Consider the following 229,136-nt stretch of genomic DNA (forward strand, 5'->3'; position numbering starts at 1 on the left):
CGGATCGTCATCATCGACCGCGGGGCGACGGTGGCCTCGGGCACGCCCACGGAGCTGATGCGCAGCGGCGCCAAGGACCAGTTGCGGTTCAGCGCGCCGCCGCGGCTCGACCTGTCGCTGTTGTCCGCCGCGCTGCCCGAGGATTACAAGGCCACGGAGGTGACGCCGGGCGAGTACCTGGTCGAGGGCCCGGTCGACCCGCAGGTGCTGGCGACGGTCACGGCGTGGTGTGCCCGGATCGACGTGCTGGCCACGGACATGCGCGTCGAGCAACGCAGCCTCGAGGACGTGTTCCTCGACCTCACCGGCAGGAAGTTGCGGCCATGAGCGAATCACCGTTCCCCGCGGGCACTTTCGCCCCCGACCCGCGGCCCAGCGCGGTGCCGAGAATGCTCGCCGCGCAGTTCGGCCTGGAGCTCAAGCTGTTGCTGCGCAACGGCGAACAGCTGCTGCTGACCATGTTCATCCCGATCACGCTGCTGGTCGGGCTCACGCTGCTGCCGCTCGGCTCGTTCGGCCAGCACCGCGCCGCCACCTTCACCCCGGTCATCATGGCGCTGGCGGTGATCTCGACCGCGTTCACCGGGCAGGCGATCGCGGTCGCCTTCGATCGCAGGTACGGCGCGCTCAAGCGGCTCGGGGCCACCCCGCTTCCGGTGTGGGGCATCATCGCGGGCAAGTCCCTGGCCGTCGTCACGGTGGTGTTCTTGCAGGCAATCCTGTTGGGCGCCATCGGTTTTGCGCTCGGTTGGCGACCCGCCCTGATCGCGTTGGCGCTGGGCGCGGGGGTCATCGCGCTGGGCACCGTGGTGTTCGCGGCCCTCGGCCTGCTGCTCGGCGGGACGCTGCGGGCCGAGATCGTGCTCGCGGTCGCCAACCTGATGTGGTTCGTCTTCGCCGGCCTGGGCGCGCTGACCGTGGAAACCGACATGATTCCGACGGCGGTGAAATGGGCGGCCCGGCTGACCCCGTCGGGCGCGCTCACCGAGGCGCTGTCGCAGGCGATGACGATGTCGGTGGACTGGTTCGGGGTGATCGTCCTGGCGGCGTGGGGTGCGCTGGGCGCGCTGAGCGCGCTGCGCTGGTTCCGGTTCACCTGACGGGTGCTCGGCGACGCCGGGCGTACTACGGCATGTAGTTTTCGGTGCCTTAGGATCGGGCCGTGCTTGGACGAACGCTGTGGCGGCTGGTGGACCTGCTCCCCAATCCCAGTTTGGGCGTCCAGCGGCTGATCGCCGTGGCCGTCATCCTGACCCAGGGCGGCATCGCCATCACCGGCGCGATCGTGCGCGTCACCGCCTCGGGACTGGGCTGCCCCACCTGGCCGCAGTGCTTTCCGGGCAGCTTCGTCCCGGTGGCCCACGCCGAGGTGCCGCGCATCCACCAGGCCGTCGAATTCGGCAACCGGATGGTCACCTTCGCCGTGGTGATCACCGCGGCGCTGGCCGTGCTCGCGGTGACCCGGGCCCGGCGTCGCCGCGAGGTCCTGGTCTATGCGTGGTTGATGCCGGTGTCGACCGTCGTGCAGGCGGTCATCGGCGGGATCACCGTGCGCACCGGGCTGCTGTGGTGGACGGTGGCCATCCACCTGCTGACGTCGATGACGATGGTGTGGCTCGCGGTGCTGCTCTACGTCAAGATCGGCGAGCCCGACGAGGCAGCCGTGCGCGTGCTGATCCCTACGCCGCTGCGCGCATTGACCGCGCTCTCCGGCGTGAACCTGGCCGCGGTGCTGGTCACCGGCACATTGGTGACGGCCGCCGGCCCGCATGCGGGTGACCGCAGCGCCACCCGGACCGTGCCGCGACTCAAGGTCGAAGTCGCCACCCTGGTGCACGTGCACTCGTCGCTGCTGGTCGCCTACCTGGCGCTGGTCGTGGGGCTGGGCTTCGGGCTGCTGGCGGTGCGCGCCACCCGCCCGGTGCTGCGGCGACTCGGGGTGCTGCTCGTCCTGCTGTGCGCGCAGGCCGCCGTCGGCACCGCCCAGTACTACACCGGTGTCCCCGCCGCGCTGGTCGCCCTGCACGTCGCGGGGGCGGCCGCATGCACCGCGGCCACCGCGGCGCTATGGGCCTCCATGCGAGAACGGGCCGAGCCCGAGCCGCTCGCAGCCTGATTCGACCTCCACGGCGAACCGGCGCTGGGCGAGCTCGCGGGTGGCGGCGTCCAGGCGGCGCCAACCCAGCTGCGGCGCAACGAGATCCAGTCCCACCAGCCGGGTACCGGCCACGTCGGCGCGCGCGTACAGCAGCTCCCGTGCGCCGATCCCGGCGCGGCGGGCGGCCGCCGCGAGCGCCGCATAGCCGAGATCCCAGGATTCGAACTCCGGCTCGCCCGGCCAAGCGTGCGATTGCTCCCCGCCCAGAAAGATCAAGGCCGACCGCGCCGTCGCGCCGGGGTCCGTCGGGACCCCGTCGTCCTCGAGGTCGCGCAGATACCGCTCATCGATATTCCAGGCGACCGCGTCGGGCGGGTTGAGCAGGTGGCGCGTCCGCCGGGTCCAGGCCAGGAATTCGACACGTCGGTCCGGCTCGACCGGGGCGGCCCGCAGGATCACCAGGTCGGCCTGGGCGGTTCCCGGATCGTCCCAGGGCAGCCAGCGCGCGTGCAGGCCCCGGCGGCGCAGGGCGGGCACCAGCCCGGCGTCGTCGGGTTCGCCGCCGCGCCCCGCCAGCACGATGCGGGGATGGAAGACGTCCGGACGAGCGAGCTTCATGCCCGGGCATGATAAGCACATGCACGCAATCGAAGTCGGCGAAACCGGTGGCCCCGAGGTACTGCGCTACGTCGATACTCCACAACCTTCGCCCGGTCAGGGTGAGGTGCTGATCAAGGCCGAGGCCATCGGCGTCAACTACATCGACACGTATTTCCGCTCGGGGCAGTATCCGCGCCAGGTGCCGTTCATCCTCGGCCAGGAGATGAGCGGCACGGTGGTAGACACCGGAGAGGGCGTCGACGGTGTCACCGCGGGCGACCGGGTGGTGACCGCCGCGGCGTCCGGCGGTTACGCCGAATATGCCACCGCCCCAGCCTCTTTCACCGCCCCGGTGCCCGACGGCGTCCCCGCCGAAGTGGCGGCCTCGGCGCTGCTGAAGGGCCTGACCGCCCACTACCTGTTGAAGTCGGTGTATCCGGTGCAGGCGGGCGACACGGTGCTGGTGCATGCGGGCGCGGGCGGGGTCGGCCTGATCCTGACGCAGTGGGCGCGCCTGCTCGGCGCGCGGGTGATCACGACGGTCTCGACCCCGGAGAAGGCGCGGATGTCGGCGAACGCCGGCGCCGACGAGGTGCTGCCCTACCCCGACGACGCCGACGAGTTCGGCGACCGGATCCGCGCGTTGACCGACGGAGCCGGGGTGGCCGCGGTGTACGACGGCGTGGGGGCGACCACGTTCGACGCCAGCCTGGCGAGCCTGGCCGTGCGGGGCACGCTCGCGTTGTTCGGCGCGGCCAGCGGGCCCGTCCCGCCGTTCGATCCGCAGCGCCTCAACGCCGCCGGCTCGGTGTTTTTGACCCGGCCGTCGCTGACGCATTTCGTCCGCACCGGGCAGGAATTCAGCTGGCGGGCAGAGGAATTGTTCGCCGCGATCGCCGGCGGCGAGATCACCGTGGAGGTCGGCGGGCGCTACCCGCTGGCCGACGCGGCCCGCGCCCACCGGGATCTGCAGGGCCGCAAGACGACGGGCTCGATCGTGCTGGTGCCGTAACTCCCCTGGCGGCTAGAACAGGTGCGGCAGCCCGATGGCCGAGTCGATCGCCAATGCGCAGAACACCACCGCCAGGTAGTTGTTCGATTGCAGGAACAGCCGCAGCGGCTTGACCGGCTCACCGGCGCGCACCCCCGCGTACAGCTGATGCGCCATGGCCAGGAACCACACCCCGGCCACCGCGGCGACCGCCGCGTACAGCCAGCCGGTCGCCAGCGCCAGCGCCAGCGTGGCCAGCACGGTCAGCCAGGTGTAGATCAGGATCTGCTTGGTCACCTGGCGCTCGGTCGCAACGGCCGGCAGCATCGGGACGCCCGCCGCTTTGTAGTCGTCCTTGTAGCGCATCGCCAGCGCCCAGGTGTGCGGCGGCGTCCAGAAGAAAATGATGGCGAACATCACCAGCGCCGGCCAGCCGATGGTGTTCGTCACGGCCGACCAGCCGATCATCACCGGCATGCAGCCGGCCGCGCCGCCCCACACGACGTTCTGCGAGGTGCGGCGCTTGAGCAGCAGCGTGTAGACGAACACATAGAAGGCGATCGTCGCCAGGGCCAGCAGCCCCGACAGCAGGTTCGTCGTCCACCACAGCCAGAAGAACGACCCGACCGTCAGCACCAGCCCGAACACCAGGGCGTTGCGGGTGGGCACCGCGGCCCGCGCCAGCGGCCGGCGCGCGGTGCGCTTCATCACCTTGTCGATATCCGCGTCGGCCACACAGTTCAGCGTGTTCGCGCCGCCGGCGGCCAGCATTCCGCCGATCAGCGTGTTCACGATCAGCAGCGGATTGACCGTCCCGCGCTGGGCGAGCAGCATCGCCGGGATCGCGGTCACGAGCAGCAGCTCGACGACCCGCGGCTTGGTCAGCGCCAGATAAGCCAGCACCGTGCCTTGTACCCGGCTTGGCAATCGGCTCGGCGCGGCGCGCCCGCGAACGCTCACGCAATAACTCCTCGGGGTCGCAGCGGCGCGCAGCATCTACTACAGACGATGGTAGACCGAGTAGCGGCGATGCCTCGCCCGTGGGTCGGTTCCCGCAGACTTTTCCCAGATTTCCGAACTGAATGTTAATGGCTTTCGACGGACGCGTAATTTTCACACCTGCCGGCCGCGGGTACCCGAAATCCTGCTCTGCAAGAGCCGGCCCTCCCGCACTAGGGTGGGATTGATCAGCTCGATGACCCAAGGACTGAGTCTGTGACGACACTCGAAGAGATCTCCACGCTGACCCAACCGCATCTCCCGGACGACTGGTCCGAACTCGACTCGGCTGCCGTCGACACTGTTCGGGTGCTGGCCGCCGACGCGGTGCAGAAGGTTGGCAACGGCCACCCCGGGACGGCGATGAGCCTGGCTCCCCTGGCGTACACGCTGTTCCAGCGGACGATGCGCCACGACCCCAGCGACGCCCACTGGCTGGGCCGCGACCGGTTCGTCCTGTCCTGCGGGCACAGCAGCCTGACGCTGTACCTGCAGCTGTACCTGGGCGGCTTCGGCCTGGAGCTCTCCGACATCGAATCGCTGCGCACCTGGGGATCCAAGACCCCCGGGCACCCGGAGTTCCGGCACACCAAGGGCGTCGAGATCACCACCGGCCCGCTCGGGCAGGGCCTGGCATCCGCGGTGGGCATGGCGATGGCCGCCCGCTACGAGCGCGGACTGTTCGACCCCGACGCCGCCCCGGGCAACAGCCCGTTCGACCACTTCATCTACGTGATCGCCTCCGACGGCGACATCGAAGAGGGCGTCACCTCCGAAGCCTCGTCGCTGGCGGCCGTCCAGCAACTGGGCAACCTCATCGTTTTCTACGACCACAACCAGATTTCGATCGAGGACGACACCAACATCGCGTTGTGCGAGGACACCGCCGCGCGCTACGAGGCCTACGGCTGGCACGTGCAGAAGGTCGAGGGCGGCGAGAACGTCGTCGCCATCGAGGAGGCCATCGCGGCCGCCAAGGCCGTCACCGACCGGCCGTCGTTCATCGAGTTGCGCACCATCATCGGCTATCCCGCGCCGAAGCTGATGAACACCGGCAAGGCGCACGGCGCGGCGCTGGGCGACGAGGAGGTCGCCGCCGTCAAGAAGATCCTCGGCTTCGACCCGGACAAGAACTTCGAGGTGCGCGACGAGGTGATCGCCCACACCCGCAAGCTGGTCGACCGCGGCAAGGAGGCGCACGAGAAGTGGCAGGCGGATTTCGACGCCTGGGTGCAGCGCGAGCCCGACCGCAAAGCGCTGCTGGACCGGTTGACCGCCGAGGAACTGCCCGACGGCTGGGATGCCGACATCCCGCACTGGGAGCCGGGGTCCAAGGACCTGGCCACCCGCGCGGCCTCCGGCAAGGTGCTCTCCGCGCTGGGGCCGAAACTGCCCGAGCTGTGGGGCGGCTCGGCCGACCTGGCGGGCAGCAACAACACCACCATGGATGACGTCAAATCCTTTGGCCCGCCGTCCATTTCGACGAAGGACTACACCGCCGACTGGTATGGGCGCACGCTGCACTTCGGTGTTCGCGAGCACGCGATGGGCGCGATCCTGTCCGGCATCGTGCTGCACGGCCCCACCCGCGCGTACGGCGGCACGTTCCTGCAATTCTCCGACTACATGCGCCCCGCGGTGCGGCTGGCCTCGCTGATGGACATCGACACCATCTACGTGTGGACGCACGATTCCATCGGGCTCGGCGAGGACGGGCCCACCCACCAACCGATCGAGCACCTCGCGGCGTTGCGCGCCATCCCCAAGCTGTCGGTGGTGCGCCCGGCCGACGCCAACGAGACCGCGCACGCCTGGCGCACGATCCTGGCCCGCGGCAACGGCAGCGGCCCGGTGGGGCTGATCCTGACCCGCCAGGGCGTGCCGGTGCTCGAGGGCACCAGCGCCGACGGTGTCGCCCGAGGCGGTTACATCCTGGCCTCCGACGGTGAGGAGGCCGGCCAGGACCCCGACGTGGTTCTGATCGCGACCGGCTCGGAGGTCCAGCTCGCCGTCGAGGCGCAGAAGTTGTTGGCGGACAAGGACATTGTCGCGCGGGTGGTCTCCATGCCGTGCGTCGAATGGTTCGAGTCCCAGCCCGACGACTACCGCGACAGCGTGCTGCCCCCGTCGGTGTCGGCCCGGGTGGCCGTCGAGGCCGGCGTCGCGCAGAGCTGGCACAAGCTGGTCGGTGACACCGGGAAGATCGTTTCGATCGAGCACTACGGCGAATCCGCCGACTACAAGACCTTATTCCGTGAATTCGGCTTCACTGCCGAAGCCGTCGCTGCCGCCGCGGAACAAGTAGTGGATAACTGAGGAAAGGGTAATTCACATGACCGCTCAGAACCCGAATCTGGCGGCGCTGTCCGCCGCCGGCGTATCCGTCTGGCTCGATGACCTGTCGCGTCAGCGACTGGAGTCGGGCAACCTGCAGGAGCTGATCGACACCAAGAGCGTCGTCGGCGTGACCACCAACCCGTCGATCTTCCAGAAGGCGTTGGCGGAGGGCGATTCCTACGAAGGCCAGATCGCCGAACTGGCCGAGCGCGGCGCCGACGTCGATGCCACCATCCGCACCGTCACCACCGACGACGTCCGCAACGCGTGCGACGTGCTCAAGCGGGAGTGGGAGGCCTCCGACGGCGTCGACGGACGGGTGTCCATCGAGGTCGACCCGCGGCTGGCCGCCGAGACCGAGAAGACCACCGCGCAGGCCGTCGAGCTGTGGAAGATCGTCGACCGGCCGAACCTGTTCATCAAGATTCCGGCGACCAAGGCCGGCATTCCGGCGATCACCGCCGTTCTGGCGGAAGGCATTTCGGTCAACGTCACATTGATCTTCTCCGTCGAGCGGCACCGCCAGGTGATGGACGCCTACCTGGCCGGCCTGGAGAAGGCGCGTGAGGCGGGACATGATCTGTCCAAGATCCATTCCGTCGCATCGTTTTTCGTGTCCCGGGTGGACACCGAGGTCGACAAGCGGCTGGAAAAGATCGGGTCCGACGATGCCAAGGCGCTGCTCGGCAAGGCCGGGGTCGCTAACGCCCGCTTGGCCTACGCGGCCTACCAGGAGGTGTTCGAGGGCGGCGAGCGTTACCAGGCGCTCAAGGCCGACGGGGCCCGGGTGCAGCGCCCGCTCTGGGCGTCGACCGGAGTCAAGAACCCCGACTACTCCGACACCCTCTATGTCACCGAGCTGGTGGCGCCCAACACGGTGAACACCATGCCGGAGAAGACGATTGACGCGGTCGCCGACCACGGCGACATCAAGGGCGACACGGTCACCGGCACCGCCGGGGATGCCCAGGCGGTGTTCGACAAGCTGGACCAGATCGGCATCGACTTGACCGACGTCTTCAGGGTGTTGGAGGACGAGGGCGTGGAGAAGTTCGTGGATTCGTGGACCGAGCTGCTGGAGGAAACGCAGAAGCAGCTGGGTTCCGCCTCCAAATGAGCCCAGCCCGCACCGCGCAACAATGGCATAACCCGTTACGGGACAAGCGCGACAAGCGGCTGCCGCGCATCGCGGGGCCGTGCGGGATGGTCATTTTCGGTGTCACCGGCGATTTGGCGCGCAAGAAGGTCATGCCCGCCATTTACGACCTGGCCAACCGCGGGCTGCTACCGCCCAGCTTCTCGCTCGTGGGCTTCGCCCGCCGGGATTGGAGCACGCAGGATTTCGGCAAGGTGGTGTACGAGGCTGTCAAGGAACACTGCCGCACTCCCTTCCGGGAGGAGAACTGGGAGCGGCTGGCCGCGGGATTCCGTTTCGTGCCAGGCGCTTTCGACGACGATGAGGCGTTCGGCCGGCTCGCCGAGACCCTGGACAAGCTGGACGCCGAGCGGGGCACGGGCGGCAATCACGCCTTCTATCTGGCCATCCCGCCGAAGTCCTTCCCGGTCGTGTGCGATCAGCTGCACAGGTCCGGCCTGGCCCGCCCGCAGGGCGAGCGGTGGAGCCGGGTGGTCATCGAGAAGCCGTTCGGCCACGACCTGGAGAGCGCGCAGGCGCTGAACCAGTCCGTCAACGCCGTCTTCCCCGAGGAGTCGGTGTTCCGGATCGACCACTACCTGGGCAAGGAGACGGTCCGCAACATCCTGGCGCTGCGGTTCGCCAACCAGCTGTTCGACCCGATCTGGAACGCGCACTACGTCGACCACGTGCAGATCACCATGGCCGAGGACATCGGCCTGGGCGGCCGCGCCGGCTATTACGACGGTATCGGCGCCGCGCGCGACGTCATCCAGAACCATCTGATGCAGCTGCTGGCGCTGACCGCCATGGAAGAGCCGGTCAGCTTCAGCCCCAGGGCGTTGCAGGCCGAGAAGATCAAGGTGCTCTCGGCGACGCAGCTCGCCGAGCCGCTCGACGAGACCACCAGCCGCGGCCAGTACGCCGCGGGCTGGCAGGGCGGCGAGAAGGTGGTCGGGCTGCTCGACGAAGAGGGATTCGCCAAGGACTCGACCACCGAGACGTTCGCCGCCATCACGCTCGAGGTGGACACCCGCCGCTGGGCGGGCGTGCCCTTCTACCTGCGAACCGGAAAACGGTTGGGCCGCAGGGTGACCGAGATCGCCCTGATCTTCAAGCGCGCACCGCACTTGCCGTTCGACGCGACCATGACCGACGAACTGGGCACCAACGCCATGGTGATCCGTGTGCAGCCCGACGAGGGCGTCACGCTGCGGTTCGGCTCCAAGGTGCCGGGCACCGCGATGGAGGTGCGCGACGTCAACATGGACTTCTCCTACGGCTCGGCGTTCGCCGAGGAATCGCCGGAGGCCTACGAACAGTTGATCCTTGACGTGCTGCTGGGTGAGCCGTCGCTGTTTCCGGTCAATGAAGAGGTCGAATTGGCTTGGCAGATACTCGATCCCGTGCTGGATAACTGGGCGGCCGGCGGCAAGCCCGAGCCGTACGAGGCGGGCACCTGGGGCCCGGACTCGGCGTTCGAGATGCTGCACCGCACGGGCCGGGAATGGCGGCGCCCGTGATACGCGCCGTGACGATGCAGAGCGCAGCGATGAGGAGGAGCGGCGCCCGTGATAATTGACATGCCGGACGCCACCACCACCGCCGTCAACAAGAAACTCGATGAACTCCGCGAGAGGGTCGGCGCCGTCGCGATGGGCCGGGTCCTGACGCTGATCATCGCGCCGGACAGCGAGGAGATCCTCGAGGAGTCGCTGCAGGCGGCCAACGACGCCAGCCACGAACACCCCAGCCGGATCATCGTCACGATGAGGGGAAATCCGTACGCGGACAAGCCCCGCTTGGACGCACAGCTACGCGCCGGCGGCGATACCGGCGCCAGCGAGGTCGTGGTGCTGCGGCTCTCGGGCGCGCTGTCCGGCCACGCCGCCAGCGTCGTCACCCCGTTCCTGCTCCCCGACATTCCGGTGGTGGCCTGGTGGCCCGACGTCGCGCCGGCGGTCCCCGCACAGGATCCGTTGGGCCGGTTGGCGATTCGGCGCATCACCGATGCGACCAACGGGGTCGACCCGCTGGCGGCGATCAAGAGCCGACTGCCCGGGTACACCGCGGGTGACACCGATCTCGCCTGGGCGCGCATCACCTATTGGCGGGCGCTGCTCACCTCCGCGGTCGACTTGACGCCGCACGAACCGATCGAGTCGGCGCTGGTGTCCGGTTTGGCCACCGAACCGGCCCTCGACGTCCTGGCGGGGTGGCTGGCCAGCCGGATCGACGGCCCGGTGCGCCGGGCGGTCGGCGAGCTCAAGATCGAATTGACGCGCAGCAGCGAGACCATCGTGTTGAGCCGCCCGCAAGAAGGCAGGACGGCCACGCTGAGCCGGACGTCGCGGCCGGACGCCCTGCTTCCGTTGGCGCGCAGGGAAACCGGCGAGTGCCTCGCCGAAGACCTGCGTCGCCTGGATCCCGACGAGATTTACCAAACCGCGCTGGAAGGCATTGAGAAAGTGCAATACGTGTGAGCACCAGCATCGAAATCTTCCCGGACAGCCAGGCCCTGGTCGTCGCGGCGGCCACGCGACTGACCGACACCATCGCGAACGCCGTCGCGGCCCGGGGGCGCGCGCTCGTCGTGCTGACCGGCGGCGGCAACGGCATCGGGCTGTTGCAGTCGCTCGTGGACCGACCCATCGAGTGGTCGAAGGTGCACCTGTTCTGGGGCGACGAACGCTACGTCCCCGAGGACGACGACGAACGCAACGACAAGCAGGCGCGGGCCGCGTTGCTCGACCATGTGGACATTCCGTCCAGCCAGGTGCACCCGATGCCGGCCAGCGACGGCGAATTCGGCGGCGATCTCGCCGCGGCGGCCCTGGCCTACGAGCAACTGCTGGCTGCCAACGCCGCGCCCGGTCAGCCGGTGCCGAACTTCGATGTGCACCTGCTGGGCATGGGCCCCGAGGGCCACATCAACTCGCTGTTCCCGGACACCCCGGCCGTGCTCGAAACCACCCGCATGGTGGTATCGGTCGACGACTCCCCCAAGCCGCCGCCGCAACGAATCACCTTGACGCTGCCCGCCATTGCGCGTTCCCGCGAAGTCTGGCTGATGGTGTCGGGCGCGGGGAAGGCCGACGCCGCGGCGGCGGCCATCGGTGGCGCCGCACCGGTCTCGGTGCCGGCCGCCGGGGCGATCGGGCTGGACACCACGCTGTGGCTGCTCGACGAGGACGCCGCGTCCAAGCTGCCGTCGGACCCGTCCGGCGTGGCCTGACGCGATTCCTGCCGCGGGGTTCCCGGCGGGCCCGTCCGGGTCATAATGGCGGTCATGGCAGACAGAACCGTGCGCGGGGGGCAAGAGCGAAGCCGGATCAAGACGCTCACCCAGGCCGCGTTGAACGCGGACAAGACGGTGGAGCAGGTCGAAGACGTCCTCGACGGTTTGAGCAACACCATGAAAGAGCTCAGCAGTTCCCTGTCAGCGCTGAACGCCACGGTGGAACGCCTGGAAGCCGGCCTGGACCACCTGGACGGCACCATGGCGAGCCTGGACGACTTGGCCAAGCGGTTGATCGTGCTGGTCGAACCCGTGGAAGCCATCGTCGCGCGGATCGACGAGATGGTGAAGGTGGGCGAGACCATGATGTCGCCGCTGTCGATCACCGAGCACGCGGTGCGCGGTCTGATGGACAGGCTGCGCAACCGGACCGCCCAATAGGCGGCCGTCGGGACCCCTGATGGCCACGTTGCTGCTGCACCATTCCGCCTTCGCCGCCCATCGGACCGCCCCCGGGCATCCGGAGCGGCCGGACCGCTACCGCGCGGTGGAAGCGGCGCTGCGACGGCCCCAGTTCGACGCGCTGGTGCGCGAGACGGCCGAGCCGGCCGATCCGGGGGCCACGCGCTACGTGCACTCCAACCGCTACGTGGACGCGCTGGAGGCGGCGCGTCCCGAGCACGGCTACGTCTATCTCGACGGCGGCGACACCATGATGGAGCCCTCGACGTGGGAGACGGCGTTGCGCGGGGTGGGCGCCACGCTGCGGGCGGTGGACCAGGTGCTGGCCGGCGACGTGCAAAACGCGTTCGTCGCGTGCCGGCCCCCGGGCCATCACGCCGAAACCGAGCGCGCCATGGGCTTCTGCCTGTTCAACAACATCAGCATCGGCGCGCGCCACGCGCAGCGCAAACACGGGCTGATGCGGGTCGCCATCGTCGATTTCGACGTCCATCACGGCAACGGAACGCAACAGATCTTCTACAACGACCCGAGCGTGCTCTACGCGTCGACGCATCAGATGCCGCTGTTTCCCGGCACCGGTGCGGCGCGGGAAACCGGGGTCGGCAACATCTTCAACGCGCCGCTGGCGCCCGGCGACGGCGGCGCCGAACTACGCGCCGCCTTTGCCGACCGGATACTGCCCGCGCTGCACGCCTTTTCGCCCGAACTGATCATCGTGTCCGCCGGGTTCGACGCACACGAGCGCGATCCGCTCGGCTCACTGACCATGACGACCGACGACTTCGCCTGGGTCACCAGGGAATTGATGAAGTCGGCGGAGACGCTGTGCGACGGCCGGCTGGTGGCGGTGCTCGAAGGCGGTTATGACCTGCAAGCTTTGGCCGATTCGGTCACCGCGCACGTCGGCGAGCTGGTGAAAGGCTGAGCCCTCCCCCGGTCAGCTCGCCTTTTTCTCGTGCATCTCGGGGGCCGGGCCGCCGACCGGCGTCGCCGACTTCATGATGTCCTCGATCGCGGCGAGGTCCGCGTCAGACAGCGTGACGTCGGCCGCACCGGCGCTGTCCTGCAGGTAGGTGACGTGTTGCGCGCCCATGATGGCGGTGTGCACGCCGGGTTGCGCGAGCGTCCAGGCGATGGCCAACTGGCTCGTCGTGACGCCGAGGTCGATGGCCAAATGGCTCAGGTCATCAACGACTTTCAGGTTGCGCAGATAATCCTCGCCGGTGAAGATGGGACTCTTGCCGCGCCAGTCGCCAGCGGCAAAGCTGGTGTCGGGCTTCATGGTTCCCGTGAGCAGGCCGTGCGCCAACGGTCCGTACACCATCACCCCGATGTCGTGGGCGTGGCAATAGGGCAGCAGGTCGGATTCGATGTCACGGCGGAACAGGTGGTACGGCGGCTGCACCGCTTCCACCGGAAGCGTGGCCGAGAGTTCCTCTATCTGGGTCGTGTCGTAGTTCGACACACCGACATGCCGAATCTTGCCCTCCGACACCAGTTCTGCGAGCGCTTCACCCGTCTCAGCCGCTGGAGTCGTGGGATCCGGCCAGTGCACCAGGTAGAGATCGATGTAATCCACACCCAGCGCGCGGAGGCTGGACTCGACACCACTGCGCAGGTACTCGCGGCTGGCGTCGCGGACCAGTCCGGTTTCGGTTTTGCGCAACCCGCCTTTGGTGGCGATCACCAGCTCGTCGCGGGCCCGCGCGAAATCGGCGCGAAGGGCCTTGCCGAGAATGCGCTCGGATTCCCCGAACCCGTATTGCTGGGCGGTATCGAAAAAGTTGATCCCCAGGTCACGCGCGCGATGGATCATGGTGATCGCGGCGTCCTCGTCGGCTTGGCCCCAGTCGCTGCTGAACGCCCAGGTACCAAAGGCCAACCGGGAAACCTCAAGTCCCGTCTTGCCGAATGTGATGGATTTCAAATGCCAACCTCCCCCGTTGGATAGTCGTCCCTGCGTGCGCGGCCCGCGCAGGCAAGCCACGACTCAACCATAACGACGCCGACACCGCGTGCCGCAACACCGGTGGTCAGCGCGGAAAGTGCGCGCGTCGTCAGCCGCTGTTACGCAGCGCGCTGGCCAGCCCGTTCATCGTCAGCAAAATCCCGCGCTGCACCAGTTCGTCGTCGTCGCCGGAACGGTAGCGGCGCAGCAACTCCACCTGGAGATGGTTGAGCGGTTCGAGATAGGGGAAGCGGTTGAACACCGACCGCGCCAGCGCGGGGTTGTCGGCGAGCAAGTTGTCCTGCCCGGTGATCAGCTTGTGCATGGCGATGGTTCGCCGGTGCTCGTCGACGATCTTGTCGAAAACCCGGCGCCGTAACTCCTCGTCGTCGACCAATTCGGCGTAGCGAGCCGCGAGGCCGAGGTCGCTCTTGGCCAGCACCTGAGCCAGATTGGACAGCACGCTGCGGAAAAACGGCCACCGCTGGTACAGGTCGTGCAGGATGCCCACCCGCTCGGACTCGCTCTGCGGCCCCGCGGCGATCCACTGCTCGAATGCCGACCCGGTGCCGTACCAGCCGGGCAGCATGACCCGCGACTGACTCCACGCCAGCACCCACGGGATGGCGCGCAGGTCCGAGATCGACTCGGTGGGTTTGCGGGACGTCGGACGGCTTCCGATATTCAGCGAGCCGATCTCGCTGACCGGTGTGGAGGCCATGAAGTAGTCGACGAAACCCGGTGTGTCGTGCACCAATTCGGCATAGGCGCGCTGGGCCAGCACGGCCACCTCGTCGAGCACCGTGTACGCCGGTTCCGCGGCGTCGCCCAGGCCCTCGACGTCCAGCAGCGTGGACTCCAGCGTGGCGGCCAGCAGGCTTTCCAGGTTGCGTTGCGCCACTTGCGGTTCGGCGTATTTGGCGGCGATCACCTCGCCCTGCTCCGTCAGGCGCAGCGAGCCGTTCACCGCGCCGGGCGGCTGCGCCAGGATCGCCTCGTAGCTCGGCCCGCCGCCGCGGCCGACGGTGCCGCCGCGACCGTGGAAGAGCCGCAACCGGATTCCGGTTTTGCGCGCCACTTCCACCAGCGCCAGCTCGGCCCGGTACACCGCCCAGCTGGACGCCAGATATCCGCCGTCCTTGTTGGAGTCCGAATACCCGAGCATCACTTCCTGGCTGTCGTCGCGGGCGGCCACCAGCGCCCGGTAGATCGGAAGTTCCAGCATCGCGTGCAGGATCGCCGCGCCGTTGTGCAGATCGTCGATGGTCTCGAACAGCGGGGAAATGCCCACCGGGCAGTACGGCGCATCCCCGGACGCATCGATCAGCCCCGCCTCTTTGAGCAGGATCGCGGCCTCGAGGACATCGGAGACCGAACGGCACATGGAGATCACGTAATTGGGGACGGCGGACGGTCCGTAGCGCTTGATGGCGTGCGCGGCCGCGCGCACCACTCCGAGCTCGGCGCGGGCCAGGTCGGACAGCTGCGCGTCGTCCCCGACCAGCGGGCGGCGGGTGCCCAGCTCGGCCGCCAACAGCTCGACGCGCTCGTCTTCGGGCAGCGAACGGTAGTCCGGGTGCACGCCGGCCCACGCCAGCAGCTCGCAGACCACCTCTTCGTGCGTGTCGGAGTTTTGCCGCATGTCCAGGCCGCACAGGTGAAACCCGAAGACCCGCACGCCTTCTCGTAGCAGCGCCAGGCGATCGTCGGCCAGCAGCGCGCTGCCGTGGCCGCGCAGCGACTCGTCGATCGTGTCGAGATCGGCCCCCAGTTGGGCCGGGGTTTCATACGGCGGCAGCCCCAGATCCAGCACCTGCTGCGGCGTGCGGTCCAGGATGGCGGCGCTCGTCGCGCTGAGCCGGCCGCGGATCACCCGCACCGCCCGCCGGTACGGTTCGTCGGCGCGGGCTTTCTCGCCGCAGCCCTCGGCCAGTTCGGCCAGCGCGGGGGTGACCGAGACCAGGCGCGCCGACATCGACAGATCCTGTTCCAGCGCGGTCAGCTCGGCCAGGTAGTGCGCCAGTGCGGTGAACGCGGCGCTGCCGGTGGCCTGGCGCACCACATCGGCCGTCACGTTCGGATTGCCGTCGCGGTCCCCGCCGATCCAGGACCCCGGCTGCAGGATCGGCCCGTTCAGCAGGTCGGCGTCGGGCCAGCGGGCCCGCAGGGCGTTGCGGACCTCGGCGTTGACCTGCGGGATCACCTTGAAGAACGCGGCGGCGTAGTAGCGCAGACCCACCTCGATCTCGTCGGTGATCTGCAGCCGGGACAACCGGATCAGCGCGGTCTGCCACAGCGTGAGGACCTGGCGGCGCAACTCGAGTTCGATGTTGCGACCCTCGTCGGTGTCGGCGTGCCCCTCGGCGTGCAGCCGCATCAGCTCGGTGATCCGGTGCTGAGTGACGAAGACGGTGCGCCGGCGGGTCTCGGTGGGGTGGGCGGTGATCACCGGGGCGACCACGGCGCCCTTCAGCGCGTCGGCAACCGTGCCCGAATCGAGTTGTGCCTCATCGAGTTTGGCGTAGGTGGCGGCCAGGGTGCTGTCCTGCGGCGGTTCGCCGGCGGCGATGTGGACCGCGCGGCGGCGCTCGCGGTGGATGTCTTCGGCGACGTTGGCCAGCAGCGCGAAGTGGCTGAACGCGCGGATGACCGGGACGGCCTGGTGGATGTCGATACCGTCGAACATCTGGGACATCTGCGCCCGGTCGATTTCGGAGCGCCGCACCCGGAACGATTCCACCCGGGCGCGTTCGACGAGCTCGAAGACCTCGTTCCCGTTCTGCTCGCGCACGGTATCGCCCAGGATGGCGCCCAGCAGGCGGATGTCGGCCCGCATCGGCTCGGTCGCCTCGCGCCCCACCAGGGTGCGCTGGACGGCGCCGATGGGTTCGAGCGTGCTGTCGGAGACTTCGGAGGCGTCAGCCATGCGTCCCAGTATCGACGCGGTGCTCGTTCGCGGCGAAAGTGAAATTCACGACGCATCGCCTGCGGGTCGCGTCGTAGATTTCACACTCGGCGTTGTGGCGAGGCGCGGTCAGCGGTACTTGATCAGCAGCGCCATGCCGACGATGCACACCAGCCAGATGGCGGTGATGAAATACGTCAGCCGGTCCAGGTTTTTTTCCACCACGGTGGACCCGGACAGGCTGGACTGGACGCCACCACCGAACAGCGTGGACAGGCCGCCACCTTTGGCGCGGTGCAGCAGCACCAGCAGCACCACCAGGATGCTGGTGACGACCAGCGTGATCTGCAAAGCCAACTGCATGACGGCCAGCCTACCGGTGCCGACGCCGCATCACGGCAGGGGCCCACCGGCGGCGATGGCCGCCAGCGTCGCGAATTGCTCGCCGTCCAGCGACGCCCCGCCGACCAGACCGCCGTCGATGTCGTCGCGGGCGATGAGCTCGCCGATGTTCTTGGCGTTGACCGAGCCGCCGTAGAGCACCCGCACGGCCTCGGCGACCTTCGGCGAGGCGAGGGACGCCAACTCCTTGCGGATCGCCGCGCACACCTCCTGGGCGTCGGCGGCGCTGGCCACCCGCCCGGTGCCGATCGCCCACACCGGCTCGTAGGCGATGACGACCTTGCCGATCTGTTCGGCGGAGAGCCCGGCCAGCGACCCGCGCAGCTGCTCCTCGCAGTGAATGACGTGGTTTCCGGCCTCGCGGACATCAAGGTGCTCGCCGATGCAGACGATCGGGGTCAGTTCGTGCTTGAGCGCCGCGGCGGTCTTGGCGGCGACGACGGTGTCGTCCTCGTGGTGGTACGTCCTGCGCTCGGAGTGCCCGACGACGACGAACGTGCAGCCCAGCTTGGCCAGGAAGGCGCCGCTGACCTCGCCGGTGTAGGCGCCGGCGTCGTGCTGGGACAGGTCCTGCCCGCCGTAGGTCAGCCGCAGCTTGTCGCCGTCGACCAGGGTCTGCACGCTGCGCAGGTCGGTGAACGGCGGCAGCACCGTGACGTCGACCTTGTCGTAGTACTTGTCCGGCAGCGCGAACGCGATCTTTTGCACCAGCGCGATCGCCTCGAAGTGGTTGAGGTTCATCTTCCAGTTGCCGGCGATCAGTGGCTTGCGGCTCACGCTGCGCCTCCAGTCGGTTGCGGACGGTCCAGTACCTCGACACCCGGAAGCGTCTTGCCCTCAAGGTATTCCAGCGACGCTCCCCCACCGGTGGAGATGTGCGAGAAGTCGCCTTCCGGGATGCCCAGCGCGCGCACGGCCGCCGCCGAGTCCCCGCCGCCGACCACGCTGAAGGCGCCCTTGCCGGTCGCGGTGGCGATCGCTTCGGCGACGCCCTTGGTGCCCGCGGCGAACGCCGGGAACTCGAACACGCCCATCGGCCCGTTCCAGAAGACGGTCTCGGCGTTGGACAGCAAGGTGGCGAACCGTTTGACCGATCCGGGCCCGATGTCCAGACCCATCAGGTCGTCCGGGATGGCGTCGGCGGCGACGGTCTGCGGTGTCGCGTCGGCGGCGAACTTGTCGGCCACCACGATGTCCACCGGGAGCCGCAGCACGTCGACGTAGGTGTCCAGCAGCCGCCGGCAGGTGTCCACCATCTCGGTCTCCAGCAGAGACTTGCCAACTGAAAAGCCTTGCGCGGCAAGGAAAGTGAAGCACATGCCGCCGCCGATGACGATGCTGTCGGCCTTGGTGGCCAGCGACTCGATGACCCCGAGCTTGTCGGACACCTTCGACCCGCCGAGCACCACGGCGTAGGGGCGTTTGGTGGAGCTGGTCAGCTGCTGGAGCACCTGGATCTCCTCGGCCACCAGCGTGCCGGCGTAGTGCGGCAGCAGGGTCGCGATGTCGTACACGGACGCCTGCTTGCGATGCACCACGCCGAAGCCGTCGGAGACGAAAGCGCCTGTGGGCCCGACCAATTCGGCGAGCTGGCGGGCGAGGGCGAGCCGCTCGGCGTCGTCCTTGCTGGTCTCGCGGGCATCGAAGCGGATGTTCTCCAGTAGCAGGACGTCGCCATCGGTCAGCCCCTCGGCGCGGGCCAGCGCGTCAGTACCGACGACATCCCCGGCCAACTGCACGTGGCGGCCCAGCTGCTCGGAGAGCGCCGCGGCGACCGGCGCCAGCGACAGCTTCGGGTCCGGCCCGTCCTTGGGACGCCCGAGGTGCGCGGTGACCACCACCTTGGCGCCCGCCTCGACGAGTGCCTTCAGCGTCGGCACCGAGGCGGTGATCCGCCCGGGGTCGGTGATCTTGCCGTCATCGAGCGGCACGTTCAGGTCCGAGCGCACCAGCACGCCTCGGCCCGAAACCCCCTCGCCGAGAAGGTCTTTGAGCGTGTGGACGGCCACGGGTTACAGCGACTTGCCGACCAGGGCGACCAGGTCCACCAGGCGGTTGGAGTAGCCCCATTCGTTGTCGTACCAGGACACCACCTTGGCCTGGTCGTCGATCACCTTGGTCAGACCGGAGTCGAAGATCGAGCTGTGCGGGTCGGTGACGATGTCGCTGGAGACGATCGGCGCGTCGTAGTACTTGAGGATGCCCTTCATCGGCCCCTCGGCGGCGGCCTTCATCGCGGCGTTGATCTCGTCGGCGGTGGCGGACTTCTTCAGATCGGCGGTCAGGTCGGTGACCGAGCCGGTGGGGATCGGCACCCGCAGCGCGTAGCCGTCGAGCTTGCCCTTCAGCTCGGGCAGCACCAGGCCGATGGCCTTGGCCGCGCCGGTGGAGGTCGGCACGATGTTCAGGGCGGCGGCGCGGGCGCGGCGCAGGTCCTTGTGCGGGCCGTCCTGCAGGTTCTGGTCCTGGGTGTAGGCGTGGATGGTGGTCATCAGGCCCTTGACGATGCCGAACTCGTCGTTGAGCACCTTGGCCAGCGGCCCCAGGCAGTTCGTGGTGCACGACGCGTTGGAGATGATGTTCTGGCTGCCGTCGTACTTGTCGTCGTTGACGCCGAGCACGATGGTGATGTCCTCGTCGGTGGCGGGCGCGGAGATGATCACCTTCTTGGCGCCGGCGTCCAGGTGGCCCTTGGCCTTGGCGGCGTTGGTGAAGATGCCGGTGGACTCGACGACGACGTCGACGCCCAGGTCGCCCCAGGGCAGCGCCGCCGGGCCTTCCTTGACCTCCAGCGCCTTGATCTTGGCGTTGCCGACGACGATGGTGTCGTCACCCTCGAGGGTGACGTCGTGCGGCAGGCGGCCCAGGATGGAGTCGAACTTCAGCAGGTGCGCCAGGCTGGCGTTGTCGGTGAGGTCGTTGACCGCGACCACCTCGATATCAGCGGCGCCTTGCTCCTGTTGAGCCAGCAAGGCCCGGTAGAAGTTCCGCCCGATTCGACCGAAGCCGTTGATACCTACTCGGACCGTCACTTGTCTCTCCTCTGTGTTTCCTGAGCCGTCTTCATCGATGTCTTTTGCATGTCCGCGGACACTGCCTCTGGTCAGCCTAGATCAGCGACACACTCGGTTGGCGCGCCGGTAAGAGTGTGGACCATCGCCTTTGCAGGATGGCCATCGGTAGACGCCACAACCTGTGCGCAACATCACCCGAGCGGTTGCGGGTCCAGCCCGGCTTCGGCCCGGGCGGGCGCGCCGTGACGAGCCTGCAATTCCGGGTGGAAGCCCTTGCAGACCCCCGCACTCGTTTCCCACGCTGGGTGTCAACAACGTTGGCCAGCGGCGTTAGGATGGGCGCCGCAAAACACGTAGAACACATGGAGGAAAGGGACGCCCACGATGGCGAGTTCCGCTGGTTTGCCGGAGCAAACGACAGCTGCCGGCGATGGACTGGACGCGTCCGCCGCCAGCCGCCCAGAACGCGGCCTGGTCAGCCGGTCGGTGGTTTTGCGGTGCGCGTTGCGATTGGTCGATCGCGACGGTGTGGATGGATTGTCGATGCGGCGCCTGAGTGAGGAGGTGGGTCGCGACCCGACGGTGATTTATCGGCATGTGCCGAACAAGGCGGCGCTGCTCGACGGCATCGCCGAGATCGTGCTGGGCAAATTGCGGGTGGACACCGCAGACCCGGACTGGGCAGGACAGCTGCGCGCGGTGGCACATGACTTCCGCCGACTGGCCCTCGAGCACCCGAATGTGGTGCCGTTATTGGTGACTCGGCCATTAGCCACGCCGCTGGGGCAGCGACCCCCGGGCATGCTACGGCCACTGGAGGACGTCGTCGCGCTGCTCACTTCGGTGGGCTTCAGCGGAGTCGACGCGCTACATATTTACCGGGTGCTCTTCGGCTATCTCTATGGCCATATCCTCACCGAGTTGCAGGAGGTCGTCGAGCGGCCCGAGGAGTCCGATGATGTGCTGCGCCTCGGGTTGCACCGACTGGCGATCACCGAGTTCCCTCAGGTGCGCGCGCTGGCCCCAGCGCTCGGCTACTACGACGGTGCAGCCGAACTCGACCGCGCTCTGGATGTGTTGTTCATCGGTCTGGCGGCCACCGTGCCGGCGCCAAGGCGCTCGGCCCGCAAACGCGCGAGGAAGTAGCCCATCCGAAGATCCTGCTCTCTCAAAATCGGCGGGCCCAAGATCCGCACGCTCGTCGCGCACGCGGCGACCGCGAATCGGCGTACGCTCATCGATATCGAGCAGCTCGGTTGCGAGCGAACATGCTCGACTACAAAGGACATTCGATGGCAGCGCCCACAACGTTTCGCACTCCCTACGAGATTCGTCTCCAACTGGTCACGGACACCATAAGCGCGCACTCCAAGGTGAACAATGATGCGGCGGTCAAACTCGCCGCGCATGTCCTGGCTGCGTTGAACTCAATCCCCGAAAAGGTGCGCTGAGCGACGGCCCGGCTGGGCTTCAACACAGCGGCGACCGCACGGATTGCCGTTGGTGCGCGTTCATTTCGCCCTGACCGAAGTGCCGCCCGCACGAATTTGGCAGACGGTTCCGGGGATCACGAATCACCCTGCGGCCGGGCGCTTTGGCCGTCGCTGCTGAGCGCGGCGCGAAAAGCCGCGAGCCAAGCTTTGAGCTGACTCTCGGATATACGGACGGAGCAGCATGATGAAACGATTGACCGGCCTGGACGGTGTCACGCTGCACGGCGAAACATCAGTGATGCCCACCCACGTCACGGCCGTGTTGTTTTGCGACCCCGAGGCGAACGGCGCAGTGACCGCCGACGCGATTTGCAAGCTGCTGGCTCAGCGCACTGCGACGATGCCGGGCTTCCGGCAGCGTCTGCTCACCAGGCCCTTCGGGTTGGGCCAGCCGTCATGGATCGAGGACCCCGCATTCGATGTCCAAAGCCATCTGCATTGTGTGCGGCTGGCCCAACCCGGCACCATGCGGGAGTTGACCACCCTTATCGGCGAGTTGCATGGGCAGCCTTTGAACCGCGACCGCCCGCTGTGGGACGCCTGGGTCGTGCAGGGTCTCGCCGACGGCAGATTGGTGGTGTTGATCAAGTTCTCCCACGCCATTACCGACGGTGTGGGCGCAGTGACGTCGATGTTGCCCGAACTGATGACTGTCGATGCCGCCGCTGAATTCGCGGTGGCACCAGAGCGGGCCGAGGCCACGGTGCCCGGTGCGGCCACCAGGGTGTGGGACGTGGTCGACGAGGTCGCCGCCAACACCGCTGTGGGCATTCGGATCGCCGTCAGGCTGGGTCCCGTCGCGGTGAAGTCGACGATAGGAACCGCGCTGAGATCGGTACGCCAACTCCTCCCGGGCGCCGGACCGCAACGGTCCGACGGTTCGGATTCCGAGGAGGACGACAGTTCGCCGCGCACGCTGCTGAACGCCCCACTCACCGCGCGACGTAGCGTTGCGTTCGCCGCGGTGGCCATGGACGATGTGCGCGCCATCACCGCCGCGTTCGACGTCACTGTGAACGATGTTTTCCTCACCGCAACGACATCGGCGCTGCGCCGATGGTTGGCAAGCCACGACACGGTGCCCAGTCATCCGCTGCGCACCATGATGCCGATCTCGACACGCGGTGTCGACGGCGACGCGTCCAATAGTTGGTCGCCTGTTGTCGTCAAATTGCCGGTGGATCTGGCCGATCCGGCACAGCAGTTGGCCAACATTCACGATGCGACATCCAGGATCAAGGACGGGCGACGGGCAGTGCGGCCCGTCAATCTCGCCGATGTCATCGATCTCGTTCCACCGGTCGTCATCGGCTGGGTGATGGGTGTGTACACCGGTCTGCAACTGTCGCGATTCCACTCGCCAGTGGCTCATGTCATCGCTTCCAACGTTCCGGGCCCTCGCGACGAAATCTATTGCGCCGGAGCGCATGTCCTGGGAATTCACGCCCTGGCCCCGCTGTTTGAGGGCTCAAATCTCAACATCACCGCCGTGTCCTACAGCTCCACCCTGGCTGTCGGCATCGTCGCGTGTCCCGATAACGTCGATGACGTCGCATCGATCGCGACCTGCATCGAAGACGTGGTCGGTGAACTGAAAATCGCCGCCGACGAAAAGTCCGGCCAGGGCGCAGTTTTATCCCGCTCCAGCGAGCCGGAACCCGCCATGAATGGCACTGCCACAACGCAATTCGCCGGGGGCGAAGCAGGCCGGCGCGACCGCGGCCTCGCGGCACGAAATGCCGGCATAGCCCACTTCCTCGAAGGACAGCCCCACGCCGTAGGCCCACAGCGTTGACAACCGGTCTGACGGGGCGTTTACTGGAGTTCTAGTCCGGAAACTGGTCATCGGCGTTCACGAGTTCGCCGCAGCACACCGCACTTTGGTTCTCACGATCGGCATTGTGACCGCCCTGGGCCTGGCCGTTTCGGTCGCCGGCCAGCATGACATTCGTCTGGCCACGCGTCGACCAACTCAGATCAAGACCCTCGGAACCTGACACCCGGAATGAGGCCACCATGAGGAACTCTGACCACGCAAAGCGAAACACTTTCCGCGAGAACGTGATCCATGTGGGCGCAGGCTTTCTCGCGAAGGAGCGTCTCCACGTCACACAGACGTTGTCCACGCTCGAGGCGCAGCTAGGCAGATGGCATCCGAAAGATGTGGACATCGAAGTCACCCTGCAGGACCGCGGCGGCAAGGAACAGCGCATCACGTTGCGCACAACCCTTCCCGGCCATCCACTGCTCGTAGCAGTCGCGGAAAACCCGGACATCACCCGTGCTCTGTGCGATGCAAAGCGCGAATTGAGCCGGCAGCTCGAACACCAGAAGTCGACACACGATCCGATGAACAATCGCCGGCTCAAGCGCGCGACTATCCGCCATCCGGACTAGCGCACACCGTTCGAGGTGGCCCGGCACGCGGTTCAGGACCCAACCAAACAGCAACTGCCTTCAACGAACAGAAAGATGCACGAACATGATGCACACCACTGACACGCATTCGGTCGTCACCGCTGACGAGCGCGCAACGTCCTCAACAGAATCCGGGATCTCGTTGATCCATAATGGCCCCTTGAGGGTCCAGGACGTACTCCGTGCGGGCATGCGCCGCAGGACCAGACGCAAGGGAATGGCCCGGCAATCGATCTGGGATTCCGACGGCGGCGTAGGCAAGCCGTGGACAACCGACGTGCCGTTGGGCGGCACCACGCGATAACCGCGGCGGCGGCGCGGTATGACCGCCCGTCCCGTCGACGGGGCTACGCCGTCAATCGCTGCGACGCTTGCGCAGCCGGCCCAGCGCCGCCTCGGCGGCGTAGTAGCCGCACAGCCCGTGGATGCCGGCGCCCGGCGGCGTGGACTGCGAGCACAGGTAGACGCCCGGCACACCGGTCGCATACGGGTTGACCGAGACGCGCGGGCGCAGGATGACCTGGAGCCCGTCGTTGGCGCCGCCGATGATGTCGCCGCCGATGAAATTGGGGTTGTAGGCCTCTAGATCGGCGGTCCCCCTGCTGACGGTGGCGACGACACGGTCGCGGAATCCCGGGGCGAAGCGCTCGATCTGGTCGATGACGGCCGCGGTGGCGTCGCCGGTGTAGCCGAAGGGCACGTGCGCATACGCCCAGATCGGGTTGATGTCGCCCGCCGAGCGCGACGGGTCGGCCAGGTACTGCTGCCCGACGAGGACGAACGGCCGCCGCACCATCGTGCCTTGCGCGCGTTGACGTTCGGTGTCGGCGACCTCGTCGAACGTGCCGCCCAGATGGACGGTGCCGGCGCGACCGCAGTCGGGGTTGGTCCAGGGGACGTGGCCTTCGATGGCGAAGTCGACCTTGAACGCCGAGGACCCCTGGCGGTAGCGCGCATAGGACCGCTTGATTCGGGCGGGCATCACGTCGCCGTAGATGTTCAGCGCCGCGGCGGGGCTCAGGTCGAGCATGACGATGTCGGCGTCCGGGATGTCGCGGCGCCCCGCGACGGTGATTCCGGTGGTGACGGCGCCGCCGTCCGCTTCCAGGGCGGCGGCCAGCGCCTTGGTGATCGACCCGGAACCGCCTTCGGCGACCGGCCACCCGTAGCGGTGCCCGCTGGCCAGGATCATCAGCCCGAGGGATGCGGTGAGCGGGCGGTCCAGCCGCGTGTAGATGTGCGCGGCCGATCCACCGAACAGCGCCCGCGCCTGCTCGGTGCGAAACCAGCGGGCCAGGACGGTCGCCGGCAGCAGCGCGCGGGGCCCGAAGCCCGCGAGGCGGACCGGGTGGCGTGGAACGTTGATCACCGGGCGGAGCAGGTCCTCGGCCAGCTGATCGAATCCGGATGCCAGGCCCCCGACGGCGCGTCGCCACCGACTGGCGTCCGGCCCCATGCCGGCGACCGTCCGATCGAGGGATTGGTACAGGACCCCGGCGGTGCCGTCGTCGAGCGGATGCGCACAGTCGACCTCCGGCCACTTCCAGGCCAGCCCGTACCGCTGCAGGTCGATCTCTTTCCAGAACGACGAACCTATGCCCAGCGGGTGAAAGGCCGAGCAGATGTCGTGGATCACCCCGGGCACCGTCAGCTCGGCCGAGCGCGCTCCCCCGCCGACGGTCTCGCGGGCCTCCAGCACCTGCACGTCGACACCGTGGCGGGCGAGATGGATCGCCGCGGCCAGGCCGTTGGGCCCGGCGCCGACCACCACCGCGGTCGTCATTTGGTGCGCTGTTGGGCGACGTGGACGGGACAGTCGTCGCCGGGCTCGGGCCAGGGCTGGCGGGTCAGCATGTCCTTGACGTCGATGTAGCCCTCCTCGATCACGCCGGCCTTGGCGTCGAGGATGCGGTACGACTGCCGTTGGGCGTGGATGGGCTGGCCCTCCAGGACGATGACGCGGACGTCGCCGTCCTCGAAGTGGCAGCGCCGTTGCACGGCCTGCACCAGTTGCTCGTTGTGCAGGTGGCCCTCGCCGAAGTTCCAGCCGACGAGCGGCCCGGCGACTATTTCGCCCTCACGGATCTTGTAGTCGGCTTCGTTGTCGATCGCGCGCGGCAGCAGCGCGTTGAGCGCCCGGCCATGCACGTGCATCGCGCGGAAGGCGGCGATTTTGTCTGCCAAGAGTTCGGCGGTGTCCGGGTCGTAGAGCCTCGCCAGCTGATTGACGACGAGCGCGGAGCTCTTCACGATGTCGGCGTCGATCTTCTCCTCGGCGCCCGCGCGGAAACACCACACGCTGGTGGCCCAGTTGCCGGCGTAGTACCGCATTGCCGGAAGGAACGAAATCTTTTCGGGGAACATGTTTCCCACGATGACCACCACCACCGCGAGGATCACGAGCGCGAGCAGCACGGGCGAGCGAAGATCGGTGGCCCGGACCGCGCCATAGTGCCCGAACAGATAGAACAGCGAGAAGATGAAGAACACGTTCCATTCCAAGGGGACTCCCATCGGGAGGTTGGAAATGATGTTGAGATGGAACAGCACCATGAACCCGATCAGGAGCCAGCGCCACGGGTGATCGGCGGCGAAGAAGACCAGGACCGTCGGAACCACGAATTCCGCTGTGGTGCCGCCGACGTGGGCCATCAGCTTGGGCAGCAGCGACGGTCGCAGGTCGTTGACATGGTCGAGGTAGAGCAGCCGCTTGATCGGAGTGAACAGCTTGGGACGCAGCAGCGCATTGTTGCTCGTCATCACCGCCACCACGTAGGGGAAATGGTGGTTGAGTTTGGAAACCGCTGCGCCCCACCACAAGCAGAGCATGATGATCTTGAAGGCCGCGACCTGATCGGTGAACGGGAAGAAGAACACGAACAGCTTCAGCCAATAGTGTTCCCCGCGGGCGGCCAAGAACACCGTCTTGTCACGTAAACCCAACAGGGCCAGCGCCACGATCGTCGGGACGACCAGGACGGGGTCGATCAGGCCGACATCGCCCGCGGCGGTGACCGGCCCGCCGCGACCGGGCGACAGCAGCGCCCACACCCCGCCGATCAGAACGAGGGCATACAGCGCGACATCGACGGCGGTGCGGGTGTCGCCATGGGTGAACGGAACCTTGCCGGGCCAGGCCGGTAGCCGAATCGTGTTGGGCCGCAACCAATAAAGGATGCCCCCGATCGGTGGCATGAACCGCCCGGTCAGCGGCCCGGATCCGCAGCCGAGTCCCGTGACCTCGAACAGCAGCGTGAAGATGACGACCTTCTGATAGACGATGGGTTGCGTCCACCAGTCGCCGATGCGTCCCAGGCCGCCCAGGCCGGGGGTAAGCGAGATGATCGCGGCGGGCGCGGCAATGTAGAGCGCGATCTTGAGCAGGTACAGCAAATACACGGCGTATGGCGTTCCGAAGCCGTGTTCCGCCCAGTGCCGGGTCACGACTTGCAGCCGGGTCGCCCGGGGCAACGTGTGCCAGGTGCTGTGGTCGACGTCCGGAAGTTCCGGTGACATGAATCCCATGGGCGGCCTCGTTCCTGTCGGAAAACCAGCTGGCCCATCGAATGTATCGGCACCGCAGCCGGCCAAACGGCTTACGCGGGCGAAAATGCCGAAACACCATGACAGCGGCGCCGCCCCGGTCGCTACCATCGAGGGACTCGACTCGGCGATCTGGCCCGGCGCGAGCGTCAAGGGAGGAACGTGACCGACAGCGACAACGCCGATGGCGGGGACATCGGCAAATTCGACCCCGTCTTGACCCAGCGCCTGATGGCGGTGATGCGCCCGGTGTTGAAGACGTACTTCCGGTCCGAGGTGCACGGCCTGGATTTGTTCCCGCCCGGCGGGGCGCTGGTGGTCGGCAACCACTCGGGGGGCATGTTCCCCATGGACGTCCCGATCTTCAGCGCTCACTTCTACGACAAGCTCGGCTACGACCGACCGGTCTACACGTTGAGCCACGACATCCTCATGACCGGCCCCACCGCGGACTTCTTCCGCCGCACCGGGTACATCCGGGCCAATCGGGAGAACGCGGCCGTCGCGCTGCGGTCCGGCGGCGTCGTGATCGTGTTCCCGGGCGGCGACTACGACGCCTACCGGCCCACCCTCTCGGAGAACGTCATCGACTTCAACGGCCGCAAGGGCTACATCCGCACCGCGATCGATGCCGGCGTCCCGATCGTGCCGGCGGTGTCGATCGGCGGGCAGGAGACCCAGCTCTACCTGACCCGCGGCACCTGGCTCGCCGAGCGACTGGGCATCAAACGGTTGCTGCGCAGCGCCATTTTGCCGCTATCGTTCGGTTTCCCCTTCGGCTTGAGCGCCGTCATCCCGCCCAACTTGCCGCTGCCGACGAAAATCGTGACCCGGGTGCTGGAGCCGATCGACATCGCCAAGGAGTTCGGCGAGGACCCCGACATCGACGAGGTCGACGAGTACGTGCGATCGGTGATGCAGGAAGCCCTGACCGAGCTCGCCGCCAAGCGCCGATTCCCGATTCTCGGCTGAATCATGCCGAATCCTTTCAGCGAGACCCTTGGTCTGATCGGAACCATGCGCCGCGCCGGGCTGATCGCACCCATGCGCCCGGATCGCTACGTGCGGATCGCCGCGGCCATGCGCCGCGAAGGCATGGGCATGACCTCCGGATTCGCCAGCGCCGCCCAACGTTGCCCGGACCGGCCCGGCCTGATCGATGAGCGGGGCAGCCTGACCTGGCGGGAACTCGACGAGCGGTGCAACGCGCTCGCCGCGGCGCTGCAGGGGTTGCCGTCGGGCCAGCCCCGGGTCATCGGGATCATGTGCCGCAATCACCGCGGGTTCGTCGAGGCGTTGGTGGCGGCCGACCGGATCGGCTCGGACATCCTGCTGCTCAACACGTCGTTCGCCGGGCCGGCGCTGGCCGACGTCGTGACCCGCGAGGGCGTCGACGCCGTCATCTACGACGAGGAGTTCACCGAGACCGTGGACCGCGCGCTGGCCGGCACCCCCGGCGCGACCCGCATCGTGGCGTGGACCGATGCCGAGCATGAGCTGACGATCGAGAAGCTGATCGCCGCCCACAGCGGGGCGCAACCGAAGCGCACCGGACGCAAGGGCAAGATGATCCTGCTCACCTCCGGCACCACCGGAACCCCCAAGGGCGCCAAGCAATCTGGCGGCAACGCGGGCATCGGCACACTGAAGGCGATCCTGGACCGCACGCCGTGGCGGGCCGAGGAGCCCATCGTGATCGTGGCACCGATGTTTCACGCCTGGGGCTTTTCCCAACTGCTGCTCGCGGCGTCGTTCGCCTGCCCGGTGATCACCCGGCGCAAATTCGACCCGGAGGCCACGCTGGATTTGATCGACCGGCACCGGGCGACCGGCCTGGTGGTGGTGCCGGTGATGTTCGACCGGATCATGGACCTGCCGCCCGAGATTCGGCGCCGCTACAGCGGCCGGTCCCTGCGGTTCGCCGCGGCCTCGGGTTCGCGGATGCGCCCCGACGTCGTCACCGCGTTCATGGACGCGTTCGGCGACGTGATCTACAACAACTACAACGCCACCGAGGCGGGCATGATCGCCACCGCCACCCCGGCCGACCTACGCGCCGCGCCCGACACCGCGGGCCGGCCCGCGGGCGGAACCGAAATCCGCATCCTGGACCCGGAATTCAACGAGCTGCCGACCGGCGAGGTCGGCAGCATCTACGTGCGCAACAACACCCAGTTCGACGGCTACACCTCGGGCAGCACGAAAGACTTTCACGCCGGATTCATGTCGTCAGGCGACGTCGGGTATCTGGACTCCGCGGGGCGGCTGTTCGTCGTCGGCCGCGACGACGAGATGATCGTGTCCGGCGGTGAGAACGTCTACCCGATCGAGGTGGAGAAGGCGCTCGCCGCACACCCCGACGTGGCGGAGGCGGCGGTGATCGGCGTCGACGACGAACAATACGGGCAGCGGCTGGCGGCGTTCGTGGTGCTGGAACCGGGCGGCCACCTTACTGAGAAGGCCACCCCCGACGCCCTCAAGCAACACGTGCGGGACAACCTCGCCAACTACAAGGTGCCGCGCGAGATCGCGGTCCTTGATGAACTTCCCCGCAGCAGCACCGGCAAGATCCTGCGCGCGGAGCTGAGAGCACGGGTCGGCGGCTGATGCGGTTCATCAGGATGATCAGAAGGCCCAGGCCGCTGGCGCGCGCCGCTCTCGAATTGGCCAACGCCGCCAACGGATTACGGCCGCTGGCCCGCAAGGGCTACAGCACGGTGCTGGTGTTCTGGTTCGGGTGGCCGGCGTCCGAGGTGCCGGGCGTGTACTTCTCCGCTTCGCTTTTGGACGTGCTGCGGCGCGGGCGCCGCGGCGACTTCGCGGGACGTCGCGGGAAGGTGGCGCTGGCGCTGACGGCGGCGTCCTGGGCCATCCTGGCGGTGATCAAGTACCGCGGCGTGACGACCCCCGGCCCGGTGCTGGAGGCGGGGCTGCGCGAGCAACTCGGTGACGACTACGAAGAGGCGCTCGACAAGCTGCCGCAGACCAAGCCCACCCGCAGCGGGCGTCGCACCCTGCCGCTGGGCAATACGGTCGCGCGACGCCGCTACGTCGAGAAGACGAACGTGGTGTCCTACGGGGCGCACGGCCGCGCCAATCTGGCCGACATCTGGCGCCGCCACGATCTGCCGCGCGACGGCAAGGCGCCGGTGCTGGTCCAGGTGCCCGGCGGCGCATGGGTGATCGGAATGCGCCGGCCCCAGGCCTATCCGCTGATGAGCCACCTGGCCGCGCGCGGTTGGGTGTGCGTGTCCATTGGCTACCGGGTGTCGCCGCGGCACACCTGGCCCGACCACATCGTCGACGTCAAGCGCGCGCTGGCCTGGGTGAAGGAGAACATCTCCCGCTACGGCGGGGATCCGAATTTCGTGGCGATCACGGGCGGTTCGGCCGGCGGCCATCTGTGTTCGCTGGCGGCGCTGACACCCAACGACCCGGCGTTCCAGCCGGGCTTCGAGGACGCCGACACGTCGGTGGTCGCCGCCGTCCCGGTGTACGGGCGCTACGACTGGTTTTCCACCGAGGGCGAGGGCCGGCGCGAATTCGTGGAGTTGCTCCAAAAGTTCGTCGTCAAGCGGAAATTCAGCACCCACCGCGACGTCTACGTCGACGCCTCACCGATCCGTCGGCTGCGCGCCGACGCGCCACCCTTCTTCGTCCTGCACGGGCACGACGATTCGCTGATCCCGGTGGGAGAGGCGCAGGAGTTCGTCGAGGAGCTGCGCGCGGTGTCGAAGTCTCCGGTCGCCTACGCCGAATTGCCGCACGCCCAACACGCTTTCGACATCTTCAGTTCCCCGCGGGCACATCGGTCCGCGGAGGCCGTGGCGCGGTTCTTGTCGTGGGTGTACGCGACGCGTCCGCCTCAGCGCGACTGAGGCGGTTCTTTCGCTCGAGCGCGGCTGAGGCGGCGGCTTTTGTCGCTAAGGGCCGTGCGCCCGGGCTGTCCGGAGGTGTCGCCCCGGGCCACCGCCTTCCCCCGACACGATTTCGGATATCGGAAACGCATAGCGAATTCCCTTGTGTCACTGTGGTTTCAGTGGTCACAATGCGAGGGTTTTTGTCAGAGGGTGTCGTTAGTTTGGCGGTGTGAGTTCCACTGGTTTGCCCGAGGTCGATGCGGTGTTCGATGCGCTCGATGCCGAGGTGGATTGCGCGTGCGGGTTGGTGCTCGATGCGTTGACGATCCAGCAGCAGTTGGCGGTGTTGGAGCGCTGTGAGCGGCTGCGCCGGCGTCTTCCGGTCATCGAGCATCCGCTGCTCAATTCCCTTGCCCGCCAGGTCCCGTCTTAGGAACTGGGCGCCGGGCTCTCCCACGCCCTGGCCGAGCGCACCCTGATCAGCCGCAACGAAGCCTCTCGGCGCATCCAAGAGGCCGCCGATTTAGGTCAACGCCATGCCCTGACCGGTGAACCCCTGCCGCCGGTCCTGGCCGCGACCGCAGCCGCCCAACGCCGCGGCGAACTCGGCGCCGGCCAGGTGACGGTGATCCGCAACTTCTACCACCACCTGCCCGGCTGGGTCAGCGCCACCGCCCGCGAGGTCGCCGAAGCCCAACTGGCCGAGCTCGCCACCCAGTTCGGCCCCGAACACCTCAAAGAGTTGGCCCGCGGGCTCACCGATGCGCTCAACCCCGATGGCACCTTCACCGATGAGGACCGGGCCCGGCAACGCGGCCTGATCATGGGCAACCAACAACCCGACGGCATGTCACAGCTACGGGGCCTCATTTCTCCCGAACTGCGCGCCACCCTGGAAGCCGTGGAAGCCAAACTCGGCGCCCCGGGCATGTGCAACCCCCTCGACCAAACCCCCTGCGTCGATGGCGCGCCCTCCCAAGCCGCCATCGACGGCGACACCCGCTCGCGCGCCCAGCGCGGCCACGACGCCCTGCTGGCCGGACTGCGCGCACTGCTGGCCTCCGGGAAACTGGGCCAACACAACGGGTTACCGGCCTCCATCATCGTCACCACCACCCTGCAAGATTTGGAGGCCGCCGCCGGACGCGGCCTCACCGGCGGGGGCACCATCCTGCCCATGAGTGAGGTGATCCGCCTCGGCCGCCACGCCCACCACTACCTGGCCATCTTCGATAAAGGCAAGGCCCTGGCGCTCTACCACACCAAGCGGATCGCTTCCCCGGGACAGCGGATTGTGTTGTACGCCAAGGACCGCGGCTGCACCGCCCCAGGCTGCGGGGTTAAGGGCTACTACTGCGAAGTCCACCACGTCACCGACTACGCCACCTGCCACACCACCGACATCGACGACCTCACCTTCGCCTGCGGCCCACACCACCGCCTGCTCCAACCCCGCGGCTGGACCACCCGCAAAAACGCCAAAGGCGAAACCGAATGGAAACTGAACTACCCCAGGTTTAGTTCCGATCCTTATAGGAGGATTGGAAGCTATGCCCCGTCAGTATTCGCCGGAGTTTCGGCAGCGTGCGTTGCGGTTGTTGGACACTGTGATGGAAGCCTCGGAAGTGTCGGAGTTCGAGGCCATAAAGTCTGTCGCCAGCAAACTCGATATTTCGGAGGAGTCGGTGCGTCGGTGGCGACGCAAGGCCCAAGTCGATGCTGGTGAACGGCCGGGCATGACCAGTTCTGAGCATGCCGAGATCCGTAAGCTCAAGCGCGAGAACGCTGAACTGCGCAGGGCTAACGAGATTTTGAAGTCAGCGTCTGCGTTTTTTGCCGCGGAGTTCGACCGCCCCGCGACGAAATGATCGCCTACATCGATGCTCATCGCGATCAGTTCGGGGTCGAGCTCATCTGCCGTGTGCTGCGGGCAGCTATCCCCGGATTCCTCACCTCGCGGGGTTATCGGGCCGCGCGGACCCGACCACCGTCGGACCGGGAGATCCGCGATGAGCAGCTGATCGCTGACCTTGAGGCGGTGCACCGGCAGAACTACTCGGTGTATGGGGTCAAGAAGATGCACGCGGCGATGACACGGCGTGGTTGGCAGCTGGGCCGTGAACAAACCCGCCGGTTGATGCGCAAGGCCGGGTTGCGCGGCGCCCAGCGGGGCAAGCCGGTGTTCACCACGATCAGCGACCCGGCCGCGATCCGGCCGGCCGATCTGGTCAACCGCCAATTCCGGGCCGCTGCACCGAACCGGCTATGGGTCGCCGACATCACGTTCGTGCGGACCTGGCAGGGGTTCTGTTACACCGCGTTCGTCACTGATGCGTGCACCAAGAAGATCGTTGGCTGGGCGGTCTCGGCCACGATGCGCACCGAAGACCTCCCGCTTCAAGCATTCAATCACGCTGTGTGGCAGTCGAATACCGATCTATCCGAGTTGGTTCATCATTCCGACCGCGGATCCCAGTACCTATCGCTGGCCTATACCGACCGGCTGGCTGAACTGGGGATCGCGCCCTCGGTCGGGTCGCGTGGCGATAGTTATGACAACGCCCTCGCTGAAGCGGTCAACGCCGCCTACAAGACCGAGCTCATCAACCGCGGCAAGCCCTGGCGGTGCATCGATGATGTCGAACTCTCGACCGCCGAATGGGTGGCCTGGTACAACCAGGAACGCCTGCACGAAGCCCTCGGCTACGTTCCACCCGCCGAGTACGAGGCCGCCCTCACCGGCACCTCACACCCTGCGAGCCAGCCGACCCCGGCCCTCGCAACCGAGTAGGAACTAAACCTGGGGTAGTTCAAACCACCCCCGCACCAACACCTACCAGTCGGGTGGCCGGAGGGGGTTGCACCCTCCGGCTCCCACGGAACCGTACGTGAACCTCTCGATTCATACGGCTCTTGTCACCTTGGTCACCAGACGGCGGGGACGGCGGTGGTCCAGGCCCAGTGCGCGAAGAACCGCGGGTATTGCTTTATCACCCGCGACCACGCTTGGTTGAATGCCCAGCGGCCCCGAAACCGGCGATATTTGTTGCGGACCCACCGCATCAGGTAGGCGTTGATGCGAGTCAGGAGGGGATACAGCGCCGACCGATAGAAGGCGCCGTAATAGTTCATCCAGCCGCGCACGATCGGGTTGATCTTGTCGGCCAGACCGGCGAAGGTATGACCGGTGCGATGGTGCAGCCGCCAGGACCGCACTTGCCGCCCGATCTTTTTCCAGGCGTCCTTGCTGATCGCGGGCAAAAACGAGACGAACATGCTCCCGTTTTTGTCCCGGACCCCGCGCGGGCGGAACGTGAAACCGAGGAACGTAAACGACGTATGCGCATAGTCACCGCGCCGTTTGCCGTCTTTGCAGTACACGATCCGGGTCTTGTCGGGATGCAGCCGCAGCCCGACCTCACCCATCCTGTCTTGCACCGCAGTCAATACCCGGTGGGCTTGGCGCTCGCTGACGCAGTGCACGACCGCGTCATCGACATAGCGCTCGAACCGCACGGTCGGAAACTCCCGAGCCAGCCACGCGTCGAACGCATAATGCAAGAACAGGTTTGCCAACACGGGCGAGACCGGCGACCCTTGCGGGGTGCCCCGGTCACGCTGTTGCAAGGTGCCGTCAGGCAGTTGCACCGGAGCTTGCAGCCACCGGCGCACATACAACATCACCCACGGCAAATCGGTGTTAGCCCCCACCGCCTTGAGCATCAGATCCCAGGACACGCTGTCGAAGAACTTCTGGATGTCCAAGTCGATCACCCAGTTGGTTTTCCAGCAGCGCTGCCGACACGCACCCACCGCGTCGATCGCCGAGCGGCCAGGGCGATAGCCGTAGGAGTCGTCGTGAAACAGCGTCTCCGCCTTCACTTTCAACTCCTCGGCCACCACCGTTTGGGCCACCCGGTCAGCCACTGTGGGTATGCCCAGCATCCTGGTCCCGCCGCCATGCGGCTTGGGTATTTCCACCGCACGCACCGGAGGCGGAAAGTAACTCCCCGACGACATCCGATTCCACACCCGATACAGATTGTTTTGCAGGTCAGACTCGAATGCCTCGATCGATACTTCGTCCACGCCCGGCGCGCCCTTGTTCGCCTTGACCTTCTCCCAAGCCTCCTGAACCGCCCACTTCGAAATCTCGAACGGCTTGCCTGGTGACTTCAACTTGTTCACCCGACTCCTCCCGAACCCCAACGGGTCTCGGTTGATCCAACGAACACGTCACAGATGACCTGGCCCCTTCGCTTCACTCCCATTACAGAAGCTTCACCACTACTACGAGCCAGTCCGCCAGCCGGACCCGCGACGGTACTCACACCCATGCTGCGCATGGGCTACTCCCTATCTCCCACGTCAAACACGAACGGGACGTATCGGTTCCGGCCTTCTCCTGTTCCATGCAAAAGCCGCAGACCGGGCTCGCGTCGCCTTCATGCCGGACACCGCCTGGCCAATCAATGGGCACCCGCCAAGCTCGTCCCGGGATCGGATAAACACCCCGGTTTTGATGTCACCTGTTTTTCTTACGACACGTCAGCAGCGATTCGCTTGCGCTCGCCTTCCCGGTCCCCACCTGACGCGTCACACGCGCCTTTTCCACATCGTTCACCACGATCGCGTCACCGCTCTCGCAGCATGTGGCGGTTTGAAGCCTCCCCCCACAGGGCGGCTCCGAAGGGCCAGCAATCCTTCATCTCCTGCACAGCACCGCTTCCAGAAGCGCTACCTACATCAACACTCCCTTCCGCGTTCAGGACACACCCACCCCGAAAAACTCCTCCATGACGGCGACGACGAGGACGACGAAGCCGACAATCCCGGGGCCGCATAACACTTCGCAAATCGCCGCGCTCGCGGCGACCGGTAGCGTCAGATCACCAGGCAGGCTTAGCTCGAGCTGTTCTCCACCGCGGCGGCCTTTTCGAGGTCGGTCAATGCGGGCTCGATGCGATCGGCCATGTCGTCGATGTCGTTGGCCACCTCGGGCGTCGTCACGAAACCGAAGTCCAGGTAATCCGTATAGGAGAAGCACGTGATGTTCAGCGCGACGTCCATCACGGGCGGCCCCAGCGGAACCAGCGAGTCCAGCTTGGCGCCGGCCATGTACAACGGGAACGACGGGCCGGGCACATTCGAGACAACCAGGTTGATAGGGGCCAGGTTTCGCGACAGACCGCTGGCGGTGTAGGCCCGCGCGGCCAGCCCCAACAGCCCGGGCGGCGTCGTCTCGGTCAGCCCCATGATCTGGTGCGCCGACAACGCCTTGGCCATCAGCTTGGCGTTCTGGGTGCTTTCGTGGATGGATCGCAGCCGCTCCCCGGGGTCTTCGATATGGGTGGCCAACGAGACGGTCATCGAGCTCACCTTGTTGCCGATGTCGTCCTTGTTTTCGTCGGTGCGCGTCGACACGGGGATCTGCGCGATGAGCGGTTTGGCAGGCAGCTCACCGCGTTTGAGGAGGTAATCGCGCGCGGCGCCGGCGACCAACGCCAGCACCACGTCGTTGAGCTTGACACCGTAGGCATCCTTGATGACCTTGGCGCGCGCCAGTTCGACACGGCAGCCGGTGATGCGCCGGTGTGGCGAAACCGGCGCATTGAAGCGGGTTTTCGGCGCTTCGAAGTAGCGCGGCGGCCTGCTGCGCACCCCCAGCGCGGCGATCTGTTGACGCACGGTCTGCTCCACCAGCCGCGCAACGCGGAACGGAGTCTTGACCCCGACGTTGATCAGAGCACCCACCGCCCGCCGCTCGATGCCCGGGATATTCAATCCCACCAGCGATCCCACCGTTTCGTGTTGCGGCGGACGCGGTTCCGGAGTGACGTCCAACAGGATCTCACCCAGGCCGGCGCCCGAGACGCCGTCGACGATGGCGTGGTGCATCTTGGTCAGCGACGCGATCCGGCCGCCCTCGACGCCCTCGATCACCCACATCTCCCACAGCGGCCGGGCGCGGTCCAGCTTGTAGGACATCAACCGCCCCACCAGTTCCTCGAGTTCGCGCCGCCCGCCGGGCGCCGGAACCGCGATGCGCCGGATGTGGAAGTCGGGGTCCAGGTCCTCGTCCTCGACGAACCACGGGCGGTCCAGGCCGAACGGCGCGCCGGTGACCCGCCACCGCAACTGCGGCAACTCCGGCAGGCGCTCGATGATCAGCTCGCGCAGTCGCGCAAAGCTGTACTCGGAGCATTCCTTCGGGTCGCAAATCGCCAGTGCGCCCACGTGCATGTGCCAGCCCGCGGTTTCGGCCGACCAAAACGCCGCATCAACGCTCGAAAGCCGTTTCATTCCCCGACCGTAGCCCCCGCCAACCCGTTGCGAACAGCGATTCGCGCGACCAGTTACGCGTCTTCCAGCAAATCCGGCGTCACCGCCGACTCGGTGTCGGGAATGCCTTCGATCTTCGCCTTACGGTCGGCCATCGACAGCAACCGCCGAATGCGGCCGGCCACAGCGTCTTTCGTCATCGGCGGATCGGCGAGCCGACCGAGCTCCTCCAGCGACGCCTGCCGGTGCTCGACGCGCAGCTTGCCGGCCGAGGCCAGATGATCAGGCACGGTGTCGCCGAGGATCTCCAGCGCCCGCTCCACCCGGGCGGCCGCCGCCACCGCCGCGCGCGCCGAGCGGCGCAGGTTGGCGTCGTCGAAGTTGGCGAGCCGGTTGGCCGTCGCCCGCACCTCGCGGCGCATCCGGCGCTCCTCCCACACCAGCCGGGTGTCCTGGGCGCCCATCCGGGTCAGCAACGCGCCGATCGCCTCGCCGTCGCGCACCACCACCCGGTCGGCGCCGCGCACCTCGCGGGCCTTCGCGCTGACCCCCAGCCGGCGCGCCGCGCCCACCAACGCCAGCGCCGCCTCCGGGCCGGGGCAGCTGACCTCCAACGCCGAGGACCGTCCCGGCTCGGTCAGCGACCCGTGCGCCAGGAAGGCCCCTCGCCATGCGGCCTCGGCGTCGCCGACGCTGCCGCCGACCACCTGGGCCGGCAGCCCGCGCACCGGGCGGCCGCGGTTGTCGAGCAGCCCGGTCTGGCGGGCCAGCGCCTCACCGTCGTTGGCCACCCGCAGCACGTACCGGGTGCTCTTGCGAATCCCGCTGGCGGACAACACATGCACGACGGCGGTGTAACCGTAAAGTTCGAAAATGTCTTTGCGCAGCCGCCGCGCGACGTTGCCGAGATCGACCTCGGCCTCGACCACGACGCGACCGCCCACGATGTGCAGCCCGCCGGCGAACCGCAGCAGGGACGTGACCTCCGCCCGCCGCGCGCTGACCGATTTCACGACCAGGCGGCTCAGTTCGTCCTTGACTTCGGTCGTCATCGCCACGAGTCGTCACCCCTTGGTCCGCTGCCGGCGGGTCCGTCCCCACCTGGTGGTGGTTTTGCGCCGTCGACCCGAATATCCGCGGTGGCCGTGACCGGAGCCGCTTCCGGACCCTTGCGGGCCGCCCGGACCCCGTCCAGCGCCGCCGCGAGCTTGCCTGGATCATGTAAAGGTGTACCAGGTCGGGACACGTCGGCGAAGTGGACCTCGGCATGCAGCAGGGTGGCGGTGCGGCGCAATTGCTCGCGTTCCCGCTCACTCGGCACCCGGTCGGCGTCGATGATGATGTCGTGCACGGTGAATCCCGGTGCGTGCTGGGCCAGCACGTGCAGATGACGCTCGACGGAGAACCCGGCCGTCTCCCCCGGCTCGGCCACCAGGTTGAGCACCAGGGCGCGGCGCGCGGTCGTCGCCCGCAGCGCCGCCGCCAGCTCGGGCACCAACACGTGCGGGATCACGCTGGTGAACCACGATCCGGGGCCCAGCACCACCAGGTCGGCGGCCATGATGGCGTCGACGGCCTGCCTGGTGGCCGGGGGGTGGTCGGGCAACAGCCGCACCCGGCGCACCTTGCCCGGGGTCGTCGCGATCGCCACCTGGCCGCGGATCACCCGGAACATCCGCGGGTCGCCCTCCAGCCCGGAGACGTCGGCCTCGATCTGCAGGGCGATCGGGCACATCGGCAGCACCCTGCCCTTGACGCCCAGGATGCGCCCGAGCTCGTCGAGGGCGGCCACCGGATCGGCGAGCACCTCGGACAGGCCGGCCAGCATCAGGTTGCCGATCGGATGCCCGGCCAAAGCGCCACTGCCGCCGAACCGGTGCTGCAGGATGGTCGCCCACAATCGCCCATGTGGGCTGTCAGATGCCAAGGCCGCCAACGCCATTCGCAGATCACCGGGCGGCACCACGCCGAGTTCGCCGCGCAGCCGGCCCGAGGAGCCGCCGTCGTCGGCGACGGTCACCACCGCGGTGACGTACGGGGTGAGGCGGCGGGCCGCCGACAACGTCGCGTACAAGCCGTGTCCGCCGCCCAGCGCGACGATGCCCCGGTTGAACGGCTCGCTCATTCGCGACCCAGATCCCGGTGCAGCACCCGCACCGACAGCCGGTGATCGGCGTTCAGCAACTGCATCAATTGCTCGGCGATCGCGACACTGCGATGCTTTCCCCCGGTGCAGCCGATGGCGACCGTCATATAGCGCTTGCCCTCCCTGCGGTAGCCGTCGACGACCAGAGATAGCAATCGATGGTAGGCGTCGAGAAACTCGGCCGCGCCGGGCTGGCTCAAGACGTAATCCCGTACCGCGGGATCCTGCCCGGTGCGTGGGCGCAATTCGTCGACCCAGTGCGGGTTCGGCAGGAATCGCACGTCCATCACCATGTCGGCGTCCATCGGCAGGCCGTACTTGAAGCCGAACGACTCGACCGTGACGCTGGTGGTCGCGCCGGCGTCATTGCCGAACGCCCGCTCGATGGTCTCGCGTAAGCCCCGCACCGACAGCGTCGACGTGTCGATGATCAGATCGGCGGTGGCGCGCACCGAAGCGAGCATCCGGCGCTCGGCGGCGATGCCCTCGGCCAGCGTCTGATCCCCCTGCAGCGGGTGGCTGCGGCGATTCTGCTCGTAGCGGCGCACCAACATGTCGTCGGATGCTTCCATGAACACCACCCGCGGGGCGATGTTTCGGGTCGCCAGCTCGGTGCGCACCGAGTCCAGATCACCGGTGAAGCCGCGCGACCGCACGTCCATCACCACGGCCAGCTGGGTGATCCGCGAGCCCGCGTCCATGCCGAGATCGACCATCCGGGTGATCAGCTGCGGGGGCAGGTTGTCGGCCACATACCAGCCGAGGTCCTCGAGCACCTTGGCCGCGGTCCCCCGCCCGGCCCCGGACAGCCCGGTCACCAGAACGACGTCGATTCCGGCCGGGGCGTTCACCGAGTGATTCCCCGCCAGCTCGCCCGGACCCGTCATTGCGCGGCCCTGGACTCGTCGGGGGCCTGCTCGGGTCGCAGCACCTCCAGGACGGCGGTGGCGGTGGCGACGCCGATGCCGGGAACGGCGGTGATCTGGTCGACGGTGGCCTCCTTGAGGCGGGCTATCGATCCGAAATGGCTTACCAATGCCTTGCGGCGATGTTCTCCCAATCCTGGCACCGAATCCAGCACCGATGCCGTCATTCGCTTGGATCGCTTGCTGCGATGGTAGGTGATCGCGAACCTGTGCGCCTCGTCGCGGACACGTTGCAGCAGGTAAAGCCCCTCGCTGTTGCGCGGCATGATGACGGGGTCGGGTTCGGAGGGCACCCACACCTCTTCCAGCCGTTTGGCCAGCCCGATCACCGCGACGTCGGTGATGCCGAGCCCCTCGAGCACCGCGCTGGCCGCGTTGACCTGCGGCGCGCCGCCGTCGACAACGTACAGGTTCGGCGGATAGGCGAAGCGGCGGGACTTCCCTTCCGCCGAAAGCATATTCGGGTCGTTTTGTTCGCTCAGGTGCCGCGCGAAGCGGCGGCGAGTCACCTCGGCGATGGAGGCGACATCGTCGGAGCGTCCCTGCCCGGCGGCCTCCCGGATGCCGAAGTGCCGGTAGTCCGACTTGCGCGGCAGACCGTCCTCGAACACCACCAGCGAGCCCACCACGTCGGTGCCCTGCACGTGGCTGATGTCCACACATTCGATGCGCAGCGGCGCCTCGGACAGTCCGAGGGCGTCCTGAATGTTTTGCAGCGCAGCGGATCTGGCGTTGAAGTCACCGGCCCGCTTCAGCTTGTGTTGCTGCAGCGCTTCTTTCGCGTTGCGCTGCACCGTTTCGGCCAATGCGCGTTTGTCACCGCGCCGCGGCACCCTCAAAGCGACCCGGGACCCGCGCAGCCCGGACAACCAGCTCGTCAGCTCGTCGGCGTTGGACGGCAGGCAGGGCACCAGCACCTCGCGCGGCACCGGGTTCACCGATTCGTCTGCGGCACCACCCAATTCGGCCTGCTCGCCGTAGAACTGCGTCAAGAACTGCTCGACCAACTGCTCCTCACCGGAATCGCCCGGGTCGGCGGACTTTTCGACGATCCACCCGCGCTGACCGCGAACCCGGCCACCGCGCACGTGGAACACCTGCACCGCGGCCTCGAGGTCGTCGTCGGCGAAGGCCACCACGTCGGCGTCGGTGCCGTCGCCGAGCACGACGGCCTGTTTTTCCATTGCCCTCTTCAGCGCGCCGAGGTCGTCGCGCAGCCGCGCGGCCCGCTCGAAATCGAGCCGCTCGGAGGCGGCGTTCATCTGCTGTTCCAGCTCGCGGGCGAACCGGTCGGTCTTGCCGGACAGGAAGTCGCAGAAGTCGTCCACGATCTGGCGATGCTGTTCGGCGCTGACCCTGCCGACACACGGCGCCGAGCATTTGTCGATGTAACCCAGCAGGCAAGGACGGTCGATCTGCCTGTGCCGCTTGAACACTCCCGCCGAACAGGTGCGCGCCGGGAACACCCGGGTGAGCAGGTCCAGCGTTTCCCGGATGGCCCACGCGTGCGAGTAGGGCCCGAAATAGCGGACGCCCTTGCGGCGCGGGCCGCGATAGACCATCAGCCGCGGGAACTCCTCGTTGAGGGTGACCGCCAGCACCGGATAGGACTTGTCGTCGCGGTAGCGGACGTTGAACCGCGGGTCGAATTCCTTGATCCAGTTGTATTCGAGCTGCAACGCCTCGACTTCGGTGTTGACCACCGTCCACTCGACCTTGGCCGCGGTGGTCACCATCTGCCGCGTTCGCGGATGCAGGCTCGCGACGTCGGCGAAGTAGGACGTCAACCGGCTGCGCAGGCTCTTGGCCTTGCCGACGTAGATGACCCGGCCGTGCGGATCCCGGAATCGGTAGACGCCCGGCTCGACCGGGATGGACCCGGGCGCGGGGCGATACGTGGCGGGATCTGGCACAGATCCAGGCTAGTAGCCGGCGACGACGTGCCGAGAAAGGCGGGGCGCGTGCGGGTGCCGGTCTACTGTGGTGCCCACAAACGTTTGGGGAGGCCGCGAGGATTGGGAGGAAATGTGGCCGCCGAGTCCTCGCTCGCCTGGTTGCTACACCCCGTGCCGGTCGAGGTGTTCCTCGACGAGATCTGGGCAAGAAGGCACCACCACGTCCCCCGAGGCGAACCGGGTTACTTCGACGGCCTGCTGCCCTCGGCCGTCGACGAACTCCTCGAGCAGATGCGACCGGAGCCGTCGGCCGTGCGGCTGGTGAAGGGCGGCCAGGACAAGGATCCGGCAAGCTATCGCCGCGGCGACGGCAGTCTCGACCCGGCCCGCGCCCGCGACGGCCTGGCCGACGGGTACACCATCGTGCTCAATGGTCTCGAACGGTACTCGCGCGCGGTGGCGGCGCTGTCGCATTCCCTCGAGGTCGAGCTGAATTTCCCGACGCGGGTCAACGCCTACGTCACGCCTCCGGACTCCACGGGCTTCGTCCCCCACTACGACCCGCACGACGTGCTGGTCCTGCAGATCCAGGGGTCCAAGACCTGGCACGCGTCCACCGACGCCCCCGTGCCGGCACACGAGATCGGAAGCCGCAAAGGGGTCGGGACGGACGAGCCGTCGTCGGCGACCGACGTGCGCCTGCGTGCCGGCGATGTGCTGTATCTGCCGCGGGGCCAAGTGCATTCGGCCGAAACGCACGCCGAGCCGTCTGTCCATTTGACGATCGGGCTGCACGCGCCCACCGTGCTCACGCTCGTCACGCACGCGCTGTACGCGCTGAGCTTGCGGGACCCCGGGCTGCACACCCGGTTACCGCCGCGGCACCTGGACGACGCCGGCGTCCGCGCCGGCCTGGGCGACCTCGTGCGCGACGCCCTGCGAACCCTCGAGGGCCCCGAGCTCGTCGCGGACGGTCTCGGCGCATTGGAGGATGTCTTGGTCCGGCGCGGCCGCTGCCCACCGGTCGGGCGCGTCAGCGACACGGTCGGCATCGACGCGCAGACGCTGGTGCGCAAGCACCAACCGCTCTACGCGCGGGTGACGCGCGTCGCCGACCGCGTTGTCCTGCAATTCGCTCAGTTGTCCGTGGCCGCCGGCCTCGACCACGAAGCCGCGATGCGGTTCCTCGTCTCGAGTACCGAACCGTTCCGGGTCGGCGAGTTGCCCGGCCTGAGCGACCCGCAGCGGACGGGGCTGGCGCAGACGCTCCTGTTGAACGGATTCCTCGCCCGGCTGTCCAACGACTGACAATTAGCTTCGCATTTCCGGTGAAAGCCGCGAATCATATCCGTGTTTGCGGTTCCTGTGGAGATAAGCTTCACGACATGCGGACCGCTGTCCGCGGCGCGGCCGCCCTGTCGCCGGTACCACGCGATGGCGGCGCCGGGGCTTTCGAACGAGATCGCAGTTTCGCCAACGACGAGGTGGCCAACGATGACGATGCCGATCTGGGCGGCCTTCCCGCCGGAAGTGAATTCGGCTGCGCTCTCCACCGGCCCGGGGCCCGCATCGTTGCTGAACTCGGAAGCGGCGTGGCTGACGTTGAGTCAGGAATACGATGCGGCGGCCCAAGAACTCAGCGACTTGTTGGCCGAGGTGCAGGCCGGGACGTGGCAGGGCCCCACGGCGGAGAAGTTCGTGGCCGCGCACGTGCCGTACCTGGCCTGGCTTTTACAGAACAGCGCCAACGCCTCGGCGGCGGCCCTCGAGCACGACACCGTGATCGCGGCGTACAACGCCGCGGTGGCGGCCATGCCGACACTGGCAGAGATAGCAGCCAACAAAGCCCTGAACGCCTCCCTGATAGCGACGAATTTCCTTGGTGTCAATACGATTCCGATCGCGCAAAACGAGTTCGACTATCTGCAGATGTGGCTGCGGGCGGCCACCGCGATGGCGATGTATGAAGCGGTCTCCCAGACAGCGATGACGTGGGTCCCACCCACCGCGCCGCCCCCGGCGATCCAGCTGGCCAACCCCCCCAACCAAGATGCGGGCGGGGGCGCGGATCAGCTGAGCTGGTGGGTAGATCGCGTGGAAATGGTGGCCCAAGAGCTCCACACGGACCTGAGCTCTGGATCCAACCCGTCTACGGCCATCCACACGCTGCTGACCGACCCGCTGCTCCTCAAGGTTCCGCACTGGGCGGGCGAGTCGCTCTACACGTTCATTCCCCAAGTGCCGCAATTGACCCAGCTCTCGATCGGGCTGATCGTCCCCTTCCTGCCCGTCGCGGGGGCGGCGGGCCTGGCGGGGTTGGCCGGGCTGGCCGGCGCCGCCCAGCCCGCGCCGGCGCCGTCCCACACCGGAACACCCGTCGCGATGGCCCCCGGGCTGAGCACCCCCGCCCCGGCCCCGGCGCCGGCCCCGGTCCCCGCGGCCACACCGGCCGCGGCCCCGGCACCCGTCGCGGCGCCCGCGGCGCCCCCCGCGACCGCCGTCCCCGGCTTCAGCTCCCCGTACGTCGTCGGCCCGCCGGGCATCGGGGCCGGCGCGGACGTCCGCGCCGACGCGCGGGCCGAGCAGAGATCGGCCCAGCCCGGCACCGTGGGCGCGGCGGCCGCCCCGGCCCAGCGGGAACAGGCCCGCCGCCGGCGCCGCCAGCGGCCGGGCCTGATCGACCCCGGGCGCCGCTACGAGTACCTCAACGGGGAGCCGGAGGCGGATGCCGCCGGCAAAACCCCGGTGGCGGCTTCGGACCGGGGCGCGGGGCCCATGGGGTTCGCCGGCACCGCCCGCGGGGCGGATGCTGCCCCGGTGGGATTGACCACAATTGCCGGCGATTCCTTGGACGACGGACCCCGAATGCCGCTGCTACCGAGCAGCTGGGGCCCCGAAAGCGAGGGTCCGGAACCGGGACGGGCGGACGCGCCCTGAGCGGCCCGCGCGCGTTGCCGGCGGTTTGGGCGGACTCGGTTCTGGCTACCAACCCTCTAACTCAACGTTAGAGTGGGGGCACAGCAATGGAGGGAGTCCGTAAATGATGAAGCGTTCGTGGGCCAAACTGGCCGTCACCGTCGGCGGCCTGGCTTTGGCGTCGACCGCTGGGGCCGGGGTCGCATCCGCCAGCCCCGATTACGGTCCGATGATCAACACGACCTGTAGCTACGACCAGGCGATGCGGGCGGTGCACGCGGAGAACCCGATGGCCGCTCAGTACCTCGACCAGTCGCCGCCGAACCAGCAGTTCTTGCAGCAGTACCTGGCGTCGTCGCCCGATCAGCGCGTGAATCTGCTGCGCGCGATCGAGCACAACCAGGGGGCCCAGCAGGCCCTGCCGATTTTCCAGCAGATGATGACGGACTGCACTCGATACTGAGTGCGTCCGATACGGGCTTTCCGACTCAAGCGTCAGGTCCTCAGCGACGGCGCCTCCCTGGCTGACACCGGGGAGGCGTCGTTGCGGCGCTCAGGGGGTCGGTAGGTCCGGCCGATAGCGCGCCAGCAGCGCGCGCACCGTGTCCATGGCACGCACCGCGCGGCCCTTGTCGACGGCCTGGATGGCCATCACCGGGATGTACTCGTCGTCGGGCAAGTCGATGCGCGCCCACCGGTGGCCCACCGGAAACGAGACACCGACGACATCGGGCCACTCGATCAGCTTGTCCCCCAACAGGTTTCGCACAGATACGCCCGACGGCCCGACCCGCAGCCGGGGCCGGGCAAACAACAGCACGATGCCGGCGATGACCAGCCCCAGCACCGCGATCGCCACCTGGTCGGCGGTCTGAAACACCACGCCGGTGGACTTCACCTTGAGCAACAGGCCCACCACGATGTGCGCGCCGGCGATGAGCACCGCTGCCCCGTAGGCGAATAACGGCGTGCGGTGGGGGCGCAGCACCGCATCCCAGGTCTCGCGGTCGGGTGACGACGTCACGACCGGGCGCGCAACTCGCGCAGGGTGAGCGCCGCCGACAGCGCCGCCCCGGTCGCCTGGGCACCCTTGTCCTCGGCCGACGCCGGGAGCCCGGCGCGATCCAGCGCCTGTTCCTCGTTGTCGGTGGTCAGCACGCCGTTGGCCACCGGGGTCGACGCGTCCAGCGAAACCCGGGTCAGGCCCTGGGTCACCGCGTCACAGACGTACTCGAAATGTGGTGTCTGCCCGCGGATCACGACGCCCAGCGCGACGACGGCGTCATGGGTGCGGGCGAGCTCCTGGGCCACCACCGGGATCTCGATGGCGCCGAGCACGCGGACCACGGTGGGGTCGTCGACGCCCGAGTCGGCGGCGACTTTGCGCGCGCCGTCCAGCAGCGCGTCGCAGATCTCGCTGTGCCAGGTGCTGGCCACGATGCCCAGCCGCACACCGGAGGCGTCAAGCGCCGGCACTTCCGGCACGCCGGCGCCACCACTCATCGGCGCCGCTCTCCCCCGCTAGCGGGTCGGGCGGTCACAGCGCACCGCCGAACTCACCTGGGAGATGGATGGATTCGTGGAAGTCGTCCAGCCCGGCCAGGTCGTGACCCATCTTGTCCCGCTTGGTCATCAGGTAACGGATGTTCTCCGAATTGGCGCGCACCGGCAGCGGCACCCGCTCGATGATGTGCAGGCCGTACCCGTCCAGCCCGACGCGCTTGGCCGGGTTGTTGGTCAGCAGCCGCATCGAGCGCACGCCGAGGTCGACGAGGATCTGCGCGCCGATCCCGTAATCCCTTGCGTCGGCGGGCAATCCAAGCTTGAGGTTGGCGTCGACGGTGTCTTCGCCGGCGTCCTGCAGCTGATAGGCCTGCAGTTTGTGCATCAGGCCGATGCCGCGGCCCTCGTGGCCGCGCATGTACAGCACGATGCCGCGCCCCTCGCGGGCGACCATCGCCATGGCGGCGTCCAGCTGCGGCCCGCAGTCGCAGCGGCGGGAACCGAAGACGTCGCCGGTCAGGCACTCGGAGTGCACGCGCACCAGCACGTCGTCGCCGTCGGAGTCCGGCCCGGCGATGTCGCCGCGCACCAGCGCCACGTGTTCGACTTCCTCGTAGATGCTGGCGTAGCCGATGGCACGAAATTCGCCGTGCCGGGTCGGTATCCGGGCCTCGGCGATGCGGGCGATGTGCTTCTCGTGCTTGCGCCGCCACTCGATCAGGTCGGCGATCGTGATCATCGCGAGGTCGTGCTCGTCGGCGAACACCCGCAGCTCGTCGGTCTGCGCCATCGCGCCTTCGTCCTTTTGGCTGACGATCTCGCAGATGGCGCCCGCGGGCTGCAGTCCGGCCATCCGGGCCAGGTCGACCGCGGCCTCGGTGTGGCCGGGGCGGCGCAGCACGCCACCGTCCTTGGCGCGCAACGGAACCACGTGACCGGGGCGGGTGAAATCGTCGGCGACGCTGGTGGGGTTGGCCAGCAAGCGCATCGTGGTGGCGCGGTCCGACGCCGAAATACCGGTTCCCACACCATCTTTCGCGTCCACCGTGACGGTGTAGGCGGTTCCGTGCTTGTCCTGGTTCACCGCGTACATCGGCAGCAGCCCCAGGCGGTCGCAGATCGCGCCGTCCAGCGGCACGCACAGGTATCCCGAGGTGTAGCGCACCATGAACGCCACCATCTCCGGCGTCGCCTTCTCGGCGGCGAAGATCAGATCGCCCTCGTTCTCACGGTCCTCGTCGTCGATGACGATGACGGCCTTGCCGGCCGCAATGTCGGCAACCGCCCTCTCGACGGAGTCCAACCTCGTCATCTCTGCTACCTCGCCGTCCCCGCTTTCCGGGCGGGAACACTGTCAAAAACGGCTCACACGAGAAGTCCACGTGTTGCATTCAGTATGAACCACGCCGACGCCGCGGTTATTGCGACGGCTTGATCAGCGGGACATCAACCGCTCGACGTATTTCGCGATCACGTCGACCTCGAGGTTCACCTGCGTCCCGACCGGAGCCTGGCCCAGGGTGGTCAGTTCGCGGGTGGTGGGAATCAACGAAACCTCGAACCAGTCGCGCGGGTCGGCACCCAGCCCGGACACCGTCAGCGAGATCCCGTCGACGGTGATCGACCCCTTCTCCACGACGTAGCGGGCCACCTCCGCGGGGATCTCGATGCGCACCACCTCCCAGTGCTCGGACGGCGTGCGCGCCACGATCTGCCCGGTCCCGTCGACGTGGCCCTGCACGATGTGCCCGCCCAGCCGGCTGTTGACGGCCGCGGCGCGCTCCAGGTTCACCCGGCTGCCGACCTGCAATTCGCCCAGGTTGGACCGGTTCAGGGTTTCGCCCATCACGTCCGCGGTGAAAAGCCCGCCGGGCAACAGTTCCGCCACGGTCAGGCACACGCCGTTGACGGCGATCGAATCGCCGTGGCCCGCGTCCGCGGTCACGACGGCTCCGCGGATGGTCAGCCGCGCCGCGTCGGAAAGGACGTCGCGGCCCGTCACCTCCCCGAGTTCCTCGACAATTCCGGTAAACATCACCCAAGGCTAATTGGCCCGTACTCGCGCGGATGAGCAGGGCAAACACCGTCGCACCGGCGACACCGGCCCCCCGCGTTCACCAGGGCAGTCACCGGCACCCTCTACGATGCGAGTATGCAGACCCGCCGCCGTCTATCGGCCGTCCTCGCATCCCTGACCCTCGCCACCGCCTTGATCGCCGGCTGCTCGTCGGGCTCAAAGCAGAGCGGCGCACCACTCCCCGACGGCACGACCTTGGTCAAGCAGTCGGCCGACGCCACCAAGAAGGTGCAGAGCGCGCACATCGCGCTGAGCATCCAGGGCAAGATCCCCGGGCTCCCCATCAAGACGCTGACCGGCGACCTCACCACGGCGCCGGCCACCGCCGCGTCGGGCAACGCCACCATCACCCTGGGCGGCTCCGACATCGACGCCAACTTCGTCGTCGTCGACGGGATCCTGTACGCCACCCTCACCCCCAACAAGTGGAGTGACTTCGGCAAGGCGTCCGACATCTACGACGTGTCGGTGCTGCTGAACCCGGACAGCGGGCTGGGCAATGCGCTGGCGAACTTCAGCGACGCCAAGGCCGAGGGCCGCGAGACCATCGACGGGCAGAACACCATCAAGGTCAGCGGGAACGTGTCGGCCGACGCGGTGAACAAGATCGTGCCGCAGTTCAACGCGACTCAGCGGGTCCCGAGCACGGTGTGGATCCAGGAGAGCGGTGACCACCAGCTGGTCCGGGCCAATCTGCAGAAGAGTTCGGGCAATTCCGCCGAGGTCACCCTGTCGAAGTGGGGCGAGCAGGTTCAGGTCACCAAGCCCCCGGTGAGCTCGTGACCACACAGACCGGGCGGCGCGTCGCGATCAGCGCCGGCAGTCTGGCGGTGCTGCTGGGCGCCCTGGACGCCTATGTCGTCGTGACGATCATGCGCGACATCATGACCGACGTTCACATCCCGATTAACCAGCTGCAGCGCATCACCTGGATCATCACGATGTACCTGCTGGGCTACATCGCCGCCATGCCGCTCCTGGGCCGAGCGTCCGACCGGTTCGGCCGCAAGCTGGTGCTGCAGGTCAGCCTGGCGCTGTTCATGGTCGGCTCGGTGGTCACGGCGCTGGCCGGTCACTGGGGCGATTTCCACCTGCTGGTCGGCGGCCGCACCATCCAGGGTGTGGCCAGCGGCGCGCTGCTGCCGGTCACCCTCGCGCTGGGCGCCGACCTGTGGGCCCAGCGCAACCGCGCCGGCGTGCTCGGCGGGATCGGTGCCGCCCAGGAGCTCGGCAGCGTGCTGGGCCCGCTGTACGGGATCTTCATCGTCTTCCTGTTCCACGACTGGCGCTACGTGTTCTGGATCAACGTCCCGCTGACCCTCATCGCGATGGTGATGATCCAGTTCAGCCTGCCGTCGCACGAACGCACCGAAACGCCCGAGAAGGTCGATCTGGTCGGCGGTGTGCTGCTCGCCGTCGCGCTGGGCCTCGCGGTGATCGGCCTGTACAACCCGCAGCCCGACGGCAAAGAGATCCTGCCCAGCTACGGGTTGCCGCTGGTGATCGGCGCGGCCGTGGTCGGGGTGCTGTTCCTGCTGTGGGAGCGCTTCTCCCGGACCCGGCTGATCGAACCGGCCGGCGTGCGCTTCCGGCCGTTCCTGGCCGCGCTGGGCGCCTCATTGTTCGCGGGCGCGGCGCTGATGGTGACGCTGGTCGACGTCGAGCTGTTCGGTCAGGGTGTGCTGGGGCAGACCCAGACACAAGCGGCCGGGCTGTTGCTGTGGTTCCTGATCGCGCTGCCGATCGGCGCGGTGCTGGGCGGGTGGATCGCCACCCGCGTCGGCGACCGTGCGGTGACGTTCGTCGGCCTGCTGATCGCGGCATACGGCTACTGGCTGATCCACTACTGGCGCCAGGACGTGATGAGCCAAAAGCACAACATCCTGGGGCTCCTCAACGTCCCCGTGCTGCACGCCGACCTGTTGGTGGCGGGTTTCGGCCTCGGACTGGTCATCGGGCCGCTGACGTCGGCCGCGCTGCGTGTCGTCCCGTCGGCCCAGCACGGCATCGCCTCGGCGGCCGTGGTGGTCGCCCGGATGACGGGCATGCTGATCGGGGTGGCCGCGCTCAGCGCGTGGGGCCTGTACCGGTTCAACCAGATCGTGGCGGGCCTGACGGCCGCGATCCCGCCGGACGCCACCCTGTTGGAGCGGATCGCCGCGCAGGGAACGATGTACCTCAAGGCCTTCGCCATGATGTACGGCGACATCTTCGCGGCCACCGTCGTGATCTGCATCGCGGGTGCGCTGCTGGGTCTGCTGATCGGCGGCCGCAAGGAACACGCCGAGGAGCCGGAAATCCCTGAGCCGCAAGAAGTTTCACTGAGCGAGCGCTAGGCGCGCCGCTAGCCCTCGCGCGGCACCAGGCTGAGCACCACGTCGGGGCCCACCCGATCGATTCCGTCGAACTGCCAGCGCAACGCCCGCGCGATCGTGGACACTCCAACGTCGTCGACCGCGGTGACCGGACCACCCAACAAGGTCGGCGCGACGTAGGCGAGGATCCGATCCACCGCCCCCGCCCGCAGGAAGGCGCCCGCCAGGGTCGGGCCACCCTCCAGCAGCACGTCGGTGCGGTCCGAGACCGCCTTGAGCACCTCCATGGGGTCGTGCGTCCGGATCAGCATCGTTCGCGAATCGTCGTTGAGAACCTTTGCCTCCGAAGGTATTTCGCGCATCCCCACGACAACCCGCAGCGGCTGCCGCTCGGCCAGCGAGCCGTCGGGCAACCGGGCGGTCAGCGCCGGGTCGTCGGCCAGCACCGTGCCGGTGCCCACCACGATCGCCTCGCACGCCCCGCGGCGGCGATGCAGGTCCAGCCGCGAGGCCTCGCTGGAAATCCACTGGCTGGAGCCGTCGGCCGCGGCGCTGCGGCCATCGACGCTGCTGGCGTACTTCCACGTCAGGTGCGGCAGCCCGGTCCGCTGCTTGTGCAGCCACTCCCGCAGCGGCCCGCCGGCCACCTCGTCGGCCAGCACACCCGAGCGCACCGCGACGCCCGCCTCCGCGAGCCGGGCCGCGCCCCCGGCGGCCTCCGGGTTCGGGTCGGCGACCGCGTAGACCACCGTGCTCACCTTGGCGTCCAGCAGCGCGTTCACGCACGGCGGCGTCTTGCCGTAGTGGTTGCACGGCTCGAGGGTCACCACGGCGGTTCCACCGGCGGCCAGGTCGCCGGCGCGGCGCAGCGCCAGGATCTCGGCGTGGTCGCCGCCGGCCGGTTCGGTGCCGCCCACGCCGACCACTTCCCCGCGGGCGTCCAGGATGACCGCGCCCACCGGGGGATTCGGGTACGTCGTTCCCTTGACGAGATTGGACTGCTCGATCGCCAAGCGCATCGCGGCGTCAAGGCCCTCGCCCGGCGAAACGGTCATCGACGCAGGTGCGGGGAGGCGCCGGCGGCCTGTCGGCGCAACGCCTCGATCGCGGTCTCCGGGTCGGCGGCGCCGTACACGGCGGATCCCGCGACGAAGCAGTCGACGCCCGCCTCGGCGGCCTGCTCGATGGTGTCCCCGTTGATCCCCCCGTCGATTTCGACCAGGATCGTCAACTCCCCCGCGTCGATGAGCTTGCGCGCGGTGCGCACCTTGCTCAGGACCTCGGGGATGAAGCTCTGGCCGCCGAAACCGGGCTCGACCGACATGATGAGCAGCGTGTCGAACTGCGGCAGGATCTCGAGGTACGGCTCGAGCGGCGTGCCCGGCTTCACGCTGATGCCCGCTTTGGCGCCCGCGGCGCGGATGTCGCGTGCGACCGCGATCGGATTCTCGGTGGCCTCGGCGTGGAAGGTGACGTTGTAGGCGCCCGCCTCGGCGTAGGGCGGCGCCCAGCGGTCGGGGTCCTCGATCATCAGGTGGCAGTCCATCGGGATGGTGGTGGCCGCCAGCAGGCTCTCCACCACCGGCAGCCCGAGGGTCAGGTTGGGCACGAAGTGGTTGTCCATCACGTCGACGTGCAGCCAGTCGGCGCCGGTCACGGCGGCGGCCTCGTCGGCAAGCCGGGAAAAGTCAGCGGAAAGGATCGACGGTGCGATCAGGGGCCCCTTCGAAGATTCCGTGTTGCCAGGCATGAGCGCCAGACTACTGAGCCGCGCGCCTCGGTTCACATCTGGCGGCGCCGCTACCCCGCCTCGCGGCGCAGCGCGGCCGCGGCCGGGTCCTTTTGTGTCGCGGCCTTGTTACCCCGCCTCGCGGCGCAGCGCGGCCGCGAACATCGCGTCGGTGCCGTGCCGGTGGGGCCACAGCTGGACATAGGGCCCGTCCCCCAAGCCCGGGACGGGCTCGAACAACGGCCGGGTGTCCAGCGAGCTCACCGGATAGCGGCGCAGCGCGTCGGCGACCACCCCGACGGTTTCGGCCAGGTGCGGCGAGCAGGTGGCGTAGAGCACCACGCCGCCGGGACGGGTCAGCGCGATCGCCGCGCCCAGCAGTTCGCGTTGCAGCTTGGTCAGCGCCGGCACGTCGGCCGGTTGACGGCGCCACCGGGCCTCGGGCCGGCGGCGCAGCGCCCCCAGCCCGGTGCACGGCGCGTCGACGAGCACCCGGTCGAACGTCGGCTCGAGGTCGGTGTGCCGGCCGTCGACCCGCAGCACGTCGACCGGCAGGCCACGGGTGTTCTCGGCCACCAGGTCGGCGCGGCGCGGGGCCGGCTCCACCGCGGTGACGCGGGCCCCGGACGCAGCACCCAGCGACGCCAGCAGCGCCGTCTTCCCGCCCGGCCCGGCGCACAGGTCGAGCCAGCGTCCGGCGTCGCCGACGACCGGCGCCAGGGTCAGCGCGCGGGCCACCAGCTGGCTGCCCTCGTCCTGCACCAGGGCGAGGGCGTCGCGCACCGGCGCCAGCCGCCCGGGATCGCCGCCCGGCAGGTACACCGCGTACGGCGAGTAGCGGCCGACGGTGCCGCCGACGGCGTCCGCCAGTTCAGCGGCGGTCAGAGCGCCGGCGCGCGCGGCCAGATGCACCTGGGGCCGTTCGTCATCGCTGGCGAGCACCGCGTCGAGTTCGCCCGCGGCCCCGCCCAGCGCGTCGGCGAAGGCCTGGGCGATCCAGCGGGGATGGGCGTGCACGAACGCGGCATGCCCGATCGGGTCCCGCGCCGGGTCCGGGGCCAGCTCCCCTACCCAGGATTTCTCGTCGCGCCCGGAGATGGTGCGCAGCACCCCGTTGACGAAACCCGCTCGCGCCGAGTCGAATTCGAGGCCCGCCTGTTCGACGGTGGTGGACACCGCGGCGTGTGCGTCGACGCGGGTGCGCAGCAACTGATACGCGCCGAGGCGCAGCAGGTCGAGCAGGACGGGGTCGATGGCATTCGGGGCGCGCCCGGCGGCCGCGCCGATGACCGCGTCGAGCAGGCCGCGGCTGCGGCAGGTGCCATAGGTCAGCTCGGTGGCGAATGCGGCGTCGCGGCCGGTGATTCCGCGCTCGCGCAGCAGCGCGGGCAGCGCCAGGTTCGCGTACGCGTCGCGCTCGCTGACCGCCCGGAGCACCTCGAACGCGGCCGCCCGGGCCGGGTCGAGCGGCCGGCGGGCGGGCCGGCGATCCCGCTGGGGTGGGCGGCGGTCGCGTTGCTGCGGCCGCGGCGGCTTGCGGTCCGGCCGCGGGCGCTGCCGTCCGTCACGGCCGGTGCTCATGTCGCCCGCACCGCGGGATCGAGCCGGGCACCCCGCGCCCAGTCGATCGCGTTCATGAATTTCTTTCCGGGCGGCTGGATCTGGCCCAGGCGAACCGGGGCGGAACCGGTGCCGACCCAGACGCTTTTGCGGTCGACGCGAATAGCGCCGGGCGGCAACGGTTCTGGCGAACCGGATGCGTCGCCGGCGTCGACCGGCCCGATTTTGATGCGCAGGTCGCCGATCACCGTCCAGGCGCCGGGGTTGGGCGTGACGGCACGGATGCGGCGTTCCACCACCAGCGCCGGCAGGTCCCAGCGCACCCGGGCCTGCTCGACGGTGATCTTGGGTGCGATGCTGACCCCCTCGGCCGGTTGCGGCCGCGGTGTCAACGTCGAATCGGCAATGCCGTCCAGGGTGGTCGACAACAGCGCCGCACCCGAAATCGCCAGTCGCTCAAGCAATTCCCCGGCGGTATCGGTCGGGCGTATCGTCTCGGTCACCACTCCGTAGATCGGGCCCGAGTCCAGGCTCGGCTCGATCTGGAACGTCGAGGCCCCGGTGATGGCGTCCCCCGCGGCGATGGCCGCCTGGACCGGCGCCGCGCCGCGCCAGGCGGGCAGCAGGGAGAAGTGCAGGTTGATCCAGCCCCGCGGGGGCACCGCCAGCAGGTCGTCGCGCAGCAGCGCGCCGTAAGCGACGACCGCACAGCAGTCCGGCCCCAACTGCGACAGCTCCGCAACGAATTCCGCCGAGTTCGGCCGCGACGGCCGCAGCACCGGAATGCCACGGTCGAGCGCCTCCCGGGCCACCGGCGAGGGCTCCGGCTTGCCCCGCCGCCCGGCGGCGGCGTCGGGACGGGTCAGCACCGCGATCACGTCGTGGTGGGGTGAGTCGATGAGGCGGCGCAGTGCGGGCAGCGCGGGTTCGGGGGTACCGGCGAAGACGAGGCGCACCCGCCCAGTCTAGGAAGCGCCGGACGCCGGCCGGACCCGCCCGAGCAGACCGGGTGTGCGTGCGTACACTGTTGCTTATGGCTACTGTTTCTTGGAGTCATTATTTGGCGGCGTGAACCGCGCCGTTTCGTGTCGACATCGACGTCGAACGACCCTTTCCCTTCCCCCAAGGAGGTCTGATGACCGTCGACTCCACCATCAGCGACGCCCGAGTCGCCGCCACACATCGCACGGTTTGGGCACTGGGCGACTACGCCCTGATGGCCGAGGAAGTGATGGCCCCGCTGGGCCCCGCCCTCGTGCAGGCCACCGGGCTCGGGCCCGGCGTCCGGGTCCTCGACGTCGCCGCCGGCTCGGGCAATATCTCGCTGCCGGCCGCCGCCGCCGGCGCCGCCGTCGTTTCCACCGACCTGACCCCCGAGTTGCTCCGGCGCTCGCGGGACCGGGCCGCGGCGCAGGGCCTGACGATCGACTACCGGGAAGCCAATGCGCACGCGCTGCCCTTCGGCGACGGCGAATTCGATGTCGTCATGTCCGCGATCGGCGTGCAGTTCGCCCCCGACCAGCAGCGCGCCGCCAGCGAGCTGGTCCGGGTCTGCCGGCCGGGCGGCACGATCGGCGTGATCAGCTGGACCCCGGAGGGCTTCTTCGGGCGGATGCTGGCCACCATCCGGCCCTACCGGCCGAGCCTGTCGCATCCCGTGCCGCCGGCGGCGTTGTGGGGGCGGCCGGGCTACGTCACCGCGCTGCTGGGCGCGGGCATCGGCGAAATCACCACGGCGCGTGGCACGTTGGCGGTGGACCGGTTCGCCAGCGCCGAGGCCGTGCACGCCTACTTCAAACGGCACTACGGCCCGACGATCGAGGCCTACGCGAACATCGGCCACAACCGGGTGCTGGCCGCCGAGCTCGATGCCCAACTCGTCGAGCTCGCGCAGCAACACCTCGTCGACGGCGCGATGGGGTGGGAATACCTGCTGGTCACCGCCACCAAGCGGGACGCCTAGGCGGGTACGACCCGGGCGCTACAGGTCGATATCGGCGTCCAGGTGCACGTCGGGCTCGCCGCCGGCCGCGGTGAACGCCGTCAGTGCCCGCACCAGCCCGTGGCGCTCCGGCGGCGGCATCTTCGCGACGATCGCCGCGATCTCGGTGCGCCGGTGCGCGGTGACCTGGTGGACGACGTCGCGGCCGCGCGTGGTCAGCGCGGCCAGCAGCTCACGGCGCGAGGTCGGGTGCGGCAGGCGGTCGATCAGTCCGGCGGCGACCAATCGGTCCACCATCCGGCCGGTGGCCGACGGCTGCACGCCCAGCAGGCCCGCGAGGGTGGCCAGATTCACCGGTCCGCGATTGGACAGGATCACCAGCGTCCGGAACTGCGCGATGGTGATGGTCTCGTCGACCTGCCCGACGGACCGGGCCGAGATCGCCATCAGCAAACGGGAGGCCGTCAGCAAAGCATCGGTGATGACGTCCAATGACTCGTCAACAGTGGCGTTGTCCGCTGTCATATCGCCCCTCCCCGGATGGTTTCCGGCCTCTCGGCGGCTAAGGAATAGAAAGTGTAGCAACCTTCCAATGTCGTAAACAGGAAATATTGCATGCACATACTGTCGCCCAGGGTAACGATTCGTGAAGGTTAGCCGATGTGCAACGGATCGATCTGCACCCGGGCGGGCTCATGGGTTTGCCGGGCGCTGAGCACGCCGACGCCGCGGCGCAGCGCGGCCGCCAGCGCCAGGCCCTGCCGGCGGGGCACGCGCACCAGCATCCTCGTCACCGCCACGCCGGGCGGGGTCCCCGCGGGGCGGCGCACGCCGGGCGGCAGGTCCACCGGGCCGAGCAGGTCGGCTTCGAGGTCGGCCAGCCGGATCTCGTCGAGCAGCGCGGTCACCGCGTCGGGCGTTCCGTCGATGGCCGCCATGTGCACGCTGGGCGGCAGGCCCACTTCGGCACGGGCGGTCAGTTCCGATTCCGCGTGGCCCACCGGGTCCCAGCGGATCAGCGATTGCACTGTGGGAAGCGATGATTCGGCGACCACCAGCACCACACCGCCGTCGCCGCGGGCGCGCACCAGCGCGGCGGCGCTCATCCAGCGCCACAGCGCGTCCTCGGCGGCGCGCAGATCCTGCCGACCCAGCAGCGCCCACGTGTCCAACAGCAGGGCGGCGCCGTAGCCGCCGGACGCGTGCGGTTCGGCCCCCGGGGTGGCGACCACCAGGGCCGGTCCGGGGGCGACCTCGGGCACGATGCCGTCGCCCGAGGAGGTGATCACCGCCGTGCCCGGAAACGCGCGTCCGAGTTCCTCGGCGGTGCGGCGGGCCCCGACGACGACGGCGCGTACCGCGTCCGACCCGCAGCGCGCGCACCGGGGGGTCGGGTCGACCCGCCCGCACCAGCGGCACAGCAGCGCCGCGCCCCCCTCCCGCGACGACTCGGGTAGTGAGAGGGGGCCCGTGCAGTGCCGGCAGCGGGCGATGGTGCGGCAGCGCGCGCACGCCAGCGACGGGACGTACCCGCGCCGCGGCACCTGCACCAGCACCGGCGCCCCGGCCTGCAGCGCCGAGCGGGCGGCGCGCAGCGCGATCGAGGGAATGCGTGCCGTGCGCGCCGCCGGGTCGCGCTCGTCGGCGTAGCCGGTGTCGTCGAGCGCGCTCACCCGCGGGGTGCGGGCGCGCACCACGGGCCGGGCCGCGGCGATGTCCTGCGCCCATCCGCTGCGCACCAGCGCGTGCGCCTCCGCGGTGCGCGCGTAACCACCGATCAGCGCCGCGCACCGGGCCTGATGCGCGCGCAGCATCGCCACCTCGCGGGCGTGCGGGTACGGGGCCCGCGGCTCGGCCAGGCTGTCGTCGGCGTCGGCCCACACCATGACCAGACCCAGATCGCTCAACGGCGTGAACACCGCACTGCGGGTGCCGATCACCAGCCGCGCGGTGCCGCGCAGCGCCGCCAGCCAGCGGCGGTACCGGGCCGCCGGTCCCAGGCCGGCCGACAGGGACACCACGCAGCCCTCGTCGATCCGCGACGTCGCGGCCCGCCACAGGGCGTCCAGGTCGCGCTGATCGGGAACGATCGCCAGCACCGACCGGCCGGCCCGCACGGTTTGCGCGGCGGCCTCGGCGAAGCGATCGGTCCACGGCTCGCCCGGCAGCGCCTGCCACACGGCCCGGGCGGCGCGCGACTCGGCCAGGGCGGCCAGGAACTGAGCGCCCCGCCCGTAGACGTCCCAGCCCGACGGGTCGACGGGCGCCGGGATCACTCGGCCGGGCGGATCCCGGCTGACCACGGGCTCCCGCTCCACCCTGGCGTGGCGGGCCGGCACGGCCAGGCGTAACACGTCGGGGCGGGTGCCCGCGTAGCGCGCGGCCACCGCGTCGACCAGCCGGCGGATTTCGGGGGTGAGCACCGGTTCGGCCGACACGACGCGATCGAGCCAGCCCAATTTGCCCGGGTGGTCGGTGTCATTGCGGCGCTCCAGCACGAACCCGTCGACCAGCCGGCCATGGAAGCGGACCCGGACCCGCACCCCGGGCTGGGCGTCGTCGGATTGCTCGGCCGACACCAGGTAGTCGAACTCGCGGTCCAGGTGCGGCACCGACAGCATCGGCAGCACGCGGGCGATGGGCTCTACCTCGACCGGCGTGCGCGCGCTGGGGCTCACGGCGCCCTCGGGCCGCGAATCATGGTGCTATCCAATGTTTTTACCGTCCGGCCCGCAGCGTACCGGCGACCACTGACGAATCAGCCTTCGGCGGGCGCCGAGGCGTCCCCGGTGTCCCGGCCGGGCAGTTCGCGGCCGAAGAAGAACCCCGCCGTGATCAGGATCTGGGCCGCCGCGTACGACCACCAGATCGGCACGGCGAGCGCCTCGTTGCCCAGGATGAAGCGGCTGATGGCGATCATCGAGTCCGACGCCGCGAAACACAGCGCCCCCACCGCCGTCCAGATCGTCGGCAGTTTCGCCAGCAGCGCCGTGCACACCATCGCGGTCAGCACCACCATGTAGACGGTCACCGGCAGCGTCAGCTTGTCCGGGCCCAGATGGGGCCAGAACCACGCCAGCAGCGCGATCGACACCAGACACATCAGGACCACCGCGGCGATCCGGAGCGCCGCGGGCCGCTCGGCCTGCGGCGACCGCGACAACGACGGCACCAGCGGCAGCAGGGCGGCGATAAAACACATGTGCGCCAATAGGAATGACAACAGACCGACCTCGAAGGACAGCGTCCACCACGGGATCGCGAGCACCCAGTCACCGATGGCCGACAACAGCAGCGCCGCCATCAGCCACCGCCGCTCCCGAACGCATCCGTGCCCCGCCGCGGCCAGCGTCAGCAGGACCGCCATCGACGCCTTGAACGCGGGCTGCAGCACCCAGTGACCGGTCAGCTCCATTCCCGGCGGGGAGCGCAGCGCCAGCACGGTCAGGTAGATGCCGTAGCCCAGGGCCACCCACCCGGCCACCACCCAGGCGCCCGCCACCAGGCGAGGTGCGTACGGTACGTCCATGCCCAGCTTGGATGATTCAGCCGACGAGAAACCCGGGATCGACCCCATCCTGCAGAAGGTACTGGATGCGGTTCCCTTCCGGCTATCCACCGAGGACGGAATCGACGCGGCGCGGCAGCGGTTCCGCGACCTGCCGCGCAGGCCGTTGCATCCCGAGCTGCGGGTCGAGGACCGCACGATTCCGGGCCCCGCGGGTTCGGTCGCGGTCCGGATCTATTGGCCGCCAAGCCATTCCGACGGCCGGCCCGGGATCCCCGCGGCGCCCGTCGTGCTGTTTTTCCACGGCGGCGGCTTCGTCATCGGCGACCTCGACACGCACGACGGCACGGCCCGCCAGCATGCGGTCGGCGCCGACGCGATCGTGGTGTCGGTCGACTACCGGCTGGCTCCCGAGCATCCCTACCCCGCCGCCGTCGAAGACGCGTGGGCCGCAACGCTTTGGGTCGCCGAGCACGCCGCCGACCTGCACGGCAACCCGGGCCGGATCGCGGTCGCCGGGGATTCGGCGGGCGGCACCATCGCCGCCGCGGTCGCGCAGCGGGCCCGCGACGGAGGCGGACCGGCCTTGAGGTTCCAGTTGCTGTGGTACCCGTCGACCATGTGGGACGCCACGCTGCCGTCCTTCGCCGAGAACGCCACCGCGCCGATTCTCGACGTCAAGGCCGTCGCCGAGTTCTCTCGTTGGTACGCGGGCGAAGTCGACCTGTCCGACCCGCCGTCGGACATGGCGCCGGGGCGGGCCAAAGACCTGAGCGATCTGGCGCCGGCCTACATCGGCGTCGCCGGCTACGACCCGCTGCGCGATGACGGCATCCGGTACGGCGAGCGGCTGGCGGCCGCCGGGGTCACCGTCCAGGTGCACAACGCCGAGACGCTGGTGCACGGCTACCTCGGCTATGCCGGTGTGGTGCCCGCGGCCACCGCGGCGCTCGAGCGCGGGCTGGCGGCGCTGCGAACCGCCCTGCAGCGCTGAGGCCAGGGCGTACGGTGAGTTCATGACGGAGCGCACCTTCGCCCAGCGGGACGGGGAGACCCCCGACTACCACACGCTGATCATCGGCGCCGGATTCTCCGGCATCGGCGCCGCCATCAACCTCGACAGGGCCGGGCTGCCCGATTACCTGGTGCTCGAAGCCGGCGACGGGGTCGGCGGCACCTGGCACTGGAACACCTATCCCGGTATCGCCGTGGACATTCCGTCGTTCTCCTACCAGTTCTCCTTCGAGCAGAGCCGGCACTGGTCGCGCACCTACGCGCCGGGCCGCGAGCTCAAGGCCTACGCCGAACACTGCGCCGACAAGTACGGCATCCGCTCGCGGATCCGGTTCAACACCAAGGTGCAAGCCGCCGAGTTCGACGACGAGCGGGGCCTGTGGCGGGTGCAGACCGACCCGGCGGGCGAAATCACGGCGAGGTTCTTGATCAGCGCCTGCGGCGTGCTGACGGTGCCGAACCTGCCCGACATCGACGGGGTGGACTCGTTCGCCGGCATCACCATGCACACCGCGCGGTGGGATCACGGCCAGGACTTGACCGGCAAGCGCGTCGCGGTGATCGGCACCGGCGCCTCGGCCGTGCAGGTGATCCCCGAGATCGCGCCAATTGTCTCGTCGCTCACCGTGTTTCAGCGCACACCGATCTGGTGTTTCCCGAAGCTGGATGTCCCTTTGCCCGCGCCGGCGCGCTGGGCGATGCGCATCCCCGCCGCCTTGGTGCTGCAGCGGCTGCTCAGCCAGGCGTACGTGGAACTCACCTTCCCGATCTCGGCGCACTACTTCACGGTGTTCCCGCTGGCCAAGAGGATGGCCGCGCTGGGACGCGCCTATCTGCGGCGGCAGGTCCGCGACCCGGCGGTGCGCGAGCAGCTCACCCCGCAATACGCCGTCGGCTGCAAGCGCCCCGGATTCCACAACGGCTATCTGGCCACCTTCAACCGCGACAACGTGCGGCTGGTCACCGAACCGATCGACAAGATCACGCCCGACGCGGTGGCGACCACCGACGGCGAAACCCACGACGTCGACGTGCTCATCCTGGCGACCGGCTTCAAGGTGATGGACCCCGACAACGTCCCCACGTTCGCGGTCACCGGCAGCGGCGGTCGGTCGTTGAGCCGGTTCTGGGACGAGCACCGCCTGCAGGCCTACGAGGGCGTCACCGTTCCGGGTTTTCCCAACATGTTCACGGTGTTCGGGCCGTACGGGTACGTCGGCTCGTCGTATTTCGCGCTGATCGAGGCGCAGACCCATCACATTGTGCGTTGCCTCAAGCGGGCCAAGCGCCTCGGCGCGACCCGCGTCGAGGTGAGCGAGGAGGCCAACGACCGCTATTTCGCCGAGATGATGCGCCGACGGCACCGGCAGATCTTCTGGCAAGACAGTTGCCGGCTGGCCAACAGCTATTACTTCGACAAGAACGGCGACGTGCCGCTGCGGCCGGGCACCACCCCGGAGGTCTACTGGCGCAGCCGGCGATTCGATCTGGACGACTACCGCTTCACCGGCTAGCGGATACGCTGCACGGGTGGCGAAGGAATTTGACAGCATCGACGAGTCGCTGCGCGACTTCATCCGCCAACAGGCCGTTTTCTTCGTCGCCACCGCGCCCTCCGAGGGTGGTCGAATCAACCTGTCCCCCAAGGGGTATTGCGACACGTTCGCGGTGCTCGACGAGCGCACCGTGGCCTACCTGGACCTGTTCGGCAGCGGCGTGGAGACCATCGCCCATCTGCGCGACAACGGCCGCATCACCGTCATGTTCTGCTCGTTCACCCGCAACTCGCGGATCCTGCGGCTGTTCGGCACCGGGCGGGTGATCCGGCCCGACGACGCCGAATTCGCCGATCTCATCACGCATTTCGGTGACCGGCATGCGGGGATCCGCGCCATCATCGTGGTCGACGTGGAGCGGATCGCCGACGCGTGCGGATTCGCGGTGCCCTACTACGAACTCGTCGACGAGCGACCGGTGCTCGACGCGTATCACCACAAGGCGCCCGACGAGGCCTACACGCGGCTGATCCACCGCAACCGGCGCAGCATCGACGGGTTGCCCGCGCTCGATCCCGACCACCCGGCGCCGCGGCAGTGAGCCGCCGCGCCTAGATGGCGCGCTTGAGGTCGTCGACCTTGTTCAGCTGCTCCCAGGGCAGTTCGACGTCGGTGCGGCCGAAGTGCCCGTAGGCGGCGGTCTGCGCGTAGATCGGGCGCAGCAGGTCCAGGTCGCGGATGATCGCGCCCGGTCGCAGGTCGAACACCTCGGGAACGATCTTCTCGATCTTGACCGGGTCGACGGTCGCGGTGCCGAAGGTCTCGATGAACAACCCGACCGGCGCGGCCTTGCCGATGGCGTAGGCCACCTGCACCTCGACCCGCTCCGCGAGCCCGGCGGCGACGATGTTCTTAGCCACCCAGCGCATCGCGTACGCCGCCGAGCGGTCCACCTTGGACGGGTCCTTGCCGGAGAAGGCCCCACCGCCGTGCCGCGCCCAGCCGCCGTAGGTGTCGACGATGATCTTGCGGCCGGTCAGCCCCGCGTCCCCCATCGGGCCGCCGACGACGAACTTGCCGGTCGGGTTGACCAGCAGCCGCGTCGAGGAGGTGTCCAGCGTGTCGTGCGCCAGGTCGTTGAGCACGGTGTTGAGCACCTTTTCCCGGATGTCGGGTGTCAGGGTGTTCTCCAGGTCGATGTCGGCCGCGTGCTGGGTGGAGATGACCACGGTGTCCAGCCGGACCGGGACGTCGTCCTCGAATTCGATCGTGACCTGCGTCTTGCCGTCGGGGCGCAGGTAGGGCAGCACCCCGTTCTTGCGGACCTCGGTCAGCCGGCGCGACAGGCGGTGGGCCAGCGCGATGGGCAGCGGCATCCGCTCGGGGGTGTCGTTGATCGCGTAGCCGAACATCAGGCCCTGGTCGCCGGCGCCCTGGGAGTCCAGCGGGTCGGCCGCGCCCTCGACGCGGGTCTCGTGGGCGGTGTCGACGCCCTGGGCGATGTCGGGCGATTGCGCGCCGATGCCGATGTTCACCCCGCAGGATGCCCCGTCGAAGCCCTTGTCCGACGAGTCGTAGCCGATGTCGAGGATGCGCTCGCGGACCGTGTTGGTGATGTCGGCGAAGGCCTCCTTGGCCGTCGTCGTCACCTCACCGACCACGTGCACCTGCCCGGTGGTCACCAGCGTCTCGACCGCGACACGTGAGCGCGGGTCCTGCGCCAGCAGGGCGTCGAGGACCGAGTCGCTGATCGCGTCACAGATTTTGTCGGGATGTCCCTCAGTCACCGACTCACTGGTAAACAGGCGACCCTTTTCGCTCATGCCAATCCTTCCAAATAGTTAGTCAACCGAATTATATCGGCCCGCGTCAGCCGGTCGGCACCCCGTCCCGGTGCCGAGAAGAACTCGACCCTCTACCCGCTGTCCCCGTGCAGGAACGCGGCGATCGCATCCACGATACGACTGGCCATCAATGTCTTGGAGCCGTGCTGCAGCGCCGACTCGGTGCCGTCGGAGGCCAGCAGCCAGCCGTCGTTGCTGTCCACCTCGAACGCGCGGCCATCGCCGACGGCGTTGACCACCAGCAGATCGCAGCCCTTGCGCTGCAGCTTGGCTCTCGCGTGAAACAGCACGTCGCCTTCTGTGTCGCCGGTCTCGGCGGCGAAGCCCACGATGGCCCGCATGTTGGGCAGCTGCCCGTGGGCGCGGGCCCGCACCGCCCCGGCGAGCACGTCGTCATTGCGCACCAGCTCGATCGTCGGCGCCCCTGTGTCTTCCGTGGCGCCCTTTTTGATCTTGGCGGCGGCGACGTGCGCGGGCCGGAAGTCGGCGACCGCGGCGGCCATCACCAGCACGTCGGCCTCGGGGGCGCGCTTGGACACCGCGTCGCCCAACTGGCTCGCGGAGCTGACGTGGACGACCTCGACACCGGCGGGATCGATCAGCCCGGCGGTGTGCCCGGCGATCAGGGTGACCTCGGCGCCGCGCTGGGCGGCCACCCGCGCCACGGCGTAGCCCTGTTTGCCGGAGCTTCGGTTGCCGATGAAGCGCACCGGGTCGACCGGTTCGCGGGTGCCGCCGGCGGTCACCAGCATCTTGCAGCCGGCGAGGTCGTAAGGCAGCGCGTCGTGGCGTTCCAGCAGTAGGTGGGCCAGGGTGGTGATCTCCTCGGCTTCGGGGAGCCGGCCCGACCCGCTGTCCGTCCCGGTGAGCCGCCCGGCGGCGGGCTCGAGCACCACCGCGCCGCGCCGGCGCAACGTGGCCACGTTGTCGACGGTGGCCGGGTGCAGCCACATCTCGGTGTGCATGGCCGGCGCGAACAGCACCGGGCATCGCGCGGTGAGCAGCGTGGCGGTCAGCAGGTCGTCGGCGCGGCCGTGCACCGCGCGGGCCAACAGATCCGCGGTGGCCGGGGCCACCACGACCAGGTCGGCCTGCTTGCCGAGCTGGACGTGCGGGACCTCGGGCACGTCGTTGAAGACGCCGGTGTGCACCGGCTGGCCGGAGAGCGCCTCAAAAGTGGCCGCGCCGACGAAACGCAGCGCGGACTCGGTCGGAATGACCCGGACGGAATGGCCGGCCTCGGACAGCTGACGGACGACGGTGCACGCCTTGTAGGCGGCGATGCCGCCGGAGACACCGACTACGACTCGTTTGGGGATCCGCGTGCGGTCCACAGCGCGCCCGGCCCGGCCCTGTTACTCGCCCTCGGTGTGCTCGAGCAGGTCGCCGTGGATCTCGCGGAGCGCGATCGAGAGCGGCTTTTCCTGCAGCCCCGGCTCGACCAGCGGCCCCACGTACTCGAGGATGCCCTCACCGAGCTGGTTGTAGTAATCGTTGATCTGACGGGCCCGCTTGGCCGCGTAAATGACCAGGGCGTACTTGCTCGAAACCCGGTCCAGCAGCTCGTCGATGGGCGGGTTGGTGATGCCCAGCGGAGTGTCGTAGGCGCCCGGCGCCCCGGCGGACAGATCGAACCGGTCGGGGACGGCGGCCAGGGCCGCGTCGGACTGCGGAATAGTCACTGAGGTCAATCTCCTCTGCGTTCGAAATCGGGCTCGAGCCCCAAAACGGCTGATCACCGCTGAAAGTTCGGTACTCAATCTTGATTGGATGCGGTCTGGCTTCTGGTCTGGCCAGCTGGGTCATGCCGGTTCGGCGCAGTTCCCACCAGCAAGGATACCAATTCGGCGCACGCAGACTCCAATCGACGGTTGACGACCACCCGATCGAAGTCGTCGCGGGCCGCCATTTCGATGCGGGCGGTCTCGAGGCGCCGCTGCATGACCTCCGGGGTCTCGGTGCCCCGGCCGACGAGCCTGGCCTCCAAGTCCTCCCAGCTGGGCGGCGCCAAAAACACCGTCAGGGCCTCGGGCATCGCCCTCTTCACTGCCCTGGCCCCGGCCAGATCCACCTCGATCAGGACCGGGAATCCGCGGGCGGTGGCGGCCCGAACCGGCTCGGCCAGGGTGCCCGAGCGGTGTAGGCCCGCGTGAATCTCGGCCCATTCCAGCAGCGCGCCCTCGTCGATCAGCTGCTGGAAGCGTTCGGGGCTGACGAAGTGGTAGTCGACGCCGTCGACCTCGCCGGGCCGCGGCGCCCGTGTGGTGGCCGAGACGCTGAAATGCAGGTCCGGGACCCGCTCGCGCAGGCACCGGACCACCGTCGACTTGCCGACCGCGGAGGGACCGGACAGCACGACCACACGCCCGTCACCGGATGGCTCGGGACGTAACCCGTGCTGGATGTCCGGTCCCCCGCCGCTCACCGGCGCTCCTGGGCAGGTGCGCCCACGGCTCGGGCCGGTGTGCCCGCCGTCTCCTCAGGCCGTTCGGCCTGCATCGTCGGCGGCCGGGTTAGGAGCCGAACTTTTCCAGCAGGGCCTTGCGCTGACGATCGCCGAGACCGCGCAGGCGGCGGGTGGGGGCGATCTCCAGCTCAGTCATGATTTCCTGCGCCTTGACCTTGCCCACCTTGGGCAACGCCTCGAGAAGCGCGGAAACCTTCATCTTGCCCAGGACTTCGTCGGTCTCGGCGTCCTTGAGCACCTGGGTGAGGTTGGTGCCGCCACGCTTCAGCCGGTCCTTGAGCTCTGCTCGCGCTCGACGTGCGGCAGCCGCCTTCTCCAACGCGGCCGCGCGCTGCTCGTCGGTCAACTGGGGAAGGGCCACGATTCCTCCGTATCTGATCAATCAATTTCAATCGATCTCATTTTGTCTCGCCGGTTCTTCTGCCAGCGGAGACGACCGTACTCAGGCCTCCTGACGAAATCTAACCCGCCCCCCTGCTTAACGGGGCAAACTCCCAGCATGCAACGGCGCGTGTCCCGCCCGAGCCGCCCGCCGGACACCGTCGACGACGCCCGCCTCGACGCCGTCCCGACGGCTCCGGCGCGGCCCGATTTCGGCCATAGTTGAGCCCTCTACCAGCGGTTTTATGCGTTCGGACCGCATGAGCTGCGGCGCCGGGACCCGTTGGGAAATGCGCCCGCGCGCAGTCGCGCGCGGCGGTGCGAGGGATCACGCATTCGTCACGGCGTGTCGCGCGTGTCGCGTTCGCCGTCAAACGGCAGGCCAGCGCCGCCGCCCCGCCCGCCGCGACGGGGTTCGGCGGGTCCCGCGGGGTCGTGGGGGGTCGGGGCCCTCGCCGGCGGCCGCCAGGGGCCGGCGAATTCGGGCTCTCCGGTTCCGCGGATTCGTACCACTAGAGGGTGTGCAACCGCAGGACCCGGACTCTTGGAGACAACGATCCGCACCTGCGGAAAAGCGGCCCGACCGGACGGCGTTCAGCTAATCCGCGGTGAGGGATCAGTTACGATCGGGGCGTGTCCAACCTGCGGATTCGCCAGGCGGCTGAGCTGCTCGGCGTCAGTGATGACACCGTGCGGCGCTGGATCAATCAGGGGGCGTTGGAGGTCAGCCACGACGCCGCCGGCCGCAAGGTGATCGCCAGCGAGGACCTCGCCCGCTTCTCCCGCAGCAACGCGCCCGCACCGCCGGCCGACCCGCTCAGCATCGGCAGCTCGGCCCGCAACCGCTTCGTCGGGCTGGTCACCGCGGTGGTCAGCGACAAGGTGATGACCCAGGTGGAGATGCAGTGCGGTCCGTTCACCGTCGTTTCGCTGATGAGCACCGAGGCCGCCGAGGAGTTGCAGCTGCGTCCCGGCAGCGTCGCGGTGGCCGTCGTCAAGGCCACCACCGTCATCGTCGAAACCGCCCAGCCCAGCACGGCGCTGGCGTCGGACTAGCGGCGATCGCAAGCGCGGCGTAGCCGGGCGCAGCGGGTCGCCGCCATCGCACTAACTCAGACCGCCAGGTAGGCGACGGCGTCCAGCATCCGTTCGGCCGCCCCGCGCAGCTCCGCCACCCCCGGCCCGGCCCGCAGCACCTCGCGCGCCACCGCGGGCAGCAGCTGCCCCGGCTCGGCCCCGCCCAGCCCGGCGAGCGCCTCGGGCCGCCCGCCCTGCACCCCGAGGCCCGGCACCAGCACCGGCCCACCCAGGGCGCTGAGATCGGGCGCCTGCAGCACGGTCGCGCCCACGACGACGCCGACGTATCCGGGCCCGGACGGGGTCGCCGACCGATTCACCACCGCCGCCTGGTCGACGACCAGCTGGGCCACCGTGCGGCCGTCGAAGGCGGCCCGCTGCACGGTCGCGCCCTCCGGGTTGGAGGTCGCGGCCAGCACGAACACGCCCCGGTCGTGCGCCGCGGCGGCTTCCAGCAGCGGCCGCAGCGACCCGAACCCCAGGTACGGCGTGGCCGTCACCGCGTCGGCGGCCAGCGGCGAATCCCCCGCCCAGGCAGCGGCGTAGGCGGCCATCGTCGTTCCGATGTCACCGCGCTTGGCGTCGGCCAGCACCAGCACCCCGGCCGACCGCAGGGCCGCGATGGTGCGTTCGAGCACCGCGAATCCGGCGGAGCCATAGGCCTCGAAGAACGCCACCTGGGGCTTGACGACGGCGAGCCCCGAGAACGCCTCGATGCAGATGTCGCAGAACGCGGCCAGCCCGTCGGCCGTCGTGGGCAGGCCCCAGGCCCGCAGCAGCTCGGGGTGCGGGTCGATGCCCACGCACAGCGGCCCGCGCTCGGCTTTCGCGTCGGTCAGCCGGACCCCGAATCCGGTCACCGGGCACCGTTTCCGGGCTGGCCGCCGTTACCGATCTGGCTGTGCAGCTCCTGCAGGCTCCGCACGTCGATGTCGCCACGGATGCCCGCCTCGATGCCCTGCACCGCGGCCGACGCGCCCTGCACCGTGGTGACGCAGGGGATGTTGACCGACACCGCGGCCGAACGGATTTCGTAGCCGTCGATGCGCGGACCGGAGTTGCCGTAGGGCGTGTTGATCACCAGGTCGACCTCACCGGCCTTGATGGCGTCCACCGCCGACGTTGCGGGACGGCCCGGTTGCGGGTCCTCGAAATGCTTGCGCACCTCGTCGCAGGGAATCCCGTTGCGCCGCAACATCTCCGCGGTGCCCTCGGTGGCGAGGACGCGGAATCCCAGGTCCGCCAGGCGCTTGACGGGAAACACCAGGGAGCGCTTGTCCCGGTTGGCCACCGACACGAAGATGGTGCCCTGGGCCGGCAGCGACCCGTAGGCGGCGGTTTGGCTCTTGGCGAAGGCGGTGCCGAAGTCGCGGTCGATGCCCATCACCTCGCCGGTGGACTTCATCTCCGGGCCGAGCAGCGAATCGATGGCGGCGCCGTCGGCGCGGCGGAAGCGGTGGAAGGGCAACACCGCCTCCTTGACGGCGATCGGAGCGTCCAGCGCCGCGTGCGCCCCGTCGCCGGACGCCGCCAGCAGCCCCTCCTCGCGGAGCTGGGAGATGCTGGCGCCCAACATGATCCGGGCGCACGCCTTGGCGAGCGGGATCGCGGTGGCCTTGGACACGAAAGGCACCGTGCGGCTGGCGCGCGGGTTGGCCTCCAGGACGTAGAGCACGTCGTCCTTGAGCGCGTACTGCACGTTGAGCAGCCCGATCACGCCGATGCCGTGCGCGATGGCCTCGGTCGCGCGGCGCACCTTCTCGATGTCGCTGCGGCCCAGCGTCACCGGGGGCAGGGCGCACGCCGAGTCGCCGGAGTGGATGCCGGCTTCCTCGATGTGCTCCATGATGCCGCCGATGTACACCTCGGTACCGTCGCAGAGCGCGTCGACGTCGATCTCCACCGCGTCTTCGAGGAAGCGGTCGACGAGCACGGGGTGCTCGGGCGAGAGCTCGGTCGCGCGGGTGATGTAGCCCTGCAGCGTCTCCTCGTCGTAGACGATCTCCATGCCGCGGCCGCCCAGCACGTAGGACGGCCGCACCAGCACCGGGTAGCCGATGTCTTCGGCGATCCGGCGGGCCTGGTCGAAAGTGGTTGCGGTGCCGTACTTCGGCGCCGGCAGGCCGGCCGCGGTCAGCACGTCGCCGAACGCGCCGCGGTCCTCGGCCAGGTCGATGGCTTCCGGTGGGGTACCGACGATCGGTACGCCCGCGTCGGCGAGGCGCTGGGCCAACCCGAGCGGCGTTTGGCCGCCGAGTTGCACGATCACCCCGACCACCCCGGGCCCGTCGCCGGCCGACTGTTGCTCGGCGCGGAAAACCTCCAGGACGTCCTCGAAGGTCAGCGGCTCGAAGTACAGCCGGTCGGCAGTGTCATAGTCGGTCGACACCGTCTCCGGGTTGCAGTTGACCATCACGGTCTCAAAACCGGCCTGCGACAACGTCGTTGCCGCGTGCACGCAACTGTAGTCGAATTCGATGCCCTGGCCGATCCGGTTGGGGCCCGACCCCAGGATCAGCACCTTGGGTTTCTCGGTCTGCGGCGCCACCTCGGTCTCGGCCGCGGGGTCCAGTTCGTAGCTGCTGTAGTGGTACGGCGTCTTGGCCTCGAACTCGGCCGCGCAGGTGTCGACGGTCTTGTACACCGGGTGCACACCCAAGCGCCCGCGCAGCGACCGCACCCCGTTCTCACCGGCCAATTCGGGCCGCAGCGCGGCGATCTGGCGGTCCGAAAGCCCGTTGTGCTTGGCCCGCCTCAGCAGGTCGGCGTCGAGGACCGGCGCGGCGATCAGCTCGGCGCGCAGCGTGATCAGCTCGCCGATCTGCGCGACGAACCACGGGTCCACACCGCTGGCCTCGGCGACCTGCTCCACCGACGCTCCCAGCCGCAGGGCGAGTTCGATGTCATAGAGGCGGCCCTCGGTCGGTGTCCGCAGCCTGGTCAACACCTCCTCGATATCCCCCTCGTCGTCGGGCTTGGTCCAGAAGCCGACGCGGCTGGTCTCCAGCGACCGCATCACCTTGCCCAGCGCCTCAACGAAGTTACGGCCCAACGACATTGCCTCACCGACGGATTTCATCGTGGTGGTCAGGGTGGGATCGGCGCCCGGGAACTTCTCGAAGGCGAACCGCGGCGCCTTGACCACCACGTAGTCCAGGGTGGGCTCGAAGCAGGCCGGGGTTTCCTTGGTGATGTCGTTGACGATCTCGTCGAGGGTGTAGCCGATGGCCAGCTTGGCGGCGATCTTGGCGATCGGGAAGCCGGTGGCCTTGGACGCCAGCGCGCTTGACCGCGACACCCGGGGATTCATCTCGATGACGATCAGCCGGCCGTCGGCCGGGTTGACCGCGAACTGGATGTTGCAGCCCCCGGTGTCCACGCCGACCTCGCGCAGGATCGCGATGCCGAGATCGCGCATCCGCTGGTATTCGCGGTCGGTCAGCGTCATGGCCGGCGCGACGGTGACCGAGTCGCCGGTGTGCACGCCCATCGGGTCGAAGTTCTCGATCGAGCACACCACGACCACGTTGTCGTTGCCGTCGCGCATCAGCTCGAGCTCGAATTCCTTCCAGCCGTAGATCGATTCCTCGATGAGCACGTTGGCGCTGGGGCTCTCGGCCAGCCCGGCGCCGGCCATCCGGTCGACCTCCTCGACGGATCGCGCCATCCCCGATCCCAGGCCGCCCATGGTGAAGCTGGGCCGCACCACCACCGGCAGGCCCAGCTCCTCGACCGTCTCGCGGACCTCTTCCATGGTGAAACACACTCGGCTGCGGGCAGATTCACCGCCCACCTTGGCGACGATGTCCTTGAACATCTGCCGGTCCTCGCCGCGCTGGATGGCGTCGAAGTCGGCGCCGATGAGCTCCACGCCGTGGCGCTCCAGCGCCCCGTTCTCGTAGAGCGCGACCGCGGTGTTGAGCGCGGTCTGCCCGCCCAGGGTGGCCAGCAGGGCGTCGATCTTGTTGCCCCGCTCGGCCTGTTGCACGATCACCCGTTCGACGAAGGCGGGGGTGATGGGCTCGACGTAGGTGTGGTCGGCGTACTCGGGGTCCGTCATGATGGTGGCCGGGTTGGAGTTGACCAGGCTGACCTGCAGCCCCTCGGCGCGCAGCACCCGGCAGGCCTGGGTGCCCGAGTAGTCGAACTCGCAGGCCTGCCCGATCACGATCGGACCCGAACCGATCACCAGCACGTGACGCAAATCGGTACGACGCGGCACTACCGCCCCTTTCCGCGGTTTGGGGCCGCCATCAACTCGATGAATTGGTCGAACAGGTAATTCGCGTCGCGAGGGCCGGCGGCGGCCTCCGGATGGTATTGAACCGAAAAGGCCCGTCCGTCGGCGAGTTTGACGCCCTCGACCACTCCGTCGTTGGCGCAGGTGTGGCTGACGATCGCTTGGCCGAACGGCGTGTCGAACGACTGGCCGGCCTCCCCCTCGAGCGCGAAGCCGTGGTTCTGTGCGGTCACCGCCACCCGCCCGGTGGCGTGGTCCATGACCGGGATGTTGATGCCGCGGTGGCCGAACACCATCTTGTAGGTAGACAGGCCCAGCGCCCGGCCCAGGATCTGGTTGCCGAAACAGATGCCGAACAACGGGATTCCGGCCCCCAGCACCTCACGGGTGACCGCCACGATGTGATCGGCGGTGGCGGGGTCGCCCGGGCCGTTGGACAGGAACACTCCGTCCGGTTTGATGTCGGCGATCTGCTCGTAGGTCGCCGACGACGCCAGCACGTGGCTGCGAATGCCGCGCCGGGCGAAATTGCGTGGCGTGTTGGTCTTGATGCCCAGGTCCAGCGCGGCCACCGTAAACCGGTGTGTCCCTTCGGGTTCCACGATGTAGGTGTCCGGCGTGCTGACCTCGCCGGCCAGGTCGGCGCCCAGCATGGACTGCTGTCCCGTCACCCGCTGCAACAACTCGTCCGGGTCGGCGAGCGCATCGCCGGAGAACACGCCCGCCTTCATCGAGCCGCGGGTGCGCAGATGCCGGACCACCGCCCGGGTGTCGATGCCGGCGATCCCCACGATGTGCTGGCGGATCAGCTCGTCCTCCAGGGTCCCGGTGGCCCGCCAGTTGGATGGGCGCGGCGACGGGTCGCGCACCGCGTAGCCGGCGACCCAGATCTTGTCGCCGCGGCTCTCGGCGTCCTCGTCGTTCCACCCGGTGTTGCCGATCTGCGGCGCCGTGGCCACCACGATCTGCCGGTGGTAACTGGGATCGGTCAGCGTCTCCTGGTAGCCGGACATGCCGGTGGAAAACACGGCCTCGCCCAGCGTTTGACCGATCTTGCCGAACGGCGTGCCGGTGAAGACGCGGCCGTCTTCGAGTACCAATAGGGCCTTACTGCTCACGCGACCTCATTCTCCTGGCCATCCCGTCGTTCCTCGAGCCACGCGTCGTAGTCGTGGCGCTCATTCGCCCGGAAACCGGTGTCGATCTCGACGCCCGACGGCAGCCGCCAGCGGATCGCCAGAATGCCGATCCGGGCCGGCCGCACCGCCATCCCGCGCTCCATGCGGATGGCCGTGATCGACTCCTGTGGAATCCAAATCGGTTGGGCCCGCAGGCGTTCCACCATGATGCCCCCGGCGTAGCGGGTCAGCACCGCTTTGCTGCGGTAACCGAGATCGCCTGCCGCGATTCGCTCGCTCCAGCCCGGCGCCATCATGGAACCGCAATAGTGGCCGCGGGTGGTGATGCTCGCCGCACCGACCTGGTCCGGGATCTGCGGTAGGTCGCCGATCAGCTCCGCCTGCCGCTGCGCGCGGCGCTGCCAGCTGCGCATCATCAGCTGGATCACCACCGTGATCACCACCACCAGCACGGCCGCGAAGATCAGCGACCCCACCAGCGTGCCCGAATTCATGCCGGGCACTTCCCGTCTCGACAGGTGACCTTGCCGCGCAGCAGGGTCGCGGTCACGGTGGCGGGCAAGGTCATCGCTTCGTAGGGCGTGTTGGCCGACCGGCTGGCCAGGTCGGGCCCGGCGACGTTCCACGTGGCGTCGGGGTCCACCACGGTCAGGTTGGCCGGCTCCCCCACCTCCAGCGGCCGGCCGTGATCGGGCAGGCGCGCGATGCGCGCGGGGTTTTCGCTCATCACCCCGGCGAGGCCACGCCAGGTCAGCAGCCCGGGGATGACCATCGTCTGCACCACGATCGACAGCGCCGTCTGCAGCCCCAGCATGCCGGGCCGCGCCGCGGAGAACTCCACGCACTTCTCGTGCTCGGCGTGCGGGGCGTGATCGGTGGCCACGCAGTCGATGACGCCGTCGGCCAGCGCCTGGCGCAGCGCCACCGCGTCGGCCGCCTCACGCAGCGGCGGGTTGACGCGGTTGCGCCCGTCGTAGCTGGCCAGCCGGCTGTCGTCGAGCATCAGGTGGTGCGGGGTGACCTCGGCGGTGATCGAAATCCCTTGATCCTTAGCCCATTTCACGATCTCGACGGTGCCCGCGGTGGAGGCGTGGCAGATGTGCACCCGGGCGCCGGCGTCGCGGGCCAGCAGCGCGTCCCGGGCGACGATGGATTCCTCGGCCGCCCGCGGCCATCCGGACAGGCCCAGCCGGGCGGCGGTGGGGCCCTCGTGGGCGACGGCGCCGACGGTCAGCCGGGGCTCCTCGGCGTGCTGGGCGACGAGCACGCCCAGGCCGGTGGCGTACTCGAGGGCGCGGCGCATCACCAGCGGATCGTGCACGCAGATGCCGTCGTCGGAGAACATCCGCACCTGCGCGGCCCCGTTCGCCATCATGCCCATCTCGGTGAGCTCTTTGCCGGCCAATCCGACGGTGACGGCGCCCACCGGGTGCACGTCGACCAGGCCGACCTGCTGGCCCCGATGCCAGACGTGGTCGGTGACCACCGGGCTGTCGGCGACCGGATTGGTGTTGGCCATCGCGAACACCGCCGTGTATCCGCCCAAAGCCGCAGCGGCCGAACCGGTTTCGATGTCTTCGGCGTATTCTCGGCCCGGCTCGCGCAGGTGGGTGTGCAGGTCGACGAACCCCGGGAGCAGCACCTGATCGGTGGCATCGATCACGTCGGCCGTATCGGGAATTTCCAATGCCGGGCCGATCTCGGCGATCTGACCGTCATCGACCAGGACATCGACGCGGTCACCTTCACCGTACAAGCGCACCCCGCGCAGCAAAACGCTCATGCGGCCCCCTCGTTTCCGGCCGACTCGGCACCCACGAGCACGTGGAACAGCACCGCCATCCGCACATGCACACCGTTGGAAACCTGTTGCAGCACAGCCGATTGCGACGAGTCGGCCACCGATGATGCGATCTCCATGCCGCGCAGCATCGGTCCGGGGTGCAGCACCACGGCGTGGCCAGGCAGCATCGCCTGGCGACGATCGGAAAGCCCGTACAGCGACGAGTATTCGCGCACCGACGGGAAGAAGCCGCCGTTCATCCGCTCGGCCTGCACGCGCAGCATCAGCACCGCGTCGGCGGCGGGCAGCTCGGCGTCGAAGTCGTTGGACACGGTGACCGGCCAGCCCTCGACGCCGACCGGCAGCAGCGTCGGCGGTGCCACCAGGACCACCTCGGCGCCCAAGGTGTGCAGCAACATGACGTTGGAACGAGCCACCCGGCTGTGCAGGACGTCGCCGACGATCACGACGCGCCGGCCATCGATGCCGCCGAGCCGCTGGCGGATGGTGAGCGCGTCCAGCAGCGCCTGCGTCGGGTGCTCGTGAGTGCCGTCCCCGGCGTTGATCACCGAGGGGCCGGAATCAGCGGAATCGCCTTCGGCGCATGTCCATTCGGCAAGCAGATGCGCGGCGCCCGACGCCGGATGTCGGATGATCAGCGCGTCCGCCCCGGCAGCCCGCAGCGTCAGTGCGGTGTCGCGCAGGGACTCGCCCTTGCCCACCGACGATCCGGTGGCACTGACGTTGATCACGTCGGCGCTCATCCACTTGCCGGCCACCTCAAAGGACACCCGGGTGCGGGTCGAGTTCTCGTAGAACATCGTCACGATGGTGCGGCCGCGCAGCGTCGGCAGTTTCTTGATCTCGCGGCCCACCAGCGCCTGGGCGAAGCGGTCGGCGTCGTCGAGGATGGCGGTCGCGTCGTCGAGGCTCAGGTCGCCGGCGGCGAGCAGGTGGCGCGTCATCGCGAGATCACCACCCCGTCGTCACCGTCGTTCTCCCTCAACAACACGTGCACGCTCTCGCCGCGTGAGGTGGGAACGTTCTTGCCCACGTAATCGGCGCGCAGCGGCAGTTCGCGATGGCCGCGGTCGACCAGCACCGCCAGCTGCACCACCCGGGGGCGGCCGACGTCGCGCAGCGCGTCCAGGGCGGAGCGCACCGAGCGGCCGGAGTAGAGCACGTCGTCGACCAGGATCACCAACGCGTCGTCGATGCCGCCGGCCGGGATCGAGGTTGCTTCCAGCGGCCGCGGTGGTTTTTGCATCAGGTCGTCGCGGTACAGGGTGATGTCCAGCGCGCCGTGGCCGACCTCGACGCCGCTGTATTCGCCGATGTTGCCGGCCAGACGCTTGGCCAGGATCACGCCGCGTGTGGGGATGCCCAGTAGCACGACCCGCGGCGCGTCGGGACCGTCGAGGGCCGTCTTTTCGATGATCTGGTGTGCGATACGGGAAATGGTGCGGCCCACGTCGGCCGCCGACATCAATTCCCGGGAATCACTGCCTGAGCGCGTGTCGCCCGCAGCACCCATACGAAACTTGACCTCCTTCTCCGCCTCACGGGACGGATCGTTAAAGGATGTCGACTGCACGGCAGCGTAGCACTTATTTCGGGGGCGGCGGCGCCAGGCGTGTGTGGCGCGCATCGCTTCGCCTCGTGCTCGTCACACCCGCCCCATGCGTCTCTCCCGGGAAGGACAGGATGTGTGCCCGCCTCACAGCGACAAGTCGCCGAGTGACGGTGGGACGGACGTGGACGGTCCTTGGGCACCCCTTCCGCGCGCAACGGCGCCAATCGGCTTTCGGCGCCGGCCCGCTAACCTGACCGAGTGAATCGCAGGACCCTGGATGGTAACGCGGCCTCCGTCCGCGAAGTGTGCGACGCCGGCCTGCTCGCCGGCGCCGTGACGGTGGTGTGGCAGCGCGGAGAACTGCTGCAGGTCAACGAGATCGGCTATCGCGACGTCGACGCGGGCCTGCCGATGCAGCGCGACACGCTGTTTCGCATCGCGTCGATGACCAAGCCGGTGACCGTCGCCACGATCATGAGCCTGGTCGACGAGGGCAAGCTGACGCTCAAGGATCCGATCGTGCGCTGGGCGCCGGAGCTGGCCGACGTGCGGGTGCTCGACGATCCGCACGGCCCGCTGGACCGCACCCACCCGGTGAACCGCGCCATCCTGATCGAGGACCTGCTCACCCACACCAGCGGCCTGGCGTACGGATTCTCGGTGTCCGGGCCGATCGCCAAGGCCTACATGCGGCTGCCGTTCAATCAGGGCCCGGACGCCTGGCTGGCCGAACTCGCCAAGCTGCCGCTGGTGCACCAACCCGGCGACCGGGTCACCTACAGCCATTCCATCGACCTGCTGGGCGTCATCGCTTCCCGCATCGAGGGCAAGCCGTTCCATCAGGTTCTCGACGAACGGATCCTGGATCCGGCGGGCATGACCGACACCGGGTTCTTCGTCACCCCCGAGGCCCGGCGCCGCGCGGCGACCATGTACCGGCTGACCAACGAGCACCAGCTGCAGCACGGGATGATGGGCCCGCCGCACAACCCGCCGCCGTCGTTCTGCAACGCCGGCGGCGGGTTGTGGTCGAGCGCCGACGATTACCTGCGTTTCGTGCGGATGCTGCTCGACGGCGGAACGATCGACGGCGTGCGGGTGCTCTCGGAGGAGTCCGTCCGGCTGATGCGCACCGACCGGCTCACCGACGAGCAGAAGCGGCACAACTTCCTCGGCGCGCCGTATTGGGTGGGCCGCGGCTTCGGGCTGAACCTGTCAGTGGTGACCGATCCGGCAAGGAGCACACCGCTGTTCGGGCCCGGCGGCGTCGGCACGTTCAGCTGGCCGGGCGCCTACGGGACCTGGTGGCAGGCGGACCCCACCACGGATCTGATCCTGATCTACCTCATCCAGAACCTGCCGGACCTGACCGTCGACGCGGCCACGGCCGTCGCCGGCAACACGTCGCTGGCCAAACTCCGCACCGCCCAACCGAGATTTGTCCGCAACACATATCGCGCGCTCGGCCTCTAAAGGGCGCACCGCCATGGCCGATTACCCACCCGACCGCATCAACGGGCCGCGGCTGACGCTGCGCCTGCCCACGCTCGACGACGCCGGGCCGCTGTACCAGCGTGTCGCGCGCGATCCACAGGTCACCAAATATCTGCTGTGGGCGCCGCATCCCGACGTGGCCGCGACGCGGCGGGTGATCACCGAAAAGCTCAACGCCGGCGCCGACGAGAAGACCTGGGTGATCGAGCTGCGGCACCGCGGCGAGGTCGTCGGGCTGGCCAGCTGCCGGCGCGCGGCGCCGCACTCGGTCGAGATCGGCTACTGCCTGGGCCGGCGGTGGTGGGGCAAGGGTCTGATGTCCGAGGTGCTCGGCATGCTGCTCACCGCGCTCGACGCCGATCGCGAGGTGTATCGCGTCTGGGCCACGTGCAGCGTCGACAACGAACGTTCGGCGCGCCTGCTCGAGCACGCCGGTTTCTTCCTGGAGGGGCGGTTGGCCCGGCACGCCGTCTACCCCACCATGGGGCCCGAGCCGCAGGACAGCCTGCTCTACGCCAAGATCCTGCGCTGACTAGTCGTTCGCCGGTGCGCCGTCGTGTTCCAGCGCCCGGCGCGCGTAGGCGCGCACGTCGGCGTCGCTGTCCTTGAGCGCGATCCCCAGGGCGTCCCGCGCGGCGGGTTCGGCCGCCCAGCGCGTCAGGCTGAGCACCGCCGCCTTGCGCACGTCCAGATGCGCGTCGCTGAGCGCCTCGGACAGCTGCGGAACCGCGAAGTCCGCCGCCGCGCCGGCCAGCGCCCGCGCCGCGCCTTCGCGCACCTGCCACGCCGGGGCCCGTAGCGCCTGCTTGACGGCGCTGTAATCGTCTTGGCCGCAACCTATCTCGCCCAACGCGGCGAGGCCGGCGGCACGGACCAACGGGTCGGTGTCGGCGACCAGCCCGCGCACAGCCTCGGCTCCGCCCCTTAGCGTCGCCAGCCCGGCGGCCGCGGCGATCCGGACCTCCCGGTTCTCGTCGGCGGCAGCGGCGACGACGCCGTGCACGTCGTCGACGGACACCAGCGCGCGCACGGCCTCGATACGCACCCGATGATCGGCGTCGGTGAGGGCCCGACGGTATTGGGCGCCGTCACCGGAGCGGCGTGCCGCCAGCACGTACAGCGCCGCCGCCCGCACCACGCGGTCGGCCGAATCCAGGTATTCCCCGGCCTTTTCGGGCTCGGGCAGCACCTCGACCAGCTCGCGGATCCCGTCGGCGCCGGTGCGGCGGACGGCGGCGTCGTCGTCGCCCAGCGCGGCCAACAGGGCGGGCGCATACCCGTCGGGGATGTGCTCGGTCAGTGTTGCCACCGCGGTGCGGCGCACGCCGGGATCGGAGTCGGCGAGGTAGCGCGCCAGGTCGGCGACCGTCGGTTCCTCGAGCGCCAGCACCTCGGCGATGCGGGGCGAGGGAGGTTCGAACGCCGTTGTGGCCGAGGCGATCCGGGACACCGCCGTGGCCGGGGCCTGGCCGCCGATCAGCGGCGGCTCCTCCACCGGGTACACGGTCTGGTCCGTGGGCGGCAGGCCGTCCAGCTCGGGGACCGGCACGAAATACGGCGCCACGGGCCGCTTGAGGAACACCATCTCACCGCCGGGGCTCTTGCGCAGGTTGAGGTGGTAGCCCCATTGGTTGTCGTCGCGGCCGGGTAGATCGGCGCGGTCGTGGTAGAGGCCCCAGCGCGATTCGGTGCGGGTGTGCGAGGACCGGGCGGCCATCTCGGCGCAGTCCCGGATGAACGACACCTCCACCGCGCGCATCAGCTCGTGCGGATTGCGGGCGCCCATCTCGGCGATCTCATCGCGCATCCGGTCGAAGGTGCGGATCGCGAGCGACAGTTTGGCCGCCGTCTTCGGCGGGGCGACATAGTCGTTGACGAAGCGGCGCAGCTTGTATTCGACCTGCGGCTGCGGCGGGCCGTCCGGGTGGCGCAGCGGCCGGTAGATCAGCTCGTGCGCCTCGCGCACCTGGTCCTCCGGAAGCCGTTGCGGCGCAGCCACGTCAGCCAGAGTGGACGCGGCGTGCGTGCCGGCCAGGTCACCGAACACGAACGCCCCGATCATGTAGTTGTGCGGGACGCAGGCCATGTCCCCCGCGGCGTACAGGCCGGGCACCGTGGTGCGGGCCTGCTCGTCGACCCACACGCCGGAGGCGGAATGCCCACTGCACAAACCGATCTCGGAGATATGCATCTCGATGTCGTGGGTGCGGTAGTCGTGGCCGCGATTGGCGTGGAACGTGCCGCGGGTGGGCCGTTCGGTGGTGTGCAGGATGTTTTCCAGCGCGGTCAGCGTCTCATCGGCGAGGTGCGTCACCTTGAGATAGATGGGTCCGCGCGCGGAGTCGATCTCGCTTTTAACCTCGGCCATCATCTGCCCCGACCAGTAGTCGGAGTCCACGAACCGCTCGCCGAGCGCGTTGACCTGGTATCCGCCAAAGGGATTGGCCACGTACGCGCACGCCGGGCCGTTGTAGTCCTTGATCAACGGGTTGACCTGGAAGCATTCGATCCCGGACAGCTCGGCACCCGCGTGGTAGGCCATCGAGTACCCGTCGCCGGCGTTGGTCGGATTCTCGTATGTGCCGTACAGATAGCCCGAGGCGGGCAGCCCGAGCCGGCCGCACGCCCCCGTCGCCAGGATCACCGCCTTGGCGCCGACGGTGACGAACTCGCCGGTGCGCGTGTTGAGCGCCGCGGCGCCCACCGCACGGCCGCCGTCCACCAGCACCCGCACCGGCATCAGCCGGTTCTCGATCCGGATCTTCTCGCGCATCGACCGTTGCCGAAGCACCCGGTACAGCGCCTTTTTCACGTCCTTGCCCTCGGGCATGGGCAGCACGTACGAACCCGAGCGGTGCACCCGGCGCACGGCGTACTCACCGTGCTCGTTCTTCTCGAACTTCACCCCGTAGCGCTCCAGCCGCTGCACCATCGCGAACCCGCGGGTGGCGGTCTGATACACCGTGCGCTGGTTGACGATTCCGTCGTTGGCGCGGGTGATCTCGGCGACGTAGTCCTCGGGCTCGGCCTTGCCGGGGATCACCGCGTTGTTGACCCCGTCCATGCCCATCGCCAGGGCGCCGGAGTGCCGCACATGGGCCTTCTCCAGCAACAGCACCTGCGCGCCGTTCTCGGCCGCGGACAGCGCCGCCATGGTGCCGGCGGTGCCGCCGCCGATGACCAGGACGTCACAGTCGAGCCGGACCGGTGCCGCCGGGTCGGGAATCTGCATCATGGGACCTCCGCATGGTTCAGCGCGGCGATGATCTGCGCGCGCAATTCCTGCTGCGGCCGGTCGCTGCGCGGATCCGGCACCTCGATCGAGGCTCGCAGTGGCTCACCGGCGCGGCCCAGCACCACGATGCGGTCGCCGAGCGCCAGCGCCTCGTCGACGTCGTGGGTGACGAACACGATCGTGGTCGGGTGGGTGCGCCAGGTGTCGATCAGCAAGCGCTGCATGGCCGCCCGCGTCTGGGTGTCCAGCGCGCCGAACGGCTCGTCCATCATCACCGCGCGGGGCGCGCCGGCCAGGCCCCGCGCGAGCTGGACGCGCTGGCGCATCCCGCCGGACAGGCTCTTGGGCAGGTAGTCGCCGAAGCCGGTGAGACCGAGTTCGTCGATCCAGCGTTCGGCGGCGGCGCGCCGGCCGGCACGGGGTTCGCCGCGCAGGCGCAGCGCCAGTTCGATGTTGGACCGCACGGTGCGCCAGGGCAGCAATGCGTTGTCCTGGAACACCATTCCCCGGTCGCCCGAGGTGGTGTGGACGGCGCCGCCGTCGGCCAGCACGCGGCCGCCGTCGGGTGAGAGCAGGCCGGCCAGGGCGCGCAGCACCGTCGACTTGCCGCAGCCCGACGGCCCGGTCAGCACCAGGATCTCGCCCGGCCGCACCACCAGGCTCAGCTCGTCGATCACCGGAGGACCGTTGTAGGACAACCGAACCCGGTCCAGCTCGAGGGTCATCCCGGTTTTCGTCGCGGTCATCGTGCTCCCTCCTGTGCGCGGGGCAGCCAGCGGGTCACCCGGCGGCCCACCACCTCGACGGCCGCCGACGTCACGAACCCCAGCACGCCGATTGTGATGATGCCGACGAACACCTGCGGGTAGGCCAGCACGGTGTAGTCCTGCCAGGTGCGGTAGCCGACGCCGAGGCGCCCGGAGATCATCTCGGCGGAGATCACGCAGATCCACGCCACGCCCATGCCGACGGACAACCCGCCGAACACACCCGGCAGGATGCCGGGCAGCACCACCTGGGTCAACACCTGCCAGCGGCCACCACCCAGCGTGCGCACCGAGTCCTCCCACAGCGTGGGCAGTGCGCGCACCGCGTGCCGGGTGGAGACCATGATCGGGAAATAGGCCGCCAGGAACGTGATGAACACGATGCCGGCCTCGTCGGTCGGGAACAGCAGGATGGCCACGGGCACCATCGCGATCGCCGGGATGGGCCGGGCCAGCTCCGCCAGCGGCCCGAAGACGTCGGCGAACAGCCGCGAACGGCCCAGCAGCACACCGGTCGCGACGCCGATGACGGCGGCCAGCCCGAAGCCGGTCAAAATGCGGATCAGCGACTGCGCCAGGTCGAGCCAGTATTCGCCGGTGCCGAGCCGGCGGTGCAGCGCGTTCACGATCTCGGTGACGGTGGGCAGCGTGTCGAACCGCAGCAACAGCCGCACCTTGTCCGCGGTGAGCAACTGCCACACCCCGATCGCGGCTGCCACCGACGCCACCCGCAGCAGCCGGGACTGCCACTGCGCCGTGATGCGCCGCGGCCGCGTCACCGCGGGCGTCGAGACCACGCCAAGGACTTGATCGGCCACCACTTGGGCAGTCATACCGAACCTCCCAGTGCCTCTTGGTAATCCATGACGACGCCGCCCGGGTGGGCGGCGAGGTACCGGTGCGCGCCGGCCGCGGTGCCGAACGGCAGGTAGTTCTGCCCGTCTTTGACCCAGAACGCCTTGTCCGCGAACCAGCGAGTGCCGAGTTCGGCGTCGGGAACGTAGGCCGCCCGGACCTTGGCGCCGTGGCCGACCGCGTCCCGCACGGCCTGCAGCAGGCCGGTCGGGGTCGCGGCCGTTTGCGTGGCGGTGGCCCCGTCCAGCCACAGCTCGCTGGCCAGCGCGGGGTCGCCGCGCAGCGCGGACGGGTTGGCGGTGCGCGCCCGCGACGCCGCATAGTCCAGCCCGCGGGCGGTGAACACCGCGCGCAGCGGTTCGTCCACCACGAATTTCGCCACATCGAGATCGGCGAAGTCGCCGATCGACTTCAGGTACGGCACATCGCTTTTCAGCGCCTCGACGAGCGACGGCTTCAGCGTGGTGTCGAACGACGTGCCGCCGGGACCGTTGTAGAGGTACACCACCTCCTGGGGCAGCCCGCTTTCCTCGGCGACGATGCGGGCGGCCTGCAGCGGCTTGTTGTTCAGGAAGTCGGTGGCGTCCAGTTGCGCCTGCAGGAAGGCGCCCAGCACCTCCGGGTGCGCCGACGCGTAGGAGCGGCGCACCACCACGCCGTGCAGGGTAGGCAGGTTCAGCTCGGCCCCGTCGTAGAGCAGTTTGGCCTTGCCCTGGTAGACCAGCAACCCCGGCCAGGCGACGAATTGCGAAAGCGCTTGCACCTGACCGGATTCCAGCGCCGACGCCCCGACCTGCGGCTGCTGGTTGAGCACCTCGACACCGCAGACACCGCCGCCGCAGGCCCGGCTCAGCGCCCGCACCAGGGTGCCGTGGCCGGCCGACCCGACGCTGGCGGAGACCTTGGTGCCCGCGAGGTCGGTCAGGCCCTTGGCGCGCGAATCCGGGCTCACCACCACCATGTTGAGGGCGCCCTTGGGGTTGTAGCCGGTGATGGAGACGATCTCGGTGCGGGCCAGCGGGTTGGCCTGTGTCTTGGAGCCGTTGATCAGCATCGGATAGTCGCCCATCGAGCCGATGTCGATCTTTTCGGCGAGCATCTGCGCGGTGATCGGGGCGCCGGTGTCGTAATCCTGCCACCGCACCGCGTATTTGGTGCCGGTGCGGGTGGTGATGTTCGCCAGGCGGCGTTCGAGGTAGCCCTGCGCGCGCAGCAGCGTGCCCGCGGTGACGGTGTTGATGGTCTTGGACTGGTACCCCACCACCACGTTGACCACACCGGATGACTGCGACAGGGATTCCAGCGAGCAACCCGAGGTGAGCGCGGCGACCGCGACCATCACCGACGCCGGCCATACGGCGTGACGTTTCATGAAAGATCCTGAGGCTAAACGCTTGTCAGCGAAGGAGATAGGGCATGTTGACGGTGACGGCGCCGGTCGGACAGCGGGCCGCGCAGGGGCCGCAGTACCAGCATTCGTCGACATGCATGAAGGCCTTGCCGGTGTCGGGGTTGATGGCCAGCGCGTCGAGGGGGCAGACCTCCACGCACAGCGTGCAGCCGTCGATGCACAGCGACTCGTCGATCGTCACGGGTACGTCCGCACGCGTGTTGTTGATCAGCGTCATGAGTTGCTCCTCGTTTCGGCTCTGACAAGATTGCCGCGCATGGTGATTCGGTCACCGCGCATCCGGATGTACTCGAGGTCGACGGGTGTGCCGTCCGCGAGGCTGGTGAGGCGCTCCAGCATCAGCAGGGCCGCACCGTCGGGCACCTGCAGCGTGGCCGCCGAATGCGCGTCGGCGGGGATGGCCTCGAGTGCCAGCGTCGCCGAGCCCAGCCGCTGCCCGCTGACGTCCTCGATGAGCGCGAACAAGTCGTCGGTCTCGAGGGGATGGTTCAACACCTGCCCGCCGATGTCCGGGGCGAGGTAGGTGAGGTCCAGGCTGAGCGGCAGGTCGCCGAGGTAGCGCAGCCGCTCGACGAACACCGCCTGCTCCCCCGGCTTCAGCCGCAACCGCCGGGCCACCGACGGCGGCGCGGTGACCGGCATGGCCGCCCGCACCTCGTTGCGCACCACGCCGAGGTCCTTGAACGTCTCCTTCAGGCCCAGCAGCGCGTCGAGCCCGTGGGCGTACTTGCGCTGCGCGACGTGGGTGCCGACCTTGGGCCCCCGGTCGATCAACCCCTCGTGCTTGAGGACGGTCAGCGCTTCACGAACGGTGTTGCGCGAGACCGAGAATTCGGCGGCCAAGTCCAGTTCGGCCGGCAGGCCGTCCGGGTAGGCGTCGGCGTGGATCTGCTGGCGCAACACGTCGGCGACCCGGCGGGCGCGATTGGCCCGCGAGCCCTGAGCATCCCCGACGGGTACTGGTTGCGCCACGCCGCCACGCTAACGCAGCTCAGGGGCCCTTTCCGGCCGACGACGGGGGCCAACGACGCCGGCCGAACGTATTGCGCCGGGCCCCATTCGGGCCCGACCAGCTAAAACCACGGGCCGCCACGCCATTGCGCCACCCGCGCCCACCCGCCGGCCTTGTGATCTTGGTGAGCAGAACCCGACGCGCGCTACCGTGGCGTGCACAACCAGCGACAACGGAAGATGCCCGCATGACGGACGTTTCGAAGCACGCGTTGACCAAGGTGCCGGCGGTCACCCTCGGCTTCTGGGTCATCAAGGTCTTGGCCACGACGTTGGGCGAGACGGGCGGCGACACCGTCACGATGACGTTGAATTGGGGTTACGCGGCCGGCGTCGGGATCTTCGGCGTCGCGCTGGTGGCGCTGGTTGCCGCGCAACTCCTGGCCAAGCGATTCCACGCGGCCCTGTACTGGACGACGATCGTGGCCTCGACGACGTTCGGCACCGTGCTGGCTGATTTCGCCGACCGATCGCTGGGCATCGGTTACACGGGCGGATCGCTGCTGCTGCTGGGCTGCCTGCTGGCCACCCTGGGGCTCCTGGCGCGCGACGCAAGGCAGCGTCTCGGTCTCCACCGTCTCGACGCCGAAAGTGGAGGCCTTCTACTGGGCAACCATCACGTTCTCGCAGACGCTGGGAACCGCGCTCGGCGACTGGCTGGCCGCTACCCGCGATTTCGGTTACGAGCGCGGCGCGTTGGTATTCGCCGCCGGCCTCACCGTCGTCGCCGCCCTGTACTACTGGACCTCCATTTCCCGCGTCGCCCTGTTCTGGATCGCGTTCATCCTCACCAGGCCGCTGGGCGCGACCGTGGGCGACTTCATCGACAAGCCCGTCGCCGACGGCGGCCTGGCGTGGAGTCGCCCGCTCGCCTCGACGGTGCTCGCCGCGCTGATCGCGGTATTGGTCGTGGTCATACCGCAGCGTCCCGGCCGCCACCCCGGCCGGCCCAAAGAGGATGCGGCGGAAGCCGAATCGGACACCGGCTGAGCGCTCAGCTGTTGTCGGCCACCGACGGCACCGCCCGGGCGTCGTCGGCGCCGTTGCGCGTCCCGTTCATGCCGGACGCGTCCGCGGGCAGCTCGAACGCCGCGGTCACCGACCCCACGGCGGCCGCCGCGGCGTTGCGTTGCGCTTCCATGCGCGCCAGCGCCGTCTCGGTGAACACCGACAACCCCAAATCCGGGTTGTACCCGTGGATTTCCTTGACGTCGAGCTGCGCGAGGAAGTAGACGATCTCCTTGGAGACCACCTGGCCGGGCACCAGCACCGGGAAGCCCGGCGGGTAGGGCACCACAAACGTGGTCGACACCAGCGTCTTGCCCTCGGCCAGCCGTCGGCCGGCCATGCCGATCAGCACGTGCTCGCGATCGGACTCTTCGTATCCGGCGTAGAACGCCGACCGCATGTCCCCGAAGTTGCATTGGTCGACGGGACGGAACGCGACGTCGAACTCGCTGAAGTCGGGCAGGTGCGGCAGATCCTCGGTGATCTCCTCGACATGGCGCTCCTGCAGGGCCCGGTCCGCCACGCTCGCCGCCTTTTCGGTGCGGTCGAAATCGATTGCCACCCTTCGCAACACGTCGAGCAGGTAGTGCACGCTCGACCAGGTGACGCCGATCGTGAAGATCAACAACACGCTGTTGATCGACGTCTTGTTGATCTGGATGCCGAACCGCTCCATCAGGATCTTCTCGCGGAAGTCGTAACCGTTCATCCCGGTCGCGCCGACGAACAGGGTCACCCGGGTCGCGTCCAGCACGAACTGGTCGGAGCGCCACGCCTCGTTCCACTCGGCCAGCGCCCCCTGCCTGACCTCGCGGTACGAACTGACCGACGACTCCCGGAATTCCTCTGGCACCAGGTCGGATTCATCGAGGATGCGGAACCACTTGCTGATCAGCCGGTCCTTGCGGACCCGGTGCCGGAAGACCAGCGCCATGTCGTAGACCTGCCGGACCAGTTGGAACCCTTCGATGTCGACCTGCCGGCGCGCCAAGTCCAGCGACGCGAGGAGCTGCTGGTTCGGTGAGGTCGAGGTGTGGGTCAGGAACGCCTCGCCGAACGCGTCGCGGGTGAGCGCGTTGAAATCCTGGTCACGGACGTGGATCATCGACGCCTGCCGCAGCGCCGACAGCGATTTGTGCGTGGAGTGCGTCGCGTACACGCGCACCCGCGCGGTGGCCGGGTCGGGCATCAGCTCACGCTCGATCCACTCCGACCGGTCGAGCCCTTGCATCGACGCGGCCCACTTCCGGTATTCCTCAACGTATTCCGGCGACACCAGCATGTGCTCGAGGCGCTCGGCGGCCACCATCGCGGTCCGCTGCCGGGCCCACGGCACCGCCGTCGCGAAGGCGTACCACGCCTCGTCCCACAGGAAGCAGATGTCCGGCTTGATGGCCAGCACCTCCTGCATGACCTGCAGCGGGTTGTAGACGACGCCGTCGAAGGTGCAGTTCGTCAGCAGCAGCATCCGCACGCGGTGCAACTGGCCGGCCGCCTCCAGATCCAGCAGCGTCTGCTTGATGGTGCGCAGCGAAACCGCCCCGTAGATCGCGAACTGCGGCAACGGATACGCGTCCAGGTACAGCGGGTAGGCGCCGGCCAGCACCAGCCCGTAGTGGTGCGACTTGTGGCAGTTGCGGTCGATCAGCACGATGTCGCCGGGGCGGGTCAGCGATTGCACGACGATCTTGTTGGCGGTCGACGTCCCGTTGGTGACGAAGTAGGTGTGGTCGGCGTTCCACGTTTTGGCGGCCTTGTCCATCGCCTTCTTGATGTTGCCGTGCGGGTCGAGCAGCGAGTCCAGACCGCCGGAGGTGGTGGAGGTTTCGGCCATGAAGATGTTGCGGCCGTAGAACTCCCCCATGTCCTGCAGCGACCTGGAGTTGAAGATGCTGGCGCCGCGCGCGACGGGCAGCGCGTGGAACTGGCCGACCGGCGCCGCCGCGTACGCCCGCAGGGCATCGAAAAACGGTGTGGCATAACGGTTCCGCAGACCGGCGAGCACCGTGCTGTGCAGATCGGTGACGTCGTTGAGCCGGTAGAACGTCCGGTCGTAGACATCGGGTTCGCTGTCGTCGCCCGCCGCGATCGACTCGTCGGTGAGCAGGTACAGGTCGATGTGGGGCCGCAGCTCCCTGATCCACTCGCCGCACTCCACCCAGTCGTTGGCGCGATCGGGAATGACTCCGTCCGCGTCCTCGTTGGGCCCGAGCAACGTGTTCATCAGCGGCAACCGGTCGCGGGAGCGCAGCGGCAGGTCGTCGCGGATGATCGCGGCCTGGATCTCCCCGTTGAGCGCGACCGCGGTGATGGCGTCCTCGACGCTGGGGACCACCAGGATCTCGAACTGCACGTCGTCGGACGGACAACGCAGCGCCCGCAGGCATTCGGCCAGGCTGTCCGGCGCCGTGGTCGGGGCGTCGTCGGCGAGCAACACGGTGTAGAAATGCTGCTGTTTGGCCTGCGCCACCAGCTCCTGGTCATCCAGCGGGGCCGAGGTGTCGAAAAGGCCTGCGCGGTCCCCATATTCGCTCAGCAGCCGCACGGCCAGGGAGACCTCTTCGGTGAGCCGCACCGTGGACAGGCTCTCCAGGTGCGCGCGGAAGACCGCCAGGTTTTCCGCACCCGGGTACAGCCAGTACCGCTCGTAGGCGGCGATGCGATCCATCAGGCGCTTCACCCGGGCGACGTCGTGGGTTTTGTCCAGGCCGGCGAGATCCACCTCGGCGAGGTGACGGCACGCGTCGTCGAGCAGGTTCCAGGTGTCGACACGGGCGTACGACGGGTTGGCCACCGCCGCCAGCGCGGACACTCGAAGTCGTCGCGGCTGGGTGCTGTATCGAATCATGACCTCACCTGTTCTTCTCGGATCGCCGCCGCTGCAGTCCAGCTCGTATTGTCAACCCGCCGCGCCCCGCCCGTGGTCATTTCACCTCAGCATTGGTCAGCGATCCGGTTCTTCGTGGCTATCCCTGTCACTTTCGATCATCCGCCTGTTGCCCCTGGCGCCGTCCGCCCACCGCAGCACGGGCAACTCCCGGCGGCGGGCCGGCAGGTCGGTGACGTCGCTCAGCGCTCGCACCACGCCCTGCGTCAGGCCCATGATCGCGGCCATCACCGGCAGCAGCGGCTGCAGCGGCCGGGCCGCCGAACGCACCGTGCTGATGCGGCGGGCGACGGCCACCCGTTCGGCGCAGTGATAGAGCCAGGCGCCCACCGCGAGCGCGAAGATCGAGAGCACCGAGGCGACGATGGTCCACCCGTAGGCGGCGCACACCACCGCGACCACCACCACCGTCGCAGCCAGCACGGCCGCAACGACCAGGCGCAGCTCCAACCGGCTCATGGCTGCGGTCCGCGGTCCTCCGCTGTGCCTGCGGCGTCGGAACCCACCGCCCCCCGGACGGCCTGGGCGGCCGCCCTGATCTGCGGGGTCACCAGCATGACGTGGCCGAGCACCCCGTTGACGAAGCCCGGAGAGTCGTCGGTGGACAACTCCTTGGCCAGCTGGACGGCTTCGTCGACGGCGACCGGCTCCGGCACGTCGTCGGCGTACAGCAGCTCCCACACCGCGACCCGCAGGATGGCGCGGTCCACGGCGGGCAGCCGGTCCAGCGTCCAGCCCTGCAGGTGCGAGCTGATCAGGTCGTCGATGTGCGCGGCGTGTTCGCCGACGCCCCGCGCCGCCGCGGCCGTATACGGCTGCAGGGGCGCGATTTCGGGGTTCGCCTCGGCCAAACCGGTGCGGACGTCGACAACCTCCGCGGGGCTCAGTCCGCGCGCCTCGGCTTCGAACAGTAGGTCGACGGCGCGCTTGCGAGCCTGATGTCGCCCTTTAACGGGCCGGCTCACGCGTTGACACGTCCCAGGTAGCTGCCGTCACGGGTGTCCACCTTCAGCTTGTCCCCGGTGTTGATGAACAGCGGCACCTGGATCTCCGCCCCGGTTTCCACGGTCGCGGGTTTGGTGCCGGCGCTGGACCGGTCGCCCTGCAGGCCGGGCTCGGTGTGGGTGACCTCCATTTCGACCGACACCGGCAGCTCGAGGTACAGCGGCGCCCCGTCGTGGAACGCCACCTGCACCGGCAGGCCCTCGAGCAGGAACCGGGCGGCGTCGCCGACCAGCGATTCCGGCAGCGGATGCTGTTCGTAGTCCTGGCTATCCATGAACACGAAGTCCGAGCCGTCGCGGTACAGGTAGGTGGCGTCGCGCCGGTCCACGGTCGCGGTCTCCACCTTCACCCCGGCGTTGTAGGTCTTGTCGACGACCTTGCCCGAGAGCACGTTCTTCAGCTTGGTCCGCACGAACGCGGGGCCCTTGCCGGGCTTGACGTGCTGGAACTCGACGATCTGCCACAGCTGGCCGTCGATCACCAGCACCAGTCCATTCTTGAAATCGGCAGTGCTTGCCACGGTTCGGTATGTCTCCTCGGGGATGGACAGTCGGCTACGGAACTGTCTGCGACTTGTCGGCCAGTTTAGAGTGCTCGCCGGTCAAGGCCCGCGGCACGGGGTCGGGGGCCGGCGGGCGGAACGCGTCAGCGGTGGGCCCGCTGGCCGTCGACCCGGGATGGCTCCTCGGACTTCTCATTCGAAGGCAGCGGTTTGATCATCGTCAACAGCGGGACGCGCAGCGTGAGCCCGCTGGCCAACGGCAGGTGCACGGCGAAGTAGACGACGTGCAACTCCACCCGTGTCTCCCGTAGGGGCTGGGCGTACATGTCCCACCGGAAATCCCGCAGGCGCACCAACCCCCGTGCCACCCCGTTCACGCCCCCGACCTTACTCGCGGGCACAACCCCCCGAGCTAGGAGAGGACGGCCAGCTCCTTGGGGAATTTGGTCAGCAGTTCCGGGGCCTGGGCGCGGCCCTTTTCCGGCACCACCAAGGTGTCCTCGATGCGGACACCGCCGCGGCCGGGCAGGTAGACGCCGGGCTCCACGGTCACCACGGAGTCGCCCAGCAAGGTGCCGGTGGACGTGGCGCCGATGCCCGGCGCCTCGTGGATCTCCAGGCCCACGCCATGGCCCAGGCTGTGGCTGAACTGCTCGCCGTAGCCGGCGTCGGCGATCACCTGGCGGGCCGCGGCGTCCACCCCGCGCAGGTCGGCGCCGGCGTGCAACGCCTCCCGGCCGGCCCGCTGCGAGTCGGCGACCAACTGGTAGATCTCCAGCTGCCAATCGGCGGCCTTGCCGAGCACGAACGTGCGGGTCATGTCGGAGTGGTAACCGCCGACCAGCGCGCCGAAGTCGATCTTGACGAAATCGCCGACCGCCAGCGCCGCGTCGGTGGGGCGATGATGCGGGATCGCCGAGTTCGGCCCCGCGGCCACGATGGTCTCGAACGAGATCCCGTCGGCGCCGTGATCGAGCATCAGGGCCTCCAGCTCCCGGCTGACCTCGCGTTCGGTGCGGCCGGGCCGCAGCCCGCCACGCGCCAACAGGTCGGTGAGCGCGGCGTCGGCGGCCTCGCAGGCCAGGCGCAGCAGAGCGACCTCGCCGGCGTCCTTGACCTCGCGTAACGCCTCGACCGTTCCGGCGGCCTTCACCAGCTCGGTGGGCGCCTTCCGGCCGTCCAGCTCGGCGGCCAGGGCGTCGAATCCATCGACGGTCAGCACGTTGCTTTCGAAACCCAGCTTCCGCGCGCCCGCCTCGGCCGCCTGGCCGACCAGATAGCGTCCCAGCGCGCGTTCGATGGCGACTTCCACGTCCGGCGCCTGTTCGGCGGCCTGGGTTCGGTACCGGCCGTCGGTCGCCAACACGGGCCTTCCCTCGTTGAAATCATCGGCGAACACCAGCAACGCGCCGTTCGATCCGGTGAATCCGGAGAGATAACGGACGTTGACCAGGTCCGTGACCAGCAGCGCATCCAGTCCGCTGGTCTCGAGCTGCGCTCTGAGCCTGTCTCGACGCTGTGAATGTGTCACGGGTCTTGACGGTACTCGCTACGCTTTTGGGCCATGAGTAACTGGATGCTGCGCGGATTGGTGTACGCCGCGGCGATGGTCGTCGTTCGATTGTTCCAAGGTGCGCTGATCAACGCGTGGCAGACGCAGGCTGGTCTGTTCAGCGTGGTGCTGCTGCTTCTGTTCGTCATCGGGGTCGCCGTGTGGGGTGTGCTGGACGGCCGGGCCGACGCCACGGCCAACCGCGATCCGGATCGCCGCGGCGATCTGGCGATGACCTGGCTGCTGGCCGGCCTGGTCGCGGGCCTGCTCAGTGGCGCCGTCTCCTGGCTGATCGCGCTGGTGTACACCGGGCTGTACACGGGGGGGTTGATCAACGAGGTGACGACGTTCGCGGCGTTCACCGCGCTGTGCGTCTTCCTGCCCGGCATCATCGGCGTGACCATCGGCCGCTGGCGGGTGGACCGGCAGTTCGAGAAGACGCCGGAGAAGCACCACGGCCTCGGCGAAAAACACGAGCGGGACGGTGACACGGACGTGTTCTCCGCGGTGCGCGCCGACGACGCTCCCACCGGTGAGATTCCCGCGGCCGGCGCCCACGCCGAGGAGCGGACCGCGGCGGTCGCCACGGCCGAGCGCGAGGGCCCCACCGAGACCATCGCCAAGTCCGAGGACGACCCGAAGACCGAGACCATCCCGACCGCCGGCGAGCCCGGCACGGAGCCGAAAAGGGACTAGCCGGCAGCGTTCGGCGCCGCGGCCAGGTAGCGCAGGGCGAGCAGATAGCCCTGCACGCCCAGACCGACGATCACTCCGGTCGCGACCGGGCTGAGGTAGGAGTGTCGCCGAAACTCTTCGCGCGCATGCACATTCGAGATGTGCACCTCGATCAGCGGCGCGCTCAATTCGGCGCACGCGTCGCGCAGCGCCACCGAGGTGTGGGTCAGGCCGCCGGCGTTGAGGATGACCGGTTCTTTCGCGTCGGCCGCCGCGTGGATCCAGTCCAGTAGCTGCGCCTCGTTGTCGCTTTGCCGCACAACGGCTTTGAGGCCGAGCTCGGTGGCTTCCCGTTCGATCAGCGTCGCCAGCTGCTCATGCGTCGTGTCGCCGTACACGTCGGGCTCGCGCCGTCCCAGCCGCCCCAGGTTGGGGCCATTGATCACCTGCACGTTCACGTTCGCCGTCGTGCTCATGAGACCTCCGCGAGTCCGGCGTACGCCGCCGCCAGCAGCGACGGGTCGGGCCCGGCCAGCCGGCCCGGCTTGGCCAGCCCGTCGAGGACCACGAACCGCAGCACACCGGCGCGCGACTTCTTGTCTCCCGCCATGTATTCCAGCAGCTGCGGCAGCGCGTCGGCGTCGTAGCTGACCGGCAGACCGAGCGCGGACAGGATGGTGCGGTGGCGCTGGGCGGTGGCGTCGTCGAGGCGCCCGGCGAGGCGGGCCAGTTCCGCGGCGAAGACCAGGCCCACCGAGACCGCCGCACCGTGCCGCCATTCGTAGCGCTCACGGCGTTCGATCGCGTGCCCCAATGTGTGCCCGTAGTTGAGGATTTCGCGCAGCTCCGACTCCTTCTCGTCGGCGGCGACGACCTCCGCCTTGACGGCGATCGCGCGGCGGATCAGCTCCGCGAGCACCTCGCCCGACGGATCCACCGCGGCCTTCGGGTCGGCCTCGATGAGGTCGAGGATCACCGGGTCGGCGATGAAACCCGCCTTGACGATTTCGGCCATCCCGGCGACGAGTTCGTTGGGCGGCAACGTCTGCAGCGTCGCGAGGTCGACCAGGACCGCGCGGGGCTGATGGAATGACCCGACCAGGTTCTTGCCCGCGTCGGTGTTGATGCCGGTCTTGCCGCCGACGGCCGCGTCGACCATGCCCAGCAGCGTCGTGGGCACATGCACGATGTCGACGCCGCGCAGCCAGGTGGCCGCCGCGAAACCCGCGACGTCGGTGGCCGCGCCGCCGCCCAGGCTGACCAATGCGTCCTTGCGCCCAATCCCGATGCGGCCCAACACTTCCCACAAGAAGCCCACGACGGGAAGATCCTTGCCGTCTTCGGCGTCCGGGATTTCGATGCGGTGCGCGTCAACGCCCTTGTCCGCCAACCGGCTTCGGATCACCTCGGCGGTCTCCGCCAGCACCGGTTGATGCACGATGGCCACCTTGTGCCGGCCGCCCAGGAGCTCTTCGAGCTCGTTCAGCAAGCCGGTGCCGATGATCACCGGGTACGACGGGTCGACGGCGACCTCGATGGTCACCGGGTCGGGCGTGGTCATATGGCGCCGCTCCTCCCCGTCGCTTCGCTCCGCATCGTCACCGGCGCGGTCATATGGCGCCGCTCCTCCCCGTCGCCGGCGCGGTCATATGGCGCCGCTCCTCCCCGTCGCTTCGCTCCGCATCGTCGCCGGCGCGGTCACGTGGCGGCCCCCGCCGGGGCTTGTAACCGCGAAACGATGTAGCGGACCACCGCGCCGGGGTTGCGCCGGTTGGTGTCGACGCGGATGGTCGCCGCCCGCCGGTACAGCGGGCTACGCTCGGCCATCAACGCGCGGAATTTGTCGGCGCGATCGGGCCCGGCCAGCAGCGGCCGCACCGTGTTCCCGCCGGTGCGGCGGACGCCTTCGGTGGCGCTGATCTCCAGGTAGATGACGGTGTGGCCGGCGAGCGCCTCGCGCACCCCGGCGCTGGTGACGGCGCCGCCGCCCAGGGACAGCACGCCGTCGTGGTCGGCCAGCGCCGCGCGCACCACGTCCTCCTCGATGCGCCGGAATTCCCGCTCCCCGTCGGTGGCGAAGATTTCGTCGATACGGCGCCCGGTGCGCTGCTCGATCGCCGCATCGGTGTCGAGGAAGCCGACGTCGAGCGCCTTGGCGAGCCGGCGCCCGATGGTGGACTTGCCCGACCCCGGCAACCCGATCAGGACCGCTTTGGGCGCCATCACGCGGTGCCCCGGGCGGCCGGCGATTCCCGCTCGGCGACCGCCCTCCGGTAGGCCTCGGCGTTGCGGCGGGTTTCGGCCAGCGAATCGCCGCCGAACTTCTGCAGCGCCGCGCGGGCCAACACCAGCGCGACCATGGCCTCGACCACCACGCCGGCGGCCGGCACCGCGCACACGTCCGAGCGCTGGTGGATCGCGACGGCTTCGTCGCCGGTCGCCATGTCGACGGTGGCCAGCGCCCGCGGCACCGTGGAGATCGGCTTCATCGCCGCGCGCACGCGCAGCGGCTGGCCGTTGGTCATGCCGCCTTCCAGGCCGCCCGCGCGGTTGGTCGAGCGGACCACGCCGTCGGGGCCGGGGTACATCTCGTCGTGGGCGGCGCTGCCACGGCGGCGCGCCGTCTCGAAGCCATCGCCGATCTCGACGCCCTTGATCGCCTGGATGCCCATCACTGCGGCGGCGAGCTGGCTGTCGAGTCGGTTGTCGCCGCTGGTGAACGAGCCCAGCCCGACGGGCAGGCCCACGACCACCACCTCGACCACACCGCCGAGGGTGTCGCCGTCCTTCTTGGCGGCCTCGATCTCGGCGATCATCGCCTCCTCGGCCGCTTTGTCGTACGCGCGGACCGGGCTGGCGTCGATCGCGGCCAGGTCCCCGGGACCCGGCGGCGGGCCGTCGTAGGGCGCCGACGGGCCGATCGCGATCACGTGCGAGAGCACCTCGACGCCCAGCGCCTGCCGCAGGAACGACCGGGCGATGGTCGCCGCGGCGACGCGGGCCGCGGTCTCGCGGGCGCTGGCCCGTTCCAGCACCGGCCGGGCGTCGTCGAAGCCGTACTTGAGCATGCCCGCGTAATCGGCGTGGCCGGGCCGCGGCCGGGTGAGCGGCGCGTTGCGCGCGCTATCCGCCAGCTCCCCCGGGTCGACGGGGTCGGCGGCCATCACGGTCTCCCACTTGGGCCATTCGGTATTGCCGATCTCCACCGCGATGGGCCCGCCCAGCGTGACACCGTGGCGCACCCCGGACAGCACGCTCACCGCGTCCCGTTCGAACGCCATCCGGGCCCCGCGGCCGTAGCCGAGCCGGCGGCGGGCGAGCTGTTCGGAAATGTCGAGGGAGGTGACCTCCACTCCGGCGACCATCTCTTCGAGCACGGCCACCAGCGCACGACCATGCGACTCCCCGGCGGTGATCCAACGCAACACGCGTCCCATCTTCCCATGGCGGCTTCCGAAAGCCGATTCGCGCAGCCTGCGGCCGCGAGGACCCGATGCGCGGACTTTCATCCGCCCTGATTCCAGGGGTGACCACGCGATTCGGTCCGCGGCCGGGCCGGGCCGCCGCGGTCGTATGCCAGCATCTTGTCTGGTGGGTCAATTTCTCTGGTACATACCGAATACCGTCGAGCCCGGCCATCGCGGCGACGACACCGTCGACGGCTGGGGAAGCCTCGACTATTCCGTCGACCTGGCGCAGCGCGCCGAGCAACACGGCTGGGACGGCGCGCTGATCGGCACCGGCTGGGGACGTCCGGACACCTTCACGGTCGCGACCGCAATCGCCGCGCGCACCAACCACTTCGCGCCCCTGGTGGCGGTCCGTCCCGGGTACTGGCATCCGGCGCATTTCGCCAGCGCGGCGGCCACCCTCGACCGGCTCAACGACGGCCGGCTGCTGGTCAACGTCGTCAGCGGCGCCGACGATCCGGCCGCCTACGGCGACGCCGAGGTCGACAAGTCACGCCGCTACGACCGCACGCGGGAATTCATCCGGTTGCTGCGCCGGTTGTGGCGCGAGGACGACGTCACCCACCGCGGCGAGTTCTACACCGTCGAACACTCGACCCTGCAGCCGCGCCCGCTCGGCGCGGCCGAGGGCCGGCACCCGACGCTGTACTTCGGTGGAGCATCGGCGGCCGCCGAGCAGGTCGCCGCGACCGACGCCGACGTCCAACTGTTCTGGGGGGAGCCGCTGGACGGGATCGCCGAACGCATCGACCGGCTGAAGTCGTTGTCCACCAAGCTCGGTCGCGAGCACGCGCCCCTGGAATTCGGCCTCCGGGTCACCACCCTGGTGCGCGACACCTCCGAGCAGGCCTGGCGCGACGCCGAGGCCAAGGTCGCCACCCTGGCCGGAACGCCCACCATGCAGCTGCTGCACGACCCGAAGGGATCCGCGGGCCAGCGGCGGCTGTCCGACCTCGCCGCGCGCGGCGAGGTGCTCGATTCCTGTCTGTATACGACGCCGAGCAAGTACGGCGGGGAAGGCGCCGGGACGACGTGGCTGGTCGGGTCGGCCGCCGAAGTCGCCGCCGCGCTGCGCAAATACGCCGACCTGGGGGTCAGCCATTTCGTGTTTTCGGACACCCCGTACAAGTCGGAGACGGTCCGGCTCGGCGAGGAGCTGTTGCCGCTGCTGCGCCCCGTCGTCGTCGGAAACTGAGGGCCTCACAACAGCGACAGGCCGACCCCCGCCGCGCTGGCCAGACACATGGACGGGCCGTGCGGCACCGTGCGGCCCGACCGCCGCGCCATCGAGACCACCCCGATCAGCACGGTCAGCAGCGGCGCACCCAGCGCCGCCAAAAACCACACGCCGACACCGCACCAGCCGGTCAGCGCGCCCAGGCCGATGGCCAGCTTGACGTCGCCGGCGCCCATCCCGCCCGGCGCCACCCCGTGGACCAGCAGATAGATCGCGGTCAACGCCGCGGCCCCGGCCAGCGCCGGCCACCCACGCCCGGCCAACGCGGCCGCCGCCAGGATCGCGACGGCCCCGGTCAGGGTCAGCGCGTTGGGCAATCGTCGTTCGCGGATGTCGTAGCAGCTCAACGCCGCCAACCAGACCAGCACCAGGCACACCGCCGCAATCCGCATGCGCGGCAGGCTAATCCGAAGCCTCCAGCGCGCAAGCCATGGCCTCGCGGGGCGCGGGCAGCCCGGTGAACTGTTCGACCTGCGCGAACGCCTGGTGCAGCAGCATCTGCACGCCGCTGATCACCCGGCCCCCCGCGGCCGTCACCGCGGCGGCCAGCGGCGTCGGCCACGGATCGTAGACGGCGTCGAGCAGCACACCGATGCCGGACAAGGTGCCCACGTAGCGGGCGGCCACGTCCGCCGGAATGGTGCTGACCAGCACGTCCGCGGCCGCGACCTCGTCGGCCAGCCCGCCGCCGTCGAGGTCGCAGAACCGCGTCGCCACGCCCATCGCGGTTCCCAGCTCCACCAGCCGGGCCGCCTTGTCGGGGTTGCGGGCCACCACGGTGATGCCGCCGACGCCCAGTTGCGCCAAGCCGGCGACGGCTGCGGGCGCGGTGCCGCCCGATCCACAGACCAGCGCCCATCCCCAGGCCGACCCGGTCGACGCGAGCGCCCCCGCAACGCCGTCGATGTCGGTGTTGTCGGCCCGCCAGCCCGTCGGGGTGCGCACCAGGGTGTTGGCCGATCCCACCCGTCGGGCACGCTCGGTGCGCTCGTCGGCGAACGCCAGGGCGGCGAACTTGCCCGGCATGGTCACCGACACCCCGACCCAGTCGGGCCCGAGCCCGCCGACCACCCCGGGCAGCTGGTCGGCGTCGCATTCGATGCGCTCGTAGGTCCAGCCGGTCAGGCCCAGCGCGCGGTAAGCGGCCAGGTGCAGCTGCGGGGATTTCGAGTGGGCGATCGGCTTGCCGAGCACCGCCGCTTTTCTGGGCGCGCCGTCAGCGGGCGGAATCGAGGACACCGTTGTGCTTAGCCAGCTCGATGTTGGCCAGGTGCTGCTGATAATCCTTGGTGAACAGCGTCGTCCCCTGGCCGTCGATGGTGACGAAGTACAACCAGTCACCGGGCTCGGGATGCTCGGCGGCGTTCAGCGCGTCGACGCCGGGCGAACAGATCGCCGTGGCCGGCAGGCCCTGCGACACGTAGGTGTTCCACGGCGTCTTCTGGGCGCGATCGCCGTCGGTGGTGGCCACCTCGCGGCGGTCCAGCGGGTAGTTGACGGTCGAGTCGAACTCCAGCGTGTGGTGCGCGTGCAGCCGGTTATAGATGACCCGGGCGACCTTCGCGAAGTCCTGCGACTTGGCCTCCTGCTGCACCAGCGACGCCACCACCAGGATGTCGTAGGGCGACAGACCCATCGCCTGGGCGGTGTCGACCAGCCCGGACTTCATGTACTCCACCGCCCCGGCGCCGATCAGGTTCGACAGGATGGTCGCGGCCGGCGCGGACGGATCGACGTTGAAGGTTCCCGGCGCGATCAGCCCCTCGATGCGGCGGTGGTCCTTGCCGAGCTCACCGACGGGTTCGGTGGCCCATGGCGGCACCGCCAACGCCAAGGGAGAACTGTTGGCGGCGGCCGCGCGCAGGTCCTGCACGGAGACGCACCGCTGGTTGCCGTCGAAATCCACACAGGTGGCCCGCGAGATCAGGGTGAAGATGCCGGGGTTGACCACGTTGGTCTTCATGTCGGTGGTGTCGTCGAGCTGCCGGCCCTCCGGGATGACCAGCCGGCCCACCCGGCTGTCGGGGTCGGCCAGCCGCGTGACGGCGTTGGCGGCCGGGATCTCGGTGCGCATGCGGTAGAAGCCGGGCTGGATCGAGGAGATCTTGCTGTTGCCGTGCGCGGCGTTGACGAACGCGCGGACGGTCTTGATCACGTGCTCGTTCTGCAGCGTCTCCCCGACCATGGTGGTCGAGTCACCGTCCTTGATCTGAATCACGATGTCGCGCTTGCCGTTTCCGGTGTAGTCGTCACCGGGCCCGAACACGGCGTGCCACAGCTTGCCGCCCGCGAACACGCCCGCCACCACGATCACGGCGACCAGCGCCAGCGCGGTTCGCAGGGCGACCCGCCTCCGCCGGCGGCCGCGCTGCGCCTTATTGCGGGCGGTGCGGCTCGACCTGCGCCCGGGTGGACCCACGGCCTCGGGTTCGGCTCGTTCACGCCGCGCGCTGTCAACCATCGGTGCGCTCCCCCGCCACCGGTCCCGTCAGGGTCGCGCGGCGTTGATCCAACCAACTCTGCAGGATGGCCACCGCGGCCACCTGATCGATCACCGCCCGCTGCTGTTTGGCCCGCACCCCGGCCGCGCGCAGCGATCGCTGCGCGGTCACCGTGGTGAGCCGCTCGTCGGCCAGCCGCACGGGCGTGGGTGCGATGCGGTCAGCCAGCGCGTCGGCCAGCTCGATCGCGTCGATCGCGGACGGGCCGGTCCGGTCGGCCAGCGTGCGCGGCAGCCCGACGACCACCTCGACCGCCTCGAGTTCGGCGACCAGCGCCGCCAGCCGCCGCAGGTGTTTGCCGGAGCGGTCGCGGCGCACGGTCTCCACCGGGGTGGCCAGGATGGCGTCGGGGTCGCTGCAGGCCACGCCGATGCGCACGCTGCCCACGTCGACGCCGAGCCGGCGGCCCCGCCCGGGGTCCTGATCAGGATCGCCGGGCCGGTCGGGCGCGCGGTGCTGTGCGGAAACCACTCAACCGACCCGCGCTATCGCGGCGATCTCGGAGCGGATCGCATCGAGGGCGGCGTCGATGCCGGCCGCATCCTTGCCGGAGCCCTGCGCCAGGTCCGCCTTGCCGCCGCCGCGGCCGTCGACCGCCGCGGCCAGCTGCTTGACCAGGTCATTGGCGCGAAGCCCCAGATCGTGGGCGGCCTGGTTGGCCGCGACCGCATACGGCACGCTTCCGTTTTCGCCCTCGGCGATCAGCGCGACCACCGCGGGATCGCTGCCCAGCTTGCCGCGGATGTCGCCGACCAGCGAGCGCAGGTCGGCCGCCGTCATTCCGCCGGACATGCGCTGCGCCACCACCCGGACGTTACCGATACGCTCCGCGCCCGCCGCGGCGTCGGTGGCGGCGGCCTTCGCGCCGGCCAGCCGGGCGCGCTCGAGTTCCTTCTCCGCCGCCTTGAGACGCTCCACCAGGTTGGCCACCCGGGCGGGCACCTCGTCGGACGGCACCTTCAGCGACGACGCCAGCCCGGCCATCAGCGCGCGTTCCTTGGCCAGGTGCCGGAAGGACTCCAGCCCGACGTAGGCCTCCACCCGGCGCACCCCGGAACCGACCGAGGATTCGCCCAGGATCGTCACCGGCCCGATCTGCGCGGAGTTGTGCACGTGGGTTCCGCCGCACAGCTCCAGCGAGAAGGGCCCGCCGATCTCCACCACCCGCACCTCGTCGGGATAGCGTTCGCCGAACATCGCGATCGCCCCCATCGCCTTGGCCTTCTCGAGCTGCTCGGTGAACGTGTGCACCTCGAAGTCGGCCTGCACGGCCTGGTTGGTCACCTCTTCGATCTGGGTGCGCTGCTCGTCGGACAGGGCGCCTTGCCAGTTGAAGTCGAAGCGCAGATATCCCGGCCGGTTCAGCGATCCGGCCTGAACGGCGTTGGGGCCCAGCACTTGTCGCAGCGCCGCGTGCACCATGTGGGTTCCCGAGTGGCCCTGGGTGGCGCCCCGCCGCCATTGCGGGTCGACCGCGGCGATGACGGTGTCGCCCTCCACGAATTCCCCGGACTCGACGTTGACCCGGTGCACCCACAGGGTTTTGGCGATCTTCTGCACGTCGGTGACCGCGGCGCGGGCGCTTCCGCCGGCGCCCGTCCCGCTGATGGTGCCCTCGTCGGCGATCTGGCCGCCGGCCTCGGCGTAGAGCGGGGTGCGGTCCAGCACGAGTTCGACGCGATCGACCCCCTCGGCGCCGTGCGTGACAACCGGCACCCGCTTCCCGTCGACGAAGATTCCCAAAATCCTTGCCTCGGAAGTCAATTCGTCGAAGCCGGTGAACTCGGTGGGGCCGGCGTCGACCAGTTCGCGGTACGCGGTCAGGTCCGCGTGCGCGTGCTTGCGGGCGGCGGCGTCGGCCTTGGCGCGGCGGCGCTGTTCGGCCATCAGCTCCCGGAAGCCGACCTCGTCGACCTGCAGGCCGGCCTCGGAGGCCATCTCCAGCGTGAGCTCGATCGGGAACCCGTAGGTGTCGTGCAGGGTGAAGGCGTCCGAACCCGAAATCGCCTTCGCTCCTGCGGCTTTGGTGGTTCCGGCGACCTCGTCGAACAGCTTCGATCCCGCCGCCAAGGTGCGGTTGAACGCGGTCTCCTCGGCGACGGCGATGCGCCTGATCCGGTCGAAATCGGCGACGAGTTCCGGATATGAGGGGCCCATCGCGTCGCGCACGGTGGCCATCAGGTCGCCGACGATGGGGCCCTCGATGTCGAGCAGCTTGGCCGAGCGGATCACCCGGCGCAGCAACCGGCGCAGCACGTAGCCGCGGCCGTCGTTGCCGGGAGTGACGCCGTCGCCGATCAGGATGGCGGCGGTGCGGCTGTGGTCGGCGATGACCCGGTAGCGCACGTCGTCGTCGTGGTTGCCTTCTGGACCTGACAAGCCGTATCCGCGCGGCGCCCGTGCGGCCACGGCGTCGATGACCGGGCGCAGCAGGTCGGTCTCGTAGACGTTGTGCACGCCCTGCAGGATGAACGCGACCCGCTCCACACCCATGCCGGTGTCAATGTTCTTGCGCGGCAACGGCCCGAGGATTTCGAAGTCCTCCTTGCCGGTCCCCTCGCCGCGCTCGTTCTGCATGAACACGAGGTTCCAGATCTCGATGTAGCGGTCTTCGTTGACCACCGGGCCGCCCTCGACCCCGAATTCCGGTCCCCGGTCGTAATAGATCTCCGATGACGGGCCGCACGGCCCGGGGATGCCCATCGACCAGTAGTTGTCCGCCATGCCGCGGCGCTGGATCCGCTCTTCGGGTAGTCCGGCGATTTCCCGCCACAGCTGCACGGCCTCGTCGTCGTCGAAATAGACCGTCGCCCAAATTCGTTCGGGATCCAGGCCGTAGCCGCCCTGCTCGACGCTGTTGGTCAGCAGGGTCCACGCCAGTTCGATCGCGCGGCGTTTGAAGTAGTCGCCGAACGAGAAATTGCCGGCCATCTGGAAGAACGTGTTGTGCCGGGTGGTGATACCGACCTCGTCGATGTCGGGGGTGCGGATGCACTTCTGGATGCTGGTGGCGGTCGAGTATTCCGGTGTGCGCGCGCCCAGGAAGTAGGGCACGAACTGGACCATGCCCGCGTTGACGAACAGCAGGTTGGGGTCGTCGAGGATCACCGATGCGCTCGGCACCTCGGTGTGGCCCGCCTTCACGAAATGATCAAGAAACCTTTTCCTGATCTCGTGTGTCTGCACTTTGAAGTCCGCTTCTTCCTTCTACTTCGACGTCTTGTTCCCAGCCTATTCGCCGGGGTATGGGAAGCCCGTCTAACGACGCATTTCGACCGCTCACAGTACCTGCTCCGTGGCGACGGCTACCGGCCCGCTAACCCTCCAGGAAGCTCAGCCGGACCGAGCGTTGCGGGTTGTCGCGGTTCAGGTCGACCAGGACGATGCTTTGCCAGGTGCCCAGCATCGGCTCCCCACCCGAGACCGGAACCGTCACCGACGGCGCGACGAGCGCGGGCATCACGTGGTCGGCGCCGTGGCCCTGGGAGCCGTGCGCGTGCCGGTACCGGTCGTCGCGCGGCAGCAGCCGTTCCAGCGTGTCGACCAGGTCGTCGTCGGAACCGGCGCCCGTCTCGATGATGGCCACCCCGGCCGTCGCGTGCGGGATGAACACGTTGCACAGGCCGTCCCCGCGCGACCAGCAGAACCCGCGCACCGCCTCGGTGAGATCGACGATGCGGCGGCGTGACGTGTCCACGTCCAACACATCGGTATGCATCCGGACCAGCCTACCGGTGCGGGCCCGCCGACCAGCCAATCGTTTGTGAGCGCGACCACATTTGGGCATTGCGGGGCGCAACCCGCCGGAGGAAGGTAATTCATGACCGGTGGCGCCACCGGGGCGCTGCCCCGAACAAAGAGGGGGTGGATCGTGTACGCGCGCTCTACCACAATTCAGGCGCAACCCTCGTCCATCGACGCCGGACTTGCGCATGTTCGCGATGAGGTCATGCCCGCGCTGCACGGTATGCCGGGGTGCATCGGGCTGTCCCTATTGGTCGATCGTCGCTCCGGCCGGTGCATCGCCACCACCGCCTGGGAGAGCGACGAGTCCATGCGCGCCAGCGGTGAAGCCGTGACGGGCATCCGCGATCGGGCGGCAGAAATGTTCGAGGGCACGGCGAACGTCGAGCAGTGGGAGATCGCGGTGCTGCATCGCGACCACCGCGCGCCTGACGGTGCGGGCGTGCGAGCGACGTGGGTCGAGGTGCCGCCGGAGACCATGGACCAAGGGATCGAGTACTACAAGTCGTCCGTCCTGCCCCAGCTCGAAGGCCTCGACGGGTTCTGCAGTGCGAGCCTTCTGATCGACCGCGCCTCCGGGCGCGCCGTGTCCTCGGCGACGTTCGACAGCATCGAGGCGATGGAACGCAACAGGGAGCAGGCAACCGCGCTGAAGAGCTCCTCGATGCAAGAGGCGCGCGCCGAGGAACTCGATGAATGCGAGTTCGAGCTGGCGCTGGCGCACCTCCGGGTGCCCGAGCTGGTCTGATCGAGATGGGCGGTGGGACCGGCCGAACCAGGCATTCGGCCGGTCGCCGATCTGCGCCCCGAAAGCATTGCGGCGCGCTACCGGCAGGAGGAAGGTAGCGGGTGGGACCGGTGGCGCCACCGGGGCGCCGCCCCGATATGGAAGGGGTCGACCGTGTACGCACGCTCCACCACCATCCAGGCGCAGCCGCTGTCGGTCGACATCGGGATTGCGCACGTTCGCGATGTCGTCATGCCCGCCCTCAAGGAGATCGACGGGTGGTTGGGGCTGTCGCTGTTGGTCGACCGGCAGTCCGGCACCTGCATCGCCACCAGTTCGTGGGAGACCATCGAGGCGATGCGCGGCAGCGCCGAGCGGGTCGCGCCCATCCGTGACCGGGCCGCGCTGATGTTCGACGGCAGCGCCCGGGTCGAGGAATGGGACATCGCCCTGCTGCACCGCGACCACCCCTCCCGCCAGGGCGCCTGCGTGCGCGCCACCTGGCTCAAGGTGGTGCCGGATCAGCTGAGCCGCTCCCTGGACTTCTACCGGATGGCGGTGCTGCCCGAGATGGAGGACCTCGACGGGTTCTGCAGCGCCAGCCTGCTGGTCGACCACCCCGCCTGCCGCCGCGCGGTGACCTGCTCGACGTTCGACTCGATGGACGCGATGGCCCGCAACCGCGACCGGGCCACCGAGCTGCGCAGTAGGCGCGTCCGCGAGCTGGGGGCCGAGGTGATCGACGTCGCCGAATTCGAGCTGGCGATCGCCCACCTGCGGGTGCCCGAGCTGGTCTGAGCGCCGGCGCCGCGGGTCAGGGCAGCGCGTCGCCGGGGAAGCCCCGGCAGGCGTGCACCTGGTAGACGAACACCCCCGCCGCCACTCCCGGGTCGTCGGCCATGAGGGCCGCGGTCTCGTCGAGGCTCGCGGCGAAAACACCGATGCCGCAGACGTCGGACTCGTCGGCGACCGGCAGCACCACCGCGAGGACGCCGTCGTCACGCAGTCCGAAGTTGCGCCGGCCGTGCTCCCAGATGATCTCCGCTGACGACTCGTCCCCGAACCTCGGGCCGCGCTTGAGGATGACGACGCTGTATTGCTTGGCGGTGGGCAGCAGTTGGCCCATCTCCTCGTCGGTGAAGGTTTTCATTCCTTCCTCACCCCCGTTTCCTACGGATGATCGCGCGCAGCCGCTCCAGCCGACCCGCCATGTCGCGCTCGAAGCCCCGGCCGGTGGGCCGGTAGTAGTCGGTGCCCACCAGCTCGTCGGGCGGATACTGTTGCGCCGCAACACCATCCGGCTCGTCGTGGGAGTATTTGTAGCCCTGCGCATTGCCCAGCGCCTGGGCGCCCGAATAGTGGCCGTCGCGCAGATGGGGCGGCACGAGGCCGGCCTTGCCCGCCCTGATGTCGGCCATCGCCGCTCCCAGTGCCGTGGTGACCGCGTTCGACTTGGGCGCGGTGGCCAGGTGAATCGTGCAGTGCGCCAACGTGAGCTGGGCCTCGGGCAGGCCGATCAGCGCCACCGTCTGCGCCGCCGCGACCGCCACCTGCAGCGCGGTCGGGTCCGCCATGCCGATGTCCTCGCTGGCCAGGATCATCAGCCGGCGCGCGACGAACCGCGGATCCTCCCCGGCGACGAGCATGCGGGCCAGGTAGTGCAGCGCGGCGTCGACGTCCGAGCCGCGCACCGACTTGATGAAGGCGCTGATGACGTCGTAGTGCTGATCGCCGTCGCGGTCGTAGCGCACAGCGGCTTCGTCGAGGGACTGCTCGATGGCGGTGACCGTCAGCTCGCCGTCGGGTGGCACCGCCTCGGCGGCGACCTCCAGCGCCGTCAGCGCGCGCCGCGCGTCACCCGCGGCCAACCGCACCAGCAGGTCGACGGCCTCGGGCGCGACCGCGACCTGCCCACCCAGGCCGCGCGGGTCGTCGATCGCGCGCTGCACGACGGTGCGGATGTCGTCGGCGCTCAGCGGCCGCAACTGCAGGATCAGCGAGCGGGACAGCAGCGGCGCCACCACCGAGAACGACGGGTTCTCCGTGGTCGCCGCCACCAGCAGCACCACCCGGTTCTCCACCGCGGACAGCAGCGCGTCCTGTTGGGTCTTGGAGAACCGGTGCACCTCGTCGATGAACAGCACCGTCTGCTCACCACGAAGGAGCGCGGTTCGCGCCTTTTCGATCACCGCCCGAACGTCTTTCACGCCGGCCGACAACGCCGAGAGCGCCTCGAACCGGCGGCCGGTCGCCTGTGAGATCAGCGCGGCCAGCGTGGTCTTGCCGCTGCCGGGCGGCCCGTACAGGATGGCCGACGCCACGCCGGAGCCCTCGACGAGGCGGCGCAGCGGTGACCCGGGCGCCAGCAGGTGGTCCTGCCCGACCACCTCGTCCAGCGACGCCGGACGCATGCGGACGGCCAGGGGCGAGCCACTCGACACGCCCAAGCCATGATCGTCTGGCCGCGGCGCGCCGGGCAGGTCAAACAGACCGTCGGACACGGCTTCAGGCATACCACGACGGGCGGACGTCCGCGCCGGCCCCGGCGACCCGCGCGCCCCGGCCGCATCTTTGCTAAGTTCCGGTTTGCCAAGTTCAGCGCGCGTTCCTCTCCGGATAGCAAGGACGGACATGAGCCAACCCCCCGAATATTCAGGCCCGCCGGACCCTCAGGGCGGTAGCGAGAATCCTCCCGGCTATCCCCCACCGCCCGGTTACGGCGCACCACCCCCGCCGCCCCCGGGGTACGGCCCACCCCCGGGTTACGGCGCTCCGCCTCCGGGTTACGGCCCACCCCCGGGCTACGGGCCGCCCCCGGGCTACGGCGCACCGCCTCCCGGCTACGGACCCCCACCCGGCTACGGCGGCCCGCCCACGCCGGCGTTCAGCATCGGTGACGCGTTCGGCTGGGCCTGGAACGCATTCACCAAAAACCCGGTGGCACTGATCGTTCCGGCTCTGGTCTACGGGCTGCTGATCGGCGCCGCCTCGGCCATGGTCGGCCTGAGCCAAAGCGTGGGCACGACGACGAGCGGCTCCGACGACGACTACTTCACCTTCACGGCGAACCTCAACGGCGGCGGAATGACGCTGCTGATCCTCGGCTACCTGGTCGCGTACCTCGTGGGCGCGTTCGCCCAATCCGCGTTCCTGTCCGGCTGCCTGGATCTGGCCGACGGGCGCCCGGTGACGATCGGGAGCTTCTTCAAGCCGCGCAACTTCGGCATGGTGTTCCTGGCCGCGCTGCTGGTCGGCATCCTCACCTCGATCGCCTCGGCGCTGTGCTTCCTGCCGGGCCTGATCCTGGGCATCTTCGCCCAGTTCACCATCCCGTTCGCCATCGATCGGTCGGAGCAACCCATCAAGGCGCTGACCTCCAGCTTCTCCACCGTCACCGCGAACTTCGGCAACGCCCTGCTGGTCTGGCTGGTCGAGCTGGCCCTGTTCGTGGTGGGTGCGCTGGCGTGCGGCGTCGGGCTGCTGGTGGCGGCCCCGGTCGCCTCCCTGATCGGGATTTACGCCTACCGCAAGTTCTCCGGCGGGCAGGTCGCCCCGCCGCAGCAGGCGGGCTACCAACCCGGCCCGGCTCCGGCATAACGCCCGGCGCGCCGGGCCTCCTGGGCCTGTGCCGCGTGCGTACCGTGCAGCAGTAATGGCGTTTGCGGACATGACATTCGGCACCGGTGCGGCCTCGCCCGGCGCCGGCGGCCGCTACGACGCGGACCGGTTGCTGGCCGGCTACCGCGCCGCCCGGGCCCAGGAAGCCCTCTTCGATCTGCGGCACGGCCCGGCGAGCGGCTACGACGAATTCGTCGACCGCGACGGCAACGTGCGCCCCGCGTGGGCCGAGGTGGCCGACGCGATCGCGGAGCGCGGCCGCGCCGGGCTGGACCGGCTGCGCTCGGTGGTGCACGGCCTGATCGACAACGACGGCATCACCTACACGGCCGTCGAACCCGGCGGCCGCGGCCAGGAGCCGAGGCCCTGGCAGCTGGACACCCTGCCGATCGTGCTATCCGCGGCGGACTGGGAGGTGCTCGAGGCGGGGCTGCTGCAGCGGTCCCGGGCGCTCGACGCCGTGCTCGCCGACCTGTACGGGCCGCGCAGCCTGCTCACCGACGGCGTCCTTCCCCCCGAGCTGCTGTTCGCCCATCCCGGCTACGTGCGGGCCGCCAACGGAATCGAGATCCCCGGGCGCCATCAGCTTTTCCTGCACGCCTGCGACGTCAGCCGGCGTCCGGACGGGGCCTTCGTCGTCAACGGCGACCGGACCCAGGCGCCCTCGGGGGCCGGCTACGCGCTGGCCGACCGGCGCGTCGTCGCGCACGCGGTTCCCGACCTCTACGAACGGATCGGGCCGCGGCCGACCACCCCGTTCGCGCAGGCCCTGCGGCTGGCGCTGATCGACGCGGCACCCGACGACGCCCAGGACCCGGTGGTGGTGGTCCTGTCCCCGGGCATCTACTCCGAAACCGCTTTCGACCAGGCCTATCTGGCCACCCTGCTGGGCTTCCCCATGGTCGAGAGCGCGGACCTGGTGGTGCGCGACGGCATGCTGTGGATGCGCTCGCTGGGCACCCTGAAGCGCGTCGACGTGGTGCTGCGCCGGGTCGACGCCGACTATTCGGACCCGCTGGATCTGCGCGCCGATTCGCGCCTCGGGGTGGCGGGCCTGGTGGAAGCGCAACACCGCGGGACGGTGACCGTCGTCAACACGCTGGGCAGCGGGATTCTGGAAAACCCTGGGCTGCAGCGGTTCCTGCCCGCGATGGCCGAGCACCTGCTGTCGGAGACCCTGCTGCTGCCCAGCGCGCCGGCCTACTGGGGCGGCATCGCGGCCGAGCGTTCGCACTTGCTGGCGAATCTGTCGTCGTTGTTGGTGAGGTCGACGGTCGGCGAGAAAACCCTTGTCGGACCGGCACTTTCGTCTCCGCAGCTGGCGCGATTGGCTGCCCAGATCGAGGCGATGCCATGGCAGTGGGTCGGCCAGGAGCTGCCGCAGTTCTCGTCCGCGCCGACCGACCACGCCGGCGTGCTGTCGTCGTCGGGCGTCGGCTTCCGGTTGTTCACCGTCGCCCAGCGGGGCGGTTACGCGCCGATGATCGGCGGCATCGGCTACGTGCTGGCGCCCGGGGACGCCGCCTACACATTGAAAACCGTTGCGGCGAAAGATGTCTGGGTGCGACCCACCGAGCGGGCGCGGGCCGAGGCGATCAGCCCACCGAGCGTGGAACCTCCGGCGAAGACAGCCGCGGGCACCTGGGCCGTCAGCTCCCCGCGCGTGCTGTCCGACCTCTTCTGGATCGGCCGCTACGGCGAGCGCGCCGAGAGCATGGCGCGGTTGCTCATCGTCGCCCGCGACAGGTTCCACGTGTACCGGCACCACCAGCACAGCGAGGAAAGCGAGTGCGTGCCGGTGCTGATGGCCGCACTGGGCCGCATCACCGGAACCGACACCGCGGCGGACGGCGACGGCGATCACGCCGAAATGATCGCCGTCGCCCCCTCGACGCTGTGGTCGCTCACCGTCGACCCGCACCGGCCCGGCTCCCTGGTGCAGTCGGTGGAAGGCCTGGCCCTTGCCGCCCGCGCGGTGCGCGACCAGATGTCCAACGACACGTGGATGGTGCTGGCCGCGGTGGAGCGCGCGCTGGCCCTCGACAGCGAGCCGCCGGAGTCGCTCGCCGAGGCCGACGCCGCGCTGACCCGGGCGCAGGCCCAGACGCTGGCCGGGATGCTGACCCTGTCGGGCGTGGCCAACGAGTCGATGGTGCGCGACGTGGGCTGGACGATGATGGACATCGGCAAGCGGATCGAACGCGGCCTGTGGCTGACCGCGCTGCTGCAGGAGACGCTGACCGTGGTGCGCGGCGCCGCCGCCGAACAGACCGTCATCGAGTCCACCCTGGTGGCGTGCGAGTCCTCGGTCATCTACCGTCGCCGCACGGCGGGCAAGGTCAGCGTGGCCGCCATGGTCGAGCTGACGCTGTTCGACGCGCAGAACCCGCGGTCGCTGCTGTACCAACTGGACCGGCTGCGCACCAATCTGAAGGACCTGCCCGGCTCGTCGGGGTCGTCGCGCCCGGAGCGGCTGGTGGACGAGATCGGCACCCGGCTGCGCCGATCCCATCCCGCGGTGCTGGAACGGGTCAGCGACGACGGGCGGCGCGCCGAGCTCGCGGGCCTGCTCGGCGCGGTCCACGCCGGGCTGCGCGACCTGGCCGACGTCATCACCACCACCCAGCTGGCCTTACCCGGTGGGATGCAACCACTTTGGGGTCCCGACGTGCGCCGGGTGATGCCCGCCTAGCCGTACGACGATGCACCCCGCGAGGCGGGGTGAGGAGGAGTGCGGCAATCCCGCCTAGCCGTACGACTTTCACGCGTTCGATGTCTCCCGCTCCGCGGCGATGCCGTGGTAGCGGTGTGGATCGGGCAGTCGCCGACGCCGCACCATGTGCACCAGCGCCAGGACCGAGAGCGTCGCGGCATAGATGCACCACAGTGACGCGAACGCCTGCACGTAGAGGACGGCGACCACCGTCAGCCCCACCAGGTTGGCTATCCCGAACACCACGATGGAGCGATAGCCCGACAGCACCGCCGGCCCGATGACGGCGATGATGTAGAGCGCCGCCCACACGTAGCCGTCGTGAACGGCGGTCTGGTACTGCAGCGCATGGGGGCACCTCGTCACTTTGACTGGTTCGGTGAGCACGATGACAGCCAGATACGCCGACACGACGGTGCCGAGCACGGCAAAAGGCGCCACCCGTAGCCGGGCACCGCGCGGCTCCAGCATCAAGATCGCCCACGGAACCCAGGCGGGAAGCAGCGGCAGCGCGATGAAGACATAGGCAAGCATCGCCAGGTGGGCCATCCCGGGGGAGACAACTTCGTTGGGCCACACCGCCGCCTCGATGAACTGATGGACCGAGAACACCGTCGGCAGCAAGGCGAAGGGCACTTCGCGCCAGTGCTTCACCTCGCGCAGTGTTGCCACGGCGACCGGCACGAGGGCGGCGCCCACCACCAGATCCGCCGTCATCGAGAAGCACATCGCTAACCCGCCACCGACGCGGGGCCCCGGGACTCCGACGTCGCCTCGTCGACGACGGTGTGGATGAACTTCATCTTCTCGAGCACCGCGGTCGGCAGCACGAACGGGTACAGGTCGTCGTGCCCCATCGACCGGTTCACCATGTTCAGTGACCACGACAGCGGCAGCCACATGTCGATGATCGTCTGAAATGCGCTGGGCCCCAGGGCCGGCCGGTCGAAGGTGGCCGAGGCCGCCGCCAGTCCGCACCACGCCGAGGTGTCCAGCGCGTCCCGGATGTGCAGGTAGTGGGCGAACGTCTCGGCCCAGTCCTCGCTCGGGTGCATGGTGGCATACGACGAGACGAAGTCGTTCTGCCAGCCCTCGGGCGCGCCCTCGCTGTAGTGGCGGTCGAGCGCCTCGGAGTAGTCGGCGTCGGGGTCGCCGAAGAGCTCGTTGAACCGCTCCAGGTGTTCGCGGTAGGGGGCGACCAGCCGGTAGAAGTAGTAATGCCCGATCTCGTGGCGGAAGTGCCCCAGCAGGGTCCGGTACGGCTCGTCCATTTCGACCCGCAGCTGCTCGCGATGCACGTCGTCACCCTCGGCCAAATCGATGGTGATGACCCCGTTCGCGTGCCCGGTCATCACGTTTTCGTGTGCGCTGGACAACAGCCGGAAGGCCAGCCCGTAGTCGGGGTCCTTGTCACGCCCGACGATCGGCAGCTTCAGCTCGTGCAGCTCGGCGATCAGCCGTCGTTTGGCCGCCTCGGCCCGGGCGAATTCGGCCAGCCCGACGGTGTCGGCGTCGTTGGGCCGTTCGGCGGTCAGCGCACACGACGTGCACAGCAACCGCGGGGTGTTGACCGGGACCAGCCAATTGCATTCGGCCACTTGAAGATTGGCGCACAACTGGTACTCGCTGGCGGGCACGACACCGGCGTGCTCGGTTGACTCGCCGTCGGAGATCACCAGCAGCGCCATCTGCTCAAGCGAAAAGCCTAGCGCGCTACCGCAATTCAGGCACGTCGAGTTCTCGAACGTCAGGCGCTGGCCACAGTTGGGGCAGGTGAAGTCACGCATGCGAGAAGTCGCCTTCAATGGGGTCTGAGTAGGGCACGACGTCGACGGCGACGTCGATGACACTGTGCCGCGAGTCGGTGTAGATGATGCCGCGCAGCGGCGGGACGTCCGCGTAGTCGCGGCCGCGTCCCACCACGATGTAGCGCTCGTCGACCATCTGGTCGTTGGTGGGATCGAGCCCCAGCCACTCGAATTGGCCGGGGTCCTGCGGAGTCCACACCGCGGCCCAGGCGTGCGTGGCGTCGATGCCGATCATCCGATCCTTTCCGGGGGGCGGGTCGGTGGCCAGGTAGCCGGACACGTAACTGGCCGCCAAACCGTTGGCGCGCAGGCAGGCGATCGCCAGCCTGGCAAAGTCTTGACATACCCCCTCCCGGGCCGCCAGAACCTCCTTGACCCCGGTGGAAATCGTCGTCGACCCCGACCGGTACGTGAAGTCGGTGAAGATCCGCGACGCCAGGTCGCGCAGCACCTCGATCAACGGGCGTCCGGGCGTGAAGCTGGGCGCGGCGTACTCGCGGACCTCGTCGGTGATCTCCGGCGGATTCAGGTCCAGGGTGAACTCGGTTGCCAGCGCCCCGGCGCGGCCCGCCGGCCGGGCCTCCTCCCAGGGCTTCAGCGCCGCCCCGCCGGAGTACAGGCCCGGCGCCGGCGGATAGACGTCGACGACGGAATCGCTGACCACCGTCAGGACGGTGTGCGGCTCGGTCACGTGGAAGTAGGAGCTGATGTTCCCGTAGGTGTCCGTGCTGGTGGAGCTGTCGGCGGGAGCCGGCTCGATGATCAGCCGATGCGCGACGCGACGCTGCCGCAGCGAGTCGCGCGGGGTCAGGAAGCCGCGACCGTACGAGCTGGTCACGACGTTGGAATAGCGGTATTCGGTGCGGTGGGTGACTCGATGCCGGCGGGCGGCCCCGGCGTCAGCTTCAGACACAAGGCTGATCAGATCACACACCGCGTCGTTACGGACTGTCGGCGGCGGCGGTTTGCCGATACGACGGCAACGGCGCGGAAACGGGAGCACAATCGAGGAGTGGCCACGTGGGACGAGGTCGCCCGCATCGTCGGCGAGCTGGCCCTCACCTCCGAGCCGTCACCGCACGACTGGCGGGTCGGCAAGAAATTGCTGGCCTGGGAGCGGCCGCTGCGGCCCTCGGAACGCGAGGCCCTGGCGCGAAACGGCCCAGAACCCCCGCGGGGCGACATCCTCGGTGTTCGGGTGTCCGACGAGGGAGTCAAATTCGCGCTGATCGACGACGAGCCGCAAACCTACTTCACCACCCCGCATTTCGACGGCTATCCCGCCGTGCTGGTCAACCTGGCCGAGATCTCGGTGCGCGACCTCCAGGAGCTCATCACCGAGGCGTGGCTGACGCAGGCGCCGCGGAAATTGGTGCAGGAGTTCCTGGCCGACTCGCGGTGAGATTCACACCTGCCGAAGGTCGATGACCCGTTGCAGGTCGTCGATGCAGGCGGTGACGGCGTCGGCGAGCATCACCTGGGTTTTCTCGCCGGCACCCGACGGCAACTGCGACGCGTGATGGCGGGCCGACGCCGCATACGCGCAGGCGCCGGCGGCGTCGCGGTCGGCGAGTGCGGTTGCGGCGGCGAGCACGACCAGCACCGTGTGCACGGGCTGGGCACGCTGTTCGCGGCCGCCGTCCGGGTTGGGGCCGACCGCCCGGGCCAGCTGCAACACGGAGCCGGCCAGCAGGGCCACGTGCACGGCCTGGTGATCGGCGGCGTGCACGGCGTCGCGCAGGCCCCATCGGCGCGGGGCGATGGTGACGACGTGGCGGGCGGTGGTGCGCGCCTCGAGCAGGCCGCTGAGCTGTTCGTGCACCCGGTCGACGGCCGTCAGCGGCCAGTCCGGCGAGGCGGCTTTGCGTCCGGCGGCGACGTCGGCGGCGCGCGTCAAGACGTCGTGCAGCACGGCCAGCACGCCGACGCGCGCGGCGCGCAGCAGCTGCAGTGGGTCGGCGGGAAACAGCAGCACGGCGAAGACGATGGCCACCGCACCGCCGATCAGCGCGTCGAAGATGCGTTCCAGCCCGACGCCGCCGTGGTAGAGGGCAAGCACCAGGATCGCCGACACGATGGTCTGGTTCGCGAACATCATCCCGTGCCCGATGAAGCCGCCCCGATGAAGACCGCGGCGCCGAGCGCGATCAACGCGGCGACGGCGATGGGCACCGCGCCGGGCCCGAGCAGGCCCTGGACCGCCGAGCCCAGCCCGATGCCGAGGGTCACCCCGATCATCATCTGGATGGCGCGTTGCGCGCGGAGCACGTTGCTGGTCGACAACGACACCGCGGCGGCGATCGGCGCGAAGAACGGCTGCGGGTGGCCCAGGACGTCGTGCGTCAGGTACCAGGACACCCCGGCGGCCGCCGACGTCTGCGCCAGGTTGAACCACACCGCGCGCAGCCGCTTGCCGCCCGCGCGCGCGGCGGCGAGGACCCTCGAGGGCACCGCCGGCCGCGAAGCGCCCACCGGCTAGGTCCGGATTAACTCGAACAGCGGAATCACCCTGCTGGTCTTGGCCTGGTACTCGGCGAAGCCGGGCGCCGCGGCGGTGACCTTGTCGAAGAGAGCGTCGCGCTCGTCGGTCGGCAGCTCGCGCGCAGTGACGTCGAATGCGTCGGTTCCGACCTCGACGCGGGCGCTCGGGTTGGCCCGCAGGTTGTGCACCCAGGCCGGGCTGACCGGGGCGCCGGCGAAGGAGCCGATGATGATGAGCTTGCCGTCGATGTGGAAGTACGCCAGCGGCGACACCCGGGGCTGGCCCGACTTGGCGCCGGTCGTGTGCAGCAGCAGCAGGTTGGCGTTGGCGAACTGGCCGCCGACCTTGCCGCCGTTGGCGCGGAACTCGTCGGCGATGGACTGGTTGAACGCGTTGATGGTCTCGGTGTCCGGGAGGTGTTCGCTCATGCCCGGTCAACCTTCTCGGGCTTGGCGTCTATTCCGGACTCCTTGCGCTGCTGGGCGGTGATCGGCGCCGGCGCATCGGTGAGCGGGTCGACGCCGCCGCCGGTCTTCGGGAACGCGATCACCTCGCGGATGGAGTCCACCCCGGACAGCAGGGCGTTGATCCGGTCCCAGCCGAAGGCGATCCCGCCGTGCGGAGGTGCGCCAAAGGTGAAGGCCTCCAACAGGAACCCGAACTTTTCTTCGGCCTCGGCGTGGTCCAGTCCCATCACCGCGAACACCCGCTCCTGGATGTCGCGGCGGTGGATACGAATCGAGCCGCCGCCGATCTCGTTGCCGTTGCAGACGATGTCGTAGGCGTCGGCGAGCACGTTGCCCGGATCGGTGTCGATCGCGTCCTCGTGACCCGGCTTGGGTGAGGTGAACGCGTGGTGCACCGCGGTCCACGCGCCCGAGCCGACGGCCACGTCGCCGGCCGCGGTCGCGTCGTCGGCGGGCTCGAACAGCGGCGGGTCCACCACCCAGACGAACGCCCAGGCGTCCGGGTCGATCATGCCCAGCCGGTGCGCGATCTCACCGCGCGCCGCCCCCAGCAGGGCCCGCGACGGCTTCGCCGGGCCCGCCGAGAAGAACACGCAGTCCCCCGGCTTGGCCCCCACGTGGGCGGCCAGGCCGTCGCGTTCGGCGTCGGACAGGTTCTTGGCGACCGGGCCGCCCAGCGTGCCGTCGTCGGCGATCAGCACGTAGGCCAGCCCGCGGTGGCCGCGCTGCTTGGCCCACTCCTGCCAGCCGTCCAGCGTCCGCCGGGGCTGCGAGGCGCCGCCCGGCATCACCACGGCACCGACGTACGGTGCCTGGAAGACGCGAAATGTGGTGTCGGAGAAGAACTCTGTGCAGTCGACGAGTTCGAGCCCGAAACGCATGTCGGGCTTGTCGGAGCCGAACCGTTGCATCGCCTCGGCGTAGCTGATCCGCGGGATGGGCGTCGGGATCTCATACCCGATCAGCGCCCACAGCGCGGACAGGATCTCCTCGGAGATGGCGAGGATGTCCTCGGCGTCCACGAAGCTCATCTCCATGTCGAGCTGGGTGAACTCCGGCTGGCGGTCGGCGCGGAAATCCTCGTCGCGGTAGCAGCGGGCGATCTGGTAGTAGCGCTCCATCCCGGCGACCATCAGCAGCTGCTTGAACAGCTGCGGGCTCTGCGGCAGGGCGTAGAACGAGCCGGGGTGCAGCCGGGCCGGCACCAGAAAGTCGCGCGCGCCTTCGGGGGTCGAGCGGGTGATCGTCGGTGTTTCGATCTCCACGAAATCGTGCTGCGCGAGCACCGCGCGCGCGGCGGCATTCACCTTGGAGCGCAACCGAATTGCTTCCGAGGGGCCGTCGCGCCGCAAATCGAGGTAGCGGTACTTCAGCCGCAGTTCCTCGCCGGCGGGCTCGTCGAGCTGGAAGGGCAGCGGCGCGCTCTCCCCCAGCACGGTCAGCGCGGTGGCGTTGACCTCGATGTCGCCGGTGGCGATCTCGGGGTTGGCGTTGCCTTCCGGGCGGATCTCGACCACGCCGGTGACCGCGACGCAGAACTCGGCGCGCAGCCGGTGCGCCTGGGCCAGCACGTCGTCGGCGCGGAACACCACCTGGGTGATCCCGGAGGCGTCGCGCAGGTCGATGAAGATGACGCCGCCGTGGTCGCGGCGGCGGGCCACCCAGCCCGCTAGCGTCACCTGCTGCCCGGCGTCGCTACTCCTCAGCGACCCGGCGGCGTGGCTGCGCAGCACAAAAACACTCCCCTTCACGTTGGACGACAGATCAGTCTAAGGGGCGGTGTAGTTTCGCTCGTATCGCCACAAACATCGCACTCGTCGGTCCGGGCGCCGTCGGTACGACGGTCGCCGCGCTGCTGCATCGGGCCGGACATTCGATCGTGGTGTGCGGCCGCACCCCGCGCGAGAGCATCGAACTGCGGCCCGACGGCGCCGACCCGATCGTCGTCCCCGGCCCGGTGCACACCGATCCCGCGGAGGTTTCCGGCCCGGTGGACGTGGTGCTGTTGGCCGTCAAGGCCACCCAGAACGCGCGGGCGGCCGGCTGGCTGGCCCGGCTCTGCGACGTCCACACCATCGTCGTGGTGCTGCAAAACGGTGTGGAGCAGGTCGAGCAGGTGCGGCCGCACTGCCCGCAATCGCCCGTCATCCCCGGCATCGTTTGGTACTCGGCCGAGTCCCAGCCCGGCGGCTGGGTGCGGCTGCGCGGCGAGGCGGCCCTGGTGCTGCCCAGCGGGCCCTCGGCGGCGACGGTCGCCGACCTGCTGCGCGGCGCCGGCTGCCGGGTGGACTGCGACCCCGACATCATCACCGCGGCCTGGCGCAAGCTGCTCACCAACGCGCTGGCCGGGTTCATGGCGCTGTCGCGGCGGCGGTCCGGGATGTTCCGCCGCGACGACGTGGCCGCGCTGTCGCGCGGCTATGTCGCCGAATGCCTGGCCGTCGCCCGCGCCGAGGGCGCCCGCCTGCCCGACGGCATCGTCGACGAGTTGGCCGACATGTTCCGCAACGTCGCCGAGGACATGAGCACGTCGATCCTGGCCGACGCGGAAAATCACCGGCCGATGGAATGGGACGTCCGCAACGGCGTGATCATTCGCAAGGCCCGCGCTCACGGCCTGGCCACACCGATCAGCGACGTCGTGGTGCCCTTACTGGCCGCGGCCAGCGACGGCCCCGGCTAGATTATTTTCATGTTCCCCTGCGAGCGCGTCGACGTGAACTTCATCGATACGGCGCCATTTGCGTTCCGCAACAGCGTCGACCTGGCCATCACCCCCGAGCAGCTGTTCGAGGTGCTCTCCGACGCGGGGTCCTGGCCGCGCTGGGCGAAGGTGATCACCAAGGTGACCTGGACCAGCCCCGAGCCGCGCGGCGTCGGCACCACCCGCGTCGTCGAGATGCGCGGCGGCATCGTCGGCAACGAGGAATTCCTCGCGTGGGAACCCTTCACGCACATGGCGTTTCGGTTCAATGAATGCTCGACCAAATCCGTGGCGGCCTTCGCCGAGGACTACCGGGTCGAGGTTATCCCGGGCGGCTGCCGGCTGACGTGGACCATGGCCCAGAAGCCGGCCGGCCCGGCGAAGCTGGCGATGGTGGTGGTCGGGCCGCTGCTGAACCTGGCCCTGCGCCGATACCTGCGCAATCTCCGCAGCTACACCGACTCCCTTGCGACCCGGCAACCTTAGGAGCGTGTCATGACCTTCAACGAGGGCATGCAGATCGACACCAGCGCAGCGTCGTCGTCCGGCGGCGGCGGGATGGGGATGGCCGTCGGGGGCGGCGGCCTCGGGCTGATCATCCTGCTCGGGGCGCTGTTTTTGGGCGTCGACCCCGGTCGCGTGATGAACCAGCCGCAGACCAACACCGGCGGCTATTCCGCGCCCGGCTTCGACCTGAGCCAGTGCAAGACCGGCGCCGACGCCAACAAGTACGTGCAGTGCCGCGTGGTCGCCACCGGCAACTCCGTGGACGCGGTGTGGCATCAGCTGATGAACGGTTACACCCGCCCCCATGTGCGGCTGTTCACCGCCCGGGTGAGCACCGGCTGCGGGGCGGCCACCACCGCGGTCGGGCCGTTCTACTGCCCGGCCGACCAGACGGCGTACTTCGACACCGATTTCTTCCAAGAGCTGGTCGACCGATTCGGTTCCAGCGGTGGGCCATTCGCCCAGGAGTACGTCGTTGCCCACGAATACGGCCACCACGTGCAACAGCTGCAGGGCCTGCTCGGCCGCGCCCAGCAGGGCGCGCAGGGCTCCGGCGGCAACGGCGTGCGCACCGAGCTGCAGGCCGACTGCTACGCCGGGATCTGGGCGCACTACGCCTCGACGGTCAAGCAGGAGAGCACCGGTGTGCCCTACCTGGAGCCGTTGAGCGACAAGGACATTGCCGACGCCCTCTCGGCCGCGGCGTCGGTGGGCGACGACCGCATCCAGAAGCAGGCGACCGGACGGGTCAACCCCGAGTCCTGGACGCACGGTTCCTCGGACCAGCGCCAGCATTGGTTCACCGTCGGCTATCAGACCGGTGACCCGAAGAAGTGCGACACCTTCTCCGCGCCGGAATTGGGCTAGCCCTACGACGATGCACCCCGCGCAGCGGGGTGAGGAGGAGTAGGGCAATCGGGCTAGCCCTACGACGATGCAGCCCGCGCAGCGGGGTGAGGACGAGTAGGGCAATCGGGCTAAGCCAGTAGGCCTTTCAGTTCGGTGCGACCCTGCTCATCGAGCGGGAGCAGCGGCGCGCGCGGGTCCCCGACCGGGAAGTCGAGCAGCTCCAGACCGGCCTTGACGGTGGTGGCCAGTCCGCCCGCGACGATGAAGGTGAGCAGCGGCTTGAGATCGTCGTACAGCTTCTGGGCCGTGTCGAGGTCGTTCGCCCGCACCGCCTCGTAGAGGTCGATGCACGGCTGGGGCCGCAAACACGGTGCGGCCGTGCACCATCCGGACGCGCCGGCCTTGAGCGCGTCGAGCACCAGCGGGTTGCTGCCGTTGTAGAAGGGCAGCCGGTTGCCGGACAGTTCGGCGATGCGCTGCATGCGGGTCAGGTCGCCGGTGGACTCCTTGACCATGGTCACGTTGTCGATGGATTCGAACATGCGGACCAGCAACTCGGGCGGCATGTCGACGCCGCTGGTGGCCGGGTTGTTGTAGGCCATGATCGGGATCGAGATGGCGTCGCCGATACTGCGGTAGTGCTGGAAGATCTCCCGCTCGCTCAGCTTCCAGTAGGACACGGGCAGGATCATCACGGCGTCGGCCCCGGCCTGCTGGGCGTAGGTGGCGCGCCGAACGGTCTTGGCGGTGGTCACATCCGACACGCCGACGACCACCGGCACCCGGCCCGCGACGGTGGCGATGGTGGTGTCGACCACGGTGTCGAATTCGGGTTCGTCCAGATAGGCCAGTTCACCGGTGCTGCCCAGCGGCGCGATCGCATGAACGCCCGCGGACACCAGCCGGTCGACCAGCGCCGCAAGGCGTTTCGTGTCGATGCCGTCCCCAGAGAACGGCGTTACCGGGTAGGCGATGATGCCGTGGATCTTGGTCTCGGACGTTTGCACCACAGGCGGACTCCTCGGATTCGGTTGGTGGGTAACGGTTTAGCCGGCCAGCAGGTCCGGGTGCCGGGCCAGGGCCCGGCGGGCGTAGTAGGCGAAGTTGGCGCGACTACGCTGCGGCGACAGCGTCCAGTCGTGGGCCTCGCGGGCCAGTTCTTCGGGTAGCTCTTTGACGGTGCCGGCGGCCATGGCGGCCAGCTGCAGTTTGGCGGCGCGCTCGATGAGGACTCCCAACGAGCACGCCTCCTCGACGCTGGCGCCGGCGATGACGTGGCCGTGGTGGGCCAGCAGGACCGCCTTCTTGTCGCCGAGCGCGGCGGAGATGATCTCCCCCTCTTCGTTGCCGACCGGCACGCCCGGCCACTTGGCCAGAAACGCGCAGTCGCCGTAGAGCGGTGTGGTGTCCATGTGGGACACGATCAGCGGAACCTCCAGCATCGACAGCGCCGCCACGTGGAACGCGTGCGTGTGCACGATGCATTGCACGTCGGGGCGGGCGCGATAGATCCAGCTGTGAAAACGGTTGGCGGGGTTGGCCATCCCGTCACCATCGAGGACGTTGAGGTCCTCGTCGACCAGGAGCAGGTTGGCGTCGGTGATCTCGTCGAAACCCAGGCCGAGCCGCTGGGTGTAGTAGGTGCCGTCCGCCTCGGCGCGGGCGGTGATCTGTCCGGCCAGCCCGGAGTCGTGCCCGGCGTCGAACAGCGCGCGGCACGTCAGGGCCAGCTTCTGGCGTGTGGTCAGCTGCGAATCGGCGGCGTCTTTGGCTTGAAAGGCCGTCAACTGTTCGGCGGCCCGGCGCATCAAGTCGGATTTCGAATCGGTGAACGTGCTGGCCATAACGGGCTCCCTCGGCGATATGACACAATAGTATCACTATAGGAAACCTTGTGTCATGAGAGGGGCGGCCGGTGACCGCACTGCTGCGCGCGGTCCGCAAGCAACGCGGCCTCACCCTGGAGGCCCTGGCCCAGCAGACCGGGCTGACCAAGAGCTACCTGTCGAAGATCGAACGTCGGCGCAGCACGCCGTCGATCGCGGTCGCCCTCAAGGTCGCCAAGGCGCTGGACGTCGACGTCGGGCGGCTGTTCTCCGACGAGGCGGCGCACGAGAAGATCACCGTCGAACGCGCCGCGACCGCCGAGGGCGAGCGCTACCGGGTGCTGGCCGCGTCGCTGCTGGGAAAGTCGATGTCGCCGTTCGTGGTTCGCCCGACGGAGATGCTGGCCGATGACCCGCATCCGGAGCACGCGGGTCAGGAATTCATGTTCGTGCACGCCGGGACCGTCGAACTCGACTACGGGGATCAGACGTACACGCTCGGGCCCGGCGACAGCGCCTATTTCGACGCGTCGATCAGCCACAAGGTCCGGGCCGTGGGCGCCGAACCCGCCGAAGTCGTCGTCGTGGCTACCAGGGACGCGTCGAGCAGGTGACGCCGGTGGTGGCGCTCTGGGTCACCACGACCTGGCCGTCCACCGCGATCTGGCACTGAATCTGCGGCATGTTCGACGAGTCGCAGTCCGGCCAGTGGCATCCGCCGCTGGCGTTGACGAACGCCCACTGGTTGGGGTCCGCCAGGGTGGCGTTGTAGACGAGCGGCTGCCCGGCGGCGAACGCCGTCTGCACGGTGTTCAGGAACTGCGACGAGTTCGAGTTGAAGGCCGCCTGGCTGGGCGGATCGCTGTTCATGTACCTGACGTTGCCGGTCAGGTTGCCGGTGGCGGTGATCGTGTACGTCACCTGGTGGCCGGCGGGATCCGCATGGGAGGTCGCGGGCGTCGCAATCATCGCAGCGGCCGCGGCAAACGTCGCCGCCGCGATCCCCGTGGTCGCTATTCGCACGTTCGTCATATCTCAAACGCTACCGAATCCGTTACAGCCGCATCCGGGAAACGGCTCCTACCATGCGGGGCGTTCACCTTCAGGTTGCTCGGCTCCGGTATGAAGCAAGGGTGAGCACCGATTCGGAACCCGCCGGCATCAGCCGCCGCCGGTTACTCACATCGAGTGCGGCCTCCGCGGTCCTCGGCGGCGTCGGGGTGGGCGGCGCCACGCTGCTGTGGTCGCAGTCCGCAAGCTCCCGCGGGCCGTCGGCCTGGTTGCAGCCCGACCGCAACGGCGCGCCGCCGATCGGCGGCCTGCACCTGCAATTCGGCAAGGACGCCGCGACCGAGGTGGTGGTCTCCTGGCACACCACCGACGCCGTCCGCAATCCGCGCGTCATGCTCGGCACACCGACATCCGGCTTCGGCCGCACCGTGGCCGCCGAGACCCGCACCTACCGGGACGCGAAGTCCAACACCGAAGTTCGCGTCAACCACGCCCGGCTGACCGACCTGACCCCGGACACCGACTACGTGTACGCCGCGGTGCACGACGGCGCCGAACCGGAACAGGGAACCGTGCGCACGGCACCGTCGGGACGAAAGCCATTGCGTTTCACCAGCTTCGGCGACCAATCCACCCCGGCCCTGGCCAAGATGCCCGACGGTCGCTATGCCACCGACAACATCGGCTCGCCCGCCGCCGCCGACACCACCATGGCCATCGAGCGCCTCGGCCCGCTGTTCAACCTGGTCAACGGCGACCTGTGCTACGCCAACCTGGCCCAAAACCGGATCCGCACCTGGTCGAACTGGTTCGACAACAACACCCGCTCGGCGCGCCACCGGCCCTGGATGCCGGCGGCCGGCAACCACGAGAACGAATTGGGGAACGGCCCAATCGGTTACGGCGCCTACCAGACCTACTTCGCGGTGCCCGATTCCGGTTCCAGCCCCCAGACCCGCGGCCTGTGGTACTCGTTCACCGCCGGGTCGGTGCGGGTGATCAGCCTGGCCAACGACGACGTGGCCTACCAGGACGGCGGCAACTCCTACGTGCACGGCTACTCCGGCGGAGAGCAAAAGCGCTGGCTGGCAAGCGAACTCGCCGCGGCCAGGAGCGATCCGGACATCGACTGGGTGGTCGTGTGCATGCACCAGACGGCGATCTCCACCGCCGACAAGACCAACGGGGCCGACCTGGGCATTCGGGAGGAATGGCTGCCGCTGTTCGACCGGTATGGGGTCGATCTGGTGGTGTGCGGCCACGAACACCACTACGAGCGCTCGCACCCGTTGCGGGGGACGCTGGGGACCGACACCCGAACGCCGATACCCGTGGACACCCGAAGCGATCTCATCGACTCCACCCGGGGAACGGTGCACCTGGTCATCGGCGGCGGCGGCACCTCGGCGCCGAGCAACGGGATGTTCTTCCCCGAACCCCGATGCCGGGTGGTCACCGGCGTGGGGGCGTTTGACCCCGGACTGCGGCGCAAGGCGCCGATCTACGTCCTCGAGGACGCGCCATGGTCGGCGTTCCGCGACCGCGACAACCCTTACGGCTTCGCGGCTTTCGACGTCGACCCGGGCCACCCCGGCGGCAACACCTCGATCAAGGCGACGCACTATGCGCTGCGGGGCCCGCTCGGCGCCATGGTCGTGATCGACGAATTCACGCTGACCAAGCCGCGCCGCGACAAGACCGGCTAGCTCAAAACAACGTCTGCTGAACGGGTTCCGGCGCCGCGGCCGAAACCGCCTGGGAGAACGGGCGGTGATCGCCGGCCAGCCGGTATTTGGCGATCAGCGGGGCGGCCCGCTCCCGCAGCATGTCGCGATAACCCTGCGGCAGGTAGGCGCCCCGCCGGTACAGCTCGCGGTAGCGGCCGACCAGTTCGGGATGGGAGCGCGCCAGCCAGGACATGAACCATCCGCGGGTCGAGCTGCGCAGGTGCAGACCGAAAACCGTCACGCTGCCGCCGCCGGCCGCCGCGATCTGGCCGAGCAGCCCGTCGAGATGCTCGACGGAATCGGTGAGATACGGCAGCACCGGCGCGACCATCACATGACAGTCCAGCCCCGCGGCGCGGATCGCGCCGATCAGACCCAGCCGGGCCTGCGGGGTGGGCGTGCCGGGCTCGACGTCGCGGTGCAGCTCGGCATCCCCGACCGCCAGCGACACCGCGACCGACACCGGGACCTGCGCTGTGGCGTCGGCGATCAGCGGCAGGTCGCGGCGCAGCAGGGTGCCCTTGGTCAGGATCGAGAACGGCGTACCCGATTCGGCCAGGGCGCCGATGATGGCGGGCATCAACGCGTAGCGCCCCTCGGCCCGCTGGTAGGGATCGGTGTTGGTGCCCAGGGCGACGGTCTCGCGCTGCCACGACGGGCGGCGCAGTTCGCGGCGCAGCACCTCGGCCACGTTGGTCTTGACGACGACCTGGGTGTCAAAGTCGTTGCCGCAGTTCAACTCCAGATATTCGTGGGTGGGCCGGGCGAAGCAGTACCGGCAGGCATGCGAGCAGCCGCGGTAGCCGTTGACCGTATAGCGAAACGGCAGGGCCGCCGCGTTCGGCACCTTGTTCAGCGCGGACTTGCACAGCACCTCGTGAAAGGTGATCCCCTCGAACTGCGGCGAGCGCACGCTGCGGACGAAACCGATACGTTGCAGCCCCGGCAGCGCCCCGTCCTCCACCGGCTTCCCGTTGACCGCGACGGCCTGGTTTGCCCACCGCATCCCTTCATTCGAACATCAGTTCGAGATCGAGTCAAGCGCCGGCGGCTCATCCGACCCTGTGTGCGCCTTCGAAAGTCGGCCTTGTGCGAGGTAGCAAACCAGATTAGTTTCGGTTAACCGAGGCGAAGGCGGGGTGTTCAGGCATGCGTTTGATCCATGTCGCGGCGGCGGTAGGCATTCCCGTCGTCGTACTGATGGGGGCGTCGCCCGCTCACGCGGAAACCGGCGCCAATGGCTACGCCCAATGCATCGGAGGCGACGCGAAGCCCCCACCGCCGGGGGTGAGTGCAGACCTGTGGTTCCCCAGCGTCCATGTGATTGACAACGACATTATTTCGGGTGTGCCAGCTGCCGAAGTCGTTGAGAGGTTGGTGAACATGGGAGTCAAGCGCGAGGACGCCGTTCGCCGCGTGCAGTGTTATCTGGTCAACTCACCGCATTAGCCCTCTTCTGATGAAGGCCGGACCCGGGGCTAAGCTTCGGATCGTCGCCCTCCACGTCAGCCACGAGGACTTATGACCGAACGCATCGAGACTTCCCGCACAATCGCCGCACCCGCGTCGGACATCTTCGCCGTGCTGTGCGACCCGCAGGGCCACGTGGCGATCGATTCGTCCGGGATGCTCCAAGACGCCGAGGGTGATCCGGTGCGCGGCGTCGGCGACACCTTCGTCGTCCACATGGACCGCGAATCCTTGAATGATTTCCCGCAATTGGGCAGATACGACGTCACCGTCGACATCAAGCAGTTCGAGCAGGATCGCCTGATTGCGTGGACGGTTCTGGGGCAGATCCAACCGCCGATCGGCCATGTGTACGGCTACGTGCTGGCGCCCACCGAAGACGGCGCGGCCACCGTGGTCACCTCGTTCTACGACTGGTCGGACATCGACCCCAAGTGGCGGGAAGCCGGGATTTTCCCGATCCTGTCTGAGGGCGCGCTGCGGGCGACCCTGGGGATTCTCGACCGCACCGTCCGCCGCGGTTATCCCCGAGGAATAATCCTGTAGCCGGGCGGCAGAAAGGATCGACATGTTGCATTCGATGATTCTGGCGAGTTCGGATCCCGTCGCGGCCGGCTTCATTCTGCGTGGCATCAAAGGGATTTTCGTCGCGATCGGCAGCATCATCGCCGCAATAGTCTGCGGCGTCATCGCCATGATGAAGGGCCGCAACCCACTGGGATGGGGAATCCTTGGACTGTTCTTCTCCATCCTCACCCTGATTGTGGTGATCGTCATTCCCAGCAAGAAATGACCGGACCGCGCCGTCCGACGCCGGCGCGTTAGAACGGCGGCGGCTCCCCATCCCCGACGGCGTGGGTCGAATCGGAATACCAAGCGTGCGAAGGCCTTTCGGCCTGGCGCGCCAGTCGGTTGTGTTTGCGTTCGGTGGCGATGCGGGTGGCGCGGTCTTGGGTGCGGGTGCGGCGGCGTTGGGGCATCATCGCGGCACGGTCGGCGCAGGGTTGGGGTCTTGGCGCCGGGGCGGGCAGTGGCAGTTCGGCGGTGGGTGCGCACAGGCTGGGAAACAGCAGGGCGCTGCCCGGGGTGCTCACATAAGTGCGCCCGGCCGGGGAGGTCCAGATCAGCGTGCCGTCGGGCAGTTGCTGGTCGCGCCAGCCCCAAAACGTTTTCACCAAATGATGCGTCCGGCACAAAGCCTTGAGGTTAGTGATAAGTCATGAATGTGCCCGCTTACTTTGGGCCTAGAAGGATTCGCGTTAAGGATCCGCAAACCGGGCACACGGCGAGTGCTGGTTGGATGCGCCACATCGTCACCTCATCGGAGTCCACCGCGCCACGCCAGGGCTGAGAACTCCGCACCGGGATCAGCACTGCCATCTGAGACCTCGATGTTTACCACCGCAGAACCCCGGGATGGGAGTGAGCGTGCGCGCACCATGTTGCGCAAATTCAACGGAAGCCGTCACAGTGTGGCGGTGCCGGGGCGGTTGCGCGCCGGCTATAAGATGGCCCAGTGCAAATGTTGCAGTCTATTAATGAGTTGCAGCTGGTGGTTTTGGAGCGGTCGGTGATATCGATATGCGCTGTTTGCCTACATCTCCGAGGCGTGGCGGTGTCCGATCCACCGGGGCTGACTTTGTTGTCCCGGTTGATGCAGCACTCATTCGCTGATGGGCTCAGCTATTCGGGGGCCGTGTCGGCCGTGATGGGCCATGCGGTGGGTTTGTGCCCGAGCTGCGGCGCGGACGGCTGGCTAACGGAGCCAACCTCGTGAGTAGTTTCCGTCCAGTCGGCGATCCCACCGAGCTTGCAGATGATCTGTGCTGCGCGGAGTCCACGCACGTCGGGCAGACGTCTCTGGCGCGGGACGGGGAATGGCATCGCGCCGCGCGTTGGGCGCGGCGTCTGGCCTGGGTCAGCCTGATCGCGATGCTCACCGAGGGTGTCGTGGGGCTGTGGCAGGGCCTGGCGGTCGGGTCTATCGCACTGACTGGGTGGGCGCTAAGCAGCGCGCCAGAGGGCTTGGCCAGCGCGATGGTGGCGTGGCGGTTCACCGGCTCGCGGACTCTGTCCGAGACCGCCGAACGGCGCGCCCAGCACGGTGTTGCGGTGTCGTTTTGGCTGACAGCCCCCTACATCGCCGCCGAATCTATTCGGCACCTCGCTGGTGGGCACCACGCTGAGACGTCGATGATCGGTATCGTGTTGACGGCCGCTACCTTGTTGGCGATGCCTATCCTCGGCCGGGCCAAAAAGCAACTCGCCGTCCGGCTGGGCTCGCCGGCCACCGCTGGCGAAGGTACCCAGAACTATCTTTGTGCGGCCCAGGCCGCCGCGGTGTTGGTCGGCCTGGCGGTAACTGCCCACTGGCCGGGGAGCTGGTGGTTTGATCCGGCGATCGGGCTTGCGATCGCCGCGGTCGCCGTGTGGCAAGGCATTCGAGCCTGGCGCGGCGAGGACTGTGGATGTTGAATCAGAACGACACGTCAGCGAGCACCGTCAGCCGCGGGGGGATGGGGCAGGCGGCTGCTGGTGACCTCCGCCATCGGCCGTGGTTGTGCCGGATCGCTGACCACCCCCGCCTTTGGGACTACTCCATAACTCGCGTTCACCAATGGGCCCGCTATGCGGGCACCTCCCATGTCGAACAACCATGGCGACTGGCAGTTGTGATGGCGCCAGCAGTGGCCCCCAATCCGAAATTTTATAGGTTTTCTCGGGCAGCAGCGTTGGGCGGAGGCGACTTCTCTTAACGCGGTCTTGGTAGCGTTGTGCCACCGCCTATCACCGGACAGGAAAGACATGCCGGACACGCCAACCCGTGAGACGCGCCTGCGGGCGCTGGTGCTCGGCTACAACGGGCTGCTGGCCGGGGTTGCCGGATTCATCAATTCGGTGGCGCTGCTGGTCTTGGCGTTTCCGGTGGGCAACCTGACCGCGTTGAGCACCCAGCTGGGCATGGATTCAGCCAATCCGCTGCTGTACGAGAGCTGCATGATCGCACTGATCGTAGGCGGATTTCTGGCCGGAGCCGCCGGGGCCGGCGCTGTACTGGCGCCGGTGCAAACCCACACCAGTGCGCGCCACGCCGCGGTCCTGCTCGCCGAGGCCGCGCTGCTGTTGGCCGCAGCCGGTATCGAGATTCCCGGGTTCAAGGCGCTGCTGGCTGCGGCCGCGTGCGGGCTGCAAAACGCGATGACCTCGAACTCGCCCGGGATGGCAATCCGCACAACGCACTTCACCGGCACCATCACCGACCTCGGATTGATACTGGGCCGCAGCCGCCGCCACGGGATGGACAAGTGGAAGGCCGCGGTGCTCACGACGACCGTGGTGCTATTCGTCGGCGGCGGCGCGACGGGCGCCCTCATTGGCGGCCGGTTGGGCCACAACGCACTGCTTCTTCCAGCTGCCGCCTGCCTGGCTGTCGCGATAGCCAGCCTGCTGTATAGCCGGCGGCGCAGCACCCGATTGGCCCGCGCGATATCGGCCCCCGAGCGCTCGCATCGCTCCCTTGCTGATCAGGCGACGGCGGGGTAACCGCGGAGCCCAAGCCATGCGCATTCGTATATGCGCATGCGTTTATAGTTTGTTAGTCTGGGCGGGTAAGGCATCGCCGTTGCCTGATTAGGGAGGTCCAAATGGCAGACGAGCGCGGATCAATGGAGGCCAAAGAGTCAACGCTGCTGTGTCCGCGGTGTGTGTCGCAGATGCTGCCGGTGCAGCGCTTCGGCGTGACGATCGATCAGTGCACGGGTTGCGGCGGCGTCTTCCTGGACCGGGGCGAACTAGAGCAACTCTCCGAGGCCGAGGCCAAGTTCTACGCCGCCCAACAGCCACCCCAACCCGCGCCACCGCCGGGAGGGTATGCGCCTGCGCAGTACCCAGCGCAGCCCGCGTACGTCGAAAATCCCCGCCCTAGAGGATTTTTGGGTGGATTGTTCGGAGAAGGCTATTACGGTGGTCGCCACGGAGGATATCGCGGCGGACATCACTGACATTGATGTGTTGACGCGGTCCGGTTAAGGATTGGTCGTGGTCTGCTACCGGTAGCGTCCGCCGTAACTGATGCCATGCTGGGTTGTTCTTGAATTAGTCAATTCAGCCAACTCAGCGCCGGCGTGCCCAGGATCTGAGCGGCGCGATCCTGGCATTGATTTGTAAATCGCCGCAACGGGTCGTCTGTGTGCGGCGCGGATCGCAGCGTAGCTTGACGTTTTTCGGTGCGACGGTGTCGGTCCGTTTCACGATCGCGACCTGGCGTCCCCTCGAGTCATCTTTTAACACATGTGAGATGAAGCGGTGCGGCGGGACCCCACACTTCTGCTCGATATGGCCACAGCCCCGGACTACGGCGGTGTGGTGTTCCTCCTTTGTTATCCGAGGGTCGTCGAGGGTGGTAGCACTGTCAGGCGGGGCATGAACCGGAGGTCGGTTTCGCCGACGTTGCCTATGCCGCGCCCGGCCATCGTTGCCAGCGGCGCGCCGAGCATGCTTGCGGGAGCCCCCGTTGTGGCTCCTGGGGCAGTGGCCAGGCTGGTGCTGGGCAGCGCCGTCGCGGCAGAACTCATTGCTGGGGCCGCCGATGCCCAGGTTTGGGGCACCGACAACGCCCCGACCGTGGCCGCCCGGCCCACGCCCGCCGACACGGCCGCCCCGCCGAGTCCTGCTGAGCCGGGTGCTCCCAGCGCGCTGGACGCAAGCGCGCCCGTCAGCCCCGGTCCCGAAGCTGCGGTGCTGGCGGCGGTGACGGCCGGCATCAGAGATTTCAGCTGATTCGCGTTCGAGAGCAGCGCACTCGATATCCACCCAACCGAACTTGTCATCGACAACGCCGGATTCATGGAACTGAGCGACGAACTCAACGACGACAGCGACCCCGTCGATGACTCGGACGTGGACGATAGCGGGGAGGCGAGCTGCTGCAGGGCCGTGGGCACCGTGGAGGTCACCTGAGACAGGACCGCTTGCGCGTCGGTGCTGGCCGAGCTGCCGACAGCTTGGCCGACCGCGGTCCCCTGTCCGGCCAGGCCGGCCGGGTTGCTGGCGGGCTGCGGCGGGGTGAACGGGGTCAGGAGCGACGCACTGGCCGAGGCGGCGGCGTAGCCATACATCGCGGCGACGTCTTGGGCCCACATCGCCGCGTACTGTGCCTCGGTGGCCGCGATCGCGGGCGTGTTTTGCCCGAGGATGTTGGTCGCGATCAGCGACAGCAACAGGCTGCGGTTGGCCGCGATGACTGGTGGCGGCACCGTCATCGCAAAGGCCGACTCATAGGCGGCCGCGGCCGCCATGGCCTGCGAAGCCGTCTGCTGTGCCGTGGCGGCAGTGGTGTCCATCCACGCCACGAAAGGGGCGCTCGCGGCGGCCATCGCCGCCGACGCCGGACCCAGCCACGGTCCGCTCGTCAGCCCTGAAACCACCGAGGAATACGAAGCGGCCTCCGCATATAGCTGCTCGGCGAGCCCCGCCCAGGCCGACGCTGCGGCCAGCATCGAGCCCGGGCCCGGACCGGCATAAATCCTTGCCGAGTTGATCTCGGGTGGCAAAGCTGCGAAATCCATCATTCACCTCGGAGTGCTTAGCCGGCCGCGATCGCGTTGGCGGCCTCGGTGAGCGCATACGAATCAGCTCTGACACCAAGGGGTTTCGCGACTAATTCGTGGATCGCCGCAGCTTGGGCGCTGACGGCCTGGTACATCTGCGCGCGCGCGGCGAACTGCAGCGCCGTCAACGCCGACACCTCACCGGCGGCGGCGGGAACCACCCCGGTCGTCGGGGCGGCCACGGCCGCGTTTTCGGCGCTCATCGCCGAGCCGATGCCCTGCATATCGTCTGCCGGTGCAGTCAGAGCCTTCGGCTGGGTAGTCACAAAAATCATGGGCTGCTCCTCACTGTTTCCGCCTGGACTTCTTCTGATGGACACGACTCAACCCGCGCATCGGAGAACGCGGGTCCGGCGGAGCGGGCGGGGTTGAGGTGGTGCAGGGCAACTGTGGCGATGATGCCGATGAGAACCAGCCCGCCCCACACCAGTGCGCCGGCGCTGAGCCGTTGTGCCGCACCGAATATCGATCCGGTAGCCAGGTTGCCGACGAGGATTCCGGCTCCGACGATGGTGTTGTAGAACCCGTAATGGGTGGCCACGAGCCGGCCTCCGGCCAGCGAGACGACGGTGTCCATCTCGAAGGGGAAGACCGCGGCCGAACCGACGGCCAGCAGTGCCGCCGACACCAGCAGGGCCCCCACCGCCGCGGGTGTCCCGAACCGATGGCCGTCGGGGACGACCGTCAGCGGCACAAACGAGGCCGCCAGGATGGCCACACCGATGGCCAGGCTACGTCCAGATCCCCAGCGTTTGGTGAACCAACGGGTGATGCGCAGCTGTCCGATCACCGCAACCAGGCCAGAGACAACGAAAAGAACTGCAACCAAAGCCTTTCCAGAGCGCGGCGTCAGCATCGACGCCTGCAGCGGCAGCGCCAGGTACACCTGGAACGTCAACACGTAGGAGCCGATCATCGCCGCCGCGAAGAGCAGGAACGGCCGGTTGCCGGCGACAACCCGCCAGTCCTGCAGAAACGACTTCTGCTGCGGCGCCGAATCGACACCGCGTTGCGGCAACGCCAACAGCTGCGCCACGGTCAACACTGCGAACACGGCCGCCGCTGCCGCCGCCGTGACCTGAAAGTCAACGGCCACCAGGACCAGTCCGACCAGCGGACCCAACAGGATTCCGGCCTGATAGAAGAGGCTGAACATGGCGAAGGCCTCCACCCGGCGATCTCCGGCGTCAGCGGCCAGATAGGCACGCACCGCCGGGTTGAACAAGGCGCCGGCGAAACCGGTTGCCGCCGCGGCGATAAGCACAGCCGGCAACGAGTGAGCCACCACAAGCAGCGCGAAACCGCCTGTGCGCAACAGACATCCAGCCACGATCAACGGCTTGTAGCCCAGCCGGTCGGCCAGCGTGCCGCCCACGATGAACATGCCCTGCTGGGAGAAATTCCGCACGCCCAGCACCAATCCCACCGCCCAGGCGGCCAGCCCGAGCGGGCCAGCCAGGTACCCCGCCAGATACGGCATCAGCATGTAAAAACCCATGTTGATGCCGAACTGGTTGATCATCAGTACCCGGCTGGGCCCGTCGAATCCGCGAAACCGCGCGATAAAGCCCTTCATCGCGACACCAGTGTGGGGTTGGTGATGGTGGTGGTGCGGGTCCAGGAGGTGATGACGTGTTGGTTGGGGTCGGTGAGGGTGGTGGGCTCGGCGACGGGTTGCCAGTTCAACAGCTGGTGCTCGCGGCAGTAGTCGTCGTTGTAGATGGTGTCGAAGTAGCGTTGGGGTCCGTCGGGAAACACTGCGGCGATGCGGGTGTCTTTGGGGTAGGTGCGCGCGGCCCAGCCGGCGACCAGCGTGACGGCGCCGACGCTCCAGCCGCCGCTGGCGAACTGGCTGGCCGCCAAAGTGCGTGCCGCCCAGACGGCTTCGTGTGGGGCCACCCAGTGCACCTCGTTGAAGGCGGGGTAGTCGATGTTGGCCGGGTGGATGCTGGAGCCCAGTCCGCGCATGAGCCGGGTGGTGGCCGGTTGGCCGAAAATGGTCGAGCCGATGGTGTCGACCCCGATCAGTTTCATGTCGGGGTTGAATCGGCGCAGCACCCGCGCCACGCCGGCGGAGTGTCCCCCGGTGCCTACCGAGCAGACCAGCACGTCGACGTTGCCGAGCTGATCAAGCAGCTCCAACGCCAACGATCGGTAGCCGGTGATGTTGTCGGGGTTGCTGTATTGGTCGGGGCACCAAGCCCCCGGCTCGGCGGCCAGGACTTGGGCGACGCGGTCTTTGCGGGCCTGTTGCCAGCCCCCCACCGGGTGCGGCTCGGTGACCAGCTCGACATCGGCGCCGTAGGCGGCCAGCATGTGGCGCACGATCGGTTCCATGCCGGTGTCGGTGACCACGGTGACCGGATGCCCGTAGGCTTGCCCGGCCAGCGCCAGGCCCAATCCGAGGCTGCCGCTGGTGGAATCCACGATGCGGGCCCCGGGTGTGAGTTCGCCGCGGGCCCGGGCGGCTTCGACCATGTGCAGGGCGGGGCGGTCTTTCATGCTGCCGCCGGGGTTGAACCCCTCCAACTTGGCCCAAAACCCGCGTCCGGGCGGGACCAGCGGGGCCGAGATCCGCAACACCGGCGTGTTACCCACCAGCGCGGCGGGTCGCCGATAGGTACCAGGGGCACGCTGGCCGCAGTCGCGCGGCTCGAGGACCGTCAGCGCCGCAACGGAATGAACACAAATGTTGTCAAAAGAACGAACTTCAGTCATCGGAATCGTCGCTTTCCTGCGAAGCCGCGAACCAGAGCGCGGCACTTGACATGGGTCAGCGGTCACCGGCCGCCGCCACAAAGGGCAGAAACGGCCTGGCGCTGACCAGTCAGCGACGAGACAAGCAGAACCGGGTCAAGACGTCTTGACCGGTAACAGAAAAAGCCGGGGCACGCGGGGGGCCGCGCCCGGCGGGCACCCCAAACCAGGCCAGCCCACCAGCGACGGCCACGGCCACGGCCAACACCACACCCAACGCGGCCAGCGCGGCCACCGCAGTACCCGAGCGCGGCAACACCGCCGTGGTGAACTGCTCAGGATGCTCGCCCGACAATCCTTTGCCCACATGCGAATGATCGACGCCGAAACTGGGATGATCACCACCACTTGTCGAGGCCACAACCGCAGGTGCAGGCCGCGCCACCGATGAGTGCGAAGGCATGATCACACTGTCGGCGCCGATTAGCACGCCCCACGCCGCCAACCACACTGCAGTTCCCACCACCGCCACATACCGCAGCCGTAGTAACCAGCTAGCGCCGCCCAACCTCATTACAGCCCGTTCTTAACCGCGGAGATGCGACAACGACGAGGAGTCGGTGCCGCCTGTATCCGACTCGTGATAATGGGCTTGGTTGTTTACTGAGCGGTGGGTGAGCCCGTGCGGTTCTGCGCAGTGCGCGCATGCGCCTGCGAAACCGTGTTCGTTGAGCCTGCCTGATTTTTGGTGCTCAAGCTGCAGGGTGATGTGTGAAATTCCGTGCGTGTGCGCCAGCAACGCCGCTAACTCGGCCCGGGTTTCATGGCAATCGCGGTCCTCATCCACGATCACGTGCGCTGAAAGTGCCGTTTGCCCTGACGTTATTTCCCAAACATGCAGGTCGTGAACTTCGACCACCGCGTCGCGTGCCGCCATCGCCTGGCCAATCTTTTCAGGCTCGAACCCGCGAGGCGCGGCCTCCAGGAGTACCAGGCTTGCAGCACGCACCAATCCCGTCCCGGCCTTCGCCATCAACACCACCACGACGAGCGTGGCGAGGGCGTCGGCGCGTGCGAACCCGGTGAACACAATCACCACGCCGGCGATTGCCGTTGCGATGAAAGCGAACAGGTCGTTGAGGATGTGCTGGAAAGCACCCTCGACGTTCAGGCTGGAGCGATTGGCGCGGCTGATCATCCACGTCGCGGTCACGTTCACCACGACCCCGATCAGTGCCGTCATCAGCACCAGCCTGCCGGTGACCGGCGGCGGGTCAATTAGTCGACGGGCCGCCTCATAGGCCAGCCAGCCCGCCAAAACTAGTAAAGTCAGGCCGTTGGCCAGCGCAGACAAGATTTCCGCCCGTCGCCAACCGTAGGTCATACGGCCCGCTGCCGGCCGTGCTGCCAACCCGATAGCCCACAGCGCCAAAGCGATTGAGGCCGCGTCGGTAAGCATGTGCGCCGCGTCCGAGATCAGTGCGAGGGATCGTGCAACGATTCCTACCGCCACTTCGCCGACCATGAATGCTGTGATCACCGCCAGGGCGCCGGCTAGCCACCGCCGGTCAGCATCGGTTGTGTGCCCGTGCCCGTGGGCGTGGCTGTGCCCGCTCATGGCCGCACCCTCGGCGGCCGGCTGGGGACTAAATCCCCGGCTAGACTTGCTCTGTCAGACGTTCCTGTTCGGTTTTCCATATGAGTTGCGCCTCTTTTCTTTCCTCGTGTTGACTACGCCGTGACGCACGGCTTAAGGCCTTTGTTCAGATGATCGCGGTTGCCTGACCGCTGTTCGCGATAGAGCGGATTGAGCGCAAGTGCTGCGGCGGCGCTAACAAAAAACAATGCAGCGCAGAGCATTTCGTGATGCCCGCGATGTACCGCTGTGCCGGAGATTGCCGCTGTCGCCCATTGCAGATCAGGGTTCTGATTGCGACGACGGTGCCATAGAACCGGTAAGGTGTTGCCCCCGAACGGTTACGGGTAAAAGTATTTGCAGCATGCAGTTCGAATGGGATCGCCGGGGCCGATCCTAGCGCAAGCAGCGCTGCGGAGACTGCGAGTGCTTCGACGTCCGGTGGCGAACTTGAGCTCCGATCGTCGGCCAGGATGATCAGCGGCAGATACGACACTGCCAGGATGGCTAGACCGGCGATCAAGCTACGCCAGCAACCCCATCTGTCGGACAACCATGGGGTGGTCCGCAACTGGCCGGCAACGACCACCACACCTGAAATCGCGAACACACCAGCGGCAAAACAGCATTGGGACCACGGCGTTAGCACCGACACCTGCACAGGCAGGACAAGATAGACCTGGAAAGTCACTAGATACAAACCCATCATCGCGGCCAAGAGCAGCAAAGACCCGTTGACCAGGATGATCCGCCAATCCTGCAAAACCGATGCGGATCTCGGCGCCTGCTCGCTCTGTTGAAGTAGCATTCGCACAACTCCTGCCGAATAGCTGCCGGTAGCCGCCAGGCACACCCGTACATCGATTCCACCGCGCTGGACGGGCAATTCAAAATCCAGGGATTGATCACCGACAACGTTGTCAAAGTTGGTGTACTGAACCGGAATCCATGCACCGTGATCGGTGGCCAACGCCTGCACGACCCGATCTTTGCGGGCTTGTTCCCATCCACCAACCGGGCGCGGTGCATCGACGAGGACAACGTCGGCGCAGTAGGCAGCAAGCATCCGCCCAATGATCGGTTCCATCATCCCGGTATCGATGACAACCGCTACCGGACCCACGCACACCTCGCCCGCTAGAACCAGTCCCAAACATAGGTTGCCGCCGGAAAACTCCGCGGTCCGAGCTTCGGGCAGCAACCCGCCGCGGTCGCGCGCCTTATCGACCAACTGCGTGGCAAGGACTTCCTTCATGCTGCCACCTGGGTTGAAGCACTCAAGCTTCGCCCAGAAACCACGGTTCCGCAATGCTCTGGGACGCCGAGATCCTGGGCACCGAAGCATGTCACACCAAGACACCAGCCGCCCATAGGTGGCAGGCCTGCGCCGCCAGCAGGAGCGCGCCCCGGTGGCGGTACGAGGTGGACTGCCCGCAAGATTATTGCCAGTGTGAACAACGTCAATCATCTGATCGTCACTTCCATCAACGCGCGACACGCGACAATTGGTAAGAAGCGTTCACCGGCCGGCGACGCGAAGCGCAACGGCCTGACGGCGACTGATCAGCGACGAGACAAGCAGAGCCGAGTCAACAGATCTCGACCGGCGCAACGCACTGCAAGCACAGTGGGCGGACCCCGCCCCGGCGCCGCCGCGGGATAAGCCGACCACCCCGCCCCCCCAACCGGGCTGACCGCGGCGCCGAAACTCGCCAACGCGGCCACAGACGGTGTCAAGGCGGCGGCCATGAACTGGTCGTCGTGGTGTGTCGACGAATCCCTTTCTGCGTGCGCATGGTCTGGGGGAAGCTGATCCCTGACCACTTGCGACGATTCAAGCGAAGTCAGCGCTTCACCGGCAACGATTTCCAGATCCGTTGAGTTAGTTCTACTTTCGTGGTGGTGTGCGCCACCGATTACCATCCACAACATCAACCACACTGTGGCTGCTACCGCGACCAAACGGGATCGCAGCATTGTCGGATCGGCAACGTCGATTCTCATAACAACCCCGAAGCTAGCACCGCACGGGAACGATGTCGTCGGCAAAAGCCTAGCTACGACAATATGTGCCCCACTTGTCACGACTCGTTCAGCGCTTGCTCACCACCAGCTCACTTAACGAACCAGATCGAGCGTTAACCCGCGCCGGTTTGGCTGCTTTGCATGACCGCGGTTCGGTTGCGTCAACGGTCCGTCAATTTGAACCGCCCCGAGTTCGATGCACACCTTCTTTCGAGGGAAGGTTGTTCGCATCATGCCGAAGAAGTACGACGAGGAGTTCAAGGCCCGGGCGGTGCGGTTGGTCAGCGACCATGCCGAGGAGTACGCCACCCGTACGGCCTGCCTGACCGCGGTCGCCAAGCGTTTGGGGGTGTCGTATGAATCGTTACGACGCTGGATCAACCAGGCCGAGGTCGACACCGGGGTCCGCGACGGGGCGCCCACCGATACCGTGCGCGAGTTGCGTGAGCTCAAACGCAAGAACCGCGAACTTGAGGAAACCATCGAAATCCTCAAGGCGGCAACAAGTTTCTTCGTGCGGGAGAGCGACCCGCGACACCGTTGATCTGTGCGTTCATCGCCGAGCATCGTGCTCGGTTCGGGGTCGCTCCGATCTGCCGCGTGCTCACTGAGCACGGCTGCGTGATCGCCCCGAGAACCTTCTATGCCTGGCTGGCCCGCCCACCGTCGGCGCGGGCCCTGTGGGACACCGTCATTACCGAGGTGCTGGCCGGCTACTACGAACCCGACGAGCACGGCCGGCGCAAACCGGAGTCCTTGTACGGGGCCACGAAAATGTGGGCTCACTTGCAACGCCAGGGCATCACCGTGGCCCGCTGCACCGTGGAACGACTGATGCGCGTCAACGGCTGGCGCGGGGTCACCCGGCGCAAAAAGGTCCGCACCACCGTGGCCGACCCGGCCGCGACCCGGGCGGCGGATCTGGTCAAACGCCAGTTCCGGGTGCGCGCCCCCAACGTGCTGCTCGTCGCGGATTTCACCTACGTGCGCCTGGCCACCGGGGTGTTCGTCTACACCGCGTTCGCCATTGATGCCTACGCCGGGCGGATCGTGGGCTGGACCTGCTCGGCAAGCAAGGAAGACCGGTTCGTGCGTCAGGCGATCAGGCATGCGGCGCAACTGCGGTTCAATGAAGGCAATCCATTGATGGGCAACACTATTCACCATTCGGACGCAGGGTCGCAATATACGTCGGTGCGGTTCGGGGAAACCTTGACCCTGTCCGGGCTGGTGGCCTCAATCGGCACTGTCGGGGACGCCTTCGACAACGCTCTGGCCGAAACAACGATAGGGCTGTACAAGACCGAAGCCGTCCGGGCGGATTCGCCCTTCCGGCGCGGCCCCCTGCAGCGCCTGACCGACGTGGAACTGCTCACCGCCGACTGGGTGCACTGGTACAACACCAGCCGGCTCATGCACCGCCTGGGCCGCATCCCACCGACCGAGTACGAGACGATCTACTACGCTACGAACACAGCCCAATCAGAGGCTGCACACCCATAACCGCGTGTGCATCGAACTCGGGGCGGTTCAATTCGTACTTCTCGCCTTCGGGCGCCACACGGCAATAGATGGCCGACGATATGGCGCGGTCATAGCGGCGCCCCCGGTGTCGCCATCAATGTCCAGTGCGCCGAACCGCCGCAAGATCCTCACCAGCTCACCCAGCATCGGCGCCAGCCACATGCCAGCCGGCATGTCCAGCACGGCCTAGTAAAGGCCCGGTGCAAACGCTGGCGTTCACCCACCGTCAATCCCATCGTCTGGGCCTGCTGCGCCGCACCGGTTTCGCCGCTTCAACACGCCACTTCGCGGGCAGCATTTCTCTTTGGGACAACGAAGGGGGCAGGCGGGCATTGTTGGTGAGTCAACGCGCCGGGTTGACTGGTGCCGCCTTGAGTGCCAAGATAACGTTCGCATAAACCTCGGTAGGTGAGGCGTCTGCACGGACATAGGCCACTGACCTCGAACGTCGAGAGACGCCCCGGGTCAGGACAGCTCTTCCCGGCTTAAGGGTTGAGCCCAAGTGGCTTCCGGCTCAGCCGGATACGCCGTGTGGTGCCAAAGCTGTGACGAGAGGGGTGCCGCGCCCGGCTGAATCGCCGGGTTGCCTCATCCCCGGTGTGCGACTGTTGGCACCCCCGTGTGCCCTGGCCGTGAGGAGGTGAGAGCGAGATGAGTCGCGGTGATAGTCCCTATCCGAGTCCGATGAGCATTTCGTTCGGATCCGGCCCCGGCACCATTTCCACTATCTGAATCGGCTTGCGCCGCTTCGGTTCGCACTCGCCCGCGTCCCGCTTCGTGGACGTGCGTCTTTTTGGCGTGCTCTGACACGACCACAGCCGCAGCTTCAGTCTGCATTCCCCTTGAGGAGAAGTCCGATGTCTTTTGTGACCGCACAGCCAGAAATACTGGCGACGACAGCCAATGATTTGCGCAATATCGGCTCAGGGCTCGCCGCCCAGAACGCGGCCGCATCTACGCCTACGACAGGCGTGATTCCTGCAGCGGCCGACGAGGTTTCGGCGCTGACCGCGACCCAGTTCGTTGCGCACGCGCAGCTGTATCAAGCGGTGAGCGCACAAGCCGCAGCAGTTTGTGACCTGTTCGTGCGGACCTTAGCGGCCAGTGCCGTTTCGTACGCCGCCACCGAGGCCCTCAACACAATCGCGGCCGGCTAAAGGAAGTGTGTCCAATGACTGTCATGATCGATTTCGGCGCGTTGCCGCCGGAAATCAATTCCGCAAGAATGTATTCCGGCGCGGGCTCAGCGCCGATGCTTAGCGCCGCCGCGGCCTGGGACACGCTGGCCGCTGAATTGCGTTCGGCGGCAACCTCCTACAGCTCGACGATCTCGAGATTGAGCAGCGAAGGCTGGCGCGGCCCGGCGTCGATATCGATGGCGGCCGCCGCAGCACCTCTCGTCGCCTGGATGAACACGACTGGGATGCAGGCTGAACAAACCGCTACCCAGGCCACCGCAGCCGCGGGTGCCTATGAGACCGCGTACTCGATGACGGTGCCCCCACCGGTAATCGCGGCCAACCGTAGCCTTTTGAGCGCGTTGGTCGCCACCAACGTCTTGGGGCAGAACACGCCGGCGATCGCGACCACCGAGGCGCACTACGGCGAAATGTGGGCCCAGGACGCTGCCGCAATGTACGGCTACGCCGCCGCTTCGGCGGCCGCCTCGACGGTGACGCCATTCACCGCGCCACAACAGACAACCAATGCGGCGGGGCTGGACGGGCAGGCCGCGACGGTCAGCCAGGCCACTGCTACGTCGGCAGGCACGAGCACGCAGACGGCACTGTCACAGCTGACCTCCACGGTACCCACAAAGTTGCAGAGCCTCGCTTCACCCGCGTCGTCTTCGTCGTCGACGTCGGGACTTTCGGAAATCCTCGGCCAACTGACTGGCTCTGGTGGGTCTGGGAATTCACAGCTCAACGACTTCTGGAACCAGTGGGGGCCCAACGCGAACATCTGGAACACCATCTTCTCGTCCGGGTTTTACACGCCCAGTAACACATTGGGTGCCTTCACGAGTTTGTTGGGCGCCGGCGCAGCCGGGGGCGCCGCGGGAAACGCCATCGGAGAAGCTGTCACAACCGGCCCCCTCGGAGGCCTATTGGGTCTGACGAGCCTGGGACCCGGCGGCGCCGCATCCGCGGCCCTTGGACGGGCCGCGTCGATCGGCCCGCTATCGGTGCCCGCGAGCTGGACCGCCCTAACCCCACCCCCTAGCTCTCTTGCCTCAGGGCTGGGCGGCACGCCCCTCACCGCGGCTCCGGCAGGTGTGATGCCCATGATGCCCGGCATGCCGATGGCGAACACGGCCGGAAGCCACATAGGCAGTGCTCCCAAATACGGGCTCCGGCTCACCGTAATGGCCCGCTCACCCATCGCCGGATAGCAGATACGGGGATCGGCTGCGAGCCTCAGTTCGACGGCCCCAACCGCATAAGCAGTTCGGCCACGATTCACCGCTTATGTGGCACTCGATGATTTCTAGATAAGGAGACATTCAGATGACTACGCGTTTTACGACCGACCCGCACGAGATGCGCTCGATGGCAGGGCGTTTCGAAGTGCACGCCCGAACCGTGGAGGACGAGGCCCGCAAGATACTGGCGTCCTCGCAAAACATCGCCGGCGACGGCTGGAGCGGTAGCGCTCAAGCCACCTCCTACAACACCGTGAGCCAGATGAACACCGCCTTTCGCAATATCGTCACCATGCTGCACGGGGTGCGCGACAACCTGATTCGTGACGCCAGCAACTACGAGGACCAAGAACAGGCCTCCCAGCAGATCCTGGGCAACTAACTGCTTTGCACCCGTGAGGAGAACACCGATGACGATCAACTACCAGTTCGGCGACGTCGACGCCCACGGTGCGCTGATCCGCACCCAAGCCGCCACCCTAGAGGCTGAGCATCAGGCCATCATTCGCGATGTGCTTGCCGCCGGCGACTTCTGGGGCGGCGCGGGCTCACTGGCCTGCCAGGAGTTCATCACCCAATTGGGCCGCAACTTCCAGGTGATCTACGAGCAGGCCAACGCTCACGGCTCCAAAGTACAAACGGCCGGTTCCCACATGGCCAGCACCGACAGCGCCGTGGGCTCCAGCTGGGCCTAACCGCCTAACCCCAAGCGCGGCAGCCGTATTGCCGCTCCCGTGCTACCACCACCCACCACTGATCCACATGTTGCGCCAAGGAGAGATCCATGAACAAACCGGCGACCGAGACCCGACGACCGCTCCGCCTGCTCGGACTGCTGAAGACACCCGGCGGCCAAGTTGCCCGCCCTCCCACGAGGTCGCCGCGTTGCGCGCCCGGATCCGTGCCGACGACGCCGACGACGCGGCCTTCATTTTGCGCCAGTCCCACCCGGCGCCGTGTTCTGGAATTGATGCCCGCACCCCAGCGCTCCCACGGTGATCGCCCTTGTTGGGATTCAAACCCGCACAGCGCAGGCCGTTTGATGAACCTCGACATTGTCTCCTGCGAAACATGGGCGTCTGCAGCTGCACGTCCTCCACGAGCGCGGGCGGCTGGCCGGCGTGGTGTCAGTGATCGCACTTTGCAATCGAACCTTGCGGATGCGGTTGCGACACTGATGGATTCGAATCCCATCTTGGTGACTCCCGATGCCGATCTGATCGATGCCGCGGTATTGATAGCCGACTACAACTTACACACCATTTCGGTCGTCGATGACGAGGGTCAGGCGCTGGGGGTGGTGACCGTCGATGCCGTGCTCAGGCCACCATTCCCGACGACTGGCGCTAGCGAGCGCCCGGGCCACGCCTGGTTCGCGAAGACCTGACCTCGATGAGCAGCGAAGAAGGAGACTGGCTATGACACTCTTGGACCGCCCCACTTCCGACACAGTGTTGGCGGCGCCGCACGGCACCGCGGTGCTGGACAGCGCACACGTCGGCGACATCGAAGGTGCGCTGGGCCGAATCGGCCTCGGCGACAACGCCCGTCCGCGTAGCCTGAAAATCCGCCTAGCCACCATGCTGGCGATCATCGGGCCCGGCTTGATCGTGATGGTCGGCGACAACGACGCCGGAGGCGTCTCGACCTACGTGCAGGCCGGACAGAACTACGGCTACAGCCTGCTGTGGGTGCTGGTGTTGTTGATCCCGGTGCTGATTGTTAACCAGGAGATGGTGGTCCGGCTCGGTGCGGTCACCGGGGTCGGACACGCGCGGTTGATCAATGAGCGGTTCGGCCGCGGCTGGGGCTGGTTTTCCGTGGGTGACCTGTTCCTGCTGAACTTTCTGACCCTGGTCACCGAATTCATTGGCATCACCCTGGCGGCCGACTACATCGGCATCCCCCGATATGTGGTCGTCCCGCTGGCCGCGATCGCGCTGATCACCATCATGGCCACCGGCAGCTTCCAGCGCTGGGAACGCGCGATGCTCGCGTTCATCGCGATCACGCTGCTGCAAATCCCAATGTTGTTGATGTCCCATCCAGATGCGGGGCGCGCCGCGAAATCGTTTGTCATCCCGGGCATGCGTGGCGGAGTCACCTCGGACGCGGTGCTGTTGATCATCGCGATGGTCGGCACCACGGTGGCCCCGTGGCAGCTGTTCTTTCAGCAGTCCAACATTGTCGACAAGCGCATCACGCCGCGTTTCATCGGCTACGAGCGCGCCGACACCACACTGGGTGCCTTCGTCGTGGTGATCGGTGCGGCGGCGTTGATCATGACCGGCGACTGGGCCGCGCGGGCCACCAACAGCCGTGGGCGCTTCGCCGACGCCGGCACGGTTGCGCACCTGCTCGGCCAAATCAACACCACCCTCGGGTCGGTGTTCGCGATCGTGTTGCTCGACGCCTCCATCATTGGGGCGGCTGCGGTGACCCTGGCCAGCAGCTATGCCTTCGGGGATGTACTCGGGCTCAAGCATTCCCTGCACCGTGGCTTCGGTGACGCCAAGCCATTCTACCTGTCCTACACCGGGATGGTCGTGATCGCCGCAGCGATCGTGCTAATCCCCGGGGCGCCGTTGGGGTTGATCACGACCGGCGTGCAAGCGCTGGCCGGGTTGCTGCTGCCCAGCGCGACTGTCTTTTTGGTGCTGTTGTGCAACGACCGGGAAGTCTTAGGCCCCTGGGTGAACCGGCCGTGGCTCAACGTAGCGTCAGGGCTCATCGTCAGTGTGCTGTTGCTACTTTCGGGAATACTCATGGCCACGACCGTATTCCCCCGCCTCGACATCGTCTCACTCGCCGCCGACCTCACCGTCGGTATCGCCCTATGCTCCGCAACCGTTTTCGGTGTGCTGCGGTGGTATGGCCGCCACCGCCCGAAACACAATGGCCTGACCAGCCCCCCCCTTGACCTGGCCACAGCCCAACGGGCCACCTGGCGAATGCCGCCGTTGACCTCGTTGAAACCGGTGTCCTGGTCGGCCGGAACTCGGCTAGGCATGCTGGCCTTGCGTGGCTACCTCGTAGTCGGGGCGATTTTGCTCGTGGCCAAAGCCATCCAACTCGGTAGCACCTGACGACGACCGTGCGCGTCGGACGCAGCAGCTCACTTAGTGGCCTCGCCAGCGCGAGTGAGCTTCACCCAAACGCCCCCCCACGCACTTGTAACCGCAGCTTCACCGAGCAGACCTGCTTGCGAACTCTGTCGCCGCGCAACCAGGTCTGGGCAACAAAACCTTCACGCGCGTCGGCTGAGCGGGCTCGATCGAACAGCTGTCGGTGCCGTCCAAGCTGGACCGCGAGCGCCCCGCCAATGAACGCGCAGGCTTGAGCGGTGGGAAACATCTGAAGATTCCTCGCCGGCGGGTCGCGATCGATGGCATTGCTGGGATGCCGCTTAGACATCCTGGGGCCGGCCCATCGGGGTCCGTCAGATTACGGTGTAAGCGGCATCTTCGGTTAGGTGTTTCACTTTCCGGCATGCGGTCGGCGAAGCAGATCGCGAAGGCGTTCACTGCCAATCTTGAACGCATGTCCATCGCTTCTGTCCTGTCCCGGTCAGGTGCAGTGACCGCGTGATTAAGTAGAGGTATTCGAGTGCAGCCTGATTGGTCGGGAAGCGGGAAGTGTCCGCGGACACGGATGGCCCAGCCGCGCTCAAAAAGCGGCGCGGTGTCCGTGGGCCACTCGAACAGCGTTGCGCTGAACTGGATCTCGGCGCAAATGGTTGGGACGTCGTCGCGTTATCCGGCAAACGGGGGGCGCGCCATCACCGTCGGGCGGATCCCGTAGCGCGGACCGGTGCCGCCCGAACTTCCGCCGACGCCCGCCAGCGGCATTCCGCCCAGCAGGTTTCCGGGCCCTGACGTGTCGGGCGTGGTGATGAAGCGGCTGACCGGGATCGATGATGCCCCCGAAGGGACCGCCGGGGTCGCGGCAGACCAGGTGGGCGGTACGGACAGCCCACCGACCGGTGCAGCAGAAGCCAAACTTGCCGATATGGCGCCGCCACCACCGGCCACGCCGCGCAGCGACGCGCCAACGGTGGGCAGGGCCGCGGCGGCCTTGGCGCCGTCGCTGGCGGCTTTGGCGGCGGGTGCTAGTGCCTTGCCGAGTGATTGAAAGTGCGTTGTCATGCCGGTAGCGCGATACATCATCGCGAGGGTGTTCTGGGTGGGGCTGGCGTATTGCGACCACAAGCTCACAAACTCGTTCTGTTTCAACGCATCCGAGATCGGTGTTGTGGATGCGGTTGATGAACTAGGTGATGCGAGGCTTTGCAGTGCAGAGGGCGTGGAGGATAACAGTTGCGTCTGCGCGTCCGTGCCGGCCGAGGTGCCGGCGGCTCGGGTGACCGCGGCGGCCTGCATGGCCTGTCCGGCGGGGTTGGTGGTTTGGGCCGGCTCGGTGAACGGCGTCACTTCGGCAGTTGGTGCGGTTTGGGCCGCGTAGCCGTACATCGCGGCGGCGTCTTGCGCCCACATTTCACCGTATTGGGCCTCGAGTTGGGTGATCAGCGGAATGTTTTGGCCGAGGACATTGGTGGAAATCGCCTGGGTGAGCAGGGTGCGGTTCGTTTCGATCAGTGGTGGGGGCACCGTGGCGGCGAACGCGGTCTCGTACGCCCCCGCGGCGGCTCTGGCTGATGTGGCGGCCTGTTCGGCTTGCGCCGCGCTGGTACGCATCCACGTCACATAAGGTTGGGCCGCCTCGGCCATTTGGGCTGATGCCGGGCCCATCCACCCTTCGCTGGTCAGTTGTGTGATGACGGTGTCGTAGGCGGTGGCTGCAGAGTCCAGCTCGGCGGCCAGCATGTTCCAGGCCCATGCCGCGGCCATCATCGATGCCGAACCGGGGCCGGAATACATGCGCGCAGAATTGAATTCGGGGGGTAGCGCTCCGAAATCCAGCACTTGTCACCCTCCTTAGCTGGCCGCGGCGGCGTTGATGGCTTCGGTGGCCGCATAGGAACCGGCGCCGAAGTGCAGCATTCTCACGAAGCTGTCGTGAATCATCGTGGCCTGGGCGCAGACGTTCTGATACATCTGGGCGTGCGTGGCGAACTGGGCCGCGATCAGCACTGAGACCTCATCGGTCGCCGCGGGAACCACGCCCATCGTCGGCGCCGATGCCGCCGCATTCTGTGCGGCCAGCGCCGCGCCGATAGTTGCCAGGTTCTGGGCTGCGGCGGATAACGCTTCGGGTTGGGTGGTCACGAACGACACGGTGATTTCTCTCCTCGCTGGTTCCGGTCAACGGTGTGGAAGGGCCGCTAAAGCCGCTCCTCCGCGAGGTTAAGTGCTGCGCGCGCAATAGTGTATGTCCAAAGACAAATGTTCATCGTCAGCTAGATTCAGTTCATAGCTGTGAACTGTGACGTACATATATGTTCTTAGAATCGCATATGTGTACAAACGTCCACGCTTGAGGGGTAGCCACCGCGGCCGCGGAACGGCATCGCGTTCGTGACTCCACGGCCGACGGTGTCGGCGGCGCTGGACGGTACTCGCGCACCAGTATCTGACCACGGTTTCGGGCGGCGTTGGGGTGCGTGCGACCGCCGTCGACAAGACGAAGGGACCCATTAGTGGACTACGGGGCGCTTCCGCCGGAGATCAACTCCGGGCGGATGTACGTCGGCGCGGGTTCGGGGCCAATGCTGGCCGCGGCCGCAGCCTGGGACGGGTTGGCCATCGATCTGTACACCACGGCAGCCTCCTACAGTTCGTTGATCGCCGAACTCACCGCCGTGTGGAGGGGTCCGGCCTCGGCGACGATGGCCAACGCCTCGGCCCCGTACACGGCGTGGCTGACCGCGACCGCCGCACAGGCTGAGCAGACGGCCATCCAGGCGAAGGCCGCCGCGGGCGCCTACGAGGCGGCGTTCGCGATGACGGTTCCGCCACCGGTGATCGCGGCCAACCGCGCGCAACTGATGATGCTGATCGCGACGAACTTCTTCGGCCAAAACCTGCCGGCGATTGCTGCCACCGAAGCCCACTACGCCGAAATGTGGGCCCAGGACGCGGCCGCGATGTATGGCTACGCCGCGGCGTCAGCCGGCGCCTCAACGTTGACCACCTTCGACCGGCCGCCATCCACCACCAACCCGGCGGGGCAGGCCGGTCAAGCCACCGCGGTCGCCAACGCGGCCGAAACAAGCGCGCAATCCAGCGCGTCCACCTCGGGGCTGGCAAACCCAACATCGGCCTCCAGCGCAGTACTGAATGCATCGGCTGCGTCATCGGAATCATCCAAACCGGTGGCCTGGAAAGACTGGGTAAAAATGTATACCAGCGACCTTGGCATCCTATATTACCAACTGGGCGACTATGACCACTTTATGAAGCTCTGGCTAGGTGGGAGGCCGGCCGCCGCCAGCAAAGGAACTCAGGCCGCGGCGGCCGTGCCTCGTCTGGGTGGAACCCTGGGCGGAACCCTGGGCGGTGGCCCGACGTCCTCTGCCTCGCCCGTCTCGGCGGGTCTGGGCAGGGCGGCCACGGTGGGTCACTTGTCGGTGCCGCAGAGTTGGGCCGCCGCGGCACCGGCGACAAGCGCGGAAACAGCGCCCCCGGCGGTCAGCACCGTCAGCGCCGGCTCCGAGGCCAAGGGAAGCGGGTTGCTCCGCGGCATGCCGCTGACGGGCACGGGCCGGGCGGCTGGCGGCAAGATTGTCGGGCAGCGGTACGGGTTCCGCCCGATGGTGGTGGCTCGGCACGTCGTCGGCGGATAGACGCTTAGGGTCCGCGGCGCGGCGAACGCGCGGCGTGGGCCTACTTGCCGGACGTGAACCAGGCGACCTTCGCCTGCCAAGACCGGGCAGATCCATACGCGAAGCCAATGGCGCTCAGACAGGCGCACAACCAGACGGACAAGGCGATATCGGTGCCCGCCCAAGCGGTGCCGATTTGAATCACGCTCGCCGCCACCCCGAATCCCGCCGAGATCAGATAGAGGTCGACGGTCGTCGTTGAGCGGGGATCCGTCCGCAGGATCAGCAGCACTCGCCCGGCGTAGGAGAGCAGGTAGATCATCAGGGCACCCAGGACCAGCCAATAGGCCAGCAACCAGAAGTCGGCGGGGGCCGCGAAAAAGTCAAGATGATGGCCTTCGTCGGCGATGACGAACAGCGCCACCAGCAACGGAACCCCAATCCGTAGCGGGCGCGTCACGTGCTTGCGCAACAGCTCGCTCTCGTGGGTTTCGTCGACCAGGCGGATGAGTCCGTGGCGGATGATCGCCGTCACCGCGAAGATCCAGCAGATGTGGCCGAGCAGATGTTGTACGTTCCACAGCCCGAAGATGCGGTGCAGGAGCGGTCCGAGCGCGGCCGCGGCCCACTGCGACATCAGCAGCACCGCGCAGCCATGCAATGCGATGTTGCGGGTAGCGCCGGCCTCCCACCTCGAGCGCCAGGTGTCGCGCCGGATCCACAGGCTGCACAGCAGGGCGGCCAAGGTGGCGACGATGAGTGCGGTTTTGATCATTCAAACGGTCCCGGCAGTCCCGCTCAGACCGGCGGACTGTTGGGATCGGGACGAAGATCACGCAGCCTGGGCGGGCCGGCCTGGGACTCCACATACTCGGTGACCGAGTCGGGGTCGATCAAGCCGAAGCGGACTTGCAGGTCAACCGGATTCAACCCCAAATACTTGGCCGCCCTGATCAAGTTGTCCGCGGTAATCAACCTGCCTTCGCGAGCCGCCTTATAGTACGCGGACTTGCGGTAGCCGAACGCTTCGTAGACCTCGGTAGCCGCCAAAGGCCGACCGACCAGGTACGGCAGCACCACCGCCGGGTCCTTCGCACTGTCGTCCACAATTATGGACGATAGCGCCGTTCGACCGACCCCGCAAAAGAAGCGCGAGCCATTAATCGAACAGCGTCGCGCAACCGTGGATCTTTTCCAGGTCCAGCAGGGCGCGTTTGCGCTGCAGGCCGCCGCCGTAGCCCGTGAGGCTGCCGTTCGCGCCGATCACCCGGTGGCACGGCACGACGATCGCGATCGGGTTATGCCCATTGGCCAATCCCACCGCGCGCGCGGACCCCGCAGCGCCGATCTGCTCGGCGATGCGTCCGTACGACCTCGTCTCCCCTGTCGGGGGTGCGGCACTCGATATGCGACCTCGACGGCGGCCAATGGTTTACCGGAAGCTCAAGAATGACCCAAAGATATTGGATGGCCTAGGAACACCACGGGCGCCAACGGGCGGAGCGTTCGACGAAATCCACTGGGACTGGTTGAGTCGGCCTGGGGCGCGGTGCCGGTGTTGCCATCGGTCCGTTTCCCCAGGCCGCTCTCCGAACCCGCCGTGCGTGTTTCCACGCAGCGGGCTCTCCACGGCATCTGCCGTCAGGCGGGGTGTGCCACCGTCCAGGGGTTGGGGATCGTGTTGCCCCGGTAGCGGTACCGCGTGATGGGTACCGAGGCCAGGTTGAACAGTTCGATCCCGTCCGCCGAGGGTCTGGTCCACCGGCCATGCAGACCGGTGTGATGTCGGCGGATGTCTCTTCCATTCCAGCGGTGCAGCTTTCGGAACCATCGAATCACCCTGTGCCACACGAAGTTTTCCAGGGAGCTCATGGTGTGTTTAGCCACTGCATGCCGGAAGTAAGCCGACCAGCCGCGCATGATCTGGTTGAGCCGGATCAGCACGACCCTGGGTGGTTGCTGCGACAACCTGCTCGTCAGGGCACGTACCTTGTCCTTCAACGACCGGACGGGCCGGTCGGCGATGAAGGTGTAGACGTACCACTTGGTCGTTCCACGCTTGCGGCGCCACTGGATGTGGAACCCAAGGAAGTCTAACCCGTCACCCATGTGCACGATCCGGGTCTTGGCCTCGGAAAGCCGCAACCCCAGCGGAATCAGCACCTTGGCGATGTCTTCGCGCAAGGCTTCGACGTCGGCCTGGTTGCCGTGCACGAGGACGACGAAATCATCTGCATAGCGGACGATTCGCCAATTCGGCAGGTCCTTGGCGCGACGTCGGGCGCGTCGGCGAGGAGTGCTCATGATCCCGCCAGGCATCCACGGCCCGTGCACGTGCTCATCGAGCGCGCCCAAGGCGATGTTGGCCAACAGCGGGGACAAGATGCCTCCCTGCGGCGTGCCGGTGAAGCTGGCCTCACGGATGCCGAGTTCGGTCATCACCCCGGCCTTGAGGAACGCCTTCACCAGCGCGAGCACGCGCTTGTCCTTGACCCGTGCGCGCACCCGATCCATCAGGGCCGAGTGCTCGATCGAGTCGAAACACGCTTCGATATCCGCGTCCAGCACCCAGCGATAACCCTTGGTGCCGAAACGTTGAATCTCCGCGACCGCGTCGTGCGCTCGCCGCATCGGCCGAAACCCGTAAGAGACCGGCACGAAGTCGGCCTCGAAAATAGGTTCCAGCACCAGCTTGAGCGCCGCCTGAACCACCCGGTCGGCGACGGTGGGAATACCCAGCCGCCGCACCTTTCCGCTCCCACCGGGCTTGGGGATGATGCGTTCCCGTACCGGTAGCGGGCGGAACGAACCCGATTTCAACTGGGCTCGCAGGTCGATCAGGAAGCCGGCCACACCGACGGTGTCCTCCATCGTCACGACGGTCATGCCGTCCACGCCAGGAGTCTTCGCGCCGGTGTTGCCTGCGACCCGGTCAAACGCCACCAGCAGCGTCGCCGAGTCGCACACGAAGTTGAACAGATCATCGAACCTGCGGCCGGGATCGGCCGCTGCCCAATGGTGAAGCTTGGTCTGCATCCCCGATACCCGCGACCAAGGCCCCAGCGGGGCATCCTGATCGAGAGCGCCGGTATTCACTGGCGCATCTTCCGGCATTGCAGTGTCCTTCCCTTCTCGATAACCGCTGCCGCCCTTCCCCATGTGCCGGGCTTTCCCCGGCTCGAAGTACTACGGCGGCTCCGCCCCGTCCTGGACTGATCGGCTGTCGATGCGCCCAGCCGACGCCCCAAGACTGGATGCCCGGAACACCGGCGAGACCAGAACGGTTCCCGTGTTCACTGTGATTCGCTCGATGAAGGAGGAGCCCGACTCGGTCCCTGCGGCATCACCACGACTACCCCGCAGCACTTCACCGTGGTCTCCGGGTCGGTCGTTGAAGCCGACCCAGGAGTTCCCAACAACACGCTAAACATGTTGGGACGCACCGCTCTCGGCCCACATCCACCAGGTTCGAGCCGATCCAGCCTTGAGAGACGTAAACGCCGGTTCCTCTCGTACTCCTTTCCATCTCGCTCGCCGGACCCGCACCATCTGGCAGTGCTGACACGTTCCGACTTTGTCGGGGCCGCTTGCCACCCTCACCGGCATCACCCGGATCGGGCTGCCCCCAGCTTCACCGCCCTGCTGCGACAGGATCGGCAGAGGAGGTCTCACACCCCCTCTCGAATACACAGCGCCTCACGGCGCACTCAATGTATGGGCTCAGGACATTTTTGACGTTTTGCCGTCAGGAGATGCTTGACGATTTTGGGGGATGGCTCCTGCGCCGCTGACGTGAAACCGGGTGATGGGTTTGAGGTTTCGTCGGGGACGGACGGCGATCTCTTCCTCGCCGTGCAGTATGCGCAAGTGGGTGTCCTCGATGACGACGGTGACGATCTTGCCGCGGTGACGGGGACCGAGCTTGATGTTTTGGCCAGCGACCATGATCCGGCCGCTGTCGTGGACCTTGCGTTGAGCACGCAGCGATCCCGCGGGCATCGGTGGGGGTGGCAGCGGCGTGGCCGGTGGACGTGCGCCGCTCAGACGGCCCAGCTGCCCGGTGTCTATGGGGCAGGGCCAGGTGCCGACGAGGGCGTTGTCGATCACGGCGTGCATCAAGTGTCCGTCGAGGCGCAGCGTGACGCGCCGTCCGGCCCAGGCGAACCCGATTAGGTGGGTGGTGCCGGCGATCGAGACGGTGCCGTCTTTGGTGACGGTGCGTTCGATCTCCACCGCATCACCGGGCCGGATCACCGCGGTGCCGTTGGCGCGGCGTAACGCGGGGCGCTCGGGTTCGGGGCCGGCCGGCCGGGCCCCGCGCATCGCCATGTATCGCAGATCATCGGGAATGAGTCGAGAGCGCACCGTGCGCAGGACCTCGCCGTCGAGGCTGACGTGAATGCTGCGCAGATCGGCCCACACGTGCAGGGTTCGTCCGGCCAGGCTCTTATGCACGGCGACCGACTGGCGCCCGGAGCGGATCGTGACCTCTCCGCTGGGCGGGACCCGCACGTCGAACTCGAGGGCAGTGCCCGCAGCGGGCGGCAGCGGGGGTGGCTCGATCACATCGATCACCAGCGCCGCCGGGGCCGCAACCCCGGGAGCAGTGGACTGCTCGGCGTCGAGGCGAGTCGGGCCGTTGGGTCGAAACAAGCTGGCCGGCACCGCCATATCCAGCGCTTGATGCGGGCGCTGATGGTTATAGGCGGCGATCCAACCGTCGATCGCTTGCTGGGCGGCAACGATCGATTCGAACGGCGCCACGTGATCGAGGAACTCGGTGCGCAGCGTCTTGTGGAATCGTTCGATCTTGCCGGTCGTGGTCGGTGAGCGGGGCTTGGTCAGCCGCTGTTTGATGCCGTTGTCGCGGCAGATCTTCTCAAAGATCACCTCAACCGGCAGCGGCTTGATGAACCGCCCAGTGAACTGACCACCGTTATCGGTCAACACTTCGGCGGGCACCCCGTAGCGGCGCATCGCCGCGGTGAAAGCCTCAGCCACCTCCCGCGCGGACGGAGTGGCCAACACAGTGGCCACCACGACGAACCGGGAATGGTCATCGACGCCGGTCAATAGTTTGCACTCGCGCCCATCGGCCAACGGCACCCCGCCGACGATGTCGAGCTGCCACAGATGCATCGGCGCTTCGCGTTGCCAGCTCTTGTATTTGCGTTTGTGCTGCTGGGCTTGGGGATCGACCAGGCCATTGCGCACCAACACCCGATGCACCGTTGCCCGCGACGGCACTCGCTCCAGACCCTGACGTCCCAGTTCATGGCTGATCCGGCGAGCCCCCCAGCGCGGATGCTGCCGACGCATCTGACAGATCAGGGCCTCGACATCAGCGCACAACATGCTCGGGCTGGAATGCGGCCGACGAGACCGATCAGCCAGCCCATCCATGCCCTCCTGTTTAAACCGCGCCCGCCACGAGTCCAGCGACTGGCGCGTCGTGCCGTAGCGCAACGCGACCTCACCGATCGGCGAGCCACCCAGCACCTCGCACACCGCCCGATACCGGTACTCCACCAACCCCTGCTGATCCACAACCCCGCCCACCCCGACACCAACAAAGCCGGACCGAACAAGATCACGAATAAGGCCGAAACGTCAAGCGTCTCTTGAGAACAGACCGTCAAAGATCTCTTGAAACCAAACACCGACAGGGACTCGCCAAAACTGCCAACTAACCTGAGTCCTGCGGGTAAGACAAAACCGCGCACCTGCTCGTTGTCAATCGTCGAGTTCTGGCCCATTCCGGCAAGTGGCGAGCGGCGTGGTCGCCGTCGCAGGATCAACCGCACCTGCTCGCCGCCCTGGACCAGGTGACCCGTGAACTCGGCGGCGTGACCCGAGTCTGGAGATTCGACCGAATGGCCACCCTCTGCGACCCCGGAAACGGCCGAGTCACGGCCGCATTCGCCCGGGCGGCCAAACACTACGGGGAGCCGTGGCGTTCGGCCCGACGCGCCTTAGTCATCAGACGGCCCCTCCGGCCCGACACGCTGTGGCCGATGGCCGTTTACACCTCATTATTGCAATCCCGGACCTAGGGAACACGATCCGGGTACGTCCCCCCTGATGATGTTCGCCAAAGGTCGATTCATAGTGATATTGCGATGTATCTATGTTACGGTCGAATGAGTAGTAGATGAAATGCGCCCGACAGGGCCGAACACGAGGAGGAAGTTGATGTTTCCGCATGCGCTAGCGGCGAAGGCGGCCGCTACGGTGTTCACGGGATTGGTGGGCGTGAGTGCCTATGAGCTGTTGCGTAAGGCGGCTGGTGGGGCGCCGGTGCGTCGGGCGACGGTCGCGGCCGCGGAGTTGAGTTTGCGAGGGACGCGTCGCGCAGAAGTGGTAGCGGAGTCGGCTCGGCTGAAGGCGGCTGACGTGGTCGCCGAGGCGCGTGAACGCATCGGCGAAGAGGCTTCCCCACCGGCTGCGGCCGCGGTCCACGACCACGACCACTGATCGCTGTTATGACTGTTGTCGAGGACACCGCCGTAGAAGTCCTCTCCGATGCGGCGGGGCGGATGAGATTGCATGTTCCGTGGGTTCGTTCGGATTCCCGTCGTGCGGTGGCCGTCGAAGACAAGGTGGACAAGCAGACCGGGGTGCGCGCGGTGCACGCCTATCCCCACACCGGATCGGTCGTGGTGTGGTATTCACCCAAGCGTTGCGATCGCTCGGCGATCATGGCGGCCATTGCGGCGGCCAAAGACGTTGCAGCTGAGCTGATTCCCGCGCGTACGCCGCGCTCGGCGGACGTCCGCAACACTGAGGTACTGCGCATCGCGATCGGCGGGGCGGCGCTGGTGTTGTTGGGTGTGCGCCGCTACGGTTTCCGCCGCCCGCCGCTGCTGGGCCCCAAGGGTCAGTTGGTGGCCACCGGCGCGACGGTGTTCATGGGCTATCCGTTCTTCCGCGGGGCGCTACGCTCGCTTCGTTCTGGCCGCGCCGGCACCGACACGCTGGTGACGGTGGCCACGGTGGCCAGCATGGTGTTGCGGGAGAACGTGGTCGCACTGACCGTGCTGTGGCTACTCAATATCGGCGAGTACCTGCAGGACCTGACGCTGCGCCGCACCCGGCGGGCCATCGCCGACCTGTTGCGCGGCACCGCGGACACCGCCTGGATCAGGGCCAATGATGGCAGCGAAGTCCAAGTCCCCATCGATACCTTGCAAATCGGCGACGAGGTCGTCATTCACGATCACGTGGCGATCCCGGTGGACGGCGAGGTGCTCGACGGCGAAGCGGTGGTCGACCAGTCGGCGATCACCGGAGAGACGTTGCCGGTCGGCATGGTCGTCGGCTCCCGTGTACACGCCGGATCGGTGGTGGTACGCGGACGCCTGGTGGTGCGCGCGGCCGCGGTGGGCAGCGAAACCACGATCGGGCGCATCATTTCCCGCGTCGAAGAGGCCCAACACGACCGGGCACCGATTCAAACCGTCGGTGAGAACTTCTCGCGCCGATTTGTCCCGATCTCGTTCATCGTGTCCGCGGCAACTCTGCTGCTGACCGGCGACATCCGGCGCGCGATGACCATGCTGTTGATCGCGTGCCCATGCGCGGTGGGATTGTCGACCCCGACCGCGATCAGCGCCGCGATCGGCAACGGGGCGCGCCGCGGCATCCTGATCAAGGGCGGGTCACACCTCGAACAAGCCGGGCGAGTGAACGCCATCGTGTTCGACAAAACCGGGACGCTGACCGTTGGGCGCCCCGTCGTGACGAATGTTGTTGCCTTCCAGAAGGACTGGCAACCCGAAGAGGTCCTGGCCTACGCGGCCAGCTCAGAGATCCACTCACGTCATCCGCTCGCCGAAGCGGTGATCCGCTCGACCACCGAACGCCACATCACGATCCCGCCGCACGAACAGTGCGAAGTGCTGGTCGGCCTGGGCATGCGCACCTGGGCTGATGGCCGCGTTTTGCTGCTGGGTAGCCCCTCGCTGCTGCGTGCCGAAAAAGTCCGCGTGTCCAAGAAGGCAACCGAGTGGGTCAACAAACTGCGCCGCCAGGCCGAGACCCCGCTGCTGCTTGCCGTGGACGGCACGCTGGTCGGGCTGATTAGCCTGCGCGACGAAATCCGCCCCGAGGCCGCCGACGTGCTGAACAAGTTGCGCAGCAAGGGCATTCGGCGCATCGTGATGCTGACTGGTGATCATCCGGATACCGCCGAGGTGGTGGCCGGCGAACTCGGTATCGACGAGTGGCGCGCCGAGGTGCTACCCGAAGACAAGCTTCAGGCGGTGCGCCAACTTCAAGACGAAGGTTACGTCGTCGCGATGATCGGTGACGGCGTCAATGACGCGCCGGCACTGGCGACCGCCGATATCGGGATCGCCATGGGGCTGGCCGGCACCGACGTCGCCGTGGAAACCGCCGATATCGCACTGGCCAACGACAACCTGCAGCGCCTGCTTGACGTACCCGATCTGGGTGCACGAGCCGTCGCGGTGATCCGGCAGAACTACGGCATGTCCATCGCCGTCAACTCCGTCGGTCTGCTCATGGGCGCCGGAGGGGCCCTATCGCCGGTGCTCGCCGCGATCCTGCACAACGCATCCTCGGTCGCGGTGGTCACCAACAGCTCTCGACTCATCCGCTACCGCCTGATGAACGGTCAAACCGCGACCGCGAACGAACACTCAACGGGGGCGCCTGTCGGCACCACCCGTCAGCAAGCCGCGGTGTCGTCCCCGGTCGCCAATTGATTGCCCATGCTGTCGCGCCTCCCCGCAGCGCCATCCTTAAAGGGCGCGTGTCTGGGCTCACGGGCCTCCCGTTCGAGTGGGCCGCTTAACGCCTGAGGCCGAGGAGCGCCCGGTGAGAAAGGGGAGCACAAGTGAGTGGACCAAAGCCGTCGGCTGAGCAGGTCGGGTCGCACCCGGTTATGCATCTCTCAGAGTTGCTGCACGCGCCGGTCCTGGCCCGGTCGGGCGAGGCTGTGGGCCGGGTGCAGGACGTGATCGTGCGGCTGCGCGGCGCCGACGAGTATCCGTTGGTGAGTGGGATCGTCGCTGTGGTGGGGAGGCGGCGGGTGTTCATCGGCAGCCCCTCCATTTCTCAGTACGCCCCAGACCGCGTGGTATTGGCGACACACAAAATCGATCTGCGCGGTTTCGAACGCCGCGACGGCGAGGTGTTGCTGCGCGCTGATGTGCTAGGACACCGGTTGATCGATGTGGCTGCCGTGGAGTTGGTACGCGCCTATGACGTGGAGCTCGAAGATACCGGCGGCGGGTGGGTGCTTGCCCGTCTGGATACCCGCCGCCCGGCGCGGTTCTTCGGACTAGTCAAAAGTCGGGGTGGGCATGCGGCCCGAGATTGGAAGGCATTCGAACCACTGATCGGCCACGCCCGCTCCGGTGCATCGCGACGTCAGTCAGGCCGGCTCGGCGGGTTCAAACCCGCCGACATCGCTGATCTTCTCGAAGACGCTGACAAAGCCGAGGGTGGGGAGATCCTCGACCGGGTCCGCAGCGACCCGGAATTGGAAGCCGACGTGTTCGAAGAACTCGACCCTGACAAGGCCAGCCGATTGCTCAATGACATGGCCGATGACGAGGTCGCCGCACTATTGGGCCGGATGCGCGCCGACGACGCCGCCGACGCGATCGCAGACCTGCGTCAATCGCGGCGCCGGCGCGTCCTGGAGCTGATGCCGGGCCCGCAGCGCACGAAGGTGATCACCCTGATGGGCTTTAACCCCGACAGTGCCGGCGGCCTGATGAACGTCGACTTCGTCTCCTGCGCCGCAAGCACCACTGCCGGCACGGCGCTGGCACTGATCGCGGGCGCCACGACGATACAGCCCGAGGCATTGGTCAAGATGCATGTCCTTGATGAAGACAACCGCCTGGCTGGTGTCGTGTCGGTGATCGACCTGCTGCAAGCCGAACCCGGTCAAACCGTTGAAGCACTGATGGATTGCGACCCAATTCGAATCGGCGCTGAAGCCGATCTGACCGACGTCGCCCTATTGATGGCCGACTTCAACCTCTACTCCATCCCCGTCGTCGACGGCCAGGACCGCGTGCTCGGGGTTGTCACCGTCGACGACGTGCTAGAAGCCACCATCCCCGAGGATTGGCGTCGCCGCGAACCCGCCCCCCGCCCGGTCCGCGAAATCACCCCACCGCATGACGATCGCGACGCGCCTGCACCAGAGAGTGAGGCGCCGTGACCTCCGGCGAGAAGGCCACCGGCCACGCAGCAGCGACTCACCGATCCGAGTCGCCACCACCGAAGCGCACCGCTGTGCTTGACTCGGCTCACCTCGGTAATATCGAGGGCGCCTTCGGGCGCATTAACGTCGCGGAAACCGACCATCCCCGCACTTTCAAGACGCGGCTGCTGACGCTGCTTGCCATTATCGGTCCCGGAATCATTGTGATGGTCGGCGATAACGATGCCGGCGGGGTGGCCACCTACACCCAAGCTGGCCAAAATTATGGCTACTCCCTGCTGTGGGTGCTACTCCTGCTCATCCCGGTGCTCATCGTCAACCAAGAGATGGTGGTCCGGCTCGGCGCGGTTACCGGCGTCGGACACGCCCGCTTGATCAACGAACGCTTCGGCCGCGGCTGGGGCTGGTTCTCCGTCGGCGACCTGTTCCTGCTCAACTTCCTCACGATCGTCACCGAGTTCATCGGCATCACTTTGGCCGCCACCTACATCGGTATCTCCAAATACATTGTCGTTCCGGTCTCAGCGATCGCGCTCATCGCGATCATGGCCAGCGGCAGCTTTCGCCGGTGGGAGCGGGCCATGTTCGTCTTCATCGCCATCACTTTGGTGCAGATCCCAATCCTGTTGATGGCGCACCCACAGTGGGCCCACGCCGCCAAATCATTTGTGGTGCCGAACATCTCCGGCGGCGTGACCTCGGATGCGGTGCTTTTGATCATTGCCATCGTCGGCACCACCGTGGCGCCTTGGCAGCTGTTTTTTCAGCAGTCCAACGTCGTCGACAAGCGCATTACACCTCGATTTATGGGCTACGAGCGCGCCGATACGGTGTTGGGGGCGTTCATCGTGGTGATCGGCGCCACCGCGCTGGTCATGATCGGCGATTGGGCGGCGCGCTCCACTGGCACAGCAGGTGGTTTCACCGACGCCGGCGCCATCTCGCATCTGCTGGGCCAACACAATTCGACGCTCGGCTGGTTGTTCGCGATCGTGCTGATGGACGCCTCGATCGTCGGCGCCGCCGCAGTGACCCTGGCCACCAGCTACGCCTTTGGCGACGTATTCGGCCTGAAACACTCGCTGCACCGGGGGTTCGCCGATGCCAAACCGTTCTACCTTTCCTACAGCGCAATGGTGGCGTTTGCGGCGGCGATCGTGCTGATTCCTGGCGCCCCCCTTGGGTTGATCACCACCGCCGTGCAGGCCCTCGCTGGCTTGCTGTTGCCCAGCGCCAGCGTGTTCCTCCTGCTGCTGTGCAACGACCGGGAAGTATTGGGCCCCTGGGTGAATCGGCCCTGGCTCAACTGGGTTGCCGGGCTGATCGTCGGCGTCCTGCTGTTGCTGTCGGGAATCCTGATGGCGACTACCTTGTTCCCCGGCCTCGACGTGATCGTTGTCGCCGGCTACCTGGCACTGACCTTGGTCATACTCGCCGCAGCCACGGTACCGGCACTTCGTTGGATGGGTCGCCGCCAGCCCTCACCACCGGCGGCATCGAGCCCGGCGCGGCCTATTGACCGCAATAGCTGGCGAATGCCACCACTGACCTTGTTAGAGCCCGTGACGTGGTCGCCAGGGACCCGTCTAGGCATGATTGCGCTGCGCGGCTACCTCGTCGTCGGCGCCGTCCTGCTCATCGTCAAGGCTGTCCAGCTCAGCGGCCGATGAATTTGGGCCAATCCGAAAGGTCACCAAATGAGCACGCCACGCAACGGGCGATTCGCCGCCGAAGCCAAATACCTACCGCACTACAACGACATCCAACAGATCACCGGAACGCCATCCTCGCCACCATTGCGGCCGCTCTGGCAGTGCCGTTCATGATCATCGAATGTCGATGATGTTGCGCGCGCACCAGCCGAAATCATGTCGGTGGTCCGCAACGCTCCCGCGTTAAAAGACCTTTGACACCCTGAGGGAAAACCAGTGGCCCAAACGAATATGTCTCGTGGGAAACGGTCGACGACCAGCATAATACTGCTCTTTGCTGCGGCGCTGCAAGGACAAGGACCGTGTGTGGGGCTACGACATCGTTGTTTGGCTTGCCACGGGTTGAGCGTGCGAGCGGCGCGCCGGCGAGGTCTGGGTGGTGCAACGTGTTCACGGCTGACGAAACGGCGGCGGCCTGCCCGGGTGTGGGGTGGTGCCCTCCTCGGTCAAAGAACGGGTGTTGACGTCGCCGAATGGCATCCCCTACGGGGTGGGATTGCATCCGAACCGCTGCTCCGCGTAACTCTCTGTCGTACTTCTTCGGTTTTTCTACATCGCTACCCCTTATAGCTGATGCCTCTGCGACCTCGGGGGAATCTCGGCTTTCTGGCTGTCGTCTCTGATCGCTCGCCCGTCGCCTGAACTAGTGACTGTCTGGCGTTGCCGCAGCGCAGCGATCGCGTGCCGTTCAGCGGATTGCGCGGCGCGGGCGAGTGCGTCGCTTTCCTCGGCCGGATCTGGCCGCAGGAAACTGCCCGTGCCGGGGGCGCCGCTGGCGCCGAGCTTGTTCATCCGCTTGGGTACTGCCGCGCCCTGATATTCCAATGGAATTGGGTGACCGTCTTCGTCGACGTCTCCTAGCGGTTGATGTATTTCTATGTAGGCGCCGTGCGGAAGGCGATTAATGATGCCGGTCTCGACGCCGTGCTGAAGCACCGCGCGGTCGCTGCGCTGGAGTCCGACGCACCACCGGTAGGTGATGTAGTAAATGATCGGCGGCAGCACCACCATCCCGATGCGACCGATCCAGGTCGTAGCGTTCAGCGAGACTTCAAACTTGTAGGCCAAGATGTCGTTCATTCCGCTGAAGGTCAGCACCAGGTAGAAGGCGATCGCCATCGCCCCTATGGCGGTGCGCACCGGCGCGTCGCGCGGCCGCTGCAGCAGGTTATGGTGGGCGTTGTCGCCGGTGATCTTGTTCTCGATGAGCGGATAACTCGTCAACAGGACGAATACCACTCCCATGAGCAGCGCCACCCAGAACGCCGCGGGCACGGTGTGGCCCCACACGTACAGTTCCCACGCCGGCCAAAGGCGAGCCAGCCCCTCGGTCCACATCAAATAGAAATCGGGTTGGGAACCGGCCGACACCTGCGACGGCTTGTAGGGACCGAGATTCCAGATCGGGTTGATCTGCAACAGCCCACCCATCAGACCCAAGATGGCTACCGTCATCGCGAAAAACGCGCCGGACTTGACCGCGAACACCGGCATGACCCGCACACCCACCACGTTGTTCTCGGTGCGGCCGGGACCGGGAAACTGGGTGTGTTTCTGAAACCACACCAACGCCACATGCACGCCGATGAGTGCCGCGAAGATCGCCGGGAGAATCAGGACATGGATGGCGTACATGCGCGAAACGATGATGTCGCCGGGAAAGTCGCCACCGAATAGCGCCCAGTGCAGCCATGTGCCGATTACCGGGACGCTCATCGTGATCGATGACAACGCGATGCGCAGCCCGGTGCCCGACAGCAGATCATCGGGTAGCGAATAGCCGAAGTAGCCCTCGAACATGGCCAGAATCAGCAGCAGCGCGCCGATCACCCAGTTCGCTTCCCGGGGCCGCCGAAACGCCCCGGTGAAAAAGACTCGGGCCAGATGCACCATGATCCCCGCGGCGAACATCAACGCCGCCCAATGGTGGACCTGCCGGACGAACAACCCGCTGCGCACTTCGAAACTGATACCCAGCGTCGACTGGTAGGCCTTCGACATCGCCACGCCGCGCAGCGGTTGATAGACCCCGTTGTAGGTGACCTCAGTCATCGACGGGTCAAAGAACAGGGTCAGATACACCCCCGTGATCACCAGCACGATGAAGCTGTACAGGGCCACCTCGCCTAGCAGAAACGACCAATGCGTGGGAAACACCTTATTGAGCTGACGCCGTAGCGCCGCCGAGGGGTGATACCGCGAATCAAGCGCGCCGCCCTGATCAACGAGCACGTCATCGAATTTTTGGCTCATCGGCAACGCAGATGCCGCGAAAGTGAGCAGTGGACGCATCGCTTCACGGCGAAAGTGTTTACCATTTCTGGGGCCGTTAAACGCGTAGCGCGATCCCCCAATGGCTGCCCCGGGCGGCGAACCCGCAGCAGTGGGCCGCAGGCACAATAGTCGAGGCTCGTTCGCGGCACACCCCCCATGCTTTGAGGCGCGTGCATACTGCTTACCTACGGCCAAGCACCACGGCAAGCAGGGTCGACTGTTCGGGTCGACTGTTCGCGTCATCAGTATCGCGGCTCCGCGCCACCGCGTCGTGGATATCTGGCCCGCGGATGTCACGCGGTTAAGTGCTCACCTGCAGTAGAATCGCTGTCAGTAGCAGCGCTAAACTCCGTGACGGCTTTCAAATTTCGTGTCATGAGGGGAACCCAGCAATTGCCCACGCGCAGTAGCCCGTTCTTCACTTTGCGACTGCGGCTGGGCGCCAGCGATACCACCTGGCTCGCGCCCATCGACCCGGAAGCGTTCCGGGCGTGAATGGTAACTGTTACGATCGGGCACCGTGGCCCGCTACGAATCTCCGAATAACGGTGGCGATGACCAGATTAGCTATACAAATCTCGGCCAGAGTCGAAACCAGCCGCGTCTCACCCCTTGGTATCGCAGGCGCGTGGTGTTGTTAGGAGCGGTCCTCGCGATCCTCATCGCCCTGATCACCTGGGGCATCGTCGCTCTGTTCACAGGCGGCCAGGGCGGCAGCCCCTCCATAACGACAACTACGGCAACTACCGCGCCGACCACCAGCACGTCGGGCGGCTTTCGGCTGCCGTCGCTGCCGTCGGAAATCACCCTCCCATCACTGCCGTCGAAAATCACGCTGCCATCGGAGATCACGCTGCCGTCGCTGCCTTAGCCTGAATCCACCGGGGGCTGGTGTTAGCTGACGCCGACTGGTCTGATCATGATTTCGACGGACGGCGTGCTGTATCCGCTGGTCTGCCCGGCTTCCTTGTTGCTCCGCTCCGGCCTTCTCGGCGATCGTCAGGCGGTCAGCCGTGGTGGGCGCTGTCCGATCATGTTGCACCACAACGTCAGCCATGCGTCAGCCCAGGGCCAATGGCTGAGCAGATGCAGAAGAGGTCGGCGTTGAGGTCGGGTCAGGCGGGCCGAAACGTCGACGACCTTGTGGCGCAGTGTGGCGTCCCGCGCGACGGAGTTGCGGTTGATCCCAGCTTGCGGCAACGCGCGGCAGGTTGTGGGCGAAGGCAGCGGGATCGGATCCTGTTGGCGCCGAACGCTCCAAGGGCGTCCGCGCCAGTGGTCCGTTGATCAGGTCGGCGAACACACGCGCAACTTCGGGCGTAAGATCAGCCGCCGACCTCCAATCATTGGACCTCCTGGGACGCGTTGTGTAGGAACGTGCCCATAGGCTTACGGGTCCAAATGCCCGGGTGCCCGACTCGCACTGCTGTGTGGTACCAGCATGTTCCATGCACCCGGCTGGAACCGTGCCGAACGCGTTGTTGAGCCGACGAGAAGCGAGCACACTGCCGTTCTCTGGTGGTCGTTCAGACTGCGCGGTGTAAACGTTTCGCGTCGCGCGAGCCTGGTTCACGACAGATGCAAGGTGTCGTCAGCGGCTTCCGGCGGCCCACGTTGGTGTCGAGGCTTCGCTTCGGACACCCGTTTGCTCGCTGCGGTCAGAAGCCGGCGGGTTGTTCGACGTGGCCGGCAGGCTCGACCTCGATTGTGGAATGGGTTACCCCGTAGCGTTCGGCAAGGAGTTGGCGGCTTGAGTCCAGCACAGCGTGCCAGTTGGCGCCATCGGTTATCACCACGTGTGCGGTTGCGGCCTCCATGCCGCTGGTGACCGTCCAGATGTGCAGGTCGTGGACCTCACGGACACCCGGAATTGCGGTCAGGTCACGGGCGGCGCCGTTGACGTCGACTCCGGGGGGTGCGACCTCCATGATGATGCGCAGCGCTTGACGCATGAGTTGCCAGGTGCGCGGAAGGATGAACAGGCCGATAGCCGCGGCGACAATGGCGTCGATATAGCGGAATCCGGTGATTGCTATCACGATGGCTCCGACGATGACGCCGATCGAACCGAGCATGTCGGAGAGCACCTCCAGGTAGGCCCCCTTGACATTCAGGCTCTCCTTGGCGCCTGCGGTGAGCAGCCGAAAGGAAATGATGTTGACCGCCAGCCCGACCGTGGCCACGATCAACATCGGCACACCCAGTACCTCTGGCGGCGCGAGGAAGCGCCGCACCGCCTCATAGAGGACGTAAAAGGCGACGCCAAATAGCAACAGCCCATTGATTACTGCGGCCAGCACCTCCAACCGGTATGTGCCATAGGTGCGCTGGTCTGCGGCCGGCCGCTTTGCCATATAGATCGCGGACAAGGCGAGCCCGAGTCCGAGCACATCGGTACCCATATGGGCAGCGTCACTGATCAGCGCCAGGGACCCGGTGACGATACCGCCGATGACCTCCACGATGGCATAGGTGGCGGTCAACGCGAATGCGATCATCAACGGTTTCTGATGGCGTTCACCGGCGCTGCCGATGCGCAGCCCGTGCCCGTCACCATCGGGCCGGCTGGGAGTGGGCTCCATAGTGTTATCGCGCTTGCTGGATGAGCTCATCTGGATGTCTCCCGCGTTTAGCTAAATGACCACTACATATTTCACGCTAGCGAGCTGAGGGTCGTCGCCGTCGCCATCTCGGCAAAGTTCACCCGCCATACTGCCAGCAGCGGGCGCAGAAAGCAGGTGGGGCCAAGGCGGGGTGAGTGCCAGCCCGGTGCGCTTCGCGCCACACGGCAAGCGAATCCAGGAAATAGCCGACCGGACAGCCGCTTGATACCAGTAAAGAAAATTCTCACACCGCAGGTCAGAGGCGGTCCGGCCCGGTTGGTACGAGCGGGGTGGCGTCGCCCTGAGCTAGGATCAGCTTCCCGGGATCATGCTGGCAGTGGGGCGGGGCTGCGGAGTCGCCGGCCGTTCAGTAATGCCAGGGCGCACGCGGAGGTCGTTGCTGATGGGCGCTGCTGTGGTGGCGGACGGAGGGCGAAGCGTAGCGACCGGCGCGGACGGGAGCGTCAGCGGACGGGAGCACAGGGAGCGAAGCGAAGCCCGCAGGTGGCCACTGGATGCGTGCTGGTTACACGCTGTGTTCGGTGTGCAGGTGTGGGATGGGGACTGCGAGATGACGGTGGGCCTCGTAGGCTGGCTGGTGTGAGCGGGGTGCTGGCAGAGCGTGCACGGTGGGAGGCCGAGACGCGGCTTGCTCGGCAGCCTCGGCGGTTGGCGCATGTGCGGGGTGTGGTCGCGGCAGCGGGGCAGCTTGGCCGACATTTCGACGCCGAGACTGCTGATTGTCTGGTGGCGGCTGCCTGGCTACACGATATCGGCTATGCGCCGTCGGTGCGCCAAACCGGTTTCCATCCCCTCGATGGCGCGATGTTTGCCCGATCGGCAGGCTTTGGGGAGCTGGTTGCGTCGTTGGTGGCGTTTCATAGCGGAGCGCGCGGGGAGGCATGCGAACGGGGCGTGTCGGGCTTATCGGCATTCAGCGAGCCTCCCCGAGAGGTGTTGGACGCGTTGACGTTTTGTGATTTGACGACTGGACCTGATGGTTCTGCGGTGTCGGTCGAGGATCGGCTCAGCGATGTCTTGGCACGCTATGGGCCCGATGATCCGGTGCATCGGGCTGTTGATGCCGCGCGGGAGGAGTTGCTGGCAGCGGTGGGCCGGGTGCGCGGCTGGCTGTGAGACCAGCTCAGCCCAGATAGGGGCGGTCGCGGTGTTGCAGGTAGTGGTCGATGCGCAGTCGCATCGAGGGGTGCATATCCAGCGCGGCGATGTCGTCGGGGTGGCTCCAGGTGATGTCGGTGCTTTCGTGGTCGATGGCCAGGGTGCCGCCGAGCACGGTGGTGGTGAAGCACAGCGAGAATTGTTGGCGGACTTCCCCGTCGGAGAATGCTACGACGTGATGGGGGTTGGTGTAGACGCCAACCAGCCCTGTGACTCCGACGTCGAGGCCGGTTTCTTCTTTGACTTCGCGCGCGGCGGTGTCGGCGATGGTTTCGCCGATGTCGTGTCCGCCGCCGGGCAGTGCCCATAGGGTGTTATCGCGGCGTTTGACCAGAAGGATGCGGCCTTGTTCGTCGGTGACGATGGCTGAGGCGGACGGGACCACGCTGTTGGGTTGGGGGGCGTTAGGGTCATTGTAGTAGTCGGTCCGCATTCCAAAATCAACCTTTCCTGGTCAGGGCGGTGGCGTTGTCCCAGACACGGTCAAACGCCTGTTCGAGGGTGGTCCAGAGGCGTGGTTCATGGTGGCGGGACAGCACGAGCAGAGGGTTGTTGCGTCCCGGGGAGCCGTAGATGTGGAAGTTGACGATCATGGTGTCATCGACGCGGAAGATTGACGTGTACAGCGTGCTGTCGTGGGTGCGGATGTGTAGTCCCGGTGTGCCCGTATATGGGGTGAGGAGTTCGACGGAGGTGCGACAGCGGGCGATGACGGCTTCTCCGATGCCTTCTTCGGCGCCGCGGATGGTCATGGCGGCGCTGTCGGGGTCTCCGGTGAGAAAACGGACCTGCACGCCGCGCTTGGCGGCGTCGAGCAGGATATCGAGGAATCCGTCGAGCGTGTCGAACAGGAACGTAGCCGCAATCACCAGAATGTCGATGCCGGTGCTCGCATGAGCGAAATGCTGCTTCCATGCGGTGATCGGTAACTGGGTGCGGCTGGCGTAGAGCGTCGCGGTGAATGGCGCACTGGTGATCGTAGAGAGTGTGCTGATCGTGGAGGGCGGGAATTGGTTGGGCCACAGGTCGTGTGGAGTGCAGTCGAGTGCGTCGGCGGCGCGGCGGGCATTGTCCCCCCGGACGTTGAGATCGGTGTTGGACAGCCAGCGTCGAACGGTCTTGAGGTCCACCTCGATCGCGCGGGCGAACTGAGCCGGCGATAGCCCCTTGGCGTGGAGTCGTTGTTTGAGCCGCTCGTTGGGCATCATCGCGAAAACCGGGCAATCATCGGCACTTTCCATGGCCCCTCGCACAGACCTCCCGTGTCGATGCCGCCGCGTGTGGCGGCCTCGGGTTCCAGTGTGCCATGACGGCGGCGACTGGCCCGGTGTCGGGCAATGCCGGCGGTTATGTCCCTGCCTGTGTCTGTAATGCCCGTGGCCGTGTCGGCAACGTAGGCAAAGGTCCCTGGTGATGCCTGCTGTGTCCGCGTGAACTGAAATCTGCGCCTGATCGGGCGTGTACAGATCACGAAAGGAACAGCAGGACAATGCGTTTGAGAATTGATACATCCGGGACGCGGTTCATTGTCACCAGGGCGGCCGAGCCGCGGCTGAATTTCGACACCGGCAGCCCCAAAGTCGACACCGCGACCGGCGTACCGCTCTACGCTGCGCAGCTGCTGGCGTTGGATGACACCGGCGGCGAAGTACTCAATGTGACCGTAGCCGGTGACCCGAAAATCGGTGTGACACAGCAGGTATCGGTGTCAGGACTGGTGGCCATCCCCTGGGCTCAAGGTGACCGCAACGGCGTGGCCTTCCGCGCCGACGCCATTACCCCCACGACCGGCGCCGCTATATCCAGCGAACAGGCGCGCCCGCAGAAATAACCCGATTGTTGGGGCGCGGCGTGGGCGCCTGTCGCGCCCCAACACGGGACTGTTATCGCCGAAACTCGCGGAAGGCACTTGTCATGGCATCAAACAACAAGCACACCAACAGCTCTGGGTCGACTCAAGGCGACTGGTTCGAAGATCTGATTCTGTCTCTGGCCAAGGCCATGGGGTACCTGCTGTGGTGGTCGATTCTCTTCCCCGCCATTAGTATCCCCATCATCGCCAGTCTGGCGGTCGCCATCACCCACGGCCCACAGCCGGGCCTGATCACCGCCGTCGCGTTCGGTGCCGCGTATGTGGGATGGGCATGGCTTGACCCGCGGTCATTTCATGCCTGGGTGACCGAACCGGTGCGGCACCGCTGGCTGACCTGGTCGCGCTACACCCGCACCTGGGAATCGGTGTGCATCTTGCACGGACTGACTGCCCGCCTAGGTGAATGCACCCTCGTGCCAACCCTGCAGTCGGTACACATCGGCAAGACCACCGACGTTCTGACGCTGCGGATGGTCACCGGGCAATCCCTGATTGATTGGCACAAACAAGCCGACGCACTGGCCGCCGCCTGGCGCGCCGACCGGATCACTATCCGTTCGACCGCACCTGGAGAGCTCCGCATCACCCTCATGCGCGGCGACGTGCTGGCTGACCACGTCGACCTGCCCATAGCCACTTCGACAACCTCAGTGGATTTACGGGCGGTGCCGGTCGGGATCACCGAAACTCGCCACTGGTGGTACCTGCCCCTGTTGGGCCATCACGTGCTGACAGCTGGGGCCACCGGGGCCGGCAAAGGCAGCGTGTTGTGGTCACTGATCGCCGGGATTGCCCCCACCGTGAAAACCGGGCTCGTGCGGCTATGCGTGATCGACCCTAAAGGGGGCATGGAACTGGGCGCCGGGGCACCGCTGTTCACGGTGTTCACCCACGACGCCACCGACACCACCCTGCGCCTGTTGCGCCAACTGGTGGAGGTGATGCACGCCAGAGCAAACCGGCTGCGCGGCAAGACCCGTCTACACACCCCCACACCATCCGAACCGCTATTCGTCGTGGTCATTGATGAGATTGCCGCGCTCACCGCCTACGTCACCGACCGCAAAATCCGCGCCGAAATCGAACAACTTCTCGGTCTGCTGCTCTCCCAGGGCCGGGCCGTGGGGATTAGTGTGGTGGCCGCGGTGCAAGATCCGGCCAAAGAGACACTGCCCGTGCGGCAACTCTTCACTGTGCGCATCGGGTTGCGGCTGACCGAAGCCACCCAAACCACCATGGTCCTCGGCCAGGGCGCACGCGACGCCGGCGCTGAATGTGACCGTATCTCCGATGCGACGCCGGGTGTGGGCTATGTGCTTATCGACGGCAGCGCCCAACCGCAACGGGTGCGAGCCTTCCATGTCACCGACCACGACATCACCACCCTCGCTGCGCGGTTCAGCGCACCAGTTCGCCGGTACGGCGGTGACACGCCACGCAATGCCAGCAGTCCCGACTTGGGTGGGGATCGTCCGTGACGATGGCCATCACACCAAAGGGTGCCATGGTGTTGCCCGGCGTTCCTGATTCGATCGACACCGCTGCTGTGGTGGATCAGATGGTGCGCCGCGCCTCCTCATTCGGATATGAAACATGGTGGCAACGAGCAGAATCCGTCGGCTTCTGCGCCCACCCCATTCAACTGGTCAGCACCGATGAATACGGTCGGGATCGAGTGGTATGGACACGGTGCAACAACCGACGCGCCCACATCTGCCCCTCATGCTCAGACCTCTACGCCCGCGACACCTGGCAACTCGTACACGCCGGCGCCGCAGGCGGCCACCACGACATGCCCGCCGCGGTGGCGCACCGCCCGCAAGTATTTGTCACCCTCACCGCCCCCAGCTACGGGGCTGTCCACACCACCACGAAGTCAAGGGACAAGGACCAGCAGGTATGCCGCGGCCACCGTCGGATTGGTGGATACCGCCGCTGCCCGCACGGAAAGCCCTTATGGTGCAGCACCACCCACGACCATGATGATCCACACGTCGGCCAGCCACTCTGCCGAGAGTGCTACGACTATGCCGGGCACGTGCTGTTCACCTGGCACCTTCCCGAACTATGGCGCCGCTTCACCATCGCCCTGCGACGCGCGCTACGCAAAGAACTGAAAGCCGCCACATGCGACCTGGATACGGTGCGGGTCAGCTTCATCAAAATCGTCGAACTGCAGGCCCGCGCCATCCCGCACATCCACGCTCTGATTCGCCTTGACCCCCACGACGATCCCGATCAGACCGAGTGGGAATCACCGATTAGCGCAACAGACCTCGCCAGCATCATTCAGTACGCCGCCCGCGCCGTGACGCTCACCATCCAGGACCCAACCGCCGACAGCGCCGTGCGGACGATCATTTTCGGCACACAGCTCGACACCCAGCCCATCAGCGCATCCTGTGAGCCGGTGACGAGTGCCCCAACAGAACAGAATCCACCTACCGGCCGATCGCTATCCGGCAGACAGGTGGCGCGCTATCTCGCCAAATACGTCACTAAATCAGTGGCCGACCTGGGGATCAACGCACGCCGTCTCTCAACCGAGGCGATCCCGGACTTGGATGTGTCTGAGCATGTGCGCGCCATCCTGACCACTATCAGCGAGCTCGCCGACCAAGGGCTAAGCGGCATCAGACGCTGGTTGCACACCCTCGGGTTCCGCGGCCACATCACCAGCAAATCCCGCCGTTACTCCACCACGATGACCTCCCTACGTGAACGCCGCGCTACCTGGACTCGCGAACAACACTCGAAAAGCACTGCACGCCAATTTGGTTCAGGATCGAGTGACGATTCCGCTAGCCCCGTTGATAATGAGGATCTGGTGGGGTGGGAGTTTGACCGCGCCGGCCATGCCAGCCTCGGTGAGCGGACCTTGATCATCAGTGCCTCACTACGGCGCATTCAACAGCGTCATACCGCGCGCGAGGCACAACAACCGCAGCGCAGCGGCTTTCCTGTCGAGGTGCCCGATGGCTAGCTTCCCGGCGCACGCCGCGAGCCAGCGGAGTGAGAAACCCTATAGCCGTGAAGAATTCACCGCCTGGCTGATCAAATCCTGTGAGCGCCAACAACTCGCAGTCACCATCGCCAACCCCGCCATCCTTGCCGACATCGCCACTTTGCTGCGCTGAGCTCACAGCCGACACATCCGGGTGCTGGCCACGAAAGAGTATCAACGTTCGAGTTGTTCCTTGCCTGGCCATATCAGCGCAATCCGTTGGCTGACAGTTGATGTCAAGGCCGTGCCGCCGGCGGTCAACCAGGGGTTGAGCCTTGACGCCAAGCGTCAGCCAACACACACTCGACTGCGACCAGGCAACAGGACAGCCGTGATTCAGCGACCGGTTCACTACGCGATGCGCACTGGCCAGTTATCCGGGTCGCCCGGGACAGTGTGCGATGAGCTACCACCCCGATACCCGACCCGACGCCCCAGTTTTGCCACCGCGACGGGCGCTCGTGGTGCACGAGCGCCACATGCCAAGGTCGCTGGATACGACACCGAAGCCAAGACCCGAGATGGTCTACCTGATGGACTAGAAAGACCCGGCCTGATGGACTAGAAAGACCCGGCGCGTAGACGAAGCAGCGCAGCCATCGTCGGGGAACCCAATTATACCCGCCTTCCGCAGTACCAGTCAAACAACTGTGTGCCCCCATCCGCAAATATAGTTGTTTGACTTTCCCTCGGTGTTAGAGTAAAGAAATGCGTCCTACGTCGGTGCCTGCACGCCTGGTCGAAGCCGGAGTGCCGGTGGTCACAGGCGATGCCCGCAGCATCACCTACCGCGATGGCAACCACGCGGTCACCGCCGAACTCGTCCTGGCCGACCGAGTGTCGTCACCAGCATCCGTGCTGGGCCGCGATCGCCGCCCCGGCCACCGGATCTTCCTCATCTGCGAAACCATATCCGAGGAGGCACGTTCAGCTCTGCTGGCCGACACTAACGTGGACCTCAGCGTCGCCAGCACCGGCGAACTGGTGCTCTCCGGGACGACCTATCGTGCCCCCGTGGGGGCGCGCCCACACCGAGGCGCAGGCGAACGTAGCTGGCGGCGGCGCGCGGCCGAGCGGGTCTGCGTGCTCACCCGCGAGCACCTGCGCCAAAGCGACCTCGCCGCGGCCATCGCCGTCAGCCAGCAGGCGGTATCGAAGATGGTCGAGAAGGAGCCGCTGCCAGATACCCCCATGGCGCCCGACGCTCGTCGGGAGTCGCTCGTCGAGCTGGCGTCAGTGCCAGCCGATGACGGAGTCGTTGAGACCTACTGGTACGGGATGGACCCCGTCACCGACCAGGTCCGCAGCGCGATCCGGCTCGGCGCAGAGCTGACCGTGCCGGTGATCGCCGGCGGTGAGGTCGCCGCCGACGTGCTGGCGCCGTGGCGGGTGCCGAGACACGGCCTGGTCTACGCCCAGGAGCTGATCGACCTCACCGACTTCGGTCTGGTGCAAGCCACCGCTGAGGAAGCAACCTTGACCGTACGTGTTCCTGCCGACTCGACGGTGTGGGCGACCGCCGCGTGGTGGAACCAGCTCACCGATGTGCAGCATTCCGACATCATCACCGCAGACCCGGTGGTTGTCCTGCAGGATATGAACGCCGGTGCTGATGCTGGTGACGGCGCCCTGCAACGACTCGACGACTGGATCGCGGGCCGGTGACCGGCGCGGTATCGGTCATCGTCGCGTGCACCGCCGTGGCCGATGACAACGGGATGCGCGCGCTGCACGACGTGTTCACCGTAGCCGCTGACCTGGATTACCGCGTCATCGGCGGCCACATGGTGCGGCTGCTACGTCATGTCTATGACGTGCCGGGAATCCCGCGGGTGACCTCCGATGCCGATACCGGAATTGACGAGCAGGTAGCTGTCGCCGGCGACTTGCACGACCAGCTCACTGCGCTGGGCTACACGGACACCAGCGGAAACCGATACGAGCTCGGTGGGCAGGCGGTCGATCTCCTGGTACCCACCGAGGCCAAGGCGGGCAAGCGATACCTCGGGGAACGGGCCTTTGACGGGGCGCCCGGATTGCGCCTGGCGCTGGCGTCACCGCCGATCCAGGTCGCGGTCACAGCGCGGCTCACCGACGGCACCTATCTGGAATTCGAAGTCCCGCTTCCCGACGTTGAGGCCGCGTTCGTGATGAAGATGCTGGCATGGACAGTGCGGCACTCCGACCGCGACGTGAAGGACATCGAGACGATGCTGGAGATCGTTGCGTCGCAACCGAAGTACCGCGCTTCGCCGTGGCGGATGCATGATCCCGCTGTCACCAAGTTCGGTGAGCGCAAAGACGCAGCTCGGGCAGCGGGACGGATGATCGTCAGCCCGCCCCGGCTAGTTCCGGCCCGGGTGCGGGTTCTGCTTCGCCAGCACGTCGCGTTCGCGCCACGCTGACATTAGGACCCCTCTATCAACATAATTTGCTGCCACCTTCGAGCATCTTTCGTCTTTATTTTGACGTGCGGTCGCTCTGCGGTGACTTGAGACGGCTGTGCCGTCAAATAAGGAAGGGCGACCAGCATGGCTGACACAACATTTGACGAACCGCAGCCTCCAGCCGCTGGCCTTGCACTAAGCCAACTCGATATTCCTCGTGACTAGCTGATCAGCAAAGGCCAGGCCGGCTTCAGCGGGCTCGATCACGTGACGGCGTATTAACGGAGCACGGAAGGTTGTCGGTGTGCACGTGCACGATGCCGAGCATGAGGTTGGTACCGATCAGCGGCTACACCGACTGCAACGGCCGCAGGGTGCCGCCGTACGTGCAGCGGCGCCGAGCGGCGGCCCCACGCTTGGGCCAGCAGGACGCCCTGCGAGCTGCCCAGGTCATCGACGGTCGGCGCAGCGGGTGGGGTGCGGGGGGGTCCGTGGTCAAGGGTGCGACCAAGCTGGCAGCTACTGCGGCGGGCGTGCTGGTGGCCGGATGGGCGCTGTGGCAGGCGGCTGGGCAGGTGCGCGAGTTCACCGGTGACCGTTTGGAGAACCCGGCCCCACTGGCGGGATCCTCATGGTTTGCCACGGCCGGTGTGGTGTGCGAGGCCACCGGCCGGTTCGAGGCCGTCGGTGCGCTGCCAACTCGCAGACGGTCTGCGCCGTCAAGCCGTGAGCGCTAACCCGTTGTGCGAGAGCAAGTGGTACGGCGCCATCGTGGCGCTACGCGCGGGCGAGGGGCCCACAGTCGGTGTGCGCCGACGGGCCACTCGGTGCGCCCTTGTCGATGGAGGTGCTCGATGCCGGCCAAACCGCCACGTACGGATCGCTGGGTGCCGCCATGCTCACCTGTCGCTCCCTGCGCAACGGCGGGGTGTACTGCTATGACCAAGGCAGCGGACGAGGGTTCGAGTTCGGCCCGACCGGTTACCGATTCGACGATGCATTCCTGGGCCAGGTCGCGCATAGAGATGGTGTGCGGCAACATAATTGATGATTGGTGGGCTGTCCTTTGCGGGCACAACGCTGGGACTTCCGTCGCAAAAGAAACGAGGTCGAGGTGGACATTGGGACACACAATGGTGACGGCGTGCCGCCCGACAGCGGGCGGGTGATTCGAGAAGAATTGATCAAATATATGGCGGACACACTGCGCGACCTGCCCGACCAACAGCGGGTGTTCCTGCACCTACCCCGCGCGCGTGTGGGCACGGAATGGTCACAATGGATGGACCACGCCCAACCGACAACGCACGGTAACAACCTGGGCTTCACCGTGGGATATGTGTTCTACCCCGGCGGAGAATGGGACGCCTCAACGGTATGTGAGCGGCTGCAACAACTGTGGCGGATGTGGGGATGGACCGCCACCCTGGGACTACCCCCGGTCGGAGACGGCTACACGCTCGTCGGCCGCTCCTATGACGGCTACGAGTTCACCCTGTACGCCGCACCGCAACGACGCGGCTCCAGCCTGGAAATCGTGTCGCCACACTTCGATCCCGGCACAGGCAATACGAGGGTCACCATGCCGTTCGCGGTCACCCCCTTCGGGGAACTGTCGCTACCCCAAATATGGGCAACCCACCCAGAACTCGTCAAATGGTGAGCACCCACGCCAGCCGAACTGGGATCTCTCCGTTGAACTCGATGGTATGCAAGCGGATTAAAGTTCATACCGAATCGCTGCCCGTCTCCCGGCCGAGCGAAGTAGCGGTAACTCCACCTGACGGTGGATGGAGCCGCTGGCGCGTCACCGACACGATGCAACATTCGCAGTAAAATTTCTACAAGCAATGTAGTATGTACAGCATGCAGCTAGAGCGGCACGAGGTCGATGCTTTCGCCCAGATCCTATTAGCGGCATACGTCGGTGCGGCCGCCGATGCGCGGACCTTCACCGCGGAATGGGGTTCACCGCCCACCCGGATGGATAAGTCGCATCGATTCCGCTCAATCGCCCAGGCGCAGATTGCTCAGTCGGATCAATTCGCGCTGCACCAGGAATACATGGAATCGGGACGCGTGCAAGTCACCGACATGAGCACGCGAGATTCCTACCTGATCCGCAGCAAGGCCGCGATCGACATTGAGGAAGCCCTTTCCGGGGCCGAACAACTTGTCTTGTTCGAACCACCGCGCCAGAATCGTAGCGGACACCCCAAGCTGCTCGCCTACACCTTCGAACGGGGCGGCATGCGACTGTGGGCCTGTGCAACCAAGCGGATGGTCAATCGGCAGCGACTGGTACCCGCAGGAGAATTGGACCACGTTGGATTCTGGCCCTTCGCGGCCGATTCGCCGCCAGACGGTGGCGGCGACTTGAAATTTGACCAAGGCGAGAACGATCCGTTCGATGACCTCGGCGAGGATTTGGACTTCGGGGAGGCAGACGGCCTGTGAACAGGCTGCGAGCATTCCGCGACATCGAAGGGCTCAACCAGGGCGACCTCGCAGAGATTCTCGGCCTGTCGGTACCAATGGTGTCAGCGATCGAAAGCGGTCGCCGAAGCTTCGGAGGCGATCTCGCGGCCCTGGGTTACCGCAATGATCGACTGAGCTTGCCTGACATGTCCGAACCCATTCATCGGGCCCGAGCGTCGACATCGGTTGCGGCAAAGAAGCGGGCCAAGGAGCTTCTCCGGTTGGCCGGCGAAGTCTTCGGCGAGTTGCTTAACGTCACGCCGAAGGCCCCCGATATTCTCCTGCACCGACATGGGCCAGGGGCCGGCCCCGATGAAATCGAGGAACTGGCCGGCGACATCCGTGCTGTGCTGGGCCAGGAGGAATCGGGGCCCATCCGCAATCTGACCGCGCTCGTCGAACGCGCGGGGATCTGTCTTGTGCCGATTCCTAGCCTTCCCGGGCTAGACGGCTTGTCCGCGTGGGTGAATGGTGTACCGGTCATCGGTCTCAATCCCGCAGTTCCGGGCGATAGGTTCCGGTTCAGTTTGGGACACGAATGCGGCCACTTGATATTTCACGATCGTCGTCACGATTCCGTGGAAAGCGAAGCGAATCAGTTTGCAGGTGCACTGCTGTTTCCGCGTGCAGATTTCGACGCCGCGATGATCGATAAGCCCAAGTTGGCCGACTTCATTCAGTTGAAGAGTTCATGGGGCATGTCAGTGGCCGCGATCATCTACCGCGCACACGAACTCGACTACATCGACGATGCTCGCTACCGTGCCCTACAAATCCAGATGTCGAAGTGGCGCCGAACCGAGCCCGGCGAATTCAAACCTGCGACAGGAACACTATTTCAGCGCCTCGTTGAGGTCCACGGAGGCACGCAGGACGTTGCGAAACGCCTCGGAATCAATCCCAAACACCTTGCTGCAGTCGTGAACTGGAGCCACCTTCGGCTAGCGTAAACACGATGGCGACAGCCCGATAGTCAATCCCCGGCAAATCAAGGCCGGCGTTCAATGAAGCTATGGGGCACTTCAGTTTTTCACTCCGGTCACCGGAAGATCCATTTCAGGAGAACCAGTAGACCTCATACCGGTGTCATGCAGCGCGCCAAGACTCAAGAAGACTGCCCGCGCAAGGTCCAGAAACGGGATGCGCTTGTGGCCAGGGAAAGGGTTGTATTAGGCCAGATTCCGTGCGCTGACCGATTCGTCTACTGTCCGCTCCAATGGGGCAGGCGGGCTGTCCGAGTTCGAACAGTGGTTCGACCGACCGGAGCTAGGCCTTGACCGCTCAGCAGACCCAGGCACACGGTGGCGGTGCGCCGGGGAACGAAAGCACACCCACCATCGGGTGCGTCACCGAGGTGGACACCCCGACAGCCGCGGCGGCGCTCAGGCTGTAGCGCCAAGGATAGCTGAGGCCGCTCACCAGCATTCGTGTCGCGACTGCTCAACGAAATGCGTTTGGCGGACATGTCGGAGGCAACCGCTAGCATCCGCAGCCAAAGCCGAAGCGGCACGGGCGATCACTCCCAGCATGCTTGACGCAAAGGAAAGGTGACATCGGTGGCGAGGAAGAAGATCGGCATCCAGGACGCCAGTATCGCGGAAATTGAGGACCTGGAACGGTGGCAAATACTTGCTGGAATTGGGCCCGGCAGTGCGCTGGGCGAAGACCTCGCTGAGGCAAAGGAGTCGGGCGTCTTAAGTCACGCACTACGAGGGGGGATTAAGCACGCGCGATCAATCAACCAGTACGCCAACATGTTCGACAGCCTCTGCGCGCGAACTCTGGTCCTGTCGGCGCGAAGCGGTGCAAAAACAGTGGGGCTGTTGCTTCTCGGGCCGCCCCCAGCGCTGCTGCAACGAGGACCGCAATTCAATGGCCAGAATGCCGCGTTCTTATTTCACGTCGCAAAACTAGGTGTCCTAGCGGTCGATCCAACCGTGCACGGCACGGGCATCGGATCGCGGCTAGTCAGGGTAGGGACCGACATTGCGCGCCAGTCGGGATATCTCGTCCTTTACGGTGAGTTCCATGCTGACCGGCCCGCCCTGCCAACGTTTTACGAACGGTGCGGGTTCGAAGTACTCGAAACGGACCAGGCGCTCAACCTCACCGAAGTAATGGGCTTCCCCACCCTGATAAAGCCAACCGGCAGCGACCGACTCTTCGTCACCGGATTGACCTAGATGCGCCAATGCGGATGGACGCGGTTGATGTCGAGGCTGCGTGCGCCGGGAGTACCCGGGGCGATCACGGCGTGACCGAGCACGGACTTGATGACCGCTTGTTGGCGGTCGATGTCCAAGCTGTCCCATTGCTCGCGGAGCAGGTGTCCGGTGCCCGCGAGTTCGTTGACGTCTGCGGTGTCGGTGGCCGCGGCGATCGCTTTACGCGTTTGGGCGATGCGGGCGGTGATGGGGTCACGGGCGGCGATCCACTCCCGCGCGGTCACGGCACCGTCCGCATACAGCGCGGCCAGCTCATCCAAACGGGCGGTGTCGGCGTCGAGCTGAACCGACAACTCTGCGACATTGGCATCCACGCTGGATTTCCCCACTAGTGCATCGGCCAGTGCCGGAGAGTCCAACCGGGTCAGCACCGCGTCCGTGAGAAGGTCCTCGACGGGTTGAGCCACGACCGTCAAGCGGCCGCAGCCGCCCTGATCCGGGCCGCTCAGACACACATAGCGGCGCACCCGGTTCTCGGGATTGACATGGCGGGCTTGGGAATACAACCGGTTGCCGCACCGGCCGCAGCGCAGCAATCCCGACAGCAGGTAGGTGCGCGGGGCGCGGGTCTTGGTCAGCGCCCGCGCGGTCATGCGGGCTAACACCTGATCGCGCTGCATGGGGCTGATGATCGCTGGCCACGCGGCCTCACCGATCACCTGGCCGTGATGCTCGCGCAGTCCCGCCACGCGACCCGAGCATAGGATTTGGCGCACCGCCGAGGTCCGCCACGATTTCGATGCCGCAGGCGCGATCCCGGAATCGTTGAGCCACATGGTCAATGAGCGGATCGAGGCCCCCGCCAGATACCGGTCCACCATCTCACGCACCACGGCAGCCTCCTCGCTGCGCACGGTGATCTTGTCGGGTTCGTACCCGAACGGGCGCACCGAGCCGTGCGGGCGTCCTTGTTCGGCGTTCTGCAACATCTTGCGGCGGATGCGTGCGGATTTGCGTCCGGACTCTTTGGCGGCGAACGCGGCGAAAATCCGGGCCATGAACAACCCGTCATCATTGCCCAGATCGATATCGGCGGTCACGGTGGCCACGTCGCGCACTCCTACCGATTCACACAACGCGACGAACTCTTCCAGCTCCACCGGGCGGCGATGCAACCGATCCAAGTTGTAGACGAGCACCGCATCGCGCGCACCCGACTCCAGATCGGCCAGCATCCGTGCGTACTCGCGGCGCGGTTTACCAGAGAAGGCCGACACATCATTATCGACGTACTCATCACCGACTGGCCAGCCGCGATCGGCGGCCAGCTTGCGGCAATCCTCCAACTGGCGCGCCACCCCTAACCCGGCGCCCTCAACGTCAGCAGAGATACGTGCGTAGACCGCGGCCGACTGAACACCAACTCGCTGAGCAGTGGCTTTCCGGCGTGACATGAGGGTAGTTTAACATTATCTCAGCTTCGACGCGTGGGTGGGACCGCCTTCGGTGTACGGGATCGTATGGTCCACATCGCAGGCGGTGGCCGGGGAGCCTGTCAAGTTTTCTGTGTAAATCGCCCTGTCTGATTGTTGGTGTCGGTTGTTGTGGTGCTTACAGATAACGTTCGATGCGCTCTGGATAGACCAGGGTGAGTTGTTCGAGCGCTTTCTTCCAGTTGGTGACCACTTGTCCTTCCACGAGGCGTCCGGGGGCTACTCGGCCGTGCTTTTGGCCGCGCTCCTTGGCCCGCTGGGCGGCGCGTTTGTCCTCGATGTTGCAGATCGCCAGCCAGAGCAATTTCACCGCCGAGGCGTCGTTGGGGAACTGGCCACGGTTCTTGATGACCTTGCGCAGTTGGTAGTTCAGCGATTCGATCGAGTTGGTCGTGTAGATCACCCTGCGCAGCTCGGGCGGGAATCCCAGAAACGGGATGAACTGTTCCCACGCGCGTTCGAAAACCATTGCCACCGTGGGGTTTTTCTTACCCAAATCCGATGCGGTGAACGCGTCTAACTCCACCCGGGCGGCATCGGCGTCCGGCGCGGTGTAGATCGGCTTGAGCGCCGCGGCCACGGCCTTGCGGGCGCTGTAGGACACGAACCGCAGAGCATTGCGGATCAGGTGCACTACACAGGTCTGCACCGCAGCTTGCGACCACGTCGCCGCGATCGCCTCGGGGAACCCGGTCAGCCCGTCACAGCACACGATCAGCACGTCCTTGATGCCGCGGTTGGCCAGATCAGCGCAGACCGACGCCCAAAACGAGGCTCCCTCGTTGGGCTGGACCCAGATCCCCAAGACGTGTTTGACCCCGGCCAGATCGACACCCACGGCGATGTGTGCGGCCTTGTTGCGGGTGTGGCCGCCGTCTTTGACCTTCACGATCATCGCGTCGAGATAGATCACCGGGTACAGCGGCTCCAACGGCCGGCGCTGCCACGCCAGGACCTCATCGGAGACCTCATCGACGATCTTAGAGATCGTCTCGTGCGATACCTCGGTTCCGATCGTGGACGCTAGATGAAATTGAATGTCCCGCAACGTCATTCCACCGGCATATAGCGAGACGATCATGTCATCGAGCCCACCGATGCGGCGGGCGCCTTTGGGGACCAGTCGCGGGGTGAACGAGCCGTCGCGGTCGCGCGGCACCTCCAGGGGAACCGGACCGGCCTCGGAGTGCACGGTCTTGGGCGAGCTGCCGTTGCGGGCATTGGGCAGCTCCCGGCCGATCGGGTCGCCCTTCTCATAGCCCAGATGGTCGGTCAGCTCCGCGGCCAGCCCGCGTTCGAGGGCGAGCTTGATCAGTCCCGGCAGCAGACCTCCCTCACCGGTCAGAGCTACCTCGCCGGTATCGATCTGCGCTAGTAGATCATCGACTGCACCCGAAGCCCGAAGCGCTTCGGCCATCTCGACCGTCGAGCCAGCCTCAACCAGCGTCCCATCCATGTCCTTGCCTGTCGTCACGTCCTGCGATCCTTCCGTTAACAGGACTTACACAGACCATCTGACACGCCCTGGCCGGGCGATCACAGCCGGGCCAGCGACAGGTCAGATCCCGACACCGCACGAAATCGGCCAACGCCTTCGAGGGCACATAGCCGGCCTCCGGGGCGGCGTCGCCGGGATGGGTCAGCGGCACCAGCCGGGCCGAGGCCGCCAACTCGGCGAGTAGTTCGGGTGGGATCAATCCCTCGCCACCGATCTCGACACCCGGCGTGGATGCGCGACCCTGCAGCACAGCGTGCGCGCCGATCACATGGATCACCACCGGGCCCGCGGCCCGACCCCCCGCCGCACAATCCGGGCGCCCGCAGCGACACCCCAACCGATCGGCGTCGGCGGCCAACGCCCCCAACGCATCAGCACGGCGCTGCTCACGGGTGCGCGGGTCATGTACACACACCGTGGCCGCCAACCCATCCAACCGTTTGTCCAGGGCATGGGCGTCCGCGGCGTACAGGGTGGCTTCCACATGCGCCAGCCCGTCGCCCATGTCGGCCATCCACACCTCGCGGCCGGCCGCACGCTCCTGGCGCCGGCGCACCGCATCGACGTCCGCGCGCGCGACCACCTTGTCGACCGCCGCGGCCAGCCGGCCCTGACTCAACGACGGCCACCGACCCACACAGCCCGCCAACGCCGCGTCCACCGCCCCCAGCACCTCGGGGTCGGTGATCAGATCGGTGCGGAACACGATCGTCTGAAACATCCGGTAATCGATATCCCCGGCGGCAAACACCGCCCCCACCTTCGGCAACCGCTCCCGCATCACCCGCGCATAGCGCACCCGACTCGCCGCCAGGCCCTGGCCGATCCGCAACTGCGCGCCCACCTCCGCGGCCACCGCCGCCTCGGTATCCACCGCCCAGCCCTCGGTCTCCGCACAGCGCGAGAGCCGATAGGCAAACAACTCCCCGATCGCCACCAACTGCGCCGCGGCCGCCCGATTCTCCACCCGCCCCGCCACACCGATCCACTCCAGCAGCGCCGCCGACTCCCGGGTCGACGACGGGTAACACCGCTCGATCAGCTCATCAAACTCGGCGATCACCGCACCCCGCCGCCGTTCATCGAACATGTGTTCGAGTATGCCACGCGGGTCTGACAAAAATCTGGTGCGGCCGTCGAGCCCCCGAAACGGGCTACTGACCCAGTCGCGCAACCACGTCGGCGACAACGGACTCCACCGCGACGGCCGACTGCTCCCCGGTCCCGAGGTCCTTCACCCCGACGGTGCCGGCCTCGATATCGCGGTCGCCCAGCACCAGGGCGACCCGGGCGCCCGATCGGTCGGCCGCGCGCATCGCGCCCTTGAGCCCGCGGTCGCCGTAGGCCAGGTCGACGCGCACCCCGGCGGCCCGCAGCTGACCGGCCAGCACCGCCAACCGCAGCTTGGCCTGCTCGCTCAGCGGCACGCCGAAGACCTCGCAGCGCGCCGCCGACCCCACGCTCTTGCCCTCGGCCCCCAGCGCCAACAGAGTCCGGTCCACGCCGAGCCCAAACCCGATGCCGGACAGGTCTTGTCCGCCGAGCTCGCGCATCAGGCCGTCGTAACGGCCGCCGCCCCCGATGCCGGATTGCGCGCCCAGCCCGTCGTGCACGAACTCGAAGGTGGTCTTGGTGTAGTAGTCCAGCCCGCGCACCATGCGCGGGTTGATGACATAGGGCACCGAGAGCGCATCCAGGTGTGCCAGCACAGTGTCGAAGTGCTGCTTTGCCGCATCGGACAGGTGGTCGAGCAGCACCGGCGCATCGACCGTCATGGCCTTCACCTGCGGGCGTTTGTCGTCGAGCACCCGCAACGGGTTGATCTCGGCGCGCCGGCGCGTCTCCTCGTCAAGCGGGAGGCCAAACAGGAACTCCTGCAACAGTTCTCGATACGCCGGTCGGCAGCTGTCGTCTCCCAGCGAGGTGATCTCGAGCCGGAACCCGTCGAGCCCCAGGGAGCGGAACCCGGCGTCGGCGACGGCGATGACCTCGGCGTCGAGGGCCGGATCGTCCACGCCGATCGCCTCCACGCCGACCTGTTGCAGCTGGCGATAACGGCCGGCCTGCGGGCGTTCGTAGCGGAAAAACGGTCCCGCATAACAGAGTTTGACCGGCAACGCGCCGCGGTCCAGGCCGTGTTCGATGACCGCGCGCACCACGCCGGCGGTCCCCTCGGGCCGCAGCGTCACCGAGCGGTCGCCGCGGTCGGCGAACGTGTACATCTCCTTGGACACCACGTCGGTGGATTCGCCGACGCCGCGGGCGAACAGGGCGGTGTCCTCGAAAATGGGCAGCTCGATATCGCCGTAACCGGCGCGGCGGGCGGCGCCGAGCAGTCCGTCGCGCACCGCCACGAACTGCGCCGAGTCCGGCGGGACGTAGTCGGGCACGCCCTTGGGCGCAGCAAATTCCGCCACGGGCTACAGGCCTTCGAGGAAGGGGTTGAGGCGCCGCTCGGCGCCGATGGTGGTGGCGTTGCCGTGCCCGGGCAGCACCACCGTCGCGTCGTCGAGCACCAGGAGCTTGTCGACGATCGAGGTCAGCAAGTCGCGGCCGCTGCCGCCGAACAGGTCGGTGCGCCCCACCGAACGCTCGAACAGGGTGTCACCGGTGAGCACGACATCCTTGTCCCCCGTCACCCGGAACACCACCGATCCGCGGGTGTGCCCGGGGGTGTGGTCGACGTTGACCGTCACGCTGCCCAGGTCGAGCTTGTCGCCGTCGCGGTCGAGCTCGACGACCTGCTTGGGCTCCCGCCAGAACGCGCCCGCCACCAGCTGCGCCAGGCGCGGGCCCAGGCCGTAGATCGGGTCTTTGAGCATGAACCTGTCCTCGGGATGGATGTAGGTCGGGCAACCGTAGGTATCGGAGACCTTCTGCGCCGACCACATGTGGTCGATGTGCCCGTGGGTCAGCAGCACGGCGGCGGGCGTCAGCCGGTTCTCGTCCAGGATGCGCCGCAGCGGGGCCATCGCTCGCTGACCCGGATCCACGATGACGGCGTCCGTTCCCGGCCGCTCGGCCAGCACGTAGCAGTTGCACTGCAACATGCCGGCGGGAAATCCGGTGATCAACACGGTTCCCATTTTCCCATGGGGCCCACTTGACACGAGTCGCGGCGCCCACATTAGCCTGAGCTGGCCACCTCACGGGTTTCAGAGGCTCCGACTTCACCAAGCATGGAGGCATAGCGGCCGTGCCGACCAACGAACAACGACGTGCCAACGCCAAGCGCAAGCTCGAGCGCCAGCTGGAGCGGCGCGCGAAGCAAGCCAAGACGCGCCGGATCGTGCTGATTGCTGCCGGCTCGATCGTGGCCGTCGCCGTGGTCGTGGCGGTGGTCCTGACGATCGTCAACACCAAGCACGAACACAAGAGCAACACCGCGGCGTCGACGACACCCAGCAGCAGTTCGCCGGAGTCCACGACGCCCGCCGGGCCGGCGCCGTCCGCCCCGCCGTTGCCGGCGTTCAAGCCGTCGGCCGAGGTGGGCGCCAACTGTCAATACCCGGCAACGCCGGAGCCGGCGGCCAAGCAGGTCAAGCCGCCGCGCACCGGCAAGGTGCCGACCGATCCGGCGCAGGTGAGCGTGAGCATGGTGACCAACCAGGGCCACATCGGCCTGATGCTGGCCAACAACGAATCACCTTGCACGGTCAACAGTTTCGCGAGCCTGGTCGGCCAGAAGTACTTCGACAACACCAAGTGTCACCGGCTGACCACCTCGCCGGGGCTGGGCGTCTTGCAGTGCGGCGACCCCAAGGGCGAGGGCACGGGCGGCCCGGGCTACCAATTCGCCAACGAGTACCCGACCGACCAGTACCCGCCGAATGACCCGAAGGCGCAGCAGCCCGTCCTCTACCCGCGCGGCACCCTGGCCATGGCCAACGCCGGGCCCGGCACCAACGGCAGCCAATTCTTCATGGTGTACAAGGACTCCCAGCTGCCGCCGCAGTACACCGTGTTCGGCACCATCCAGCCCGACGGGCTGGCCACCCTGGACAAGATCGCGAAGGCCGGCGTCGCCGGCGGCGGCGAGGACGGGGCACCCGCCAGCGAGGTCACCATCACCTCGGTGCTGCTCGACTGAGTCCCGACCAGGACCGAAGAGCTCAGGCCGCGGACGTCACGCGGTAGACGTCGTAGACGCCCTCGACGTTGCGCACCACGTTGAGGAGATGGCCGAGGTGCTTGGGGTCACCCATCTCAAAGGTGAACCGGCTGATGGCAACTCGATCACCGGACGTGGTCACCGACGCGGACAGGATGTTGACCTTCTCGTCGGCCAGCACGCGCGTGACGTCCGACAGCAGGCGGTGCCGGTCGAGCGCCTCGACCTGAATGGCCACCAGGAACACCGACGATGGTGACGGCGCCCAATGCACCTCGATGATGCGCTCGGACTGCTGCTGCAGCGAGGCGGCGTTGGTGCAGTCGGTGCGGTGCACGCTGACGCCGCCGCCGCGGGTGACGAACCCCATGATCTGGTCGCCGGGCACCGGCGTGCAGCACTTCGCCAGCTTGGTCAGCACGCCCGGCGCGCCGGGGACCGAGACCCCGACGTCGTCGCTGCTGCGGGGGCGCCGCAGCATGGTCGTGGGGGTGGACCGTTCGGCGAGGTCCTCTTCGGCCTGGTCGATGCCGCCGATTTCGGCCAGCAGCCGCTGCACGACGTGCCGGGCCGACACGTGCCCCTCACCGATCGCGGTGTAGAGGGCGGACACGTCGAGGTAGTGCAGCTCGCGCGCCACCGCGGACAGGGTTTCGCCATTGACCAAGCGCTGCAACGGAAGTCCGCCGCGACGCACCTCGCGGGCCATGGCGTCCTTGCCGGCCTCCAGCGCCTCCTCGCGGCGCTCCTTGGCGAACCACTGCCGGATCTTGGCCTTGGCGCGCGGTGACACCACGAACTGCTGCCAGTCCCGCGACGGCCCCGCGTTGGCCGCCTTCGAGGTGAAAACCTCGACGACTTCGCCGTTTTCGAGCTTGCGTTCCAGCGCCACCAGGCGCCCGTTGACCCGGGCGCCGATGCAGCGGTGGCCGACCTCGGTGTGCACGGCGTAGGCGAAGTCCACCGGCGTCGAGCCGGTCGGCAGGGTGATGACGTCGCCCTTGGGGGTGAAGACGAAAATCTCTTGTACCGCAAGGTCATACCGCAACGACTCGAGGAATTCGCCGGGGTCGGCGGCCTCCCGTTGCCAGTCGAGCAGCTGGCGCATCCACGCCATGTCGTCGATCTCGGCGGCGGCGTGCGGATGCGGAACACCGTTGCGGCCCTTGGCCTCCTTGTAGCGCCAGTGCGCGGCGATGCCGTATTCGGCGGTGCGGTGCATGTCGCGGGTGCGGATCTGCACCTCCAGCGGCTTGCCCTCGGGCCCGACGACGGTGGTGTGCAGCGACTGGTAGACGCCGTACCGGGGCTGGGCGATGTAATCCTTGAACCGGCCGGCCATCGGCTGCCACAGCGAATGCACCACGCCCACAGCGGCATAGCAGTCCCGGATCTCGTCGCACAGGATGCGGATGCCGACCAGGTCGTGGATGTCGTCGAAGTCCCGGCCCTTGACGATCATCTTCTGGTAGATCGACCAGTAGTGCTTGGGGCGGCCCTCCACCGTCGCCTTGATCTTCGACGCGCCCAACGTGCTGACGATCTCGGCGCGGACCTTCGCCAGGTAGGTGTCCCGCGACGGCGCGCGCCCGGCGACCAGCCGGACGATCTCCTCGTACTTCTTGGGATGCAGGATCGCGAACGACAGGTCTTCCAATTCCCACTTGACGCTGGCCATACCCAGCCGATGCGCAAGGGGCGCAATGACTTCCAACGTCTCGCGGGCCTTGCGGGCCTGCTTCTCCGGCGGCAGGAACCGCATGGTGCGCATGTTGTGCAGCCGGTCGGCGACCTTGATCACCAACACGCGGGGATCGCGCGCCATCGCGGTGATCATCTTGCGGATCGTCTCGCCCTCGGCGGCGCTGCCCAGCACCACCCGATCCAGCTTCGTCACGCCGTCGACGAGATGGCCCACCTCTTCCCCGAACTCCTCGCTCAAGGCGTCCAGGGTGTAGCCGGTGTCCTCGACCGTGTCGTGCAACAGGGCGGCCACCAAAGTGGTGGTGTCCATGCCCAATTCGGCCAGGATGGTGGCCACGGCCAGCGGGTGGGTGATGTAGGGGTCGCCGGAATGCCGCAGCTGGGTGGCGTGGCGCTGGTCGGCGACCTCGAAGGCGCGCTGCAGCAGCGACACGTTCGCCTTCGGGTAGATCTCCCGGTGCACCGCCACCAGCGGTTCGAGCACCGGGTTGAGCGTGCTGCGCTGCGCGGTCATCCGCCGCGCCAGCCGCGCCCGGACCCGCCGCGACGCGCTGCTGGACGTCTTCAGGGATTCCGTCGGCGGCTCCGGGGCCTCCATCGGCTGCGTGATGGCTGGCGACTCCGTGACGTTGGTGGGCGCGTCGAGCGCTTGCGCCGCGCTGTTGTCATCCGCCACGTGTGGTCACCTCCGAATTCGAGGATACGTCCTCCCGAATCAACAGCCCGGCTCCTTCTCGCGCCGCTCCGCGGCTGGGAGGAACCCCCGTCGCGGCGCGCATCGTCGCCGGGCGGCGAGCGCTACTCGCAAGTCAGGCTGTGCACCGGCAATGGCGCGACGGCATCCCGGCCGCCCAGCCCGCCGAGTTCGAACAGCACCACCGCCGCCACCACGTTCGCCCCGGCGCGCTTGAGCAGCCGGGCCGAGGCGGCCAGGGTGCCGCCGGTGGCCAGCACGTCGTCGACGATCACGATGTCGCGTCCACGCAGGTCGATGCCTTCGGCGGGGATCTCCAACGTCGCGGTGCCGTATTCCAGGTCGTACCGCTCGGCGTGCACCGGCGGCGGCAGTTTCCCGGCCTTGCGGATGGCCAGCACGCCCGTGTGCAGCCGGTCGGCGACGGCCGCGGCCACCAGAAATCCCCGGGCCTCGATGCCGGCCACCAGATCGGCGCCCGACGCGAGCTCGGCCACCGCGCCGGTGATCGCCGTCATCGCCGTCGCGTCGGCGAACACCGGGGTGAGGTCCTTGAACTGGATTCCCGGCTTGGGGAAGTCAGCCACCTTGCGTGTCAGCGACGCGATGAGCTCCGCCACGGGCGTCCGCCCGCCGACATTCGTCACGGCAACCTCACTGCACCAGGGCCCATCGGTCCATGTTCCAGCCCACGCCCCACCGGGTCGGGTTGTTGCTCACCGCGTACATCTTCTTCGACATCAGCAACGTGCGCTGCTGCCGGTACAGGGGCAGGGTGGGCATGTCGCCCCACAGTATGGGCGCGGTTTCGGCCAGCAGCCGGACCCGCTCGGCGGCGTCGGCCGACACCGCCAGCGCCCCGATCGCGCTGTCGACCTGCGGATTGGTGTATCCGGACAGGTTGTTGCCGTTGCCGGTGTGCAGGGCGTAGGCGTCCAGCGCCGAGGAGCCCGTCGAACCGCTGCCGGTCGCGCCGCCCGTGCTGGCCAGCAGCGCGTCGATCTTGCCGTCCCTCAGCGCCTGCGGGCCCGAGGTGTCCAGGGTGACGCCGGTGACCGTGATCCCGGCCGCGGCGCACGATTTGGTGATGACGCCGACATTGACCGCGAGCCGCGCGTTCGGCCCCTGGTAGCCGATCCGCACCGCCAGCGGCGCACCGCCCAGCGCGTTGCGCGCGGCGACCGGATCCGCCTTGCCGAACGGGCCGGCCTCGGCGGCCCCGTCGGCGGCGGTGACGGCGTCATCGCGGGCCGGGCTCAGGCGTGAATTGGCGATCGGTGTCCCCGCGTCGTGGGCCAGCGCGTCGCGCGGCGTGCACAGCGCGACGGCCCGGCGCGCCTTGGGCGCCGACAGCGGGCCCTGCGGCGCGAAGATCAGCTGCTCGATGCCGTCCGACGGCGCATCGGAGCGCTCGTAGTTGTCCGGCGTGGCCAGCGTTCCCGAGGAACCCGCGGCGACGTCGACGACGTCGACGGTGCGGTTGTTGACCCGGTCCTGGATGTCGGGCCCCTGCGGCCACACCGTGATCCGCTTGGTGACGGCCCTGGGCCCCCACCACCGGTCGTTGGCGACGAGCACCACCGCCCCGCCCTCCAAGATGGATCCGATTTTGTAGGGCCCCGACGACGGGAAGCGCTTGAGGTCGACACCCGGTTTGAGGTCCCAGGTGGTGTTCCACAGCTTCGCGATCTGTTGCACCAGCGGCGCGTTGTGGCTGAGCAGCGCCGCGGTCACGTCGACGTTGAGCTGGTCGGCGATGACGTGCGACGGCATCAGCGAGGTCGCGGTGAACAGCTCGTTGTAGTCGACGACGCCGCGGTCCGGGACGAACGACACCCGCGCCTTCTTTTGCCCGGGGATGCACTCGACGTTGGCGATGTCGATATAACCGCCCTGGGTGGCCGCAGTGAATTCCGGGAAGCGGCCGGACTGGGCCGCCCACGCGAGCACGATGTCGTCACAGGTCAACGGCTTGCCGTCGGAGTAGACGGCGTTGTCGGCGATCTGATAGTCCAGCACCAGCGGCGTGCCGCCGACCACCGACACCGTGCCGAAGTCGCGGTCGGCGACGATTTGCCCGCCCGGGCCGTGGTAGCTGAACCCGGTGAGCGTGCGGGCGAAAGCCTGCGCTCCGGCCGAGGCGGCGCCGACGACGGTGTTGGTGTTGTAGGTGCTCAGCGGGCCGTCGACCACGTAATCGACCTCGGAGGCGGCGCTACCGGCGCACGCGGTCACCACGAAAGCCGCGGCCAGCACCACCGCCAGCCCGGCGCTGATCCACAGCGCGATGCTCCGCCGGCCGGTTAGCACGCCACGATCGGCCCCAGTTCCCCGGTACCTGGTGGCCATCGCGTCTACCGCCGGCCGACGTTCCGCTTGCCGGTGGGACGGCGGGTCCCGGTCGGCCGCACGGGACGGGCACCCGGCGCGGGCTTGCTCGGCGCGGGCTTGGACGGCTGGGTCGGCTTCGACGCCGATTCGCCGGCGGTCGCTTTGGCGTCCTCGGCGGTCTCGTCGGCGTCGTTCACGTCCGGGGCGTTCTCGGCGCCCGCGCGCGACCCGCCGGCCCGCCGACGCAGGACGCGGCGGGTGTGGGTGCGCACCAGCTCGGTGCGTTCGCGCATGCTGACCAGCAGCGGCGTGGCGAAGAAGATCGAGGAGTAGGTGCCGACGATGATGCCGATCAGCTGCACCAGCGCCAGGTCCTTCAGGGTGCCGACGCCCAGCAGCCACACCGCCACCACCATCAGCGCCAGCACCGGCAGCACCCCGATGAGGCTGGTGTTGATGGACCGCATGAACGTCTGGTTGATCGCCAGGTTGGCCTCTTCGGCGAAGGTGCGCTTGGGTTTGTGCTGGAAGCCGTGGGTGTTCTCCTCGACCTTGTCGAACACGATGACGGTGTCGTAGAGGGAGAAACCGAGGATCGTCAGCAGGCCGATGACGGTGGCCGGGGTGACCTCGAAACCCACCAGCGAGTACACGCCGGCCGTCACGGCCAGGTCGAAGAACATCGCCGCGATCGCGGCCAGTGTCATGTACCGCTCGTAGCGGACCGTGATGTACACGCCGACCAGCGCCAGGAACACCACGAGGGCGAACAGCGCCTTCATGGTGATCTGGTCGCCCCAGGTCTCGGAGACCGCCGAGTCGCTGATGGCCTGCTTGCTGGGTTTGCCGTCGGGGCCTTTGGGCCCGAACGCGTCGAACAACGCGTTGCGCAGCTTGGTCGTCTGGTCGTTGGACAGCGTCTCGGAGCGAATCTGCACGGTCGCCGCGGCGCCGTTGCCGACGACGACGACCGATTCCGCGTCGTTGCCGAGGGTCTTGTGGAACACCTCCTGGACTTGGGAGGTGCGCACCACGCCGTTCGCCCCGTTGGCGGGCATCGACACCGTCGTACCGCCGTTGAAGTCGATGCCGAAGCTGAAGCCCCGCAACACGATGGACAGGAGCGCGATCGCGACGATCGCGCCGCTGATGCCGAACCACAACCGCCGCCGTCCGACCACCTCGAACGCACCGGTGCCGGTGTAGAGGCGCGACAGGAAGCTGTGCTGCGGCGCCCCGGCGGTGCCGGCGGCGCTGTCGGTCAATTCGGTTGTGCCCTCCGAGGTTTCGGTGATCTCGGTCGCGTCTTTGGAGGCCATCACGTTATCCCTGTCCCGTCTTCACCTGCGACGAACCCCGGCGTTCGCGGGCGACCTGCTGGATTGCGCCCAAGCCGTTGTATGCGGGTTTCGCCAACGTCGGTGACTTGGAGGCCAGGTAGACCAGCGGCCAGGTCACCAGGAACACCACCACCAGGTCGAGGATTGTGGTGAGGCCCAACGTGAATGCGAAGCCCTTCACCTGACCGATCGCCAGCGCGTACAGCACGGCGGCGGCCAGGAAGGTGACCGCGTTACCGGAGACGATCGTCTTACGCGCCCGCGACCAGCCTCGGGGCACCGCCGACCGGAACGAACGCCCTTCGCGGATCTCGTCTTTGATGCGTTCGAAGAAGACGACGAACGAGTCGGCGGTGGTACCGATACCGATGATCAGACCCGCGATGCCCGCCAGGTCGAGGGTGTAGTTGATCTGACGGCCCAGAATCACCAGGATCGCGAAAACCATTGCGCCCGAAGCGCCCAGCGACAGCGCCGTGAGCAGTCCCAGCACCCGGTAGTAGAGCAGCGAGTACAGCAGCACCAGGACCAGCCCGATCGCGCCGGCGATCAGCCCCGCGCGCAGCGAGGTCAAACCCAGTGTCGCCGAGACGGTTTGGGCCTCCGAGGCTTCGAACGACAGCGGCAGCGAACCGTATTTCAGGACGTTGGCCAGCTGCTTGGCGGTTGCCGCGGTGAACGGCGGGTCGCCACCGCTGATCTGGGTGCGGCCGCCGGGGATGGCTTCCTGGATCATCGGGGCGCTGACGACCTGTGAGTCCAGCGTGAACGCGGTCTGGGTGCCGATATGGGCGGCGGTGAAGTCCGCCCAGGTGTTCGCCGCGGCGGACTTGAACTGAAGGTCGACGACGTAGCCGATCCCGCGCTGGTTCTGGCTGGAGGTGGCGTCCTGGATCTGGTCACCGCTGATGATCGAGGGGCCCAGCAGGTAGGCCACCTTGTGATCGGTCGAGCAGGTGATCAATGGCTGGGCGGGGTCGTCGTTGCCGGCCAGGATGTCTTCTTTGTCGCAGCGCGTCGCCTGGAACTGCAGCGCCAGGAACTGAATGCCCTGCCGGGTGCTCTGGCGCCACTTCTTCTCATCGGCGATGCGGTCGGCGAGGTCCTTGCGCGGATCCGGTGGCGCGGGCGCCTCGGCGGGCGGGGGCGCCTCCCCGGCCGGGGCCGGAGCGGGCGCCGGGGCGCCCGGGGCGGGCGCGGGACTGGGCGACGGCGGCGGGTCCTGCGGGTAGGGCCGGGGCTGAGCGCCCGGCTTGCCGCCCGGCGCGGGCTGTCCCGCCGGGGGTGGAGCCGGTTGCTCCGGTTCCCCGGGCGCGGGCTGACCGGGTGCCGGTTGGCCGCCCGGCGCCGGCTGGCCGGGGGCCGGCTGGCGCGGCGCGGGCTTGGGCTCGGCGGTTTGGGCCGGCATCGAGTTGAGCACCGGACGGATGTACAGCCGGGCCGTCTGGCCCAGGTTGCGGGCCTCGTTGCCGTCTGTCCCGGGGACCGTGATGATCAGGTTGTCGCCGTCGACGACGACCTCCGACCCGGAGACGCCGAGTCCGTTGACCCGGGCGCCGATGATCTGCTGCGCCTGCGCCAGCGCCTCGCGGCTGGGGCGCGAACCGTCCGGGGTGCGCGCGGTCAGCGTGACGCGGGTGCCGCCCTGCAGGTCGATCCCGAGCTTGGGCGCGGCCCGCTTGTCGCCGGTGAGGAACACCAGCAGGTAGACGCCGATGAGCAACAACAAGAAGACCGACAGGTAGCGGGCAGGGTGCACCGGCGCCGAAGACGATGCCACGTTCCTTCTATCTCCTCGAGAATCGGTTAGTTACCCCGGACAGAGCCTAGAAAAGCCTACGTGGCCCCGAGGAGCCCGTCGCGCAAGCGGTCCTCCCCCGAAGTATTGGGCGTCAGGAATCCTTGGCGACCGAGCCCTCGTCGGCGGAGTCGTCCCCGTCGACCAGATCCTCGTCGTCGTCGGGCAGGACCCGGTCGCGGATCGCCAGCTTCATCCAGGTGGTCACCACGCCGGGGGCGATCTCGAGGTCGACGGCGTCGTCGGTGATCGCGACGACGGTGGCCTGCAGGCCCGACGTGGTGTGCACCCGGTCGCCCGGGCTCAATGACTCGTGCAGGTCGATGGTGGCCTGCATCGCGCGCTTCTGGCGCCGCGACGCGAAGTACATGAACCCGCCCATGATGAGCAGGAACGGCAAAAACAGGATCAAACTCTCCATGGGCGCGCCCGTCTTTCTTCGTGATTCTCGAGGGGTATCGAGGGGTATCGAGGGAATGCAAGGAAAAGGTGCCGGTCCGAATCGGGCGTCGCGCACCTCGTCACGGTCCAGTGTGCCCGTCCAGTCTGGCAGGCCGCGGCCCGTCACCGACCGTCGCGGTGCAACGAGTGCCCGCCGGCGGCAAGCTCGATAGGCTTTCAACGCGGCGTGACACGCGCGCCGCGGGGAGGAGTACGTGGTGGCCAGCCTCGAGCAGACTCGCCAACTGGTCACCGAGATCCCCGGCCCGGTCTCGCTCGAACTGAGCAAGCGCCGGGCGGCGGCGGTGTCGCACGCGGTCAACGTCTCCGTCCCGGTCTTCGTGGCGCGCGCCGGCGGCGGCATCATCGAGGACGTCGACGGCAACCGGCTCATCGACCTCGGTTCCGGCATCGCGGTGACGACCATCGGCAACTCGGCGCCCCGGGTGGTCGACGCGGTGCGCGCGCAGGTCGCCGAGTTCACCCACACCTGCTTCATGGTGACGCCCTACGAGTCGTACGTCGCCGTCGCCGAGACGCTCAACCGGATCACGCCGGGCTCCGGCGAGAAGCGCTCGGTGCTGTTCAACTCCGGCGCCGAGGCCGTCGAGAACGCCGTCAAGGTGGCGCGCGCCTACACCCGCAAGTCCGCGGTGGTGGCGTTCAACCACGCCTACCACGGCCGCACCAACCTGACGATGGCGCTGACCGCCAAGTCCATGCCCTACAAGGCCGGCTTCGGCCCGTTCGCGCCGGAGGTCTACCGGGCGCCGCTGTCCTACCCGTATCGGGACGGCCTGATCGACAAGGAGCTGGCCACCGACGGGGAGAAGGCCGCCGCGCGGGCCATCAGGGTCATCGACAGCCAGATCGGCGCCGACAACCTGGCCGCGCTCATCATCGAGCCGATCCAGGGCGAAGGCGGGTTCATCGTCCCGGCCGAGGGATTCCTGCCCGCCCTGCTGGAGTGGTGCCGCCGGAACAACGTGGTGTTCATCGCCGACGAGGTGCAAACCGGTTTCGCGCGGTCGGGCGCCATGTTCGCCTGCGAGCACGAGGGCATCGAGCCCGACCTGATCTGCACCGCCAAGGCCATCGCCGACGGGCTGCCCCTGTCGGCGATCACCGGCCGGGCCCAGATCATGGACGCACCGCACGTCGGCGGCCTGGGCGGCACGTTCGGCGGAAACCCCCTGGCCTGCGCGGCCGCGCTGGCCACGATCGAGACGATCGAGAGCGACGGGCTGGTCGAACGCGCCCGCCAGCTGGAACGCCTGATCACCGAACCGCTGCTGCGGCTGCAGGCCGGCGACGACCGGATCGGCGACGTCCGCGGCCGGGGCGCCATGATCGCGATCGAACTGGTGAAGTCGGGCACCGCCGAGCCGGACAAGGAATTGACCCAGAAGCTGACCGTCGCCGCCCAGGCGGCCGGCGTCATCGTCTTGACCTGCGGCATGTTCGGCAACATCATCCGGTTGCTGCCGCCGCTGACCATCGGCGACGAGCTGCTGACCGAGGGCATCGAGATCTTGAGCGGGTTGTTGCGCGACCTGTAGGACCCCGGCCCTCGTGGGCAATCTCACATGCACGCCACAGGCCCTATCGTGGTGGAATACCGTTACTTTAGCTAACGTTCTATGTGTCAGCGCGGACAGCGCATATTGACTCGCTAACTTTCATTCGCAAGGGATCTGTTTATGTCGACTGCCATTCATGACGAACAACTCGACCGTCGCATCGAGGAACTCATCGCCACCGACCCCCAGTTCGCCGCCGCCCGGCCGGACCCGGCGATCACCGCCGCCACCGAACGGCCCGGGCTGCGGCTGCCGCAGATCATCCGGACCGTGCTCGACGGCTACGCCGACCGGCCCGCACTGGGGCAGCGCGTCGTGGAGTTCGTGACCGACGTCAAGACCGGACGGACCTCGGCCGAGCTGCTCCCCCGCTTCGAGACCATCACGTACGGCGAACTCGGCGAACGGGTTTCGGCCCTCGGCCGCGCCTGGGCCGGCGACTCGGTGCGCCCCGGCGACCGCGTCTGCGTGCTCGGCTTCAACAGCGTTGACTACGCCACCATCGACATCGCGCTGGGCACCATCGGGGCCGTGTCGGTGCCGCTGCAGACCAGCGCGGCGATCTCGTCGCTGCAGCCGATCGTCGCCGAGACCGAGCCCAGCCTGATCGCCTCGAGCGTCAACCAGCTGGCCGACGCCGTGGAGTTGATCCTGGCCGGCGACCACGCGCCCGGCAGGCTCGTCGTGTTCGACTACCAGCCCCAGGTCGACGACCAGCGCGAGGCCGTGGAGAGCGCCGCCGCCCGGTTGGCCGACACCGGCGTCGCCGTCGAGGCGCTCGCCGACGTGCTGGCGCGCGGCAAGGGCCTGGCGCCCGTCGCCGAGCAGGAGACCGACGAGGACTCGCTGGCCCTGCTGATCTACACCTCCGGCAGCACCGGCGCCCCCAAGGGCGCGATGTACCCGCAGAGCAACGTCGGCAAGATGTGGCGGCGCGGCAGCAAGAACTGGTTCGGCGAGAGCGCCGCGTCGATCACCCTCAACTTCATGCCGATGAGCCACGTCATGGGGCGCGGAATCCTCTACGGCACGTTGGGCAATGGCGGCACCGCGTACTTCGCCGCCCGCAGCGACCTGTCCACCCTGCTCGAGGACCTCGAGTTGGTGCGGCCCACCGAGATGAACTTCGTCCCCCGCATCTGGGAGACGCTGTATGGCGAATTCCAGCGCCAGGTCGAGCGGCGGCTGGCCGACGGCGCAGACCGCGAAGCCGTCGAGGCGCAGGTGATGGCCGAACAGCGCCAGTACCTGCTGGGCGGGCGGTTCATCTTCGCGATGACGGGCTCGGCACCCACCTCGCCGGAGCTCAAGGCGTGGGCCGAGTCGCTGCTGCAGATGCACCTGATGGACGGCTACGGCTCCACCGAGGCCGGAATGGTGTTGTTCGACGGGGAGATTCAGCGTCCGCCGGTCATCGACTACAAGCTGGTCGACGTTCCGGATCTGGGCTACTTCAGCACCGACCGCCCGCATCCGCGCGGTGAGCTGTTGCTGCGCACCGAGAACATGTTCCCCGGCTACTACAAGCGGGCCGAGACCACCGCCAACGTGTTCGACGACGACGGCTACTACCGCACCGGTGACGTGTTCGCCGAGATCGCTCCGGACCGGCTGGTGTACGTCGACCGCCGCAACAACGTGCTCAAGCTCGCGCAGGGCGAGTTCGTCACCCTGGCCAAGCTGGAGGCGGTGTTCGGCAACAGCCCGCTGATCCGTCAGATCTACGTCTACGGCAACAGCGCCCAGCCCTACCTGCTGGCCGTGGTGGTGCCGACCGAGGAAGCGTTGGCGGACAACGACCTTGAGTCGCTCAAGCCGAAGATCGCCGACTCGCTGCAGAAGGTCGCCAAAGAGACCGGCCTGCAGTCCTACGAGGTGCCGCGCGACTTCATCATCGAGACCACGCCGTTCACGCTGGAAAACGGTCTGCTGACCGGGATTCGCAAGCTGGCGTGGCCGAAGCTCAAGGCGCACTACGGGGAACAGCTCGAGCAGATGTACGCCGACCTGGCCGCGGGGCAGGCCAACGAGTTGGCCGAACTGCGCCGCAGCGGAGCCGAAGCGCCGGTGCTGCAGACCGTGAGCCGGGCCGCCGCCGCCATGCTCGGGGCGGCGACCAGCGACCTGTCCCCCGATTCCCACTTCACCGATCTTGGTGGAGACTCGTTGTCGGCGTTGACCTTTGGCAACCTGCTGCGCGAGATCTTCGATGTCGACGTGCCGGTGGGTGTCATCGTCAGCCCGGCCAACGACCTCGCGGCCATCGCCAGCTACATCGAGGCCGAGCGGCAGGGCTCCAAGCGGCCGACGTTCGCCGCCGTGCACGGTCGCGGCGCGACCACGGTGCACGCCAGTGACCTCACGCTGGACAAGTTCCTCGACGAGGCGACCCTGGCCGCCGCGCCGAGCCTGCCCAAGCCGGCCACCGAGGTGCGCACGGTGCTGTTGACCGGCGCGACCGGCTTTTTGGGCCGCTACCTGGCGCTGGACTGGCTCGAGCGCATGGACATGGTCGACGGCAAGGTCATCGCCCTGGTGCGGGCCCGCACGGATGAAGAGGCCCGCGCCCGGCTGGACAAGACCTTCGGCGTCGGCTCTCCTCAAGGCGACCCCAAACTGCTGGCGCACTACCAGCAGCTGGCCGCCGACCACCTGGAGGTCATCGCGGGCGACAAGGGTGAGGCCAACCTCGGCCTGGACCCGCAGACCTGGCAGCGACTGGCCGACGAGGTCGACGTCATCGTCGACCCCGCCGCGCTGGTCAACCACGTGCTGCCGTACAGCGAGCTGTTCGGGCCCAACGCCCTGGGTACCGCCGAGCTGATCCGGATCGCGCTGACGTCCAGGCAAAAGCCGTACACGTACGTGTCGACGATCGGCGTGGGCGATCAGATCCCACCCGGCAAGTTCGTCGAGAACGGCGACATCCGGACGATCAGCGCTACCCGCGCGATCAACGACGGCTACGCAAACGGCTACGGCAACAGCAAGTGGGCCGGCGAGGTGCTGCTGCGCGAGGCGCACGACCTGTGCGGCCTGCCCGTCTCGGTGTTCCGCTGCGACATGATCCTGGCCGACACCACCTACGCCGGGCAGCTCAACCTGCCGGACATGTTCACCCGGCTGATGCTGAGCCTGGTCGCCACGGGTATCGCGCCCGGGTCGTTCTACGAGCTCGACGCCGACGGCAACCGGCAGCGGTCGCACTACGACGGCCTACCGGTCGAGTTCATCGCCGCGGCGATCTCGACGCTGGGGACGCAAATCACCGACAGCGACACCGGCTTCCAGACGTACCACGTGATGAACCCGTACGACGACGGCATCGGGCTGGACGAGTACATCGATTGGCTGATCGAGGCCGGGTATTCGATCGAGCGCATCGCCGATTACTCCGAGTGGCTGCGGCGGTTCGAGACGTCGCTGCGGGCCCTGCCGGATCGGCAGCGTCAGTACTCGCTGCTGCCCCTGCTGCACAACTACCAGAAGCCGGAAAAGCCGATCAACGGCTCGATGGCACCCACCGACGTGTTCCGTGCGGCGGTGCAGGAAGCGAAAATCGGCCCCGACAAAGACATCCCGCATGTGTCGGCGCCGGTCATCGTCAAGTACATCACCGACCTGGAGTTGCTCGGACTGCTCTGAGGTCAGCCGAACAGCAAGTCGCCCAGCCCTTTTGGGGCTGGGCGACCTGTTTCGGTGTACTGACCTACTGCTGCGGGTGCGGCCACCGCAAATACGCGGCGTTACCCCCAGATCCCGCACCTGCGCGGTGGCGGCGCCATCCCCGCTTTGGTTCGGGGTCAGACGACGCGCGCGGCTTGGTCAGCGCACCCGAGGAGACCTCGGCCGGCTGCTCGTAAACCGAATCCCGATACGGCTCGACGGCCGGTGTGCCTGAGGACGCCGGCGCCGACGGCTGCACGTCGCGCGCCAGGCGTACGGCGGTGCGTGCCAGCACGACACCACCCACGAAGATGATCAGCGCGCCCAGGCCCGAGAAGTAGGTGACCTCGAGCACCGCACGCTTGCGGTCGGTTGCTGCGATCGGGTCGCCGGCGGAGCCGATTCCCAGCAGCGGGGCGACATCGCCACCCACGACGAACCAGGCACCGGCCAGCACGGCCAGCCACCCGCCCAACATCGCGGCGACGCGGTTGCCGGCAACGATCAGCAGCAGGCCGCCGATGGCGGTGGCCGCTCCCGGCGCGACTTCCAGCCAGCCCCGGGCCGAGCTCCATGCCCAGTTTCGGTCCGGCGTGTAAGCGAAGTTGAAGTGTGGACCGACAAACGGTATTAACGCCCCCCAGGCTCCCAGAATGACCAGGAGCAATCCGCTGACCGCGCCTCGCGAGCGCGGCATGCTCAGCCCGCGGGTTCGGCCGTCTTCTGCGTATTTCATGACATCCCCTCGTTGAATACCGGGCCTGTTTCCGGCTCGAGATGGGTACCCGGCGACTTCCACTAGTAACCCACGCGGCAAACGAAAGCCAACCGCTGGCGGTGATTATTGTGGCTGGTGAGACTGGTGTTACTACTGAAGGCCGAGCAACAACAGCACGATCGCCATCGCCGGGAAGGTGCCCTGGGCGAGCGCCGCCCGCCCCTTGTCGGGTGCGGACACCAGCAGCACCACCGCGGCCGCGGCCATCGATCCGATGCCGGCGAAAACCAATCCCGCGCCAACATCGGTGTGCCCCAAGGCAATTACGGCGATGCCGACGACGGTGACGATGGCGAGAAACAAATTGTAGAAACCTTGGTTGAAGGCGAGCAGCTTGGTGGTCTCGGCCTCCGCGGGGGTGGTGCCGAACGTGGCGCGGGTGCGCGGCGAGGTCCAGGTCAACGATTCCATCACGAAGATGTAGACGTGCAGTAACGCCGCCAGTGCGGCGAACAGCAGCGCGGTCGCGATCATCGCGTCCTCCTCGCCGGTCACGGTTGCTCGCACTACCTTGGCGCAAAACGGCACCGGAAGCCAAGGGCTCCCGGTGCCGTTTCGCGTTGCCGGCTAAGTGGGCTAAGCGGCGTGGTGATGGCGGTGGAACAAGCCGCCGCCGGTGCGCCGATGGAACAAGCCACCACCGCCGCGCTCCCGGGCCGCGGGCTCGGCCGCCACCGCGTCCGTCCGTGCGCCCGTCTCGTCATACATGGCCGGTTGGCCCGCCGGCACGGCATCGCCTGCCATGGGCGCCGGTTGGGTCATCACGACGTCGCGCGCGTGCCGAACCGCCAGCCGCGCCACGGCCGCGCCACCCAGGAAGACGATCAGCGCACCCAGGCCGGTGAAGTAGGTGACCTCGAGCAGGGCTCGTTTCAGGTCCGTCGAGGCGGCACCCGGCTGACCGACGCTCCCGATGCCCAGCGTCGGCGCGAACGCGCGGCCGACCACGAACCAGGCGCCGCCCAGGACCGCCAGCCAGCCACCGAACACGGCGTTGGCGCGATTGCCGGAGAGGAGCACCAGCAGGCCACCCACCGCCGCGGCCACCCCGGGGAGCACCTCCAGCCAGCCTTTTGCCGCCGTCCACGTCCATGCCGGGTCCGCGGCGTACGCCCAATCGATGTTGGGACCGAAGAACGGCACCAACGCACCCCACGCACCCAAAAGGATCAGGAGTAACCCGGTCAGCGCGCCGCGGGTACGCGGCATGTACAGCGCGCGAGGGCGTTCATAGTCGTGGCGCCTGTTCCTCATCTTCAGTCTCCTTCACGAGGCGTGATACCTGTGAGGTTGGTTACCCACCGCGCCACGATGTAACCGGATGGGCCCGCGCGATCGTTTGCTGGCTACTCGAACAGGCCGGGCTGCCCGAGACCGGCGGCCCCGGCGGGCGGCACCATGCCGAGGTGCGTCCACGCCTGGGCGGTGGCCACCCGGCCACGCGGAGTCCGGGCCACCATGCCGGCGCGGACCAGGAACGGCTCGCACACCTCCTCGACGGTGGTGGCCTCCTCGCCAACCGCCACCGCCAGCGTCGACACCCCGACCGGGCCGCCACCGAAGCTGCGGGTCAGCGCCGAGAGCACCGCCCGGTCCAGCCGATCCAGACCCAGTTCGTCGACGTCGTAGACCGCCAGCGCGGACTTGGCGACGTCGCGGGTGATCACGCCGTCGGCGCGCACCTCGGCGAAGTCCCGCACCCGGCGCAACAGCCGGTTGGCGATCCGCGGCGTGCCGCGCGAGCGGCGCGCGATCTCCTCGGCCGCATCACCGCCGAGTTCGATTCCCAGGATCCCGGCGGAGCGGGCCAGCACCCGCTCCAGCTCGGGGGGCTCGTAGAAGTCCATGTGCGCGGTGAAGCCGAACCGATCCCGCAGCGGGCCGGTCAGCGCGCCGGAACGGGTGGTCGCGCCGACCAGGGTGAACGGCGCCACCTCCAGCGGGATCGACGTCGCGCCGGGGCCCTTGCCGACGACCACGTCCACCCGGAAGTCCTCCATCGCCAGGTAGAGCATCTCCTCGGCGGGCCGCGCGATGCGGTGGATCTCGTCGATGAACAACACGTCGTGCTCGACCAGATTGGACAGCATCGCCGCCAGGTCCCCGGCGCGCTCCAGCGCGGGCCCGGACGTCAGCCGCAACGAGGATCCGAGCTCGGCCGCGATGATCATCGCCAGCGACGTCTTGCCCAGCCCCGGCGGGCCGGACAGCAGGATGTGATCCGGTGTGCCGCCGCGGTTTTTGGCCCCCTCGATGACCAGTTGCAGCTGTTCGCGCACCCGCGGCTGGCCGATGAACTCCCGCAGCGAGCGGGGCCGCAGGCTGACGTCGACGTCGCCCTCGCCGGGGGCCAGCGCGCCGGAGACGTCCCGGTCGGACCAGTCTTCCTCAGTGGGGGTCATCGGGACTTACCCAGCAGCGACAGGGCGGCGCGCAGCGCACCGGAGGTGGTCGCGTCCTGCTCGGCGGCCAGCACCTTGTCGGTGGCCTCCTCGGCCTGCTTGACGGCGAAGCCGAGGCCGACCAGGGCCTCCACCACCGGCCCGCGTATCGCGTGGCCGTTGAGGCCGGTGGCCGCGGACGCCGCGCCGGCGCCGGCCGCGCCCACCTTGTCCCGCAGCTCCAGGACCATCCGTTCGGCGCTGCGTTTGCCGATCCCGGGCACCCGGGTCAGCGCGGTGACGTCGCCGTCATGCAGCGCCTGGCGCAGCGCGCCGGCGTCGTGCACGGCCAGGGTCGCCATCGCCAGCCGGGGCCCGACCCCCGACACCGACAGCAGGGTCAAAAACAGGTCGCGGGTGTCGGTGTCGGTGAAGCCGTACAGCGTCATCGAATCCTCGCGGACGATCATCGCCGTGATCAGCCGCGCCTCGGTCCCGGTCCGCAGCGTGGACAGCGTCGACGGCGTCGCGTTCACCCGGTAGCCGACACCGGCGGCCTCGATCACCACATGATCGAGCGCCACCTCGAGCACCTCGCCGCGCACCGCGGCGATCATCGGGCGGCCTTCAGCTTGGCCCGGTACTTCTGCCGCTGCTCGGCGGCCAGCGCCTCGGCCGCCGCCATCCGGGCGATCATCGGCGCCCGCCAGCAGTGACAAATCGCCAGCGCGAGCGCGTCGGCGGCGTCCGCCGGCGTCGGTTTCGCTTGCAGCGCAAGGATTCTGGTGACCATCGCAGTAACCTGGGCCTTGTCGGCAGCGCCGTTGCCGGTGACCGCGGCCTTGACCTCGCTGGGGGTGTGGAAGTGCACGTCGACGCCCCGCTTGGCCGCCGCCAGCGCGACCACGCCGCCGGCCTGGGCGGTGCCCATCACCGTCGACACGTTCAGCTGGGAGAACACCCGCTCGATAGCCACGACGTCCGGCTGGTGGGTGGCCAGCCAATGCTCGACGGCGTCACTGATCTTCAGCAGCCGCTCGGCGAGCGGCGCGTCCGACGGGGTGCGCACCACGTCGACGTCGAGCGCGACGACGCTGCGCCCACGCCCGCTCTCGACGACCGACAACCCGCACCGGGTCAGGCCGGGGTCGACGCCCATCACCCGCATTACCCGCTCCCACCTAGTAGAACAGCTGTTCGATACCCTAGCGGCCGGCACCGACGCGCCCCGGGTGCGACACGCGGCGGCCACCCCGATTCCAGGCCGATTCCGGGCCGGGAGGTTACCGCGCCGGACCCGCGAAAAAGCTGTTAGCTTTAGCCCACGTTCGCTCAAGCATTGTGGCAACGGGAGGCTGCGCGTGGGATCTCTGCTGGTCATGCTCGCCATCGTGCTGTTCATCGCGTCGATCGTGGTGCTCGTCATCGCTTTGCGCCGCCCCAAGCGGCCGGCGCAGAGCGCCGGGCGCCCGGATCCGCTCGCGTCGGACGCGATGCCGCAGTTCGGGCCCCGCCAGCTCGGCCCCGGCGCCATCGTCAGCTACGGCGGCACCGACTACATCGTGCGCGGGTCGGTCACCTTCCGCGAGGGACCGTTCGTGTGGTGGGAACACCTGCTCGAGGGCGGCGAGCAGCCGATGTGGTTCAGCGTCGAAGAGGACGACGGACGGCTGGAACTGGCGATGTGGATCACCCGCAAGGACGTGCCGCTGCGGCCCGGCGATCCGTACGTCGTCGACGGCGTGATGTTTCACGAAACCGAACGCGGCCGCGCCTCCTACACGACCGAAGGCACCACCGGGCTGCCGGCCGGCGGCGAGATGGAATTCGTCGACTGCACCAGCGACGACGAGACGGTCCTGCTCTCCTTCGAGCGCTGGGCCGCGGACATGCCCTGGGAGGTGTCGACGGGAAAGTCCGTGTCCCCCGGCGAACTCACCGTCTACGCGGCTCCCCCGCCCAGCCCCGCCTAACGCGCGCGAGGTCAGGCCGGTGCCCCTTCATCAGCTCGCCGTGACCCCGGCGGACGTATCCGGGGAGCGGCTGGGACTCGCGCTCAACGCGCCGGTCCCCCCGCCGCTGGCCGCCTGCCGCCTCGAGCACCCGGGCGGCGCGGGGGCGTTGCTGCTCGGGGTGCTCGGCGCGTCGCACGTCGTCGCGGTCGAGCACGCCGCGGGCCGGTTCTCCGAGGAAATCTCTTGCACGGCACGCAATCTCGGGGCGGCCCTGCCCGAGAGCACCGACGCGCCCGGCTACCACCTGCAATCGGTCACCGACACCCGCGACGAGGCGGCCTTCCGCCGCCTCGCGCACGAGCTGCGGGGCCGCTGCGCCCGACGGGCGGGCTGGCTCGGCGGCACGTTCCCGGGCGACGACGCCGCGCTGACCGTGCTGGCCGCCGAGCCCGACGGCGCCGGATGGCGTTGGCAGACATGGCATCTGTACCCGGGGCGTCCGCCCGGCTCCGGCGGGACGGTGGTTCACACCGCGAGCCGGTGGCAACCGTGAGCCGAACCCGCCTGTTCGTGATCGCCGGTCTGCTGGCGGCCGGCGCCGTGGTGTGCCTGATCACCGGAATCATCTTGCTGCAGAAGAACATTGCGTCGTACGTCGCGGGCCACTATCACGAGTACGCCCACGACGTGAACGGCACGCGCTACCAGTGCACGGGATCGCCACGACAGGCGGCCGACGCGCTCGCCGCGTATGCGCACCCCGAGGCGCGCGCCGACAACGGCAACACCGAATACCTGCGTTATGCCAACGACATCGTGGTCGTCGGCCCCGACGGCAACTACCCGTGCAGCATCCGCGTCGAACCGCTGAGCGCCGGCTACAGCCACGGCGCGTTCATCTTCCTCGGCCCCGGATTCACCCCCGGCTCCCCGTCGGGTGGTTCCGGAGGCAGCCCCGGCGGCCCGGGCGGAACCAAGTGATGGCACCACCGCAAAGGAGACAACCATGTACCTCGCCGTCGAGATCGGAACCGTCGACCTCAATCCCGTCCTGAAAGGCGCGGTCGCGACGATCCTGTACTTCGTCGTCGGCATGGCCGTCCTGCTCGTCGGGTTCTACGTGGTCGACGTGCTGACCCCGGGCAAGCTGCGCCAGCTGGTGTTCATCGACCGCCGCCCGAACGCCGTGATCGTCGCGGGCGCAATGTACATCGCGCTGACCGTCGTCATCATCACCGCGATCGCCAACAGCTACAGCCAGCTGGGGCAGGGACTCCTCGGCGTGGCGGTGTACGGGTTGATGGGCGTGATCCTGCTCGGGATCGCGCTGCTCACAATGCATCTGCTGATACCGGGGAGTTTCCATGAGCACATCGACGAGCAGGTGCTGCATCCCGGCTCGTTCGCGGTGGCCCTGATACTGCTCGCCGTCGGAGGGGTGACCGCCGCGGCGGTGTCATGAGCTCCGTCGACGTGGCCACGCCCCCGGCGGCGCCGTCCGCGGCGGCGTCGGGGCGGTGGCGGGCGCTGCTGTTGGCCGCCGTGGCGGCGTGCGCGGCCTGCGGCCTCATCTATGAACTCGCGCTGCTGACGTTGTCGGCGAGCCTCGATGGCGGCGGCATCGTCGCCACCTCACTGATCGTCGCGGGCTACATCGCCGCGCTAGGCGTGGGCGCCCTGCTGGTCAAACCGCTGCTGGCGCATGCGGCGATCACCTTCATCGCGGTGGAGGCGGCCCTCGGCGTCATCGGCGGGCTGTCCGCGGCGGCCCTGTACATGGTGTTCGCGTTCCTGGACGGCGCGGTCGGTTCGACGTGGGTGCTGGCGGTGAGCACGGCCCTGATCGGTGGCCTGGTCGGCGCCGAGGTGCCGCTGTTGATGACGCTGCTGCAGAGCGGGCGGGTGGCGGGTGCAGCCGACGCCGGGCGCACGCTTGCCAACCTCAACGCCGCCGATTACCTCGGCGCGCTGCTGGGCGGGCTGGTCTGGCCGTTCCTGCTGCTGCCGCAGCTGGGGATGATTCGCGGCGCGGCGGTCACCGGCATGATCAACCTGGCGGCGGCGGCCGTCGTCGCCATTTTCCTGCTGCGCCAAGTGGTTTCGACGCGCCAACTGCTGCTGGCGCTGTGCGCGCTGGCCGCCGCGCTGGGGCTGCTCGCCACCCTGTTGCTGCGTTCGGCCGACGTCGAAACCACAAGCCGGCAAAGGCTTTACGCCGATCCGATCGTCGCGTATCGGCACACGCCCTACCAGGAGATCGTGGTGACGCGGCGCGGCAACGACACCCGCCTGTACCTCGACGGCGGGCTGCAATTCTCCACCCGGGACGAATACCGCTACACCGAAAGCCTCGTGTACCCCGCGGTCGGGAAGGGTGCGCGTTCGGTGCTGGTGCTCGGCGGCGGCGACGGCCTGGTGGCTCGCGAATTGCTGCGCCAGCCCGGCATTTCCAAGATCGTGCAGGTCGAGCTCGACCCCGCGGTGATCGACGTCGCGCGCACCACGCTGCGCGGCGCCAACGCCGGTTCATTGGACAACCCGCGGGTAAGCGTGGTGACGCAGGACGCGATGAACTGGTTGCGCGGACCCGACATCGACCGGTTCGATGCGATCATCGTCGACCTTCCCGATCCCGACACACCCGTGCTGGGCCGGCTGTATTCGACCGAGTTCTACGCGCTGGCCGCCCGGGCGCTGGCCCCCGGCGGGCTGATGGCGGTGCAGGCGGGCAGCCCCTTTTCCACCCCGACGGCCTACTGGCGCACGGTGTCGACGATCCGGGCGGCGGGCTACGCCGTCACGCCGTATCACGTGCACGTGCCGACGTTCGGCGACTGGGGATTCGCCCTGGCGCAGCGCGCCGACACCGCGCCCACACCGACGGTGCCGCCCGACGCTCCCCCGCTACGTTTTCTCAACCAGCGGGTGCTCGAGGCGGCCGGCGTGTTCTCCGGCGACATCGCGCCGCGGCCCGTGGAGCCGTCGACCCTGGACAATCCGCGCATCGTCGAGGACATGCGGCACGGGTACGACTAGTCAGTCCTCGTCGAGAGCGGCGAGCACCTCGTCGGACAGGTCGACGTTGGTCCACACGTTCTGCACGTCGTCGCTGTCTTCCAGCGCGTCGACGAGCTTGAACACCTTGCGCGCGCCCTCGACGTCAACCGGCACGCTGACCGACGGCTGAAAGCTCGCCTCGGCGGATTCGTAGTCGATGCCGGCGTCCTGCAGCGCGGTGCGCACCGCGACCAGGTCGGTCGGCTCGGAGATGATCTCGAAGCTCTCGCCGAGGTCGTTGACGTCCTCGGCGCCGGCGTCGAGCACCGCGGTCAGCACGTCGTCCTCGGTCAGGCCGTTCTTTTCGAGGGTGACGACGCCCTTGCGGGTGAACAGGTAGGACACCGAGCCGGGGTCGGCCATGTTGCCGCCGTTGCGGGTCACCGCCACCCGGACCTCGCCGGCCGCCCGGTTGCGGTTGTCGGTCAGGCACTCGATCAGGACCGCGACGCCGTTGGGCCCGTAGCCCTCGTACATGATCGTCTGGTAGTCGGCCCCGCCCGCTTCCTCGCCGGCGCCCCGCTTGCGGGCCCGCTCGATGTTGTCGTTGGGCACCGACGTCTTCTTCGCCTTCTGGATGGCGTCATACAGCGTCGGGTTGCCGGCCGGGTCACCGCCCCCGGTGCGGGCGGCGACCTCGATGTTCTTGATCAGCCGGGCGAACTCCTTGCCGCGGCGCGCGTCCTTGACGGCCTTTTGGTGCTTGGTGGTGGCCCACTTGGAATGGCCGCTCATCGGTGTCCTATCTGGGAGTCCTCTTGTTTTTGTGGCCAGACGAGTCTACGTGGCCCGCGAGACTGCAACTGTCGACGGCTCCACTCGGGAAATGCGTCGTGGAATACAGTTTCGCGGCGCTGGCTCAGCCGGTCACCATGTCGACGAACATGTGGTGGATCCGCCGGTCGCCGGTCACCTCGGGGTGAAACGCCGTCGCCAGCTTGCGGCCCTGGCGCACCGCGACGACGTGCCCGGCGGCGCTGGCCAGCACCTCCACGCCGTCGCCCACGCGCTCGACCCACGGCGCGCGGATGAACACCGCCCGCACCGGATCGTCGAGGCCCGCGAAATCGATGTCCCCTTCGAACGAGTCGACCTGACGCCCAAAAGCGTTGCGCCGCACGGTCATATCGATCGCGTGCAGAGGCAGCGCCTCCCGCCCGCCCGTCCCGGCGTCCAGGATCTCGCTGGCCAGCAGGATCATGCCGGCGCACGCGCCGTAGGCGGGCAGCCCGTCGGCCAGCAGCCCGCGCAGGGGCTCCAGCAGGCCGAGATCGAGCAGCAGGTGGCTCATGGTCGTCGATTCGCCACCGGGGATGACCAGCCCGTCGACCGCCTCCAGCTCGCCGCGCCGGCGCACCGGCATCGCCTCGGCCCCGGCTTCGCGCAGGGCCGCCAGGTGCTCGCGGGTATCGCCCTGCAGCGCGAGGACCCCGATCCGGGGGCTGCTCACGGGTTGGTCGGCCCGTGGCCGCGCTTGAAGCGGGTCAGCCCCTCCTGCATGACCGCCGCGACCATCTCGCCGGATTGGGTGAAGATCTTGCCCTGGCACAGCGCGCGGCCGCCGTTGGCCGACGGCGAAGACTGGTCATACAGCAGCCACTCGTCGGCCCGGAACGCCCGCATGAACCACATGGCGTGGTCCAGCGACGCCACCTGCAGGTGCTCCCGCACGTCGAGGTGGGTGACCTGCGCCGATCCCAGCAGCGTCAGGTCGCTCATGTAGGCCAGCGCGCAGATGTGCAGCACCGGGTCGTCGGGCAGCGGGTCACGGTGGCGGAACCAAACCTGCTGCTGGGCGGCCTTGCCCGGCGAGAGCTGCAGGAGCTCGCGGGGCACGATGCAGACGTCCCACTCCTCGAACTGCTTGAACCCGGCGTCGTCGAAGACCTTGACCGAGTCCAGCCCGGGCAGCCCGTCGGGCGGCGGCGCGGGCGGCATGGGGTCCTGGTGGTGGATGCCTTCCTGGTCGGTCTGGAAGGACGCGCCCATGCTGAAGATGATCTCGCCGTGCTGGATGGCGTTGACGCGACGGGTCGCGAACGAGCCGCCGTCGCGGGTGCGCTCCACGATGAACACCGTGCGCTCCTTGGCATCCCCGGGCCGCAGGAAGTATCCGTGCAGCGAGTGGACCTGGTAGCGCGGGTCGACGGTGCGCACCGCCGACACCAGCGACTGGCCGGCCACATGACCGCCGAAGGTGCGCTGTAGGAATCCCGATTCCGGGCTGAAGATGCTGCCGCGGTAGATGTTGACCTCGAGCTGCTCGAGATCGAGGATCTCTTCGATCGCCACAGACTGTTCTTACCAGCCGCGTTCGGCCAGCCGATGGGGCTGCGCGATCTGCTCGACATTGATGCCGACCATCGCCTCGCCCAGCCCGCGCGACACCTTGGCCAGCACGTCGGGATCGTCGTAGAAGGTGGTGGCCTTCACGATCGCCGCGGCGCGCTGGGCGGGGTCGCCGGACTTGAAGATGCCCGAGCCCACGAAGACGCCCTCGGCGCCGAGCTGCATCATCATCGCCGCGTCGGCGGGGGTGGCGATACCGCCCGCCGTGAACATGGTGACCGGCAGCTTGCCCGCCCGGGCCACCTCGACGACGAGTTCGTAGGGCGCCTGCAATTCCTTTGCGGCGACGTACAATTCGTCTTCGGACAACGACGTCAGGCGGCGGATCTCGCCACCGATCGCCCGCATGTGCGTGGTCGCGTTGGAGACGTCTCCGGTGCCTGCTTCACCCTTGGAGCGGATCATGGCCGCGCCCTCGTTGATGCGGCGCAGCGCCTCACCGAGGTTGGTCGCCCCGCACACGAACGGCACGGTGAACTTCCACTTGTCGATGTGGTGGGTGTAGTCGGCGGGGGTGAGCACCTCGGACTCGTCGACGTAGTCGACGCCGAGGCTCTGCAGGATCTGCGCCTCGACGAAGTGGCCGATGCGGGCCTTGGCCATGACCGGGATGGTCACCGCGGCGATGATGCCCTCGATCATGTCCGGGTCGCTCATCCGCGACACCCCGCCCTGGGCGCGGATGTCGGCGGGCACCCGCTCCAGCGCCATCACGGCGACGGCGCCGGCGCCCTCGGCGATCTTGGCCTGCTCGGGCGTGACGACGTCCATGATGACGCCGCCCTTGAGCATCTCGGCCATGCCGCGCTTGACGCGCGCGGTTCCGGTTCGCCCGTTGCCGTCCGGGGGGTGGGCGGTAGTCACTGCTTGATCTCCTTCAACGTTGTCGACCCAGTCTAATGAGGCGCTTTGGCCCGCGTTGACCGGCGGAGTCAGCGGATGGACAGCAGCGGGCCGGGGGCGCGGCCGCCGGCGAGCGCGGCCGCGTCGGTGAGCAGTCCGGATAGTTGCATGGGGTACACCGTCTCCCCCGCGGCGACGAGTTGGGCGATGTCGGCAGCGTCACACCAGCGGTGGCCGTGGATGTAGCTGCGTTCCAGTTCGGTGTGGCCGGTGCGGGACGGCTCGAATCGGCGGGTGCGGTAGACGAAGTAGAACTCCTCGCTGTCGATCAGCGAGCCGTTGAACTCGAAGACCTGGTCGCGCCGCCAGACGGGCCCGACCATGTCGGCGGGCGCGACCCGCAGGCCGGTCTCCTCGGCGAGCTCCCGCGCGGCGGCCTCGGCCAGCCGCTCCCCCTGCTGCACTTCGCCGCCCACCGTGAACCACCACTTGGGCGCGGGCTGGCCGGCCAGCGCCGGATCCGACCCGCGCAGCAGCAGCACCGCCCCGGTCTCGTCGAGCAGCACGACGCGCGCCGAGGTGCGGTGGTTGAGCACGCCGTGATCGCCGTGGGCCAGCGCGTGCGGCCGCTCGACGATCTCGAAATAGCTGGGCAGCCCGGCGGTCCCGCCCAGGTGAAAGAGCCGCACCAGGGGCCGCTCGGCCAGCGCCAGCGTGTCGCGGACCGCGTCGTTGTGGAAGCGACGGGCCAACACCACCCGGGCCTCGGCGTCGGCCAGCTCGGCGATCAGCCCGGCCGGCAGCGACGCCGGGTCCACGGCGGCCAGCGCGGCCGACAGCTCGTTTTCGCACGTTTCCCGCGCGGGCCGGGGCGCCCCCTCGGCGGCGTCGGCCAGCGCCGCCAGCCGCCGCCCCTCGGACGCGCCGCCGTAGGCGTCGATGGCCACGGCGCGCGCCACCACCGCGCGCCGCGCCAGCGCACCGTCGAGCGCCTGCCACGACAGGTCGTAGCGGACGTGCAGGCGGTCCAGCCGGTTGGCCGTCCGGTACGCCCAGGCGCCGAAGACGGCCAGCACCGCGACCAACACCGCGACGGCGACGATCAGCCATGTCATCAACCGGCCACCTCAACCTTGGCGCCTGTCGCGGCGACCGTCTCGTAAACCCGCAGGATCTGGCTGGCCACCACCGACCAGTCGTAGCGCTGGACGGCGGCCGTGCCGGCGGCCACATAGCGCTCGGCGAGCACATCATCCTCCAGCACCGCGATCAACGCATCGGCGAGCGCGGCGCCGTCGCCCACGGGCACCAGGCGGCCCACGTCGCCGCCGGCCAGCACGCGCCGGAAGGCGTCCAGGTCGCTGGCCACCACCGGGGTGCCGGCGGCCATGGCCTCGACCAACACGATGCCGAAGCTTTCCCCGCCGAGGTTGGGTGCGCAGTAGACGTCGGCGCTGCGCATGGCCGACGCCTTCCCGGGATCGTCGACCTGGCCGAGGAAGCGAATATGACTCACGAATTCGCCCGCCTGCGTGCGCAATTCGTCCTCGTCACCGCGCCCGACAACCAGCAGCTGCACGTCGGGGAACCGCGCCACCAGCCGCGGCAGCGCGTCGAGCAACACCCCGATGCCCTTGCGCGGCTCGTCGTAGCGCCCCAGGAACAGCACCGTCTTGCCCGGCCGCGGGTACCCGTCCAGCAGCGGCGCGCAGGCGAACGAGCCGACGTCGACGCCGTTGGGGATCTCCACCGCGTCGGTTCCCAGCGCCTCCATCTGCCAGCGCCGGGCCAGGTCGGAGACCGCGATCCGGCCGACGATCTTCTCGTGCATCGGGCGCAGGATGCCCTGAAAGACCGTCAACGTCAGCGATTTGGTGGTCGACGTGTGAAACGTCGCCACGATCGGGCCCTCGGCGATGTTGAGGGCCAGCATGGACAGGCTCGGCGCGTTGGGCTCGTGCAGGTGCAGCACGTCGAAATCGCCTTCGGCGAGCCACTTTTTGACCTTGCGGTGGGTGGCCGGGCCGAACCGCAGCCGGGCCACCGACCCGTTGTAGGGAATCGGGACGGCCTTGCCCGCCGAGACGACGTAGTCGGGCAACACGGCGTGCGGCGAGGCCGGTGCGAGCACGCTGACGTCATGCCCGCGGGCCCGCACCACCTCGGCGAGCTGCAGGACGTGCGACTGCACCCCGCCCGGAACGTCGAACGAGTAGGGACAGATCATCCCGATGCGCATCAGGCGTCCCTTAGCCGGGCCTGCTTGTTCTCGGAGAGGTCGGCCAGCCATTGCGGCTGCATCATGTGCCAATCCTCGGGGCGGGCGGCGATGTTCTTCTCGAAGTGATCGGCCAACAACTGGGTGATGGCGCCGACGTCGCCGCCGGTGCAATCCAGCGCCGGGTGGATGGCGACGCCCCAGCCCTGGCCCTCGAACCAGCAGTGGGCCGGTAGCAGCGCCGCCCCCGTCGCGATTGCGAGCTTCGCCGGCCCGGCCGGCATCCGGGTGGGTTCGCCGAAGAAGTCGACCTGGACACCGGTGCGGGTGAGGTCGCGCTCGGCCATCAGGCACACCACCCGGTTGTCCCGCAGCCGGTCGCACAACACGTCGAAGGGTGGCCGCTCGCCCCCGGACAGGGGTAGCACCTCGAAGCCGAGGCCTTCGCGGTAGTCGATGAACCGCCGGTAGAGCGACTCGGGTTTGAGCCGCTCCGCGACGGTGGTGAAGGTGCCGTGTGTCTGCGCCAGCCACACCCCTGCCATGTCCCAATTGCCGCTGTGCGGCAACGCGATCACTGCGCCGCGGCCGCCGGACAGTGCCGCTTCGATATGGTCGCGGCCCTGAACCGAGTCGTGCAGCTGGCGGCCGACCGCGGCGAGGTCCATGCCCGGCAGGCGGAACGCCTCGCGCCAATAGCGGGCGTAGGAGGCCAGCGAGGCCCGCATCAGTGAATCCGGAACGTCCGAGGGCGGCACCCGCAAGACGCGGGCCAGGTTCTTGCGTAACTGATCTGGGCCGCCGCCGCGGGCCGCGTAGCGCGCCGCGGCGCCAAATGCGTTGCGCGCGGCGAACTCCGGCATCGCCCGCACGGCCAACCAGCCTGACGCGTACGCCCAGTCGGCCCCGACGCCGCTCAACCGGCCCGCGACGCGGCTCGCCAGGCGGCTCGGTGCCGTGATCGCGTTCATGCCCGGCGGAGTGGGAATCACGGCGCGACCGATCCGCGGTCGGTCGCACCCGGCGAGGTGCGCACCGTGTGCAACCGCTGCGCGCAGGTGACCAGGCTGGCCGCCGCCAACAGCCACATCGCCACCGGCAACGCGGGCGGCCACGCGACGAACGGAAAGTCCGAGATGCCGGCGCCGACCAGCACGATGATCAGCCGCTCGGGCCGTTCGATGATGCCGCCGTCGCCGCGCAGGCCGCTGGCCTCGGCCCGGGCCTTGATGTAGGAGATCACCTGCGAGGTGACCAGGCAGATCAGGGTGGCCGCCGCCAGCAGCTTGTCGTGCAGTCCGAAGGCGATCCACCACAGCAGCCCGCAGAACACCGCACCGTCGCTGACGCGGTCACAGGTGGCGTCCAGCACCGCGCCGAACCGGGTGCCGCCGCCCCTTTCCCGGGCCATCGCCCCGTCGAGCATGTCGAAGAGGACGAAGAACCAGACCACCAGCGTGCCGATGAACAGCTTGCCCATCGGGAAGAAGACCAGCGCCCCCGCCACGGCCACGACGGTGCCCAGGATCGTGACGGCGTCGGGAGTCAATCCCAACCGCAGGCACGCTTTTGCGGTCGGGGTGGTCAGCCGCGCGAACGCCGCCCGCGACAGGAACGGCACCTTACTCATCGGCGCCGCTCTCCCCCGCAAGCGGGAGGTGCCCCCGCCTCATCGCCACGCTCTGCATCGCCGCCACCGCGACTCATCGCTGTTTCGTCCACTCCGTCGCCAGCAGCTGACGAGTTTCTCGCAGCAACTGCGGGATCACCTTCGCCCCGCCGATGATGGTGATGAAGTTGGCGTCGCCGCCCCAGCGCGGCACGACGTGCACGTGCAGGTGCTCGGCCAGCGACCCGCCGGCCGAGGTCCCCAGGTTGAGGCCGACGTTGAAGCCGTGCGGCCGCGACACGTTCTTGATGACGCGAATCGCCTTCTGGATGAAGGACATCAGCTCCGCGCTTTCCGGATCGGTCAGATCCTCCAGCTCGGAGATGCGGCGGTAGGGCACCACCATCAGGTGCCCGGGGTTGTACGGGTAGAGGTTGAGCACGGCGTAGACGAGTTCGCCGCGCGCGACCACCAGCCCCTCTTCGTCGGTCAGGTGCGGGATGTCGGTGAACGGCTGCTCGGTTTTGCCGTTGTCGCGCTTCATCGGCGCCTCGGCCAGGTAGGTCATCCGGTACGGCGTCCACAACCGTTGCAGATGATCTTCCTCGCCGACGCCCCGGTCCAGGATGGCGTCGTCGGTCTTCGGCTCGGCCCGTTCGCGATCACTCACCGGCCGCCACCTTCACGAGTTCTGCGGTGGGAGCGGCATTCTCGCGATCGGCGATCCACTTCACGATGGCGTCGACGGCGCCGTCGCGGGGCACGCCGTTGATCTGCGTGCGGTCACCGAAGCGGAAGCTCACCGCGCCCGCCGCAACGTCGCGGTCACCGGCCAGCAGCATGAACGGCACCCGCTGGTTGGTGTGGTTGACGATCTTCTTGGCCATCCGGTCGTCGCTGCCGTCGACCTCGACCCGCACCCCGTGCGAACGCAGTTGCGCCGCAACATCGTTCAGGTAGTCGAGGTGGTCGTCGGCCACCGGGATGCCGACCGCCTGCACCGGCGCCAGCCACGCCGGGAAGACGCCGGCATAGTGCTCGGTGAGGATGCCGAAGAACCGCTCGATGGACCCGAACAGCGCCCGGTGGATCATCACCGGCCGCTGCCGGCTGCCGTCGGCGGCGGTGTACTCCAGCTCGAACCGCTCCGGGAAGTTGAAGTCCACCTGGATGGTCGACATCTGCCAACTACGCCCCAGGGCGTCGCGGGCCTGCACGGAGATCTTGGGGCCGTAGAACGCCGCGCCGCCCGGGTCGGGCACCAACTGCAGGCCGGATTCGGCCGCCACCTCGGCCAGCGCGTTGGTGGATTCCTCCCACATGGCATCGGAGCCGACGAACTTCTCCGGGTCCTTGGTGGACAGCTCGAGATAGAAGTCCTCCAGCCCGTAATCGCCGAGCAGTTCGAGGATGAACCGCAGCAGCGACGCCAGCTCGGCGTGCAGCTGCTCGCGGGTGCAGAAGATGTGCGCGTCGTCCATGGTGAAACCGCGCGCCCGGGTCAACCCGTGCACCACGCCGGACTTCTCGTAGCGGTAGACGGTGCCGAATTCGAAGAGCCGCAACGGAAGTTCGCGATAGGAGCGCCCACGCGACCGGAAGATCAGCGTGTGCATCGGGCAGTTCATCGGCTTCAGGTAATAGTCCTGGCCCGGCTTGCGCACGGTCCCGTCGTCGTCATATTCGGCGTCGAGATGCATCGGCGGGTACATGCCTTCGGCGTACCAGTCCAGATGGCCGGAGGTGTGGAACAGGTCCGCCTTGGTGATGTGCGGGGTGTTGACGAACTCGTAGCCGGCCGCGATGTGCTTGCGCCGCGAGTACTCTTCCAGCTCGCGACGCACGATGCCGCCCTTGGGATGGAAAACGGCCAAGCCGGAACCGATTTCGTCGGGGAAGCTGAACAGGTCGAGCTCGGTGCCCAGCTTGCGGTGATCGCGGCGCTGGGCCTCCTCGATCAGCGTCAGGTGGCGCTCGAGGGCGTCCTGCGACTCCCAGGCGGTGCCGTAGATGCGTTGCAGGCTGGCGTTGTTCTGGTCGCCGCGCCAGTAGGCGGCCGAGCTGCGGGTCAGCTTGAACGCGGGGATGTGTCTGGTGGTCGGGATGTGCGGGCCCCGGCACAGGTCACCCCAAACCCGTTCCCGCGTCCGGGGATTGAGGTTGTCGTAGGCCGTCAGCTCGTCGCCGCCGACTTCCATGACCGCGGGATCACCGGACTTGTCGTCGACGAGTTCGAGCTTGTAGGGCTCCCCCGCCAGCTCCGCGCGCGCCTGGTCCTTGGACTCGTAGACGCGGCGCTCGAACAGCTGGCCCTCTTTGACGATCTGGCGCATCCGCTTTTCCAGCGCCGCCAGATCCTCGGGCGTGAACGGTTCCGGCACGTCGAAGTCGTAGTAGAAGCCGTCGGTGATGGGCGGGCCGATGCCCAGCTTGGCTTGCGGGAACAGCTCCTGGACGGCCTGGGCCAACACGTGGGCGGCCGAATGCCGGATCACGCTGCGGCCGTCGTCGGTGTTGGCCGCCACCGGGATCACCTCGGCGTCGGCGGCGGGCACCCAGCTCAGGTCGCGCAGCTTCCCGTCGGCGTCGCGCACCACCACGATGCCGTCGGGCGCCCCGCGGCCCGGCAGCCCGGCCTCCCGCACCGCGGCGGCCGCGGTGGTCCCGGCAGGCACCCGGATCGGGGCTTGCGGGTCGCCGCCAACGGCTCCCGAGGCGGGGTGTGCGGGGACGGTCATTGTGGCGGTCTCCAAGGCTCGATGGGTCGACGACCATGCTATCGGGGCCGTTCGACGCCGAGCAGGGCCGTCGAGGCGCCGCCCCCAAGTCCGGCAAGATGGGCTCGATGGGGGCGCAGACTGCTTTGACGTTGCTGCTCGGCGCCGTCGTGGTCATCGTGCTGGTCAACTGGATCAGCGAGCGCACCGGCCTGCCCAGTGCGCCGCTGCTGGTTCTCGTCGGCATCGGCTATGCGCTGGTCCCGGGGCCGAACATCAGCCTCGAGCCCGAGGTCGTGATGACCTGCATTCTGCCGCCGCTGCTCTTCAACGCCGCGCTGGAATCGTCGCTGGTCGGCATCCGCCGCAATCTGCGCACCGTCATCAGCCTCTCGGTGGTCCTCGTCCTGCTGACCGCGACGTCGGTCGGCGTCGCGTTCGGGCTGCTCGTCAGTGGTGCGACGCTCGCGGTCGGCATGGTGCTGGGCGCCGCGGTGGCGCCGACCGATCCGGTGGCCGCGCTCGCCGTGGCCCGCAAGGAAGGCCTCCCGCTCAACATCGTCACCCTGATCGAGGGCGAGGGGCTGCTCAACGACGCGACCGCGCTGACCACACTGTCGGTGGCCATCACGGTCGCGCGCGGCGCGGCGTTCTCCGCGCCGTCGGCGATCCGGGAGTTCGCGCTGGCGGCTCTGGGCGGCCTGGCGGTGGGGCTGGTGTTCGCGTACCTCCGGCGGCTGCTTCGCCGGTGGCGACACGACGTGCTGACGGCCAACGCGATCTCGCTCGCCACGCCGTTCGTGACCTATCTGGTGGCCGAGGAGCTTTCCGCCTCGGGTGTCTTGGCGGTCGTGGTGTGTGGATTGATCGTCGGTCACGACTCGCCGCGGCTGGAGTCGGGGGCGAGCCGGTTGCAGACCCGCGCCGTGTGGCGGCTGGTCAACTTCCTGCTCGAGGGCCTGGTGTTCTTGCTGATCGGGCATCAGCTGCCGGCCATCCTCGACGATCTGGGCGGCTACGAGCTGTCGACGATCGTCGTGGCGGTCGCCGTCACCGTCGCGGTGGTGCTCGTGGTGCGGCCGCTGTGGTTGCTGCTCACCCAGTCGCTGCCGCGGCCGCTGCACACCCGGCTCGGCAACGTCTCGGGCTCCGCCGAAGCCGACGAACCCGACGGACCCGACGAATCCGACGGCGGCGGACCCGACGAATCCGACGGACCCGGCACCGGCCGTCGGCCGAACCGCCACTCCGAGCGCCTCAGCGGCCGCGAAGTCCTGGTGCTGAGCTGGGCCGGCACCCGCGGCGTGGTCAGCCTCGCGGCGATTTTCGCGGTTCCGTTCGTGACCGACAGCCACGCACCGTTTCCCGACCGGGACCTGCTGCTGTTCTGCACGCTGGTCGTCGTGCTGGTGACGCTGATCGGACAGGGCATCACGTTCGGCCCGCTGGTGCGCGCGCTGGGCCTGCGGGCGAACGCCGCCGACGAACTGCGGCTGCGCAACCGGGCCCGGGCCGCGGCCGTGCGGGCCGCGCTGGACCGGCTCGACGCGCTGGGCCAACAGGACGATGCGGACGTGGATCCTCGGGTGATCGACGGTGTGCGCCAACAGTTGTCGGCACGGCTCGAGCGATATCAGCATCGGCTCGATCTGTTGTCGGACGCCGGCGAGACCCCCGCCGCGCCCCGCTACGAGGCCGCGGTCGCCATCCGCCGGGTCGCCATCGACGCCCAGCGCGACGAGCTCGTGCGCTGGCGCGACGCGGGCATGCTGCCCGACCAGAGCCTTCGCGCGATCGAACGCGAACTCGATCACGAAGAGAGCACGCTGCCGATCATGCCGCGGGCGCGGCGGCGCAACGAAAGACCTTGATTCCCAAGGTGCTAAGTTGACGCCAGCCAGGCCAGCGCGGCGACCGTCAACGCCTGTGTGCCGGTGTCGAGGGTCGGCTGGATGACCGGGGCGAACCGCGGGGAATGGTTGACGGGAATGTCCTCGGCGACGCGGCCCGCCGCATCGGCGTTGCGATAGACGTCGGGATCGATTCCGCCTATGCCCCAATAGCTGTAGGGGGCGTTGAGCGCATTGGGGATGTCGCTGAAGTCCTCGCTCGCGGTCTGCGCCGCAAGCTCGCACGCCCGGTCGCCGAAAAAGCCGTCGAACGCGGCACGCACCCGTTCGGTGACCGTGGGATCGTTGTCGGTGGTCGGAAAGTGGTCCACCAGTTGGAATTCGGGCTCCTTCGGGGATCCGGATGCCTGGCATTCGGCGGTGACGATGCGCCGGATCGCGTCGAGCATTCTGGTGCGGGTCCGGTCGCTGTAGGTGCGCAGGTTCAGTTCCAGCAGCGCGCGGTCGCCGATCACATTGCTCTTGGCGCCGGCCTCGATCCTGCCGATCGTCAACACCGCGGCGTCGGTGGGCGCGACCTCCCGCGAAACGACGGCCTGCAACCGGATCACTATCATGGCGGCGAGCACGACGGGGTCGACGGCCGCCTGCGGCATCGACCCGTGCCCACCACGTCCGTAGACGGTGATCCGCATGCTGTCGGCGGTCGTCAGGACGGGTCCGGATCGCGTCGCCACCTTTCCGGCCGGTACCGGCAGGACATGCTGGGCCAGGGCGACGTCGACATGACCGACCAACTTCGCCAACCCGTCGTCGACCATGCGCCGCGCGCCGTCGCCGACTTCCTCGGCGGGTTGGAACAGCGCGATCACCGTGCCGCGCCAGTGCGCACGCGCCCCGGCGAGCAGCGAGGCCGCGCCGAGCAGACAGGTCACATGAACGTCGTGCCCGCAGGCGTGCATCACCGGCCGTTCGTGGCCGTCCGCATCGGTGGCGGTGACGGCGCTCGCGTACGGGAGACCGGTGTCCTCGGCCACCGGCAGCGCGTCCATGTCGGCGCGCAGCAGCACGGCGGGTCCGTCGCCGTTGCGTAGGATCCCGACGACGCCCGTTCCGCCGATGCCCTCGTGGACCTCATAGCCGAAGTCGCGCAGCCGTTGCGCCGCCGCTGCCGCGGTCTCGTGTTCTCGGTGCGACAGCTCCGGATGCCGGTGCAGATCGCGATACAGGTCCTCCTGCCAGCCACGGACGTCGTCCAGACCGGCGAGCACCGCCGATTCGCTGTTCATCGTTTCGGTCCTCCCTGTGTGCGGCGACGCTTCATGAAAAGCCTTGCGGGCAAACGACTCTCAGGGCTGTCCGGGTTTGAGCCGCACAAACAGCGCGTCGGCTTCGGTCAGCAGGCGCTCGCCGTCGGTCAACCGGCCCGACACGAAGATCTTGCGCCCCTCCACGCGGTCGACCCCCGCTTCGAACTGCAGTTCCTTCTCCACCGGGACGATGTGACGGTAGTCGATCTTCAGATAGGCGGTGCGCTGCCGCGGGTTGCCGGTGAGCACCGCGGCGCTCAACCCCAGAATGGAATCGAACAGCATCCCCAGCGCGCCGCCGTGCACGGCGCCGTTGCGCCCGAGATGGAACCGGGCGAAGCGGGCCTCGCCATGGACGCGGCCGTCGTCGCCCTTGCGGGCCTGCATCGGGATCGTCAGGATGTTGCCGCGCATCGGCAGGTCCATCCGGCGGCCCGATGGGGAGGCCCACTCGTCGGCGTCGTACGGCGCCAACAATGCCGACACCTTCTCCAGCAGGTCGGCCGCCTCGGTGATCACCTCGTCGGGGGCGTCGGCGGCGCGGGCGTGATCCTGCAACGTGCGCACGGCGTCGATGAACCTGCCGTAGTCGGGCCCACCCTTGGTGGTGGGTTCGGGCGGGTTGAATCCCCCGCCGGGGTGTCGCAGATGTTCGGCCACCACCACACCGTATTGCCCGCCGGGCGCGCGCATCCGCGTGGTGGCTAGCCGGTCTGCTGGGCGCCGGCGGCCGACAAGGTTTCGAACTCGTCGTCGGACAACGTGATCTCGGCGGCGGCGACGTTCTCCTCCAGGTGCGCCACCTTCGACGTCCCCGGAATCGGCAGCATCACCGGTGACCGCTTCAGCAACCACGCCAGCGCCAACTGTGACGGCGTCGCGTCGTGCTCGGCGGCGATGCGCTGCAGCGGCCCGTCGGGGGCGGCCAGCGGCCCGGCGGCCAGCGGGAACCACGGGATGAAACCGATGCCCTGTTCGGTCACCGCGTCCAGCAGCGGCTCGGCGTCGCGGGCCGACAGGTTGTACATGTTCTGCACCGAGACGATTTCGGTGATTTTCTGAGCCGCACCGAGCTGGTCGACGTTGATCTCGGACAGGCCGATGTGGCGGATCTTGCCCTCGTTCTTCAGGGTCAGCAGCTCGCCGACCTGATCCTCGAGCGGGAAGTTCTTGTCGATGCGGTGCAGCTGGAACAGGTCGATGGTCTCCACGCCCAGCCGACGCAGGCTCAGCTCGCATTCCTGACGCAGATAACTGGGATTGCCCAACGGGATCCAGATGTCCGGGCCGGTGCGCAGCAGCCCCGCCTTGGTCGCGATCACCAGGCCGTCATAGGGATGCAGCGCCTCGTGGATGATCTCCTCGGAGAAGTACGGGCCGTAGGAGTCGGCGGTGTCGATGAAGTTCACCCCGAGCTCGACGGCGCGGCGCACGACCCGGACGCATTCGTCGCGGTCGTCGGGCGGGCCCCACACGCCCTTCGCGGTCAGACGCATCGCCCCGAAGCCGAGTCGGTTGATGGTCAGATCTCCACCGAGGGTGAATGTTCCGGACGCCCCGGCAACGGTTTTCGATTTTTGTGCGGTCACTTCTCCGACCGTACTCGCCGAACGCCGTCCCGCACCTGGGCGTGGCAAGCTGAACACGTGGACCTACGAGCGCTCGAGGAACTCCCGCTGACCTATCCGGAAGTGGGTGCGACGGCGGGCGGCGAGCTGCCCGCGGGATACGACCATCAACACGCCGCGCGCCAAATCGGCACGGGCCGGCAGCGTTTCGAGCAGGCCGCCGACGCCGTCATGCGCTGGGGCATGCAGACCGGCTCGGGGCTGCGCGTGCAGGCCAGCTCCGAGGTCGCCGTCGTCGACGCGGTGGTCGTGGTGCGGATGGGTTTCCTGCCCGCGCCCTGCCGCGTCGTGTACGTCGTCGACGAACCCGACATCCGCGGCTTCGGCTACGGCACCCTGCCGGGCCACCCGGAGTCCGGCGAGGAACGTTTCGTGGTGCGTCACGACCCGATCACCTCCGCGGTCTACGCGGAGGTGTCGGCGTTCTCCCGCCCCGCGACCTGGTGGAGCAAGGCCGGCGGGCCCGTGGTGCGGGTGACCCAGCGCCTCATCGCCAAGCGCTACCTGCGGGCGGTGTGACGGCTACCGGGCCGTGACGCCGCCCCCGACGCTGCCGCTGTGCACGCCCTGCGCCAGGCGGGCCAGCGCGACGGCGCCGACGAACAACCCGAAGTCGCGCAGCGCGACGTCGTAGAAGCCGGGCCCGGTGACCAGGTCGATGATGATCCCGGCCAGCCAGGCCGCGACCACCCAGGCACCCACGCGTGGGGCCACCGCCACCACCACGCCGGCCACGATCTCGATGATCCCGACGAGGTACATGCACTGATCGGCCGTTCCGGGTACCAGGTCGTCGATCCAGCCGGCCAGATACATGCTCCAGTGATGCGGGTCGGTCAGCAGGTTGAAGAACTTGTCCAACCCGAACACGATCGGCGCGATCGTGAACACGGTGCGTAGCGCGAGGTAGGCCGAGTACGCCGGGTCCCGCAACTGCTCGGCGAGCGTCGGGGTCGTCGCGCCGACGTGTCTGGTGCTCATGGTGCCTCCATTTCTAACGAATAATATTTTGAACGGTAGAACCGGCAGACTGTACCGTCAAGCATTTTGTCTGTTAGAAATGGCGAGGGAACCGCTGATCGGCGGCGCTGGCCCCGGACGGCCCGGACGCCCACCTCTGCCCGGGGCGGGACCGATGCGTCGTGCCGGCGCCGGGGCGTGGATAGCCCGCGGCTATGCCCGGTCTATGGCCCCCAGCCGGACAGCAACTTCGCCGCGCCCGTGCACATCTCGTCGATGACCTCGGCCACCGAGGCGTCGTCGCGGATCATCCCGACGCCCTGACCGGCGTCCACGGGCGCGATCCGGCAGTCCCCGGCGGCGATCGCCTTGGCCAGCTCCTCGCAGGCGCCCGGGTCCAGCGCTTCCTCGTGGCCCGTCCAGTGCTCGACGAAGTCGTTGGCCAGCACCCGCGACGGGAATCGCGCCGGCCAGGGCAACCCCTTGGCGACGTCGAAGACCCGGGTGACGGCGGTGTCGGTTTCGCTGGCGGCGACCAGGGCCCGTCGGCCGGCGTCGCCGGTCAGCGCCTCCGGGCAGGCCGACAGGCGGGTGCCCACCCACGCACCGCTGGCGCCGGCGGCCAGCACGGCGGCCAGGCTGCGCGCCGAGGCGACGCCGCCGCCGGCCAGCACCGGCACCGTGACGGCGTCGAGGACGGCGTCCAGCAGCGGCAGCAGGCCCAGCTTGACCTCGCCGTGCCCGCCGCCCTCGGAGCCGCGAGCGACCAGGACGTCGACGCCGGCGTCGACCGCCTTCCGCGCCCCGTCGCTGTCGTAAACCTGTGTGACGGTGGGGATTCCGGCGTCATGCGCCTTGGCGACCCAGGACCAGTCGGTTCCGAAACTGACCGACAACAGGGCGGGCCGCGCGGCGAGCGCATCCTCGAGTAGCCCGGCCTCGTTGCGCATCACCCAGTCGACCAGGCCGATGCCGAACCGGCCGTCGACGTGCTGTAACTGCTCGGCCAGCAGCTCGCGGGTCGCGACACTGCCCATGCCGACCATGCCCAGACCACCGGCCGCGGTGACCGCCGCGGCCAGCCGGCCGCCGGCGACCCCGCCCATCGGGGCGTTGACGATGGGTGCCCGCAGACCGAAGCTCGCTGCCCAGGGCGTCGAGAGCATCGGCGGCTAGTGCGCCGAGGGGATGGTCTTCAGCACGGTCAGCAGGACCACCGAGTCCTCGATCGCGTGCAGGGCATGGCGTTCGGGCGGAATCGCCAGGTATCCGCCGGCCTTGCCCTCCCAGGCGTCGCCGCCGGTGGTCAGGCGCACGTGGCCGTGCAGCACCTGCAGCGTGGCCTCGCCGGGGCTGTCGTGTTCGGAGAGGTCGTGGTCGGCCAGCAGGGCGAGCACGGTTTGCCGAAGCTCGTGGTTGTGTCCGCCGTGGATGGTGTGCGCGGCCCGCCCGCTGTGCGACTGTTTGGCCTCGGCGAGCTTTTCGGACGCGAGGTCGGTCAACGAAATGGAATCCATCGTGAGTCCTTCGTAGTTGCAAGGCCTTTCACCAACGGCCTTGGGGGTTGGTGGTTAACCGCTCAGTAGCAGTATCCCCGCCGCGATCAGGGCGGCCACCTTGACCGCCTCCAGCGCGACGTAGCCGTAGTGGGCACGGGAGCGCGGTCCGTCCGATCCGGCCAGCACCCGGTCGGAACGACGGGTCAATGCGGGCCGCACGACGACCAGCTGGACCGCCAACGCGGCGACGGCGACGGCGATCGCCGCGATGACGCCCCCCGGGGTGGGGCCCGCGATCACGATCGCCCCGATGACGAGCGCGAAGGCCACCTCGACGGTGTTGAACGCGCGGAAGACCAGCCGGCCGATGCTGAGCCCGATCTGCAACGTCACGTTGGGCGCCCGGAACTTCAGCGGGGCTTCCAGGAACGAGATGGCCAGCACCATGCCGAGCCAGACGAAGGTGAGCGCGACGGCGATCGCCGTTCCGGTGCTCATTTGGCCGCCCCCTGCAGCGTCAGGTGAGCCAGGCACAGATCCGGCTCGACGAACGAGTCGAGCCGGTCCACCGAGACCGGCGCCCCCCACGTCTCGACCGCTCCCTGCATGAGGCCGAGGTGCACCGGACACACGACACTCGACCGGTTTTCGGCCAATTCCAGAAACGGGCAGTGCCGCAGTCCGACCTGTTGCTCTCCGTCGACCACCCGGCGCTCGGGCGCGAAGCCGAGTTCGTCGAGCACCTCGATCAGACGGGCGATGACCTCTTCGGTGGTGGCGGGGGCGTCGGCCGGCGCATGCAGCTCGGCGTCGACCTTCCGCCCCCAGGCGCGGCCCGCGGCGAGGGCCTTGGGCCCGGGATCACGCTCGGTGGCGAAGGCCATGGTCAGGATCTCGGCCAGCAGCCGGTAATGCCGCGTGCCGCCGCGATCCATCTGCCGGACCGCGCGGAACATCAGCGGTGGGCGCCCCGGTCCTTTGCGGTCCAGCTCGACGTGTTCGACCTGCCCGTCGGTGACCAGGCTGTCGAGGTGGAAGCGGACGGTGTTGGGGTGCACCCCGAGTTCGTCGGCGATCCCGGCGATGCTCATCGGTTGCGGCGAGGCGCGGAGCAGCCGCATCACCGCGCGCCGCCGGCCGGCCGACTCGCCCGGGACCGAGCCCTGGAGCTCCTGGAGTTTCTCGACCTGCCGGGCCTTCTGGGGCTTCTGCGTCTTCTGGGTCTTCACCGGATCCCTCACACTGCTCGTCCTTCATGCCCCGTCCGAATGAACGGTACTGGGCTGACCCGCCACCAGCGGTGTGTCAACGCCGAGCGGGCCGACCCTGGCCGCCCCGCCCGGGGACCCCAGGGGTTCGTCGCGGCCCGGCAACGTCTCAGCGAAGAATGCTTCGTTATCGGCGAGGTGCGGCTTGAGGTCCTCAGGCAGGTCATCTTCGTAGTAAATCGCCTCCACCGGACAAACCGGCTCGCACGCACCGCAGTCGACACACTCGTCTGGATGAATGTAGAGCGCCCGGCCGCCCTCGTAAATGCAATCCACGGGACATTCGTCGACGCACGCGCGATCCATCACATCGATGCATGGCTTCCCGATCACGTAGGTCATGGGCTAGAGTTTACACAACATATCTTGTAATAATTAGCTTTGAGCTCGGAGAACAGTGAAAGCCACCGCTAAGCTCGTCGACACCCCACCCCCGGTGCGCCATGGACACCTCGAGCTGGTCCCGGAGTCACCGCAAAGCGCTGCCCCACAGGAGATCTGATGCCAGGACAACGAGCAGGTTCCGAACTCCCGCTGCCGGCATCGCGCCGTGATGACAGCGCGGTCGCCGGCCACTGGCTGCTGGCGCGGCTCGGCAAGCGCGTGTTGCGCCCCGGCGGGGTCGAGCTGACCCGCACCCTGCTGTCCCGCGCGGAGCTGAACGGCGCCGACGTCGTCGAGCTGGCGCCGGGCCTGGGCCGTACCGCCACCGAGATCGTCGCCCGCGGGCCACGGTCCTACGTCGGCGCCGAGGGCGACCCGGACGCGGCCAACATGGTCCGCGGCGTGCTTTCCGATCTCGGTGCACAAAATGCCGCCGTGCGGGTGGCGGACGCGGCCGAGACCGGATTGCCGGACGCCAGCAGCGATGTCGTCATCGGAGAGGCGATGCTGACCATGCAGGGCGACGCGGCCAAGCACGCCATCGTCGCCGAGGCCGCCCGCGTGCTGCGCCCGGGGGGCCGCTACGCGATCCACGAACTCGCCCTCACCCCGGACACGGTGTCGGAGGAGATCAGCACCGACATCCGGCAGGCGCTCGCGCGTTCGATCAAGGTGAACGCGCGCCCGTTGACGATTGCCGAGTGGTCGAAGCTGCTCGCCGAGCACGGACTGGTGGTCGACAACGTCACCACCGCCCCGATGGCCCTGCTGCAGCCCCGCAGGCTGGTCTCCGACGAGGGTCTTGTCGGGGCGCTGCGCTTCGCCAGGAACGTGCTTTTGCACCCCGATGCCCGCAAGCGGGTGCTGGCGATGCGCCGCACGTTCCGCAAGCATCGCAAGCAACTGGCCGCCGTCGCGATCGTCGCCCACAAGCCGGCGGCATCGGCCACCGGCTAGCGCCCCGCAGGGCTTGAGGACGGCCTCCCTCGTTCGCCGTTGCGCCGCTTCTGACAGCGGGTTCCGACTTTGGGCCCGTTCCGCAATCTCTGCGTGACGGTTTAGTGACGCCCTCTGACGTAACTTGGCTGCGGCAGTGTGGGGAGAACGAAGGAGCTTGCCGGCTATGGGTGCTAGCCCGCCGTCGCTGACGGATTCCGACCTCGACGCGTTGGCGTCGGATTTCCTGCAGTCGCATTACCTCGGCTCCATCTACGCCGATTGGTCGCCGGATCGGCGGCTCGACATGTTCCTGAGGCGACGTGGCCTCGCCAGGGTGGCCAACGACGGCGACCTGTCCCACAACGTCTTGCAACGCATCATGTCCCGGGCGGGCCGTGCCTCATTGGCGCGGCATTGATCGGCCTGCTCTTCTGCTGCAGAACCAGGTAGGCGACGGCGATGAACAAAAACCGCGAAAAAGTTCGAGTTTTGACGGCCGAAATGACAACCCACGCATTGGTACAGACGTACTATTGCGGCCTAGAGCCAGACGTGCCGCCTGGGATGGATGAGTCGTTGAGGCTAGCGGGGAGGGGACGATGAATTCACCGAAATGGATGGTTCATTGGCCACAGCGCAGGCCGACGGCCACGATCTACCAGTTGACCGACCGGCTGCACCGCGGGCATGTCGCCCGGGTGCCCGCTCATCAGATCACGGCGACCGTGTCGGCGTGGCTGGCCGACCTGGGTGCCGACAGCCCGCTGGTCGACGAACTCGAGCGCGCCGTGTGCGGCGGCGACTGGGCCGCGGCGCACGCCCTGGGCGAGTGCCTGTCCATCGAGATCGCGGTGGCCGACTGAAAATCGCCCGTCAGCGCTGAGCGAGTACCCGCGCGGCGCGGCCCAGGCTGTCGTCGACCAGCCGGTCGACGGCGCCGAAGTAGGTCGGTGACGGCGCTCGACCCGCCAGCTCGGCGACCGCTTGCTGCTCGCCCAAAACATCTGCAGCATCAAGGTTTTCGGACATGCGCTGGGTATGGACGGCCAGTCCGCTCAGTAGCTCGGCGGTTTGGGATCCCGCGACGACGGCGCGCCGGGCCAGGGTGCGCAGGGTGTCCCATTCGGCGTGCCAGGCCCCGTCGGGACGCTCGTCGTTGGCCAGCGCCGCGGCGGTGTGCAGGGTCGCGGCCAGCGGTGGCGCGGCCAGGGCGGCGCGGCGGATCAGGATGGACAGCACGGGGTTTCGCTTGTGCGGCATGGACGACGAGCCGCCCCGGCCGTCGGCTACCGGCTCGCTGAGTTCGCCGATCTCCGGGCGGGCCAGCGTGACGACGTCGGAGGCGATGCGGCCCCAGCAGTCGGTGCAGCCGACGAAAGCGTCGGCGGCCGCGGTGATCGGCGCGCGGGCCGTGTGCCAGGGCGGCCGCGGCTGCAGGCCCAACGCGGTTGCCGTGTCCGCGGCGAGGCCGGCCGACACCCCGGCCGGGTCGAGGGTGCCGGTGAGCAACGCCGCCAGCTCCGTGGTGGCGGCCAAGGTCCCTGCCGCGCCGCCGATCTGGACGGGCGTGGTCAGCGTGGCGACCCGTTCGACGGCGTCGACGACCCCGTTCAGCCAGCCGGCGGCCTTGGCGCCGAAGGTGGTGGGCGCGGCGTGCTGGGTGAGGGTGCGGGCCACCATCGGCGTGGCCCGGTGCCGGGCGA

Annotated in this window: 216 protein-coding genes, 9 pseudogenes, 1 riboswitch and 1 other annotated feature (2 of these 227 running past the window's edge); of the genes and pseudogenes, 93 read left to right on the forward strand and 132 right to left on the reverse strand. The window is 67.9% G+C overall.

Annotation, left to right across the window (positions count from 1 at the left end; genetic code table 11):
• The 3 genes from AC0KTM_RS14680 to AC0KTM_RS14690 all read left to right on the forward strand — a co-directional run.
• Positions 1–327 carry the 3' end of an ABC transporter ATP-binding protein gene (locus AC0KTM_RS14680; RefSeq protein WP_225328629.1) on the forward strand. It extends 621 nt beyond the left edge of the window, so 327 of the gene's 948 nt are visible here — the last part of the coding sequence; its start codon lies beyond the left edge, outside the window; it ends in the stop codon at positions 325–327.
• Complete coding sequence (locus tag AC0KTM_RS14685) at positions 324–1,100, forward strand: ABC transporter permease (RefSeq protein ID WP_225328628.1); 777 nt, start codon at positions 324–326, stop codon at positions 1,098–1,100. The genes AC0KTM_RS14680 and AC0KTM_RS14685 overlap by 4 nt, the downstream gene beginning before the upstream one ends.
• A 62-nt stretch (positions 1,101–1,162) precedes the next feature.
• The gene (locus AC0KTM_RS14690; protein WP_472415989.1) at positions 1,163–2,116 is read left to right on the forward strand and encodes a COX15/CtaA family protein; all 954 of its coding nucleotides are present in this window, start codon (positions 1,163–1,165) and stop codon (positions 2,114–2,116) included.
• Here AC0KTM_RS14690 and AC0KTM_RS14695 read toward each other — a convergent pair.
• Positions 2,066–2,716 carry a hypothetical protein gene (locus AC0KTM_RS14695; protein WP_472415991.1) on the reverse strand — a complete coding sequence of 217 codons (651 nt, stop codon included), beginning with the start codon at positions 2,714–2,716 and terminating at the stop codon, positions 2,066–2,068. The genes AC0KTM_RS14690 and AC0KTM_RS14695 overlap by 51 nt on opposite strands.
• 19 nt (positions 2,717–2,735) lie before the next feature.
• Between AC0KTM_RS14695 and AC0KTM_RS14700 the strand changes: the two genes are divergently transcribed.
• Positions 2,736–3,710 carry a quinone oxidoreductase family protein gene (locus tag AC0KTM_RS14700; RefSeq protein ID WP_472415993.1) on the forward strand — a complete coding sequence of 325 codons (975 nt, stop codon included), beginning with the start codon at positions 2,736–2,738 and terminating at the stop codon, positions 3,708–3,710.
• Positions 3,711–3,722: 12 nt separating this feature from the next.
• Here the strand turns inward: AC0KTM_RS14700 and AC0KTM_RS14705 are convergent, their stop codons facing one another.
• Entirely contained in the window at positions 3,723–4,649 is a 927-nt protein-coding gene (locus tag AC0KTM_RS14705) for a heme o synthase (protein ID WP_238956253.1), read from the reverse strand.
• Between the two features lie 255 nt (positions 4,650–4,904).
• Between AC0KTM_RS14705 and tkt the strand changes: the two genes are divergently transcribed.
• The 7 genes from tkt to AC0KTM_RS14740 are packed head-to-tail and all read left to right on the forward strand — an operon-like array spanning position 4,905 to position 12,788.
• Positions 4,905–7,004: a transketolase gene (gene tkt / locus AC0KTM_RS14710; protein WP_472415995.1), complete on the forward strand. Its 2,100-nt coding sequence runs from the start codon at positions 4,905–4,907 to the stop codon at positions 7,002–7,004.
• Between the two features lie 16 nt (positions 7,005–7,020).
• On the forward strand, positions 7,021–8,142 hold the full coding sequence (gene tal / locus AC0KTM_RS14715) for a transaldolase (RefSeq protein ID WP_225328622.1): 1,122 nt from the start codon (positions 7,021–7,023) through the stop codon (positions 8,140–8,142).
• Complete coding sequence (gene zwf, locus AC0KTM_RS14720; protein ID WP_225328621.1) at positions 8,139–9,683, forward strand: glucose-6-phosphate dehydrogenase; 1,545 nt, start codon at positions 8,139–8,141, stop codon at positions 9,681–9,683. The genes tal and zwf overlap by 4 nt, the downstream gene beginning before the upstream one ends.
• Positions 9,684–9,731: 48 nt before the next feature.
• A complete protein-coding gene (opcA, locus tag AC0KTM_RS14725) occupies positions 9,732–10,643 on the forward strand; it encodes a glucose-6-phosphate dehydrogenase assembly protein OpcA (protein ID WP_008258116.1) in 912 nt (303 codons plus the stop codon).
• Complete coding sequence (gene pgl, locus AC0KTM_RS14730; RefSeq protein WP_472415998.1) at positions 10,640–11,395, forward strand: 6-phosphogluconolactonase; 756 nt, start codon at positions 10,640–10,642, stop codon at positions 11,393–11,395. The genes opcA and pgl overlap by 4 nt, the downstream gene beginning before the upstream one ends.
• 45 nt (positions 11,396–11,440) lie before the next feature.
• Complete coding sequence (locus AC0KTM_RS14735) at positions 11,441–11,839, forward strand: ATPase (protein WP_225328618.1); 399 nt, start codon at positions 11,441–11,443, stop codon at positions 11,837–11,839.
• Positions 11,840–11,858: 19 nt separating this feature from the next.
• Positions 11,859–12,788, forward strand: coding sequence for a histone deacetylase family protein (locus AC0KTM_RS14740; protein ID WP_472416000.1), 930 nt, complete (start codon positions 11,859–11,861; stop codon positions 12,786–12,788).
• Between the two features lie 12 nt (positions 12,789–12,800).
• On the opposite strand, the gene AC0KTM_RS14745 is transcribed toward AC0KTM_RS14740, so the two are convergent.
• The 6 genes from AC0KTM_RS14745 to gap all read right to left on the reverse strand — a co-directional run bounded on the left by AC0KTM_RS14745 (position 12,801) and on the right by gap (position 20,150).
• Positions 12,801–13,790, reverse strand: a complete 990-nt coding sequence (locus AC0KTM_RS14745; RefSeq protein ID WP_472416002.1) for an aldo/keto reductase — start codon at positions 13,788–13,790, stop codon at positions 12,801–12,803.
• Positions 13,791–13,920: 130 nt separating this feature from the next.
• Positions 13,921–16,737 carry a phosphoenolpyruvate carboxylase gene (gene ppc / locus AC0KTM_RS14750; RefSeq protein WP_472416004.1) on the reverse strand — a complete coding sequence of 939 codons (2,817 nt, stop codon included), beginning with the start codon at positions 16,735–16,737 and terminating at the stop codon, positions 13,921–13,923.
• A 108-nt stretch (positions 16,738–16,845) separates the two neighbouring features.
• On the reverse strand, positions 16,846–17,079 hold the full coding sequence (secG, locus tag AC0KTM_RS14755) for a preprotein translocase subunit SecG (protein ID WP_065027059.1): 234 nt from the start codon (positions 17,077–17,079) through the stop codon (positions 16,846–16,848).
• A gap of 30 nt (positions 17,080–17,109) precedes the next feature.
• A complete protein-coding gene (gene tpiA, locus AC0KTM_RS14760; protein ID WP_238956261.1) occupies positions 17,110–17,895 on the reverse strand; it encodes a triose-phosphate isomerase in 786 nt (261 codons plus the stop codon).
• Complete coding sequence (locus AC0KTM_RS14765) at positions 17,892–19,127, reverse strand: phosphoglycerate kinase (protein ID WP_014380462.1); 1,236 nt, start codon at positions 19,125–19,127, stop codon at positions 17,892–17,894. Before AC0KTM_RS14765 ends, tpiA begins: the two co-directional genes overlap by 4 nt.
• A 3-nt stretch (positions 19,128–19,130) precedes the next feature.
• Positions 19,131–20,150, reverse strand: a complete 1,020-nt coding sequence (gene gap, locus AC0KTM_RS14770) for a type I glyceraldehyde-3-phosphate dehydrogenase (protein ID WP_238956262.1) — start codon at positions 20,148–20,150, stop codon at positions 19,131–19,133.
• A 366-nt stretch (positions 20,151–20,516) separates the two neighbouring features.
• Here gap and AC0KTM_RS14775 point away from each other — a divergent pair, with 366 nt between their 5' ends.
• The 4 genes from AC0KTM_RS14775 (at position 20,517) to AC0KTM_RS14790 (ending at position 24,022) form a co-directional block, all read left to right on the forward strand.
• Positions 20,517–21,278, forward strand: a complete 762-nt coding sequence (locus AC0KTM_RS14775; protein ID WP_238956263.1) for a TetR/AcrR family transcriptional regulator — start codon at positions 20,517–20,519, stop codon at positions 21,276–21,278.
• A gap of 122 nt (positions 21,279–21,400) precedes the next feature.
• A complete protein-coding gene (locus AC0KTM_RS14780; RefSeq protein WP_238956264.1) occupies positions 21,401–21,583 on the forward strand; it encodes a DUF6307 family protein in 183 nt (60 codons plus the stop codon).
• A gap of 223 nt (positions 21,584–21,806) precedes the next feature.
• The gene (locus tag AC0KTM_RS14785) at positions 21,807–23,420 is read left to right on the forward strand and encodes a wax ester/triacylglycerol synthase family O-acyltransferase (protein ID WP_472408518.1); all 1,614 of its coding nucleotides are present in this window, start codon (positions 21,807–21,809) and stop codon (positions 23,418–23,420) included.
• A gap of 221 nt (positions 23,421–23,641) precedes the next feature.
• Positions 23,642–24,022, forward strand: coding sequence for a hypothetical protein (locus AC0KTM_RS14790; RefSeq protein ID WP_225328607.1), 381 nt, complete (start codon positions 23,642–23,644; stop codon positions 24,020–24,022).
• A gap of 376 nt (positions 24,023–24,398) precedes the next feature.
• On the opposite strand, the gene AC0KTM_RS14795 is transcribed toward AC0KTM_RS14790, so the two are convergent.
• Positions 24,399–25,826 (reverse strand): phytoene desaturase family protein, encoded by a 1,428-nt coding sequence (locus tag AC0KTM_RS14795; RefSeq protein ID WP_238956266.1) that lies wholly within the window; start codon positions 25,824–25,826, stop codon positions 24,399–24,401.
• Entirely contained in the window at positions 25,823–27,568 is a 1,746-nt protein-coding gene (locus AC0KTM_RS14800) for a DUF3556 domain-containing protein (RefSeq protein ID WP_238956267.1), read from the reverse strand. Before AC0KTM_RS14800 ends, AC0KTM_RS14795 begins: the two co-directional genes overlap by 4 nt.
• A gap of 180 nt (positions 27,569–27,748) precedes the next feature.
• Here AC0KTM_RS14800 and AC0KTM_RS14805 point away from each other — a divergent pair, with 180 nt between their 5' ends.
• The 5 genes and pseudogenes from AC0KTM_RS14805 to AC0KTM_RS14825 all read left to right on the forward strand — a co-directional run bounded on the left by AC0KTM_RS14805 (position 27,749) and on the right by AC0KTM_RS14825 (position 34,237).
• Positions 27,749–28,558 (forward strand): lysophospholipid acyltransferase family protein, encoded by an 810-nt coding sequence (locus AC0KTM_RS14805; RefSeq protein ID WP_425326321.1) that lies wholly within the window; start codon positions 27,749–27,751, stop codon positions 28,556–28,558.
• Positions 28,559–28,561: 3 nt separating this feature from the next.
• Positions 28,562–30,193, forward strand: a complete 1,632-nt coding sequence (gene fadD12 / locus AC0KTM_RS14810; protein ID WP_238956268.1) for an acyl-CoA ligase FadD12 — start codon at positions 28,562–28,564, stop codon at positions 30,191–30,193.
• The gene (locus AC0KTM_RS14815; protein ID WP_238956269.1) at positions 30,193–31,464 is read left to right on the forward strand and encodes an alpha/beta hydrolase; all 1,272 of its coding nucleotides are present in this window, start codon (positions 30,193–30,195) and stop codon (positions 31,462–31,464) included. The genes fadD12 and AC0KTM_RS14815 overlap by 1 nt, the downstream gene beginning before the upstream one ends.
• 211 nt (positions 31,465–31,675) lie before the next feature.
• A pseudogene (locus AC0KTM_RS14820) lies at positions 31,676–32,947 on the forward strand (HNH endonuclease signature motif containing protein); the annotation flags it as partial.
• A gap of 49 nt (positions 32,948–32,996) precedes the next feature.
• Positions 32,997–34,237, forward strand: a protein-coding gene (locus tag AC0KTM_RS14825) for an IS3 family transposase (RefSeq protein WP_472408499.1) whose coding sequence is annotated in 2 segments (ribosomal slippage) — positions 32,997–33,281 and positions 33,284–34,237 — 1,239 coding nt in all. Because the reading frame shifts where the segments join, the coding sequence is not laid out codon by codon here.
• Positions 33,272–33,389, forward strand: a sequence feature (AL1L pseudoknot). Its footprint overlaps the gene before it by 118 nt.
• A gap of 134 nt (positions 34,238–34,371) precedes the next feature.
• Here the strand turns inward: AC0KTM_RS14825 and ltrA (AC0KTM_RS14830) are convergent.
• The 6 genes from ltrA (AC0KTM_RS14830) to uvrC all read right to left on the reverse strand — a co-directional run bounded on the left by ltrA (AC0KTM_RS14830) (position 34,372) and on the right by uvrC (position 42,713).
• On the reverse strand, positions 34,372–35,634 hold the full coding sequence (ltrA, locus tag AC0KTM_RS14830) for a group II intron reverse transcriptase/maturase (protein WP_225330667.1): 1,263 nt from the start codon (positions 35,632–35,634) through the stop codon (positions 34,372–34,374).
• 714 nt (positions 35,635–36,348) lie between these two features.
• Complete coding sequence (locus AC0KTM_RS14835; protein WP_225330549.1) at positions 36,349–37,749, reverse strand: WS/DGAT/MGAT family O-acyltransferase; 1,401 nt, start codon at positions 37,747–37,749, stop codon at positions 36,349–36,351.
• 53 nt (positions 37,750–37,802) lie between these two features.
• A complete protein-coding gene (gene whiA / locus AC0KTM_RS14840; RefSeq protein WP_026071328.1) occupies positions 37,803–38,780 on the reverse strand; it encodes a DNA-binding protein WhiA in 978 nt (325 codons plus the stop codon).
• Positions 38,777–39,853, reverse strand: a complete 1,077-nt coding sequence (gene yvcK, locus AC0KTM_RS14845) for a uridine diphosphate-N-acetylglucosamine-binding protein YvcK (protein ID WP_225330550.1) — start codon at positions 39,851–39,853, stop codon at positions 38,777–38,779. The genes whiA and yvcK overlap by 4 nt, the downstream gene beginning before the upstream one ends.
• On the reverse strand, positions 39,850–40,761 hold the full coding sequence (gene rapZ / locus AC0KTM_RS14850; RefSeq protein ID WP_225330551.1) for an RNase adapter RapZ: 912 nt from the start codon (positions 40,759–40,761) through the stop codon (positions 39,850–39,852). Before rapZ ends, yvcK begins: the two co-directional genes overlap by 4 nt.
• Positions 40,758–42,713 (reverse strand): excinuclease ABC subunit UvrC, encoded by a 1,956-nt coding sequence (gene uvrC, locus AC0KTM_RS14855; RefSeq protein ID WP_238956270.1) that lies wholly within the window; start codon positions 42,711–42,713, stop codon positions 40,758–40,760. Before uvrC ends, rapZ begins: the two co-directional genes overlap by 4 nt.
• Before the next feature lie 114 nt (positions 42,714–42,827).
• Here uvrC and AC0KTM_RS14860 point away from each other — a divergent pair, with 114 nt between their 5' ends.
• From AC0KTM_RS14860 to AC0KTM_RS14870, 3 genes are all read left to right on the forward strand, one after another.
• Complete coding sequence (locus tag AC0KTM_RS14860; protein WP_472416006.1) at positions 42,828–44,003, forward strand: cupin domain-containing protein; 1,176 nt, start codon at positions 42,828–42,830, stop codon at positions 44,001–44,003.
• Between the two features lie 186 nt (positions 44,004–44,189).
• Positions 44,190–45,632 (forward strand): PPE domain-containing protein, encoded by a 1,443-nt coding sequence (locus AC0KTM_RS14865; RefSeq protein WP_472416008.1) that lies wholly within the window; start codon positions 44,190–44,192, stop codon positions 45,630–45,632.
• A 103-nt stretch (positions 45,633–45,735) separates the two neighbouring features.
• Complete coding sequence (locus AC0KTM_RS14870) at positions 45,736–46,074, forward strand: hemophore-related protein (RefSeq protein ID WP_225330524.1); 339 nt, start codon at positions 45,736–45,738, stop codon at positions 46,072–46,074.
• 90 nt (positions 46,075–46,164) lie between these two features.
• Here the strand turns inward: AC0KTM_RS14870 and AC0KTM_RS14875 are convergent, their stop codons facing one another.
• The 4 genes from AC0KTM_RS14875 to AC0KTM_RS14890 form a co-directional block, all read right to left on the reverse strand.
• A complete protein-coding gene (locus AC0KTM_RS14875) occupies positions 46,165–46,635 on the reverse strand; it encodes a PH domain-containing protein (protein ID WP_225330525.1) in 471 nt (156 codons plus the stop codon).
• The gene (gene ribH / locus AC0KTM_RS14880) at positions 46,632–47,114 is read right to left on the reverse strand and encodes a 6,7-dimethyl-8-ribityllumazine synthase (protein WP_225330526.1); all 483 of its coding nucleotides are present in this window, start codon (positions 47,112–47,114) and stop codon (positions 46,632–46,634) included. The genes AC0KTM_RS14875 and ribH overlap by 4 nt, the downstream gene beginning before the upstream one ends.
• 34 nt (positions 47,115–47,148) lie before the next feature.
• Positions 47,149–48,426 carry a bifunctional 3,4-dihydroxy-2-butanone-4-phosphate synthase/GTP cyclohydrolase II gene (locus AC0KTM_RS14885; RefSeq protein WP_225330527.1) on the reverse strand — a complete coding sequence of 426 codons (1,278 nt, stop codon included), beginning with the start codon at positions 48,424–48,426 and terminating at the stop codon, positions 47,149–47,151.
• 123 nt (positions 48,427–48,549) lie between these two features.
• Positions 48,550–49,149, reverse strand: a complete 600-nt coding sequence (locus tag AC0KTM_RS14890; RefSeq protein WP_472416010.1) for a riboflavin synthase — start codon at positions 49,147–49,149, stop codon at positions 48,550–48,552.
• A gap of 117 nt (positions 49,150–49,266) precedes the next feature.
• Between AC0KTM_RS14890 and AC0KTM_RS14895 the strand changes: the two genes are divergently transcribed.
• Positions 49,267–49,974, forward strand: coding sequence for an LppX_LprAFG lipoprotein (locus tag AC0KTM_RS14895; protein WP_225330529.1), 708 nt, complete (start codon positions 49,267–49,269; stop codon positions 49,972–49,974).
• Complete coding sequence (locus tag AC0KTM_RS14900; protein WP_225330530.1) at positions 49,971–51,527, forward strand: MFS transporter; 1,557 nt, start codon at positions 49,971–49,973, stop codon at positions 51,525–51,527. Before AC0KTM_RS14895 ends, AC0KTM_RS14900 begins: the two co-directional genes overlap by 4 nt.
• Positions 51,528–51,535: 8 nt before the next feature.
• Here the strand turns inward: AC0KTM_RS14900 and ribD are convergent, their stop codons facing one another.
• From ribD to fmt, 4 genes are all read right to left on the reverse strand, one after another.
• Positions 51,536–52,561, reverse strand: coding sequence for a bifunctional diaminohydroxyphosphoribosylaminopyrimidine deaminase/5-amino-6-(5-phosphoribosylamino)uracil reductase RibD (gene ribD / locus AC0KTM_RS14905; protein ID WP_238956275.1), 1,026 nt, complete (start codon positions 52,559–52,561; stop codon positions 51,536–51,538).
• Positions 52,558–53,265 carry a ribulose-phosphate 3-epimerase gene (rpe, locus tag AC0KTM_RS14910; RefSeq protein ID WP_225330533.1) on the reverse strand — a complete coding sequence of 236 codons (708 nt, stop codon included), beginning with the start codon at positions 53,263–53,265 and terminating at the stop codon, positions 52,558–52,560. Before rpe ends, ribD begins: the two co-directional genes overlap by 4 nt.
• Before the next feature lie 99 nt (positions 53,266–53,364).
• A complete protein-coding gene (locus AC0KTM_RS14915) occupies positions 53,365–54,816 on the reverse strand; it encodes an RsmB/NOP family class I SAM-dependent RNA methyltransferase (RefSeq protein ID WP_472416012.1) in 1,452 nt (483 codons plus the stop codon).
• Positions 54,813–55,751: a methionyl-tRNA formyltransferase gene (gene fmt / locus AC0KTM_RS14920; RefSeq protein ID WP_225328435.1), complete on the reverse strand. Its 939-nt coding sequence runs from the start codon at positions 55,749–55,751 to the stop codon at positions 54,813–54,815. The genes AC0KTM_RS14915 and fmt overlap by 4 nt, the downstream gene beginning before the upstream one ends.
• Positions 55,752–55,930: 179 nt before the next feature.
• On the opposite strand from fmt, the gene AC0KTM_RS14925 reads away from it, so the two are divergent.
• Positions 55,931–56,758: a class I SAM-dependent methyltransferase gene (locus AC0KTM_RS14925; RefSeq protein ID WP_472416014.1), complete on the forward strand. Its 828-nt coding sequence runs from the start codon at positions 55,931–55,933 to the stop codon at positions 56,756–56,758.
• A gap of 18 nt (positions 56,759–56,776) precedes the next feature.
• Here AC0KTM_RS14925 and AC0KTM_RS14930 read toward each other — a convergent pair whose 3' ends face one another.
• The 3 genes from AC0KTM_RS14930 to AC0KTM_RS14940 form a co-directional block, all read right to left on the reverse strand.
• The gene (locus AC0KTM_RS14930; RefSeq protein WP_067165904.1) at positions 56,777–57,262 is read right to left on the reverse strand and encodes a MarR family winged helix-turn-helix transcriptional regulator; all 486 of its coding nucleotides are present in this window, start codon (positions 57,260–57,262) and stop codon (positions 56,777–56,779) included.
• 128 nt (positions 57,263–57,390) lie between these two features.
• On the reverse strand, positions 57,391–59,358 hold the full coding sequence (locus AC0KTM_RS14935; protein ID WP_472417486.1) for a primosomal protein N': 1,968 nt from the start codon (positions 59,356–59,358) through the stop codon (positions 57,391–57,393).
• Positions 59,359–59,495: 137 nt separating this feature from the next.
• Positions 59,496–60,266 (reverse strand): lysoplasmalogenase, encoded by a 771-nt coding sequence (locus AC0KTM_RS14940; protein WP_472416016.1) that lies wholly within the window; start codon positions 60,264–60,266, stop codon positions 59,496–59,498.
• Between AC0KTM_RS14940 and AC0KTM_RS14945 the strand changes: the two genes are divergently transcribed.
• Genes AC0KTM_RS14945 through AC0KTM_RS14955 form a run of 3 tightly spaced genes read left to right on the forward strand, consistent with a single transcriptional unit; the run spans position 60,265 to position 63,356 of the window.
• Positions 60,265–61,239 carry an alpha/beta hydrolase gene (locus tag AC0KTM_RS14945; protein ID WP_472416018.1) on the forward strand — a complete coding sequence of 325 codons (975 nt, stop codon included), beginning with the start codon at positions 60,265–60,267 and terminating at the stop codon, positions 61,237–61,239. The two genes, AC0KTM_RS14940 and AC0KTM_RS14945, sit on opposite strands and share 2 nt — an antisense overlap.
• A 22-nt stretch (positions 61,240–61,261) precedes the next feature.
• The gene (locus AC0KTM_RS14950; protein WP_472416020.1) at positions 61,262–62,773 is read left to right on the forward strand and encodes a flavin-containing monooxygenase; all 1,512 of its coding nucleotides are present in this window, start codon (positions 61,262–61,264) and stop codon (positions 62,771–62,773) included.
• Between the two features lie 16 nt (positions 62,774–62,789).
• On the forward strand, positions 62,790–63,356 hold the full coding sequence (locus AC0KTM_RS14955) for a pyridoxamine 5'-phosphate oxidase family protein (RefSeq protein ID WP_472416022.1): 567 nt from the start codon (positions 62,790–62,792) through the stop codon (positions 63,354–63,356).
• A gap of 10 nt (positions 63,357–63,366) precedes the next feature.
• Here AC0KTM_RS14955 and metK read toward each other — a convergent pair whose 3' ends face one another.
• The 5 genes from metK to mihF form a co-directional block, all read right to left on the reverse strand.
• Positions 63,367–64,578 carry a methionine adenosyltransferase gene (metK, locus tag AC0KTM_RS14960; RefSeq protein ID WP_225328442.1) on the reverse strand — a complete coding sequence of 404 codons (1,212 nt, stop codon included), beginning with the start codon at positions 64,576–64,578 and terminating at the stop codon, positions 63,367–63,369.
• Positions 64,579–64,670: 92 nt separating this feature from the next.
• Positions 64,671–65,933, reverse strand: coding sequence for a bifunctional phosphopantothenoylcysteine decarboxylase/phosphopantothenate--cysteine ligase CoaBC (gene coaBC, locus AC0KTM_RS14965; RefSeq protein ID WP_238956284.1), 1,263 nt, complete (start codon positions 65,931–65,933; stop codon positions 64,671–64,673).
• 21 nt (positions 65,934–65,954) lie between these two features.
• Positions 65,955–66,281, reverse strand: a complete 327-nt coding sequence (gene rpoZ, locus AC0KTM_RS14970; RefSeq protein ID WP_008258195.1) for a DNA-directed RNA polymerase subunit omega — start codon at positions 66,279–66,281, stop codon at positions 65,955–65,957.
• A gap of 74 nt (positions 66,282–66,355) precedes the next feature.
• The gene (gene gmk / locus AC0KTM_RS14975) at positions 66,356–67,003 is read right to left on the reverse strand and encodes a guanylate kinase (protein ID WP_238957320.1); all 648 of its coding nucleotides are present in this window, start codon (positions 67,001–67,003) and stop codon (positions 66,356–66,358) included.
• Positions 67,004–67,112: 109 nt separating this feature from the next.
• Complete coding sequence (gene mihF, locus AC0KTM_RS14980; RefSeq protein ID WP_007171927.1) at positions 67,113–67,427, reverse strand: integration host factor, actinobacterial type; 315 nt, start codon at positions 67,425–67,427, stop codon at positions 67,113–67,115.
• 653 nt (positions 67,428–68,080) lie between these two features.
• Between mihF and AC0KTM_RS14985 the strand changes: the two genes are divergently transcribed.
• Positions 68,081–68,503 carry a TOBE domain-containing protein gene (locus AC0KTM_RS14985; RefSeq protein ID WP_008258197.1) on the forward strand — a complete coding sequence of 141 codons (423 nt, stop codon included), beginning with the start codon at positions 68,081–68,083 and terminating at the stop codon, positions 68,501–68,503.
• 56 nt (positions 68,504–68,559) lie between these two features.
• Here the strand turns inward: AC0KTM_RS14985 and pyrF are convergent, their stop codons facing one another.
• From pyrF to pyrR, 7 genes are read right to left on the reverse strand one after another with little or no spacing between them, the layout of a single operon-like run.
• Positions 68,560–69,384: an orotidine-5'-phosphate decarboxylase gene (gene pyrF / locus AC0KTM_RS14990; RefSeq protein WP_225328445.1), complete on the reverse strand. Its 825-nt coding sequence runs from the start codon at positions 69,382–69,384 to the stop codon at positions 68,560–68,562.
• Positions 69,381–72,746, reverse strand: coding sequence for a carbamoyl-phosphate synthase large subunit (gene carB, locus AC0KTM_RS14995; protein ID WP_472416024.1), 3,366 nt, complete (start codon positions 72,744–72,746; stop codon positions 69,381–69,383). Before carB ends, pyrF begins: the two co-directional genes overlap by 4 nt.
• On the reverse strand, positions 72,746–73,882 hold the full coding sequence (carA, locus tag AC0KTM_RS15000) for a glutamine-hydrolyzing carbamoyl-phosphate synthase small subunit (protein ID WP_472416026.1): 1,137 nt from the start codon (positions 73,880–73,882) through the stop codon (positions 72,746–72,748). The genes carB and carA overlap by 1 nt, the downstream gene beginning before the upstream one ends.
• Complete coding sequence (locus tag AC0KTM_RS15005; protein WP_238956287.1) at positions 73,879–74,397, reverse strand: PH-like domain-containing protein; 519 nt, start codon at positions 74,395–74,397, stop codon at positions 73,879–73,881. Before AC0KTM_RS15005 ends, carA begins: the two co-directional genes overlap by 4 nt.
• Positions 74,394–75,686: a dihydroorotase gene (locus AC0KTM_RS15010; protein ID WP_472416028.1), complete on the reverse strand. Its 1,293-nt coding sequence runs from the start codon at positions 75,684–75,686 to the stop codon at positions 74,394–74,396. Before AC0KTM_RS15010 ends, AC0KTM_RS15005 begins: the two co-directional genes overlap by 4 nt.
• A complete protein-coding gene (locus AC0KTM_RS15015; protein ID WP_225328450.1) occupies positions 75,683–76,651 on the reverse strand; it encodes an aspartate carbamoyltransferase catalytic subunit in 969 nt (322 codons plus the stop codon). Before AC0KTM_RS15015 ends, AC0KTM_RS15010 begins: the two co-directional genes overlap by 4 nt.
• The gene (gene pyrR, locus AC0KTM_RS15020; protein ID WP_225328451.1) at positions 76,648–77,220 is read right to left on the reverse strand and encodes a bifunctional pyr operon transcriptional regulator/uracil phosphoribosyltransferase PyrR; all 573 of its coding nucleotides are present in this window, start codon (positions 77,218–77,220) and stop codon (positions 76,648–76,650) included. Before pyrR ends, AC0KTM_RS15015 begins: the two co-directional genes overlap by 4 nt.
• 297 nt (positions 77,221–77,517) lie before the next feature.
• On the opposite strand from pyrR, the gene AC0KTM_RS15025 reads away from it, so the two are divergent.
• Positions 77,518–78,732, forward strand: a complete 1,215-nt coding sequence (locus AC0KTM_RS15025) for a serine hydrolase domain-containing protein (RefSeq protein ID WP_472416030.1) — start codon at positions 77,518–77,520, stop codon at positions 78,730–78,732.
• A gap of 13 nt (positions 78,733–78,745) precedes the next feature.
• Positions 78,746–79,285, forward strand: a complete 540-nt coding sequence (locus tag AC0KTM_RS15030; protein WP_238956290.1) for a GNAT family N-acetyltransferase — start codon at positions 78,746–78,748, stop codon at positions 79,283–79,285.
• Here AC0KTM_RS15030 and AC0KTM_RS15035 read toward each other — a convergent pair whose 3' ends face one another.
• The 6 genes from AC0KTM_RS15035 to AC0KTM_RS15060 are packed head-to-tail and all read right to left on the reverse strand — an operon-like array spanning position 79,286 to position 85,993.
• Complete coding sequence (locus AC0KTM_RS15035) at positions 79,286–81,988, reverse strand: fumarate reductase/succinate dehydrogenase flavoprotein subunit (protein WP_238956291.1); 2,703 nt, start codon at positions 81,986–81,988, stop codon at positions 79,286–79,288.
• Complete coding sequence (locus AC0KTM_RS15040; RefSeq protein ID WP_472416032.1) at positions 81,985–82,734, reverse strand: ABC transporter ATP-binding protein; 750 nt, start codon at positions 82,732–82,734, stop codon at positions 81,985–81,987. Before AC0KTM_RS15040 ends, AC0KTM_RS15035 begins: the two co-directional genes overlap by 4 nt.
• Positions 82,731–83,588 (reverse strand): ABC transporter permease, encoded by an 858-nt coding sequence (locus tag AC0KTM_RS15045; RefSeq protein ID WP_238956292.1) that lies wholly within the window; start codon positions 83,586–83,588, stop codon positions 82,731–82,733. Before AC0KTM_RS15045 ends, AC0KTM_RS15040 begins: the two co-directional genes overlap by 4 nt.
• Complete coding sequence (locus tag AC0KTM_RS15050; protein ID WP_472416034.1) at positions 83,585–84,982, reverse strand: ABC transporter substrate-binding protein; 1,398 nt, start codon at positions 84,980–84,982, stop codon at positions 83,585–83,587. The genes AC0KTM_RS15045 and AC0KTM_RS15050 overlap by 4 nt, the downstream gene beginning before the upstream one ends.
• Before the next feature lie 25 nt (positions 84,983–85,007).
• Complete coding sequence (locus AC0KTM_RS15055; protein ID WP_008258228.1) at positions 85,008–85,238, reverse strand: 4Fe-4S dicluster domain-containing protein; 231 nt, start codon at positions 85,236–85,238, stop codon at positions 85,008–85,010.
• Positions 85,235–85,993 (reverse strand): GntR family transcriptional regulator, encoded by a 759-nt coding sequence (locus AC0KTM_RS15060; protein WP_225328458.1) that lies wholly within the window; start codon positions 85,991–85,993, stop codon positions 85,235–85,237. Before AC0KTM_RS15060 ends, AC0KTM_RS15055 begins: the two co-directional genes overlap by 4 nt.
• Before the next feature lie 227 nt (positions 85,994–86,220).
• Between AC0KTM_RS15060 and AC0KTM_RS15065 the strand changes: the two are divergent.
• Positions 86,221–87,022, forward strand: a pseudogene (locus tag AC0KTM_RS15065) (COG4705 family protein).
• A 4-nt stretch (positions 87,023–87,026) separates the two neighbouring features.
• Here AC0KTM_RS15065 and AC0KTM_RS15070 read toward each other — a convergent pair.
• The 6 genes from AC0KTM_RS15070 to AC0KTM_RS15095 form a co-directional block, all read right to left on the reverse strand.
• A complete protein-coding gene (locus AC0KTM_RS15070; RefSeq protein WP_472416036.1) occupies positions 87,027–89,888 on the reverse strand; it encodes an aminotransferase class I/II-fold pyridoxal phosphate-dependent enzyme in 2,862 nt (953 codons plus the stop codon).
• Positions 89,889–89,984: 96 nt separating this feature from the next.
• A complete protein-coding gene (locus AC0KTM_RS15075) occupies positions 89,985–90,386 on the reverse strand; it encodes an antitermination protein NusB (RefSeq protein ID WP_225328461.1) in 402 nt (133 codons plus the stop codon).
• A complete protein-coding gene (gene nusB, locus AC0KTM_RS15080; protein ID WP_225328462.1) occupies positions 90,383–90,892 on the reverse strand; it encodes a transcription antitermination factor NusB in 510 nt (169 codons plus the stop codon). Before nusB ends, AC0KTM_RS15075 begins: the two co-directional genes overlap by 4 nt.
• A complete protein-coding gene (gene efp / locus AC0KTM_RS15085) occupies positions 90,889–91,452 on the reverse strand; it encodes an elongation factor P (protein WP_225328463.1) in 564 nt (187 codons plus the stop codon). The genes nusB and efp overlap by 4 nt, the downstream gene beginning before the upstream one ends.
• A 125-nt stretch (positions 91,453–91,577) precedes the next feature.
• Positions 91,578–91,811 (reverse strand): hypothetical protein, encoded by a 234-nt coding sequence (locus tag AC0KTM_RS15090; RefSeq protein ID WP_225328464.1) that lies wholly within the window; start codon positions 91,809–91,811, stop codon positions 91,578–91,580.
• Between the two features lie 35 nt (positions 91,812–91,846).
• Positions 91,847–92,965 (reverse strand): M24 family metallopeptidase, encoded by a 1,119-nt coding sequence (locus AC0KTM_RS15095; RefSeq protein ID WP_238956294.1) that lies wholly within the window; start codon positions 92,963–92,965, stop codon positions 91,847–91,849.
• Positions 92,966–92,998: 33 nt separating this feature from the next.
• On the opposite strand from AC0KTM_RS15095, the gene AC0KTM_RS15100 reads away from it, so the two are divergent.
• Positions 92,999–93,682, forward strand: a complete 684-nt coding sequence (locus tag AC0KTM_RS15100; protein ID WP_225328466.1) for a B-4DMT family transporter — start codon at positions 92,999–93,001, stop codon at positions 93,680–93,682.
• Here AC0KTM_RS15100 and aroQ read toward each other — a convergent pair.
• The 4 genes from aroQ to aroC all read right to left on the reverse strand — a co-directional run bounded on the left by aroQ (position 93,679) and on the right by aroC (position 97,089).
• Positions 93,679–94,137: a type II 3-dehydroquinate dehydratase gene (aroQ, locus tag AC0KTM_RS15105; protein WP_225328467.1), complete on the reverse strand. Its 459-nt coding sequence runs from the start codon at positions 94,135–94,137 to the stop codon at positions 93,679–93,681. The genes AC0KTM_RS15100 and aroQ overlap by 4 nt on opposite strands.
• On the reverse strand, positions 94,134–95,222 hold the full coding sequence (gene aroB, locus AC0KTM_RS15110) for a 3-dehydroquinate synthase (RefSeq protein ID WP_225328468.1): 1,089 nt from the start codon (positions 95,220–95,222) through the stop codon (positions 94,134–94,136). The genes aroQ and aroB overlap by 4 nt, the downstream gene beginning before the upstream one ends.
• 137 nt (positions 95,223–95,359) lie before the next feature.
• Positions 95,360–95,884 (reverse strand): shikimate kinase, encoded by a 525-nt coding sequence (locus AC0KTM_RS15115; RefSeq protein ID WP_238956296.1) that lies wholly within the window; start codon positions 95,882–95,884, stop codon positions 95,360–95,362.
• Positions 95,884–97,089: a chorismate synthase gene (gene aroC, locus AC0KTM_RS15120; protein ID WP_225328496.1), complete on the reverse strand. Its 1,206-nt coding sequence runs from the start codon at positions 97,087–97,089 to the stop codon at positions 95,884–95,886. Before aroC ends, AC0KTM_RS15115 begins: the two co-directional genes overlap by 1 nt.
• A 145-nt stretch (positions 97,090–97,234) precedes the next feature.
• Between aroC and AC0KTM_RS15125 the strand changes: the two genes are divergently transcribed.
• Complete coding sequence (locus tag AC0KTM_RS15125; RefSeq protein WP_472416038.1) at positions 97,235–98,326, forward strand: LLM class flavin-dependent oxidoreductase; 1,092 nt, start codon at positions 97,235–97,237, stop codon at positions 98,324–98,326.
• A 5-nt stretch (positions 98,327–98,331) separates the two neighbouring features.
• Here AC0KTM_RS15125 and AC0KTM_RS15130 read toward each other — a convergent pair whose 3' ends face one another.
• From AC0KTM_RS15130 to AC0KTM_RS15155, 6 genes are all read right to left on the reverse strand, one after another.
• Positions 98,332–98,760 carry a prepilin peptidase gene (locus AC0KTM_RS15130; protein WP_225328471.1) on the reverse strand — a complete coding sequence of 143 codons (429 nt, stop codon included), beginning with the start codon at positions 98,758–98,760 and terminating at the stop codon, positions 98,332–98,334.
• Between the two features lie 10 nt (positions 98,761–98,770).
• Positions 98,771–99,607 carry a shikimate dehydrogenase gene (locus tag AC0KTM_RS15135; RefSeq protein WP_472416040.1) on the reverse strand — a complete coding sequence of 279 codons (837 nt, stop codon included), beginning with the start codon at positions 99,605–99,607 and terminating at the stop codon, positions 98,771–98,773.
• A complete protein-coding gene (mltG, locus tag AC0KTM_RS15140) occupies positions 99,585–100,829 on the reverse strand; it encodes an endolytic transglycosylase MltG (RefSeq protein WP_225328472.1) in 1,245 nt (414 codons plus the stop codon). Before mltG ends, AC0KTM_RS15135 begins: the two co-directional genes overlap by 23 nt.
• Positions 100,822–101,340: a Holliday junction resolvase RuvX gene (gene ruvX / locus AC0KTM_RS15145; RefSeq protein WP_472416042.1), complete on the reverse strand. Its 519-nt coding sequence runs from the start codon at positions 101,338–101,340 to the stop codon at positions 100,822–100,824. The genes mltG and ruvX overlap by 8 nt, the downstream gene beginning before the upstream one ends.
• Complete coding sequence (alaS, locus tag AC0KTM_RS15150; protein WP_225328474.1) at positions 101,341–104,055, reverse strand: alanine--tRNA ligase; 2,715 nt, start codon at positions 104,053–104,055, stop codon at positions 101,341–101,343.
• 130 nt (positions 104,056–104,185) lie between these two features.
• Positions 104,186–104,575, reverse strand: a complete 390-nt coding sequence (locus AC0KTM_RS15155; RefSeq protein WP_225328498.1) for a secondary thiamine-phosphate synthase enzyme YjbQ — start codon at positions 104,573–104,575, stop codon at positions 104,186–104,188.
• 165 nt (positions 104,576–104,740) lie between these two features.
• Between AC0KTM_RS15155 and AC0KTM_RS15160 the strand changes: the two genes are divergently transcribed.
• Positions 104,741–105,361, forward strand: coding sequence for a putative quinol monooxygenase (locus AC0KTM_RS15160; RefSeq protein ID WP_225328499.1), 621 nt, complete (start codon positions 104,741–104,743; stop codon positions 105,359–105,361).
• A 153-nt stretch (positions 105,362–105,514) separates the two neighbouring features.
• Positions 105,515–106,138 carry a hypothetical protein gene (locus AC0KTM_RS15165; RefSeq protein ID WP_225328475.1) on the forward strand — a complete coding sequence of 208 codons (624 nt, stop codon included), beginning with the start codon at positions 105,515–105,517 and terminating at the stop codon, positions 106,136–106,138.
• A 16-nt stretch (positions 106,139–106,154) separates the two neighbouring features.
• Here the strand turns inward: AC0KTM_RS15165 and AC0KTM_RS15170 are convergent, their stop codons facing one another.
• The gene (locus tag AC0KTM_RS15170) at positions 106,155–106,490 is read right to left on the reverse strand and encodes a hypothetical protein (RefSeq protein WP_225328476.1); all 336 of its coding nucleotides are present in this window, start codon (positions 106,488–106,490) and stop codon (positions 106,155–106,157) included.
• 7 nt (positions 106,491–106,497) lie between these two features.
• Complete coding sequence (locus AC0KTM_RS15175) at positions 106,498–107,853, reverse strand: replication-associated recombination protein A (RefSeq protein ID WP_225328477.1); 1,356 nt, start codon at positions 107,851–107,853, stop codon at positions 106,498–106,500.
• A gap of 118 nt (positions 107,854–107,971) precedes the next feature.
• On the opposite strand from AC0KTM_RS15175, the gene AC0KTM_RS15180 reads away from it, so the two are divergent.
• Both AC0KTM_RS15180 and AC0KTM_RS15185 read left to right on the forward strand, forming a co-directional pair.
• Complete coding sequence (locus tag AC0KTM_RS15180; protein WP_238956302.1) at positions 107,972–108,937, forward strand: hypothetical protein; 966 nt, start codon at positions 107,972–107,974, stop codon at positions 108,935–108,937.
• A gap of 55 nt (positions 108,938–108,992) precedes the next feature.
• Positions 108,993–111,650, forward strand: coding sequence for a circularly permuted type 2 ATP-grasp protein (locus AC0KTM_RS15185; protein ID WP_472416044.1), 2,658 nt, complete (start codon positions 108,993–108,995; stop codon positions 111,648–111,650).
• 69 nt (positions 111,651–111,719) lie between these two features.
• Here the strand turns inward: AC0KTM_RS15185 and AC0KTM_RS15190 are convergent, their stop codons facing one another.
• The 3 genes from AC0KTM_RS15190 to AC0KTM_RS15200 are packed head-to-tail and all read right to left on the reverse strand — an operon-like array spanning position 111,720 to position 114,404.
• Entirely contained in the window at positions 111,720–112,388 is a 669-nt protein-coding gene (locus AC0KTM_RS15190; RefSeq protein ID WP_472416046.1) for a DUF6629 family protein, read from the reverse strand.
• Between the two features lie 14 nt (positions 112,389–112,402).
• Positions 112,403–113,458: a zinc-binding metallopeptidase family protein gene (locus AC0KTM_RS15195; protein ID WP_472416048.1), complete on the reverse strand. Its 1,056-nt coding sequence runs from the start codon at positions 113,456–113,458 to the stop codon at positions 112,403–112,405.
• Positions 113,451–114,404, reverse strand: a complete 954-nt coding sequence (locus AC0KTM_RS15200; RefSeq protein ID WP_238957322.1) for a transglutaminase family protein — start codon at positions 114,402–114,404, stop codon at positions 113,451–113,453. Before AC0KTM_RS15200 ends, AC0KTM_RS15195 begins: the two co-directional genes overlap by 8 nt.
• A gap of 87 nt (positions 114,405–114,491) precedes the next feature.
• Between AC0KTM_RS15200 and AC0KTM_RS15205 the strand changes: the two genes are divergently transcribed.
• The gene (locus AC0KTM_RS15205; protein ID WP_008258269.1) at positions 114,492–114,881 is read left to right on the forward strand and encodes an MmcQ/YjbR family DNA-binding protein; all 390 of its coding nucleotides are present in this window, start codon (positions 114,492–114,494) and stop codon (positions 114,879–114,881) included.
• A 3-nt stretch (positions 114,882–114,884) separates the two neighbouring features.
• On the opposite strand, the pseudogene AC0KTM_RS15210 reads toward AC0KTM_RS15205, so the two are convergent.
• The 3 genes and pseudogenes from AC0KTM_RS15210 to aspS form a co-directional block, all read right to left on the reverse strand.
• Positions 114,885–115,951, reverse strand: a pseudogene (locus AC0KTM_RS15210) (FUSC family protein).
• Between the two features lie 3 nt (positions 115,952–115,954).
• Positions 115,955–116,389, reverse strand: a complete 435-nt coding sequence (locus tag AC0KTM_RS15215) for a nitroreductase family deazaflavin-dependent oxidoreductase (protein WP_238956304.1) — start codon at positions 116,387–116,389, stop codon at positions 115,955–115,957.
• A complete protein-coding gene (gene aspS, locus AC0KTM_RS15220) occupies positions 116,386–118,179 on the reverse strand; it encodes an aspartate--tRNA ligase (RefSeq protein ID WP_238956305.1) in 1,794 nt (597 codons plus the stop codon). Before aspS ends, AC0KTM_RS15215 begins: the two co-directional genes overlap by 4 nt.
• Positions 118,180–118,223: 44 nt before the next feature.
• Between aspS and AC0KTM_RS15225 the strand changes: the two genes are divergently transcribed.
• From AC0KTM_RS15225 to ypfJ, 3 genes are read left to right on the forward strand one after another with little or no spacing between them, the layout of a single operon-like run.
• Positions 118,224–119,111, forward strand: coding sequence for an oxidoreductase (locus AC0KTM_RS15225; RefSeq protein WP_238957323.1), 888 nt, complete (start codon positions 118,224–118,226; stop codon positions 119,109–119,111).
• Positions 119,112–119,120: 9 nt separating this feature from the next.
• Positions 119,121–119,618: an SRPBCC family protein gene (locus tag AC0KTM_RS15230; protein ID WP_225328485.1), complete on the forward strand. Its 498-nt coding sequence runs from the start codon at positions 119,121–119,123 to the stop codon at positions 119,616–119,618.
• Positions 119,619–119,627: 9 nt separating this feature from the next.
• Positions 119,628–120,506: a KPN_02809 family neutral zinc metallopeptidase gene (gene ypfJ / locus AC0KTM_RS15235; protein ID WP_238956306.1), complete on the forward strand. Its 879-nt coding sequence runs from the start codon at positions 119,628–119,630 to the stop codon at positions 120,504–120,506.
• A 110-nt stretch (positions 120,507–120,616) separates the two neighbouring features.
• On the opposite strand, the gene AC0KTM_RS15240 is transcribed toward ypfJ, so the two are convergent.
• Positions 120,617–121,498, reverse strand: coding sequence for a dihydrodipicolinate synthase family protein (locus AC0KTM_RS15240; protein ID WP_238956307.1), 882 nt, complete (start codon positions 121,496–121,498; stop codon positions 120,617–120,619).
• A gap of 36 nt (positions 121,499–121,534) precedes the next feature.
• Positions 121,535–122,332, reverse strand: a complete 798-nt coding sequence (locus AC0KTM_RS15245; protein ID WP_472416050.1) for an aldolase — start codon at positions 122,330–122,332, stop codon at positions 121,535–121,537.
• A gap of 71 nt (positions 122,333–122,403) precedes the next feature.
• On the opposite strand from AC0KTM_RS15245, the gene AC0KTM_RS15250 reads away from it, so the two are divergent.
• Positions 122,404–122,928, forward strand: a complete 525-nt coding sequence (locus AC0KTM_RS15250) for a helix-turn-helix domain-containing protein (RefSeq protein ID WP_472416052.1) — start codon at positions 122,404–122,406, stop codon at positions 122,926–122,928.
• Here AC0KTM_RS15250 and AC0KTM_RS15255 read toward each other — a convergent pair.
• On the reverse strand, positions 122,903–123,346 hold the full coding sequence (locus AC0KTM_RS15255; RefSeq protein ID WP_238956309.1) for a hypothetical protein: 444 nt from the start codon (positions 123,344–123,346) through the stop codon (positions 122,903–122,905). The genes AC0KTM_RS15250 and AC0KTM_RS15255 overlap by 26 nt on opposite strands.
• 101 nt (positions 123,347–123,447) lie before the next feature.
• On the opposite strand from AC0KTM_RS15255, the gene AC0KTM_RS15260 reads away from it, so the two are divergent.
• Entirely contained in the window at positions 123,448–125,031 is a 1,584-nt protein-coding gene (locus tag AC0KTM_RS15260; RefSeq protein ID WP_472416054.1) for a purple acid phosphatase family protein, read from the forward strand.
• Between the two features lies 1 nt (position 125,032).
• Here the strand turns inward: AC0KTM_RS15260 and AC0KTM_RS15265 are convergent, their stop codons facing one another.
• Positions 125,033–126,058: an Rv2578c family radical SAM protein gene (locus AC0KTM_RS15265; RefSeq protein ID WP_225328492.1), complete on the reverse strand. Its 1,026-nt coding sequence runs from the start codon at positions 126,056–126,058 to the stop codon at positions 125,033–125,035.
• Positions 126,059–126,201: 143 nt separating this feature from the next.
• Between AC0KTM_RS15265 and AC0KTM_RS15270 the strand changes: the two genes are divergently transcribed.
• From AC0KTM_RS15270 to AC0KTM_RS15280, 3 genes are all read left to right on the forward strand, one after another.
• Positions 126,202–126,501 carry a glycosyltransferase family protein gene (locus AC0KTM_RS15270; protein ID WP_238956312.1) on the forward strand — a complete coding sequence of 100 codons (300 nt, stop codon included), beginning with the start codon at positions 126,202–126,204 and terminating at the stop codon, positions 126,499–126,501.
• A 72-nt stretch (positions 126,502–126,573) separates the two neighbouring features.
• The gene (locus AC0KTM_RS15275) at positions 126,574–127,068 is read left to right on the forward strand and encodes an SRPBCC family protein (protein ID WP_225328494.1); all 495 of its coding nucleotides are present in this window, start codon (positions 126,574–126,576) and stop codon (positions 127,066–127,068) included.
• Positions 127,069–127,090: 22 nt separating this feature from the next.
• The gene (locus AC0KTM_RS15280) at positions 127,091–127,315 is read left to right on the forward strand and encodes a deoxyribodipyrimidine photolyase (protein ID WP_225328495.1); all 225 of its coding nucleotides are present in this window, start codon (positions 127,091–127,093) and stop codon (positions 127,313–127,315) included.
• Between the two features lie 28 nt (positions 127,316–127,343).
• On the opposite strand, the pseudogene AC0KTM_RS15285 reads toward AC0KTM_RS15280, so the two are convergent.
• A pseudogene (locus AC0KTM_RS15285) lies at positions 127,344–127,733 on the reverse strand (hypothetical protein); the annotation flags it as partial.
• 610 nt (positions 127,734–128,343) lie between these two features.
• On the opposite strand from AC0KTM_RS15285, the gene AC0KTM_RS15290 reads away from it, so the two are divergent.
• From AC0KTM_RS15290 to AC0KTM_RS15300, 3 genes are all read left to right on the forward strand, one after another.
• Positions 128,344–128,997: a cation efflux transmembrane domain-containing protein gene (locus AC0KTM_RS15290; RefSeq protein ID WP_043955849.1), complete on the forward strand. Its 654-nt coding sequence runs from the start codon at positions 128,344–128,346 to the stop codon at positions 128,995–128,997.
• 330 nt (positions 128,998–129,327) lie between these two features.
• Complete coding sequence (locus AC0KTM_RS15295) at positions 129,328–130,065, forward strand: DUF1275 family protein (RefSeq protein WP_008260692.1); 738 nt, start codon at positions 129,328–129,330, stop codon at positions 130,063–130,065.
• Between the two features lie 122 nt (positions 130,066–130,187).
• Positions 130,188–130,523 carry a TFIIB-type zinc ribbon-containing protein gene (locus tag AC0KTM_RS15300; RefSeq protein ID WP_014942886.1) on the forward strand — a complete coding sequence of 112 codons (336 nt, stop codon included), beginning with the start codon at positions 130,188–130,190 and terminating at the stop codon, positions 130,521–130,523.
• A gap of 378 nt (positions 130,524–130,901) precedes the next feature.
• Here the strand turns inward: AC0KTM_RS15300 and AC0KTM_RS15305 are convergent, their stop codons facing one another.
• From AC0KTM_RS15305 to lpqS (AC0KTM_RS15340), 8 genes are all read right to left on the reverse strand, one after another.
• Positions 130,902–132,092, reverse strand: coding sequence for a PPE family protein (locus tag AC0KTM_RS15305; RefSeq protein WP_008260696.1), 1,191 nt, complete (start codon positions 132,090–132,092; stop codon positions 130,902–130,904).
• A gap of 14 nt (positions 132,093–132,106) precedes the next feature.
• Entirely contained in the window at positions 132,107–132,406 is a 300-nt protein-coding gene (locus AC0KTM_RS15310) for a PE family protein (RefSeq protein WP_036429500.1), read from the reverse strand.
• Positions 132,403–133,707 (reverse strand): MFS transporter, encoded by a 1,305-nt coding sequence (locus AC0KTM_RS15315; RefSeq protein ID WP_008260700.1) that lies wholly within the window; start codon positions 133,705–133,707, stop codon positions 132,403–132,405. The genes AC0KTM_RS15310 and AC0KTM_RS15315 overlap by 4 nt, the downstream gene beginning before the upstream one ends.
• Complete coding sequence (locus AC0KTM_RS15320) at positions 133,704–134,849, reverse strand: PLP-dependent cysteine synthase family protein (RefSeq protein ID WP_036429502.1); 1,146 nt, start codon at positions 134,847–134,849, stop codon at positions 133,704–133,706. The genes AC0KTM_RS15315 and AC0KTM_RS15320 overlap by 4 nt, the downstream gene beginning before the upstream one ends.
• A gap of 109 nt (positions 134,850–134,958) precedes the next feature.
• Positions 134,959–135,402 carry a putative copper homeostasis (lipo)protein LpqS gene (gene lpqS, locus AC0KTM_RS15325; protein WP_046182027.1) on the reverse strand — a complete coding sequence of 148 codons (444 nt, stop codon included), beginning with the start codon at positions 135,400–135,402 and terminating at the stop codon, positions 134,959–134,961.
• 12 nt (positions 135,403–135,414) lie between these two features.
• The gene (locus AC0KTM_RS15330; protein WP_008260705.1) at positions 135,415–136,446 is read right to left on the reverse strand and encodes a cation diffusion facilitator family transporter; all 1,032 of its coding nucleotides are present in this window, start codon (positions 136,444–136,446) and stop codon (positions 135,415–135,417) included.
• Positions 136,447–136,591: 145 nt separating this feature from the next.
• On the reverse strand, positions 136,592–137,719 hold the full coding sequence (locus AC0KTM_RS15335; RefSeq protein ID WP_008260707.1) for a pyridoxal-phosphate dependent enzyme: 1,128 nt from the start codon (positions 137,717–137,719) through the stop codon (positions 136,592–136,594).
• A 308-nt stretch (positions 137,720–138,027) separates the two neighbouring features.
• Entirely contained in the window at positions 138,028–138,468 is a 441-nt protein-coding gene (gene lpqS, locus AC0KTM_RS15340) for a putative copper homeostasis (lipo)protein LpqS (protein ID WP_457602220.1), read from the reverse strand.
• 253 nt (positions 138,469–138,721) lie between these two features.
• Between lpqS (AC0KTM_RS15340) and AC0KTM_RS15345 the strand changes: the two genes are divergently transcribed.
• The 8 genes from AC0KTM_RS15345 to AC0KTM_RS15380 all read left to right on the forward strand — a co-directional run bounded on the left by AC0KTM_RS15345 (position 138,722) and on the right by AC0KTM_RS15380 (position 145,521).
• A protein-coding gene (locus tag AC0KTM_RS15345; protein WP_085978347.1) for an IS3 family transposase occupies positions 138,722–139,992 on the forward strand; the annotation gives its coding sequence in 2 pieces (ribosomal slippage) (positions 138,722–138,995 and positions 138,995–139,992; 1,272 coding nt in all).
• Between the two features lie 221 nt (positions 139,993–140,213).
• The gene (locus AC0KTM_RS15350) at positions 140,214–140,411 is read left to right on the forward strand and encodes a hypothetical protein (protein ID WP_145929538.1); all 198 of its coding nucleotides are present in this window, start codon (positions 140,214–140,216) and stop codon (positions 140,409–140,411) included.
• Positions 140,407–140,577, forward strand: a riboswitch (M-box (ykoK) riboswitch). (Overlaps the previous gene by 5 nt.)
• Positions 140,578–140,870: 293 nt before the next feature.
• Positions 140,871–141,170 carry a PE family protein gene (locus AC0KTM_RS15355; protein WP_036429503.1) on the forward strand — a complete coding sequence of 100 codons (300 nt, stop codon included), beginning with the start codon at positions 140,871–140,873 and terminating at the stop codon, positions 141,168–141,170.
• Between the two features lie 14 nt (positions 141,171–141,184).
• Entirely contained in the window at positions 141,185–142,405 is a 1,221-nt protein-coding gene (locus tag AC0KTM_RS15360; RefSeq protein WP_008260714.1) for a PPE family protein, read from the forward strand.
• Positions 142,406–142,520: 115 nt separating this feature from the next.
• Entirely contained in the window at positions 142,521–142,817 is a 297-nt protein-coding gene (locus AC0KTM_RS15365) for a WXG100 family type VII secretion target (protein ID WP_008260715.1), read from the forward strand.
• Between the two features lie 28 nt (positions 142,818–142,845).
• Positions 142,846–143,130, forward strand: coding sequence for a WXG100 family type VII secretion target (locus AC0KTM_RS15370; protein WP_008260719.1), 285 nt, complete (start codon positions 142,846–142,848; stop codon positions 143,128–143,130).
• A gap of 347 nt (positions 143,131–143,477) precedes the next feature.
• Positions 143,478–143,822 (forward strand): CBS domain-containing protein, encoded by a 345-nt coding sequence (locus AC0KTM_RS15375; RefSeq protein ID WP_225325986.1) that lies wholly within the window; start codon positions 143,478–143,480, stop codon positions 143,820–143,822.
• A 31-nt stretch (positions 143,823–143,853) separates the two neighbouring features.
• Entirely contained in the window at positions 143,854–145,521 is a 1,668-nt protein-coding gene (locus AC0KTM_RS15380; RefSeq protein WP_008260722.1) for an NRAMP family divalent metal transporter, read from the forward strand.
• Between the two features lie 387 nt (positions 145,522–145,908).
• On the opposite strand, the pseudogene AC0KTM_RS15385 reads toward AC0KTM_RS15380, so the two are convergent.
• From AC0KTM_RS15385 to AC0KTM_RS15395, 3 genes and pseudogenes are all read right to left on the reverse strand, one after another.
• Positions 145,909–146,063 (reverse strand): annotated as a pseudogene (locus AC0KTM_RS15385) (IS256 family transposase); the annotation flags it as partial.
• 124 nt (positions 146,064–146,187) lie between these two features.
• Entirely contained in the window at positions 146,188–147,357 is a 1,170-nt protein-coding gene (locus tag AC0KTM_RS15390; RefSeq protein ID WP_008260723.1) for a PPE family protein, read from the reverse strand.
• 12 nt (positions 147,358–147,369) lie between these two features.
• Positions 147,370–147,669 carry a PE family protein gene (locus AC0KTM_RS15395; RefSeq protein WP_008260731.1) on the reverse strand — a complete coding sequence of 100 codons (300 nt, stop codon included), beginning with the start codon at positions 147,667–147,669 and terminating at the stop codon, positions 147,370–147,372.
• A gap of 362 nt (positions 147,670–148,031) precedes the next feature.
• On the opposite strand from AC0KTM_RS15395, the gene AC0KTM_RS15400 reads away from it, so the two are divergent.
• Positions 148,032–149,177: a PPE family protein gene (locus AC0KTM_RS15400; protein WP_472416057.1), complete on the forward strand. Its 1,146-nt coding sequence runs from the start codon at positions 148,032–148,034 to the stop codon at positions 149,175–149,177.
• 40 nt (positions 149,178–149,217) lie between these two features.
• Here AC0KTM_RS15400 and AC0KTM_RS15405 read toward each other — a convergent pair whose 3' ends face one another.
• From AC0KTM_RS15405 to AC0KTM_RS15425, 5 genes and pseudogenes are all read right to left on the reverse strand, one after another.
• Positions 149,218–149,931: a hypothetical protein gene (locus AC0KTM_RS15405; protein WP_008260734.1), complete on the reverse strand. Its 714-nt coding sequence runs from the start codon at positions 149,929–149,931 to the stop codon at positions 149,218–149,220.
• A gap of 23 nt (positions 149,932–149,954) precedes the next feature.
• The gene (locus AC0KTM_RS15410) at positions 149,955–150,263 is read right to left on the reverse strand and encodes a hypothetical protein (RefSeq protein WP_008260736.1); all 309 of its coding nucleotides are present in this window, start codon (positions 150,261–150,263) and stop codon (positions 149,955–149,957) included.
• 52 nt (positions 150,264–150,315) lie between these two features.
• A pseudogene (locus AC0KTM_RS15415) lies at positions 150,316–150,546 on the reverse strand (methylated-DNA--[protein]-cysteine S-methyltransferase); the annotation flags it as partial.
• Positions 150,547–150,797: 251 nt separating this feature from the next.
• Positions 150,798–152,315 (reverse strand): group II intron reverse transcriptase/maturase, encoded by a 1,518-nt coding sequence (gene ltrA / locus AC0KTM_RS15420; RefSeq protein ID WP_306454289.1) that lies wholly within the window; start codon positions 152,313–152,315, stop codon positions 150,798–150,800.
• A 561-nt stretch (positions 152,316–152,876) separates the two neighbouring features.
• Positions 152,877–154,703: an IS481 family transposase gene (locus tag AC0KTM_RS15425; RefSeq protein ID WP_014942895.1), complete on the reverse strand. Its 1,827-nt coding sequence runs from the start codon at positions 154,701–154,703 to the stop codon at positions 152,877–152,879.
• 164 nt (positions 154,704–154,867) lie between these two features.
• On the opposite strand from AC0KTM_RS15425, the pseudogene AC0KTM_RS15430 reads away from it, so the two are divergent.
• From AC0KTM_RS15430 to AC0KTM_RS15455, 6 genes and pseudogenes are all read left to right on the forward strand, one after another.
• Positions 154,868–155,134, forward strand: a pseudogene (locus AC0KTM_RS15430) (IS21 family transposase); the annotation flags it as partial.
• Positions 155,135–155,348: 214 nt separating this feature from the next.
• Entirely contained in the window at positions 155,349–155,630 is a 282-nt protein-coding gene (locus AC0KTM_RS15435; RefSeq protein ID WP_008257367.1) for a DUF1490 family protein, read from the forward strand.
• Positions 155,631–155,638: 8 nt separating this feature from the next.
• Positions 155,639–157,882, forward strand: coding sequence for a manganese-exporting P-type ATPase CtpC (gene ctpC, locus AC0KTM_RS15440; RefSeq protein WP_014942896.1), 2,244 nt, complete (start codon positions 155,639–155,641; stop codon positions 157,880–157,882).
• A 179-nt stretch (positions 157,883–158,061) separates the two neighbouring features.
• Positions 158,062–159,354, forward strand: coding sequence for a magnesium transporter MgtE N-terminal domain-containing protein (locus tag AC0KTM_RS15445; protein WP_008260758.1), 1,293 nt, complete (start codon positions 158,062–158,064; stop codon positions 159,352–159,354).
• 74 nt (positions 159,355–159,428) lie between these two features.
• Positions 159,429–161,027 carry an Nramp family divalent metal transporter gene (locus tag AC0KTM_RS15450; protein WP_008257385.1) on the forward strand — a complete coding sequence of 533 codons (1,599 nt, stop codon included), beginning with the start codon at positions 159,429–159,431 and terminating at the stop codon, positions 161,025–161,027.
• A 27-nt stretch (positions 161,028–161,054) separates the two neighbouring features.
• On the forward strand, positions 161,055–161,183 hold the full coding sequence (locus tag AC0KTM_RS15455) for a hypothetical protein (RefSeq protein WP_255642287.1): 129 nt from the start codon (positions 161,055–161,057) through the stop codon (positions 161,181–161,183).
• 450 nt (positions 161,184–161,633) lie between these two features.
• On the opposite strand, the gene qcrB is transcribed toward AC0KTM_RS15455, so the two are convergent.
• Positions 161,634–163,322: a cytochrome bc1 complex cytochrome b subunit gene (gene qcrB / locus AC0KTM_RS15460; RefSeq protein WP_036429510.1), complete on the reverse strand. Its 1,689-nt coding sequence runs from the start codon at positions 163,320–163,322 to the stop codon at positions 161,634–161,636.
• 541 nt (positions 163,323–163,863) lie between these two features.
• Between qcrB and AC0KTM_RS15465 the strand changes: the two genes are divergently transcribed.
• Positions 163,864–164,214, forward strand: coding sequence for a hypothetical protein (locus tag AC0KTM_RS15465; protein ID WP_225325533.1), 351 nt, complete (start codon positions 163,864–163,866; stop codon positions 164,212–164,214).
• 128 nt (positions 164,215–164,342) lie between these two features.
• Here the strand turns inward: AC0KTM_RS15465 and AC0KTM_RS15470 are convergent.
• A pseudogene (locus AC0KTM_RS15470) lies at positions 164,343–164,519 on the reverse strand (IS1380 family transposase); the annotation flags it as partial.
• A gap of 482 nt (positions 164,520–165,001) precedes the next feature.
• Positions 165,002–165,925 carry a cation diffusion facilitator family transporter gene (locus AC0KTM_RS15475; protein WP_008260765.1) on the reverse strand — a complete coding sequence of 308 codons (924 nt, stop codon included), beginning with the start codon at positions 165,923–165,925 and terminating at the stop codon, positions 165,002–165,004.
• Positions 165,926–166,546: 621 nt separating this feature from the next.
• Between AC0KTM_RS15475 and AC0KTM_RS15480 the strand changes: the two genes are divergently transcribed.
• Complete coding sequence (locus AC0KTM_RS15480; RefSeq protein ID WP_036429517.1) at positions 166,547–167,083, forward strand: HD domain-containing protein; 537 nt, start codon at positions 166,547–166,549, stop codon at positions 167,081–167,083.
• 7 nt (positions 167,084–167,090) lie between these two features.
• On the opposite strand, the gene AC0KTM_RS15485 is transcribed toward AC0KTM_RS15480, so the two are convergent.
• Together AC0KTM_RS15485 and AC0KTM_RS15490 are read right to left on the reverse strand one after the other, a co-directional pair.
• On the reverse strand, positions 167,091–167,558 hold the full coding sequence (locus AC0KTM_RS15485) for an NUDIX hydrolase (protein ID WP_008260777.1): 468 nt from the start codon (positions 167,556–167,558) through the stop codon (positions 167,091–167,093).
• Positions 167,559–167,565: 7 nt separating this feature from the next.
• On the reverse strand, positions 167,566–168,366 hold the full coding sequence (locus tag AC0KTM_RS15490; RefSeq protein ID WP_008260779.1) for a helix-turn-helix domain-containing protein: 801 nt from the start codon (positions 168,364–168,366) through the stop codon (positions 167,566–167,568).
• A gap of 248 nt (positions 168,367–168,614) precedes the next feature.
• Between AC0KTM_RS15490 and AC0KTM_RS15495 the strand changes: the two genes are divergently transcribed.
• From AC0KTM_RS15495 to AC0KTM_RS15550, 12 genes are all read left to right on the forward strand, one after another.
• Entirely contained in the window at positions 168,615–168,956 is a 342-nt protein-coding gene (locus tag AC0KTM_RS15495; RefSeq protein WP_008260780.1) for a hypothetical protein, read from the forward strand.
• Positions 168,957–169,039: 83 nt separating this feature from the next.
• Positions 169,040–170,476 (forward strand): FtsK/SpoIIIE domain-containing protein, encoded by a 1,437-nt coding sequence (locus AC0KTM_RS15500; RefSeq protein ID WP_014942901.1) that lies wholly within the window; start codon positions 169,040–169,042, stop codon positions 170,474–170,476.
• Positions 170,477–170,478: 2 nt separating this feature from the next.
• Positions 170,479–171,981 carry a replication initiator gene (locus tag AC0KTM_RS15505; protein WP_310917267.1) on the forward strand — a complete coding sequence of 501 codons (1,503 nt, stop codon included), beginning with the start codon at positions 170,479–170,481 and terminating at the stop codon, positions 171,979–171,981.
• Positions 171,974–172,135 (forward strand): hypothetical protein, encoded by a 162-nt coding sequence (locus AC0KTM_RS15510; protein WP_008260783.1) that lies wholly within the window; start codon positions 171,974–171,976, stop codon positions 172,133–172,135. The genes AC0KTM_RS15505 and AC0KTM_RS15510 overlap by 8 nt, the downstream gene beginning before the upstream one ends.
• A gap of 575 nt (positions 172,136–172,710) precedes the next feature.
• Positions 172,711–173,667, forward strand: coding sequence for a hypothetical protein (locus tag AC0KTM_RS15515; RefSeq protein ID WP_225325532.1), 957 nt, complete (start codon positions 172,711–172,713; stop codon positions 173,665–173,667).
• Positions 173,664–174,407, forward strand: a complete 744-nt coding sequence (locus tag AC0KTM_RS15520) for a hypothetical protein (protein WP_008260785.1) — start codon at positions 173,664–173,666, stop codon at positions 174,405–174,407. The genes AC0KTM_RS15515 and AC0KTM_RS15520 overlap by 4 nt, the downstream gene beginning before the upstream one ends.
• Before the next feature lie 308 nt (positions 174,408–174,715).
• Positions 174,716–175,126 carry a hypothetical protein gene (locus AC0KTM_RS15525; protein ID WP_041321066.1) on the forward strand — a complete coding sequence of 137 codons (411 nt, stop codon included), beginning with the start codon at positions 174,716–174,718 and terminating at the stop codon, positions 175,124–175,126.
• Positions 175,127–175,194: 68 nt separating this feature from the next.
• Positions 175,195–175,437 (forward strand): hypothetical protein, encoded by a 243-nt coding sequence (locus AC0KTM_RS15530; protein WP_472416059.1) that lies wholly within the window; start codon positions 175,195–175,197, stop codon positions 175,435–175,437.
• Positions 175,438–175,503: 66 nt separating this feature from the next.
• Positions 175,504–176,052, forward strand: coding sequence for a hypothetical protein (locus AC0KTM_RS15535; protein WP_008260789.1), 549 nt, complete (start codon positions 175,504–175,506; stop codon positions 176,050–176,052).
• A gap of 203 nt (positions 176,053–176,255) precedes the next feature.
• On the forward strand, positions 176,256–176,846 hold the full coding sequence (locus tag AC0KTM_RS15540; protein ID WP_225325531.1) for a hypothetical protein: 591 nt from the start codon (positions 176,256–176,258) through the stop codon (positions 176,844–176,846).
• Positions 176,843–177,817 carry an ImmA/IrrE family metallo-endopeptidase gene (locus AC0KTM_RS15545; protein WP_008260794.1) on the forward strand — a complete coding sequence of 325 codons (975 nt, stop codon included), beginning with the start codon at positions 176,843–176,845 and terminating at the stop codon, positions 177,815–177,817. The genes AC0KTM_RS15540 and AC0KTM_RS15545 overlap by 4 nt, the downstream gene beginning before the upstream one ends.
• A gap of 606 nt (positions 177,818–178,423) precedes the next feature.
• Entirely contained in the window at positions 178,424–179,050 is a 627-nt protein-coding gene (locus AC0KTM_RS15550) for a GNAT family N-acetyltransferase (protein ID WP_008260795.1), read from the forward strand.
• On the opposite strand, the gene AC0KTM_RS15555 is transcribed toward AC0KTM_RS15550, so the two are convergent.
• From AC0KTM_RS15555 to AC0KTM_RS15575, 5 genes and pseudogenes are all read right to left on the reverse strand, one after another.
• The gene (locus tag AC0KTM_RS15555) at positions 179,047–180,486 is read right to left on the reverse strand and encodes a recombinase family protein (RefSeq protein WP_072501373.1); all 1,440 of its coding nucleotides are present in this window, start codon (positions 180,484–180,486) and stop codon (positions 179,047–179,049) included. The genes AC0KTM_RS15550 and AC0KTM_RS15555 overlap by 4 nt on opposite strands.
• A gap of 157 nt (positions 180,487–180,643) precedes the next feature.
• Positions 180,644–181,999, reverse strand: a complete 1,356-nt coding sequence (locus AC0KTM_RS15560) for an IS256 family transposase (protein ID WP_472415113.1) — start codon at positions 181,997–181,999, stop codon at positions 180,644–180,646.
• 37 nt (positions 182,000–182,036) lie between these two features.
• Positions 182,037–183,113, reverse strand: a pseudogene (locus AC0KTM_RS15565) (13E12 repeat family protein); the annotation flags it as partial.
• Positions 183,114–183,177: 64 nt separating this feature from the next.
• Positions 183,178–184,440 (reverse strand): histidine--tRNA ligase, encoded by a 1,263-nt coding sequence (hisS, locus tag AC0KTM_RS15570; protein ID WP_472416061.1) that lies wholly within the window; start codon positions 184,438–184,440, stop codon positions 183,178–183,180.
• A gap of 3 nt (positions 184,441–184,443) precedes the next feature.
• Positions 184,444–185,100, reverse strand: a complete 657-nt coding sequence (locus tag AC0KTM_RS15575; protein WP_472417488.1) for an MBL fold metallo-hydrolase — start codon at positions 185,098–185,100, stop codon at positions 184,444–184,446.
• 119 nt (positions 185,101–185,219) lie between these two features.
• On the opposite strand from AC0KTM_RS15575, the gene AC0KTM_RS15580 reads away from it, so the two are divergent.
• Positions 185,220–186,113, forward strand: coding sequence for a peptidylprolyl isomerase (locus tag AC0KTM_RS15580; RefSeq protein WP_225330505.1), 894 nt, complete (start codon positions 185,220–185,222; stop codon positions 186,111–186,113).
• A 22-nt stretch (positions 186,114–186,135) separates the two neighbouring features.
• Here AC0KTM_RS15580 and AC0KTM_RS15585 read toward each other — a convergent pair whose 3' ends face one another.
• From AC0KTM_RS15585 to yajC, 6 genes are all read right to left on the reverse strand, one after another.
• The gene (locus AC0KTM_RS15585; protein WP_225330504.1) at positions 186,136–188,514 is read right to left on the reverse strand and encodes a RelA/SpoT family protein; all 2,379 of its coding nucleotides are present in this window, start codon (positions 188,512–188,514) and stop codon (positions 186,136–186,138) included.
• A 122-nt stretch (positions 188,515–188,636) separates the two neighbouring features.
• Positions 188,637–189,179: an adenine phosphoribosyltransferase gene (locus tag AC0KTM_RS15590; protein WP_472416063.1), complete on the reverse strand. Its 543-nt coding sequence runs from the start codon at positions 189,177–189,179 to the stop codon at positions 188,637–188,639.
• A gap of 7 nt (positions 189,180–189,186) precedes the next feature.
• Positions 189,187–190,881: an ABC transporter substrate-binding protein gene (locus AC0KTM_RS15595; protein ID WP_472416065.1), complete on the reverse strand. Its 1,695-nt coding sequence runs from the start codon at positions 190,879–190,881 to the stop codon at positions 189,187–189,189.
• 5 nt (positions 190,882–190,886) lie between these two features.
• The gene (gene secF / locus AC0KTM_RS15600; protein ID WP_472416067.1) at positions 190,887–192,182 is read right to left on the reverse strand and encodes a protein translocase subunit SecF; all 1,296 of its coding nucleotides are present in this window, start codon (positions 192,180–192,182) and stop codon (positions 190,887–190,889) included.
• A gap of 4 nt (positions 192,183–192,186) precedes the next feature.
• A complete protein-coding gene (secD, locus tag AC0KTM_RS15605; protein ID WP_225341319.1) occupies positions 192,187–193,983 on the reverse strand; it encodes a protein translocase subunit SecD in 1,797 nt (598 codons plus the stop codon).
• 112 nt (positions 193,984–194,095) lie between these two features.
• Positions 194,096–194,422, reverse strand: coding sequence for a preprotein translocase subunit YajC (gene yajC / locus AC0KTM_RS15610; RefSeq protein ID WP_225330366.1), 327 nt, complete (start codon positions 194,420–194,422; stop codon positions 194,096–194,098).
• A gap of 238 nt (positions 194,423–194,660) precedes the next feature.
• Between yajC and gabT the strand changes: the two genes are divergently transcribed.
• On the forward strand, positions 194,661–196,001 hold the full coding sequence (gene gabT / locus AC0KTM_RS15615) for a 4-aminobutyrate--2-oxoglutarate transaminase (protein ID WP_225330367.1): 1,341 nt from the start codon (positions 194,661–194,663) through the stop codon (positions 195,999–196,001).
• A 141-nt stretch (positions 196,002–196,142) separates the two neighbouring features.
• A complete protein-coding gene (gene car / locus AC0KTM_RS15620; protein ID WP_472416070.1) occupies positions 196,143–199,667 on the forward strand; it encodes a carboxylic acid reductase in 3,525 nt (1,174 codons plus the stop codon).
• A 64-nt stretch (positions 199,668–199,731) separates the two neighbouring features.
• Here the strand turns inward: car and AC0KTM_RS15625 are convergent, their stop codons facing one another.
• From AC0KTM_RS15625 to ruvC, 6 genes are all read right to left on the reverse strand, one after another.
• Positions 199,732–200,424: a hypothetical protein gene (locus AC0KTM_RS15625; protein WP_238956323.1), complete on the reverse strand. Its 693-nt coding sequence runs from the start codon at positions 200,422–200,424 to the stop codon at positions 199,732–199,734.
• A gap of 132 nt (positions 200,425–200,556) precedes the next feature.
• Positions 200,557–200,940: a DUF1304 domain-containing protein gene (locus AC0KTM_RS15630; protein ID WP_238957325.1), complete on the reverse strand. Its 384-nt coding sequence runs from the start codon at positions 200,938–200,940 to the stop codon at positions 200,557–200,559.
• Between the two features lie 102 nt (positions 200,941–201,042).
• Positions 201,043–201,720: a hypothetical protein gene (locus AC0KTM_RS15635; protein WP_225330370.1), complete on the reverse strand. Its 678-nt coding sequence runs from the start codon at positions 201,718–201,720 to the stop codon at positions 201,043–201,045.
• A 92-nt stretch (positions 201,721–201,812) separates the two neighbouring features.
• Positions 201,813–202,868: a Holliday junction branch migration DNA helicase RuvB gene (gene ruvB, locus AC0KTM_RS15640; protein WP_225330371.1), complete on the reverse strand. Its 1,056-nt coding sequence runs from the start codon at positions 202,866–202,868 to the stop codon at positions 201,813–201,815.
• A complete protein-coding gene (gene ruvA, locus AC0KTM_RS15645) occupies positions 202,865–203,464 on the reverse strand; it encodes a Holliday junction branch migration protein RuvA (protein ID WP_472416072.1) in 600 nt (199 codons plus the stop codon). Before ruvA ends, ruvB begins: the two co-directional genes overlap by 4 nt.
• Positions 203,461–204,015, reverse strand: coding sequence for a crossover junction endodeoxyribonuclease RuvC (ruvC, locus tag AC0KTM_RS15650; protein ID WP_225330373.1), 555 nt, complete (start codon positions 204,013–204,015; stop codon positions 203,461–203,463). The genes ruvA and ruvC overlap by 4 nt, the downstream gene beginning before the upstream one ends.
• A 193-nt stretch (positions 204,016–204,208) precedes the next feature.
• Here ruvC and AC0KTM_RS15655 point away from each other — a divergent pair, with 193 nt between their 5' ends.
• Genes AC0KTM_RS15655 through AC0KTM_RS15675 form a run of 5 tightly spaced genes read left to right on the forward strand, consistent with a single transcriptional unit; the run spans position 204,209 to position 207,838 of the window.
• Positions 204,209–204,820, forward strand: coding sequence for a DUF4178 domain-containing protein (locus tag AC0KTM_RS15655; protein WP_472416074.1), 612 nt, complete (start codon positions 204,209–204,211; stop codon positions 204,818–204,820).
• A gap of 19 nt (positions 204,821–204,839) precedes the next feature.
• Positions 204,840–205,355 carry a DUF2617 family protein gene (locus tag AC0KTM_RS15660; protein ID WP_225330375.1) on the forward strand — a complete coding sequence of 172 codons (516 nt, stop codon included), beginning with the start codon at positions 204,840–204,842 and terminating at the stop codon, positions 205,353–205,355.
• A complete protein-coding gene (locus tag AC0KTM_RS15665; RefSeq protein WP_225330376.1) occupies positions 205,352–205,783 on the forward strand; it encodes a DUF4247 domain-containing protein in 432 nt (143 codons plus the stop codon). Before AC0KTM_RS15660 ends, AC0KTM_RS15665 begins: the two co-directional genes overlap by 4 nt.
• A 25-nt stretch (positions 205,784–205,808) precedes the next feature.
• Positions 205,809–206,264 carry a DUF350 domain-containing protein gene (locus AC0KTM_RS15670; protein ID WP_225330377.1) on the forward strand — a complete coding sequence of 152 codons (456 nt, stop codon included), beginning with the start codon at positions 205,809–205,811 and terminating at the stop codon, positions 206,262–206,264.
• Positions 206,261–207,838: a polyamine aminopropyltransferase gene (locus tag AC0KTM_RS15675; RefSeq protein WP_238956324.1), complete on the forward strand. Its 1,578-nt coding sequence runs from the start codon at positions 206,261–206,263 to the stop codon at positions 207,836–207,838. Before AC0KTM_RS15670 ends, AC0KTM_RS15675 begins: the two co-directional genes overlap by 4 nt.
• Here AC0KTM_RS15675 and AC0KTM_RS15680 read toward each other — a convergent pair whose 3' ends face one another.
• From AC0KTM_RS15680 to thrS, 10 genes are all read right to left on the reverse strand, one after another.
• Positions 207,839–208,594, reverse strand: coding sequence for a YebC/PmpR family DNA-binding transcriptional regulator (locus tag AC0KTM_RS15680; protein ID WP_064936653.1), 756 nt, complete (start codon positions 208,592–208,594; stop codon positions 207,839–207,841).
• A gap of 124 nt (positions 208,595–208,718) precedes the next feature.
• Entirely contained in the window at positions 208,719–209,309 is a 591-nt protein-coding gene (gene pdxT, locus AC0KTM_RS15685) for a pyridoxal 5'-phosphate synthase glutaminase subunit PdxT (RefSeq protein ID WP_225330642.1), read from the reverse strand.
• On the reverse strand, positions 209,306–210,151 hold the full coding sequence (tesB, locus tag AC0KTM_RS15690) for an acyl-CoA thioesterase II (RefSeq protein WP_225330641.1): 846 nt from the start codon (positions 210,149–210,151) through the stop codon (positions 209,306–209,308). Before tesB ends, pdxT begins: the two co-directional genes overlap by 4 nt.
• A 9-nt stretch (positions 210,152–210,160) precedes the next feature.
• Positions 210,161–211,072, reverse strand: coding sequence for a pyridoxal 5'-phosphate synthase lyase subunit PdxS (pdxS, locus tag AC0KTM_RS15695; protein ID WP_225325424.1), 912 nt, complete (start codon positions 211,070–211,072; stop codon positions 210,161–210,163).
• A gap of 68 nt (positions 211,073–211,140) precedes the next feature.
• On the reverse strand, positions 211,141–212,166 hold the full coding sequence (locus AC0KTM_RS15700) for an NUDIX hydrolase (RefSeq protein ID WP_225341296.1): 1,026 nt from the start codon (positions 212,164–212,166) through the stop codon (positions 211,141–211,143).
• On the reverse strand, positions 212,166–213,290 hold the full coding sequence (locus AC0KTM_RS15705) for a glycosyltransferase family 4 protein (RefSeq protein ID WP_225329499.1): 1,125 nt from the start codon (positions 213,288–213,290) through the stop codon (positions 212,166–212,168). Before AC0KTM_RS15705 ends, AC0KTM_RS15700 begins: the two co-directional genes overlap by 1 nt.
• Positions 213,290–214,240: a phosphatidylinositol mannoside acyltransferase gene (locus AC0KTM_RS15710; protein WP_238957326.1), complete on the reverse strand. Its 951-nt coding sequence runs from the start codon at positions 214,238–214,240 to the stop codon at positions 213,290–213,292. Before AC0KTM_RS15710 ends, AC0KTM_RS15705 begins: the two co-directional genes overlap by 1 nt.
• A 17-nt stretch (positions 214,241–214,257) precedes the next feature.
• Entirely contained in the window at positions 214,258–214,899 is a 642-nt protein-coding gene (pgsA, locus tag AC0KTM_RS15715) for a phosphatidylinositol phosphate synthase (protein WP_225329498.1), read from the reverse strand.
• Positions 214,900–214,972: 73 nt separating this feature from the next.
• Positions 214,973–215,548, reverse strand: coding sequence for an ATP adenylyltransferase (locus AC0KTM_RS15720; RefSeq protein WP_225329497.1), 576 nt, complete (start codon positions 215,546–215,548; stop codon positions 214,973–214,975).
• Positions 215,541–217,616, reverse strand: coding sequence for a threonine--tRNA ligase (gene thrS, locus AC0KTM_RS15725; protein ID WP_225329496.1), 2,076 nt, complete (start codon positions 217,614–217,616; stop codon positions 215,541–215,543). The genes AC0KTM_RS15720 and thrS overlap by 8 nt, the downstream gene beginning before the upstream one ends.
• Positions 217,617–217,714: 98 nt before the next feature.
• On the opposite strand from thrS, the gene AC0KTM_RS15730 reads away from it, so the two are divergent.
• Entirely contained in the window at positions 217,715–219,466 is a 1,752-nt protein-coding gene (locus AC0KTM_RS15730) for a cation:proton antiporter (protein WP_225329503.1), read from the forward strand.
• Between the two features lie 11 nt (positions 219,467–219,477).
• On the opposite strand, the gene AC0KTM_RS15735 is transcribed toward AC0KTM_RS15730, so the two are convergent.
• The 3 genes from AC0KTM_RS15735 to AC0KTM_RS15745 are packed head-to-tail and all read right to left on the reverse strand — an operon-like array spanning position 219,478 to position 222,344.
• On the reverse strand, positions 219,478–220,734 hold the full coding sequence (locus AC0KTM_RS15735; protein WP_225329495.1) for an amidohydrolase: 1,257 nt from the start codon (positions 220,732–220,734) through the stop codon (positions 219,478–219,480).
• 60 nt (positions 220,735–220,794) lie between these two features.
• Positions 220,795–221,448, reverse strand: coding sequence for a PaaI family thioesterase (locus tag AC0KTM_RS15740; RefSeq protein WP_255642143.1), 654 nt, complete (start codon positions 221,446–221,448; stop codon positions 220,795–220,797).
• An 11-nt stretch (positions 221,449–221,459) separates the two neighbouring features.
• A complete protein-coding gene (locus AC0KTM_RS15745; RefSeq protein WP_472416078.1) occupies positions 221,460–222,344 on the reverse strand; it encodes an aldo/keto reductase in 885 nt (294 codons plus the stop codon).
• Between the two features lie 57 nt (positions 222,345–222,401).
• Here AC0KTM_RS15745 and AC0KTM_RS15750 point away from each other — a divergent pair, with 57 nt between their 5' ends.
• Entirely contained in the window at positions 222,402–222,902 is a 501-nt protein-coding gene (locus AC0KTM_RS15750; RefSeq protein ID WP_225329492.1) for a DUF1990 family protein, read from the forward strand.
• A 3-nt stretch (positions 222,903–222,905) separates the two neighbouring features.
• Here AC0KTM_RS15750 and AC0KTM_RS15755 read toward each other — a convergent pair whose 3' ends face one another.
• The 6 genes from AC0KTM_RS15755 to fdxA all read right to left on the reverse strand — a co-directional run bounded on the left by AC0KTM_RS15755 (position 222,906) and on the right by fdxA (position 226,452).
• Positions 222,906–223,364, reverse strand: coding sequence for an Rv2617c family stress response/phage resistance protein (locus tag AC0KTM_RS15755; RefSeq protein WP_238956331.1), 459 nt, complete (start codon positions 223,362–223,364; stop codon positions 222,906–222,908).
• 203 nt (positions 223,365–223,567) lie between these two features.
• Positions 223,568–224,509, reverse strand: a complete 942-nt coding sequence (locus AC0KTM_RS15760; protein WP_238956332.1) for an NAD(P)H-dependent flavin oxidoreductase — start codon at positions 224,507–224,509, stop codon at positions 223,568–223,570.
• Between the two features lie 6 nt (positions 224,510–224,515).
• Complete coding sequence (locus tag AC0KTM_RS15765; RefSeq protein ID WP_225329489.1) at positions 224,516–224,860, reverse strand: cupin domain-containing protein; 345 nt, start codon at positions 224,858–224,860, stop codon at positions 224,516–224,518.
• A gap of 54 nt (positions 224,861–224,914) precedes the next feature.
• Positions 224,915–225,340, reverse strand: coding sequence for a hypothetical protein (locus tag AC0KTM_RS15770; protein ID WP_472416080.1), 426 nt, complete (start codon positions 225,338–225,340; stop codon positions 224,915–224,917).
• Positions 225,337–225,963: a helix-turn-helix transcriptional regulator gene (locus tag AC0KTM_RS15775; RefSeq protein WP_225329502.1), complete on the reverse strand. Its 627-nt coding sequence runs from the start codon at positions 225,961–225,963 to the stop codon at positions 225,337–225,339. Before AC0KTM_RS15775 ends, AC0KTM_RS15770 begins: the two co-directional genes overlap by 4 nt.
• 132 nt (positions 225,964–226,095) lie before the next feature.
• A complete protein-coding gene (gene fdxA / locus AC0KTM_RS15780) occupies positions 226,096–226,452 on the reverse strand; it encodes a ferredoxin (protein WP_472416082.1) in 357 nt (118 codons plus the stop codon).
• Between the two features lie 159 nt (positions 226,453–226,611).
• On the opposite strand from fdxA, the gene AC0KTM_RS15785 reads away from it, so the two are divergent.
• The 3 genes from AC0KTM_RS15785 to AC0KTM_RS15795 all read left to right on the forward strand — a co-directional run bounded on the left by AC0KTM_RS15785 (position 226,612) and on the right by AC0KTM_RS15795 (position 228,296).
• A complete protein-coding gene (locus AC0KTM_RS15785; protein WP_472416084.1) occupies positions 226,612–227,451 on the forward strand; it encodes a class I SAM-dependent methyltransferase in 840 nt (279 codons plus the stop codon).
• Positions 227,452–227,638: 187 nt separating this feature from the next.
• Complete coding sequence (locus AC0KTM_RS15790; RefSeq protein WP_179960355.1) at positions 227,639–227,851, forward strand: hypothetical protein; 213 nt, start codon at positions 227,639–227,641, stop codon at positions 227,849–227,851.
• 181 nt (positions 227,852–228,032) lie between these two features.
• A complete protein-coding gene (locus tag AC0KTM_RS15795; protein ID WP_225329485.1) occupies positions 228,033–228,296 on the forward strand; it encodes a hypothetical protein in 264 nt (87 codons plus the stop codon).
• A 10-nt stretch (positions 228,297–228,306) separates the two neighbouring features.
• Here the strand turns inward: AC0KTM_RS15795 and AC0KTM_RS15800 are convergent, their stop codons facing one another.
• Positions 228,307–229,136 carry the 3' portion of a lyase family protein gene (locus tag AC0KTM_RS15800; protein ID WP_238956334.1) on the reverse strand. 397 nt of this gene lie beyond the right edge of the window, so the window shows 830 of its 1,227 coding nt (coding positions 398–1,227); its start codon lies off the right edge, out of view; it ends in the stop codon at positions 228,307–228,309.

Source organism: Mycobacterium sp. NTMscope_Eco_3, from assembly GCF_976985685.1.

Coding starts and splice junctions, on each gene's coding strand:
- AC0KTM_RS15075 (WP_225328461.1), bottom strand. CDS start 90,386: ATGAGCCGGTTGGAGCTGCGCCTGGTCGTTGCGGCCGTGCTGGCTGCG.
- ltrA (WP_306454289.1), bottom strand. CDS start 152,315: ATGGGGAAGGGCGGCAGCGGTTATCGAGAAGGGAAGGACACTGCAATG.
- AC0KTM_RS15170 (WP_225328476.1), bottom strand. CDS start 106,490: ATGAAAACCTTCACCGACGAGGAGATGGGCCAACTGCTGCCCACCGCC.
- AC0KTM_RS15740 (WP_255642143.1), bottom strand. CDS start 221,448: ATGCGCGCGCCCGGCGGGCAATACGGTGTGGTGGTGGCCGAACATCTG.
- rapZ (WP_225330551.1), bottom strand. CDS start 40,761: ATGACGGGTCCGGGCGAGCTGGCGGGGAATCACTCGGTGAACGCCCCG.
- AC0KTM_RS15070 (WP_472416036.1), bottom strand. CDS start 89,888: ATGATTCGATACAGCACCCAGCCGCGACGACTTCGAGTGTCCGCGCTG.
- AC0KTM_RS15315 (WP_008260700.1), bottom strand. CDS start 133,707: ATGAAGGGCTTTATCGCGCGGTTTCGCGGATTCGACGGGCCCAGCCGG.
- qcrB (WP_036429510.1), bottom strand. CDS start 163,322: ATGAGCCAAAAATTCGATGACGTGCTCGTTGATCAGGGCGGCGCGCTT.
- AC0KTM_RS14685 (WP_225328628.1), top strand. CDS start 324: ATGAGCGAATCACCGTTCCCCGCGGGCACTTTCGCCCCCGACCCGCGG.
- AC0KTM_RS15755 (WP_238956331.1), bottom strand. CDS start 223,364: ATGAGCACCAGACACGTCGGCGCGACGACCCCGACGCTCGCCGAGCAG.
- AC0KTM_RS14740 (WP_472416000.1), top strand. CDS start 11,859: ATGGCCACGTTGCTGCTGCACCATTCCGCCTTCGCCGCCCATCGGACC.
- AC0KTM_RS15280 (WP_225328495.1), top strand. CDS start 127,091: ATGTTGCATTCGATGATTCTGGCGAGTTCGGATCCCGTCGCGGCCGGC.
- ruvA (WP_472416072.1), bottom strand. CDS start 203,464: ATGATCGCCGCGGTGCGCGGCGAGGTGCTCGAGGTGGCGCTCGATCAT.
- AC0KTM_RS15515 (WP_225325532.1), top strand. CDS start 172,711: ATGCGTCCTACGTCGGTGCCTGCACGCCTGGTCGAAGCCGGAGTGCCG.
- AC0KTM_RS15435 (WP_008257367.1), top strand. CDS start 155,349: ATGTTTCCGCATGCGCTAGCGGCGAAGGCGGCCGCTACGGTGTTCACG.
- AC0KTM_RS15765 (WP_225329489.1), bottom strand. CDS start 224,860: ATGGATTCCATTTCGTTGACCGACCTCGCGTCCGAAAAGCTCGCCGAG.
- AC0KTM_RS15595 (WP_472416065.1), bottom strand. CDS start 190,881: ATGGCCACCAGGTACCGGGGAACTGGGGCCGATCGTGGCGTGCTAACC.
- AC0KTM_RS15185 (WP_472416044.1), top strand. CDS start 108,993: ATGGCGTTTGCGGACATGACATTCGGCACCGGTGCGGCCTCGCCCGGC.
- yajC (WP_225330366.1), bottom strand. CDS start 194,422: ATGGAGAGTTTGATCCTGTTTTTGCCGTTCCTGCTCATCATGGGCGGG.
- AC0KTM_RS14790 (WP_225328607.1), top strand. CDS start 23,642: ATGAGGAACTCTGACCACGCAAAGCGAAACACTTTCCGCGAGAACGTG.
- AC0KTM_RS15490 (WP_008260779.1), bottom strand. CDS start 168,366: ATGGAAAGTGCCGATGATTGCCCGGTTTTCGCGATGATGCCCAACGAG.
- AC0KTM_RS14915 (WP_472416012.1), bottom strand. CDS start 54,816: ATGAGCACCGGCCGTGACGGACGGCAGCGCCCGCGGCCGGACCGCAAG.
- AC0KTM_RS15525 (WP_041321066.1), top strand. CDS start 174,716: ATGAGGTTGGTACCGATCAGCGGCTACACCGACTGCAACGGCCGCAGG.
- AC0KTM_RS15115 (WP_238956296.1), bottom strand. CDS start 95,884: ATGGCGCCCAAAGCGGTCCTGATCGGGTTGCCGGGGTCGGGCAAGTCC.
- AC0KTM_RS14935 (WP_472417486.1), bottom strand. CDS start 59,358: ATGCTGTCGGTGCCGCACCTGGACCGCGAGTTCGACTACCTGGTGTCG.
- AC0KTM_RS15030 (WP_238956290.1), top strand. CDS start 78,746: ATGGCCGATTACCCACCCGACCGCATCAACGGGCCGCGGCTGACGCTG.
- AC0KTM_RS15700 (WP_225341296.1), bottom strand. CDS start 212,166: ATGACATGGCTGATCGTCGCCGTCGCGGTGTTGGTCGCGGTGCTGGCC.
- AC0KTM_RS15540 (WP_225325531.1), top strand. CDS start 176,256: ATGCAGCTAGAGCGGCACGAGGTCGATGCTTTCGCCCAGATCCTATTA.
- ctpC (WP_014942896.1), top strand. CDS start 155,639: ATGACTGTTGTCGAGGACACCGCCGTAGAAGTCCTCTCCGATGCGGCG.
- ruvB (WP_225330371.1), bottom strand. CDS start 202,868: ATGACCCCCACTGAGGAAGACTGGTCCGACCGGGACGTCTCCGGCGCG.
- zwf (WP_225328621.1), top strand. CDS start 8,139: ATGAGCCCAGCCCGCACCGCGCAACAATGGCATAACCCGTTACGGGAC.
- AC0KTM_RS15380 (WP_008260722.1), top strand. CDS start 143,854: ATGACACTCTTGGACCGCCCCACTTCCGACACAGTGTTGGCGGCGCCG.
- aroQ (WP_225328467.1), bottom strand. CDS start 94,137: ATGAGCACGACGGCGAACGTGAACGTGCAGGTGATCAATGGCCCCAAC.
- AC0KTM_RS15015 (WP_225328450.1), bottom strand. CDS start 76,651: ATGACGCGCCACCTGCTCGCCGCCGGCGACCTGAGCCTCGACGACGCG.
- AC0KTM_RS14950 (WP_472416020.1), top strand. CDS start 61,262: ATGACGGAGCGCACCTTCGCCCAGCGGGACGGGGAGACCCCCGACTAC.
- AC0KTM_RS15775 (WP_225329502.1), bottom strand. CDS start 225,963: ATGCGGCTGCTCCGCGCCTCGCCGCAACCGATGAGCATCGCCGGGATC.
- pgsA (WP_225329498.1), bottom strand. CDS start 214,899: ATGAGTAAGGTGCCGTTCCTGTCGCGGGCGGCGTTCGCGCGGCTGACC.
- AC0KTM_RS14945 (WP_472416018.1), top strand. CDS start 60,265: ATGCCCAGCTTGGATGATTCAGCCGACGAGAAACCCGGGATCGACCCC.
- AC0KTM_RS15180 (WP_238956302.1), top strand. CDS start 107,972: ATGAGCCAACCCCCCGAATATTCAGGCCCGCCGGACCCTCAGGGCGGT.
- AC0KTM_RS15405 (WP_008260734.1), bottom strand. CDS start 149,931: ATGATCAAAACCGCACTCATCGTCGCCACCTTGGCCGCCCTGCTGTGC.
- AC0KTM_RS15230 (WP_225328485.1), top strand. CDS start 119,121: ATGTTCCCCTGCGAGCGCGTCGACGTGAACTTCATCGATACGGCGCCA.
- AC0KTM_RS15245 (WP_472416050.1), bottom strand. CDS start 122,332: ATGGCCAGCACGTTCACCGATTCGAAATCCGACTTGATGCGCCGGGCC.
- AC0KTM_RS14895 (WP_225330529.1), top strand. CDS start 49,267: ATGCAGACCCGCCGCCGTCTATCGGCCGTCCTCGCATCCCTGACCCTC.
- AC0KTM_RS15445 (WP_008260758.1), top strand. CDS start 158,062: ATGCATCTCTCAGAGTTGCTGCACGCGCCGGTCCTGGCCCGGTCGGGC.
- ypfJ (WP_238956306.1), top strand. CDS start 119,628: ATGACCTTCAACGAGGGCATGCAGATCGACACCAGCGCAGCGTCGTCG.
- AC0KTM_RS15255 (WP_238956309.1), bottom strand. CDS start 123,346: ATGACGAACGTGCGAATAGCGACCACGGGGATCGCGGCGGCGACGTTT.
- AC0KTM_RS15055 (WP_008258228.1), bottom strand. CDS start 85,238: ATGACGCTGATCAACAACACGCGTGCGGACGTACCCGTGACGATCGAC.
- AC0KTM_RS15190 (WP_472416046.1), bottom strand. CDS start 112,388: ATGACGGCGGATCTGGTGGTGGGCGCCGCCCTCGTGCCGGTCGCCGTG.
- AC0KTM_RS15795 (WP_225329485.1), top strand. CDS start 228,033: ATGAATTCACCGAAATGGATGGTTCATTGGCCACAGCGCAGGCCGACG.
- AC0KTM_RS15555 (WP_072501373.1), bottom strand. CDS start 180,486: ATGTCACGCCGGAAAGCCACTGCTCAGCGAGTTGGTGTTCAGTCGGCC.
- AC0KTM_RS15785 (WP_472416084.1), top strand. CDS start 226,612: ATGCCAGGACAACGAGCAGGTTCCGAACTCCCGCTGCCGGCATCGCGC.
- AC0KTM_RS15130 (WP_225328471.1), bottom strand. CDS start 98,760: ATGCGGATTGCGGCGGTGTGCCTGGTGCTGGTCTGGTTGGCGGCGTTG.
- AC0KTM_RS14885 (WP_225330527.1), bottom strand. CDS start 48,426: ATGACGAGGTTGGACTCCGTCGAGAGGGCGGTTGCCGACATTGCGGCC.
- AC0KTM_RS15010 (WP_472416028.1), bottom strand. CDS start 75,686: ATGAGCGTTTTGCTGCGCGGGGTGCGCTTGTACGGTGAAGGTGACCGC.
- AC0KTM_RS15455 (WP_255642287.1), top strand. CDS start 161,055: ATGAGCACGCCACGCAACGGGCGATTCGCCGCCGAAGCCAAATACCTA.
- AC0KTM_RS15275 (WP_225328494.1), top strand. CDS start 126,574: ATGACCGAACGCATCGAGACTTCCCGCACAATCGCCGCACCCGCGTCG.
- secF (WP_472416067.1), bottom strand. CDS start 192,182: ATGGCCTCCAAAGACGCGACCGAGATCACCGAAACCTCGGAGGGCACA.
- AC0KTM_RS15475 (WP_008260765.1), bottom strand. CDS start 165,925: ATGGAGCCCACTCCCAGCCGGCCCGATGGTGACGGGCACGGGCTGCGC.
- metK (WP_225328442.1), bottom strand. CDS start 64,578: ATGAGCGAAAAGGGTCGCCTGTTTACCAGTGAGTCGGTGACTGAGGGA.
- AC0KTM_RS15125 (WP_472416038.1), top strand. CDS start 97,235: ATGCCAGCATCTTGTCTGGTGGGTCAATTTCTCTGGTACATACCGAAT.
- AC0KTM_RS15045 (WP_238956292.1), bottom strand. CDS start 83,588: ATGACTGCCCAAGTGGTGGCCGATCAAGTCCTTGGCGTGGTCTCGACG.
- AC0KTM_RS14890 (WP_472416010.1), bottom strand. CDS start 49,149: ATGTTTACCGGAATTGTCGAGGAACTCGGGGAGGTGACGGGCCGCGAC.
- AC0KTM_RS14865 (WP_472416008.1), top strand. CDS start 44,190: ATGACGATGCCGATCTGGGCGGCCTTCCCGCCGGAAGTGAATTCGGCT.
- secG (WP_065027059.1), bottom strand. CDS start 17,079: ATGCAGTTGGCTTTGCAGATCACGCTGGTCGTCACCAGCATCCTGGTG.
- AC0KTM_RS15485 (WP_008260777.1), bottom strand. CDS start 167,558: ATGCGGACCGACTACTACAATGACCCTAACGCCCCCCAACCCAACAGC.
- AC0KTM_RS15360 (WP_008260714.1), top strand. CDS start 141,185: ATGACTGTCATGATCGATTTCGGCGCGTTGCCGCCGGAAATCAATTCC.
- AC0KTM_RS14780 (WP_238956264.1), top strand. CDS start 21,401: ATGCTCGACTACAAAGGACATTCGATGGCAGCGCCCACAACGTTTCGC.
- AC0KTM_RS15495 (WP_008260780.1), top strand. CDS start 168,615: ATGCGTTTGAGAATTGATACATCCGGGACGCGGTTCATTGTCACCAGG.
- AC0KTM_RS15035 (WP_238956291.1), bottom strand. CDS start 81,988: ATGATGCAGATTCCCGACCCGGCGGCACCGGTCCGGCTCGACTGTGAC.
- AC0KTM_RS15730 (WP_225329503.1), top strand. CDS start 217,715: ATGGGCTCGATGGGGGCGCAGACTGCTTTGACGTTGCTGCTCGGCGCC.
- AC0KTM_RS15630 (WP_238957325.1), bottom strand. CDS start 200,940: ATGATCGCGACCGCGCTGCTGTTCGCCGCACTGGCGGCGTTACTGCAC.
- AC0KTM_RS15355 (WP_036429503.1), top strand. CDS start 140,871: ATGTCTTTTGTGACCGCACAGCCAGAAATACTGGCGACGACAGCCAAT.
- aroB (WP_225328468.1), bottom strand. CDS start 95,222: ATGACCACGCCCGACCCGGTGACCATCGAGGTCGCCGTCGACCCGTCG.
- tal (WP_225328622.1), top strand. CDS start 7,021: ATGACCGCTCAGAACCCGAATCTGGCGGCGCTGTCCGCCGCCGGCGTA.
- AC0KTM_RS15675 (WP_238956324.1), top strand. CDS start 206,261: ATGAGCTCCGTCGACGTGGCCACGCCCCCGGCGGCGCCGTCCGCGGCG.
- AC0KTM_RS15305 (WP_008260696.1), bottom strand. CDS start 132,092: ATGATGGATTTCGCAGCTTTGCCACCCGAGATCAACTCGGCAAGGATT.
- AC0KTM_RS14835 (WP_225330549.1), bottom strand. CDS start 37,749: ATGAAACGGCTTTCGAGCGTTGATGCGGCGTTTTGGTCGGCCGAAACC.
- AC0KTM_RS14925 (WP_472416014.1), top strand. CDS start 55,931: ATGACCGTCGACTCCACCATCAGCGACGCCCGAGTCGCCGCCACACAT.
- mltG (WP_225328472.1), bottom strand. CDS start 100,829: ATGGTTGACAGCGCGCGGCGTGAACGAGCCGAACCCGAGGCCGTGGGT.
- AC0KTM_RS15050 (WP_472416034.1), bottom strand. CDS start 84,982: ATGAAACGTCACGCCGTATGGCCGGCGTCGGTGATGGTCGCGGTCGCC.
- AC0KTM_RS15335 (WP_008260707.1), bottom strand. CDS start 137,719: ATGAAGGAAGTCCTTGCCACGCAGTTGGTCGATAAGGCGCGCGACCGC.
- AC0KTM_RS14735 (WP_225328618.1), top strand. CDS start 11,441: ATGGCGGTCATGGCAGACAGAACCGTGCGCGGGGGGCAAGAGCGAAGC.
- AC0KTM_RS15770 (WP_472416080.1), bottom strand. CDS start 225,340: ATGAGCACCGGAACGGCGATCGCCGTCGCGCTCACCTTCGTCTGGCTC.
- ribD (WP_238956275.1), bottom strand. CDS start 52,561: ATGACCGTTTCGCCGGGCGAGGGCCTTGACGCCGCGATGCGCTTGGCG.
- AC0KTM_RS15295 (WP_008260692.1), top strand. CDS start 129,328: ATGCCGGACACGCCAACCCGTGAGACGCGCCTGCGGGCGCTGGTGCTC.
- AC0KTM_RS15365 (WP_008260715.1), top strand. CDS start 142,521: ATGACTACGCGTTTTACGACCGACCCGCACGAGATGCGCTCGATGGCA.
- ruvC (WP_225330373.1), bottom strand. CDS start 204,015: ATGCGGGTGATGGGCGTCGACCCCGGCCTGACCCGGTGCGGGTTGTCG.
- AC0KTM_RS15300 (WP_014942886.1), top strand. CDS start 130,188: ATGGAGGCCAAAGAGTCAACGCTGCTGTGTCCGCGGTGTGTGTCGCAG.
- AC0KTM_RS15175 (WP_225328477.1), bottom strand. CDS start 107,853: ATGCCTGAAGCCGTGTCCGACGGTCTGTTTGACCTGCCCGGCGCGCCG.
- AC0KTM_RS14775 (WP_238956263.1), top strand. CDS start 20,517: ATGGCGAGTTCCGCTGGTTTGCCGGAGCAAACGACAGCTGCCGGCGAT.
- AC0KTM_RS15500 (WP_014942901.1), top strand. CDS start 169,040: ATGGCATCAAACAACAAGCACACCAACAGCTCTGGGTCGACTCAAGGC.
- ribH (WP_225330526.1), bottom strand. CDS start 47,114: ATGAGTGGTGGCGCCGGCGTGCCGGAAGTGCCGGCGCTTGACGCCTCC.
- AC0KTM_RS15100 (WP_225328466.1), top strand. CDS start 92,999: ATGAGTAACTGGATGCTGCGCGGATTGGTGTACGCCGCGGCGATGGTC.
- AC0KTM_RS14930 (WP_067165904.1), bottom strand. CDS start 57,262: ATGACAGCGGACAACGCCACTGTTGACGAGTCATTGGACGTCATCACC.
- fadD12 (WP_238956268.1), top strand. CDS start 28,562: ATGCCGAATCCTTTCAGCGAGACCCTTGGTCTGATCGGAACCATGCGC.
- AC0KTM_RS15635 (WP_225330370.1), bottom strand. CDS start 201,720: ATGAGGAACAGGCGCCACGACTATGAACGCCCTCGCGCGCTGTACATG.
- pyrR (WP_225328451.1), bottom strand. CDS start 77,220: ATGGGTGCTGCGGGCGACACGCGCTCAGGCAGTGATTCCCGGGAATTG.
- AC0KTM_RS14795 (WP_238956266.1), bottom strand. CDS start 25,826: ATGACGACCGCGGTGGTGGTCGGCGCCGGGCCCAACGGCCTGGCCGCG.
- AC0KTM_RS15370 (WP_008260719.1), top strand. CDS start 142,846: ATGACGATCAACTACCAGTTCGGCGACGTCGACGCCCACGGTGCGCTG.
- AC0KTM_RS15265 (WP_225328492.1), bottom strand. CDS start 126,058: ATGCGGTGGGCAAACCAGGCCGTCGCGGTCAACGGGAAGCCGGTGGAG.
- AC0KTM_RS15005 (WP_238956287.1), bottom strand. CDS start 74,397: ATGAATTCGGGCACGCTGGTGGGGTCGCTGATCTTCGCGGCCGTGCTG.
- AC0KTM_RS14800 (WP_238956267.1), bottom strand. CDS start 27,568: ATGGGATTCATGTCACCGGAACTTCCGGACGTCGACCACAGCACCTGG.
- lpqS (WP_046182027.1), bottom strand. CDS start 135,402: ATGAGGTTGGGCGGCGCTAGCTGGTTACTACGGCTGCGGTATGTGGCG.
- lpqS (WP_457602220.1), bottom strand. CDS start 138,468: ATGAGAATCGACGTTGCCGATCCGACAATGCTGCGATCCCGTTTGGTC.
- car (WP_472416070.1), top strand. CDS start 196,143: ATGTCGACTGCCATTCATGACGAACAACTCGACCGTCGCATCGAGGAA.
- AC0KTM_RS15735 (WP_225329495.1), bottom strand. CDS start 220,734: ATGAACAGCGAATCGGCGGTGCTCGCCGGTCTGGACGACGTCCGTGGC.
- AC0KTM_RS15510 (WP_008260783.1), top strand. CDS start 171,974: ATGGCTAGCTTCCCGGCGCACGCCGCGAGCCAGCGGAGTGAGAAACCC.
- whiA (WP_026071328.1), bottom strand. CDS start 38,780: ATGACGACCGAAGTCAAGGACGAACTGAGCCGCCTGGTCGTGAAATCG.
- AC0KTM_RS15670 (WP_225330377.1), top strand. CDS start 205,809: ATGTACCTCGCCGTCGAGATCGGAACCGTCGACCTCAATCCCGTCCTG.
- yvcK (WP_225330550.1), bottom strand. CDS start 39,853: ATGAGCGAGCCGTTCAACCGGGGCATCGTCGCGCTGGGCGGCGGACAC.
- fdxA (WP_472416082.1), bottom strand. CDS start 226,452: ATGACCTACGTGATCGGGAAGCCATGCATCGATGTGATGGATCGCGCG.
- AC0KTM_RS15710 (WP_238957326.1), bottom strand. CDS start 214,240: ATGAACGCGATCACGGCACCGAGCCGCCTGGCGAGCCGCGTCGCGGGC.
- AC0KTM_RS15760 (WP_238956332.1), bottom strand. CDS start 224,509: ATGCTCTCGACGCCCTGGGCAGCGAGCTTCGGTCTGCGGGCACCCATC.
- thrS (WP_225329496.1), bottom strand. CDS start 217,616: ATGACCGTCCCCGCACACCCCGCCTCGGGAGCCGTTGGCGGCGACCCG.
- AC0KTM_RS15625 (WP_238956323.1), bottom strand. CDS start 200,424: ATGAAATACGCAGAAGACGGCCGAACCCGCGGGCTGAGCATGCCGCGC.
- AC0KTM_RS14815 (WP_238956269.1), top strand. CDS start 30,193: ATGCGGTTCATCAGGATGATCAGAAGGCCCAGGCCGCTGGCGCGCGCC.
- ppc (WP_472416004.1), bottom strand. CDS start 16,737: ATGGCTGACGCCTCCGAAGTCTCCGACAGCACGCTCGAACCCATCGGC.
- AC0KTM_RS15680 (WP_064936653.1), bottom strand. CDS start 208,594: ATGAGCGGCCATTCCAAGTGGGCCACCACCAAGCACCAAAAGGCCGTC.
- AC0KTM_RS14870 (WP_225330524.1), top strand. CDS start 45,736: ATGATGAAGCGTTCGTGGGCCAAACTGGCCGTCACCGTCGGCGGCCTG.
- AC0KTM_RS15215 (WP_238956304.1), bottom strand. CDS start 116,389: ATGAGCGAACACCTCCCGGACACCGAGACCATCAACGCGTTCAACCAG.
- AC0KTM_RS15705 (WP_225329499.1), bottom strand. CDS start 213,290: ATGCGCATCGGGATGATCTGTCCCTACTCGTTCGACGTTCCGGGCGGG.
- AC0KTM_RS15310 (WP_036429500.1), bottom strand. CDS start 132,406: ATGATTTTTGTGACTACCCAGCCGAAGGCTCTGACTGCACCGGCAGAC.
- AC0KTM_RS15330 (WP_008260705.1), bottom strand. CDS start 136,446: ATGAGCGGGCACAGCCACGCCCACGGGCACGGGCACACAACCGATGCT.
- AC0KTM_RS15375 (WP_225325986.1), top strand. CDS start 143,478: ATGAACCTCGACATTGTCTCCTGCGAAACATGGGCGTCTGCAGCTGCA.
- AC0KTM_RS14940 (WP_472416016.1), bottom strand. CDS start 60,266: ATGGACGTACCGTACGCACCTCGCCTGGTGGCGGGCGCCTGGGTGGTG.
- AC0KTM_RS15320 (WP_036429502.1), bottom strand. CDS start 134,849: ATGACTGAAGTTCGTTCTTTTGACAACATTTGTGTTCATTCCGTTGCG.
- AC0KTM_RS14785 (WP_472408518.1), top strand. CDS start 21,807: ATGATGAAACGATTGACCGGCCTGGACGGTGTCACGCTGCACGGCGAA.
- AC0KTM_RS15505 (WP_310917267.1), top strand. CDS start 170,479: ATGGCCATCACACCAAAGGGTGCCATGGTGTTGCCCGGCGTTCCTGAT.
- AC0KTM_RS14700 (WP_472415993.1), top strand. CDS start 2,736: ATGCACGCAATCGAAGTCGGCGAAACCGGTGGCCCCGAGGTACTGCGC.
- AC0KTM_RS15040 (WP_472416032.1), bottom strand. CDS start 82,734: ATGACCGCGACGAAAACCGGGATGACCCTCGAGCTGGACCGGGTTCGG.
- AC0KTM_RS15270 (WP_238956312.1), top strand. CDS start 126,202: ATGCGTTTGATCCATGTCGCGGCGGCGGTAGGCATTCCCGTCGTCGTA.
- AC0KTM_RS15195 (WP_472416048.1), bottom strand. CDS start 113,458: ATGCGTGACTTCACCTGCCCCAACTGTGGCCAGCGCCTGACGTTCGAG.
- AC0KTM_RS14695 (WP_472415991.1), bottom strand. CDS start 2,716: ATGAAGCTCGCTCGTCCGGACGTCTTCCATCCCCGCATCGTGCTGGCG.